This window comes from Schlesneria paludicola DSM 18645 (genome assembly GCF_000255655.1).
Classification (GTDB): Bacteria; Planctomycetota; Planctomycetia; order Planctomycetales; family Planctomycetaceae; genus Schlesneria; species Schlesneria paludicola.
Genome location: NZ_JH636436.1, coordinates 676,351 through 907,036 on the forward strand (window position 1 = coordinate 676,351; position 230,686 = coordinate 907,036).

A 230,686-nucleotide genomic window follows, 5' to 3' on the forward strand; every position below is an offset into this window, starting at 1 on the left:
GAACGGCTATCTCGCGATGGCGGCAATGCTGATGGCGGCGATCGATGGGATTCAGCGTCGAATTGACCCGGGCCGTCCGCTGGATAAAGACATCTATGATTTGGCGCCCGAAGAGCTGAAAGATGTTCCCAAAACTCCCGCGTCGCTCGAGGAATCACTCGCTGCATTGCGGAAGGACCACGAATTTCTGCTGCGTGGCGATGTCTTCACGGAAGACGTCATCGATACTTGGATCTGGTACAAGACCGAAAAAGAAGTCGAAGCCCTTCGTCAGCGTCCGCATCCGTATGAATTTGCGATGTACTACGATATCTGATGCGACACGAGCGGCATTCGCGTGAAATCCGCGTCTCGTTTGCCGTCGTTACTTGATCGTGAATGCCGGGCCAGCCTCGTTTCGCTCGACGCTGGTTACTTCGTTCATCGTTGAGCCTGCGAATCGTTCGACAGGAGCGATGATGCTCACGGTGATTTGTCCCGTCGCGCCGTTCTTCAGCACGCCCGCATGAACGGCAACGGCGGCGAGATTGCTGTCGAGAGCGTAAGGGCCTGTTCCAATGACCGCCCCCGCATCGGCCTTTCCGGTCAGCGTGAAGGTCAACGTCTCCTTGAGCTTGTCCTTATATTCCGTCAGGTTTGCAGGAGCCATTTTCGGTGCGTTTGCGGTGGCGTTCTTGGGATCTCCCTCCTTCGGGGGCGTTCCTGAAGTGGCCATTGCACCACCGCTTGTTGAGCCGAGCTCTTGCGGGGTGAGAAAACCATCGCCGTTCTTGTCGAGCTTGCGAAACTCGGCGAACTTCGCCCGATCCCACTCGTAGAGACCGATCTGACCATCGCCGTTCTTATCGAGTGAGCGATAGGCCTCGGGAAGTGCCGCCGTCCGAGAACGACGGGTCGCAGTGGCCTCACCGATATAGTACAGCTCGTCCGGGCGAACATCGTCCGTTTCCGAGCCGTCCTCAATCCACACAATCTTCAGCATTTTATTCGCTTTGATTTCGCGGATTTCGACGAGGTAATTCTTCTTCTTTCCGTTGGCGTCGGGGTAAACCCCCACCAGCTTGGATCCAACCACCAGCTTGGCCTCAGCTTCAACTTGCTTGCCTGCGATCAAATTCACCGGCGTTTCCGCTCTCGCAGTCGAAACGCCGGCGAATAACATCAGCAAGAAACAGATGAGCCAACGGGTTTTCATGGCGGTCCCCAGTCTGCCTCGGTCGTATTCAACCGATGATGGACGGATCAGTTTCTGGAACCAGATCGCTATCGGGATTAAACCATTCCTCTTTGTACTCGATCCGCTTCTTGTGCTTCATTGCCAGGTTGGATGTGAGGGCCATGATGGCATCCTTCATGCCTTGCTTGCCTGGGCAACGAAGTACTTTCTCACCTTGCTCCGGATTGCTGCCGAAGTTTCGGATGCAGAATGCGAAGTGTTCCATTTCTTCGGTATAGCCGCGGCTGACCTTGCCGACATCAGCGGTGGAAGCGGCCTTGGTGGGAGCGATGCTGGCGCTGGCTGCCAGGACCGGTTGACCGTCACTTCCGTCGATCGCATACAGTCGCTGGTCGATGCCACCCTTGGACGAGCCCGTGGCTTCTTTGTAGAGCATCGCTTCCAGTTCTTGCTTCATGATCAGTGTCCCACGACTGCCGAAGACCGTCTCGCCGTACGGCTCGCTACGGTTCGTGCTGATCGAAGAGTAGGTCACGATGCAGACGTCATTCTTATCGTCTGCGTAATGAGGACCTGGGAACTCAAAAGTCATGTAGACGTGATCGTCGATATCGCGGTCATCAGCTTGCTGTTCGGGTGATCCGATCCCTTTCACGCCGTAATAGTTTTTGCCGCCATAGCCATAGCAGGCGATTGGCTGAACCTTGTTTAAGAAGATGCTGGCTGCGTCGAGTTGGTGGCTTCCCAATTCGGCCATCAGCCCCCCACCGGTGTTGTTGTACAACCGCCAGTTCACCAACCGCTCCATCGATGGATAGCCGAATTCGCTCGCGAGGAACTTGTCGAGATCGGTCACACCCTTTTCCTTGGCGTGTGCCAGCAAACCCTCGATGTCCTGCTTGAATTTGCGTCCAAATGATTCGGCGGTGTAACCACCTGGTCGCCAGCTATCGCTGCCGGGGAAGCTGTTGTTGCGGTGCCACTGGGCGCGGATGAATTTCAAATCACCGAGCATCCCTTTGCGGATCATGGTGTTCGCATTTTCATACAGCACGTTGTAGTGGCGCTGATGACCCACTGCGAGCAGTTTCTTTTCCTGCTTCGCAACCCGGATCATCTCTTTACACTGCATGACGGTGTGTGCCATCAGCTTTTCGGTCAGCACATGCTTGCCTGCTTTCAAGCAATCGATGGCGACCTGAGCGTGTTGGCACAAAGGCACAGCGATCACGACCGCTTCGATTTCCGGATGCTTCGAAAGCAGCTCGTGGTGATCGCGGTAGAGTTCCACCTTCTTTGCCGTTGCGGCACCGAGCTTGCGGTTGAGACCCCAGCGAATTTCGTCGCCGTCGCCTTGCAAAGCGCGAACTCGGTTTTTGGCTCGCAGGTCTGCGATCGCCACGATCTGCATGTATGCAGGTGGATGTTGCGTCAGCAAGACCGAACCTTCGTCGCCAGTTCCGATAAAGCCGACCTTGATCGGGTCTCCAGTCAATGCCCCATACCCGAAGTAGGTCGCACCGAGTGTTGCGGTCACGGCGGCGGCACCGGTCAGGAATTCGCGCCGTGTGAAGGCAACGGCTTCATTAAAGTTCTCTTTGCCCAGACGTTCTTGTTCTGGTGTGAGTTGCATGAAAGTCTCCTCGTGTCGATTCGTCGATACTTGAATTTTAGTCGAAAGTTCTTGGTTGCTGGTGCCAATTTCCGTGGAAATTGCCGTTCCGTTGCGAATCGGAGAACGCTGAACTATTTCGGTCGGCGGACGCGATGAATCAATGCCGAAATGATGGCGTCGATTCCGAACCACTTACCGCTTGGCAGGGCCGCGATCGCTAGCAAGGCGATCATTTCGACCAGCACTTTGTTTACGATCAAGTTGTGTTCAATACTCGGGATCTCTTGCACGCCGGGCCATGGTGGCATCGCCATGTAGAACATCATGAGCAGTCCGGCACCGCCGATGGCCGATAATCGCGTGAATAGTCCAACCATCAGCAGCAGGCCAAAGATCGTCAGCCCCCACATCGTTTGGCTATTAATGCGCTGCATGGGGGACGGGGCAGGTGGTACTGGCCCGAGTGCGAGTTGTTGCTCACCCAATATCTTGCTCGCATCGTCGAAGAGGTCTTTTTCTAAGGCTTGGACGGGGCCCACAAGATTACGGCGTGTCTTTTGCAAATCACTCCATTGGCGTTCGAGGTGATCCCATTCGAACTTCGTTTTCGCTTCGGCGTACTTTTCTTCGTATTGCTTAATTTGTTCTTTGTAGTATTCGACTTCTCCCACCATCACGACCAGTTCTTGACCGTCGTCACCCTTCGCTTTTTGAACGATGCCAACGCGCTCGGGATCACCTTTCAACATGGCGGCCAAACGCTCGCGATACGACAATTTTGATGACTGACGTGCGACGTCGTTGACGGCCTTGATGACTGGGTCAAATCCAGCCTTATCAGTGGCCGCTTTTTGAGCGTCTTTGATGACTTCCAACAGCTTGGCTTGCTCGGTTGGCAGCAAGTGCAATTTGCCATCAATGGTCAGCTTCTTCGTCGCGGCATCGTACTTGATTGCATCTTTGGCAATTCCCGCGGACTTGATCGCTTCGCTCAGATCGAATCCGGCAGGCAGTTCCGGTACGACAACGCTGAACCCGTTCGGACTTCCATCCAGCAATCGATCAAGTGCCGTGGCTTCGACGCCATAGTGGGCGACAAATCGGTCGCGCCAGCCGTCCCACTTGGCCGACATTGACTCATAGTCCAGCCACGACAGATCGTTCGGGTCTCCGGTCATATTGCGAAACGCGGTTCGCATCGGGCCGGTGGAGTTCTTGAGGTACCCTTCGGCTGTCCATGGTGCGGCCGTGCTTTGAGTGTTGAGTTTCCACAACCCTTCGTAGAGCAAATGCCAGCCAATGGAGACCCGTAACACCACCAACAAGGCTACCGCGAGCCAGGGAATCTTGCGCAAGTCTGACGGCACTCGGAATCTCTTTCAGATGAAGACTCAGGTCGCAAACCACCTCTCGCGAGGCATGTTGTACAGGATCGGTTCTAGTGTCTGACCCTGCTTGGGCAGCGGAAAAAAGATCGCGCCCACGGAAGTCGGCAGATTATCACAACATTGCAGACTCTTTTCGACTCCCAATACGAAAAAAGCGGTAGAAAGCGCATCGGCCATCGCCGCTTCCGGCGCAATGACGCTGACGGAAAGCAGTGTTTCCACGGGCCAGCCGGTTCGCGGATCAAGGATATGCCCGTAACGTTTTCCTTCATGACGGAACCATTGTACCGCCGTGCCGCTCGTGCCGATCGCCGCATCTTTGAGCAGTAGCGTCGCAAATGGTTTGTCCGGCAACAGTGGATTTCTCAGCCCAATCGGCCAACCGTCGTGACCGGCATGACTTCCCTGTGCGCGAATGCTGCTCCGCCCGCCATGAACGAGCCAATTTTCCACTCCGCCCTCGAGAAGTCGAAGTCCTGCCTGATCGACGGCGTAGCCTTTTCCAATGGCTCCCAGATTGAACGACATTCCTTCACAGGGAAACGCAATCGTCTGATCTGTTTGGTCAAATTGAACTTTCGTCACGCCGCACTGTGGAAGCGTGGTTGCAATTTCGTCCTCTGTGGGGATGCGAAATTCCTGACGGCAACGACGCCAGAGATTGATCAATGCGCCCGACGCCGGATCAAACGCCTGCTCTGTCTGATCGCAGAGTGCGCGTCCCATTTCGAGCAGCGAATACAATTCCTGCTGAACGAACACCGGTTCTTGGGCCGCCCGCCGGTTCAAATCGCTCAGAGTGCTGTCGGTGCGATAGACGGAAAGTTGCTGTTCCAATTCATGGACCAGATCGAGGGCGCACGAGGCGGCATCGATCTGGTCAGCGGAATTGCTGGGGTTGAGCATGACGTCAAAGTCGCACGCCATGGCGGTTGTGCGCAGCATCAACGTCGGTCCTCGCGATGGAGCAGGGACCGACGTCAGATCATCCGCCAGTTGTTCGCCCACTCGTCCCGCCGCGTCGCGAATGGCGCGAATGGCGCGACCGGTCAAAAAATCTCGGCGGTTCGGAGCGGATTCAGACATGTTGGGCGATCGACCGTTCCAGCGCATTCATCTCAAGGTGTGTTGCCGGAACGCCTCGATGGTCATTCATGACTTGCGACCTCGTTACAGCGACCAACCCGCACGGTATTCACGTTTCAGGAACTGATCCGCCTCGGGCGAATCGGTCTTGAGCGCTTGTGCATCCCAGAGGATTGGTTTTCCGGCACGGTAGCTGACATTGCCCAGCAGGACGGCTTCAGTCAGGGTTCCCCCATATTCGAAGTGGGACGAGGTCGATCCCTTGGTGCGAATGGCCGTCAGCCATTCTGCGTGGTGTCCGGCGACGGATTCGGCGATCCAGGGCTTTACAGGTGCTGCCGTTTTTCCTTCCTGCATGAACAGATTGTTCGTGCCATAGTCCGAGATCAATCGACCGTTCGGCCCTTCGAAGAGCACGGCTGAGTTTTTCTTGTAGGACTCGGCTCCTTCTGGCATCCAACCGCCGTGATACCAGGTCAAATGGACGGGCGGTTGATCGCCGCGTGCTGGAAATTTGTAGTCGACCTTCATCAGGTTGGGACACTCGTTGTCGCCGTTGTGCCCCTTTTCGCCCGTGGCCGACACGGATGTCGGAGCCCCAAGTTCCAGAGCCCAGAACGCCAGGTCCATGTAGTGACAGCCCAAGTCCGCCAGGGTGCCACCGCCGAAATCCCACCAGAAACGCCAGTTGAAGTGGAAATGGGCCTCGCTGAATGGCCGATACGGCGCGGGTCCGATCCATTGATCGTAATGAACGTAGGATGGCGGTTCGCTGGTCTTCACGGCGGGAAACGATCGTACTGGTGCGCCGACCCAGACATGCACGCGTTCGACAGGACCGATTGTTCCCGCGCGGATTGTTTCAACGACCCGGCGATAGTTCGACCCGGCATGGATCTGGTTGCCCATTTGCGTCGGTACTCGAGCTGCAGCATTCAGCTTGCGGATTTGACGTGCTTCCCAGACCGAGTGCGTCAAGGGTTTCTCACAGTAAACCGGCAGGCCTTTCTTCAGCGCTGCGGCTGCGACAAACGCGTGGACATGGTCGGGCGTACTGCAGACGACGCCGTCGAGCCCCGGCACTTCGAGTGCTTCGCGAAAGTCGAAGACCCGCTTGGCCTGCGGGATTTTTTCGCCAGCGGCTTCGAGACGTTTGTCATCAATATCGCATAGCACGACGATGTTTTCGTGCGAAACACCGTTCAGATTGGCGGCACCGCGGTCGGCGACGCCGATCACAGCCAGATTCAGTTTCTCGTTGGCGCTGCGAGCTTCCTTCGCTTGCGCAACCGTTGGCCACGCCAGAACGCCCGCGGCGGTCGCTGCTGTTCCGGCTTTCACAGCGGCTTCAAGGAATTCACGACGGCTGAGACCCTGGGTCATGACAAACTTCCCGGCAAATGTGTGAATGAATCGACCTCAATGGTCCTAGGCAACCGGCGCAGGCTGCGTCCGGTCAATAGACCATCCAATACGTCTGCCTGCAAGCGACTGGCTGTTCGGTATTGAGTCCCACAGAAATCTGTCACTCGAAAACTGAATCTCCGCAACAGAGGGCCGAAGCGGTATTTCGATCAACGGCGTGCGTGATGGTCACAGGTCGTCGTGATTGACAGAATGTCCGTTTTTCGACGCGTGGTAGCGGCGAATTTCTTCTTCTAGTTCTCGGCGTTCGTGTCGCAGATTGGCCCGTGCGACGGCGGTGTACGCGAATGTCGACAGCCAGTCCCCGAGCGCCATCAGTACCATCCACAGGACGAGTACGAAGACGCACCCGACCCAAACGAAAAACAGCATCGGTCTTCGGATGAAGACTTGATCAAGTTGATCTCCGATCGGAATCATCAGGCCGATCGTGCCTAGCATAACACTGACCTGCATCCGCCGACGAAATTGTCGGTCTGCGTGCAGGCGGGCCGAATCGTCATTTTCGACAACTTCATCCAGCGACCGACGCGAACGCCAGACGAAGACTCCCATCACAATTGCGCACGCGACGAGCAGCCCGCCAAAGAGGAGCGCTGGCAGCGTGGTGGCGTCGATTCGTATCGGTAGAGGCATGATGCAGAAATAATACTGATCTCGCGGACCAGTTCCCACCGCGTGATCGATCAGGGGGCCGGTTGAGATTCGTCGACACAGTCTCCAATGCGATGGCATGCCGCTTTGACCCATGCAAGACCGCTACGGGCGCATTTCTGAAGCTCATTTCGAGCGACTGGCATCGGAGTTTGTTACACAGTCTCATCCGCCAATTTCGGCCAATTTTTCCGCGACTTCCTCAACGTGTCCATCGACTTTGACTTTCGGCCAGACTGCGGCAATTTTGCCCTGCTTGTCGATCAAGAACGTGGCGCGCTGGATTCCCATCGACTTCTTGCCGTACATGTTCTTCTCGACCCAGACTCCATATTTTTCCGCGACAGCATGGTCTTCGTCGGCGAGCAGAGGAAATGGCAACGAGAATTTTTCTGCGAATTTTTGATGCGAATCGACCGTATCCGTACTCAATCCCAGCACGGCGGTCTCAGCCGACTGGAACTGCCCGATCGTGTCACGAAATCCGCAGGCTTCTTTGGTACAGCCGGGCGTGTCGTCGCGAGGATAGAAGTACAGCACGATATTCTGCTTGCCTTTGAACTGGCTCAGTTTCGCTCGGCCCTGGGGAAATGCGGGAAGGTCAAACGCAGGGGCCTTATCACCCACGGCCGGCATCGAAATTTCGGTCATGTTGTCTCTCCAGATTGGCTTTTCGTTGTGGTTTTGCTGTGTCGTGACAGTTTTATCGGATCTGAGCGGAATTGACGGGATCATTATTTCGAGCCGAGTTGATTTGACCAGCCTGTTGAATTCACGATGCTGGCTCGATCGAGTCTCGAAAGCCATGGGCACGCGCTGATCCATGAGGTTGCTGATTTCGACAGCAGGTTGGCCAGCGCCGGCAACGCTTCATCAGATACACTTCCGACTTCTTCGTCCGAACGACCCGCGAAACGGTACCCTCTCAAACGATGATTGTGATTCCAGTTCTTGACGTGCTGAATGGTCAGGTTGTTCGTGGAGTTGCCGGACGCCGATCGGACTATCGTCCGATCATCAGTCGACTGTCGCCCAGGACCGATCCTGTCAGCGTTGCGCAATCGCTTCGCGACTCGTTCGGTTTCAAAGTCTTCTATGTCGCAGATTTGGATGGAATTCTGCATGGTCTGCCCAATTTGACGCTCTATCGACAGCTCTCTGATCTCGGTTTGGAAACGCTGGTCGATGGCGGGGTATGTGACGTCGACGGTGCGACGACGCTCATCAATGCCGGGGCCACACGTATCATTGTTGGGCTTGAGACTTGTCGTTCACCGGATGCGTTGGCGCAACTGGTCGCTGCCTTTCCGGATCTGATCTTCAGTCTTGATCTTCAGCAAGGAGTTCCTCGCCGAGCGATCGATTCCGTCGGGTGGTATGACGACGCCACCAGAATCGCGAATCAAATCAGCGCAGCCAAAATACGTTCGATTCTGGTGCTTGATCTGGCGGACGTGGGAACCGGCACAGGCGGTTCAACCGATAAGCTTTGCCGTCGAATTCGAACAGAATTTCCCGAGATCAGCGTGATTACCGGGGGCGGCGTTCGGGGGGCAGGTGACCTGCGCCGTTTACATCGTATTGGCGCGAATCAGGTTCTCGTCGCGTCGGCATTGCACGACGGTCGACTCACCCGTGAGGAACTGGCTGAGATTCAGAACGACGTCGACAAAGTGGGATCGGATAACGCGTTGGGATCTTGAGTGAGCGAGTTCGGATCAGTCGAGGCGAATTTCTTTTTCGAAGATTTTCGCTTCTTGGATGACGAGAGGTCGTAATCGCTTGGGTCAAAATTCGTGAGATGTCCGTCGCGGAAAAACAGAATCACGCTATAGCCTTCGTTATCCGGGCCCCACGTGAAGGCATTGTCTGTGGATTGGACTCCCTCTGATCTCATCCGACCCGTTTCGGTCGTGTATTCACCCGGTTCACCGATCGCGGCTTCGACTTCACGTAAGCTCATAGTGTTTTGAACGTTATTAGCGACGAGCCAATAGAGTGACTCGTGATTTCGTTCCGCAGAAAATCTCTCGCGATGGACGCGTTGAGCTTCCAGTCTGGCAGGATCGGGCTTGACGTATGCGTCCAACCCCGGCACACCCGCGTTATGTAGAGTCTCGCAGCCGATGCAGACCAGAAGGGCTGAGATCGAAAGACTCATCGAAACATTTAAAAAACGATACTGGAACATACAGACCGCCCCTCGGAACAAAAGCAGATCGGGGCGAAAGTTATGACAGACTGCAAAATTGATCCAGACCGACTTGTTTCTTCGCAGGCTTGACCAAGGCCGTTTGGGCTTTTATTGTTAGCACTCTCCAGCCCCGAAACCGGGGCGAATGACCGGGACGATTAGCTCAGTTGGTTAGAGCGCCACGTTGACATCGTGGAGGTCGTTGGTTCGAGTCCAATATCGTCCACTTATCACAACTTGATGCTGGCTCGTAATTTACGATTGCCCATCAGGTGAAGAAAGAGGGCCAAAGCGGGTTGCTACCCTAGTTTTGACCCTGATCGGCCCTGCGGCGTGAAAGTTTGTCGTTCATCGGACCCTGTTGCAGGGTGGCGCATCCGCGAGGAATCTGAAAAGTCCTCAACCTCTCTCTTCTCCTGCCTGAATTCCGCCAAACAGCAGGCTCGCGTCAAGATTGACGTCAGATCAACTGACAAAACGACGATCCCCGTGGAGCCGCAGGACTGCCCCACGGGGATTCGTGTTTGAGGAAAATGAAACGTTCACAACAGATTGACCACTTTGTCGGCGAGTCCCTTATCACCAAGGATGATATTGAGCTTTCCGGCCGAAGCGATCTTTTCCAAGACTTCCAACTCGCGCAATCGCATCAGTGTCGGGCTGTCCGCCAGCAGTTTGGCCGTGTTGGCCTGGCTGCGGATCGCCGCTGTCTCTTCGCGTCGTGCGATCAAGTTCGCCTCGGCAGCCTTGTGAGCTTCCGTGACCTTGTTCATCAGATCCTTCATATCACCCGGCAGGATCACATCCCGGATACCGACCGAGGCGATCTCCAGTCCCAGTTCACCCGCTCGACGTCGGATGTTGTCCTGGATCTCCTTCGCGACAGCATCCTTGTCCGTCAGGAAAGCATCGAGTTCGCGCGCTCCCACCACGCCTCGCAGCACGAGCTGCGTGTCGCGGTACAGAGCCTGTCGCACATCGTCGGTCTGGCTGACGGCCTTGCGAGCATCAACCACCTTGTAGGTCACGACAGCGTTCAGTCGCAAAGTGACTTTGTCGGCCGTCATGATCTCCTGACCACCAACGTCGACGATGGTTTCCCGCAGGTCAACTTCAACCAGCTTGGCTTCGGCCGTACCTTTCCAGAACGCGTACTCACCCGGAGCAAGCGAGTCGACATAGCGACCGTCGATGAAAAGCACGCCCACGTGATCACGCTGGACCGAGCCAACATCCAGGACACGGTTGGCCAGCGCCGAGCGGACAATCACCTTGAACTGTTCGTGCTCAAAGCGGACCGGTTGAATATCGATGATCTCGACGCGGACTTGCTTCTGGCCCGTCCAGCAGGCGTGCTGACCTGCTGGCAAGACTTGACTGAACCGGTTCTCGATCCAGACCAATGCTCGCTCGTTGTCCTTCAGGTCCAGGACCACGGCGCGCTCGGCGAGCGCACCAGACTTGATCATCAAGTCCAACTTCTCGTGAACGAGCCACGGCTCACGCTGCGACACGACGTCGACACGGACTTTGCCGAATGGATCAAAGAACCAGTGAGCACCAGCCGTGAGCAGGCCTTGAAACTCACCGTCGCGGAACAACAAGCCCATTTCGTAGGTACGAATCTTGAAACGCTTCAACAGAATCACGGCAGACCTCCTTTCTGGAGGATCAATCAACGGAAGGCATTCTTGGCCTCGGGAATTCAATCGCTTTGACGATTTAGACGACAAAGACACCCGCAGAAGGTGAAGCGTTCGCGGATCACACCAGAAAACACGGAGAGACGTTTGAGCCGTGGTCTGGCTCGGCGTCGAAGCGTGGCAAAGTTAGCCTTCATCCTGAAGCGAACCTCAAGATCCATCAGCCAACCCGTTCACGCACCGTTGCCGAACAAGCGCCGCGGCGGAATCCACATCCTGCAAGGTGTCTTCTCATGCTGCCATCGACGCGGCGAACCACGTCGATGGCCAATCCTACAAGCGTTCACCTCCTTTGGGCTTCGTGGTCGAGCAGGTCTTTCGACCTATTCGTGGAGTCGGTTATGAGCCGACGTGCTGTACGGGAGTCGAACCCGTGACTGCCAGATTCTCAGTCTGGTGCTCTACCTCTGAGCTAACGTCACCAATGACTTCCGGTCAGAACCCATGTTCGGAACAGTCGGAGCAAAACTCTTTCGAGTGCCCCGACCGCCGCTGGACGGATGACATCAATGCTTTCAATCCAAAGAGACACCGGTGGGAGTCGAACCCACTGGATGCGGCTTTGCAGGCCGCCGCCACGCCGTGTGACATCAGCGTCATTCAGTCAGTGTCCCTGCCAGGAGTTGAACCTGGTCTACGACCTTCGCAGGGTCGCGTGCATCCACCACACTCCAAGGACAAAATATTGGTTCTCTCACTCAACGCGAGAACGACCTTCGATGACAAAACATTTGTGATCGCGCACTAAAAAATACCCCACCGAGGAATCGAACCTCGCCCGACTGCTTCGAAGGCAGCCATGCATCCTTCACACTCGCAGGGCATATTTTCATTCTCCCGACCTGGACTCGAACCAGGGCCTGGACCTTCGGAGAGTCCAATGCATTCCGCTACAACATCGGGACAAACAGGGCCGACGACTGGATTCGCACCAGCATGATTCCGCTTACAAGGCGGACGCCTTTCTCGATCGAGCCACGTCGGCAGTCAGCACGAGCGCGAGGATTCGAACCCCATCCAGCAGTTTTGGAGGCTGCCCGCTCTCCCAGGAGCATCACTCGTGTGTTGCGTCCGCAAGGCGGGCACGAAAAACATCGCGCGAACGATGAACCCATTCGTAACCCGTCTCGCGACGCGCATGAAAAATCATTCATCCAATTCCACGGTCCAGTACGCCTCACTGAGGAACTTGGACCAGCTTCCGATCCGAACATCGTGCTGAGCATAGAGCGGTTTCCAGGTTGGACGTGTCGGCACCTTCTGCAACGGCATGTGTGCTTCAGCGGGTGTACGATCGGCTTTGCGCAGGTTGCATTCCAGACACGCCAAAACACAGTTCTCCCAGACGCTGGTCCCACCTCGAGATCGAGGCAACACGTGATCGATCGTTAGGTCTTCTGTTCTGAGACACTCATGGCGCGGGCTGCGTTCGGCCTGTGAATCCCGATTGTCCACGCCGATGAAGCGGCTATGCCGCCCACAGTACTGACAGGTGTATCGATCTCGTTTGTAGATGTTTCGGCGACTGAATGTGACCGTGTTTGTGGGAACCCGGTCATATTCGGTCAGGGTGATCACCTCCGGCACGCGAATCCGAGACGTCACCGACTGGACGAACAGTTCATCGTCCTGTGGGATTCGCTTCGCCCAATCAGCCCAGGTGTGCTGCTGAAAGTCAGCCGGATCGACGATTCGTGCCCGTTCCGCAGCCACCAGCGTCAATGAACGTGCCACCGAGGCCACACCCACCGGCTGCCAGTTCCGGTTCAGTACCAGAGTCTGTCGACTCAACATCGCCACCACGATTTTCTCTTTCTTATGAAAAGGGTGTTCGAACGGGATTGAACCGTCACCTTCGGCTTCACAGGCCGACATGCAGAAACCACTACACCACGAACACCGCGCCTTCGCGCGAGAAAGTAGACAGTAGAGAGTTGAAAGTAGAACTGGTTCGCGACGCGTCTTGTCTACTCTCTACTTTCAATCAACTACTTTCTCGCGCAGCGTGCGGAAGGAGCGGGAGTTGAACCCGCAAGGCACATTAAAAATGCTCGACCGGCTTCCAACCGGTTCCCGTCACCATTCGGGTTGCCCTTCCGTTTTGACTTCAATACCTCGACCAGGAATCGAACCCAGAACTCCCCGTTAGAAGCGGAGCATGATTTCTATTTCACCATCGAGGCCAAAAACAAGCGGAAGGCAAGGGATTCGAACCCTCATCTCCCGTGAGGGAGAGTCGCGTTAGCAGTGCGGTCCGGCCAACCGTATCCGGCTACCTTCCAATATCGAAAAGTTGAAATGCGTTTGCGCGGCATGGTCTCATCGCCGTTTCACGCCAGGATCGGCGAAATGTTCAATTCTTGTATGCCGTCCCGTTTCAATGTCCGCGAAGACGTAATTCTCCGACGCGACCGGTGACCCAGCCATCCTCCGGAAAATGCCGATCTGCCCCAAGTGCAGCATCGCGTCCGCAAACGGACCTTGCAGCAGGTCCTCTTCATTGACATCGCGAATTGAAGACTCGTTGAGAAGTGACGCGTCAAGCTTTGCTAGGATCTCGAAGTAACCAAACACTTCGGCATTCCATGCCAACATAGGCGGCTCAGTGGATTCATAGGGAACCATGAACGAATGCGCGTAGATGAGCACACCTCTCATGTGATTGAGAATCTCGCGTGGGCTTCGAACAGATTCTGAGGGCCGGAAGTCTGCGATTTCCGGTGGCATATTCCTGAGCACATTGGCTCCGCGATATGCCAGCGCCGACAGAAAGTGCCGCAGCATGTATCTCTTCGTCGTTGTTTCCATCGTTATCTCCAATTGTTCCCAACGATTCGCCAAAGCGGCCTGTGAACATACTGAGTCGATTGATCCCCAATAGCGTTGAACCATCAGTTCCAGCATGTCAGGTTGATGTCGTACTGATTGATCATGACGTCATGATCAATCGAATAACGAAATCTGAGACCTCAATCCAGAAGTTATTCCCAGTATTGCTCCCACTTGTCGCCGTAAGATTCCTTGAGGCGTTCTAGGTAGACATAAGTCTTGATCTTGCCCATTTGCAAATCGCGGCCGCTTCGTCCTGATTTGCAAATGACACCCTCGGTGACACCGTATTTCCCGCAACGAACATCTTCGGCGAATGCCCCGGTGAACTTGCCACGGTGAACTTGCCACGGTACACGATTCGTGCAATCGGAAGATGTCCGAACCGTTCTACGAATTCGAAAGGCCCGAGTAGGTCTTCGTCACGTGCGACATCAAACATGACCAATCGCTTGACATCATCAAATTTATGTCGCCCAGCGAATGAATTCGCTCCGAGGTATTCAGCAAATGCAGTGAACCCTTGAACTGTGCTTTCCGAGGCCAATTCACTGAACGTGTGGGCCAAGGACGCGGACAATGTTTGACGAAAAACTTCCATCGCATCCGATAGCTCAGGGTGATCGTGACGAAACAGTTCCTCGCCGCGATCATCAATATTGAACTCATCGCGTCGCGTTCCAAACGCATGCCAGCCGAAGTCCCGATCCCAACGGAAATGCAAATTCGTTCCGTCGTATTTTTCGAAAGCTATGCACTCGGTGAACGGGAAGTCTTTAGTGTTCGGAATCTTGCGGTAATGTAGCGCGGAGGGCATGGAGGAATCCTGGCTATCGACCTGATCGCTTTTCCTGTTTGCGTACTTGGCCGTCTACTTTCACGGTCGGGTGCCTGCCCTGTCTGCAGTGACCAAGGGGAGAGTCGAACTCCCAAGCCCACGAGGGGCACGACGTTCTGAGCGTCGCGTGTCTACCAGTTGCACCACTTGGCCATAATCAGTGACCCGTGCGGGATTTGAACCCGCGTTGCCGGCATGAGGGGCCAGCATCCTGAACCGCTAGAAGAACGGGCCGTTGTTCGAGTGCGTCGGGCAGGAGTTGAACCTGCACTGCACGAGGCGGGTGGGTTACAGCCACTTGGGCACGCCAATGCCCAGCCGACGCATTCTAATTCGCGCTCACGAATATCTTGCAAACGGGTGTCGTTCGCGCGATGCACGTGAGCGAGTAACACGGGTGGGAGTCGAACCCACAGACCACGAAGGTTTGAGCTTCGCCGCTTTGCCGGATTGCGTACCGTGCCGCGCCTTCTGCGAGAGAGTAAAAGGTTGAAAGTCGCAAGTAGACAAGAATGGATCCGTCTACTCTCAACTCACTACCACCTACTTTCTCGCGCAGCGTAGCGTCCTCGATGGGATTTGAACCCACGTCTCCACCGTGACAGGATGGAGAGCATTCCAGGCTGCTCCGCGAGGACTTTTTCACGCGCGATCAAGATGGGAATGGAAATCAGTGTCGACCGCGCGTTGATAATTAACTCACCTCCCAACGCGCGAGTGACTGGGTCTGCGCAACCCATCACCGACGCGCACTAAACGTAGCTCAGGTGGGAGTCGAACCCACAGCATCCCTGGTTCTAAGCCAAGGTGGTCTGCCGATTGCCTACCGAGCCATGTCTTGTTTGATGCCCAGAGCGGGATTTGAACCCGCAAACACTCGATCTTAAGTCGAGTCACTCACACGTTGGCGTACCTGGGCATGTCATCGAAGTAATCCCGGATGGACTCGAACCATCGTTACCTGGGTGTAGGCCAGGCGTCGTCGCCGCTGGACCACGGGATCAAATAAAAAATGGACTTATCGGGAATCGCACCCGAATTTTTGGTTTGCAGGACCGATGTCTTCCTGTTGGACCATGAGCCCGATTGTTCGTCGCCAGCGAGCGGAAGCCGTGGGGCTCGAACCCACAAGCGGGATGTTCCCGCCGCCTGTTTTCAAGACAGGTTCCTCATCCGGCCGGATGACTTCCGTAATCTGTAAATTGTGGGAGTTGGAATCGAACCAACGCCTCCGGGTTCAGAGCCCAGCATCGCCACCAGCAGCGACTATCCCGCAATGAATTTGATTGAGACAAGACACTCGTACTTTCCAAGGGTTCGTGTGCTACCGTGGTTCTCGGTAAACTGATGGAATGGATGTGAACTGTGCCAAGCAGATGTTCTTTGCCTACGACGGGTCGCGTTTCTACATGTCGCGAAACGGAGATGAGGACAAATACGCTCAGATGCAGGTCCCAGCATCGATCGAAGCACAATGGTTGGATGAGTTGACATCTCGCAAACTCGATCAACTCATTTCTTCGGCAAATTGGATGGTTGTACATTTTCTCCTTCATCATTCCGACTTCCGCCAATTGGACCGACTCGCCGCAGCTGCGCCATTGGGAACTCTTCAGGAGAAATGTGCATTTCTTGAGGAACTCCTAAAATATGTACAGCAATGTTGTGGAGCATATGAGTCCAGTCGTCTCGCTAACGTTTGCGATTCAATTCTTCGAGATGCATTCACGTTGCGAAAGCGGGCTCGGGCGAAGAATTCCCTTGCTCGAATTGAACGCCTCGTCGAGAACGCCGAAAAGTTTGTCGCGACGTTGCTCTCAGATTGATGAATTGCGGGGGCAGGAATCGAACCTGCGCCTCCGGGGTCAAAGCCCAGCATCGCTGCCAACAGCGACTACCCCGCAATGGAAGAGGGACGGGTGGGACTCGAACCCACGCGCTGGTGCTTAACAAACACCTGCTCTGCCGCTGAGCTACCGACCCAATCGAGAGTGCCCTGCGGGAATCGAACCCGCCTGTCCAACTTGGAAGGCTGGCACCTCTGCCGATCGGTCAAGGGCACATATTCTTTCCTCAAGTCGGAAGCCGTGGGACTCGAACCCACAATCCCGATTCTCGGGACACCTGCTTTCGAGCGTTGTACATCTATCGCGGCTTCAGCCTTCATCCTCGCTTTCGCTCGGCCGCAGGCCTTGCTTCCAGCCGGATGACTTCCATTCGTGTTAAGGCTGCGGCGACAGGAATCGAACCATCAACCGAAGCCGCTGGCCGAATAGGTCAGTTGAAGGCGAAGGGCGATAGTCTTTCAAATCCGAGTCGCCTGCCCGTACCAACACGGACTCCACCGCAATTTATATCAGTCAGCGCGGTCGGATTTGAACCGACGATCTCGTGGTCCCAAGCCACGCGGATTTCCATGCTTTCCCACACGCTGACAATCGTTCATCGCGGATCGACCTTCGTTGTCATCAAGGATCGTCCACGCGAACAAAAAAGCACCCAGCGGGAGTTGAACCCGCACCTCCGCCTTGGCGAGACGGTACGCTGCCGCTACGTCATGGGTGCATGCATTCCTGGCCGAATTGTTAAAGACCTATTCGCAACGCGCGATTGGCCAAGTTTGTGAACTCGCTTCATCGCGCATGAAAAAGCACCGGGTGGGACTCGAACCCACGTTGCCGTATTACGGGTGCGGTGTCTTGGCCGCTAAACGACCAGTGCAGCGCCTTCGGCGAGAAAGTAGAGAGTGGAAAGTCGTGAGTGGACAAGAACCGATCCGTCTACTTTCCACTCTCTACGGACTATTCTCTCTGTCCCGGCACGCCGGGACAGAGAGACCAGACGGACTTGAACCGTCACTTGCTCGGGTAAGAACCGAGTGTGCTGCCACTAACACCTTGATCCCGTAATCCTTCGTTCAGTTAGGCCTGGGCGGAGTTGAACCGTCGTCTGGCCCTTATAAGGAGCCTGCTCTCATCGTTGAGCTACAGGCCCAGTAATCAATGGGGCCGGAGGGATTCGAACCCCCACCGGGCAGATTAAAAGTCTGCTGTGCTGCAGTTACACCACGACCCCGGATGAGGACGTGGTTCCATTTGTTCGTGAGGTCTCGATCCATAATCTGCACCTTGTTCAATCGCTTGGAGTGGAGTTGAACCACCGCTGTCGCCGTATCAGAACGACGTGCTTCCGTTACACCACCAAGCGGAGTCGGGATGGTCAGAATCGAACTGACTGTGTTCAACTACCGCGGCCCGGCCTTCATCCTCGCTATTCGCTCGGCGTCATTCCTTACTTCTCAGCTACCAGCCCGGAAATGACAGAACTTTGACTTCGTCAAAACGAAGAAGCCCGGTGTCCTTTGCGTGACACCGGGCTCTTTTGAAAAAGCTTGCGGAGGCTTAGGGCCGATGTCACGAGCGCAGGGGATACGAGGATCTTTCGCTTCGCAAACCTGTATTCCCCGGAATACTGGCAAGATGTTGCCGAATCTGGGTATGCACGGGTTGCGTACCGAAGAGGTTCGCCGGTATGGCAAACCGCCTCGTATCGCTCTGTCTGCAATCGGACATCAGCTGTGAAAACATCATAATCCGCAAGACCTTTGAAATTGTTTCTTCCTGAAACTGCCGGTCAGAGCGATGAACGCCATCGCTGTTGCATTCTTAGATGCGCGAGCGCAGCAATAAGTTCGCGGGAAACTTCAAAAATCAATACGAATCTTGGGTGAGGGTGCGAGCGAATGGGAGGCTTCAAATCTGAACTGAAACGGCGGCGAATTCGTCTCGAGCGTCCCCAATATCTCGTTGCCTCAGCAGGTTGCGAAGGAAGACGTAGACAAGCCAGCCAAAACAGACGGGCTGCTTCACAAGGAACTCTTAAGCCCAGATGCCAATCGGCTGACCTTTTTTGTAGTTCAAGAACGCTTGCAGCGAAACACGCGGACCGCCCTTAAAAGGGATCACAGCGTGGGGCCTGCCTGTGTTGATGATGACGGCATCACCACTTTTGAGCTCGATTCGAATGGGGGGCGGAAGAAGCTTTTGGAAACGTAGCTGCAATTCTTCGTTCTGATAATTCGATTCAAGGAAAAAGTGTTTGACGGAATGCCAATGACCGATTGCTTCATGCATCGTGGTGATTTGAGGATTCCACAGATAGAGATGACCACCAATTTCGGGTTGCTTCAGGTACACATTCAACGAGAACTGGCCCGAATTGCTACTGAGCAGTGGTGAACTATCCACATGGCACCCCAATGACGTTTCCGTAACGGTCTCAGTATTGTCGTACATCACCCGCACAAGCCCGGGTGACATTTTACAGCCCTTATAACGGGCAACAGTCATGCCATCATCCCATAGCTCATCGACCATGATGCGAAATTTGTCATAGGGAGAAACGTACGGCGCCGCCATGCTTCGTAGTTTCTCGGATGTTGAGATGGCGTTTTGAAAGTAGCGATGCCAGCTTTCGTCGCTCTTATTGGCCATACTGAATGGCTCGCCAAAGACATTGACATCACTGGGTTTGAACTCGGTTTTCAGATCGTAGATATTCCAGTTCTCAAGTTTTTCTTTCAGGATGTTTGTCGTCATCCGTTCGCAGACTTCAGCCGTGCAGAACGCGGGAAGGTGAATTGCCAGAATGCGATTAGTAAATAAATCTCGCAGCAATTCCGATGACAGCCGGTCCGTTTTGACAATTCCGGACCCATCCGAGGGCATCGTTTTCCCGGCAGTCAGTTGTTCCATCGGCCAGAGCAAGCACTTCATGATAGGGGTGCGAAGGATTCGTCCGATCAATGGAATGGTGCTAGCTGGTCGCGGAGGAACTTTCATGATGCTCATCGTCGATCGATTCTTTCGGGCTTCAGTCCGCGCCACTGCGCGGATGGTTGCGGACTCAATTTGTTGATGGGGCGAAGTTTATGGCAAAGGAAGTGAAAATCAAGGCTGTGCAGACGGACAGTCTGTCGCGCTCTCTCGATTCCCGGTTCGTCGAGACTTCCCGAAACCATCTGCAATGAAGCCAGAATTCGTGGGCTCTCTCGCGAGATTGTTAAGTGTGTCCAGCGATGTTCTTGGGGCGCGATGTCACAGAGGGATCTTCGCGGTAACCGTTCACAGTCTCAGCAGAGGGGGGGGGCAGGAATATTTACGCGGTTCAATCGGAATCCCACAGTGCATCGACTGGGGTAAGCCTTCCCTTAGCTGCGGGAAAATGAGCCAGTCCTCGGCCTGTGAACGCTGACATCGTCGCATCCACGAATCAGAAGGCCCGAATGAGAGATGCTTTCGGACACCCGCAGCCATAGCGAATGTGCGTGCGAGAGAATTTGAGTCGTGCTGACGATTGACTCGTCGCGAAGATGAACGGCGATGTCCCATTCGTTGGGGCTCATCGCGTCGATGTTTTGTGCCGGGCAGCTTGCGACCAATTATTCAAAAGGCTCGAACTTCTAGAGGATGCCGTGTATTTGAATCCGCTCGCACGTGACCATCGCCACCTACCGCGAATACTAGACAACTACCAGGCGCTCCGAGCGTTCGGCGCTTCTTAATTCCAGAAATTCAAGCCATTGATTCATTCCCAAACCCGTCTTCGCCGAAAGTTCGAGAATCCTCATGCCGGGTCGAACAGCCTGAACGCTCGCGTAAGCCGCTTCTCGATCGAACTCTGTCACGGTTGCGAGTTCGATTTTGGTGATGATCGCCACATCGGCGGTGTTGAAGATGGTGGGATACTTCCGCGGTTTGTCTTCCCCCTCAGTCACGGAAAACAGGACGAGCCGCATTTCTTCGCCCAAGTCGTATGTTGCAGGGCAGACCAGATTGCCGACGTTTTCAATAAATAGAAAGTCGAGTTCGTCCAGGTTCCAGCCCACAAGTGCGTCGCTCACCATCTTGGCTTCGAGATGGCAAACGGAACCGGTGATGATCTGCCGAATCGGGACACCCGCGCGTTCCAGTCGCCGGGCGTCATTCTCGGTTGCCAGATCACCCACGAGTGCGGCACAGCGATACCGTTCGCGCAGCATTGTCAGGGTTCGTTCGAGAAAGAGCGTCTTTCCCGTGCCAGGGCTTGAAACCAGACTGACCACGAAGACTCCGTTGTTGTGAAAACGCTGCCTGAGTAGTCGCGCATCGTTGTCGTTGGCCTTAAGGACCTGGGTTCTTACCTCGACCATTCGAGTTGTCGTCGGGAGGCTCATGACTCGATCTCCATTGCAACGATTTCCAGTTCGCGCCCACAGACGACATCTCCGCATGGTGTCCCGCATTCGGGGCAGCACAAGTCCTGGAAGCAGGGCAATTCGCGTTCGGTGTCGCAGACATGACATCGTACGCGCAGGGGGACTTCTTCGACGACCAATTCGACCTTTGAGAATGGCGACATTTCTCGGGCCAAGTCGAACGCGGATATCAGCGCCTGCTTGATTACTCCCGACAGGGGGCCCAGTTTCAAGTAGATCGATTTGATCTCCGCGCCGCCGCGGCGGTCCGATTCTTCACCGGCAATATCGAGAATACTCATCGCCAGAGACAGTTCGTGCATTCGAGTATCGTCCTATGACATTTCGCTGATACGGATATAGCGCGCCAAACCAGGAAACTCTGCGAACATGCAAACCAGAACCCAGAGGAGAATGAAAACTCCGAGTACAATAGCAAAGATGTCTTCGGCGATGGCCATGATGACTTTCATCGTGCGTACCCCTTTTCACATTGTGTGGTAACAGTTCACAGGCTGGGAACTGGCTCATTTTCCCGCGGTATAAGGAAGGCTTAGCCCAGTCGATGCACTGTGGATTCCAATTGAACCGGGAAATTGTGCTTGTCCCGCTCACTTTGGGCTGTGAACGGTGACCATTGTGTGATCAGATCGTTTGTTGGCGGCACGTTATCCGTGGTCTCGTCGGTGACAACTGGCATTCGTGCATAGACTTCGTTCGTGAGCAGCGCAATTTGATGGATTGCACCTTCGATTGCCGTTTGGACGGTTGGAGTTAATCCCATCTTGCCTTCGTGTTCATCGCCAAGGTCTTCCGGCTCGCACCCGACCAGCAGAATTCGACCTGGGGTTCCGCCGAATGCCCGTACCATCCGCAATACATTCAGCGGGTGCATGCTGTGCGCATCGAGAATCGAATCGGCTTCGTCAATATCATGCAGATCGAGTTCCATCGTGTAGACCGTGCCGGGAGTGCCACCTTGTGGCGTGGCGTCGACCAGGATTGTCGTCTCAATTCCATCCATCAGTGCGTATGCCAGATCCATGCCTCGAATGCCGTAATCGATCACACTGACGCCGCTTGGCCATGTTTGACGTTGTAGACGTTGGACAACTTCGCAGCCGAAGGCGTCGTCTCCACGGAAGATGTTTCCAATTCCCGCGATCAACAGGTGTCGCAACATCATGGGCTCTCCTGTTGATTGTCGGGCAAACGCATCGGTTCAACTTCCTCTGTCGAAAAGAAGAATCGGTGGCCAGGTTTCCTCAAGAATCCCAAATCGCGACCGGGGTCATCGTCCAGGACGACTGCCAGATGAATCTGACCTTCGAAGTCCTGTTCAATGGCTTCGATCGTGGCCACCTTTTTCTGAAACGCGAGGTCCATGATGTCTCCTCGTTTTTTTGGCCAAAGGCGGACCTTGTCGCTCACCCTCAAATCGACTCCAAATACGCGAACACTTTCAAGTCGCGTTTCGACATCCAGTTCGGGCCAGGGAAAGTCCTCCATCATCGTTTTAAGACTCACTTTCTTTCGTTGCGTCGAATTCCTCTTCGAACCAATCAAGCTTGTTCGCGTGTCATTCCTCGAAGCGCGCCATGCAACTTTTCGAAGTGCTCCTGGGGTAACCCCTCTGCGCGTTCCAAAAGCCTTCGTGCTTGTTCATCAACGCATCGCATTTCTCGCTGCTCTCCGGGCGTCAACGTCATGACTCGAAGCATGAGCATTTCGTCGATTTCCGTTGCGTCGAAAAAGTCACCCGGACTTTCCTGTGCAATTTGGGGATAGTCATACAGAATGATGGGTGAGGCCAGTATCGTTTGTCGCGACTTGTTCTCGCCGACAAGCACAGGCCAACAACCTCGCTGCTGACAGGTCGCTGCGGCATCGGCCAATTCCAACGGTGGCTCCAGCAGTGAAACAAATTCTCCATCGCTGACCGTCAATACAGCATGCGTCGAGGCCAATGACGAGAGAAGGACTTGGTCACGAGTTGACGAGTTCGCTTCAGGCAGCGATGTCTCATTGTGGATGACGACTCGCAGCCGATAGACCTGGCCCTCAAGGCGAGTGGCACTGACCACGACGGTTCCACGAAGTTCCTTCTGCGTCCGTTGGACCCATCCCAAAGGTTGCAATGACTGTTCGCAGATCTCTTCCGTCGTCGAGTTCGGCCCGAATCGGAAACGAAGTACATGTGTCGTGTCACAAAGTTCTTCAATGCACAGTTCGAGCGAGTCGACCTCGCGCTCCTCTGCCTCCTGCCAGGTCTGATAGCGATGCCCATTGACTTCGAGGCACTCAACGGGCCGCGATGATCGTGGCGAGATCGCCTGGTCGGGTGAATCGCGATGGACAAATTCTTCGACTTGACGCTGAAGCAAATGCAGAAAACGCGTTCGGACTCTTATCGAAGCGAACCTTTCCTGTAACAGGCATTCCACCTGCATCGTCCAGGACTCGGTCCCCGCTTGGGCCTGGCTGTAGGCTTGCGGTACAAGGACGCCAAAGTTGAACCTTTGTCGATTTTTCACTGCCGACGCCCGATAGGGGTACAGTAGATAGCCTTCGTAGAGTATGGATTGTGCGATTCGATCAACGAGCGGTTGAGTCATGTCGGCACCTCCAATGCGGTGGATGCCAGAAGACGTTGCAATGTCTCGTCCCAAGTGGGAATTCCTTGATGACATTTGAATCTGTAGAGTTGATCGAACACATCGTGTCTCAGGCAAAGCCAGGCGGAATTGGGGTAGTAGAATTCCATCATCTGCTTCCAGGTCGAAACGGGCAGTCGATATCGAGCTTCCTTCGACCAGGGGATTTGGGTCACTTGCAGCATGCCCGTCTCTTGCCGGTAGAAAATTGAGCCACTGAACAGCAGCAAAAGTGGGATATCTCCTTGCTCCAGGCCATAGAAATACTTGGTTGCGGCAACGTTGAAGTCGTATGTGCAGGGGATTTGAACGTCAACCAGAACCTCACGCTGGAACGGCGGGACGAGTGTGCTGACACGTGTCCAATGCATGCTGCGAAGTGTCTCACCCCAGCGATCGGCGGCACCGAACAGGTCAATCAGATTCGTTTGTTCATTCTGGGTGTAGGCCCGCCGATTGGATTCGATTTGGATTTGACATTGCAAATTCACATTCTGGATGGACTGCGATACTCCGCCCTTGATACGGAGTTTTAGGATGAGGGTCGGTACGACCGCGTGTTCAAGTGACGTTGCATCCTCGACATGGAATTCAAGATCCGACATGACCGGGCCTCCGATCAGGGGTCGCCCGTTGTCCGAGAGAATCGAAGAACTCACGCACGCGATTCCAGACGTTTGTACCTCCCGAAAGGCCACGCCAGTGCAGTCTCAGTATGCCCGCGAGTTTATAGCACTCGTCGATGGGCGTGATGAAATACTCATCGACCAAGAAGCCGGCACGGATACCCATCCGATTGACCAGCAACGCTTCCACGTCGGGTTGCAGCGAATTGAGTGGCTTACAATTTCGAATGAGCTCCTGCCATTTCTCAAAATTCAGCAGTGATTCCACGGGCCCCGCTGGACTGGGATACAGGACCATTGTTTTGGCTGCGGAGCTGTCAAAAAAGAAGAAGGCCAAATTGATGGGGATCATCAGGCCGTCCCAGTCGGCATCCGGAATTTGAAAGTCTCGCAATTGATGAATGTCGCGTGGAACTCGGCGATACTTCATCTCTGCCGCACCCGAGAACAGCAGTGCGCAGGCCGTACACGAACACAGCAGGTGTCGGTTTTTCGGATCGAGCAGATGATCATGTTCGGATGGCAATTGCAGGCCACAGAGCTCGCAACGTCGGACGTCGGCGGGGCGCGGCTTGGTGAAGCTTCGCAATGTCGCGAATGTCTTTCGGAACGATGCTTCAGGGATGCGGACTTGTGGCGAAGTGGTCATGGTGACACCGCCAATGCGATGCGTGTTTTTCCGCCTGACTGAAGCAAAGGCAGCGGTTCCAGGTGCAGGGCGGGTAGATCGAGGCAGCGCCCTGCTCGCATGACGTCGAACTGGGTTCCGCAATCTGGACACGAAAGCACACTGCCCGAAAGAGTGCCCGTTTTCAGCGAGTTTCCGCAGTGTGAGCAACCGTTTTGATAGGCGTAAAGACCCGTGTTCAAACGTAGAAATAACACGCTTTGATCGTGCAGGTCGCGCGTGTCGACTTCTCCGTCGGCCAGGTCATGTAAGCCCGCGATTTCCTCCCACTGCATTGCCGAAGCCGCATCGGCGGCATGCTCGAACGATTCGAGCGGAATGAATCCGGGCAATGAGGCGGGAACGACACCCTCGACTTCCAGACCCAGAACATCAGGAGCATGTTCACTGATCGCTTCTTCGATCGCCATCTTGAGTGTCATCGCGGACGACGGGCAGCCGTGACAACTTCCTTGGAGCTGCAGCCGGACAAGTCCTTCGTCGATTTCCAAGAGTTCGACATTTCCGCCATGCGACTTCAGGTAGGGTCGAACCTGCTCCAGAGCTCGTCCCACGCGCGTCACCAGATCGACAGGATGCAATTCGTGCAGAAGTAACAATCCCGCAACCAGTTGGTCCTCGGCAAGTCGCAGGATGGCCCCTTCGCTGGTGGCGATCTGCTGTGTCACGATCTTCAACAAACGCTCTAAACCAGTGCGGTGCAGTTCCATCACCAATTGCACCAACTCGGTGGCGGTATCACGAACCTCCTCATCCGCGAGATGATCGAGGCGTGCGACAAGCGTGTCGATCATCTCAAGCCTCGTGTGCAACGTTGCCTGTTCGGTCATGTCTGGTTGCCCCTTTTCATGAAACGGGAACGAAGCGACAAATCAACCGTTCTGGTCGAAAGAAGCGTGGATGACGCCGTGTCGTCAACGGCACCCGATCGCGTTGTGGGTCACGTCTGTTGAAAATGCTGTCCGAACATCGGCGAATGATTCAGGTCCAGGTGCTTTCCATTTCCCAAATACATATGCACTCCGCATGGCAGGCAAGGATCGAAACTTCGGACAGCGCGCATGATGTCGATCCCTTTGAAATTTTCCGGTCCGTTTTCTTCGAAGATGGGTGTGTTCTGGACCGCGTCTTCATACGGGCCGGGAGTTCCATAGATATCTCGTGGATTCGCATTCCAGGGCGTTGGAGGATACGGGTGATAGTTCGCAATCTTTCGGCCGCGGATCACGACGTGGTGCGACAAGACACCGCGAACGGCCTCGTGGAATCCGCATCCGATGGCCTCATCGGGGACTTTGAACTCTGTCCAGGTCTTGGTTCGACCCACGTGCAATTCCTTCATCGCCTTTTCGGCAAAATAAAGTGCGCATCCTGCGGCATAGGCCTGAAAATAGGTACGGGCACGATCGCGTTCAATCGCGTTGCTCCACTGGGGAATCTTCCATTCGAATTCGACTTCCGGCTTGGTTGCCGTTTTCGGCAGGTAAATCTTGACGCTGGTCCCCGTCGACTTCACGTATCCGATATCCACTTTGCCAGCCAATGCTGTGGCCCAGAATCGAGCGATCGGTCCGCCGCCAGTATCCAATGCCAGGTAGTCGCCGGTGCGTTTGTCGAACCAACGCGGGCACATGACCCAGGTGTAGTTTCCGTTGAAATCTCGCTTCTGTGGTTTCGGGATTGTTGTCTGATTCCAGGGGTGACGCTGATCCACCGGGTTGCCCAGCGGGTCTTGTTTGACAAACGTCTCTTTGTCTTCCCAGTCCTCATAGTAAGAGCTGCCGAGTAAGATTCGTATGCCGAGATTGATGTCCACGAGATCCGTCGTGACAAGTTTTCCGTCGACGACAATGCCTGGCGTGACGAACATCTGGTTGCCCCAGTCATTCATCCGCTTGTACGTATAGTCACAATGGTCGGGGTCTTGAAAAGATCCCCAGCAGCCCAGCAGGATTCGTCGGCGTCCCACTTCCTCATAACCGGGCAGTGCCTGGTACCAGAAGTCGAAGAGATCGTCGTGTAGCGGCAGGCATTTTTTCATGAACTCGACATATCGCATCAAACGCACGATGTAGTCGGTGAAAAGCTGAACCGTTGGAACCGTTCCGACGCCGCCGGGATACAGTGTGGAAGGGTGAACGTGGCGACCTTCCATCAGGCAGAACATTTCGCGGGTGTAGCGGCTGACCAGTAATGTTTCGCGGTAGAATTCTCCTGTAAATGGATTCAGAGCGCGCATGATGTCGGCGATCGTTTTGAATCCATGGTCCGCGGCATGAGGCGCTTCCGTCTTCTCTGCGAGCGCCAGGACACCAGGGTTCGTTTCGCGAACCATTTGTTCGCAGAAGTCGACCCCAACCAGATTATCCTGGAAAATGTTGTGGTCGAACATGTACTCGGCGGCCTCACCCAGGTTGACGATCCATTCGGCAATCGCGGGCGGCCGTACTCCAAAAGCCATGTTCTGGGCATAGTTTGCACAACAAGCGTGATTGTCGCCGCAGATGCCGCAAATGCGGCTGGTGATAAAGTGCGCGTCGCGCGGATCTTTGCCTTTCATGAAGACGCTGTATCCGCGAAAGATCGACGATGTGCTGAAGCATTCAGCGACCTTTCGATTGCCGAAGTCGATCTTGGTGAAGATTCCCAAGCTACCCACGATGCGCGTAATTGGGTCCCAATTCATCTCAACGAGATTGCTGCCTTCCGCGCGATTTCGTTTCCTTGGCTCGACGGTTGTGGCCATGAACGGACTCCTGTGAAGCAAGCAGAACTTGATTGGAGATTTCAGTGCATCGCGAAATGTTTGGACCACGATCGTGGTCTGTCATGTTTCGAAGAGGAACGTTTTGCAGCTACTTCGACTTGACGTATTTGCTCTGATAGCCCGTCGTCAGCGTCGGTTGGTTATGTCGCCACTTTGGTTCTTTGTTGAGTTTCCGCTGCGTCATCCGGCGTAATGGCGTGATGATCTTGCCGTAAAACTTCGATGCCAAAGTCGAGACTCGTGCGCCTGGTGGCTCGTCCATAAAGGGCATGAACTTGTCAGGAAAACCGGGCATTGTGCAGCCGATGCAAATTCCCCCCACGTTCGGACAACCTCCGATGCCGGCCATCCAACCTCGTTTCGGGACATTGCAGTTCACGACGGGGCCCCAGCAGCCGAGTTTGACCAGGCACTTGGGTGATCCATATTCCGATGCGAAGTCCGACTGTTCGTAATAACCCGCTCGATCGCAGCCTTCGTGAACCGTGCGCTCGAACAGCCATTTCGGTCGTAACGCTTCGTCAAGCGGGATCATGGGGGCCAGACCCGCGACCTGGTACAACAGGTACAGCAGTGTTTCCATGAAATTGTCGGGCTGGACGGGACATCCCGGCACGTTGACGATCGGAAGTCCGGACTTCGACTTCCAGTCCCAGCCCAGGTAATCTGCGACACCCATGGCACCCGTCGGATTGCCAGCCATGGCATGAATTCCACCGTAGGTCGCACATGTACCAGCACAGACAACGGCCACGGCTTTGGGGGCGAGCCGGTCAATCCATTCGTTGGTGGTAATCGGTTGGCCTGTTTTTGAGTCGGTTCCCAGTGCCGCCCAGTAGCCTTCGGACTTAATCTTTTCGTTGGGAATCGATCCTTCGAGGACCAGTACGAAAGGATCAAGTTCTCCGCGAGCGGCCTGATGCCAGTACTTCATGAAGTCGTCTCCGACCTCATAGGCAATGACGGGGTTGTGAACATGGACTTTGGGCAAGCCTGGAATGGCCCCCAAGACAATGTTCTCAATACTGGGTTGGCTGGCGGCCGTGATCGAGACAGAATCGCCATCGCAACTTAGTCCCGTTGTCATCCAGACGATATGAATTTCTGCAATGTCTGGTTTTCGCTTGGCTTGGATCGCGGGTGAGGGCATTCGAAATTCTCCTTCTAAGCGGCTTTAGGCCTGGCTAGATCCATCACATTTTTCAGACAACCCCCTTGTTGATTCGAAGTGGGGCGATCGTTTGGACCGCGACGGCGATTTGCAGCAAGGACGCAAATACGAAGCTCCTGCCGCGTTTTAGATGGGGCAACAGCGCAGGGTATGGCCGAAATCTGCCAACCTGACGCGGTGGGATTGAGGGATCTTGTTTGCCATGTCTTGATGCCGTCCGGCTGACTGCACCGCCTGCTGTCTCCGCCCCAGGATCGGCGGGGGTTCGAGCGAACGATGATGCAGCATGAGTCGCCATCAGCAAATCCTTGGCAGCTGTTCCCCGGCTAGCATTGTCACAACTCGCTCGCCGCCGATCATCGATTTCAGCACAACGATGCCGGGGTGATCAGAGACAATTTCGCCAATCGCGACGGCGTTCTTCCCCAGTCGATTGCTGCGCATCACTTGCAACAGGCCCTCAGCCGCATCTGCAGGGACGACCGCGACGAGCTTGCCTTCATTGGCAACATAGAGGGGGTCGAGGCCCAGCATTTCGCAGGCACCGCGGACTTCGCGGCGTATCGGCAGGCGGGACTCCCACAGTTTGACGCCGACGCCCGACGCATCCGCCAGTTCATTCAGTGTGCTGGAAACGCCACCCCGGGTCGGGTCACGCATGCAGCGAATTTTAGGGCAGGCCTTGAGCATCGCTTCGGTCAGTGCATTCAATGGCGCAGAATCGCTTTCCAGTACCGTTTCGAACTCAATTCCTTCTCGTTGCGACATAATGGTTACGCCATGATCGCCGATTGTCCCAGAGATCAGTACCTGGTCACCAGGACGGGCATTGTGAATCGACAATGAACGACCTTCTGGAATCCAACCGATTCCCGAAGTGGTGATGAAGACCTGATCGCCTTTGCCACGATTCACGACCTTGGTGTCACCTGTGACAAGGGTGACTCCCGCGTCTTTGCACGCGGTGCGCATGGAGGCCACGATGCGTCGCAAATCCTCAATCAGCAAGCCTTCTTCCAGGATGAAGGCGGCAGAGAGGAATTGCGGAATTGCTCCTCCTACGGCCAAATCATTCACGGTGCCATGTACGGCCAGCGTTCCGATGTCGCCGCCCGGGAAGAAGAGCGGTTGCACGACGAAGGAGTCGGTTGTGAAAGCCAGGCGGGGGATCAGATGGCTGTTGGATCTGATCCAGCCAGACAGATCGAGCGTCGCTTGATCCTCAAGTGCCGCGAGGACGGGATTGTCCCACTCTTGCAGAAACGTATTTCGGATCAAATCGGCCGACATTGTCCCGCCACTACCGTGTCCCAAGAGGACCCGGTCAGATTTGCTGATGGGACGAGGGCAGCTCAATTGCCCAATGTTGATGGCGCCGGGCATACCGTTCCTATCAGAAATTCAGTGCCGCACTCAAAACCAAGTGGGATGGGCTCGACCAACCCTCATTTAGATTTCTGAACCCGCGGCAACGGGATGCCGCAATCGCCCATAGTTGTAGTAAGCCGCGCAGGCACCTTCAGACGACACCATGGTGGCTCCCAAAGGATGTTCGGGCGTGCATGATTTGCAGAACGCCTGGCATTGATGAGGCTTTCTAATACCTTGCAAAATCAAACCGCTGATACATTGTTCCGATTCGTGGACCGTGACCTGTTGAACATTGAATCTCGTTTCGGCATCGAACTGTTGATACGGTTCGGTCAGGCGGTAGCCGCTCAAGGGAATTTCGCCGATTCCGCGCCATTTGCGATCGCAGACTTCGAATACTTGGTGAATCAGTTCAATGGCACGTGGGCTTCCGTCACGGCGGACCGCGCGTGAGTATTGATTGCCGACGCCGACTTGCCTCCGTTCGAGCATGCAGACGCACTCGTAGATTCCTTCAAGAAGATCAAGTGGCTCGAAGCCTGTGACCACGATCGGAATCTGAAACCGTTCGGCGATTGGGACGTATTCTTCCAACCCCATTACGGCACATACGTGCCCTGCGCCAAGAAAGCCCTGAACTCGGTTGTCGAGTGACGAAAGGATGGCGGACATTGCCGGGGGAACGAGTACATGAGAGACCAGCACCGCGAAATTGCTCAGTTTTCGCTTCTTGGCCTGCGCAACGGCCATGGCATTTGCTGGCGCGGTGGTTTCAAACCCGACCGCAAAGAAGACCACGACGCGATGTGGGTTTTGCTCGGCAATCTTCAGGCAATCGAGTGGCGAATACACAATCCTGACATCAGCACCCGTCGCTTTGATGGCAAAGAGGTCAGACTGGCTACCCGGCACTCGCAACATGTCTCCGAACGAGCAAAATATGACATCCGACCGCGTCGCAATCGCGATCGCCTTGTCAATCAGTTCAAGCGGTGTGACGCAGACCGGACAACCCGGCCCGTGCACCAGTTCAACGCCATTCGGCAGTAGTTCATCGATTCCATATTTCACAATTGTATGTGTTTGCCCGCCGCACACCTCCATGATCGTCCAGGGGCGAGTGACGACGCGAGAGATAGCGGTTATCAATTGCTTTGCCGCGACGGGATCACGGTATTCATCTTGAAATCTCATGGTTGCCTTTCACGAGATTCTGGCGCGGAATGAGTCGCGATCGTCTGCGACGAACGTTTCACCGTGACTTAGTTCCTGCAGATCATCCATTTCCTTCAGGAACTGAAAGACTCGCTGTGCCTCATCGGCGTCGATGACTTGTAACGAAAAGCCGACATGCACAATCACGAAATCTCCAATCTGGGCTTCGGGTGTGTGTTGCAGGCAGACACGCTTGAACACGCCGCCAAAGTCGACTTTCGCCATCAACATGTCGTGTTCAGAATAGGTCTCGATGACCTCGCCGGGAATGCCGAGGCACATGACGACTCCCTCTGTTACGGACCAGGATATGATGCCGCCGCGACGGCCAACTGACCCAGACTGATTCCGCCGTCGTTACAAGGAACGAGATGTTGGCGATAAACCTTGAAGCCATCTTTCGACAACTGTTGCGCCACTTCGATGGAGAGCAAGGAGTTCATGAAGACTCCGCCACTCAGGACGACTTGCTCGAGCGCGAACTCAGTTCGCAGCTTATGACAGATGCGTTTCGTCACGTCCGTGATTGTGGAATGAAAACGTCTGGCAATCAATTCCCTTTCAGCAAAATCAGAAATATCTTGAAGAATCGCTCGAATCAATGGGCGTGTGTCGATGCTGAAGCACGTTCGCCTATTCAGATCAAGTTCCATATCAAGTTCGAATGGATACGCGTGATCTGGTGAGGCTTGGCTTGCGAGTAATTCCAATTCCACGGCCGCCTGCCCTTCGAAGGTGACCGTGGTTCGTATTCCTAATAGCGCTGCGACCGCATCGAACAAACGCCCCATGCTTGACGTTAACGGGGTGTTGAATCGGCGACTCACCATTTGGTAAATCGTTCTTGCCGCGTCGTGCCCGACGTGTTCGATCAGGGCAGGCGATTGGCAGTCGGCATCGATCAAGTGAGCCATCGCGCTGCGCCAGGGCTCGCGAATGGCCGCGTCTCCACCCGGAAGCCCGACATAACGCAGGTGAGCAAAACGTTCAAAGCCTTGATAGTCGGCGACCAGGAATTCTCCTCCCCAAATATGCCCATCAGTTCCGTAACCGGTTCCGTCGAAGGCAACGCCAATCACGGGCCCCGATAATGAATGCTCGGCCATACAACTGGCGATATGTGCGTGGTGATGTTGCACGGCCAGTAACCGAAGAGACTGTTCGGCGGCACGGCGCCGTGCGTACGTGGTCGAGGCATAATCGGGATGCAGATCATGCACGACGCAGGCAGGGCGTGTTTCGAAGACTGCTTCAAAGAGCCCGATGTCGCGTTCAAACGCTTCGAACGCACTGAAGTGATTCAGGTCTCCCAGATGATGACTCAGAACGGCACGCTTCTCATGACCTAATGCAAAGGTCGACTTGAGCTGCCCCCCGACGGCGAGGGTCGGCAGGGCGAGGGCAATCGGCAGCGATAATGGTTCCGGTGCGTAACCTCGAGATCGCCTCAGAAGCGTTTCAACACCGTCGATCGATCGAACGACGGAATCGTCGCATCGAACGTGGATCGAACGATCGTGGGCGAGGACGAGATCTACGATGTTTTCGAGCCTGGCGATTGCATCGTCGTCGTCGTAGGCGATTGGTTCGTCCGCACGATTGCCACTGGTCATCACCAGAATTGAGGACTCGACAGCACTCAACAAGAGATGATGCAACGGCGTATAGGGGAGCATCATTCCGAGATTAAGGCTGCTCGGGGCAATCGACGGGGCGACGGTTTCCGCGCGATCATCTTGACGAGTTCGCAATAGTACAATCGGCCGGCGCGGCGATCGAAGTAGTGCGGCTTCCGCTGAGTCGACCTCACAGTAGCGTCGAGCTTCATCGACGCTGTCGACCATCAGCGCGAACGGCTTTTGATCACGGTGTTTCCGGCGTCTGAGTTCGGAGACCGCAGAGTTGTTGCGAGCGTCACAGACGAGGTGATAGCCGCCCAGCCCTTTCAAGGCACCAATCTTTCCGTTCCGGATCGCCGCTACGAAATCGCAGACTGGGTCCGTAGTTTCGATTGGCTGGCCTGTGTTCGTCAGAAGTCGCAATCGTGGGCCGCAGGCCGGGCATGCAATCGGTTGAGCATGGAATCGACGATCGGCCGGATTGACGTATTCGCGTCGGCAATCCGCACACATTGTGAAGATGGCCATGGTTGTTCGCAGGCGATCATACGGAGCTCCGCGGATGATCGTCAGGCGCGGGCCACAGTTCGTGCAGTTGACGAATGGATACAGATATCTTCGGTCACTTGGATCAAAGAGTTCTCGGACACAATCGGCACAGGTGGCAACATCGGGTGAGATCGAGATTGCCGATGGAACTTCGCTGTCGATGCTTTCCTTGATCTGAAAATCGACGTCGCCGAGAAGCGGCAGCGAACGCGATTCAACCGACTCGATTCGTGCCAGCGGCGGGGCGCCACTTGTGAGCATGATCGAGAACTCCACGACCGATTCGGGAAGGCCTTCGATTTCAACATGCACCATCCCGGATTGGTTTCGCACGAAACCCACGAGTCCCAAGTCGGTCGCGATCCGATGTACGAAGGGCCGAAACCCAACGCCCTGAACGATCCCTCGCACGAGAAAAGCGCGGCGTTCGCACGTCGTCTGTGGGATGCCAAGACTAGGACGTTTCACGGACATCCGGTCACTTGTCTCCGATCGAGTTTATTCTGAATCTCGCGGGTAGCGTATCACGAAACGAAGGGCTCTCGGAATCGGACAATCGCCTTTTTCTTCGTGCGTATGTGATGTGCATGTGACGGATGATTCGATGGCAAGTTAATATCACGTTGTCGACGTCATATTCCGGGCGCGATTCGATTTCTGGATTTGCCGTTGTGCGTCGAGTGTCGGCTTGCCACTTCCATGGAGCATCAATAATGATCACACGTAGGATGTTCGCCACGGTGTTTGTCGTCACACTGTGGTCTGTGATGGGAGTTGACTCTTCCTCACCGTTACGAGCGCAAGAGTCAGAGGGTCTGAGCGATTCCATCATGCAAATGACGCTGGGACGCGTCGTTTCGGGTGATGTCCAGGTGCTTGATTTGACTTATTCCTTGAATGAGAAGACCCCGTTTTGGCCGGGCGACGATTATCAGCCATTTCAATTGCGCACAATTGCGACCTTGGAAAAGAACGGCGTTTCATCCAAAGCATTTTCGATGCCCGAACATTTTGGAACGCATATCGATGCGCCATGCCATTTTGAAAAAGGAACACCGACTGTCGACGAGATAGCGATCGGCGATTTGTTCGCACCCGGTGTCGTGATCGACGTCACTGTTCAGGCGGAAGCGAATGCCGACTATCGCTTGTCTGTCGACGATCTATCGGCCTGGGAAACACGTCATGGACGAATTCCGGATCGTGCCGTCGTCTTTCTGAAGACGGGTTGGAGCCGCTTCTGGAATAGCAACGCCCGCTATCGAAACCAGGATCTCCATGGGACAATGCATTTCCCGGGTTTCTCAGAGGAATCGGCTCGGTGGTTACTGAAAGAGCGCGATGTTCGTGGGGTGGGAATCGACACACTGAGCATTGATCATGGACCTTCAAAAAACTTCATCGTCCATCATGTGATCAATGGCGCGGGTCGTTACGGTCTTGAGAACGTGGCGGATTTGGACATGCTTCCCCCGCGAGATTTCATTCTGATCGTGGCTCCCATCAAGATCACGTCCGGCACTGGCGGGCCGACGCGACTCTTTGCTGTCCTGCCTTTGCGAAAGCCTTTGGCTGAATAAGATCAATCTGCAAATTGAATCAATTTGGTTGATTTCCCGGCGCTGATTCATAGTTTGCAGATTCGGAGCAGGCGTAGTTGTGACTTGATGTGGTAACCGTTTACAGTCCGAAGAGAGGGGGGCAGGCACATTTTCCCGGTTGATTGGAACCCACAGCGCATCGACGAGGGTAATCCTTCCCTTTACGCGGGGAAATGAGCCAGTCCCCGGCCTGTGAACGGTTACCGTGACGTGATCAATCGCCGAGCTTGCCCAAAGCAATGTGTTCGTTGACTCCAATTGCTGTATGCCGTTCAATCTAAGTTGAATCTGAGGCACGTCACAGATCTGGTCAACGACTGTTGGATTCCGATGGCGTCTTTGTTCTGATGTGAATCAGCTATTTTCAGATTGATTCAGTCGATTTGATCGAGCTTGTGCGAGGGTTTCGATGCGTGATCGCCTGCGAATTATCGTCATTTCATGCGTGATGATAATGATCGCTTTGGGAGTTGTGGGATCGCTCTATCAGTCGATGCCACAAAGGCCGACAGCAAGCAAGTCACCGGCAGGCACGGCGGCTAGGGGCAAGTTTCGCCATCAGAATTTCGAGAAATATACGCTGTGGTGGGACCAGATTCCGGAGCGACTGCGAAAAGAAGGCTGTCCTCCCGGGACTCAGGCCAATATTCATCCCCAAGACTACGCTGGCCCGGAAGCCTGTAAAAACTGTCACAAGAAGCAGTACGAGTCGTGGTCAAAGCATCCGCACCGTTGGATGAACTCACTTGTTGAGAATACGACTGTCCGCGGCAATTTCAATGATCATCGGATGTCGTACCTCGGTGGTGATGTGACGTTCTACAAAGCGGCCGATACTTATCGCATGCGTCTGGAACGAGACGACGTCCGTCGGGAATTCGTGGTTCAACAAACGATCGGATCTCGCTACTTCCAGTATTACGTCGGCAAGCAGCTTGAGGGACCTGAGCCGTCCGATCATCCGCTCTATTTCGAAGACCATGTTCTGCCATTGGGGTATTGGTTGGATCGTGAAGAGTGGGTGCCGACCGTACATATCGGCGAAGAGTTCCGCGAGGGAGAAAGGCCTGATCCGTTTGTGCAACGACCTGCATATTCAGGCAATCTCACGGAGTATGCCGATAAGACGATCGACTTGTATCGCAGTCAATGTAACTTTTGTCACACCACATTCGCCATTGGTGATATGTTTGTGCGTTTCCAGCGAACTTTCGGTCGGCACATCCCGGTGCAGCTTGACGTCTCGTTATCGGAATATGTGCAGAGCTCGCGGCCGGAAATGTGGCCCGAAGGACGCAAGCCGTATGACATGGCCGACGAGGAATTCGCGAAGATCCTTCAAGAATTCCACGGACTCGATGCGAGAAAGCACGCGGTTACTTTGGGGATCAGTTGTGAAGCATGTCATCTGGGGGCGAAAGACCATGCGGAAGGACGGTTGAAGAGACCCAGGTTCTTTCCGACAGGTTCTGAAGTGGTCACGCGTACGACGACATTGACCTGCGATCTCGGACGAACTCATGACAACGTAAACTGGGCCTGCGGACGCTGTCACGCTGGCGAAAGGCCGCAGTATGCCAATGGAACCTCGACCTGGAATTCGACGGAATACTCCGACGCCATGCGAGGTAGTTGCTATTCTCAATTGACCTGTATCAAGTGTCACGATCCACACGAGTCCATTGGTCAAGAATGGTCTCAGACCCCAGCCAAAGACGACGCAAGTTGTCTGAGCTGCCATCAGAAGTTTGAAGCGGAGACAGCCCGCATCGCACATACACATCATCCGCTGGATCATGAGGGTTCACGGTGTATGAACTGTCACATGCCGCGGATCAATGAGGGCCTTCAGGAAGTCGTGCGTACGCATACTATCTTCTCGCCGACGAATCGCGTCATGATTGAGACGAATCAGTTGAACGCGTGTAACCTTTGTCACCCAGAGCAACCAATCGACTGGACGTTGACGCATTTGAAGAGATGGTATGGCACGACGTTTCAGCAACGAGCGATCGACACGAGTTATCCGAATCGGAATCTGCCGGTGGCAATTGGTTGGCTGAAGAGTGATCGTGAAGCGGTTCGATTGGTTGCCGCGGATGCGATCACCAGGACCGATGCCCGCTGGGCGCTACCCGACCTGATTGGTGCACTGGATGATCCGTTCATACTCAATCGCCAGTTCGCTCGAATCGGACTGGAGAAAATGCTGAAGGTGAAGCTGAGCGATTTTGGTTACCAGTTTTATCAGTCGCGAGACGAGCGGGTTGTTCCATTGCGAAAAATGAAGGAACAACTCATCCCTGCTACAGTCGACGTCGATGCGGAACGCCGCTAGTTCCGAGTTTCTCAGATCGGTTCTGACGTTGGTCTCTGCGGAGGGCGGATGCCACTTCAGCGGTCACGCTCCTTGAAAGAGTTCCAAGCCCTCAAACGGTCCTCCCAGGATCTTGTGTGACGGAATCTTGAACCATTGTTCGAGGATGCTTGCATAGACTTGGCGGAAGTCTGTTTGCACTCTCAGATCACCATCCTCCAAGTCGGTCAGCGATGGCGTGAGGCCGACGAGGCCACCTTTGACGGGCATCCCGGCGACGAAGACCGGGCCGGCGGTGCCATGATCTGTCCCCTCAGAGTCATTTTCGGTGACACGTCGACCGAACTCGCTGAACGCCAGAACGACGACTCGATCGTCGAGCTTCGCCGCACGCAAATCCTCCAGAAACGCTTGCAGGCTTGTTGAGAACTCGCGAAGCAGACGTCCATGCGTATTGAGCTGTGAGGAATGCGTGTCGTAACCGGATTGAATGGCATAGAACACTCGGGCGGGTGAATTTCCTTGAATGAGCTGCGAGACCAATTTCAGCTGTGAGGCCAGCTTGCTGTCCGGATATTTCGCGGTTTTTGTGTTGTCGGATTGGCTTCGCCTGACAAACGCGTCCGCATTGTGGAGGGTGGACGCAACCTGGCGGGCGGCAAAGTCTCGCAAGGTTGCGTCATTGGATGTCGTCACCAGCGGGTGCGTGTTCAACGCGTCCAGGTCCAGCACAAGATCCGCCGAGTCTTTCATCGAAATTGCGGTGGACCGCTTGCCCCATAGGGCCAGCGGTGTTTCCTGTTCGCCGACATGAACCGCATCAGCCGCGGGGATCTCAGACGTTGTGTTCACCGACATGTCCAGAGCTCGACCGAGCCACCCATCTTCGCTCAGTCGCAGTTCATCGCGATAGCCACTTTCCCAAATTCGCATGCTCGTGAAATGAGATCGATCCGGGTTGGGATAGCCAACACCTTGCACGATCGAGAGTCGTCCGTCTCTAAACAGTTCTGCTGCCGCTTTCATCTCATGATGAAGTGCGACCTGATCGCTGAGTTTGTGCAAATCATCTGTCTTCAGCCGCAGTTTCGATCGAACGCGGGCATAGGCGTCATCCTGGTACGGGACGACGGTATTGATGCCATCGTTGCCGCCGTCCATTTGAATCACGACCAGCACCGGGGCATCCTTGGTTGGCCCCGCTGCGAGTGCGGTGCGATTGAAAATACTGGGAACCCAGGGCGAGAGCGTGATCAGCGAGCTGGTCTTGAGGAAGCTACGTCGTGAAAGCATGGTCCGTCTTCCTTTGTGATGATTCGGAGTTCGATGAGCAGGCCGTCATGCCTGGTAGTGAACCGCATGCGAGAGCAGCAGCGCAGTGGCCAGGGACAGGGGGGTGGTCGACTTCGCTTCGTGGGCCGTCCTCGCGACTTCGACGATGATCGAAGGTTCGGCATGGCCCCAAAACAACTGGGCGAGCCACGCCGTGCCGTTTTCCAAATCAGCGCTCTGCCCATGTTGTCGGCACAGTTCGGTCAAGCGAATCTCGCGAGCGGGATTCCAAAGCGCCCCGGCAATCAGGGCGGCGGCAAAATTGGATCGAGCGACGATCATGCTGGACGCCAACCAACTGCGGCCCTCTTTCCAGCCACCGACGTTGGGGGGATAGAACAGGTCTTGTCCGATGCGTGTGGTCCAGTCGGCCAGCATCAGCGTGTTGACGCCAGATTTGTCGAGTTCCAGTGACCGCATGGCGCCCACCACAAATTCAACAGGTCCAAGGACCCTACTGTGCAATTGGGACGCCGAAAAGAATGTCTCTGAACGGACCACTTTGTCCACAGCCCAATCAATATCAAGCTGACGGAAACGCAGACCGTCGGCGAGTTGCTGGATCGCCGCTGCGGGGGCAGGCTCGCCTAGAAAGATCTGGCCGATTCGCCATGCCAGCCTCTGGGCCGTTGCAGGTTGTTGAAGCAGAATCTGCAGGACGTCATCGCCCCCGAATGAGCCGCTGACATTCAGCACCCGTTTGACACCCTCGTCATGGCGCGAGCTGCGATTCACAAAGTGATCGCGAGTCACTCCCCAGCCGGTCAGCGCACGGGCGACGTCTTTGACGTCGTCTTCCGTGTAATTTCCGACGCCCAACGTGAAGAGCTCCATCAACTCACGGGCTAGATTTTCGTTTGGTCTTCCTTTGTTGTTCGAATCGGCGTCGAGCCAGACGAGAAGGGCGGGATGTTTGACAACGGCACAGAGTAAATCCCCGAACCGTCCGCGCCCGCGCTGGCGAAACAGTTCGTTCTGTTCGCTCATCAGTGTCAGGTCGTTCACTTTGCGATTACTGGTGGCGAAATGGTTGTGCCACATCAGCGTCAGTCGCTCGGTGAGCGGATCGGGTGAGGTCAACATTTGATAGAGCCACCACGCTTTCAAGCGGGCGGGTGAATCCGAGCGCGTTGCCGCATTCAACAAGGTCTCGGTAACGGTCGTGCGCTCCGGTGTGTTCGTTGAGCGGACGTCGTTCAGAATCCGATCGATTGCGGCTTTGGGGCCTGCTTGCAGGTCGCGCTGCAATTCCGGCCAACTCGCCGAGAATCCGGTACGACGGTGAAGATGCACCACACGCTCCAAGTTCCACGGCAATTCGGGCGAAGGCACGTACGGTTTCCAGAGAGAAGCGTCCACCGTCGTTGAGAGTGAGTCTGTCATGATTGAGGACTAACCTCTTGGGATGATCGATCGCGAGCCCCGTAGCACAGCCACTCTGTCCTGGCAGGCTCACCAGCATCGAGGGCTGGATTGTTGGCCTGCGCCCAACGAATTCATCAACGTGCCAATTCCGATTTGAATCTTCACTGGCGGCCTCTTGCAATCATGGGGACTGCTTCCGCACAGGTTCGAGACCGCCATCGTTTCTTGAATATCGAGGCGCCTGTCCGCTTTATTTGAACTGGCCAACAGTCGATTCGCGGATTGTCTCCAGACCGATAAGACCCGTTCTGCACACCGAGCCGCTTTGGTCATCCACCTTTCGTGCCGGGGGCAGATCTCATCTGTTCTTTGAACTTTTCAGTAAAGGTTTTTTCATCGGCGATGCGAATATCGCCCAGATCAAGGACTTCACCCGCCTTCACTTTAATGACCACATCCAATGGTGCATAAATCTGTTTGCTGAGGTCTTTGCCTTCGCGGGAAAGCACGCGAATGCGGTATTCTTGACCGGGGATCAGGTGCTTCAGTTCGAAGCGGCCTTGCGAGTCATTGAACAAGTTGGATCGATGTCGTCTGAAGTCGCCTGGTGGAAGAGGTGGTGCCTGGAGTGATTGTCGCATCTCGCCGTTCGAATCGTCTCGTCTTGGAGTCCAGCTCAGCAGTTGCAGATTGGGAATCGGATCATTGTGTTCGTCCACAATGCGTCCTGTCGCATTTCCCGCAGGTGCTAGTTTCACGACAAGGGGACTCGTCACCGGTCCCGTTATAAGGATTTGTGCCGCGAGTGACTTCTCGCGATCGAAGAACGCCACAGTTCGCGGGACTGCGGCGTCATAGCCGAGGATTTCAAACTGTCCGTCAGGATCCACCTGATCCCAGGCCGCGGCAAACTCTTTAATCTTTCCGCTGTACGCTGCGGTTGAAAGCGGCTTGCCTGATTCATCAACGACATGCCCCTTCAAGTTATTTCCTGCATCCAAGGTCAGGTCGAGTTGGATTTCATGCTGATCCAGCGACGGGTCGATCTCTTTGACGAAGTGGAAACTGGATGGCATGCAATAGGATGGTCGAGTTTCAAAATACGGGACTTCCGAGGAAGCTTTCTTACCCGTTTTGATCGTGTCCGCTCCTGCACCGCGCGGATACTTCTGATGCTGCTCTGCCTGAAAAGCAATGATGCCAGGTCCGGGTGCGACGACAAGCCGGAATCGTCCTTGGTTGTCGGCTCGTAGCGATTGCCGTTCGTCGACCTGGCCGCGTTCCCCCGCTTTGTTGTCCCGGAACGTGAATGGTTCGAAATGGCCCGCCAAACCTTCTCCCGATTGCTTGTCGGTGACGCGTCCCGTAATCCAAACACCCGGTTGCAATTCAAAATCCACCTTCAGTGGATCTGCGGAGGCTGTCGTCTTGGTCTGCTTGCTGGTTGAGAGATAGGCTCGGTCCGAAGGGGAAATGACACCAATTCGGTTGTCCGCTCCAATTGGCATTCCTTCCAGTCGAAAACGTCCTTCCGAATCGGCCACAGTTCGAACGAAATCCTGGCCCCATCCGTTGATCGGGTGACCGTGTCGCTTTTGACTGAGGACGACTGCACCCGGGATCGGCTGTTTCGAGATTTTGTCGACGATGGTGCCCACGATTGGCTGGGAGGGCCCTGCCACATGGATCAACTGACTCGGGTGATAAAGTTCCTTCCTCATATCTCCGCGGGCCCATTCATTCGGCATCTCGATCGGTTTGCCAGGTTGAGTTCTGGCGTAGATCAAGTCGGATTGAATGCCGGGGCCTTCGATCAAGAGTTGGACGATTCGATCGCGCCCAATTCCACGCAACACAAATTTGCCTTGTGCATCGGTGAGCCCCGGCGTGATGAGGGAACGGACTTGAGGGCCGTTCATTTGTTTTGAAAGAGCTTGATTCGTGGAATAGAAATCGGCGCGTTCTTCGGTGGTCTTCTTTTGCCACTCCTCCAAGCGTTCGTCCGCGCCCGTCCTGGCTTGAATCAACAGGACCTTGGCACCGACCACTGGCTGGCCGTCGATATTCAGGATTTGACCTTCGATCGGTTGGTCGTCGGGTTTCAATTGGAGTGGTTGGCCCGCCGACTCGAGCACTTTCAATTGGGCTTCCCGATACGGATCAGGCAAATTCGCCGCGAGTTTCCGGAGTTCGTTGACCGCTGATCCACTCGTTTCGAAGAGCGCCACGGTGGACCATCCGAAGCCATAGCCATCGGCCGTTGCGCAGAGAGTGGCATGATTCCACCTGTTCGGCGAAAGTTCGCCGTAAGCACTGAGTTCGTCTTTGCCAAATCGAAACTCGCCTTTGGCATTCGTCATGCAGACCGGCCTCCAATTTGCTTCGAAAGGGCGAATTGGTTCCCGGAAGTAAGCCACAAGGTAGATCTTTGCTCCGGCAACAGGCTTTCCAGATGGATCGACTACGGTGCCTTGAAAAATCTGTGATGAATGGTCAATAGCCACAGGTCCGTCTTGTTTGACCTCATTCGCGGAGACGGCCGTTACCTCCGCCTTGGATGGCGCCGTGGTTGCTGCCGAATTCGAGGACTCGCTTTCCGCCTGAATTGGTCGTGCGGCCAAACCGATGAATCCTGCGGTCATCGTGGCGAGGAATCCCACGACGATCACCGCCAGCACGATCAAATGGCCAGCTCGGGTTGAGAGCGTGCGAGAACCGTCCATGATTCGTGACACTCGACGAGCCAGCATTGATCGAAACGACATCATGCCCACACCGATGGTCAGGACCGGCGCCAATGTGCGCTCGGCGATTACGGTGAGCTGAGACGCGTATTCGATTCGATCACCGCCAAACCGCACGACATAGTCATCGCAGACATCTTCGGCCGTCGATTCGATCCGACGACCCAACATCCAGATCAATGGCTGGAAAAAGAAGAACGCCGTTGCGATCTGCAGCAATAGGTTCCAATCACAGTCTCGGCGTCGCAGATGAGCCAGTTCGTGAATCAGAACCTCACGAATTCGCAGATCGGCATCGACCTCGGGCAGCATCACGACAGGTCGTTGCAAACCTGCCAGAAAAGGGCTCGAGACAAACGGACTGTGCCGTACGTCGGGTGATGGCACACCAATGGAACTCGCGAGTTCCTGGCACAGTTCACGAATGTCGTTGTCTGCAGTCATTGAGTTCCGTCGCAGTTGTTCAACGCGAGCCCATGCAGACGCCAGTCGGAAGGAGAAGAGCGATGCGAGAATGGTCCAAACCGCAGAGCCAACGATCGCAATCCAACCCATGGGTGTGATCGATTCGATCGTCGAGGTGCCGGACGTGGTCTGCGTTGGATTCGGGCTGATCAAGGTGGTCGCAGGCAAAGGGCTATCGGCGGCCGCGTGCGAAGTGTCTTCCGATCCAATCGAAGGGGAGGGCGATGTCGACAACGCCAGAAGCGTTCGTTCTGTGACGTGCAACGGCGTTTCGCTCGACGATACTGAACTGCTGACGTCCTGCGACACCGTGCTTGATCGTTCGTTTGGTGACTGCGGTGGCTCGATTGCAGTCCGCACCACCTGACTGGCAGGCAGGTGGATCGACCATCCTGACGCGCCACTGAGGGCAAGTAATCCCGTGGCGAACGGACACATCAGAGCGGCGGCCAGCGTTGATCGGTAGATGACCGACTGCAAAGCCGCGCCCCGGTGTTTCAGCAGAGCCCCGCCGATCAGTCCTGCGGCGATCAATAGCGTCGATTGCAACCACCAGTTGACCAGGAACGCGGCGATCCCGGTCCCGAGGCTCAAGAGTGCCGTGAGTAGATACGAGACCATCATTTCGACTCCGATTTCTTGGATGGAGAACCTTGGTCGATTAGCTTGCGAATCTCGTCAATTTCTGCCCGTGAAACCTTTTCGTTCTTGAGCAGATGGGCCACCAGACTTGCTGCTTTTCCGCCGAAGACGCGTTCCACCAGGTCTCGCGTGGCGGTTTGCTTAAAAGCCTGTTCCTTGACCAGCGGGACGAATACGAACGTACGTCCTTCTGCCTCGTGGGTCACAGCTCCTTTTTCTTCCAGGCCTCGCAGCAAGGTCTGCACCGTGCTGTGTGCAATCGGTTCGATCGCATTGACGCCGTCGGTCAGTTCACGGGCCGTCGCCCGCCCTTTTTCCCACAGGACCTGCATGATCAGCAGTTGAACTCGTCCTAGCGTGGTTGATTCCATTCGAGATTACCTCCGAATTGGCGGCCCGATCAGACAACAGTGCCGAGTCGCCGCTCACAGGCCGGGGACTGGCTCATTTCCCGCGGCAAAGGGTTGCTCTGGTCGATGTACAGTGGATTCCAATTGACCCGGGAAAATGTGCCTGGCCACCTCTCTTCGGGCTGCGAACGGTTGCGAGTGCCAGGCAAGGCACCTTGGCTCGGTCAATGATGTGACGGTCTCGAATCTTCGCAGACACAGGCTCAATGTCCTGAGCGGAATAATATTCGAACGATCGTTTAGTTGACTAAATTTAGTCGACTAGAGACGTGTTGTCAACAGGCTAGTTTATGAAAAGACCGAATCGACCTGCTGAGGGGGGGCGCATGTTCGACATCGTTTGACAACATGACGGGAAGTATTGTGCATGGATTCGTGCGCCATATGAATCGTTGTGAGATTCCCGGCGTGCGAACTTTTGCGGATGGTTTGCGTCATCTCGATCGGTCGTGTTTGTTCACGTCGCGTGGATTTGTTTCTTTTCAGAAAGCGTGCTGTGATGAATTGGCGTGGAAGTCAGGCAGAGTCACGTCGTCGATATTTGGTCAAGTACGACGCAGAAGAAGTGGATCGCTATGATGCGTGGCTTCTTCAACGGACGCGCGAGGACGAAGACGCATGCCTGGCGGACATCGCGTCCGCGTTTCAGTTCCAACCAGGCATGTCCGTGCTCGACGTCGGGGCAGGGGCGGGAACACTCTGCAGAACTCTGGCTTTGATTCCGGGGCTCTCATTGACTGCATTGGAACCTTCACCCGCGATGCGGGCAAAATTGCAGGCCAAGCATGAGCTTCAGGATGTGGTCGTTGTGGATGGCTTTTGCGACAGCGATGACGATCGGTTGTTGTTCGATCAGGCGGCTTTCGATGTCATTGTCTCGCGTCAATTGGCCAATGGTCTGTTCGACCCACTTGCGGCGTTTAGAAACTGGAGAGACTGGCTGAAGCCTGGAGGCTCGGTTCTGCTGATTGATGGTTTGTTTGATCGAACTGATTGGGCGGGACGATGGCAGGAAGAGGTCGATGTTCTTCCTCAGTCGGCGTGTAGAACGATGGCAATGGTACCTTATTTACTCGAACAGGTCGGTTTCCAGATTGAATCTGTCGGGCTTATGAATGCCACGAATGCGATGTCTTCGGCCACTGTTGTTCGATACCTTGTCGTCGCGTCGAAACCGACCTCATCAATTCGGTCGAGGTTCGTGTGATCGTCAGCGGACGATCCGTCAATTCGAATCGACCGGGAACGACTAAAGTTCAATTCAATTGTGAAAGATCTGTCGGGCGAAGTCGCATCAGTGTGTGCTCGGTCAGCGGCAGGACTGAAGGGGCCACTTTGAGATTCATGTGGCATTTGTCAAATATTGCTCGATTTTGAAATTGCCTGACCAAAATGATCAACATGAGCGCCGCCCTACAATTCATGGGAAAAATCACGTGCTCATCAAGTTGCTCATTTCAACTCACATTTCCGTTGAATCCTCCAATTTTGACCGACTGCGGGCAGACCGGTCACGGTGTCCTCATCGCGTTGCGATGAAACGTCTGTGATCGGTGGACGAGGACGACGACCAACTGCCGGACTGGAGCAGTGACAACGCTGAACGCCCCAGGGCTGTTAGCACAGCCCCCACTTCGCCCCCTTCAGGTTCAGGAGTGGCAATAATGCACTCGCAGGTTATTGAAAAGGGGCCATTGGATTGAGTCCAATGGTGTCTGTCCGTCACGATAGCAAAGTCTCGAGACTGCGCGGCGAGCAGTTCGGGTGTTGTTTCCAAACATTTGGAAGGTCTGACGTTGTTTGAACGTGCGCATTTTCCTGGTTCAATTGGAATCCACAGTGCATCGACTCGGGCAAGCCTTCCGTTGACCGCGGGAAAGTGAGCCAGTCCCCGGCCTGTTAACGATTAAAGTCCTCCCCAATCCTCTCAAGCGGCTGAAGGCTGCTGTCATGTCGGATACAATCGATTGGTGTCGCCCAGATTGACGTTTGGCCCAACGAAGGATGCTCAGTTGCGTTATACCCTTGTGCTGATGTTTCTGATCGCAGGTTGCACCGAGTCTGGTTCCGTGCAGCCGTTCCCGCCAGTTCGAGAAACGCAACCACAGAAATCCGCGGGAGATCTAAGTGTTCGGTATTCTGGAACACGTCTCGCCGATGCACGACAGGTCGTTGTGTTGTTGCACGGGTATGGAGCTTCGGGCGACGATCTGATGTCGCTCACAGATTACATTGGTGGTGAATTGCGAGCGTTTGTGTTTCCGGAAGGGCCGATCCCTCTGCCTGGGGGCGGTCAGGCCTGGGCGACAACCGATGCAGAGCTCGACTCATCCTGCCGGCGCATCATCGAGTTGATGGACGAGATTGCAAAACAGCATCCTGAGGTTCGAATCTCGGTCGGCGGATTCTCGCAAGGAGCGACGATCGCAAGCAAATTGGTGGCCGAAGAACGGTTGAAGTTGGAGCATGCGATTCTCTATTCACCCGCCATGAAGCTGGATGATGGCATACCTCAGGCGAAGCACTCTACGCAGGTTTTGATCGCTCACGGTCGCGAGGATGCCATCTTGCCGTTCTCGGAGTCAGAACGTTTGCGAGACCTCTTAATTGGCAGGGGATACAACGTGAACTGGCAGCCGTTCGATGGTGGGCACACGCTGACGCGCGAATTGATGGTCGCGACGCGAAAGCAACTTGACGGGATCGCGAACTGAAGCATGACGTTCGTGATCGAAAATCCCGTTCACGCAGGTTTGGGATGGTGATCGGACGTGCCCGTCTCATGTCGACGACTTGGTGCGCCGCTGCCAAGATAAACCGCGATGGGAATCAACAGCGGAATCATAATCTTGAACCAAGTCGGGTAGGGCAGCATCCAGACATTGAATCCCGCCGCCGCGATCAAAAGCATTCCGACAAAGAGTGCGGCTCCACGACCTGAGATCCGATTGGCAACCCAGGTACTGGCAAGGGCAGTCGCAGCCCAGAGGGGGACTACGACTGCTAGTACCCACTGCGGATAGTTCGCCACGTGCTGGCACATGTCTTCCATGGTTTCCCCGAAATCCGGGGGAAGGGGATGAACGACGGCGCTGAAGAGCTCGACTGCGATCAGAAGAATCAGAGCGACAAGAACTCCTGCGATGACGGCCGCGATCGCGCGAACTGCGGTGGCCATGATGTCGATTCCTGGGGTGCCTTGTTGATTTGCGTCGGCCTGGTCCGGGGCGTGTGCGAGCGACTTTACCAGCATTGGAGACGACCGCTGGTGCATTCTCAGTTTTTGCCGATTCCGTGACTAGGTTCAATTTGGTCGTTCGATATGCGTCAGCCAGTCTTCATTGAGTTCGACGTGTTTGATCGAGTAGCGGCGATAGGTGTAGGTGATGTGAATCTTTCCGTCAGAGGTCTGGATCACGCAGGGATATGAATATTCACCGGGATTCGATTCCAGATGCAGCGGCGTCTCCCAGGTATGTCCTTCATCGATTGAGCGGGCGATGCTGAGCGGCGTGCGATTTAGTTCCGTGTCGTTGAAGACGACCACAGCATGACCATTGGCCAGTTGCGTCATTGAGATTCCGGAGTCAGGATTCCGCAGCGAGGAAGGGGTCGCCTGCGACCAGTTGTCGCCCCCATCGCGCGATTCGATTTGAGTCAATCTTGGTGCCTTCCGCATCAGAGCGAACAATGATTTGTCGCGTCGCTGAATGACGGCGGGTTGGCTGCCTCCAGGTGTGAATCCGCCCCGGCGCCATTGTTTTCCACCATCGGCCCCAATCAGAAAAATCGAACCTTCAACTCCGTCGACGATGGCTTCCAATGGCAGGACCAGATTGCCTGATGAAAGCAGAATGGGAGGGTTTCTTGGAACGGCGAGTAGCTTTTGGTCGAGAAACTCGGTGTCGGAGCTCCAGGTCAGACCGTGGTCCGTCGAGACCCGGGCCATCAGTCGACACTTGTCCCAGCCTTGTCCTCGCCCAATTGGTCTGACACTTTCCATCCGGCACCACACGATCCACACTCGCTTGTGTCCATCGACAAAGATCACTCCATTGCCAGGCAGTGGATCGGGGCCTTTGAGGATTGCCTGCGGTTCTTGCCAGGCCCGCTCGCCAGCGCGTCGACGGGCGAGAAATAGAGTTTGGTCGTCCGCAGATTCATAGCTTCCGCCGTACCACAAGCAGAGCAGGTCGCCATTGGCCGCTTCGGCGATTGTCGAACAGTGGTATACCGACGCATCAGGGATTCGTTCGAAGAGCAGCTCGGAAGAGAACGACAGCGATCCGAAGTTGTCGAGTTTTTTTTGTTTCTCGCCGGGGTGAGCGATCGGTGTTGGCTTGATCGAATCCTCTTTTTTTCGAGGAGTGACATTGTTTGTCACGGCGGCGTCGAACGCCAACAGTCCCGCTTTGGACTCAAGTCCCCCACGATGGGCCAATTTCCCTGCGGAGTCGATCAAGGCGACCGAAGGATTTGTGGTGATGCCCAGTTTGCCGGCAACCTCCGCGGCAGGGTCGCGGTAGATCGTGAAAATTAGTCCGCGATCACGAGCGAAGTTTCCGAGTTCCTCGGCCGACTCGACTTCGTTGGAGCAGATGCCGATATAGACCACTCCCAGGCGTCGATGCTTGCGATAGAGGGTGCTGATATTCTGCAGCGACTTGTCGACGGCATCACTTCGGGCAGAAAGAAACACCAGTGCGATTGCGGTTCTCTCGGGACTCGTGGTGACCGCGAGGGGCTTGTCGCGGGCATCAAGGACGGAGAATTCTCCGACCGATTGGCCAAGTTCGACAGCGGCAATCGCAGACGAGCAGAAGAACACGAGGCAACACGTCGCGACAGATTTGAGGATACGGAATCCGTGCATGAGTTGATGTTCCGAGATAAGCTTCGGGGCAACAGGAGTGATGTGATCGCGGAAGCGCATCATTAATTCTATTGTGATCGTGACGACAGGGGTAGCCGCTCGCGAAAGATCGCGATGAGAGCATTTCGGTACCATGACGGTCACGCAGTTGCAAAGATGGTTAGTCGGTCGATGACGCGTGATTCGAAGTCTTGCTTTAAAGGTAAAGTGCGTCGATTCATGGATCGCAGGTCTCCGTTTCAAAATGACGTCACGAACAGTAACCGTTCACAGGCCGGGGACTGGCTCATTTTCCCGGGGCAAAGGGATGGATTGCTCTCGTCGATGCACTGTGGATCATGATGAACCTGGAAAATGTGCCTGTCCCCCCCCTCTCTTAGGGCTGTGAACTGTGATCACGAACAAGAAGGTTGAACGCAGTGGATGAAAAGAACCCTGTGGTGATCGACGCACTCGATAAGGGTGATCCTGAATGTCGCATGACGGCGCGTCCGTACTGGCAGCACACGTGGGAATGCGTGCCGGGTTGGGCGAAGATTGCGCTTGTCTCGCTCGTTGTTCTGTTCGTGGTCCATGTCGGATTGGGGATTCGCGTCTGGTACGGTCTGCAAGACCCGCCGGAAGTGGTCGCAATCAAGGGCCCAGAGCGACATATCATCATTCCGGCGACGAACCGAGATTTTCGCAATCCGCTGAATTGGTTTGATGCGGTACCGATTGGTCTGCGAGGGGTTTCGGCGAAAGATGTGACTGCCGTACGACTGGACGAGCACGCCACTGATGAACTTGTCGGGCACATCGCCAAGCACTTTCCGAATGTACAATTATTGTTCTTGTCGCGCGGGAATATCACAGCGCGTGGGTTGCTTTGCTTGAAGAGTTGTCCAGAAATCTATTCGTTGGATGTGTCTGATACCGACGTGGATGATGGACTTGGAGAGCTGCTTCCGCACTTGCCAAAGTTGACCGAGCTGTTCGTGATGAACACCGAGGTTGGCGACGAATTCGCCGAGGTGGCGGCACAGCATCGGCAACTCAATTATTGTCCGATCAATGGGACAAACATCATGCCGGAGGCGGTCGCGTCATGGCAAAAAGTCCGCCCACGAACGCGGATTCAGACAGATTTCGACCGCGTGATTCTCCGCGGTGCGATTCGGTGGTCCGATGGTGAAATTTCGCGACGATTTCGTGGTCCGTGCGAGGTCGGACGCTTTGGCCCTGAGCAGGCGGATGGATCTGGGACGTGGTCGCGGAGCATGATCATGAAATTGGGTGGGCTGCGTGCTGATCATTTGCGGTGGCCGCCACAGGAGTTCAAGAACGAGCCCGACGGGAACTACCAGATTCGTCTGAAACTCGGTGAGATTGATGCAGAACCCGCAGACTTTGTCATCAAGGACGGCAAGCTGTCGCTCGACCGACTGGAGTTCCGCATGCCAGTCACCCGTGCGGAGGCCGAACGTCTCGCGGCTTTGGCTGACGCCGTGAAGTAAATGGGCTTAAGCCCGTTTCGGTTGCGATCTCTCAATCCCCATTTCGGATGTGTGACTGGGATTCGGTATCAATTTCAATTCATGGGGACGGCGGGCACTGCGAGAAAAGTGATGATGTATGTTTAAGCTTTGATGAGTTGCCGTGCGGGATTCCAAACGCGACCAAGCAAGCAGGCTCGCCTATTTTTGGTCTGCGTTCGGCGAGTTTGCTGAGTGGGTTTTGAGTCACATGTGGGCCCAATCCCTACGGATTCATGAACTTACGAAGTCATCGTCTCTTCACTCGTCAAGGGCAAGTCACCGCTTCGTTCCGTCCAACAGCCTGTCGAAATCCAGAGGAGCCGCCCTTTGATATTGCGAATGTCGTGGTTCTTCTTGAACATTGGGGAGCCCATTCCTGTGAATTTCGGGAGCTGCGAAGCTGACGTCGTTGGGGTGGTTTGCGGTCTTATGAAAACCATTTGAAGACAGGGACCGGTTCATTCGAACGTGACTCGTCGATTCGCTACAGTATGGGGGCGGTAAGATAACTAACGAAAGTCATGTCAATTGAAGGTGCGATTTCGATGACGAACGATGAACTGGACCAACTGTCGATCAATACCATCCGTACGCTTTCGATGGATGCGGTCCAGCAGGCGAACTCCGGGCATCCAGGTACCCCGATGGCGCTGGCCCCGCTCGTTTATACGATCTGGAATCGCGTGATGCGGTTCGATCCAAAGGATCCCTTCTGGCCGAACCGGGATCGGTTCGTTCTTTCGAACGGCCATGCTTCGATGCTGCTGTGGTCTGTGCTGCACTTGACCGAGACTCAAGCGATCGGCGCCGATGGAAAGCCAACCGGGCACGAGACGATCACGCTCGAGGATATTCGTCGTTTCCGTCAACTCGGCAGCAAGGCCGCGGGGCACCCGGAATATCATCTGGTCTCTGGTGTCGAAGCGACGACCGGACCGCTGGGGCAGGGGATTGCCAACAGCGTCGGGATGGCGATCGCCGAGAAGTGGTTGGCGCAGCACTACAATCGACCGGGGTTTGATCTGTTTGACTACGACATTTATTCCGTCTGTGGCGACGGGTGTCTGATGGAAGGCGTGGCCTCGGAAGCGGCATCACTCGCTGGCCACTTGGGACTCGATAACCTGTGCTGGATCTACGACAACAATCACATCACGATTGAAGGACGTACGAACCTAGCCTTCTCTGAAGATGTCGCCGCGCGATTCGTTGCCTATGGATGGAATGTGTTGCGGTTGCATGATGCCAACGATCTGAAGGGGATCGAAGGTGCCTTGAAAGCATTCCGAGAAACAAAAGGTCGTCCGACAATCATCGTCTTCGACAGCCTGATCGGCTATGGCGCGCCGCACAAGCAAGACACTCCTGAAGCGCACGGCGAACCGCTGGGTGTTGAAGAAGTGAAGCTGACGAAACGAAACTATGGTTGGCCCGAAGATGCTCAGTTCCTGATTCCTGACGGAGTGAAGCAGCACTTCGCTGACGGCGTGGGTCAACGCGGTGCGGTTGCTCATCAGAAATGGACCGAGCTGTTCGCGGCGTATCGGAAATCGTTTCCCGAACTCGCGACTCAGATTGAACAAATGGAACGGCGCGAGCTGCCCGCAGGCTGGGACAAGAATTTGCCTTCGTTCCCTGCCGACGCCAAGGGGGTTGCCGGACGTGAAGTCTCGGGCAAGGTGCTGAATGTGCTGGCGCAAAACATCCCCTGGTTGCTGGGCGGATCGGCCGACTTGGGGTCGTCGAACAAAACGACCCTCAAGTTTGAAGGTGCGGAATCGTTCCAGGCGAAGACAACCGGAGGGCGGAATTTCCATTTCGGAATCCGCGAGCATGCGATGGGTGCCGTTCTGAACGGGATGTCCTTGTCGAAACTGCGACCCTTTGGTGCGACGTTCTTCGTATTCAGCGACTACGCCCGACCTTCGATTCGTCTCTCGGCATTGATGGAGATCCCGACGATCTTCATCTTTACGCATGACGCACTGGGCGACGGCGAAGACGGTCCCACGCATCAACCGATCGAGCACCTGATTTCCTTCCGCGCCATGCCTGGCATCGTGACCTTACGACCCGGCGATGCGAACGAAGTGGTCGAAGCTTACCGCTATATCGCCCAGCTTCAGCACGAACCCGCCATCCTGGTTCTCACGCGTCAGCCCGTACCGACGCTGGACCGGGCCAAGTACGCTTCGGCTTCGGGGGTCTCTCACGGTGCGTACGTGCTGGCCGACGCTCCTGGCGGAAACCCGGAAGTGATCCTAATTGGCACGGGAAGCGAACTGAGCGTCGTCGTCGAGGCTCACGAAGCGTTGGTCACCCAGGGGATTCGATCCCGCGTTGTTTCGATGCCCTCGTGGGACATTTTCGAGCGTCAGACGCGCGAGTACAAAGAGAGCGTATTTCCTTCCAGCGTCAAAGCCCGTGTGGTCATGGAGCAGGCCTCGACGTTTGGTTGGGAACGTTACGTTGGCGAGACAGGCCAGATCATCGGCATGACGACGTTCGGTGCGTCTGCACCTTATAAGGATCTCCAGAAGCATTTCGGCTTTGTGCCCGAATCTGTGATCGCCGCCGCGAAACAGCAGCTCGGCAAGGCGTAATCGTCTGTCTGTGATTTCAGGCTGCGACAATCGAAGTTGCCAGGTTTCAACGCGAATCCTGGCAACTTTTTTCTTTCACGGTCGTGGAACGTCGAAGTGGCGGCGTTGTTTTGCTGGCGGCAGGATATTGCCGGGGGCGAAAGTACCGGGCAAAGGGGCCGCTTTCCGTGGCAGTCATTTGCTGTGAACAGTCAGACACAACTGAAATCTGTTGCTTTGACCGCAGAGAATGACCGGTTAGCATCCTGTTGAAGTAAGGGGGACAGGCACCTTGGCGTTGATGATGTCATGGCGTTTTTTAAGCTGGCCGGAGCCAGTCCCCGTTACTTCAACAGACTGTTAGAGGCTGTCCATGAAACAGGTCTATTATGTCGTGGTATTCATCCTCCGTCGCCACAATGGCAACAACCAATTGCTGATGGCACGTCGCGCCGAGAACAAGTACATGGGCGGCACGTGGCAACTGATTTCTGGGGGCCTTGAGCCAGATGAGACGGCGTGGCAGGGTGCGCTGCGTGAGATGTGGGAAGAGACGCGTTTGAAACCGCTGGAGTTCTACCGGCTGAGTACGCTCGCCAGTTTCTACCGGCCCGACAATGATTCACTGAACACGGCCCCGATGTTCTGCGCGGTGATCGATAACGACGCGGCCGTGACAATCAATTCGGAGCATACCGAGATTGAGTGGGTGAACGTGACCGAAGCCGATTCAAGGCTGATGTGGCCCAGCGATCAGCAGGGGCTCGCGGAAGTCCGGTCAGTGATTCTGAACGATGGCTTGGCCAAGGGATACATGCGGATTCCGCTGTAGCAGCCTGTTGAAGTAAGGGGGGACAGGCACCTTGGCGTTCACGATGTCATGGCGTTTTTTAATCTGGCCGGAGCCAGGCCCGTTACTTCAACAGACTGCTGGACGAGCACTCTGATAACAGACGGTCGTGCGAAGATCATTCGTCCATGGTTCCGCTCGTTCATCGTGCTGATCCTTTTGGGATTGCTGGGAGGCAAATTACAATGCGTCGCTCCGTCCTTCCAGATGTGTCATGCTCGCTCTCAGGGGAACAAGTTCGCCATGTTGATGAAACTAAAACGCCAGTCATGGTGCATCGGTTGTTTTGTTGCGGTCTTCCTGTTGAGTGCATCGTCCCGCTCGGTAATGGCGGACGGCAATTCGATAGAGACGCCCGGCTCCGTCGGGAATGGTGATTTCATTATTGGACCCGACTACAAAATCGATCCCGATCTCACGGATCGAGGGCGACCGAAAGGGAAGTCTTTTGAATTCTCTTTGCGTCTGGCCGACAGCAAGATTTTCCGTGGTGATGACTCGACTCTCGATGCGACGAAGCCTGTGCGCGTGCAGCGAAAAATCTTCGTCTATGTTCCCGCAGCCTACAAAGATGGTACGAAAGCACCGGTGCTGGTCACGCTTGATGGGCCAAGTCGTCTCGATCTGGTGAAGCACGCACTGGATAATCTGACGGGATCAACTGACCCAGATCGCTCGTTGCCGGCCTTCATCGTGGTGGCCGTCGAGAATGGAGGTAACGATGGGAAAGGGAGCGAACGTGGTCTCGAATACGATACGATGTCCGATCGCTTTGCACGCTTCATCAATGACGAAGTACTGTCGGCGGTGTTGACGAATGCCGAGATCAAAACCGCATATCCTCGGATCGCCTTCACCGAGAATCCCTTGGGAAAAGCGGTGATGGGCTGCAGTTCCGGCGGGGCGGCGGCGCTGACCATGGGCTGGTTTCGTCCGGACCTGTTTCGTCGCTTGATCACCTACTCGGGGACGTTCGTCGATCAGCAGGACGACGACGCATCAGAAGAAGCGAAATACCCACTCGGTGCGTGGGAATATCACTCCAGCATGAAGCTGATCGAGAGCACCGACAAAAAGCCGCTTCGCATCTTCACGCATGTGTCGGAGAACGACAATCGCGCGAACGATCCCGAGGAGACGTATCACAATTGGGTGATGGCCAACGAGCGCACCGCCAAGGCCTTGCATGCCAAGGGGTATGATTACCGGTACGTCTTCAGCCGAGCATCGAAGCACTGTGACGCCAACGTCTTTGAGCAGACGCTTGCAGATACGCTCGTCTGGATGTGGCGTGGCTACATTCCGGAGTGAGCCGCGAATTGCCGTGCGTGATTGCGGACAAGCGGTTGCGGCCGATGAATGCGACGACAAGAAAGCGGGCACAAGCTCGCGTGGATTTATCGTTAAAGTCGTTAAAGTCGCGTGGGTCCTCTGGTCGATGAGAGAGGATGATCGGCTCTTTCCGGCACCTTTGCTTTGTTGCCGTGACTGGAAAGCATTCTTGACACCCGAAGCATCCGTTGAGTCTCCCGCATCAACCTGGAACGTGTGACACGCTGATATGCGCTGGCCGTCATTGCTACTGATGACTGCACTGATGATGGCGGTACCCGGCTGTCGAATTCTTGGACCGCTTTCTCCTTTGCGGCCTGTCGAGCAGTTGCTGGTTTACCCGCAGTCCGTCGCACCGTCGTTCTCTCAGCATGAACAAGCGGGGGGCCGACAGATCTGGATCGAGACCGAGAATCACCACCAACTGGACGCTCGGTATTTTGAACATCCAAATCCGCAGGCGGTGGCACTGTACTGTCATGGCAACGTCGGGACCGTTGATAAATGGGCGATTCTTGCCGGTCGATTGTCTCGCATGCATGGGATTTCGATTCTCGTTTTTGACTATCGGGGTTACGGCCGAAGTACGGGATTCGCCAATGAACGAGGGATCTTGAGGGACGCGGAAGCCGCTCGAAGCTGGGTGGCTCGGGAAAATGGGATCAGACCGTGCGACGTGGTTCTGATCGGTCGATCGCTGGGAGGGGCCGTTGCGGTCGATCTGGCCGCGAATGGAGGAGCTCGCGGATTGATTCTCGAAAGTACCTTTCCGTCGCTGCCCGAAGTCGCGGAACGCCACGCCGCCTGGCTGTTACCAGAATGGAACATGACTCAGCGAATGAACTCGGCAGCGAAGATCAAACGGTACTCCGGACCACTGCTGCAGAGCCATGGCGATGCCGACCGCCTGATTCCGTTGTCATTGGGGGAAGAGCTGTTTGCCGCGGCACCCGGGCCCAAGCGGTTCATTGTCGTTCCCGATGCCACTCACAACGACGACCATATTCGCCATTGCAAGGCGGAACGTGAACAGTTTCTCCGCAGCCTTCCACCGGTCTGGTTAACTCGTGAGATGGCTTTCGCGGAATGACTTCGGTGATTCCGCTGGCGGGGGTTGGGCTTGCGGTAATCGGAGGCCTTCGAGCTCGGTGAGTGCGTTTGTCAAACGGGCGAACTTGACCGGCGATATTTGAGTTCGACCAAGCCGCTTGGGAATGATTGGCTGCCTTCGAAGGTCAGGTCGGTCCGCAGTGCTTGGGGGTGAAACAGAGGGATGCCGTGTCCCAATACGATCGGGTGGATGAACAGACGGAATTCATCGATCAGCCGGCTGGCAATGAATTGGTGAATCAGGTCACCGCCACCGACGAGCCAGATGTTCTTTGTGATCTGTGCGCGAATCGTGTCAATCACATTGACGACATCATCTTGTACGAATCGGACCCGATCATCGCCCTGCTCGGTGTTTGATCGAGAAAAGACATAGATGTTCTTGCCCGCAAACGGAACCGTTTCAAACGTTTTGGCCTGTTCCCACGTCGTGCGGCCGATAATGATGGCCTCGACCGAGGACATGAATTCGCGATAGCCATAGTCCGCATCATGAAACAGCCAATCCACGGTTCCATCTGCACTCGCGATGTAACCGTCCAGGCTTGTGGCAATGAAGAGGACAACTTTAGACATGGCGGCCGTCGCTTGTCTGTGATGCGATTGATCTGCTGACGGAATCGCCTTGGCGACGCAGGATCGTCATGAAATAAATTATCGTATTAGTCATGTGGCGTCGAATGACGGACACACACACACACACACACACACGTTGGGCGATTGGAAGCCGGAAAAGTTTGGTTGATTTGGTGCGTAACCATTCACACTCTGAAGAGCGGGGGACAGGCACATTTCCCCGGACCATTGGAATCCACAGTGCTTCGATCATCGCAGCTCGGTCCTTCGTCGCGGGAAAATGAACCAGTCCCCGGCCTGTAAGCAGTTACATTTGGTACAGCCGCCTGGCGAATTTATTTCGGACGCGAAGCGTGTTGACGTCACGTGGGGCGATTGGCAGAATCGGCCCGGGCAATGACGCCCCGGGGACCCATTCAAGATGAACGTCGATACTCCCGCCGCCGAACAACCTCCTCGCAAATCTTGTCCGCCGCAGCCGGTTTGTCCCGCGTGCGGGGGCGAACTGTTCGAGATTCGAGCCAAGTTGCAATGCTCGCGCTGCCACACCATCTGTGAGACATGTTGTGAAGGTGGTCGCGGGTGATCATTCCTCGAGATTGCATCCCATTGCCGATCTGCCGCGAATGAGATCGAACAGCGGGAGCAAGCGCCTGCCCCCCGCTGCTCGTCGGTGAGCGTGAGTCGAGTGTGTGGATCTGGCAACTCGAGCGTCAAGGCCGCTGATCGTGCGTCCAAATTTTGACTCGGTGGCGATGCCATGATTCTTTGGCGCGCGAGTGTCGCCAGTGGGACCAGCCGAATTCTGAAAACCTCGAATCGAACGGCGTGCCGATATCGATCCGCCAGCGTCAGATCGAAACAAGGATGATTCGAAGTGGCACGCCGTTCGATGGAGTCCTGATTGGGCAATCAGGTCGAGGAGGATGGCTGATGTTTTGCATGAATGATGCCAATTCGATCTTTTCTGATCTCACTTTGTCTCGGTTCGAATTCCAGCGAAAATGCGGCATGCGATCGAGGCGGCACATCCTCGTTACCCACTCGACTTGGACTTATTCACTGGCTGAGTTTTGCCAACTGGCTTGAATTGGCTCACCAGTCACATGAGGTGGGTGTGACGTTCACGTGCTGATGATGACTTTGAGGGCCTTGGAATCGGCGGCATGGCTAAAGACGTCGTAAGCTTTCAGGATTTCATCGAGCGTAAAGCGATGAGTAATCAAGCGGTTCGGGTCGATCTTCCGGGACAAAACCGTCTTCATCAGCATTGATGTCGAGACGGTGTCGACCAATCGAGTCATGATGCAGATGTTGTGCGACCAAAGTCGTTCCAGGTGCAGATCCACTTTCTTCCCGTGAACTCCGATATTCGCGATGATTCCACCAGGGGCGACCAGATCCTGGCAGAGCAGGAATGTGGCCGGCACTCCGACGGCCTCAATCGCAGTCTCGACGCCTCGTCCGGCGGTCAGCGCCATGACCGTTTCGACGGCATTTGTGGTTCCTGAATTGACGGTCTGCGTGGCGCCGAACTCGCGTGCAACCGCCAGCCGATTCTCATCGAGATCGATCATGATGACTTGCGAGGGCGAATAGAGTTGTGCGCCGAGCAATGTTGCCAGGCCGATCGGGCCGGCGCCGACGATGGCAACGGTCGATCCGGGTTCAATTCGACCATTGAGAACGCCACACTCAAACCCTGTCGGCAGAATGTCGCTCAACATCACCATGGCATCGGTATCGGCGTCGCTGGGCAGAGGGTACAAACTGGTGTCCGCATGCGGCGTCCGAACGTATTCGGCTTGAGTGCCGTCAATGACGTTCCCCAGAATCCAGCCGCCCGTGGAACAGTGTGAGTACATCTGGAGGCGGCACGGCTCACATTTCCCACACGACGAAATACAAGAGATGAGCACTCGGTCGCCCGGCTTCACGTTTGTGACATTGCCGCCCACCGATTCGATGATGCCGACGCCTTCGTGCCCCAGAATACGGCCGGGAGTGCAGGTGGCGACATCACCTTTTAGGATGTGCAAATCCGTACCGCAGATGGTGGTCTTTGCCAATTTCACGATCGCATCACCGGGGGCTTGGATCGTCGGCTTCGGACGATCTTCCAGTGCAAAGCGTCCCGGGCCATCGTACACGAACGCTTTCATAGTCGATCTCAATTCAATTGGTTGTCTGAGTGGTCTGACGTTGCCATGAAATCGTGAGCAAATTCTGTCCTCAGACTTTCATGTCCGCATGTGTTGCGCGTTTTGCAATTTCTGGGAGCGGACGATCCTGCGGATGAATGGTGAGCACGGGACAATGTGCGGCTCGGACGAGTTTTTCCGCGACCGAACCAATCAACGTGTGGGCCAGCCAGGTATACCCATGGGTTCCCACCACGATCAGGTCGATTTGATTCTCCTTCGCATAGGCCAGAATCTCATCCACCGTGAAACCCACAACCGTCTTGTGTACGACGCGGTGGGTGGCGGTCCACTCAAGATCGATGACACTTTTCAGCAGGCGTTGTTCCGCCGCCTCAAGTTGCTCTTGCGTTTCATTGGCCGGCAGAACCCAAGACGATGAATCATCGGTGTACGGCATGACCTGTGAAACGACGTGTAGCAAATGCAGTTCGGCATCAAACTGATGGGCCAGTGCCATGGCATACTTGGCCGCCTGAAGTGACGGTTCACTGAAGTCGGTTGGAAGCAGAATTCGCCGGATTCCGATCATCATCGTTCGAGTCTCCTGTTAACACCCATTGGGTGTCGACGTTTTCAGGGATTGAGTTGGTGTCCAGTCGAAGCAGGTCCTGTCCTCTCGCGGTAAAGCACAGTTTGTGCCGTGTATGAGTTTTCTTTGAGGGCTCGAAACGATGGAGGACTCGCTAAGTTGCAAACTTGAATCGCGACGTCGATGAGCTCATTGCGAGCGGGGCAGCGGGTGATGTTCACGAACCCGTCAGGATCGAGTCTCTGTGCCACGCGCGGGCCCAGGACGGTGCGTTTTACGCGCGAGCATGAAGGTCGCGAGGGGGTGAAGGGGCGGTTTTCCGGCGGATTTTGGCCAGTTGGACAAAATTCGGGCGACACGAAGAGCGTTGGTCGGAACGTTCGGTACGGAGCTGTCCTGGGGTTTCAAAACTTGACTGCCGAGAAACAATTGACGAAAGGCCCGGAATCAAGGACGTTTGTGGGCGCGTTCATTGTCCGTTACCAGTTTGTCCGAGTGATATTTATGAAAATTGCTGTTGCGAGTGAGCATCGGGGCTTCAAAGCCAAGGACGGGATTCTGTCTCTACTCCGTGAGCTGAAGCATGAGGCGCTCGATTTTGGTCCGGCCAACGATGAAGTTTCGGACTATCCTGACTACGCCTCCAAGGCGGCATGGGCCGTGTCATTGGGGGAAATCGATCGTGCGATCCTGGTGGGGGGGACCGGAATTGGAATGACAATCGTCGCCAACAAATTCAATCATGTGCGTGCCGCGCTGTGCCACGATGATCTCGCCGCCCGAATTAGTCGCAGCCACAATGATGCCAATATCCTTGTCCTGGCGGCCGATCTGTACGATGCCGATGCCGTGCAGCGGATGATTCGAATCTGGCTGGACACTCCTTTTGACGGTGGTCGTCATGCCCGGCGGAACGAAAAGATCGCGCAGGTTGAACAAAGTTTTTCAAAAAGCCATACCGATTCGTGATGAAGTCGTCGTCAGACGAAGGAATCATCAACGCGATTCCTTCGGTACGACTTGAGGTTCTGGAGCCCCATCCGGCTGTTGAAGTAAGGGGGACAGGCACCTTGGCACTCACGATGACTTGGTGTTTTTTAATCTGGGCGGAGCCAGTCCCCCTTACTTCAACAGGCTGCTAAGGTTCTTTGATGCCAAACTCCATTTGCACAACCTGCGGGACTCAGTATGTGGACAGTGACCAAGTCCCGAATTCGTGTCTGATCTGTGCGGATGAACGGCAATACATCGGGCATTCGGGCCAACAGTGGACGACCGCCGAAAAACTCCGGCAAACGAACCGTACAGCGATCAAGTTCAAGGAGCCGGGGCTGATTGGAATTGGGATTGAGCCGCAATTCGCGATCGGTCAACGGGCCCTGTTGTTGCAAACACCACATGGAAATGTCTTGTGGGATTGTATCTCGCTGCTCGATGAGTCCGTCGTCCAGGCGATCAATGCCTGGGGCGGAATCAAGGCAATCGTCATTTCGCATCCGCACTACTACTCGAATGTGGTTGAGTGGAGTCGAGCATTCGGCGATGTGCCTGTTTATCTGCATGCGGATGATCGGCAGTGGGTGATGCGTCCCGACAAGTCGATCGTTTTCTGGTCCGGCGCGACGCTCGACTTGCTGCCGGGAGTGACTCTGATTCATTGTGGTGGTCACTTTGCAGGGGGGGCCGTCTTGCACTGGGCAGAGGGAGCTGATGGACAAGGGGTATTATTGTCGGGCGACATTATTCAAGTCGTGGCCGATCGCAAGCATGTAAGTTTTATGTACAGCTATCCGAACTTCGTTCCTTTATCGGCATCGGCCGTCGGCTACATTCTCTCGGCGGTTAGACCCTATTCCTATCGCCGGATTTATGGAGCGTTCTGGGGGGCCGTGGTTCAGGACGACGGAATGGCTGTCGTCAATCAGTCTGCCCAGCGTTACCTCACTGCGATTCGCGAGTAGTGGCGCAGCCACGTTGGGCTGACAGGTTATCGAACGTTGCGACATGGCTCTTCGAGAACCATGAATTATTAAGAATATGTTAGGTTTGTGGTCTGCCGAGTGAAGTGCGCAGTTCCACTTTGACACCCAGCTATATGCTGTGTAATGATCACTGTTCCCATCCTGCGTATCCCTGATCCGACAATCGAGATATCGGTGATATGATCCCGAATGATGTCTTTGCGGTAACTAATGCTGGTGAAAACGCTTCGTTACCTGATCCCCCGTTGGACACGAGTTCGGAAGATCTTCTTCGGCAATTCGCAGCGGCGCGCGCTGGATCTTCGGCGGCGAGAGGGGAGCTTTTGGAAACGTGCAGAAACTATCTGCTTCTGATTGCCAACGTCGCCATCAAGCACGGTCTGCGGGCGAAAATCGGCGCGAGCGATCTGGTGCAAGAGACGTTCGTGACGGCCCATCAGCAGTATCACCGGTTCGAAGGAGAATCAATCCAAGAGCTATTGCGGTGGCTGTCGCAAATCCTGGAGTTTCGGATTGGAAACACGCTTCGATACTATTATTCTGCCGCCCGCCGTAACGTTGGTCGCGAAATTGATCTGCAGCAGCTTCGTGAATGCTTGGGAAGCGACAGTCAGATTGATGGGGATTTTCCGAATCGATGCGGCGCGACATTGAGCGCCGAGGTCGGTGCGAACGAAGACCGGGCTCGATTTCAGCTGGCTTTGCTGTCACTGATGGAAGATCAACAAGAAGTGATTCGATTGAGGATTGATGACGATCTGACCTTCGAGGAAATCGGACGACGAATGAACCGCTCCGCTGACGCTGCGAGGAAGCTGTTTACTCGTGCAGTCTCGCGACTCCAGTCGACATGCGGTGAAAGTTATGACCGAGGAGAATGACGAATCTGGAATTGCCGATGGATTTCCCCAGTCGGAACGGGTGCTCGCGCTGATTCTCGAACTGGATGCATCGCTACACGAAGGTCGGATCGCAAATCTGCCGGCCGAACGACTCAGTGAGCTTACGCCCGACGAATGCAGGCAGCTCGAACACGCTCGGCAGCAACTGCATTCTCTTTACAACGCGTCACGTTCTCGGCGTGCGCGGGGTCGCCGCTTGGATCGTGCGGCGGTTCATAATTCGCCCTTGACGCTTCCGCTTGATGAAAGCGAGTTCGGCGTCAACGATGCACTCAAGAAGTTTCTGGGTATTGAGGGGGCCCGATTCGGTCGATTCGAGATTCTGCGTGAGCTGGGAATTGGCGGCCATGGCGTGGTGTTCCTAGCGCGCGATCCGGTCCTCGATCGGCTGGTGGCTCTCAAGGTTCCCAAGCCCGACGTCTTAATCAATCCGCCACTGCGAAGGCGATTTCTGGCCGAGGGGCGAGCAGCAGGGATTCTGACCCATCCCAATATTGTCACCGTTTTCGAGTCGAACGAAGTCGGGTCGATTTGCTACTTGGCACAAGACTACATTCCCGGTCCCACACTGGCGCAGTGGCAGGACGATCATCCGGGGCCGGCGGCTCCCCGTGTTGCGGCCCTCTTTTTTCTGCAGCTTGCCGACGCCGTTTCGTTTGCACACAGCAATCAGATTCTTCATCGAGATATCAAGCCGGCGAACATTCTGCTTGCACCACCGCCGAACGTCGAGCCGAACCTGAGCTTGGAGAAATTCTCACCCAAATTGGCCGACTTTGGGATGGCAAAGATGAAGCAGATTGCTCCCGACGATTCGACTCGTTCGGGCGCGATTCTCGGGACACCTGCCTACATGTCTCCCGAGCAGGCTGCGGGGCATATTCACCTGGTCAACGAAACGTCGGATATCTACAGCCTGGGTGCCGTCCTCTATGAGTTGTTGACGCATGTCCGTGCATCCAAGGGGCACAGCGCATTCGAAACTCTGCATCGGGTCATTGACGGCCGCCTGCAGTCCCCACGACAGTTGATTCGCGGGTTTCCTCGCGATCTTGATGCGATTTGTATGAAGTGCCTTAGTCGCGAACAGTCCGATCGATATCCCACGGCCCAGGCACTCGCGGATGATCTCAGGCGATTTAGTGAAGGGCGTCCCGTTCTGGTGCGACCACAGTCGACGTTGGTCACGCTAGCCCGGTGGGGGCGTCGCAATCCGATCGCCGCATTACAGACAACGTTTGTGGCATGCTCAGTCTTGATCATGCTGATTGGCTCGCTGTGGTATAACGCGAGGCTGCAGCGAACATTGGACATTGTGCGGCAGCACGAGCGAGATCTACAGATCCGCACCGATTCGCTGCGTCGTCGTGTCTACGCCGACGATTTGAGACAGGCGGCCGATGCCTGGGAAGGGGCGAATCTGGTCGAAACGCGCGAACGTCTTGAGGCCTGTATTCCAAAACCAGGGGAAACGGACCTGAGGTCATTTCCCTGGTGGACGTTGTTAAGAGAGTCGGAAAATACCTCACGTGTGATTGGCTCGCTAGCCGTTGGCAGCACGACGGCTCCAATGGTGATCGACGCCGAGAGGATGATCCTGTACTGCGGGGAAGCAGACGGGGTGATTCGCGCTCGATTGTTGCCAGATGGCAAGCTGTTGTACGAACTGCGAGGTCATGCCGCCGGACAGATCAATGCCATGCAACTTGCGCTGGTGAACAAAACCCTGCGATTGGTTTCTGCAGGCGATGACGGCACGATCCGAATCTGGGATTTGAACGACCGTCGCGAAATTCGACCTCCCTCAATTCAAGAGGGACGCGCGACGGCGGTGCGCGTCATTGGCAAAGAGGGCGAAGCGATTGCCTCTGGTTCGGATGAAGGTCTGATTCGGATTTGGAACACGGGCACCGGGCAACTCGAACGACAACTCACGGGCCATCACGATGTGGTTCGATCGTTTGACGAACATGCTGAAACTGGAGTGCTGTTTTCAACGGCGCAGGACGAAACTGTTCGTGTCTGGGATTGGCGACAGGGCCGTCCTGACGCGCGTTTGGAGGATGGTTGTCTTGCGCTGCCCGATGGCGCAAGTTGGGGGCGAGTCCTCGCCCTGTCACCGGATGGTACAAAATTGGCCGTGGGGTTTCGTAGTGGGAAGTACGCTCAGTGGGATGTCGCCCAAGACAGTTCTCATTTTGGTGAAGTCATTGAAGATCAGCAGTTTTTCGGAGGGATTCGCGCCCTTGGGTGGGTCAATAATGCCACCCTTGCTCTTGGTGCGGCGGACTCGCGGTTGATCGTACGTCGTATGAAACCCGCGAAGGCCGCGGTAAATAAAATCTTGCTGGGGCATACAGATTGGATTTTGTCACTGGCGATTCATCCCCAAACAGGTGAAATCATCACCGCTTCGAAGGATGGCACCCTTCGGTTTTGGTCTTCAAACGCGATCTATGGCCAGTTTCGAAATACGAGCGAAGAATTTGAACGAAAAGCGCCTCCCTATTGGTCGGGCCCTTACCTGACGATTACTCTTAACAACGAAGTGAGCGTATACGAAATACCCCAAGGTCGTTTGGTCTCTCATTTCCACTCACAAAATCCCCTAATTGGTACTTGTGCGATGACATCGCCCGATGGGCGATATTTTTTCACATCAGAGATCATTGCCGAGAAATATTACTTCTCGGCATTTGAGTGTCAGACGGGTCAGCGTCGATGGAAGCTTTCGTTGGGCGGCGAGTTCGGAGATGAAGTTACCAGTGCGGGGGCCTGGGCCGACGACGGACATTTGCTGTTGCTTAGTGTCAAAGAGTATGTCTTGGGGGTGGATGCTGAAACGGGGGTCACGAAGTTTCTTGCGAAGCATCCTCGTCCGGTGAATGAAATTGGCATGATTCCTGGTTCATCGCGTTTCATCTCGCTTTGCATGGATGGGCGAATTCGATTTTGGGATAGCCAAAGCGGAGAGCAGCTTGAAGATCGTCCTGGACATCAGAATTCGGCACAGCGATTGTCGATCTCCATCGACGGGAAAATCTTTGCGACGTCCGGTGAGGATTTATTTGTTCGAATCTGGAGCACTGACGATGGTCAACAACTGGCTGCATTCACCGTGGACGTTGATCTGGATTCGATCGATCTCGTCGACGAAGGTCGGACATTGATTACGCTTGGATCAAATGGAATGCGGTTCTGGAGCGTGCCTGATCGAATCGAAACGGCACGCTGGAAATCCTCGGGCGTGTTCGTCAATACAAGAATGAGTCCCGACCGTCAGACGATCGTTCTTCAGAACGCCTTGGGGCTCAGGCTGATTCGTGGTGTCCCCTGAGGAAACCCTCGTCCCGTTGGGTACGCAGAATGACGAGTCACGCCGTGCTCGAGTGCTCCAGATTCTCTTAGAGCTTTTTCAGCAACGTGCGAGCTTCCTTGGCCGCGTCGGACTTTCCATAGAGTTCTACGACCTCTTGAAGTCTGCGGCGTGCGATCTCGGGTTTTCCTTTTTCGATGAACAACTTCGCCATTTCAAGCTGGCTGTCTGCCAGCCTGTCCAATCGTTCAATCGCTTCATCGACTAACTGCTTCTGTTGCTCGACTGACAATGTCGGAACCGGTGCGGATTTTTCTGTCATGGCGGTCAAATCAAGATCCTTGTCCGAAATCTGGTCACCTTGCGGCAGCGTCGACTGTCACACGAAGATCGGTCGAACGCGGTTGGGGCTTGCTGGCGGAAACGAGTCGCCACAAATCTTCCAACATTGCTCTAGATTGCCTAAGCGGATCAGAAAGTCAGAATCCGAACTCGTGATGGCAAATTCGGATTTTTTCTTTCAAGACTCTGGTCCGCATGTGTCCGTTGTCGAAAACTCAGACTGCCCGGACGTTCGCGGATCGTCGATCCGAGTGGCGCATTCAGAATCTTTTGGCGTACCGTCGCGTCAGGGGCTAGCCTGTCGCAGCTGGGCGGACAAGTCTGCAACGATCGCGGCATATTGAGGGTCATTTGCCAGATTTCGCATCTCCTGTTGGTCGGTGTCATGATCGTAGAGTTCGATCCCTTGGCGACCTTCGTTCCATTCCGTGTAACGCCAGCGTTCCGTTCTCAGGCTCCGGCCGGTGATTTGTTTTTCACCCCTTCCGCGTGCGATCTGGGTGCGTGCGGGCTTGGTCCAACTCGCATCAGGCATTTCAAGAAGCGATTTCAGGCTCAGTCCTTCCGTTGTCGCGTCAGCCGACAAGTTACAAAGATCGGCGAGTGTTCGGTGAAGATCAACCAATTCGACGACGCGCTGGCAGACGGCTCCCTTCGTGGTCATTCCAGGCACGCTGACGATCAACGGGACTCGAGCCGACTCTTCAAATAGTGTCATTTTCTGCCACAACCGCTTTTCGCCCAGGTGATAACCGTGGTCGCTGTGGAACACAACGATTGTCTTATCGGCCAGCTTCAGTCGTTCCAGTGCCTCCATCAGCCGACCCACTTGAGAATCCATAAACGTGGTCGATGCCTGATACGCCTGAATCGCTTGGCGCCGTAAATCATCGCTCATTGCCTCTTCTTCAGGGCGGATGGTTGCAAGGGCTGCGGCAGGGAATCGCTCACGCAGATCTTCAGGAGATTTGGGAAGTGGAATTGTCTCGAGAGGGTAATGCTCGAAATATTTCTTCGGTGCAACATACGGTGTGTGTGGACGGTAAAAGCCAACCGCCAGATAGAACGGCTGATCGCGATGTGATTCCAGCAAACGAATGGCTTCTGTCGCCCCAATTCCGTCGGTCTGCTCCGTATCGTCACCGTCAGAAGCCAGCCAGCTCAGGACTGCACCGAAGCGTCCGGAGCCTTGTCCATTGGGGTTTAGTGTGAAGATCTGATTCTCGTCATCCTTGTCTCGTCCACGCGGATTGTAGACGTGCTCCCACGAGGCGGGATCGTCCAGGCCATCGGTGCCAATCTGACCTGGCACACCATAGTGATACAGCTTCCCCACACGTGCGACGAAATATCCTGCATTTCGGAATGTTTGCGGCAAGCTGACTGCATTTGGCACGTGCTGTCGAAATTGCGTTTGATTCTCGAGGACCTTCGTCGTATCCGGGCGCAATCCAGTCATGAATGATGCTCGCGATGGATTGCAGAGTGGGTATTGACAGTAAGCCCGATCAAATCGCACCCCGCGACGTGCCAGGCGGTCAATGTTCGGTGACTTCACGTTCTGGTCGCCATAGCAACCAAGCCGGGCGGCCAAATCATCCGAGACAATATGCAGCACATTCATTCGGGCCGGCTCGGCGGCGCCTGCTGCCGAAATCAAAGCGGTGACTTCCAGAAGCAGCCCCGCGATGGCTGGCCAGCAGATGCCGCATGACAAACTGAGGCCACGGCCTGATGCTCGTCGCGGGGCTGCAATCTCTGTCACAAATCGTCGTGACTTCGTAACCATTTTGAAGAACTTTCCGTATCGAAATGGCATGAACAGTTCAAGGTAAGGAGGCGGCTTTGAGCAATGCGTCACCACTCAACCGATACTTGGTCCAATCATCGAGAGGATGTGCACCGAGCGATTGGTAGAAGCCAATCGCCTGCTGGTTCCAGTCCAGAACAGCCCATTCCATTCGGCCGCAGTGGCGTGCGACGGACAATCGCGCTACAGACAGAAGCAGTGCGCGTCCCAATCCTCGGCCGCGGAACGCGGGCTGTATGTAAAGGTCTTCCAGATAAAGACCCGGACGGCACTGAAAGGTCGAATAGTTCGTATAGAACAAGGCGAAACCGACCGGATCGCCGTCTGCTTCGGCGATCAAGGCTTCGATGCAGGGAGTCGGGCCGAACAGATGTTCGCGCAAACGATCTGGGTCCAGCGTCACTGTGTGACTCAAATGCTCAAAGTCGGCTAATTCAAACAAGAACTGAATCAGCTTCGGCACATCTTCAATCGTCGCAGTTCGGATCATTGCGACAGTGTGCGCGCTGAACTGATCCGCGCCAAGTATTTCTGAAGAGTACGTCGCTTCCGATCGCAAATCTTTGATTGGATACGTGATCTCAATTTCACGCAGAATGCCCGACGTGCGGCCGACCATCGGCATGGGTTAGAAGCCATGTCGATGGTCTGAAACGCGAACCTAATGCGGTCTGATAATAGTTCAGCTTGCAGACCAGCTCTTCTCGCTGGTCCTGCGCAAACGTCAACGGCCCTCCTGTGAAAGGGGCAAAGCCTGTTCCGAGAACCATTGCCAGGTCGATCATCCACGCTTCGGTCACGACGCCTTCTTCCAGGCACTTAGCCGCTTCGTTGATCAGTCGTAGCGTCAATCGATCGCGGATTTCAACGTCGAGAATCAGGCTTTCTGATCTTCCCACTCGGACTGCTGTCGTACGGTGTCCACCCGGCTTATTGTAGTTGTAAAAGCCTCGTCCCGATTTTCGACCAAGCTGTCCTTCGTTCACCATTTCCTGAAGGCAGCTTGTCACCGGGCCGTGCTCATGGTCGACGGGCAGTGAGATTGCCACATCGGCAGCCACATCGATTCCGATGTGGTCCAGCAGTTCGAGCGGTCCTGTGGGCATGCCGAAGCGGACCATCGCTCGATCAATGGATTCCGCAGACGCGCCTTCCTGTTGCAGACGAATCGCTTCCTCGAAATAGGGGAACAAAATCCGATTGACAACGAATCCAGGGTGGTCAGACGCCACAACAGGGACTTTGCCAAGCTTTTTGACAAACTCCACAAGCAGGGCCACATCAGAGTCCTGTGATTCGGGTGTCCGGACGATTTCGATCAAAGGCATGCGGTGGACGGGATTGAAAAAGTGGAGTCCCAACACACGTTTAGGATCGGGCAGTGCGGTCGCAATTTTCTGGATCGAAAGGGCCGAGGTATTCGAGGTGAAGATTGCGTGCGCAGGGCAGTAGAGGTCCAATTCGCGAAAGACAGACTGTTTGACATCCAGCTTCTCGGTGACGGCTTCGATGACCAGATCGACGCGTGAAAATTCGCGCCAGTCCGTTGTAATTTGAATTGTGCTGAACCAGCGAGATGCGTCTGATGCAGAGATGGCCCGATTGTGAACAGATTCGTCAAAGAGGTCACGGATTCGACACTGGCTAGCGTCAAGCAGGTTAGCGCTGACTTCTTTCAAGATGACGTCGAATCCTTGGATCGACGCCCAGTGAGCGATACTGGCTCCCATGGCACCGCCCCCCACGACACCGACTGTCTTAATGCGGCGTGAGGGAGATTTTGACTTGGGAACCCATGTTTCGGGCTTTCGCGCACATTCACGCAGGAAGAAAAGTCTCAATAAATTTCGGTGTGTGTCGGTCATCATCAGACGCGAAAATTCATGACGCTCTGTTTCGAATCCGTGCTCGGATGAACCGCGCAGCCCGGCTTGAACGGCCTTCAGAATCGAACGCAGCGCGGGGTAATGCTTGGCCTTGGATGCAATCGATTTCTGAGCAAACCACAACGAGAGTTTCTGGCCCGCCGATGTTTGATCGCAGAATCCCTTCCAGATTCTCTGCGGCGAAATGACCTGGAAGAATCGTTCTGCAAAGCTGGCCGCCAGTACCTGGGGGTGACCTGGACTGGGACTTTGTGATGAGTCCAATAGGCGAACGAGTGTATTGTCGACGTCGGTGGGTGGGCAGATCGCGTCGGCGAGACCTATTCTGACTGCGTCAGGGGCGTTGACTTTTTTTCCCGTGAGCAGTATCGGCAATGCGGCAGTCAACCCCACGCGCCGAGGCAGCCGCTGCGTGCCACCCCATCCCGGAAGCAGCCCCACTTCGACCTCTGGGAATCCCAGTCTAGTTCGCGGATCGTCGACGACCACCCGGTAGCGGCATGCGAGGGCGAATTCCAAACCGCCACCTAGGCAAACGCCTTGAATGACGGCGATTGTTGGAACTGACAAATTTTCGAGCCGGCCGAACAATTCTTGTACCGATTGGCAGATATGTTCGGCGATTTCTGGGCCGTTCAATGATTCAATGACCCGTAGATCTGCACCCGCCAGGAAGCCACTTTCTTTGCCACTCCGGAAGACGACCGCTGTGACCGAACCATCCAATTCGATGGCTCGAATCAGTCCGTCGAGATCACGCAGCACACTCTCGTTGAACACGTTTATTGGCTGATCGGCGACATTCAGAATCGCGGTCATCAGACCACGTTCGTCGCGATGCACGTCGAAGTTCGTCAAATGCAGATCGCTCATGGTTCGATCCGATCTCCTTGAGCCGAACGAGTCGCTCGCATGGGGCCGACCATCGGCTTCCGGTGACTCGTTCGGCTGAGTTTCTCTGTCGTTAGTTCTAGCCGTCGTTTGTTCTAGTTACCTGGCTGGCGCATTCCCCCAGTCCGATGTCGGATGTGTGAAGCGTCTTTCAAGACGTCTCACGCAATTTTCGGCGTAGGACCTTTCCGAGGAAATTGCGTGGCAAGTCACCTTCGACCAACTCGATGATCTTTGGCACCTTGTGGTGTGCCAGGTTTTCTTTGATAAACGCCTCGAAGCGATGGAGGTGAAACTTGGACTTGTCGTTCACCGCGACAATGGCTTTCACGATTTCCCCTCGTTGCGGATCGGTGACACCAATGACTGCGGCGTCTTTGACCTCGGGAAACTTTTTCAACACAAACTCCACATCTGTGGGGTAAACGTTGAACCCGCTCGTAATGATCAAATCTTTCTTGCGGTCGACGATCTTGAAGAATCCCTCGTCGTCTTGCGTCGCCAGGTCGCCGGTGTAGAGCCACCCGTCGCGCAGGATCTGTTCTGTGGCGGCCGGGTTGTTCCAATAGCCGAGCATCACTTGTGGTCCTCGAATGATCAGTTCTCCGACCTCGCCTGGCTCCAATATTTCGGCACCTGTTTCTGCGTCGACGATCAGCGCTTCCGTATCAGGCAGCGGCAGTCCGATCGTTCCGATGCGTGCGGTTCCATCCAACGGTCCGGCGTGTGTGACGGGACTGCATTCCGACAGTCCGAATCCTTCAACGACCTTCGCCCCGGTGTGTTCCGCGAACTCGGTGGCTGTTTCTTCCATGAGCGGTGCGCCGCCTGAAATCACCCACATCAGCGAACCCAGTTCGCGTTTGCGTTTCGCCGTCTTGAGATGTTGATTCATGACATGCAGCATCGCGGGCACCGTCGGAAAGACCGTCGGGCGTGACGACTCGATCAAGTCCAGCGTCAGTTCTGGATAGAAGCGATGATGCAGAACAAGTGTCGCCGCCATCGCGATTCCGTTCGTGACGCATGTCGACAAACCATAGCTGTGGAAGAATGGGATCACGGCCAGGAACGTATCCCGTCCAGTCCGATTTCCACACCAGGCTTTCAGTTGAAGTGCGTTTGCCATCAAGTTGGCATGAGACAGCGTGACCGCTTTAGCGCGGCCCGTCGTTCCCCCCGTTGGGAGAATGTATGCCGGATCGTGCGAGTTCGTCTCCACTGGGGTTTCGATGGGGCCGGTATGCGAGACGGAATGCAGGAATTCGCTCGACGGGACTCCAAAACTCAATCCATTCGCTTTCAGCGATGCGATCTTGTACAGCAGCTTTTGAAGTCGCGGCAGACGTGGCGCGATTGAGCAGGTCAACAACCGTTCGGGTCGATGACGGCCGTGGGTCACCAGATGGGCCAAGAGATCGAGCGTGACAACCAACTTGCAATCGGTGGCTTCGAGCAGATCGTCCAGTTCGACGGCCGCGCCCATCGGGCTGAGCGACACCACGAGTCCCCCCGCCATCCAGATGCCGTAAGCGGCGATCAGATATTCGGGAACGTTGGGAAGGAGGATTCCAACGCGGTCACCTGGTTTGACGCCCAGCGATTGAAACAATGCTGCCGCGCGGCGAACTTTGTCGTAGAGTTCTTCGTAGGTGATCTGTTCGTTGAAATAGCGAATGGCGATGCGTCGAGGAAACTGATTTGCCGATTCCTCAAGCAGCGACCACACTGGTCGATCTGGATATTCCAGATGTGTCGGCGTGCAAGCTGGATAGTGGCTCAGCCAGGCAGCCGTCGTGCTCTCACCCGTAAACCCTTTCGCATTGAATGCAATGGACATGATCTCTCTCCTCGAAGTGGCGTCATCGGTTGCATCATCTCGCCTGTAAAACAAAACATCATGAACGGAAAAATCACTTTTTCTGTCACGGCCTATGTGCGAAAACCGTTCCATTGTTCGTCATGGACAAAATGACGAGGGCATGGGGTGGCTTTGTTTTGCCATAGCGGAAATCAATGGCGATGAATCGCATGACGAACTCCGACAATAGCGCGAACGATCAAGTCCCACATCGGGTGACGACAATTCGAGGCGTATTTGTCGGTTGGGATGAGGCGAAGAGCGGGACCACGAGAGATGGTCGGGGGCTTCGGATCAGGCCAATCCGGCTTAATATTGCTTCATGACGGTTGTCATGAAGCCTCATCGAAAGTATCGGTCAGTTCTGAGCCGATTCAAGGCGCGATTCACACAATTCCACGATGATTTCATCCTTTATTATCAGGATGTTTGAAAAAAACTCTTTTGCCGCGAACAGGCGTACAATACGAACGAGACAGTTTGTGATCAAAAGGATTTCCGATGATTCACCATGATGATTCGGAGATTCCGATTTATTGGTTCTGTGAAGTTACTAACGCTGAAAGACGTCAAAAAGATCAAATCTGCCAGCGATTTTACGCTTGCCGTGGAACTCGAGCCGCTTAAAGCGAATCCTGATGACCGGATAAAGGACAATCGGATTGTGGCGAGTTGCGATGCTCGCGATGGCGATCGATTGAATCTCGGTCTGGTCTCTTTCATCCAGCCGAACGTCCCCACCGGAACCGGGGTGGCCTACGAAACACCACGCTACGATTCATTCCATGTGGTGAATGAATCGCAGCCGTTTCAATTTGAGGATCGAACAGAGAACTGCGGCCCCGGATCCAAAAGTTGGATCACATGCTTGACGCTGTACGGACGCTGTACGAGCCCTCCCGTGCGGGCAGAGTTCCATTGCATCATGCAGACATGATTCGAAGTGGCCAGGATGACGGGATCGCCCGCGGCGTCATTCAAGAACGCCGATTTCCGCGTGAGGATCTCGCGTGCGTTTTCCGGCTTCTGAATATTGTAGACCCCGCCGGAGCCACAGCAGTCGCGTGCCTGAGGGGCGAGGCTCCAATCGTATCCGGTCGCATTCAGTACGTTGGCGGGGATGCCGGGCGCCTTCTGGCCATGTACCAGGTGGCACGGCAAATCAACGTAGACGCGTGCGCTGTCGTCGCGACGAGCACGTGCCACGGGTCCGATCTCGCCCAGGAACCCCAAGACATCGCGGACTTGGTGTTGTCCCTGCAACGCTTTTCCTAGTGCCAGTCCACAACCTGACGAATTGCTGACCACGGCGTCGACCTGCAACGATCCAAACGCCTGGCGATTTTGCGTACGGAGCGCGTCGACTCCGTCGAGTCCAGTGTGTTCTTGGAATGCGCCGCAACAACCTTGATCGGGGGGAATCAGGACCTGGACATTGTTTTCGATCAGGACCCGGATCGTGGCAAAGTTGATTTCGCGGAAGACCGATTCCATCAGGCAGCCTGTCAGGAACGCAACGCGCGGTCCTGTCGGCCGATGTTGGTCCATCAGCCGCTTCGCGTACGCGGCTGTCGATTCAAGAACTGCCGGCTGACCCTGGAATAGAAATCGGTGTCTGACTAGCCCAACGGCGCGCAGCAGGCGCGCAGGCAGCATGACAAAATTGAACAGAGCTGGGCGGGTTGCCAACGCTGCCGCCAGTCGGAGGCTAAGTGGTGGTCGTGATCGATGTGTTGCAACATGCTGATGGCGGATCTGTTCGAAGATTTCTCCATACGGTACGTTCGCCGGGCAGGCGGATTCACACGCCAGACAGCCGACACACTCGGACGTATAGAAATCGGTCCACGGGTCTTGTGCCAGCTTCCCTTCCGCCTCTTCGCGCCACAGCCGCAATCGTCCCCGAGGTGAATTGTTCTCGTCGCCGGTCAGTTTGTATGTCGGACAGACTTCCAGGCAAAAGCCGCAGTGCACGCAACTTGCCAAGAGATCTGATTCGTGCGAAGGAATGAGTCCTGCGGCGTTCGTCATATCCTGACAAGAAGTGGCAGGCGACGTCTCGTTGCATGGTTTGGTTGGAGGCATGTTTTGAAGGTCCGATTTCGTGCCGCTGTTGGGCACGCTAAGTTCGATGTGAAGGACGCACTGATCAATTCAAATCATCGGTTGATCGCCAGCAGGTCAGCCGCGTGTTCAAAGGCCGTGATCCATTGCGTTTCCTGCGTAGAAGGGGGCAGGTCCGGCAGATGCCGTGAGTGCCAATCGCCGCCGACTGTCATCAGATGCTCGCCGTGTGCATTGATCAACGTGCGGATGCGATTGTCGCGATCTGCTGAATCGTCGAGAAAACCGTGGACCACACCGTTGTAGCACAGGGCTACGCAGCGGACGCCAGACTTGGCGATTTCGCGTGCCAATGGAATGACGTGTTCCGTCGCCGTTTTGAACGCGAAATCAGGCAGTCCATCGGTTGGTGGAATCGCATTGCGTTCCATGTCGATCGAAAGGGTATGTGACTGTGCGAATTCCGTCAGATAGCGTTCAGCGACAGGGCTTTCGTCGATAGGACCGTTCACGACGATTCGAATCATCGCCGAGCTGGCGTCTTGATCTGAAATGAAGTCAATCGAGTCGAACCAATGCATCCAGCACGTTCTTAACACGTCTGGAATCGCTTTGGAGACTCGCTCGACAGATCCTTTCAGTACGACGATCGTGGTTGGTCCACAATCGGGCCGAAGCCTCAGGACATAGTCAATCGGATGACCAAACCGATCGCCACTCGCCAACAGGAATCGGAACAGATCGTAACCGGTAGTCGTTTTGACAACGCGTTCGCCCACGCGAATCGTGCGCCCGTTCGGCAACTTCCAGTTCATGCCCACGATGTTGTCACAGAATGCGCCGAACCGGGACGATGCTGGCGCGAACCCGGTCGCGTTGACCTGAACGCGAAGTGTGGCGGTTCGGTCAATCAGAAGCGGGAAACGCAACTTGTGAGCCGCGGCGCTGGCTTCGACGTCGGTCGCAGTCGACTCTGCCGACAAGCAGAGCACTCCATCGATGGGATCAAGGAACGGTTCGAAATATCGTTCGACGGCTGTTGTCGAAGCGATCACGGATTGACCCGTTTCATGAACCGACGGAACCCGCTTCTTGTCATCCGGGGTGACGCCGTTTTGCGTCGCGCCGTTTAGACCTTCAAATCGTCGTTCGGCAAAGACCTTCAGTGGGTTCAGCTGGTGATGGGGATTAAAGACGGCCGGGACGGCTAATTGGAGTCGCAAGGCGTCGGTGCCGAAGACGAGCGGCATGTAGGCGGACTTGTCATTTCCAATGCCATGTTCGCCAGAGAGGGTTCCACCGACATCGACAACCCGTTGCATCAGCCGCTTACCGATATGCTCAACTTTCTCGAGTTCCCCTGGGTTGCGCGAATCGAATAGAAAGTTGGGGTGCAGGTTTCCGTCACCGGCATGAAACACATTCACCGCGCGAATTCCCGCGGCGTCGGCCTCGTCATAGACCAGCTGGAGAAGTTCGGCCAATGCCCTTTTAGGGATCACAGCGTCTTGCACCATAAAATCGGCGCTGAGTTGTCCCATCAACCCTCCCGCCGCTTTGCGAGCTTTCCACAGCTTCTTGCGCTGCTCGTCATCGTCGCTGAACACGACATCGCGTGACCCGGCTGAACGCAAGATGTCGGCGACGGCCTCAACGCGTGCATCGACAAGAGCGGGGGGACCGTCAATTTCGGTCAGCAACATGAATGAATCTTTGGGCAGGCCTGCTGCCATCGGACTATTCTCGACCATGGCGACGCAGCGTGGGTCCATCAACTCAATGGCGACCGGAAAGGACGAATGCGTGACGAGGGCATGAATCGCTTTCTCGGCAGTGATCAGGTCTGAATAGGTTGCACGAAACGTCCAGACCTTTTCCGGACGAGGTAACAGCCGCAGCCAGAACCGTGTGAACGCGCCCAGGGTCCCTTCCGAGCCGACCATGAACCGCTTCCAATCCTCGCGCCATGGACCACGACCGCCGGCGGGCCCGCCAAAGCGATGGACGCTTCCGTCCAGCAGCACCGCCTCGACACCCAGGACATAATTGCTTGTCACGCCGTAACGAAAACAGTGTGCTCCCCCTGCATTCATGGCGATGTTACCGCCCAGCGTACAGACCGGACCGCTGGAGGGGTCGGGAGGATAAAACACGCCGTGCGGAGCCAGAATCTCATCGAGTCGGTTCAGTGTGACACCGCACTCGACCTCGCACCAGAACCCTTCGACATCGATCTTGCGAACGTTGCGTAGTGCGGAGGTGTGGACGATGACGCCGCCTTGTGCCGCGACGGGACCGCCTGACAACGAGGTGCCTGCGCCCCGCACGCAAATGGGAACTCCAAGCTGCTTGGCACTCTGTAGCACCCGGATCATTTCATCGGCGTCAGAGGGAATCACCACCGCATCGGGCCGGAATGTTTTGTAGCCCAGTCCATCGGCGTCGTAACCCGCAAGTTGAGCGGGGGCCGTCAGAACACGTCCGCGAACCACCGATTGCTTGAGGAGGCCTTCGAGACGATTGGTCGCCATGTGAGCTTCTTTTTTGTGCGCTATGGGGATCGAGTTCGACGTTTGGAATGCGGGGCGACGAGGGGGCTGGCGGAGCAGGAACGTGCCAGGCAAACGACCGGTGTGGTGTTTGCCCTCGAAGCGTCTACTTTAACGGCGAAAAGCGATCCGCGAAACGCCACGGCGACTTCGCAGGCGAGTCTCGAAATGAGGCAAGGGGCGTCTTATTGTCCCGAAGCGAACGGAAAGTGACAATTCGACGAGGGAGCAGCTTCGATTTGTGCCAGACGGTGAACCGGTACGCCGCCCGATCGCTTGCTGGCTCGACTGGCAGCAGGGCACAGACACCGACTCATTTTTTCAGTTTGAGCAGCTTCTCGAAGATCTCGGAATTGACCGTCAGCGCTGTTCCATGACGCACTCCTTTGGGCATCTTGAGCGTGTCAGTAATGTCGGTCCACTGCACACCGTCTTTGCTTTCCGCTGCGCCGAAATGGCCGTCACGATAGCAGTCGAAGTACAAACGCCAGACATTGCCCGTTTTCAGCACGGTTGGTCCTTCTACCCAATCACGAGTCAGAATCGGTGGTCCGGGGACAGACCAGGGTTTTCCGATTCCAGCAGAGGTCACCGCATGAAGCCGTTTGTGCCCCGGGCGTTCGTCCTTGTAGATCATTGTCAGCCCACCGTTCATGGCGACGATGGTGCCATCGATACTGTTGTATCCGGGGTTGAATGCAATTGTCGGGGCAGAGAATGTGACGAAGTCTTTTGTGAGCAGCCAGTATAACCGATGATTGTGATCGCCGTCCTGGTCTGTCTCTGGAAATTTTCCGGGAATCGTTGTCGCAAGTGTCACCACGAATTGCTGATTCTCTGCATCATAGAACAGGTCTGGCGCCCAATTGTTTTTGGCGCTTGGCGTGTCGTGTGTGACGGGAATGAAGCGATGTTCGCCCCATTGAATTAAGTCCTGAGATGACGCATAGCCGAATCCCATGTCCCACCAGCCGCTGGACCAGACCATGTGGAACCGTCCGTCTGGACCTTGCACGATCGACGGATCTCGCATCAATTTGCCGCCGACTGTGGGAGTTGTGAGCGACTTGTCGTCGTTAATCGGTTCCCAGACGAGACCATCACAGCTCGACGCCAGATGCAATCCGTCTTCACCATTTCCGTGGAAGTAGCTGAAGACGTAACAATCGCCTGTAGCGTCGTCACAATGAGCGGCCTGCTGAGAACACATCAGTGCAGGCAGAGCCACGAAGAACAGAAACAAATCGCGATGGTATTGATATGCTCTCATGGAATTTCAATTTTCGATCAGGAGATGTGTTTTCGTGAAAGCGAGTCCAAGTCGAGGTTACGATTTGATCGAGACAACAGCCTGTTGATTCGTGGGAAGTAGTGCATGGAATTCGTTCTTGGTGAAACCGGCGCGGGTGAAAATCTGATCGTATTCAGCAAATGTATACGCATCTCCACGCGCGGTCGTGGCGAGCATCGTCAATGCGAAAGGAGCTGTCGCCGGAGGGCTGATGCGATCGGCGTTCGGGATGAACTCCAGCGTTAAAGCGCGTCCACCTGACTTCAACGCTCGATGCGTTTTTTCGGCAATCTGTTGGCAGGTTGGTTCGTCGAAATGGTGCAGGAAGTTCGTCAACAGCACGATGTCGTAGGAATGCCCCCAGTCGAGTTCGAACGCGCTGCCCGCAAGCAGGTGATGTCGATTGCCTACGCCAGCACGCCGCGCATTCTCGGTCGCAACTTCCAGAACATTGGGCCAATCCAGCGCCGTGACGTTCGCTTGGACAAACCGCTGAGCAACGGTGATTCCAAACAGGCCATGTCCCGCGGCGACATCGAGCACTTTGAGCGGTTGCTGAGCGTCGGCCACGATCAGATTCGCCAGAAGTTGAGCCGGCATGTGCATGACCGGGCCCATTGCGCGGGCGAATGCGACCCAGACGGGGTTGTTGTGCGATACTGTTCCCTCATCTGAGATCGCGGTGCCACCCTGTCTGACCGCCTGGGTCAATTGCGTAAACGCACCACGGATGTCGGGTGTCAACAAGAATTCAAGAGCGCCACCCAGGTAGGCAGGCGATGCGCGATTGAGGAAGATCGCGGAATCCTCAGTCAGTTCATAGAGATCGGACTCCTTTCGAAGAAAACCGATGATGGACAGGCTGTCGGCAAGGATACGAATACCCCGCGGGGAGGCCTTGCATGCCGTGGCGATTTCATCTGCTGTTTTCCCCCCACTGACCACGGCCGAGAACAGATCGAGTTCGATCGCGGTACGCAGGACTTCCGTCCGCTGGTATGCGTTGACCGTGTCAAAAAAAAGAGCGGGTGAAGGTCCGTGGGCGGCCATGGATGATCCTGCAGGTGGGCGAACTCGGCGGGATGGAAACGACATTGCCGTTTCACTGATGATTATTCTGATCGCCGCTCTCAATGGTCAACGTCACCTGTCACAATCTTCAGATCGCGGCCGGAAATTCTGGGGGAGTTCACGGTTCGATCAACGTCGAATCGCCTCAATAGCCAAAGTGGCCAGTCAAAATTGCCGGGTGGTCCGACAAAATGACGTACCTTCACGGTGCATTAGGGTTCAGGGTGAGTTTTGGTTGATTGTGATTTTAGGTCGCCGGAGTTGTCCTCGTCATCATCCTCGATTGCAAAGGTGTGCAATAGCCGATGGATTAGTGGAGCCAGGATGACGGCCATCATCGTCAGAAACGCGATGCCGCTATACAGGGCGTAGAATGTCGAGAAGAGCTTTCCGACAGTCGAGGGCATCTGATCAACGGGCCCCATCCCTGTCAAAATCATGGCGGCGTTAAGCAGCGCATCGACCCAGGTCAGGCCACCGAAAACATGGTATCCGACCGTTCCGATTAACAGCGAAGGCGCCACAATCAACATTGTGACACCCAGGCTGCGGGCCATGCGTAGTAAAAATTGGCTTTGCGACAGCACGGGTTCAAACTTCGTTTCAAACATCGAGTGACGTACTCCGAAATCATGCGCGATTCATTCCCGTCACCCGCAGAAGCACGAACTGTTGAGTGTGCGGCCGAGTTGGCGACACGTTGTTATACACGGACGTCGCGCGAATGAAATGAAGTGGTGTTGTCTGTCTGAGATGTGAGGTGGCGAGTGGGCGGTCGCACCGACTCGTTGATGTCACAGTCGAGCGGGCGTCTGGCTTGTCGTGTTCGCGGAATCTCATTTGCGGCTCGTGAGCGTCGATCATTTCAAAGCCGATCAAGCCAGGGATGTGCCGGAGTTGTGATTCTCAGTGCCTCCCTCAACCAGTTCAACGGAGTTTGATCCAGTGTCCCAACCGCACGCGCGAAATCGTGATCGTTTCTCGGGGCGAGGTGGTCCTTCGATTTGTAAAGAAGAACAATTTCCGGGGCGAGAATTGGGATGCCCAATTTCGAGTTGATAAATGTTTGATCTAACGGAAGCCGTACTTTGGAGCAGCGGCGGTAGACGAACTCCCCGTTCTCCGATTCATTGAGAAGCAGTTCGACGAATGGTGGAGTCGCACTTTCCTTCGTGCACCAAATGCAATGAATTGGCAGAGCGAGCGTTTGATTGGCGATGCAGGGAGTGAGGTTTCCCTGATGGGCCGTTGCTGTGCTCCAGCCAGCGGCAATGAACTGAGACAGCACGGCAGACTGATCTTTTCTGAGGATGGCGAAGTCGACATCCGTGTGGAATCGGCTGACAGAGTTCATCCAAAGGTCAATCGCCCAGCCACCGCAAATCCCCCACGGACAAGTCAATTCTTGGAAGTTTTTAACAGCCTGGCGGGGCACATCGAAACTGGTGGTCTTGTCTATTTCTTCCGAATGGCTCGTTGGAAAGAAATCCATGTTGGATGGGCCAGGGAGTCATTTCAGTGATGAAAGTTGTATTTTAGGTGGCTGTGGATCGGAAAGAAAAGAGTCGTTTCTTTTCGTGTGGCGGGGCAACGAATGGAGGTCGATTCGACAAACCGCTGGTCGTCGCGAGTCGTGGGGTTTATAATCGAGCGGGCAACTTACGTTGCGGGCCAAATGCGTTCAGGATTGGGACCGAAGGAGATACGCGATGCAGACCCTGCTGATCGTTTTGGCAATGTTCACTCAGGCCGAAGTCGGTCTACCTCCCGCGCCAGCACCCGAATTGCCGCCAGTTCCGGCTGTCCAATCGGTCGAGGAAATGCGAGCGTGGCTGCTCTCGCGATTGATCGTCGATATGTCCTTCGACGCGCAGAAATCGCTTGAGGTCAAGCAATTGATGGAGACCATGAACGAGCCTCAAATGCGGGCACTCATTGCTGCCTACAAGGAACAGGTTCAAAGAAACCGAGCTGGGGCGAACGATCCGCTTTCGTCGCGGTCGCCATTGTATTCGCCGGCAGAGCAGCAGTTGCTGGATCAGGCAAAACTCGACCGACAACAGGCCGAGGCCTATCGTGACCACCTGAAGCGCGAATATGATCGCCAATTGCTCCAGGGACAAATGACGCAGAATCTGGTCTATCAGAACATCGTTAACAATCAGCGCGCGATGTTTCAGGCCTATGGCCCATTCATGTCCGGTTCGTATGCCTACGGACCTCTGGGTTATGGCGGACTCGGCTACGGTGTGGTGAACTACGGTGGGTTTGGCTATGGCGCGCCGGGCTTTGGTGGCCCGACTTTCTACGGACTTCCGTGACTGCCGCTGGGCATCAAGTCAGAGTTCGACATCGCTGTCGATTCGCCGCAGAAGTGCAACCAGGTTCGAGCTGGCCTTGCACTTTTGGCATTTGAGTTACGGTGAAGCTCGTCGGACTGCTTCTGTGTGTGCTCCGCGAGCGAGAAAAGGGTGATGATGGCTGTGCGTTTTCGTGTGCTAATGACAGATCGAGCATGGCCCGATACTGAGATTGAACGTGAGATTCTGCAGGCGGTAGACGCGGAACTCGTTGAACCGACCGCTACCGACGAAGCGACACTCGTGCAGATCGCGCGAGACGTCGATGCGATTGCGACCAATTGGGCCAAGGTGACGCCCGCGGTGATTCAAAGTTGTCGTCGCTGCCGCGTCATTGCACGGCTGGGAATCGGTCTGGACAACATCTCGATTGAGACCGCGACCCAGCGAGGAATACCCGTCACGAATTGTCCCGACTATTGCGTATCCGAAGTTTCTGATCATGCGTTGGGGCTGCTGCTGGCATGTGCCCGACAGATTGCATTCTTTCATTTGCGCACCAAACGCGGCGAGTACGATTTGAGTGCTGCAAGGGGGCTTCGCCGACTGAGCGAATTGACCGTGGGGATGATTGGATTCGGTCATATCGCCCGGGAACTCCTGCCAAAGCTCAAGGCACTTGGGCTGAATGTGATGGCGCATACACCTTCCGGGGCTGACCACGGGACGGGATGCCAAATGGTCTCGTTGGACGAATTGCTCGCACAAAGCGACTTTGTCTCGCTCCATGCGCCGCTTAGCTCAGCCACGCACCACCTGATCAACGCGTCCCGGCTTCAACAGATGAAGCCGACTGCCTATCTGATCAACACTTCGCGAGGAGGGTTGATCGACCCGGTGGCCCTGTGGGATGCATTGCAGAGCGGAAATCTGGCCGGTGCGGCGCTCGACGTTTTTGAACCGGAGCCCCCCGATTTAAGCTTGCCGCTCTACCGTGACGAGCGTGTGATTGTGACACCGCACGCGGCATTTGTTTCCGAGGAGTCGATTCACCAGCTTCGCCAACAGGCGATGAAACAAATCGTCCAGGGTCTGCTCGACGAGCGGCCGGACAATCTGGTCAATCCAGATTGCTGGAAGAATCGATAATCCTCGGCATGTTGATAGGGCGCGCCGACATTAATCAAGCCGCGTCGGGTTGAGGTTTTGCGACAAATAGATAGTAGACGACAACGCCGCTGAGCAAGACCGCCGCCACCGCCCACAGCAACTCCAGGCGAGTTCCCAGGACGAAAAGCCAGCCGACAAGTGCGATCAGGCTTGGGATGGGATAGAACCACATTCGGAACGGCAGGACAATGTCGGGACGGGTTGTTCGCAGCATGTGCAATCCGACAATTTGTGCGACAAACTGCACGAGAATGCGGACCGTGACCGCCGTTTCGATGACCGTACTCAGCTCGAGATAGCAAAATACCGCCGTTAGGGCGCCTAAAGTCCACAATGAGATGGCCGGGTATTTCTGAGTCGGGTGAACGCGAGCGAAGATCGGCAAGAAGTCGCCATTTGCGGCCGCCGCGAATGGGATCCGTGAATAGCCGAGGGTAATCGAAAACATTGACGCGATCACCGTCCAAAGGATGACGCCGATGAAGATCACGGCAACGCGGCGGCCGTATAACGTTTCCATGAACAAGCCGGCAATCTGCTTCGATTCCATCGCCTCTTGCCAAGGCACGACGGCAATAATCGAAATGTTCATAAACAAGTACAACACGGCGACGACAATGACTGACGTAATGACGGCCCGAGGGATTGTGCGGCCAGGATTGCGAACTTCATCGCCCAGATTGCAAATGTTGTAATAGCCCAGATAGTCGTAGATGGCGATCAGCATCGCCGCTCCCAGCCCGCTCACCCACTCCTTGTTGATCTTGAAGGCGTCGGGCGGCAGCGTCAGCAAAGATGCGTCGAAGTGCGTCAGGCCAGAGATGATGACCGTAAAAACGGCGACCAGTGTTCCCGCACACAGGACTATTCCAAACCAGCCCACAATTTCGATTCGGCGGGAAAGCAACCAGGTGACGATCAAGCAGCAACCTGCGGCGAGCGTGTTCATCCCGCCGGGGATATGCCACTCTTTGAGAAGCAGTGGCAATCCGGGCCAGATATATTCCACGTAGGGTGCTGCACCGATGTATCCCGACGCGATTTCCATCGTCCCGCTGACGAGAAACTGCCATACATAAAGGAATGGCAGCATGCGCAGCCATCGCACTTTGTGTTTGCCGAAGATCTCGCGCAGAAAGTGATATGTGCCGCCACTACCCGGCAGTGCCGCGCCCAGTTCGCTCCAAACCAATCCGTCACAGATGACAAGGATGGCTGCAATCACCCACGCCACCAATGCCTGTGGACCATGCATTGCCGCCAGGAATCCGGGAATCGTAATGAAGGGGCCGATGCCGACCATGTTGGCAATGTTGAGCGCGATGGACTGCGGCAAACCCAGGCCACGAACGAGAGTTGTATTTGCGGAGGAATCTGTCGGTGCAATGGATCCTTCCGAGTTGGGATTGTTCAAAGCGCGTTGCTTCCGGCAAAAGGGGCGAGTTCTAGTTGATTCATGTGGATGGATGACGGCCATCGAATTGAAGCTTCGAGGGGCCACAGAGTACCCGATCGAGGACAATTGATGAACGCCGTGGGCTCAACTTGCATGAAACCGAAGTGATTTCTGGCCGTTGACCGAACGTGATTGAATGAGCTGTGAATTCGAGTTTTTCGGCGACCACGACTTCGATTGGATCATTTGGCGGCGTCAAGAACGGCGCGGACCTTTTTTGCCAGGCCTACTGCGGTGAAGGGCTTCTGCAGCAGATTCTCGTGGGAATTCGAGACGCCGCGTTGCAAGACCGCGTCGTCTGTGTAACCCGTCATGAACAGCACTCGCAGGTCAGGACGCTGCGCACGCAGTGCGTCTGCCAGTTTTAGCCCCCCCACTTCGGGCATGACGACGTCGGTCAGCAAAAGTTGAATCGCGTCGGGATAGTCCGCTGAGACGTGTGCTGCTTCGTGACCGCCAGAGGCCTCTAGGACGTGGTATCCATTCGCTTCGAGTGCGATCCTGGCGATCTTGCGGACTGGCGGGGAATCTTCGACAAGCAGCACGGTTTCGTGACCGCGAATGGACTCGCCTGTCGGAGCGGTCTCTGGAATGTGGGAATCATCCATTGTCAGTGGAAAGAGAAATCGAAATGTGGTTCCGACACCAATGTGGCTATCGACCTGAATCGAACCACCGCATTGTTTGATGATGCCGTGGACGACGGAAAGGCCCAGTCCGCTTCCCTTTCCGACATCCTTGGTGGTGAAGAAAGGTTCGAAAATCTTGCTCTTGATGTCATCGGACATCCCTTGCCCGGTGTCAGACACCGTGAGTTCAATGTATTCACCGGGAGGCAATTGATGAACCTCAGGCTCATCGAATTGCCTTGGCGTCATGTTGTTGGTCTTGATCTGGAGCTGACCCCCATTCGGCATGGCATCCCGCGCGTTGACCACGAGGTTCATGAGTGCCTGTTCAAGCCCACCTGGTGCAGCTTTGATGCGTGCTCTCGCCGCATGCAATTCCACGCGAAGCACGATGTCTTCTTCGATCAGTCGGCGCAGCATTCCCACGGCTTTGTCGACGACGATGTTCAGGTCAATGGGTTGAGGTTCGATGACGGCCTTGCGGCTGAAAGAAAGTAGTTGACGCGTCAAATTCGTGGCACGCTCGCCAGCGTCGAGAATCGCCGTGATGCACTCTCGTTGAGACCCAGTCGTCGGCAAGTCTTTGAACAGCAATTGTCCATAACCACTGATGACCGTCAGTAGGTTATTGAAGTCGTGTGCCACGCCGCCTGCCAGTCGACCGACGGCCTCCATTTTTTGGGCTTGCTGGAACTGTGTTTCCAGCCGCTTTCGGGCAGTGATATCGCGGATGACACCGGTGAAGTGCCGCTCGCGATCCAACTGAAATTCCGTGACCGACAGTTCGACGGGGAACGTCGAACCATCGTTGCGCCGCCCCTGGACCTCGCGTCCGATTCCAATCGGTTTCGCGGTCCCGGGGTTGGCGCTCTTTGAGAGGAACTGATCGCTTTTGCTTCGAAATGGTTCGGGCATCAGCATTCGAACATTCTTGCCGAGAAGTTCTTGCATGGGATAATCGAACATCCGTTCGGTCGCTGGATTGGCCGAATGGATCGTACCTTCGACATCGATCGTGATAATCGCGTCGTTGACGCTTTCCATGACGGACCGCAGCAATCCAAAGGTTCGGTCGCGTTCCGTCAAGTCGTTGATTGCGACGACGAAGGCAGAGGGGCCATATCCCGTGATCGAGGCTCCGACGACCTGGGCCGGAAAGATGTGTCCATCCAATCTGACGGCCAGCATCTCCATTTCGGGGGCAAACTTTCCCGTCATTTGCCCGACGGCGATCCGTTTGCGGATCGCCGCGTGATAGTCGGGGTGGGCGACGATGAATGGCGATTTCCCCAGCAATTCTTCGGTGCTCGTCGCGCCCATCAGGCGAATGAACGCTTGATTGCAGAAAAGAATCTCTTTTCCGTTGTGGACGTACAGTGCCCCGGGCAAGACGTCCACAAGTCTTCGAAGTCGCTCTTCATTGTCGCGGATCGTTTTTTCCGTTCGCTTGAGCTCGGTGACGTCGCGTGTCACCGTTGCGAACCAGCTTTTGCCGGTTTCCTCAGAGATCAGAAAAACCGCCCGAAACACATCGATCAGTGCACCGGTTTTTGTGTGAAGCAACTGCATTTCGCCTTCCCAGATACCGTGTTCGCCGGCTGTGCGAACCACGGTATCCAAAAAGAACTCCTTCCATTCGGCAGGAACATAATCGGTAAAGTGCAGATTCAACAAATCCCCGGTTTCGTCCAACCCCAGCATTTTTCGGCCACCGGAATTCATAAATGTCACGGTGCCGTCCAATTCGGCGATCGCGATCAGATCACGGCTGTGCTCGATGATTTTGGCGAGCTTCCGGTGCTCGATTCGCGATTCCTTTCGAGCCGTAATGTTTTCAGAAAAGATCGCGATTCCGCCGATTTCCCCGTCGATCCGTGTCCAGGGGTGAATTTCCCAGCGAATCCACTCGATTGAGCCGTTATGAAGTTTGATGCGGTCTTCTTCGCTGCACTCCACTGCACCTGCCAGGCAGCGCTGATGGATCGCTTTCCAGCGGTCCGGGATTCCCGGAAAGACATCGTAGTGGCATTCGCCAATCACATCGTTTGCGGCAAGGGCATAGTCGTGATACCAGCGTTTGCTGACGTGCAGATATCGCATCTCACGGTCGAGCATGGCGACCGATGCGGGGGCGTGCTCGATAAATAAGCGAAGGGCTTCCTCACTGGTATGCCAATCGAGCTTTGACTGGCGGTGATCTGTCAGGTCTTCCCAGAATCCAATCGTTCCCACAACCTGGTTCTGTTGCGATAGAATGGGAACCGTACTCGTGTTGATCCAGGCCGCATTGCCACCGCGGATGGTCCATTGTTCCACACCATGGTGTTGTGCTGTTCTGGACTGAGTGACCTCGCGCACTCTTCGCTCGATGCGCCGGGCGTCCGTCGTTCGAAGAAGCGGAAGTGCGTTGACCGTCGTGCCATATAAACTCTTTGGATCCACCAGGCCAAGGAGTTCCGCGAAGGCTCGATTGCATCCAAGAATCTGAAAATTGCGATCTGTCCAGAATACTCCCTGGGACATGTTCGCGAGGATCAAGTGTGGGAGTTCCTCGTGCTCGAAGCGCGAGCTGTTGATTTGCCCTTCCGAATTCGCAGGGGATTCTTCCAATCCGCAGATGAAGGGCGCGAATTCTCTTCGCGAAACCCAGTACATCAGGGAACCTGATGCCATGGCGAACAGAATGCCAAGCCCAATGGACCATTTGGAGAAGCCCGGTATTCCTGCCTCTCCACACACAAGCAAAAGCCAGATGAGGCTGAGTGCCAGATAGACTGCGGTGATGCGATTCGGCTTTGTCCAGTTCGTGATGCGAACACCTGCCTGATGGCGACCGGGGTACATGGACGGACCGAAGTTGGCATCGTGGGACATTGGCATGAACTGGCTTTCGCGAGGCTGCTCTCGTACGTCCTGAGAATCATTTCATTGGGTTGTCAACCCGTTCGTGGAACTCGTTGTCTGTCATCGAGCAATTGTTCTGGCGTTGTCCGCGACAAGGCCGTTGTTTGTTCGTTTCAGGCAGCACCTGCAGCAGCAGGATCAGATTCCGGTGTCTCTGCAAGGCAGGTGTGTGTGACCACCACATTCTCGTGGCTTCGATCGGGCGGCTCTGGCTTGAACTGATTCAATGAGTTGTGCAAAAAGTGATGTGATTCGCCGAACGTATTTTGCTATGACGTCTTGATTCGACTATCGAACGTATTACGAATGACCATCAACAGTTCGTCGGTCGCGAATGGCTTCTGTAGAAACGCCGTGTTCGCATTCGATGGGAGGCCGGAAATGACTTCGTCCTTCATCAATCCACTCATGAATACGACAGGCAAATCGGGGTGTGTTCTCCAGAATGTTTCTGCCACCTTGCGTCCAGAAAGGCCAGGCAGGATTGAATCGACGAGCAGCATGTCAATCGGCTCTGTCTGCCGCTGTTGGATCGCTCGCGCGGCATGGGCGTCGTCGGCTTCGAGGACGCGATAACCATGAGTCTCAAGCGTAATCGTGATGTACTTGCGAATGTACGCTTCATCTTCGACAACGAGAATCGTTTCCGTTCCTGACAGGAGTTCCGCATCCCGTGTGGCAAGGGCATCCGGTTCCAGAGCTTCTATCGCTGCGGGAAGTCGGATTTCGACCTTGGTTCCATTTTCGACGGACGTCGTGGTGTCAATTCGTCCTCCGTAACGGGTGACGATCTGATCGACGGCGATAAGGGCCGATTCTGCCGTCTCGGGCAGGCCTGTCATTTCGAACTGCTCGTCGAGATGGTGCAATCGGTTTTTGGTTGTAGGGCCGCAGCCGGTGTCGGAAACGGTCAGCTTCACATAACGACCTGGAGGCAGTTCGTTGTCCTTCGGCGAGTCGGTGTTCGCGACATCGTCATGCCCTGTTTCGATTGTGACCCAACCACCTTCGGGAATGGCACTCAGGGCGTTCAGGATAAGGTTTAGAATCATCCGCTCAATCGCTTCCGGGGCCGCGTTCACTGCCGCGGGGGCCGATGACAGGCTGACAGTCATGATCACGTTGCCGCGAATCAGTCGTCGAAAAATCTGTTCTGAGTGGACGATCAGATGGTTGAGGTCAACCGAAGGGGCTTCACGCGGAACTTCTGCCAGGACTGTGCGTAAGCGACGGGTCAATTCGGTTGCTTGAGTTCGCGCGTGTTGAATCGCAACCAGGGACGAGCGATTGGGATCGCCTTCAGCGAGTTGTGAGAGTGCGTGCTTGGTCGAGAAGTAGATCACGAGCAATAAGTTATTGACGTCGTGCAGGATACTGCTGGCAAGTGACGATTGTTGATTGCTTTTGCGTAGTGCGTCTTGTGCCCGCGCACAAATGTCACTTTCGATCGCGAACTGCCGTCTTAATGTATTTAGCTCGGAAGTGCGCAGGCGGACCTCACGTTCAAGCTGGGCGTTCGCCGCGTGCAAGTCCTGATCAACGTTTTGGCCGTTGCCTTCGAACTCTGTCAGGGGGGCGGCTCGTGATGTCTCGCTCGGATAGACCTGATGGCCGAACGGATTTGTCCGATTGATTTCTTCCAAGAGTTCTGCCCCTGAATAGGCAGAGATCAGCACGATTGGATTCTCTGAATGGTGTTTCAGCCATCTGGCGATGTCTGCAGGGCGAGACCAATCCTCGGGCGCCAGTTCCTCGATCCCCGAGGCCTCTGGCGGAAGCTCAAGCACGACTTCTCGCTCAGTTCGCTTGACCGTGCTGATAAAAAAGGCCATCCGCGACCTTTCCGAGAATCGGGTTGTGGTGTTGGGCGTCGGAAATGGAACCAGGAGAACTCTTCGTCTCGATGAAAGCGCGATTGGCCTGGTTTGGCCCTGACAGACTTGGGGATTCTGAAAAAGCAGAGCGGGTATGGTGCCTATACAGGTGATCCCCGCTTCTCATTTTGGATTATGAGCACGAAATCGAGACATTGGCAAGGGGAGTCGTGTTGTTTCGCTTCAATTTAATCTGATTGCGGTGTTTTTATTTCGTGACCCGAATGCTTTCCGCCTTGATTCGGCATGGCTTGTTCCATCGGTGTATTGTCTTGCGCAGGTGATGCAATGGAGCGACGCGATTCAAGGAAATGTGTCACGTTCGAGTGGATGACTGAAGGTCCCTCGCTCAGTTTCGGTATGCTTTCTCGAATTTGTGGACGACGTGCGGTGGATCGGCAACGATGTTTGTCCGATCGGGCTTTTTTCGAGGAAATCGCAGAGATGCCTTGGGTGCAGGTTTACGATCCTCTTGGTTCATGGTGGTTGTCGACGCTTTTGGCGATGCTGCCGATTGCGATTCTTCTTGGAACACTCGCTGTTGGAGTGAGTGCTGTACGTGCGGCTCTCGCCGGGCTTGGTGCCGCTCTGCTGGTTGCCATCTGGGGGTTTGGAATGCCCGTCGGTGCCGCGTTGGCTGCGGCGGAATATGGCGCGTGCTTCGGAGTTTTGCCCATCGGATGGATCGTCGTTGCGGCGGTCTTTTTGTTTCATCTCACCGTCAGAAGTGGTCAGTTCGAGGTCGTCAAACGTTCGGTGGCTGCGATTTCGCCCGACCGCCGAATTCAGGCCCTGCTGATCGCCTTTTGTTTCGGCACCTTTATCGAGGGAGCGGCTGGATTCGGAACCCCCGTTGCCATTTGCGCCGCGCTGATGATCGGTCTGGGGTTTTCGCCAAAGTTTGCTGCGGGGCTGGCGTTGATCGCCAACACGTCGCCCGTCGCGTTCGGGGCACTTGGAACTCCCATCATTACTTTGGCGAAGGTCTCCGGGCTGGATGAAATGTTATTGTGCCAAATGGCGGGCCGGCAACTTCCGTTCTTTTCATTGATTGTCCCTGCCTGGTTGGTGATCGTCATGTCGGGATGGCGTGGAGTGATCACCTGCTGGCCCGCAATTGTTGTGTGTGGCGGGACCTTTGCCACACTGCAGTTTATCGTGGCAAACTTTCATGGTCCGGCACTTGTCGATGTCGTGGGAGGGCTAGGTTCGCTCATTGTTCTGGCAGTCATGATGCGGTTCTGGCAGCCGGCCACGATCTGGCGATTTCCTGATGAAAGGGAATCAGCACAGTCGGTCGAGGTCGCTGCATTAACGACAAAACAGGTCTTTAATGCCTGGATGCCCTGGATCTTCTTGTCTGTGTTTGTCTTCCTATGGGGCTGGCCTTCTGTGAAAGACACGTTGAACGGTGGCACACCGCAAGCCCCCAATCCTCTGAAAGGTTATTCCAAATTCAGCCTGCCGGTGAGCGGTTTGCATGACCGTGTCTATCGCACAGCGCCGATTGCTTCCGTTCTCGAAGGCGCAGATCGCACTGCAGAACCTGAAAAGGCTGTTCTCGACATTCCCTGGCTTTCCACAACGGGCACCGGGATCTTTCTGGCGGCGATCTTGACGGCCATCTGGCTACAGATCCCGGCTCGTGAGTTTGTCGCACAGTTTGGGCAAACGATTTGGGAAATGCGATGGGCTTTGGTGACGATCGCGGCCATGCTCGCCCTCGCATTCACAACCAAATACAGCGGCGGCGATGCGACGATGGGACTCGCATTCACTCGCACGGGGTGGCTCTACCCGTTCTTCGCCCCGTTGCTGGGTTGGTTGGGCGTCGCACTGACCGGCAGCGATACCTCGTCGAATGCCTTGTTCGGCAGCCTGCAGCGAATCACTGCCGAGCAGTTGGGGCTCGATCCAATCCTGATTGTCGCCTCGAACAGTACCGGTGGGGTGATGGGGAAAATGATCGATGCGCAAAGTATCGTCGTGGCGGCGGTTGCGACGGAGCAAAAAGGCGGAGAAGGTGAGATCCTGCGTTTCGTCTTCTTCCATAGTGTGGTCTTGGCTGCGTTAGTCGGTGCCCTGACGTTCATTCAAGCGTATTGGCTGACCTGGATGATTCCCGCTTGATCTGGTCCGACGCTGATTGGCGATTGCTCCGTGGCGTGGCGTCAAGATCGGACAAAATCCGGCCCATCAATACGATCAACACTTCAGGAACCGGAAAATGTTACCGGACATTCCTTCATCGCATTCGTATGGCTCCGTACGCATCGAACTGGATCGGATTGTCGATGTCGACGAGCACCGCGGGCTTGTCCCATATTACCACTTCAAGGTCCTGGACGAATCCTCCCGAGTGGTTGGCCATATCAACTTCCGGGTGGGGGATACCGCGCACTTGCGGTTGATCGCGGGGCATGTGGGCTATGAAATTCACTCCGACTTCCGCGGACACTCCTATTCCTACGACGCGTGTCTGGCGCTCTCGAGTGTCATTCGACTTTGGTACATGTCGGTCATTCTGACGGTCGATCGAGGGAATCTTGCCTCGGAACGAATTATTCAAAAGTTGGGAGCGACATTCATCGACGAAGTGCTTGTTCCGCCAGGCGATCCCGCGTTTACGGGCGTCGATCGAATCAAGCGACGCTATGAATGGATTGTGCCGTCTGGTGCAAACCCGTCGAAAGGCCACGCGGCAAGAGATTAGTCGGCAGAGACATTCCAGACATGTGTCTGCCGGTCATATCCCGCCGAAGCGAATCGTCGGTTATCGGGACTGAACGTCACCCCGTAAATCGTGTTTGAGTGCGCTTTCAGTGTCAGCAGTGGGATCTGACGCGCATGATCCCACACGCGAATTGCCCCGTCTGCACCCCCGACAGCCAACCAGCGGCCGTTGGGGGAAAACGTGATCGATTTCAATCGACCAGCGTCGGTCTCAAAGCTTGTTACTGGTTCACCCTTGGTCGTCCACACGCGAACGTTTCCGTCGGCCCCGGCCGAAGCGACCAGCGAATCATCGGAGGAAATCGCGACGCCCTCGACGGTCTTGCCATGCCCGGTCAGGGTGCAAATCGGTGAACGCGTCTCGACATTCCACAAGCGGACGGTCTGTTCGTCGCCGCCTGATGCGACCACTTTCCCCTGGCTACTGATTGCCACACATTGCACGGTGGCTTCGTGGCCAGTCAGCACCGCGAATGGTGTTACTGACGAGACATCCCACAACCGGACCGTTTTGTCGAACCCCCCGGATGCAATTAAATTGCCCGCGCGAGCGATACTGGTACACACCGGATAATCCTGGTGTCCATTGAATGTCGCGTCGACTGCACCGCCATCTGCAGCCCAAATCTTGGTCGTTCGGTCCAGACTTGTCGTTACGATACGGTCGTCCGGTAGAAATCCGACAAAGGAAACCCCATCCCCGTGTCCGCTCAGAGTCTGATGACGCTGCCCAGTGGCGACATCCCACAGTCCAACGGTATTGTCGAGGCTCGCCGTCGCCAATCTTTTGCCATCGGGTGAAAAGGCCGACCAATAGATTGCGTTGTTGTGCGTGGCTGTGAATAGACGAGTGAGATGCATGATTCCTGATCTGAACGAGAGGGAAATCGAGGCGTATCAAATCAGTTCAGGAAGTGGCTCATAAATTGGGTCGACCAGAAATTGAGGTCGGCCGGAGAGATCGGTCAATCGAGTTGTCGCCACATCGATTCCTAGGGATTTGTAGAGTGTCGCAAAAATCTCCTGGAAGTGAACGGGGCGTTCCTTGGGGTGTTCGCCGAGACGATTCGTTGACCCAATCACTTGTCCCGTGCGCAATCCGCCACCTGCCAACAGGGCACAGCCGACCTGCGGCCAATGATCGCGTCCACCGTTCTTGTTGATCACCGGCGTTCGTCCAAATTCGCCCCAGACCAGTACCGTCACATCCTTCTCGAGTCCTCGGTCACGCAGGTCGTCGAGCAATGCGGAGAGTCCATGATCGAATACAGGTAGATGATCGCGGGCGTTTTCGAAGTTCGTGCCGTGCGGCCGTCCATGCCAGTCCCAGCGCCCGTATGCCAGTGTGACAACGCGTGCACCGGCTTCGACCAGGCGCCGCGCAGCAAGCAAGTAATCGTTTGTCAGTGGCCCGGCATCGCCGTAACCCGCATTCTCGAGCGTGCCGCCGCCGTATCGCGCGCGGACGCGCGGGTCTTCTTGTTCAAGATCAAGTGCGTCCACAAGCTTGCTCGATGTCAGAATGCCGAACGCAGCCTGATACTGCGATTCCAGTCCCACGAGTGCACCGCTTTGTTCCGTGTCTCGCTTCAGCTGATCAATTTCTTCAAGCAACAGTTTACGGTTTCGCAGGCTTTCAACGCTGAGCCCATTCAACCCCAACCTTGCCTGTTCGGCGTTGGGGGCGAATGCCGCGTGCGCCTGTCCCGCGAACCCCGCCTGTCCGGGGTCACCCCATGGTGCATTCTTCATTCGCGGAGACAATCCGACGAACGGAATTGTGCCGGGACCGAGTGATCCTTGGATTCGAGACACAGCAGCGCCCAGGGATGGCCAACCGCCCGCTGGCTGACCATTCACGCTGTGGCCTGTCATACATTGAAACGCGGCGTGGCGGCCTTCAGAGCCGACCAAAGATCGAATGACTGCCAATCGATCCATGCGTTGTGACAGTTGTGGCAACAGTTCACAAACATCAATGCCAGGTACGTTGCTGGCGATTGGGGTGAATTCACCACGGATTTCGACCGGTGCATCCATCTTCAGATCGAACGTATCCTGGTGGGGTGGACCACCGGACAAGAAGACCATGATCACCGCTTTGTGTGACGAACGGCCCGACGCAGTTTCTGCCTGCAAGAGATCAGGAAGGGCTAGGCCACCCATCGCCAGCCCTCCAATTTTCAGCATCGAACGGCGACTCAGGCCATCGCAGAATCGATGTTTCGTTCCGAACACATTCAGCATGGGCAAGCCTTTGATGCGAGGCAGATCAACACAATCGCAGATCTAAAAGTATGCGTGATTTTTGCCAGATGTCCATCCTGAATCGGGGGAGGAGATCGTTTTGAAAAACCCGGCAGGCGCGACCATGGGACCATTTCGCCCCGCGAGTGTGAGGCTTGTCTCATTTACGGTTTGCGAATCGGCGTAAACGCGACATCGGCCAGGCGCTTGAGTTCGTGAGCGATCTGTTCGCCTTCGTAGAATGAGATCCAACCTTGGACCGATTGTGTCTCGCCGGGTTCACAATCGGGGACCTGCGGATCGGCATGCAGGCAGGGGCAGGGGGCGTTACCCCACGCGCGTCGGCAATGGTTGAATCCTAGAATGACCCACCGATTCCCCGCTTCACTTTTACAGGCCGCGAAAGGCGACGAGAAAATCTTGTTGTCGTTCGTCTGCGACTCGAATCCATTCAATCCCTTTAACATGCCACACATTTGAACATGCAGGCCCGTCAGTTTCTCGGGTGTGTCATTCGTGACGCTGAATTCCAGGTGGACACCGGTCTCGACCAATCTCGCTTTCGAAGTCATCGAGATCTTATTGGGGAATTCACGTGTCAGCGACAATTCATTGAAGCCATCGCGGGTCCACTCCAGGGCGGGAAGGGAAACACCTTTCTTTTGCCAAATTGTTGGCACATGCGTATGTGCCAGATACAGCAATTCTCGCTTGTCACCGACGTTGTGCCAGACAGCTTCAGGAAAGTCGATGACGACGTAGCCGCCGTCCTTCCAGGGGGGGAATATGCTGATCTTGGTTTCACGTTGTGGATGAACGGCACCTTCCAAAAAGCCGATTCGTGGATGGCGGCCTCCGGGGTATGGCATCATGGTGATTTCACCCATGCCCGGAACGGGAACGAACTGTTGCGTCGTCGACACGCCTGTTTTCGCATCGTCCAGGATCTTGAGTACGTCAGTGGCGGGCATTCCCAATGCCAAACCGATTTCCTCGGGCGAATAGTGATGCGCTTCCATATTTGCGAGCCAGTAACGCTGGTCTGTTCCATCGACCGGTCGACGTCCTTCTGTCGGCATCGGCTTCGGTTCGGCGCTTTGCAGATTGAAGGGGGCCAGCCAGAGCGTGGAGCAAAACAAGATCAAAATCGAGGTGCGCAACATCCGACGGTTCCTCATGATCAGATTCATCAAGGCGAATTCATTTCTCCGAGTCTATCAAAATCGATTGCGATCGACGTCGCCACCAACCGTTGTCCCGCTCGACAGGCTGATTCTTCGATCCTGGTCGAAATGCCGAAACTCGAGTCGAGTATTCGCTTGCAGTGAGAGGGCAACATTGGCGGCGACAAGCGGCATGGATAACATTTGACACAGATTCATTGATCGTCAACTTCTCGGATGGGGAGATTCGCTAATGAGATCGTCTTCGCTGCGGTGGGCCGTTTGCACATTGGTGGCGACGCTGTGTGTCGTCACTCAGGCGAACGCGGCCGAAATCGCGACCATCGCCGGGACGGGCGTCGATGAACATTCTGGAGACGGTGGCCCTGCGCTCAAGGCAGGGCTCAGCAATCCATTTGGACTTGAGATTGCTCCGGACGGCATGTTGTATTTTTGCGATTTCACGAATCATGTCATCCGCCGCATGGATCTTAAGACGGGGTTCCTGACGACCGTCGCCGGAACGCCGCGCAATCCTGGATTTGCGGGAGATGGTGGTCCCGCCTTGCGAGCGAAGTTCCATGAACCGCACGAAATTCGATTTGATCGAAATGGCAACTACTACATCTCGGACATGAAATCGGATGTGATTCGAAGGATCGATGCGAAGACCCAGATCATTACGACCGTTGCGGGGACGGCCAAGCCCGGATTTACGGGCGACGGCGGACCAGCGACGAAGGCCGAGTTCAACAATCCGATCGCTGTCTCGCTTGACGGTGATGCGCGATTGTTGATCTGTGATATCAAGAATCATCGCGTGCGACAGGTTGACCTTGAATCCGGTCTCGTTTCCACATTTGCAGGAAACGGTGAAAAGAATCCTGTCGTCGATGGCGCGCCGCTGTCATCGACCGCGTTTTTTGGTCCCCGTTCGCTGGCCGTGGATACCAATCACGACGTGATTCTGGTGCTGCGCGAAGGAAACGCCGTCTACCGAATCGACCGGAAGGAAAAGTCGGTACGTCACCTGGCCGGGACGGGAAAAAAGGGCTATGCCGGGGATGGTGGGGACGGCAAGTTGGCACAGGTCAATGGTCCGAAGGGGATCGCAATCGACCACCAGGGAAACATACTGCTTTGCGATACCGAAAATCACGTCATCCGCATCATCGAGAGATTGACAGGAAAGATCGACACACTGGTGGGTGACGGGACGATTGGTGACGGCCCCGACGGCAATCCTCGCCACTGCCGATTAAACCGGCCTCATGGAGTTTTCGTGGCCCTCGACGGCACGGTCTATATCGGCGACAGTGGTAATCACAAGATCCGCAAACTGACACGTTGAGCGGCCCGTGCGAATTCCGCACGTTAAACCCGCATCGAAACAGACTTCATGGCGACGCTGGCGATATTCTCGATTCGACCTTCGATCAATCCGGCGGCATTGCTGCTCGTCATGGGATTGTCTGCGGGCCATTTCGTCATCGCGGACGAGCCATCGCCAAATGTGTCAATCGACTCGGCCTCGCGACATTCCGTAGTGTCAACACTGCTCGATTCAGCACCTCGCTTCAATTGGTCAGAGTTCGGCCGTCTCGGCCGGCAATTCCGAATCAAGTTGCCACGGCAGTTCCGAGTCTCGCGATCGCAGCAACCGTTAAGGTTTGTCTCACTCGTGAATCGTGACGGCTTCTTGGGCGAACTCCTGGAATGGGGCCGCGATCACTGCTCGTTTCGCCTCTTGACTGGTCGCACAATTCAAGTTCCCACAGGCGCGATCGCCGTCATCAGTAATCCGCCCGGGGAAGTTGATCTGATCGACCAATCGTTCGATGAGAACTCAATGCGGCGCGACGATGAGGCTAAGGGGGATCGTTACGACATCCAGTCCAAAGACGGTCGCAGCATCTTGCAACTCTCTGGCGACGCTCGCTTCGAAGAGGCGTTTCCGTTGGCGCTGACGTCTGCTCGAATTGAAGTTTCATTCCAAGTGATCGCCCTCGATCAGTCTGCTCGTTCCGGTGAATGGACACTGGCGTGGGCGTCTGGTGCTCAATCCGATCCGTCCGTCACCATTCGCGTCGGCCCCCATCGACTGATTCAGGTCACGCAGTTGGTGCCAAGCAGGCCCGCGTCCGTTCAATCGTTTACTCTTGCTGAAGGATGGCACTCGTTCATTGCAATCGTCACACCCGAGAGAACGCGATTGATTGTCGATGATGCGAACCTTGCCGTGTTCGCGATACCGGATCACGCGTTGAAATCGATTCATTTTCGAGCAGCGGGCAACGCATCGAAGAATCGGTTGCAGCTGGATTCGCTTCGGGTGCGTCGGCTCGATCCACCGGATGATCAGATGTTCGCACGCGATGAATCACTGACACTGGACATGATTGCATTCTCGACGGGTGATCAACTTTTGGGACGCGTGTCGAATCTGGATCGGCACCGTGTTCGAGTTGATGCCTTTGATGAACCTCAGTCGATCCGTTGGACTCGGATTGCGGGTGTGTGTTTTGCTCAGTCTTCATCGCCGGTTCAACAATCGGGGCGGGTTCCGACGGGCATTGTCGCCGAAGTCGAGATGCAACCGCTCACGGACCGGCCTGATTGTCCGCCTGAACGCTGGACAGGAACCATCATTCAGGTCGACGAGAATGAAATTGTTCTGCACCATCCGTTGATTGGACCGATTCCCCTGAGTTGGAATGAGATTCGGCGGATCGATCCGCAATTTGTCGGGCGTTCCCTGTTGGTTGATGGACGCCGGTTTCATTTGGGGAATGCGATTCGATCTGACTTTCATCGGCAGCAACCGGATGGAACTGACTGTCTTTTGGAAATCGCTTTGGACGAGATTCCGACAGGAAAATGTGACCTCACTGTTGATGTGGCCGAACTCGAAGCGGCCGGACCCGATGCACCGCCTGCCAGTCCATTCCTGGCCGATTTGCGTGCTGGAGATTTAACGACGGAGATTTTCGTCAACGATCAAAGCGTGGGCAATCTGAATTCTCGGATTCGATTCAAAGCGACCGCACAGAATCCCGATCGAATCCAACTGGCGATTCCCCCCAGTCTGCTTAAGATTGGCCGCAATTCGATTCGTCTCAAGCAACATTCGAAGAAAGATGCGCCACGCGAATTCGACGATTGCGAAATCGGCAACGTTCGTTTGGAATTCGGGGTGGCGGAGGCCCGCTGATCTGTTTCAACCCTTTTTACAATTGAATTGATTGATGAGTATCCATTACGCGACACGACTGCATGCGGCGATGAAGGTCAAGGGAACACCAGCCCTCGTCGGACTTGACCCACGTTTGGATCAGCTTCCCCCCGATGTTCTGGCGCACGCTCGCGAACTTCACGACGATCCGGTTGCTCAAGCGGCTGCAGCTTTTGAAGAGTTTTGTGTGCGACTGATCGACGTTGTGGCTCCTCTGGTTCCCGCTGTGAAACCACAGGCGGCGTTTTTTGAAGAATGGGGACCCGACGGTTGCCTGGCGCTGGCACGCGTCATCCGCTACGCGAGACAGCAGGGGCTCATCGTCATCTGCGATGCGAAGCGGGGCGACATTGGGACGACGGCGGAAGCGTACGCACGGGCCTACCTCGCGGGGGCTGATCCACAAGCCGCCATCTGGCAGGCCGATGCGCTGACCGTCAATCCGTATCTTGGACGCGACACGCTCGAACCGTTTGTGAATGTCGCCAAAGAGCGAGGCGCCGGCATCTACGTCCTGGTGAAGACGAGTAACCCCGGTTCCGCTTCGTTTCAAGATCTGGTGTCGGGCCCCTCGACGATCTATCGGCATGTTGCGAGCGTCGTTGAAAGCCTGTCGCTGGAAACGCAAGAAGACGGATATGGGGTGGTGGGTGCCGTCGTTGGCGCGACGTACCCACAAGAACTGATCGAACTGCGGGCCGCGATGCCGCATGTTCCGTTACTCGTTCCTGGCTACGGCAGTCAGGGCGGCGGGGCCAGCGATGTGGTCGCAGCGTTCGCGAATGACGGATTGGGCGCTGTCATCAACAATTCTCGCGGCATCAATTTCGCCTTCAAGTCAAAGGCCTATGCCGAACAATTCGGTCCAAAACAATGGGAAGCAGCCGCCGAAGCGGCTACGAAACAGATGATCGCCGACCTGGCCACGGCGACGCCCGCTGTCAAGTTGGTTCGTTCCGCGTAGCCAATTTTGGTACTCAATTGGTTTTATAGAATGTGTGTCATCAGCTCTGCCGGTGCACAAGCACCATTGATCGTCGGCAGGACAGTGAAACAGTGAGATTCAAATCATGCCACGCGTTCGCGGGATCATCTTTGACATGGATGGCACTCTTGTCGATTCGCGACTCGATTACGACGCCATTCGTCGAGACATGGGGCTTCCTCAAGGAGTTCCCATTCTCGAATCGTTGATTGCGCAGCCCGAGGGGCCTGTGCGAGACCACATGCTGCAGGCGATGCGGCGTCATGAATTGGCGGGAGCCGACGAAGCCGTCTTGTTCGACGGAGTCCTTGAGTTCCTGAGTCATATCGACGAACGTGGGATTCGATCGGCCATCCTGACGCGAAATTCGCGCGAGACGACCGACCGGACTTTGTCTCGTCTGAATCTTTCCTTTACCCATGTCATCACGCGTGACGATGCGCCGCCAAAACCTGATCCGACGGCTGTCAAGAAGATCGTCGAAGAATGGGGACTGCCTGTCAGCGACGTCATCGTGATTGGCGACTATTTGTATGACCTGCACTTGGGGAGAAACGCGGGCATGCGAAGTGTATTGTTTGCCCCGAACGAGATTCCTCACTTCTCTTCTGAAGCCGATTTTATCTTGCGTCATTTCGATGAGGCGGCATCGCTGCTGAGCACACTGCACGCGAGCGACGAATGATTCCAGACCATCCCTTCGACGACTATCGTGGTCGGCGTGTCCTGGTGATGGGGCTGGGGGCGTTCGGCGGGGGGCTTGGAGCCGTCAAGTTTCTGGTCGATCGTGGTGCGGTAGTCACAGTGACCGACCTGCGATCTGCAGAGAAACTTGCCGAATCGCTCGCGGCGTTGAGTGAAACGTCACCCGATCGATTAGTGCTTGGCCGACATGATGAAGAGGACTTTCGGAACGCGGAACTGATCGTTGCGAATCCCGCCGTCAAACGAGATTGCCCCTTTCTCGTGATTGCACGATCTGCCGGTGTTCCGATCACCAGTGAGATGAATCTGTTTTGGAGATGGAACCGTGCACCGATCGTGGCGGTGACGGGCAGCAACGGAAAATCGACAACGACGGCGATGACGCATGCCATTGTCGAACGCGCTCTGTCAAAACAGCCAGGCCGGCGCGCGTGGCTCGGGGGCAATATTGGAGCCAGCCTGCTGCCGTCCGTCGATCAGATTCGGCGCGACGATCTAGTTGTCCTTGAACTCAGTAGCTTTCAGCTTGCGGATCTCAATCGCCTGCAGGTCAGTCCTCATGTTGCTGTGGTGACGAACTTTGCCCCGAACCATCTCGACTGGCACTCCGATCTGAATCACTATCGAGAATCAAAGCAGGCGATCTTGCGGTGGCAGACGCAGGGCGATGTCGTGGTGTTGAATGACGATGATCAAGACGTTGCGCATTGGCCTTTGATCGGTCGGCGGCTTGGTTTCGGTTTACGAGATATGGGAGCGTCTGGGGCGTTTTGGAATGGCAAAGGCGCCGTACTTCGGCAAAATGGCCAAGAACTCGAACTGCCGCTACGTGACTGGCTGACGTTGCCCGGGCAGCACAATGTCGCGAATGCACTCGCTGCGACGGCAGCTGCAATGTCCGCAGGAGCCGACATCGCGAGCGTTCAATTCGCACTCAAGAACTACCAGCCTTTGCCGCACCGTCTGCAGTTCGTGGGCGAGGTTGACGGGCGAAGATTTTACAATGACTCTCTGGCGACTACGCCGGAATCTAACGAGGTGGCACTTGCTGCGTTTGAGCAGCCGATTGTGCTCTTGGCAGGTGGCTACGACAAGCAGGTCGATCTCGGCCAGATGGCGATTGCAATTGCGAGACGAGTGAAAGCCGTTTCGCTGATGGGGCAAACCGCACCGTCGCTGAAGTCAATGATCACGAAATGCGAGAAAAACCGCTGCCATGTGTCAGAACCACATGTCTCATTCACCGAGGCGTTCGCCTGGGCGTATGAGCAGTCGGAACCGGGGGATGTTATTTTGCTGTCACCCGGCTGTGCCAGCTACGACTGGTTCCGCAACTTTGCCGATCGCGGGGCGCAGTTCACGCACCTTGTTCAGCGACGCATGGCGTCGAAGAATGCCGGGGAATGACGATCTGGCGAACATGATGTGTGGCTTGATGGACCCGTGACGAATCCGCGGAGTCGTCTACAATTTGTGAGATCGAAATTGTTTTTACCCAAAGGAATCCTGTGAACCTAACTCGCTCGTACCGGGGTCTGGCCACGATCGTCGTCATGATCGGTTGTATTGTCCTGACATCGATCGGTACTGCCGATGAGAAAGGGATTGCCGATTTCCCCAAGCTGTCAGTCACACGCGATTGGCCATGGTGGCGTGGACCTTCGCGAAATGGCATCGCGGATTCCACCCCGGTACCGACAACGTTCAGCGAAACAGAAAACGTGATTTGGAAGGCTCCCGTCCCCGGACGCGGGCATGCGTCCCCCACCGTCGTCGGCGACTACGTCTTCCTCGCAACCGCCGACGAGAAGCAGAAGATACATTCCGTCGTCGCATTCGATCGTGCGACCGGAAAACGATTGTGGGACACGCAAGTCAATCAGGGCGGATTTCCCGCGAAGAATCACGCCAAAAATACGGAAGCCTCTTCGACCATTGCATCGGATGGTGACCGGATCTTTGCGACGTTTTATCACCACGATCATGTGGGAGCGGTGGCGCTCGATCTGAAAGGGGAAATCCTCTGGAAGAAAGACGTTTGCAAGTTTCGTCCTCGGGCTTATGAATACGGGTACGCACCGTCACCGGTGATCTACCAGGACAAGGTGCTCATCTCGGCCGAGTACGACGGTGACAGCTTTATCACGGCACTGAATCGCGAGACCGGGGAACGTGAATGGCAATCACCGCGCCCCACGATGATTACCTTTTCGACGCCTGTAATTGCCCATGTCGGCGGCAAAGATCAGATGCTGATCAGCGGTGCACTCAAGGTCTCATCATACAGTCCAGCCGATGGTAATCCGTTCTGGACGGCCGACGGAACCACGTTTGCCACCTGTGGGACGATGGTCTGGGACGAAACGAAAAATATCGTGTTTGCCAGTGGCGGTTTTCCCAAGGCGGAAACCGTGGCCGTCAAGGCGGACGGCAGTGGAGAAGTGCTGTGGCATAACAATCAGAAGTGTTACGAACAATCGATGCTGGCATACGACGGTTACGTCTACGCGTTAACTGACAATGGCGTGATGTTCTGCTGGCGCGGGACAGATGGCAAAGAGATGTGGAAAGAACGCCTGAAGGGGCCTGTCAGCGCCTCACCTGTTCTGGCAAATGGAAATATCTACTGGGCGAATGAACTGGGCACCGTTTATGTCTTCCGCGCCACGCCAGAGAGTTTCGAACTGATCACCGAAAATCATGTGGGAACCGATTCATTCCCCAGTCCCGCGATTTGCGGCGGTCAGATCTTTCTGCGCGTGGGGAATGGGCATGGTGCTGCCCGCAAGGAAACACTGTTCTGCTTTGGTAATGCGAAGCCAAAGTAATGCTGAAGCCGTCGCGTTGATCAGCGAACGCGGACTCGCAGCCGTTCATTGAGATACTCGACCAGGTCGTTCCCTAAGTTGCGGCTGGTTTCAAGTGGTACGCGTTCAATGGCATTACGACGGCAGATTTCATCCAGCTGTGCCTCATGCCTTCGGAAGGCCATCAGATAGCCTTCGCGAACATCCTCGGCCTGCGTGAGAAACTCGTCGGTTTCTTCCAGGCCCAGGAATTTCACCATGCCATTGAATTCAAACGACCGTTCGTGTGGATGCAGAATCTGGAACAGCACGATTTCGTGTCGACTGTATTTCATTCCGTGCAGGGCCGTTTCCAATGCCCCGAGGTCGGTCAAGAAATCGCTGAAGATGATCACGATCTCACGCCGTCCCATCCGTGCCGTCAGGTCCATCAGACACTCGGCCATTTTTGTTTTCTCAACAGGCGAGATCTGATCGAGGTGATTTATCATCCGATACAGTTGAGTCAGCGATTTGCCGGGCGGAACAGAGTCTCGGACCTGATCATCAAACGTGGCGAGTGAAACCTTGTCATTGCGTCCAATAATCGAGTAACCCAATGTCATCGCCGCATGAGCGGCGTACAGCAGTTTCTGTTGCGATTCGTCGCCGTAGCGCATCGACGCACTGATGTCGAGCAATAGATGGCAGACAAAGTTCGTCTCCATCTCGTACTGTTTGACCGAGAGTCGGTCGCGTTTGTAGTACAACCGCCAGTCAACGTGGCGAGGGTCGTCACCGGGAATGTAGTCACGATGCCCGGCAAACTCGACCGCAAAGCCGCTCAGTGGAGATTTGTGCGACCCCGCCAGATTGCCGACGACCAGCCCGTGTGGTTCGATCGGTCGGTCTGCGACGCGTTTGAGATACTCTGGATTGAGATATCGCGAAAGAATGCTGGAAGACATCGGAGTCCTTTCGAATTGTCAAAGTCTTCCAATAGGGCACGAACCAAAGAACATCGCCGGACTGCGAATTCCAACCCCTGGTCGTTGTCCTTCAGTTGGGGCGGACAAATGGTTTGTCGATCGGAATTTGCTCCATCAGCATCGCGATGATTTTTTCACTGGTGATCTCGGCCGCTTGAGCGGCATAGTTTGGTGCAATCCGATGGCGCAGGGCACCGGGTGTCACCGCTTGAACATCGCCGATCGTCGCGTGATATCGTCCATGCAGGATCGCACGGGCTTTGGCACAGGTCACCAGTGTCAGCACACCGCGCGGGCCTGCTCCCCAGTTCACCCACTTGTTGACGAATTCGGGGGCTTCGGCCGTGCCGGGCCGCGAAGCGCGGACCAGCGCGTGAGCGTACCCTAAGACATGATCGCTGACTGGCACCCGCAGTACGAGTTGCTGAAACGAGAGGATTTCGTCCGCCGACAGGACGGCCTGGATTTGTCCCAATTTGCCCGAGGTGACTCGACGTGCCACTTCCCATTCATCCGCGGCAGAAGGGTAGCTCACGCGGATATGCAGTAAAAATCGGTCGAGCTGTGCTTCAGGCAGGGGGTATGTGCCTTCTTGTTCCAAAGGGTTCTGCGTCGCAAGAACAAAAAACGGACTCGGAAGTGCATGGATCGTGCCGCCGATTGAGACTTGGCGTTCCTGCATCGATTCGAGCATCGCGGCTTGGGTCTTCGGCGGGGTTCGATTGATCTCGTCCGCCAGAATCATGTTGGCAAACAGCGGACCCGGCAGGAACCGGTACTCGCGATTGCGCGTTTCGAGATTCTCTTGGATGACATCCGTCCCCGTGACATCGCTCGGCATCAGATCGGGAGTGAACTGGATTCGTTTGAATGACAGGTGTAGTGCCTGTGCAAGCGAACTCACTAGCAGCGTCTTCGCCAGACCAGGGACGCCTTCCAGCAGGGCATGTCCGCGAGCGAGAATCGCGATGAGCACCTGTTCAATGACGTCTTGCTGGCCGACAATTGCCTTGCCAAGTTCATCACGCAACGACAGGTACATTTTCGCGCAGGTTGCGACCGCAGCCACATCGTCCACGGTCAGTTCATCAGTTGTCATATTGTCGGGGCACCAAATCGATCGAAATCGGGTCACATCACAGAATGCACATTCATCATAGTTAATCCACGCTCTGAAAGTACTTCTTCAGCCGTTCTTCATATGTGCGAGGTCCTTTTTGGCCGATGCCAGCACGCAGGGAATTTCGAAGTTCTGGCGGCAGTTTGGCGAACCAGGCATCCTCCTTCAGTGCTTTGGTATTCACGTTCTCGTCCGTCTGTCTGGATTCCCCCGATGCTTGACCTTTGGCTTCTGTGCCTTCGGGTTGCTGATCAATCATTCCGTCTTTGACTTTCTGATTGACTCCGCTGGCGTTGTTTCCTTTTGCCAGCTTGGACGATCGCCCTGATTCGCTCAACTGAGATTCATTTTGTTCCGTGTCGTTGCTGTCCCCCGGAGGAGCTTTTGAATCCGCATCGGATTGTTGCGAAGGGGGAAGTTGCGCAGTGAGTGCTTGTCTTGCGGCATGGATCGCGTCAGCCCCTGCCATCATTTCTGCGGTCAGATCGGGTGACTGTGAGATGAAGCCCGTTCCGAGCCCATTGGGGTTTTTCCCCGCGGGTGCCCCGCGCGCGTTCGATCCTTCGCGTCGTTCGCTTCCTGTTTTTTCGCCTGCTTTGGAGCCATTTGCATCGGCCACTTGAGACGCCTCTGCGTCTTGTTGTTGTGGCGTCCCGAACGGATTATCGTTCTCCGCGGACGCCTCGCGCATCTCATCGGTATTCTCAGGCGAATTGATTCCCTGTTCCGTTCCGACGAATTTTGCCGCGAGTTCGAGTGCTTCGCGCAGAGGAGGATTGGCGATTTCGATCTGGCCTGATAGCTCCACCGCCGCTTGTCCTGTTGCACGTTGCGCATCGACAAATCGTCGTCGTGCCTCGTTGAGCTTATGAGCGGCGGCTCGCTGTGCCGTAGCGGACACTTCTTGTCGTGACGCCATCGCCATTCGCTCCAGTTCCAGCGCCTGCTCGGTGATGGTCGTCGTTGCTGCTTGTTGCCGCTTAATCGAAGCCGAGACCGATTCTGCGATCGCCAAGTCATGTCGGACTTCTTGCTCGCGTGCTCCCAATTCTGCAACCGCCTGCTCCAGCCCCAGCGTCACGCGGCCAATTTCCGCGGCGATGTGCCGGGCAGAGAGATCCGATTTCGTGTCTCGCCCGACCTTGGCGATCGCCTCTCGGATTGCGGCGCTTGCCGATGGCTCGACAACCTCGACGCGCTTCGCCACGTCGAGATTCTGGGCAGACTGCTGCGCCATCTGTTGTGATTGTGTGACCACCATCTGTTGAATCGTCTGATTGAGTACGTCTCGCGTCTGCACCAATTCTGTCAGAGCCTTCGCCTGTTCTTCGGCAGAGTGAAGGGTGTCGTTCGACAGCGCCGTAGTGGCATCTGCCATCGCCTGGAATGCGGCCGTTAGCTTTTCACTCGTTTCACCTGGGATGGCCGTGAGTCTTTGCTGAGCGACGGTGACGACCTTCGTGACCTCGGCTTGAGCCTGCTTGTTGGGTGGATTGCGTAACTCGTCGCTCATCGCCTGTGCGACATTCTGCTGCGCCAGCGACATCGCGGCCTTGAGCGTGGTTTGAATTCTCGCACGAGACTCTTTGGCCGCAGTGGCGTCTCTGGCCAGGGTCTGTTTTGCAGCGTTGGTTGCGGATTGCTCGACTTCGTCAATTGACGTGAGCAATTGTGTGACTCGTTCGTGTTCCTTGGTGGGCGCGGCTTTTAGCATCGCTCGGACGGCCGCCGCTACGGCACGAGCCTTTTCGGCGACTTCCGCTTGGACGGTTGTTGCTTTCAGATCCGTGTTTTCAATGGAAGAATTCACGTCGAGTACGACATCCGCAATTTCCTGAGTATTCAGGACCTCTTGGATGGCACTGGCCACACTCATTGCATCAGCCGCTCTGTGGTGTCCTTGAGCACGGAGTTGTTCCTGGATCGCTCGATCAAGGTCGAGTCGAACTTGTTCCAGTTGGTTCGGCAGATCCTGAGTGGGCATCTGATCGACGGCAGTTTCAACCGCCGTCCGAAGCTCGGAGAGTCGTGCTGCTTGTTCGGTGGAAAGCAGCGTCAATTCGTCGGCGGTAAGCACAATCTGTTCACGAAGATCCTGTGCGGAGCTGGCAAGGTGTTGTGCGATGGACGTCGCCGTCTCCAGCGATTTTTGAACCCCATCGGGCGATGTGATTGCCATTGTCAAAACGTCACCGCCGTTGAGCGTTCTCGCACGGCTTGCGTTATTGGCGACGCTTTTGGCCAGATCAGGTGTCATGCGCGCCAACGCCGTCGCAATTCGATCGGCCACCTCAGCGACGTGATTCTGTCGCGCAGAAAGTTCCTTAGCTCGTTCGATTCCTTCAACCATCGCCGTTCGGCCGCCATCCATCAGACCGACGGTGTCCTTCACGATCGATCGCTGTTCCGCAGCTGTACGCTCAAGAACCTCGGCAGAGCGAGTCAGTTCTCCAATTCGGATGGCGAGACTGATGCGACGGGCCTCGATCAATGTACGGTCGATCGTGGCTTTGGCTTGCTTTACGGCGGACAGCGATTCGGTCCTCGTCGGATTGCCATCTGACGGTTCGATGTGGTCCGTCGGAGGTAACCCGCCCGAATCCGCGGCCTTCGAGCTGAGAGCGTCGGTGACCTCGGTGAGTGCCACGCGGACGAAGTCGGGCCAGGGATTCTGTTCGTCCTGGGGCTGGATCAATACTCTGAGCTCACGAACGATTCTTGCGAATTCGGATGATGATGCCTCGGTTCCCGAAACATCATTCTTTTCGATCGCATCTGCCAGTTCCTTTTGGACGTTCGTCAGGATCCGCACTGTTTGTGAAAGGTCGTCCGCCGACTGGTCGCGCGACAGATAAGGCGCATCGTCAGAGACCGCGCGTTCGAGTGCAGCGAGACTTCCCAGGACTCGTCCCTGGTCAGTGATGGCCTGCGGAAGTTTGTTTTCGAGCAGATTGCTGGCGGCGTCGAAAACGGCGGCATCGGCTTGTTGCCGGTATGCATCGGCCTTCGCATGAGTGGCAACGTGCTCGTGCAGTCGCGAAATGCCGCCCTGAAGTTGAACCTGTTGTTCAACCAGCTCCGCGGGTGGGGCTTGCGGCGAAGTCAATAACTTTGTCTGATCGCGCAGTTGTTTCTGGCGTTCAATCAGCGCACGAACAATTTCACGTGCGGTTGCGTTCTCGGTATCGATAGTCCCTTGTGCCCGACCGATGAGTCTCAGCAGTTCTTTCAGGCCATTCACGACGAACGTCTGTGCTTCGTTCGCCGATTCCAATTGGATCGCCTGCAGCAAGCGGCTGGCACTGTCGACTTGCCTGTCCAATTCAAGAACAGTCAGAATTCTCAATCCGTCAGCGGCAATGACAGCATTCGGCCCCCGCCGAGTTTTCATGTCATGCAGGGTCTCGATCAGATGCCGGTATAGTTCATGAATATCGCGCTGATCTTCGATTGCTTTGAGTGTCTGAGCACCCTGGTCGCTCGAGGTATCACGTCTGATCAATTGCGCGGTCGAGGATTGCACCATGGCCTGCTGTTGAATCAGCTTTCGGACTTGATCCGCCAGATCAAAAATCTTCAAGCGCTGTAGCAACAATTGTCGCTCGACGGTCAATTGCCGTACGACCTGTCGGATCTGAAGGCGGGCCTCCTTAAACGCTTCGTCGCGCTGTGCAGGCGGCAATTGTCGCGCCTTTCGTAGTGTGTCGACAATTCTCTGCATGTCGCTCGCGACCAAATTCTGCAGGTTCCGTCGCATCAGTTGCACGTCGCGATAGATCTCGTGCTCGGTCAGCCCGTTTTCTTCCAACTGTCTTAGTTGGACATGCAATACGCTGGCGAGCAGATCCGCGGTTTGGACTTGAGCGCGTTGCTGCTCGTCCAATGTACGGTCAATCGTTTCGCGATCGATGCGCTGTGCGAAGGCGGACACCCCGATCACGCTGACCGTCAGGCCCGCAATCCAATTCGTGATTCGTCCTCTCGTAAGTGACACCGTCCAACTCCGCGATCGGGTTCTGCTTTTTCAAGGGAAATCGTCGCACGGTGAGGTCGCCTTGCCAACGGCTGAACGGTCCGTTCGCGTGAAAAGTTCGGCAAATCGATTGAGCCGCAGCGTGTTGACATCAAGGAGACGGGCACTTTGCGGAGCCAGTCTTCTTGATGTCAACACCCTATTTCTTCTCGGTTCGAATCGATTGTTCACGTTTCAAGATCTCATCAAGTTGCCTCGCTGATTTCTTGTCGTCTTCGCTTGATTCAAGCAGCACCTCGGCCAGTTCAACGACGGAAAATGTGATGGATGGACTGTCCGTGCGTTGGCCAGGACGTTCGCCGCGCCAATCTTCGGCGTGCAGGACGACTTGGACGGTGTCTCCTTTTCGTAGCGAGTATCCCGACAGTGGAATCGGGAACCGACCTTGTCGTATCAGCATTGGTGAGTCTGAAGTTGTTGGTACCGGCTCGGTCACTTCGAACTTCGAACTGTCTTCGGTCTCGTGGGAAATTTCGATCGTTGCATGGATCGCAGCAATCCCGAAGTCATCAGTGGCCACATAGTCTATTCTCGGTTCCGCGGTGGGCAACACCTTGCGAGTGACTGCGGATGCCGTCAGGCGGGGCGCTCGATCGGCAACCAACCGCAATTGTCCGAGGATGGGACGTTCCAGCGAGAGTCCGTCTTGATCGACGACCTGAATCTCATACTTGATCGATTCACGCAGACAGTCAAATGGCGTGCCCGTTGGTAAGCTCCAGACGGTGGCGGTGGCCCCGGGCTCGACGGCCGACGCCAATTCATAGGTCGTATCCGCGACGAGCATTCGTGCCGACTGAAGTCGTTTGTTTGAGCACGTCAGTTCCAGTCGAGCCGCAGATCCTTCCAGAACCGAACGTTGCCGAGCCCCTCGGTCTGCCGATTCCTCGATCGAGGAAGAGACCGCATACTTCGGCCGTTCGATGTTCCAATCGACGTCGACAAACGGAAGCGGCACCACATCGATTGCGATCTGTCTTGAAACCGCGTCACCCAGCGCGAATGTGACATCAGTCGACTCGACAAGTTGAGTCAGGTTTCCACGGAACTGAGTCGCCTGATTCGCGATTGGCTGGAGTTTCACGCGAGTGAGAACTTCGTGCTTGAGGTTTGATAGCGTGGCAAAACCATTGGTGGGGATCTCTCCCTGAGCGCTCAGTTCAACGGCAATGGTCTGTCCGAATGGCACGCGGATTCGAGGTGGGGGACTAATGGAATTGAACGAGACGGGGTGACCGTTCATTGTCACGGAGGCAATCTGAGTTCGCGTCGGATACTGGTCCGATCGCAGGCAGACTCGGTTCCAGAAGATCAATGCATCGGCGGGCCATGTAATGATGCCAGCGATCAGCATCGTCAACATGCCGACGAGGGCCAAGGCGTGCTGTGACAGGCGATGCACGCCTTGGCCCTCGTCGAGAGTGAGCGAGCTGCCAAGCCTGGCGGCATCGTGCACGACTGCGGACGTCAGCTGTGCTGAACCCCATGTGACCGCGTGTGGCGATTCGAACTGCAACGCTGCGATCAAGGAACTATCGAGTTGATGCTTGCGTTCTACGATCAAGGCGATCTCTTCGTCAGATTCACGGGGCGCAATGAATGGCAAGACCCGCTGTTTGATCAACAGGGATAGAATCCCCATGACACAAAGGTTCAAGCCGATCCGTGCTGCGATCGAAAAATTGAATAGTCGGTCGCAGGCGTACCAGGTCACAAGTCCCCCGCACAGGATCGTCAATCCCAGGCAGCCTGCGGTGGCAAATCGAATGGCCGCTCTTCGCTGCTGAAGCGATCGGATTCGAGTTCGGAGATCGGCGAGTTCTGTGGACATGAATAAGAAAACTTTGCGGCCTATTGGACTCGGATGATTTCATGCATCAACGTTAATTCAGATTCACTTGCTTCCTTAAGAACCACTCGACCGACAAGCAGCCGATGACGGTGCCAAACATCAGCCAGTTGTTCCAAAGGGGAATGATTTCCAGGCTCGTTTCCTTTCGCGGATCGGGGGTGAAATCGTGGATGAAGTGATTGACATTCAGTAAATCATACGATTTGCCGTTCGTCTCAGTTGCGATGCTGGATTGCAACGATTCATTTCGAACGGCGCTGCGCCGTTCCAGAGAGACGTCGGTGACCTGGAATTCGAGCTCGGTCACCTCGTTCGAGCTCGGGTCGTTCACCTGCAGCCGGTATTCGCCGACCGTCGCCACTGGCAATCGAGTTTCGAATACACCGGGTTTGAGCTGCGGAATGCTCATGGTTTGCAGGCGGCCTGCATTTGCTGTCGTGGAGGGACGCATGAGTGTTGCGGTGAGTCGTCGTTCACGAAGTTGCTTCTCATCGAGTGGTTGAAACTCGCGATCATACGCCTCGACGGTGACAAGGACTTGGTCATCTGGGTGATACGTCGTCTGGTCCGTCCTGACGACGAAACGTTTGTGGCGACCCAAAGCGTGACTTAGTCCCAAGCGGTGGATCAACTGGCCCCAAAACTGCCGATAGAATGTTTCACCGTGAAGTCGACGCAGCCGCCACATTTCATTGAATCCAATATAGACCACTTCGCCGCGGCCGTACTGCCGAATGGCAATCAGAGGTTGAGCGGTCTGGCCGTCGGCGCACTTGTCGGTCGGATGCTGCGCGAGCACACGAGTTCCACGTGCCTCAACGCGAAGGGCCGGCTGGTACCAAGGGAGTTGCCCCAGGCTGTCCCAGCCATTCAGCGGTTTCTCGGGCGAGTTTCCAATTCGCATGAAGTCATACTGCAAGGCGGCCGACGTCAAGCTCAGTGTGAAGCCATTGCCATCGCGACGCTTGACATCGGCATCGATCACCACGGGCAACAGGTCCGCCAGTGGTGTACCGGCAAGTTGCCCAGGGCCAAACCGTGGACCCGCGATGACGACCAGGCCGCCGCCGAATTCACTGACAAACTCTTTGGTCATCTCGCAGAAACGATCGCTGAGCGCCGTGCGGGGCATGTCACCCAGGAAGATGACGTCATTCTCGAAAAATTCGCTTCGGGGTGGGGTCAGAGTGGAAAGAAAGAGTTCGTTGGTTTCACGCACGATCGGGTCGGCCGAACGGATGAAGGTTCGAAAGCCCCGCCGTCCAATGAGTTTGTCGCGATGAAAGACTTCTTTGATGAACCGCCATTCCCATGTCGGTTCGGATTCGACGTACATCAGCCGTAAGAAGTCGTCGATCACAGTCACTTCACGCTCGGCCTGGTTGTTTTGTGTGATCACTTCACCTTCGATCGGATCAACCTCGGCCACAAGGATGAATCGACCTGCGGAGTCTGGCGTGTACGAGAACTCGACCGTGGAACTGTTGCCGGTGAGCGTGGAGGTTGTTTCCCCAATCAATTGGGAATCTGCGCTCGTCGATCCAAAAGGGCGAATCGACAACCTCGTCTGCACGGGTGTCTCATCGGCGTCGTTCTTGTGGATGACGACATTGATTGTGGACGATTCTGCTTTCTTGATTTTTGACGTCGCAATCAATTCGACGCTCAAATCGATCGCGCTCTGTGGCCCGACGCCGACCGTAAATACGGGGACTCCCAATTTCTTCGCAGCCGCCAATGCCGCCGTTCCCGAATTCTGATTGAAGTCACTCAGTACGAGTACCGCAGACAAACTTTCGGTAGTGCGCTTTCGTGCCAGGTCTTCGAAGGCATCACCCAGTGCGGTCATGCGACCCGTGGTCGACCAATCACGCGCGATCGCACGACCCTCGGGCTGATCATGGGTGATCAGTTCCCGAACACCGTTTGATTCGGCGAAGGTGAAGAATTGCAGCCGGAACCGTTTCGAAAGCTGTTCAATCAGATTCTCTTTCTTGCGTGCGAGCAGGGCACGGGCGTAGTCAACCCGAGCGATCAAATCATCCGTTTGCGATGGTTCGCCCACAGAGCGTTCAGGCTGCGAAGAACTTGCTGCGAGATACCCAGGCATGTCGACAGCCATCTCCAGGCGAGTTTGGTCGGCAGCAGGAAGCTGGTCGGGAATGGACATGCTGTCACTGCCATCGAGCAGAAACCACATCACGGGCTTATTCAGGCTGACGAAGCTCAGTTCGACAATTGGATCGGCAAGTACCAGGAAGATCAGGCAGAGCGATACTGACCGCAGCACGGTCAGCGCGACATTCGTGGACGATGAAACGCGGCGTGGACGATCGAGGTAAAACCAGATTGTGGTTGCGACAAGTGCGAGGCCGCCCAGGACCACTAGGACGGGAAATGCATGTGCCCACGAAGCGGCGAACGACAAGCGGGCAGAGTCAATCTCTGACACGTTGTCGTGACCTAGCAGCCAGCCGATCGTCTTCGTCAAGTTCATACGTCGCGTGCAACCCTCTTGAGAATAAGCACACTCACCAATCCCGAGTTCCAGGTGAGCCGAGATGCGTTAGCACTCGGATCTGTATTCTCGTTCATCGCCTTCCGTGTCACCCGGCTGAACGGCGCCGAAGCCGCGAAAACAAACGACGATCGCCAGCAACAGGCCAGGCGAGCATTCCCATCTCGAACAACAGGCAACCGAGTGCGCACCACCCCAGCGCTTTTGAGAGTTCGTATCCTTTGCGAGTCCCTCCGTCCAATCCGATCGGTTCATCGTACGCCAGCACATGCGCATCATCGTTTCCGATCAGATGCTCAAGGTCGTGCTTTGTGAGCACAGACAGATCGGATTCCGATTCCGCGCCATTGACGGTCAACGAAAGAACTTCGGTTGCGTCCATTGCCGCGTCGCTTGTTGTGGTCTCGAATGGCGCTGACGTGATGACGTAGGTTCCCGCGCTCAAGGGGCGTCGAATCGTCGCCTTGGCAAGGGAGGCGTTCAAAAGATCCATCGGGAGCGGATTGTGTTCGCCGGACGGCCGAATAACCGCATACACCAGATCGCGCCGATGCTCGATTGGCTGAACAATGAGCTGCCCCGCATCGTACGTTCGTCGGGGAAATGTCTGGTCGATCAATTGAACGAATGTGCGATGAAACAGATACATCGCACCGGAACTTCTTAACAAATTCCAGTTGGAGCTGACGCCACTGGTAAACAGTACAACTCGACCCGCACCAATGTGACGTTCGACGGCAAAAGGTTCGTGATTGCCTTCAAACGAAGCGAGAACACGTGGTTGACTCTGCCCGACCTTGGTTTCTGGTGACTGGAATCGCGCGATTTGTGAAAAGGGAGATCGCCAGGCCCACCAGGCCGGTTCCGAAGTCCTTGGTGGTGCGTGATTCGAGCGTGACGCGACCGGTTGGTCGAGATTCGTCCGCAGGTCGAATGCCTGTTGAACGTTTGCTTGTTTGATCTCATCGAGGACCGTCGAGTTCAGAATGACTCGAATTGCTTTGAAGAACGGAGTGGACTCGAACAGTGCCGACAATGTTTGCGGGTCTTCGCCTTCGATCTTTAGTCGATCGTCTTGCACCGACGAAAAATCGACATAGAACGGTGTGAGTTGCTGGGATGCTTCTTCCGGTGTCTGTCCTAAGAAACTCGCGTCAAGCGGTGCTGGCAGGATGCCATTTCCGTTTCGCCAGGCTTGGTCGGTCCATGCCGCAGGATTGAATTGTCCGCCAGCGAGAATGACGAGCGGTCCGCCCTGTTGGACGAATTCGTGTAACAACGAAACGAATGCCTCGTCCGGGCGTTCAATCCCACCGATGACGACCAGTCGCGCTGTTCGCAGCGTTTCTTGCGATACCTGGTCGGCCCGCAGATGCGAGATTCGAATTAGTGGACGTTCGGAGTTCGAATTCCTCAATCGAGGCGACATCAAGTGACGCAGTGCATGGGTTTCGCCGATCTGATTCTGTTCGACCTGCTCACGATCCCCATATTGGTCGATGAAGATCACTGGGATTGATGTTGTGACCGGCACCGCAATTTGTTGTCGATTGTCGGTGGGGAGCTGATCGACGGATTGACGGTCGGCATGAATGATCAATGAGGCGATGGCCCAGCGTGGTTGCAGCGGATCGGCTGTCCCGTCGAACTGATAGGCAAACTCGATTTCGCGATCCAGACCTGGAAACATCGTCGAGGTCTTGCTGGCGACTTCGATTCCGTCGATCCAGAGTTCGGCTTGAACATTGAATGATTCGTCGGCAGTCTGCGTTCCCTCGGATGGAGTCTGATTGGTCTGGAGTCGTGCACGAAACCGACTTGGTGACTCCGTACTCGCAATACCCTCTTCGAGGTGGAAATGCGAGACCCAAAGATTCCTCGCCGGGCTTTGGGTCACATTGACAACCTGCCATCCTGCGAGTTGCTGGGATTCAGCCGGTGAGATTTTCTGCCAGGCTGACGCCTGCGCATCTGTGAGCAGGACAAAACGCTTCTCTGCGACGTCCGTCATTTGTTGGCTCGCACGTTCGGCCAGTTCGAACCCATGACGCAGGCCGCCTTCGGTGTCGACCAGTTTGAGTCGATCGAGTGCGCGCTGTGCTCCGGATTTGCTGCGATACGCGTCGAGTGTGGTGACCTCTTCGCTGCCAGCAAGTGGAATGATGGTGACGTGACTGCCAAGGGGCAGGGACGCGATGAATGACGCGGCAATCGTTCGCGCGCGATCGAACAAAGTGCCACCAGCAGACTCCACCCCCATGCTGCGACTATTGTCGATCAAGAGAATGGCGTGGACCGGCGTCTTTGAAGTCGTTGTCGAGAATGTTTCTGACGCTGTCTGTCGTGTGATGCTGGAGAACGCAAAACCGGCCGCAATCAGACTTGCGACGAAACCCGCCACGAGTGATTTTCGTCGTGGAACCTTTGATGTGGCCCACGCCGTGGCAAAGGTGATTGTCGCTGTACCGCTGACAGCCAGCCAGGCAATCTGTCCGAGGGATTCAGCGGAGGTGCGATGGATGAAGGGGCGTGCCAGCAGAAATCCAAAAAGTAAGACCGCCAGCATCCGCATTACGAGCAACAACACGTCTCGAAGATGTAAGACTCGGCGGTGGCGTTCCATCGCTTCCCGCAGGAATGCCATGGCTCCCCAGTGCACCGTCTTGTAGTGCCGACGATTCACCAGATGGATGAAGATCGGTACGGCCGACGCGATGGCACCGGCAATGGCGAACGAAGCGGCGTCAAATCTCAATTCTTCGCTCTTCCGGTCTCGATGGCTGTTTTGTCGAGTAACCCTTCGATCTTACCTTCCTGAAGGATTGGTAAATACCGATTGGGGATTGCCAGGATGAAGCACCCGACAGCAGTCCCGTAAAGCAATCCTGGCTTTCCATGCACCCATCGCGTGTCGCGCCACGAGCCTTCTTCATTCGGGTTTTCGGACTTCCGAAACTGCGATTCGATCAGATAGTCGCGAAGAACAGGGTAGTTTGTCCGCCAACTGTTTCCGCCGGATTGATACAACGCCTGGCCGACGTAATAGAGTGTGTAAGCGTCGAAGGGAACTTCGCCACTTCCTTTCACGGGTGTCAATCGGGCGATCTCTTTGGCGAGATAGTCCAGATTCTTGGGAATTCGCCAATCGTCATACTGTCCGAATTCCTGCAGACAAACGACACCGCAAGCCGCCATGGCGACGGTGGTTCGATTGCCATCGTAGGTGAATTTTCCGCCACCCTCTTTGGCTCGTTCTTCCAAGCCGCGAGCGCCATTGTCGGCTTTGTAATGTTCTCGGACTGATTGCAGTGCGAGTTTGATCACGTCATTGCGAACTTCAAATCCGCTGTCGACAGCGCTCCGCAAGGCCTTGGCCTGCATCACGGAAAGGCTGAGGTCGTGTCCGTGTGACTGGCGTTTGGCGCGATAGTCCCAGCCCCCGTCATCGCATTGAGTATTCGCGATGATCTTCAACGACTTTTCAAGGGTTTTGCCGATTTGTGGGTCGTCCGTCATCCCATAGGCCTGGCCCAGCACAAATGCCGCCAGCCCATGATTGTAGAGGTCACGCTGTGCATCGGCGATGTTGAGAAGGCCGGACGGTTTGGCGTTCTTCACGACATACTTGAGTGCTCGGTCGACGTGATCGCCATAGGGACCGCGGCCTGGCATGTGGCCAGCGGACAGAAACGCGAGTGCTCCCAGGCTGACTAGCCCCAGGTCATTCGAATCCCAGTTTCCCTGAGGTCCTTGCGTCTTGGCGAGCCATGCGAGTCCCCGCTCGAGAGCCTGGTCACCTTCCGGCGCAATTTCCCATTCGTTTTGCGCAAACGCGGGGACAATTATCGCCGCAATCAGCAAAGGTATCAGCAGCAGTCGAAGGCAGGTCGAAACAGGCATGGGGCACGTCGGGTCAAGGCACGTCGATGATTGCCGGTGGAGGATCGGAAGTTCTTCTTAGCCGAGTCGATTCGATTGATGATCTTTCATTAAGACGTCGAGCAGGTGCTTTGCTGCGACGGCAGGAGACGGGGTGCGACAGATCGCACCGCTGACGGCGACGCGCGTTGCACCGGCTCGCACGACTTCTTCAATATTGCTTGTATCAATGCCACCGATGGCATACCACGGCAGACGAATCTCGGCCGCAACTTGAGCGACAAAATGGGTCCCTGGAAACTCCGAGAAGGACTTGGTCCCGCTTTGAAAGGTGGGGCCCACGCCCAGATAATCTGCTCCGTCCAGGACCGCCGCGCGTGCTTGTTCGATCGAGTGTGTGGAAACGCCGACGATGCGGTTGGGGCCAACCACACGCCGTGCGTCGTGAACGGTTAGCTCGTCTTGTCCGACGTGAACTCCGTCGGCTTCACTCACGACGGCAATGTCGGGGCGATCGTTGATGATCAACAGCGCCTCCTGGCTGGCCGTCCATTTCCGCAGGCGCCGCGCCAAGTTGACGAAATCTCGATCGCTCAACGTCTTCTCGCGCAACTGGATCAGGCGGACACCCGCATCGAGCGCTGATTTCACGACAGACTCCAAGTTGCTGGAGCATTGCTGCGACTGAACGAGTACGTACAAGCGTTGTGAATCCAATCGTCGGCTCGCGGATTCCGTGCGAAGCACTGCCTTTTCCAGGCTGTAAAGTTGATATCGCAATTGTTCGAAACGCGGTGCGGTCGATGGGGCGATCACTTTGCCATATTCTTCGAGCGTCCGCATCGCCTCTTGGGATCGTTTAAAAGCCGCCTGGACGACGTCAATGGCCGATGATCGATGAGACTCGGCTGCGGTCGTAATTGTTGTCCCAACATCCTGCAACGTATCGCGGGCGGACAGCAGGCTGGACTCGGGTAGTTGAGCCATGATCTCGGCCAGTTCATGCCGACGTTCTTTGAGCAGCCGCGACAGGTGTGCGTCGTCCAGGACAAATCGAGCGAAGTCTTCGATAACACGCAGACCTTCGCGAGTGCGATTGGCGGACGCATCCAGGATTCGAAATGTCTCGTTCAGATAATCGGTCACCAGGTATCCTCTTCGACTGCGGGCTTGGCGCGTTATCCGTCCGTGACGTGGATCCAGGTTGCCAGAGGCAATGCTTTCCACAGTACATAGGCCACGGGGCCCGCATACAAGACGCTGTCCATCAGGTCGAGCAGTCCACCGAATCCTGGCACCAGGCTCGACGAATCTTTCTTTCCCACATCACGCTTGATCAGCGATTCGCACAGGTCGCCGACCAATCCTGTGACGCCCAGGATCAGTCCATAGATGGCGGAAGCATACCAAATCGGTGGCAGCCAGGTGGATTGACCAGTCGGAGTAAACAGGGGAGTGGAGTAGTGCAGCCACGCCACCGCGCTGGTGGCCGACCCGACCAATGCCCCCACCGCTCCCGCCCAGGTTTTTCCGGGCGACAGATGGGGGACCATCTTCCGTCGTCCAAACAGGCGCCCGAAAAAGTAGGCTCCGACGTCACCTCCTTTTGTGACGAAGAGCAACGAGCCGATGACCAGATATCCAGCCTGGCTTCCCGCCACCCATCGCAACTGGGCCACAACGCCCAGCAACACGCCGACATAGCTGACGATCAACAGTTCTGCGCCAAGTGTTTCCATGCTGGCCCCGGGTTCGCGATAGCGATAGGTTGCCAGGAGAAATAACACCAGGATTGTCATCGCATACGCGAGCATCACCTGCGCGAGTGTATTGTCATCAGAGGGAATCCTGATGGGCATATGACCGAAGCGTCCCCACCAGGCGGCGGCGGCGACCAGCACGCAACAAGCGGACACGATGATCTTGTTCGGTGTAAATGAGCGAGTCCAAAGCAGGTCGACCATCTCGCCTGCGCCGCAAATTGCCAGTCCGATCACGATGGTCAGAAAGATCGGCGCGGACGCCCCCAACTGGGAATCGAGGTAAAAGCACCCGAAAAACAGAGGGATCAGAATCGCGGAAACAAGAAGTCGCCAACGCAGCATGCTTGCCTCAGTTTGACAGGCCCCCGAACCGCCGGTTCCGTTGCGCGAAATCACGCAGTGCTGCAAACAGCTCATCTTTGTCGAAATCGGGCCAGCACTTTTCGGTAACCCAGAGTTCAGCATAGCTGATTTGCCAGAGCAAGTAGTTACTGACTCGCATTTCGCCTGCTGTCCGAATCACAAGATCTGGGTCGGGCATCCCCGCAGTATAGAGATGAGCTTCAATTGTTGACTCATTGATCGCATCGGGATCAAGCCGTCCCGCAGCGACTTCGCGCGCAATCGCCTGCGCGGCGTCGGCCAGTTCGCTGCGACTGCCGTAGTTGATCGCCAGACACAGGCGCATGCCGGTGTTTTCACTTGCGACTTCGTACGTTCGATCGATCTCGCGATTCACCCCTTCGCCCAAAGGTTCGCGTCGACCGATGACCGAGAACCGGAGATTCTGCCGGGCGATCTCGGCCCGTTCTTCGACGAGATACTGTTCCAGCAAACGCATCAGCAACTTTTGTTCAAGTTCTGGGCGCTTCCAGTTCTCGCTGCTGAAACAATACAGCGTGAGCTGCTGCATGTTCAGACGTGAGCAACACTCAATGATGCTGCGAACGGTCGACACACCGCGGCGGTGGCCTTCGATCCGTGGAAATCCACGGGCTTGGGCCCAGCGACCGTTTCCGTCCATAATGATCGCCACATGTCGCGGCAGGCGAGCGGCGCGCAAATCCAGCGCGGCAATCTGCTCGGATGAATACGGTTCATCGGCAGAACGCCTGTGGCTAGCAGTCATCAAATGGGATCCAGGTGAACTGGATGGTACGGTCGTCGATGCCATTCGCGTGAAACCTCTGCCGGATTGTGTCCGCGCGGTCACGCAAAGGGCAAGCCTGCGACCTTAGAGAACTGAAATTGCGAACGAATGGAACGGCTCGAATTCGAATGGAATTGACTTTGCCTCGACGTCGTCGTTGTAGCCAAGGTCTTCATCTTCGGAATTCAGAAAGAGAACTTCTTCGCGATAGGTCGGTGACGCATTGGGATCGATGATGCCCAGCTTGACCGAATCATAGCGGACTTCAAGCACGCTAATCTCGACCTCGCCGACCATCAAAGAATCATTCAAACTCAACAAGCACTGCATCGGGCGACCTCATGAGGGGCATGAATCGAGAGATGCCAGAAGGTTCCATGGGGAACCGACACGGGGCGGTATTCTGCCGTCACACCATCACGAGAGCAAGTCGAAAAAATGATGTTTCTCAAAGTAAAAAAGTCACTCGCGTCGATGCTTGACAGCGTCGGCTGAACCTTGTTCAAACTGCAGGCGAACTCATCGATTGATCTCGCGCGAGGAATCGTCATTCAACATGAAGCTTGTGATCTTCCCTGCCATTGGTGAGGCACGCCTGGCACGTGTACTTGATGCCGCCGGTTCGATGTGCGTGGTCAATGCCGAAAGTCTTGAACGGGCATTGTTCGAAATTGAGCAAGCAGATGCATTCTTCGGTAAGCTCACGCCGCCCCTTTTGGCGCGGGCCAAGTGCCTGCGATGGGTGCAGTCGCCGACGGCCAGTCTGGAACATTTTCTATTTCCCGAATTGATCGAACATTCCTGCGTCTTGAGCAATATGCGCGGACTGTTTTCCGATGTGGTTGCCGATCATGTCATGGGGTTTGTGCTGTGTTTCGCCCGAAACCTGCCTCACTATTTTCGCAACCAGTTGCGGGGCGAGTGGTCGCCGGCAGGCGATCAAAAGTATGTCGTGGAATTTGTCAGTGGCCCTGGCACGACATTGCCGATGGACCTCGCGCATCAACATCTGTCCGATTGCTCGTTGGGCGTTGTTGGGGTTGGACACATTGGTTCTGAAATCTTGCGTCGCGCATCGGCGTTCGGAATGACCCTGATGGGCGTTGATCCGAACACGCGGCAGGTGCCTGACGTGTTAGACGAAGTCTGGCCGCTTGAGCGACTGAACGAATTGTTGGAAGTGGCCGACTACGTCGTCATTGCTGCTCCACATACGCCCGAGACAACCAAGCTGTTCAATCGCGATCGCATCAGGCAGATGAAGTCCACTGGGGTGCTGATTAACATCGGTCGCGGCGCGATTGTCGATCTCCATGATCTGACGGCATCGCTGCAGGCGCAAGAAATTGGCGGCGCCGCGCTCGACGTTTGCGAAACGGAGCCATTGCCTTCGGATCATCCCTTGTGGCGAATGCCGAACGTCATCATCACACCGCATGTTGCCGCGGCCTCGCCTCGGATCGCCGAACGGCATTTGGAAACGCTGGTCGAGAATGTCCGTCGATTTGTCAGCGGACGGCCGCCTGTAACTCAGGTCGATAAACGATTGTGGTATTGAACTGCGAACGACGCATTCGAATTGTCGTGTCGATCTCGTCGCCAACCTGTGGCACACTTGATTTTGAATCAACAAGGAATCTCCTACCCCTTGGAGGGGCGATTCTGCTCGGATAAGCTGAGATGCCTGTTCAAACGAGCTTTTAGGGAACGCACACGATGGCTTTGCTGAGTTTCGGATCGCTCTATCGATTGGCAGATCAACTTCCCGCTCCGCTACCTGTCGTGGTGGCCGGTGGCGCCGATCGGACTGTCCTGGAATCGATGTCATTGGCGCACCGTCGAGGATGGGTCGAGCCAATTTTGGCCGGCGCGATCGATGAAATGCGGACACTTGCGAAGGATCTTGATGTCGATCTGAGTGAGTTTCGGTTGATCGACAGTAGTGACCCTGCCGCGGCGGCTGTAGCCGAAGTTCGCGCCGGGCGAGCACGGCTGTTGATGAAGGGACAAATTGCGACGCCGGCCCTCATGAAGGCGGTGTTAAATCGCGAGGTGGGGCTGCGGACCAATCGCTGCATCTGTCAGGTCGTTCTGATGGAGATTCCCCGCGATTCTCGTCGGTTCCTGTTGTCAGATACGGGAATCACAGTTGAGCCAACGCTGGATCAGAAGGTCGATATTCTGAATAGCATGGTCGACGTGGCCCGCGCTTTGAATGACGGCGCCGCCGATGAACTGCCTCGAATTGGTGTGATGTCGGCGACTGAAAAGGTCACCGATGCGATGCCCGACACTCGCGAGGCCGCTGAGCTTGTGCGAAGAAACATCGCTGGTGACATCACTGGTTGTGTTGTGCAGGGGCCGCTGTCATTTGACCTGGCGTATGCTTCGGATGCCGGTGAAAAAAAGCGGATTGAAGGTGCCGTCGTTGGGGCCGCCGATGCCATGCTGTTCCCCAATCTGCTCGCGGCAAATTTGACCGTGAAGGCGATCATGTACACCGCGGACTGCCGGTTTGGCGGAGTGTTATGTGGGGCAGCGTGCCCCGTCGTGTTCATGTCACGCGCCGATTCGACGGAAACGCGTCTAAACTCGTTGGCGTTCACGCTGCGGATGCTGACCGCCAAGGACGGCGTACCGTCGCACCCAGGGGATGGCGAATAGCGGAGCATCGTATCCGAGTTGATACGTCGAGGAACTCGTCGCGAGCATGTTAACTCGCTTGCGGGCGAGGCTCGCGACCCAGCCGGGACCGATTGGCAGTGCCGCACATAGTGCAGGTTGGATGACCTCCTGCCCATGGCACGTCAGAAATGGACGTCGATCCTTCAGGCTTCGGTCGATTGGCGAGCGGCTTCTGATCGAAGGACTAGCTTGGTCAATTCAGGAGGGCACCCATAGCGAATCGGTTCGCGGCCGCTGATCCCGCGTGAGACATACATCAGCGTTGGATCTTTCCAGAATACTCCCGATGCATATCGGACACCGTAGAGACTGGGTGAATAGATGGGGCCAAGAATGGGCAACCGAATTTGTCCCCCGTGCGTGTGTCCGGCGAGCATCAAATCGATATCTTGCTCGCGCGCCCAAGCAATATTGTCCGGCGAGTGGCTGACAAGGATCTTGAACGGATTCTCAATGAGTTCTGGATGACGGCCCAGCCAGGGGGTTTCATCACCGGCGATGGTGATTTTGGATGCGAACCGTGCGATTGACAGCACATGGGAACGGCTCGAAACATCCACCCATCCAAAACGCTCGAATTCACGACGAGTCGCTTCAGGATCCAGATACCAGTCGTGATTTCCCAAAATAAAGAACTGCCCCAGCGGCGCTTGCAGACGCCCCAAGGTGTCTGGCAGCCATTCGAGCCGCTTCTGCTCGTCGAGCAGGTCGCCTGTGAACACGAACAAGTCCGGCTTCAATGCCGCGGCCTGCTCGCACACCGCCTCAAAATAGGGCCGTGCGACTCCACCCCGAAAGTGCAGGTCTGCCAGATGCACGATCGACAACCCATCCCATTCCGCGGGTAAGCGAGAAAACAGGAATTCTTTCGTGCTGACTTCCAGCTTGAGTTGTTCATTGCCAGGAAGTTGTGTGATTCGACGCATCGGGCGCGGGCCGACAAGCACGTTGCGCCACGGTTGATATCTGCTGTCCTGGCGGAAATCGACAATGCGCGATTCGCATGACAACTGGCACCGTGGGGGGCGATATCGATGGAAGGCAATCGTGGAGGCAGCGAGATGGATGAAGCCAAAGCTGCCGATCACCAATAAGACCATTGCGAATGGGTTTGTCGTGGTCCACGACATCGAATCGATTGCTTGAGAGGCCGCGATCCGCGACAGTTCGTGGTGAATCATCCAACCATAGATTGGGATTGCCCCCAATTGAACGCATTTTCCAATCGCGCCGTAAGATTTCGGATGCGGCGTGGCGCAGTATCGGTTCAAGAAGAAACTCGAGACTTTTGCGAAACCCGCAATCAAGGCGAGTTCCAGTCCTCGCAGCAACCAAAACATTTCGTGTCCTTTATCCCGCCTGTCGCTGTGCCTGCGTTTCGAAACCTTGCTCGCTATCGGCGACAAGCTGCAAACGCGCCAGCTTGGCGTATTCGCCATTCAGTGCGATCAGTTCGGCGTGCGTGCCCGATTCTACAATGCTGCCGTGTTGCAACACATAAATTCGGTCTGCATGTCGCACCGATCGGATTCGGCTCGACACCAGTATGGTCGTGCGACCGCCACGTGCCGATTCAACCGCCTCTTGAATCTCATGTTCGGTTTCGGCGTCGACAGCGGCCGTCGCATCATCCAGGATCAGAATCGGTGGGTCGAGAAGCAACGCACGTGCGATGGCCAGTCGTTGGCGCTGTCCGCCCGAGAGATTCGAACCGTGCTCGCCGACAAGATTCAGATATCCATTCGGCAGTTCGCTGACGAATTCGTGCGCAGCAGCCAGTTGCGCGGCACGCTCAATCGTTTCAAGATCGGCGTCAGGCTGGCCGAAGGCGATATTTGCGGCCACGGTGTTGCTGAATAGAAAACTCTCTTGGAACACGAGTCCGATGTTGCGACGCAAGTCTTGAAGCTGCAAGTCGCGAACGTCAATGTCATCCACCAGGACTCGACCTGAAGTTGCGTCGTAGAAACGCGCCACAAGTTGCAACAGCGTTGACTTACCAGATCCAGTTTCGCCGACAATTCCCACGCACTTACCGGCGGGAATCGTCAGGTTGATGTTTTTCAGAACCAGGTTGTCCGAGTTGACGGAAACCTCCGATTTCGTTGCTGTGGCGCCGTTGGATTCGGCCAGGCCCGGCTGACGTGCGTAGTGAAAGCAGACGTTCTCGAAGGTGACATTTCCGCGTGCGCGGGGGAGTGGAATCGCGTCGGCAGGGCTTTGGATTTCAACTTCCGCGTCAAGAATCGCGAAGACGCGCTCGGCGCCCGTCAAACTGCTTTGAATGCTATTCGCGATATTGATGATCTGACCTACCTGATTCGCAAACTCGTGAATCAGATTGGCGAAAACGAACAACCCGGTTCCCAGCGGCAATTGCCCTCGGATGACCAGCATCCCCCCATATCCAATCAGGATCAGTTGGCTGACCTGGGTTAGAAGTCCCATTGCCGGCTGATAGACACTCAATCGCCAGAAAATGTCGACCTTTTGGTCGAGCAGGGCCCGGTTTGCCGTTTCGAACCGGACAATTTCATCATCCTCGCGCGCAAATCCTTTGACGACCTGAATGCCTTGAATGTTTTCGGAAAGCCGCAGGACCAGGTCGTCCCCCAACTCGCTGCTGCGCTGATAAAGCGGCCGGACGGATTTCGAGAACCAGACGGCACCGATCCACAAGAGGGGGGATGTGATCAGGCAGGCGAGGGCCAACGGTGCATGGACAGCCCACATGTATCCAAAGTAAAGGCCGAGCGACAGGACGACTGTCAGCACCTTTAGGATGACACCATCCACAAATCCGCGAACCGCCTGGACGTCGCCCGCAACCCGGTTGATCAATGAGCTGCTGTCGTTTTCGTCGAAGTACCGAAAGCTCAATCGTTGTACTTTGTCATAGACGTCCGTGCGCAACTGGATCACGATCGTCTGGCTGAGTGTGGCATTCACAACGGCGGTGATGAATTTCAAGGCTCCTTGGAGCGTTGCGACTCCCAGGACGATCAGGGCCACTGTTGTCACGACTGCAAATGGCGACCAACTGGCGGGAGGTTCAATCCCCAAAGGCCAATAGATTGGGACGGGAGTTTCTGCTGGGGATTGTACTGCATTGCGTAAAACGTCAATTGCGACCCCTGCGAAGCTCAAGCCAGCCAGATTCAAGGCGACGAGCGCGATGTTCAGGATCACAAACACAAGCGACGTTGCGCGGTGCTTCCAACCCAGCAGCAGCATGCGGTGAATTAACGACCAGTTCGAGGCCGTTGGGGTGGGCGAGGGCGATGCGGGTGAGGACACAGGTGTCAACTTTTGGTGGCTGAACCATGACGGCGGGCACGACGACACCAAAGAATGGATGACGCGACGTACAAGTGCAAGGGGAATTCGTTTGAGAATCGACCTTCAAGAATCCGCAATCCACACTGACCTTGAAGTTGCTTCACGATTTCTCTCGTGTCGAGCCCGTCTGCAAGACGAGCGAGCCTGTCAGGGATGAGTGGCTCTGCAATTAGTTCTTATCCTGAGGTCGTAAGCTATCGAGGGGAGCTCCCGCGGTTCCGTCGCTTCCACGTACGGCCAGCTCCGATTCGCTGCTCACTCTGAAGCTGCCGGTGGTCCAGTTCGAATACGAACGATCGACGTTCTTATTGCGCCAGTTCACGACGGTATTGTTGGAGCCGATGCCTTCATTGGTCAGGTTTTTCCAATCGTTGTGATCCAGTTTGCGGCTGCTGTTGGGTTGCGAGGACAGTACCTCCAGGAACGTTTCCACGTTGTCATAGAAGTTAAAGTTGCCGCGCCATTGGAACGACTTTTGAAAGTCCATGAAATCGGCCAGTCCGCGCATTGACACCAGCGTACGGACGGGGCGACACGAGAGGATGTTATTTCGCGCGTCGATGATGATCGGGGGGAGTCTTTCCGTCTGTCCGCCAGATCCTTCGATTGCCAGCAGGCACTGTGCAGACCGCAGCGTCAAATGTTCCAGTTCCAGCTTGATGCTTTCCCTTTCCATCCCGTCCGAGTCCATCACCAGCTTCAATTGCAGTAGATTGCCATCAATGCCGATCGCGGAATCTTTCAGTTCGTAACGGGCGGGAACGGGATCACGCATGACGATGAGATCGGCCTTGCCACGCACCAGGCATCCGGTCAATACAAGCTCGGGCGGGACCAGCGGCATCCCGTCGAGGCGACTTCCAATGGTTTCCAGCCCTTGACCCGCTGAAGCCCGCTGCTCGAAAAAGCAGGCAGACTTATACTGCGGATTGTTCACTGTCAGAGTGACACCCTTGAGTTGCACTTTCTCGGGCCGTTCCAAGGCGAACAGGGACCAGCGATCGGTACCGATCCTGCTCGGAACCGTCATTTCCAGATCGACGTTGAAAAACTCCAGAGATCCTCCCGCCACGGTAATCATGTGCGGTTGTTCTGAGCTGGTATCGACGTCCGAAAATCGAATCGTCGGATGGAAGCCATCACGTGCCCGGATCACGACTTTCTTCTTGTTGAGCCGGATTGGTCGCTCGGGCTCGCGTAGTCCGTCGTAAAGAAGCTCGATCACGCGGATTCCGCCCGAGTCCGAAGCTTCGGCACAGGCTGCCTCAAGCGTGGAGTATGATCCCCCTCCGACAATCTGAAACGGCGTGGGGTTTTCGGCCGTGATTGTTGCTCCCGGCCGCGACTCGGTCTTGGGAGTCGTTTCAGGGGTTGTTAGTGGGATGGGGACGATGGCATTGGGCCGATCGCCATCGAATGGTGACGCTGGTAGTGACGGATCGTTTTTGCCCGGGCCGAAGAACTTGGATTCGCTTGTGACAGGTGCGAGCGTACTTCCTGATGTGCTTGCCAGTTTTGGCGACGTCAGCGTCTCTGCATCAACGGACGGTTTCTCTGATTCCAGATTGGGACGATTGCCGAGTGTGTCGCCTGCCTTCGTGACGGTGGGCGGCGAGTAGCGCACACCTGTGATTGGCTGCATGAGGCGCAGCAGAAGTCCTGGATAAAGTTGAGCCACCGTTACCATCAAGCACAGGGCACAAGTGGTGGCGACCCACCCGAAATTGCTTTGCCAGACGGGAGGTTTGAATCGCGTGGCGGTCAGCCAGACCTGTCCGTCGATCGGGACGGCCCCTGCTCCGAGGTCGCGCGCAACCAGTAGCAAATCTCGCAACAATTCGCTTGGTGTGGCGTACCGCCGTGCGGGCTGGCTGGCCATCATCTTGCGGACCACACGAGACAGGATCGGGGAAACGCGACGATTCTTCTTGGAAGGGTCGGGGGGTTCTTTGGCCTGATGGTCAAGAAGCTTCTGCAGGACCGTGCCTTCAGGGTACGGTGGCTCGCCAGTCAGCATATGGTACAGCGTGCAGCCCAGCGAATAGATATCGCTGCGGACGTCGACGCTATGTGGATCGCGCGCCTGCTCGGGCGAGATGTAGTCGAAGGTGCCCATCGTCGTGCCCGGCACCGTCAGTTCGATCGACGATTCCACCGACGTTTTTCGTGCCAACCCCAGGTCGACAAGCTTTGCGCGCCCGAAAGGAGTGATCAAGACGTTGGATGGTTTGATGTCGCGATGAATGACGCCGGCGCTCGAAGAATGATGCAATGCGGCGGCCAGTTGAATGGCGTAGTTGACCGCCTCTGACGGCTCGAGCCAGCCTTTGGCGCGGATGACATCTCGCAAGTTCTGGCCGGGAACGTACTCGTACGCAATGAAATGCAGGCCCGCCTCTTCGCCCGAATAGAACACCCGAGCGATGTTGTCATGGTCCAGTCGCGCGGCAGCTTGGGCCTCATTCTGAAAACGTTGAATGGACGTATGATCAAGCGAGAGTGACGGCGACAGGATTTTCAGAGCGACTTCGCGCTTCAGGCTTTCGTCGAGTGCGAGAAAGACGCTTCCCATACCGCCGACACCGATGCGTCGCTGAATCCGGAAATGACCGATCAAGATGCCGGAAACAATTTCCGTTTCGTAGTGAGTCGGAAACAGTCGCGGGACAAGTTCATTGTTGATGACCGGCCCTTCGCTCGAACCGCCCGGGGGGGGATTCGAACGGGGCTGAGTAATCACAGTTTCGGGACCGACACCCTTACCTGAACGCCACGAAAATCCGAACGCCGAACCTGTTCCCAGGTCCGATTCGGATTTCGGTTGATTCAGGCTGCTTGCCATTCCAGTGTCGCCACAGGTCGAAAAGGAAAACTCATCTCACGAGACGTCCGCCACTCACGGTAACTCGTTCTCTGCCAGACTGCCTTACGAACGAACATCAATCAACGTGTGAGGGCTCGACCCCAATCGGCGCTGTTTCTTATTGATCCGTGTTTTTACGGTGTTTCGGATGGCCGTAATGGTGTCCATAATCTAGCCTTCACCGTCCGACTCCGCGACCGATCACATCGGACACGTCATTTTTGATCGAGTTCAGGTATTTCTCGAGTGTCTCATTCAACCCAACGGTAAATCGGTCACTTTCGACGACTGCTGAAACATAGCTTCGAATTGTCACGTCGGCGACAGGGGGATTTCCCGATGACGGGTCATGTTGCCTGCTTAACTTTCTGAGTTCGTGGACTTTGGGTACAAAACCCATCTCCAGATGTTCAATAAGTTCTTTTACCCCGCGGGCTGTGTCGCGAAGCTTCTCACGCAGTGTCAAGTTGTCGATGTCCGAACTCATGGAAACGCTCGTTTCAGACGGGATTCGGTGCGATATGTGCAGCAATTAGACCGTTGTCAGTCGTCAATCGTCAAGATGGATCGCATGACATGACCGAGAAGTGGTCGAGTTCCTCAAGGGAAACGACTTGACCGGAGAATCGATATCCGCTGGGGTGAACTCGACGCCTGGCGGGAAATTGCCGGTGATAAAATCGATTCAAACGATTCAATCAGATCAAAACTGTTGTGAGTTCGCTTCATGAAGATTCTGGTTCTCGCCGACATTCATGCGAACTGGTTCGCACTGCAGTCGATCCGTGAATCGTTCGACGCGTGTTTGTTTCTTGGGGATCTGGTCGAGTACGGCGTTGATCCGATTCCCTGCATTGATTGGGTGCGAAAAAACGCGACCTGTTCCATTCGAGGAAACCACGATCATTCCGTCGCCCAGCGGGTACCACCGCCGACCGGAACGGGCTTTCGACGTCTGGCCGGTGCGACGCGACAGCTTCATTGGGATGTCCTGCGGCCTTCACACGTGAAGTATTTGTCGCAGCTTCCTGTGACTCAGAACCTGACACTCGACGGTCTCCGGTTCCATCTGGTCCATGCCACTCCACGCGACCCGATGGACGAATACCTGGCGTCCGATCCATTGGGTTGGGAAAAGCGTCTCGAAAGCATTGAGGCCGACTTTGTCTGCGTCGGCCATACTCATATCCCGTTTCATCTGAAGCTTAGTCGCTGCCAGTTGCTGAACCCGGGCAGCATCGGACAACCGCGCGATGGCGACCCACGCGCCGCCTATGCCATCATTCAGGACGGACACGTCGAGCTCAAACGAGTTGATTACGACGTTGAGGCAGCCGTGGCGCAAATCGAGCAGAGTGGATTGGAGCCGGAACTTGTCGAACTTGCGTCTCAAGTCCTGCGTACCGGTGGTCGCGGCCCAAAACCGACGTAACCCGCCTTTGAAGAGTGATGTTCAACGACTTCTGCCACTCTGGTCCAGAGTGTGGTTGGTTTTCCTCCACAATTCGTGACGAGACGGGGCGCTCCACGGGGCCGTCTGACGAATCCTTCAAGCCACGCGAGGTTGAGAGTGCTCCAATCAGCGGAGTCCCGTCCGCGAGGAAAAGATTCCAGACTGACTGAGGCTCTGATTGTCCAGCAAATTGCCAATCGTCGATGAATACGATTCGAATAAGACTCGGATGTCGTCGCGCGCTGCAAAATAGGCTTCGATGACGCGGGGATCCCATTGTTCGCCGGCGCCGCGGTGGAAGATCTCTTCCACTTTCTCCAGAGGCATCCCTTTTCGATACGGTCGATCCGTCACCATCGCATCGTAACTGTCCGCGACCGAGATGATGCGTGCCATCAGCGGAATGTCCTCGCCACGAAGCTGATCGGGATAGCCCGAGCCGTTGTAGGCTTCGTGATGATTCCGCACACCTGGCAGAATCGACTTCAGATTCTTCAATTGCTGCAGAATCTGATGGCCTATCAGGGGATGCTGCTGAATCTGTGCGAATTCGCTGATTGTCAGTCGGCCGGGCTTCGACAGAATGCGATCGTCGACACCGATCTTTCCAAGGTCGTGCAGAAGGCTTGAGAGATAGATGTCGTCCAGATCGCTGTCCGCCAGATGAAGCTCCATCCCAATTCGACGTGCGATGAGTGCCACGCGTTCGCTGTGTCCACGCGTGTGTCGGTCTTTTGCGTCAAGTGACGAGACGAGTGATCGCACGAAACTCAGTAGCAGGTCATCGTGCTCGTCGAACAGCCGAATATTTTGGGCGTGTGTTCCCAAAATCGTGGCAATCGATCCGACCAGGCTCGCTTCCGCCATTTCAAAGTCCGTTCCGCCACGCAAATTGCACGCGACAATCCAGCCATAGCGGTGGGCGTCATCCCCAATCGAGGCGATCACCAGATTCTTCAGTCCGGGAAATTCCGAGCCCAGCACGGAGTGGTGCAACTTGTTGCGAACCAACGGTTGCGACCAGTCATTGTGCTCGAATCGAGCGAGCAACCGCGACAGTCCCGCATCGTCAAACGGCAATTCGCCCTGGGGCAGGAACCGACGGCCTTTCTCAATGTCCTCAAAGCAGATGACCGCACCGCCGCAGTCGATCAGGCTCTCCAGGTTTCCAAGGCACAGGCTCGCTAGCTCTTCCGTGGGACGCGACAGATGAAGGTTATGAGCCAGGACGTGAAGCAGGTTCATCTGTTCCTGTGCGTAATCCATCTGCTGCGTCAGCGATCGAACCTCCAGTTGCAACTCGGCCTCGCGATGGTCTTTCTCCAGCGTTCTGAGCGAGCACAACAGCAATCGTTCCAGAATGCGCTGCTCACAGACAGGTACGGTCTCTGCCCAGGACTGAAACTGAGTTTCGTCCCAGCGGGAATCCCAAAGATGTGCAACCAGCGCGAATGCGATCGGTGCCGCGCCTCCCCGCGCGAACCCTTCGATCACATACCGGTTGTCCATGGGGACGGGCAGTACAAAGTGCAGCAGCTCACCCGGTAACACACTGACTTCGAGGCTTCTGCAGCTCAGGGACTGCCTCCGAAGATCGGACGATCCCTCGGGCACGCTTTCGTGAGAGGACCGTGCGACGACTCGCCCCGTTGTACGTACAAAGCACGCGCAGGGCAGCCCCAGCAACCCGGCGAATTCGTGGAACCAGTTGAGTAGCCCGCATGGGGTATCGGCTGTCGAATTTATTGGGGAAGCCGTGGACGGAATTCCCGGTTCGTTGATCGTTTCAATCATCGCCGACGCCCTCCACGCGAGGGGCAGTCCGTGTTGCCGCACGGCGAATGATCAAAGGCTGTTGATTTGATCGAGGCAGGCATGGATGAAACAATCGTGAGAGTGCTTGTTGTTGGTGCTCATCCTGATGGGCGATTGCGAATCTGCAGACCGAATGGCCAATGGACTTGGTGAAGCATCCCCATGAGGGGATTGCGATGATTGTTGATTCTCAAAGGCTACGACACAGATTGATCTGGCGATCAGTAGTATCGGATATCGCGCTTGGAACTGTTCGCAACAACACAGAAGCCCCGATACAACCCGACTTCCCGATTCAATGGGGCCCGATTTTGCAACAGATGAAATCGACGCGAGTTCGATTGTGGCAAAGACCACTCGGAAGTTGCCGCCGTACGGCCTGTGGTCAATCGGTCAGGCGTTGTCGCCGACAGCCGCAGACGAGGGTGCCGACGTCTGCTACAGTGTCGGTGATCAGGATGACGTCGTCCTTCTCATTCGTGGGAACCAGAGTGTGATGAGTGAGCCCCCGAGTTCCGATGTTCCAACTTCAAACGTCGAGAGTGCTTCTGAAGCCAGAGGCAGTGTGGACAAAGCTGCAGGCGGCACTGCCGAGATTTGCAACACCATGTTGGGCGAGTTCCGTCTGCTCCGCAAACTGGGCACCGGTGGCATGGCGGAAGTGTATCTCGCAGAGCAGACCACATTGCGGCGCCAAGTCGCCGTCAAAATCCTGCGACCCGAGTTCGTGAAGGATGAGATGTATGTCAAACGGTTCCGGCATGAGGCCGCTGCCGCGGGCAGTCTGAACCACCCGAACATCGTTCAAGTCTACATGGTCGGGGAACAGGACGGCATCAACTACATTGCCCAAGAGTACGTGCAGGGGCGAACCTTAAAGGAATACCTGAAGCGGAAAGGACCGATTGAATTCCGAATCGCGCTGCATATCCTGCGACAAGTGGCTTCGGCTCTTCAGACGGCCGGCGTTAGTGGGATCGTTCATCGCGACATCAAGCCCGAGAATATCCTGCTCAACAACAAAGGTGAGGTCAAAGTTGCCGACTTTGGACTTGCTCAGTTGACCCTTCAGGGCGAGCGAATCTCCCTGACGCAAACTGGGATGACGATGGGGACGCCATTGTACATGAGCCCCGAGCAGGTCAACGGGCAACCGCTGGATGCACGCAGTGACATCTATTCATTTGGAATCATGGCGTGGCACATGCTCGCCGGACGTCCGCCGTTTCTGGGTGAAACCGCCATGTCCGTCGCGATTAAGCATCTCAATGAAAAGCCGCCAAAGATTGCGGATTTCCGCAACGATATTCCGCCCGTCTTGAGTGATTTTATTCGGCGGTTGATTCAGAAAAAGAAGGAGGATCGGCCCGCGGACTTCGAGGTCGTCCTCGCAGAAATCAAAGCCATGTTGCGGCAGTTCTCTGCCAAAGACGATGCGACGGCTGTCTTTCAATCCGTTCCGTCGCTGCCAGGAACCGGAAGACTGGTTGACCGACCTTTGCGGCGTCAATTGATATGGCTGCTCGCTTGCAGTCTGCTCGTCATGATGGTCTCGGCAGGAGTCGGGTGGATCATGCGGGCACCTGACCTGAAGTCGATTGTGTCTAAAGGTCGTGAACTTGATCCCTTGAATCCGCCCGAAGCGCAGCTTTACTTCGCGGAAACGAATCCACTCAACGAAACGGCTTGGATTCTGCTCAAAGAACACAAGGATGCGTCGGATGAAATGAAGGCCCGTGCCCAGACGGCGCTGGCTTTGATTTACCTGAATACCAATCGCCGCGCATTGGCCGAATCGACGTTTCGGGCCATGGAAATCGATCCGAAATTCAAAGCCGACGGACTAGCAGGACTCGCGATCCTGGCTCAGATTAAGGGCGAGGCCGATACAGCCAAAAAACGCATGGCCCAAGTCGATACGATGAAAGCGACGCTCTTTCCTGAAATTGAAGGCGCCTATGCAGACTTGCAAAAGCGATTGAATGCTACGAAATAGAGAGAGCGGATCAAGGCGCGCTCCGGCTGGCTTGTTCACCAAATAACTAAATGAACGGATTTTCATGGCCGAAGTCATTCAGGAATACGACGTCGTGGTGCTGGGGACGGGTCCCGGCGGAGAAGGGGCCGCCATGCAGGCGGTCAAGAACGGGCGGAGTGTGGCGGTTGTCGAACGCGAGCACGCCGTCGGCGGTAACTGCACGCATCGCGGCACGATTCCCAGCAAAGCGCTGCGATTCGCCATCTTCCAGATGACCGAAGTGAACAACAATGTGCTGTTTCGCGAACATGGGATCACCGCGAACTTCATGCTGCCCGAACTTCGTCGCCGAGCCCGCTCGGTGATCGAAGCGCAAATCAAAATGCGAACGGCGTTCTATGACCGGAACGACATTCCCATCATCCGCGGACAGGCACGATTTCTTGATCCTCATACCATCGAAGCGACCGAAGAAGATGGATCACGAACGACACTCCGCGCAAAGTACGTTGTGATCGCCACGGGATCACGGCCCTATCGTCCGCCCGAGATCGACTTCAATCACCCGCGAGTCTTCGACAGCGATACCATTCTTGATGTCGATTTTCACGTTAAGTCGATCACGATTTTCGGCGCGGGCGTCATCGGGTGCGAATATGCCTCGATGTTTCGCAATCTCGAAATTAAGGTCAACCTGATCAACACCCGCGACCGGTTGCTCGATTTTCTCGATGAAGAGATCGTCGACGCGCTCAGTTATCACCTGCGCGAACGCGGTGTCATCGTCCGTCATCGTGAATCGTTTGATCGTGTGGAAACGTGCGACGATGGCGTGATTCTGCATTTGAAATCGGGCAAGCAGCTCAAAACCGATGTGCTGCTATGGGCACAAGGTCGTACAGGGAATTCAGACCACCTTGGTCTGGACGTGACTGGAATCGTGCCGGACAGCCGCGGAAATATCCCCGTCAACAGCAACCTTCAAACCATCGTGCCGCACATTTACGGGGCAGGGGATGTCATCGGTCCGCCCGCACTGGCGAGTGCCGCCTACAATCAGGGGCGGTACGCCGCGAGCCATTTGCTCTGCGATGGCGGAAACGCCGAACAGTGTGGCCCCGCTCCCTCATTGGATATCCCCGCGGGGATCTACACGAGTCCTGAAATCAGTTCGCTCGGAAAAACGGAGCGTGAACTGACCGAAGCGCACGTCCCCTATGAGGTGGGGCATGCCCACTTCAAGAGTATTGCCCGTGCGCAAATCACCGGACAGACCACTGGCATGCTGAAGATCTTGTTCCACCGCGAAACATTGGAAGTGTTGGGAATCCACTGCTTTGGTGCGAACGCCAGTGAAATTATCCACATTGGTCAGGCGATCATGGCGCAGCCAAAACCCAATAACACGTTGATGTACTTCATCAATACGACCTTCAACTATCCCACAATGGCCGAGGCCTACCGTGTGGCCGCGCTGAATGGATTTAATCGATTGTTCTGAGGGGCGATTCGAATCGGGATTTCGTGATTTGAGCGGCGGGATCAGCGCTGGTCCCGCCAATTTTCACTCGTGATACCTGCTAAGTACGTTGCGCGCTCGACGATCAGGCTCACGACCTATTCCGCTTGCTTAAGCACGGCGAACCGCACTTTCGTCACACCATTTCGTGCTGCGGTCAGTAGGATCGGTTCCACCTTCGAATACACAACATCTCGGTCGGCTCTGACACGAAGTTCGATTGCTGCTGCACCATGCTGAGCGACCAAGCCCTGCAGGTGCTGTTCGAACTCCTCGGGAGAAATCGCGGTGGAACCCTGTTTCCATTCTCCCGAAGGCATCACCGTGATGATCAGGCGGGTTGACGACTCTTCGTCATCCTTGCCTTGTGATGCGAGTGGCAGTTCAACACGCTCAACCGTTTCGTTGCGGATAAAATGGCTGGCAACCAGGAAGAAGATGATTAACAGGAACACCACGTCGATCAGTGGTGTGATGTTAAACGCGAAGCCGCGGTCTTGTGTCCGCGTCGGGATTTTCATCCGCGAGTCTCCCGTCGCACGACGGGGGCCACAGGAGCATTCGATGATTCGGCGGCATGATGTGCCTGTCGCCGTTCTTCCCGGCGATGCAGTGCCAGATTCCGCTTGAAGTCCGCAAACACCTGCTCGGCAGTCAGCGCCGTTTGTGCGACCAATTCGTCGATTCGGTTGCGAAAGAATCCGAATGCGGCAATGGCAGGAATGGCGACGATCAGGCCGAACAATGTCGTAACGAGCGCCTTATAGATCCCCGGAGCAAGCTCACTGACCTGTGGATTCGCCTTCCGCTCGAATTCCATGAACGCCAGGATCATCCCCCAGACGGTGCCCATCAAGCCGAGCATGGGGGCAACCGTGCTGATCATCGACAGGTATTCGATCTTGCGCATCAGGCGAGCCGCCTGCTGCGCTGCCGCATCTTCCATCGCTTTTTCGACCGCGGCATATCCCAGTTCAATTTCCTTGAGTCCTGCTGCGAGCAGGTATCCGAGAAAACTGGAACTCGCGATGCAACGTTCTTCAGCCAGTTTGATCTGTCCCTGGGCGATCAATTTGTGGATGTCTTCTTGCAAACCGTTGGGCATCAGGGTTTGACGCCGAATTGTCATGATGTGTTCGAAAATCAACGCAAGCATGACCAGGCTGAGAGCCACAATGATGTATCCGATCGCACCGCCGTCAATAAACATCTGACGGACATCGATCGTGGGTGCAGCCGCGCGAGCGGCCGGGGCGGCGTGATCTTCCGCAAACGCGGTCTCGGCGACGGCGAGTATGACCAGCAGTTTCCAGACGATCCCCAACACGTTCATCTTCTGGCCAGCTCCTTCTCGCGACATCTCGTTTCCATCGACAATGAACCCAATCCGGTCGGTTGAATTCGCGCCGTCATTCCGTCTGCTGAGCATCGTACGATCCAGGGCGAATTCGTGAAAGACGGCTTGATCTGGTAAAACGGTTCCCAGCATGTCGAGGTGGTTGAACCTCGACAAATTGAACGACGAGGAAACGATGGACGAAAAAAACAAACCTGGTGACCGAATTGTCTGTGTGTACTGCGCGTCGAGCAGTGCTTGCCATCCACAATACCACGAAGCCGCATATCGCCTGGGAGAATTGCTCGCCGAAAATGGTTGCTCAATCGTGTACGGCGGCGGCGCCGTAGGCTCCATGGGGGCCGTGGCCGACGGCGCGCTCAGTAAACAGGGGAAAGTGGTTGGCGTGATTCCCGAGTTCATGGTCAAGCTGGAATGGGAGCATCCAGGCGTGACCGAATTATTGCGTGTCGAAGATATGCGCACTCGCAAACATCTCATGCTTTCCAAAAGCCACGCTGTGGTCGCCTTGCCAGGCGGAACGGGCACTTTGGAGGAACTGTTTGAAGCAATCACGCTGAAGCGGCTGGGGTTATATTTGCATCCGATTGTGCTGCTGAACACCCGTGGATTTTACGATCCGCTCATTGAGTTGCTCGATCGAGCAATTACGGAACGGTTCCTGGGTGAAAAACACGCAACAATGTGGCAAGTTGTGAATGAGCCTGAAGAGGTTTTCTCGGCCATCACCGGTGCACCGGAGTGGCCCTCTGATGCGATTGCTTTCGCGGCGCAGAAATGACGCTGATGCATGGTTGCCTGCGACGGCTTCGTTGAAACGGTCCTCGTTGATCGGACTCGATTGAGTTCACAAGGAATTGCTGCGACCATACGATTCACTCTTGAGGACCCTGCCGCTCGCGTTCCTCCAGCGATCCGTTGTGCCTGTTTCAAAGAGGAAGTTGGATATGTTGAGATTTCTGTTCCTCGTCACGATCACCTGGTGCAGTCTGGCCGCGAACGCATTCACCGGCGATTGGCGCCAGTTTCGTGGCAGTGAATCAAACGGGCTGGGCGACGACATTCTGCCTCCAACGACGTTCTCCGCGACAGAAAATGTCGCATGGAAAGTGGCTCTACCAGGGAAAGGACTGTCGTCCCCCATCATCGTCGGTGATCGTGTTTTTGTGACCTGTTCCAGCGGATTCAATCAAGATCGGCTTCACGTTGTCTGCTTCGCTGTCAAGGATGGCGTGAAGCTTTGGGAGCGACAGTTTTCGGCGACGGGCCGCACTTCGCACTATCCCACGACCAGTATCGCGACATCGACGCCCGCCAGCGACGGACAGCGGATCTTCGCACTTTATTCCAGCAACGATCTGGCTTGCCTGGATCTGGACGGAAACCTTCAATGGTATCGCGGTCTCACATACGACCATCGCAACGCGTCCAACAGTTTGGGTATGGCGTCGTCGCCGATCGTCGTGGATCAGACTCTCGTGACGCAGATTGAAAATGACAGTGAATCCCTGGCGACGGGAATCGACGTCGCGACAGGTATTTCACGCTGGACGTCCGTCCGTCCCAAAAAGGCGAACTGGTCGTCGGCGCTTGTCTGGCCAAGACGGTTTGGTGGTGGTGAAGACTTGGCCCTACTGCAGTCGTCCGAGGGAATTTCGGCGATCCGTCCTCTGACTGGCGAAGTGGCCTGGAAGTACACGGATGGTGCTTCGACAATTCCTTCTTCAGTGGTTGCAGATGGCACCCTTTATGCCGTCTCTCACGGGATCACGGCGCTCAGGCCACCAACCGAAAGCGCGAATATCGAACAACTCTGGCGGGCGAGCAAGTTGGGGCCGGGCACGGCCAGTCCGCTCGTCTATCAAGGACGGCTGTATGCGATCAACAGTGCGGGTGTATTGCTCGCTGCCGACCTGAAAACGGGTCAGACGAAGTGGCAGTTGCGAATTGGTGGACCCTTCAGCGGATCTCCGATCGCCGCCGGCGGTCACCTTTTTGTCTTCAACGAGAAGGGGGAAGGTCACTGCGTGAAGCTGGGCGAAGAAGCGGGCGAGTTGGTGTCCACCGGTGACCTTGCCGGTGAAAGATTTTTGTGTACCCCCGCAATCTCGAACGGAGCATTGTATGTTCGCAGCGATGCGACGCTTTGGAAGATTGCTGAGAAACCGTAGTTGAAAATGATCCGGATTCCAGAGCGAGGCCGACGGGTTCCGATGTCGTCTCGGTGATGTCTAACGAAGGGTAATTGCATGTCTCATGCGTGCCGAGGTGTGATGTTTTTGGCTTTGATCGCCAGCGCGAGCGCTGCGCAGGCGGCGGCGAAGATTGAACTGACATCCCCGTTGCCCTATCAGGTTGTGCAGCGCGAAGGATTCGAGTCGCAGACCTCACACGAACACAATCCGACCGGATCAACGCTCGGATACGCCGATGTGGATGTGATGGGATCAATTCCAGAAGGGGTTACAGGACGTTGGGAATTCCGCGTCCGGCCGCTGCAGTCGGCGTTTGGAACGGGATCCGACTGGATGCCGCTCGACGTAGAGGTCGAAGGGAAAACCTTTCGCGCCCCCGCCGAAGTGAATGCAGGCGGTTGGTATCGACTTGAAGTGCGCTGCGTCGATCAAGAAACGACGGTGGCAGAAGGAGTTGTTGAGCCATTCGGGATCGGCGAGCTGTTTGTCGTTGCCGGGCAATCGTATGCCGCCGGCGCCAATGATGAGCTGCAGAAAGTCGCCGATCCGCAAGGTCGTGTCTCGGCATACGACTGGCATACCAAACGCTGGCAGCTTGCCAACGACCCTCAGCCGAATGTTGGTGATGGAGGTACGATCTGGCCCGCGCTCGGTGATTTGCTCGTGCCGACCCTGCGTGTTCCTGTCGGATTTGTGAACGTCGCCGTGGGAGGGACATCAACGAAGCAGTGGATGCCTGACGGTGAATTGCACAAACGACTCGTTGCCGTCGGAAATGATGTCGGTGCGTTCCGTGCCGTTCTCTGGCAACAAGGAGAGTCGGACGTGATCGAAAAGACGCCAACAGACGTCTACATCAAGAACATGAACCGGATTCGTGACGTGGCGGCTCGGGCCTGGCATTTCGAGCCGAACTGGCTGCTCGCTAAATCGACGTTGCACCCCACCGTTTACAACGATCCTCAAGGAGAAGAAAACATTCGAATGGCGATCCACCAGTTGTGGAAGCGCCCCCATTTTGCGCCGGGCCCTGACACCGATCTACTGTCCGGCGAAAACCGCGGTGACATCAACTCGCGTCGCCACTTCTCCCCAGTGGGTCAACGCCGCGCCGCCTTGTTATGGTTCGTCGCGATCTGGAACGAAATCGAAAAACAATCGCGCTGAGTGCGTCTGGCAATCACCACTCTCTGTGTCTCCCCTCCTCCACTGTGGACCCGAAGTACGCCGAACGTCCAAGTGGGGCCAGCGGGGGGAGGGGGAGGCACGGAGACACAGAGATTACGATGGCGTGGCTCGATTTTTCGCGATCAGTGACAAGAACTCGAAGATTAAATTGACACCTAAAATTGCTGTGATTCCGGCGGAATCGAATGGGGGCGAAACCTCAACCAGGTCGAAACCTTTGAGGTTCAGACCATGCAGTCCACGAATCAGTCGCAGCATCTCGTAACTTGTGAATCCACCAACTTCCGGGGTGCCCGTACCAGGTGCAAATGCCGGGTCGATCGCATCGATATCCAGCGTGACATACGTCGCGCGATTGCCGACACGGCAGTGGATCTCTTTCAGGACGGCGTCGAGTCCCACCTGATGAAATTCATCGAACGTGATCATTCTCGCCCCCAACTTGAGCGCGTCCTCATAGTCTTCGGGTCCATTCGTTGGACCACGAATTCCGATCTGAACATAGGCGGCAGGATCGATCAGCGACTCTTCCATGGCGCGTCGAAACGGCGTGCCATGGCTAAAAGGCTGCCCAGGATATTCGGAATCCCAGGTGTCGGGATGAGCGTCGAAATGCACGACTGCCATCGGTCCATGTTTTTTCGCATGAGCCCTGAGCAGCGGCAATGAAATTGAATGATCACCACCGATGGAGACCAGAAGTGATCCGCTCTCGACGATCGCAGTGGCCTTCTTTTCAATTTCTTGATGTGTGGCTCGGATGTCAGGTGGTACGACGTCCGCATCACCTAGGTCGGCGATGCGTAGCTGCTTGAACGGCGCGACCCGCTGCGAATTGTTGTAGCCCCACAAGAGCATCGATTGCTCACGGATCGCGCGGGGGCCGAACCGCGTGCCGCTACGGTACGAGACCGATCCATCGTATGGAATCCCCAGAATGGAAACGTCGTACCCCGTCGCGTCGGTCGCCAGGGGGGCTCGGCCGAATGTGGCGATTCCAGCATAGGGTTGAGCGGCAAACACGGGAGTCGTCATGACAGAGCCTTTGCAAGTGGGATAATGTCGCAGGCGACATCAAGCTTTCGATGGCGAATGGGCAAGTGGCGACTGAACCCGTTTCAGCAGGCCCTTTCGTCCCCATTCCATCAAGATGTCGTGGTTCCATTCAAACAGCGGTCGGGCGATGGGAGCCAGCCAGATCATCCACTTTTTCTTGGCGGCGACATTCCAGTCATATCGGACGTGCGTGATGCCGTTGTCGTAGGAAAGTTGCCAGCAGCCATCGCCTTCCAGTTCACCTGTCGCGTGTCCTTCGATCCGCGAGTACGGCTTGATCAGCGTGCTTTCCATGGTGAACGTCAACCGATAGGGCAGGCGACTGCACCACGTGTAGCGACGCCTGGCCCCGTGACCCATTTCGTCGATTCCCGGCTGCACAAGTTCCACCTTTTCCATGCCGCGCCACCAACTTGGCCAGTCGTCAGGCCGCATTAATTCCACCCACACGCGTTCGATCGGGGCAGGGATCTCCCACCGAGAAACGAACTCGTAGCGATTAGAATCGGCTATCGAAATTTGTGGCATAACACCTTTCGCTCAGGCTGAGTCAGACTTTGAAGATAGATTCGACGTTGCCTCGCAGAATCTGACGTCCCAATAAAAGGGCTTCGTCCTCACTCCATTTCCGTGCGATGACAAAGTCTTGGGCCAGAACGCGCGAGAGGCATTCGCGGTACATATTGAACTTGGGCCAGGCAAATTCCAGCTTGTACATGTCACTGTAGTAGCCGATCTGTTTGTTTCGCGGCACTGCCTGCAATCGGGCCCGTGTATCCAATTCAATGAACGCCGGAATGTTTGAATACCACCAATGCGCGTTCGTGACCACGTTCGGGAAGATCCAACTGTAGCTGACCAGTTCTTGATTGCTGACCTGGGCCAGTACCGAGACAGGGAATGTCACTTGCGGAAAGGCGTTGAACAAGTCCTTGTACTGAATCAGCGATACCCGCTGGTCAAACAGGTCCTGGCCTTGAAAAACACCGTTTGGATAGACGCGTCGATTGACTCCGATCATCAGATCGAATGGCAGTTTGTACTCGGCACAAAATTCGGCGATGGTCCAGAACACGAATTCCTGTCCCAAGCGTCGATGGGACGAGATTTCTCCGGGGACCGTATCGGCATCAATGAATGCAGCATTGAAGTGCTGTGCCAAGTCCTCCGACTTGGCGGGGCGACGTGGCGAAAAGCTCGGGGGCAGACTGATCGCACAGGCTTTCACCCCGTGACGGACGAAATGTTCGAACAACTTGCCGATCGCCTGTCGGATTTTGTCGGGGCTTGTTGCCTCAATGCCCGTTGCTTTGGCGAGCCGCTGCCGGACGGTTGGGTTCGAAAAATGAAACACCAGATCGTCGGTTCGCAAGCAAGGGATATAACGCTTTAAGTCAAACCCCGTCAGCGGGTCGTCGAAATCGTTCGTCAGAAAGACACGCTCAATCCCTGATTGCTTCAAACATTGATCTTCCCAGTCCGGTTCAGCCATTTTCGCGGCCGCGCGATCGTACAAGGCCTCCCAGTTTGCGGGTGTGATTCGGTCGTCGGAAAAACCGAAAAACTTGCGGCACAGCTCGACCAACCAGCCCACTTGAACCGTGTTGTCCAGGTGAACGAGAGATTCGACGAGCCGCCCGACTTTGGTCTTGGGGTCAAGGCCCGGTTCTTCGATTTGTGACTTGGGCATTCCCGCCGAATGGGCAAGTTCGGTGTAGTAGTGGTATCCCATGATGTCCGCGAGCGTTTTCGACGCAGGCGCGTGCGGATTAATGTGAGTGTGGGGATCGACCAGGGCAAGCTTGGTCAATTCGTTCAACAGTCGTTGCACCAATTGTTCTGACATGCAGGGCCTCTGCCGATGTGGAAGTGAGTTGGCAAATGAATTCTAGTGGCAGTTTGGCGGGGACGGTCGGCGGTTGCAACTCGCACCAGATCCTCTTGATTTTCGAGTAGCCGAATCGCATGCTGCCACGGCAGACACATCTCGCAGAAGGGCTTGCTTTGAATCCACACGAGTTCGATGAAATTCACAAAATGCTGTTTCGCCTGGGGCTCGCGACCGTCCTTGGCGGAGTCTTAGGTATTGACCGAGACCTTCACCGCAAGCCAGCAGGCGTGCGCGTGCTGGCGATGGTCTGTTTGGGGTCCGCTGCGATCACCATGGCCAGTATCGCTGCGATGGCTGTTCCTTCAAAAACACCCGTCGATGGTGTCTTGCGAACGGTGCAGGGGGTTCTCTCGGGAATTGGATTTCTGGGAGCTGGCGTCATTATGCGAGCTCCTGGAAAAGAACAAGTGCACGGTATTACGACGGCATCTTCGATTTGGATCTCGGCCATTCTGGGCATGGTCTTTGGCTTGGGCCAATGGGAACTGGGCCTGACTTCGTTTGTACTCGCGTGCGGAGTTTTGGTGATCGGCCGAAGAGTTGAGGCCTTGGTTCTGAAGTTTGCCCCATCGCCCGATGCGACTTCGTCGAGTCCCGTATCTCAACAGGACTGAGTGGGCAATATGAGCACCGGAAATCGTCCCTCACCACAACCAGGACTCACGCGGATAGATCGCCGTGCCGCCGGTAAGGCTGTCCGTGAATCCATTCCACGATCTGCACATGCCGCCTGGAAGCCATCAGCGGATCGTCCCGACATTGTTTCCCTGCTCGAAGAGTCCAATCGAGATCGCATCGAAGAGCTAGTTCCCCTGCGATACGGGCGGATGCTGCAGTCCCCGCTGGCCTTTTTGCGTGGTTCGGCAATCGTGATGGCGCGCGATTTATCAGACCTGGCCAATACGGGGATTCGGCTGCAGATCTGCGGAGACTGCCATCTACAGAATTTTGGCTGGTTCGCGTCGCCAGAGCGGAATCTGTTGTTTGATGTCAATGATTTTGACGAAACACGGAACGCACCTTGGGAATGGGATTTGAAACGCCTCGCGGCCAGCGTGATCCTGGCAGCGAGAACGCTCAAGGCGTCGGCCGCGAATCAGCGACAACTGGTGCAAGCGGTCGTACAAGAGTATCGCGATCGTTTGGCTGAATACGAACCATTATCGCCCCTGCAGGCCTGGTACGCTCGCCTGGATGCCCAGGCATTGTTGAATCGTGCGGCCGCGGTAGATTCTGTGAAGCGTGCGCAGGCCATGATCGATGCAGCCCGCCAGCGGACGATTGATTCTCTGTTGCCCAAATTGACCGAGCGTGTCGAGGGCGCATTGCGGTTCAAAGATCGCTCTTCGTTGTTGACGCACGCCAAAGAAGGTCAGGGCTATCTCGACAAAATTCAGAAACTGATGATCGGTTACCGTTCGACGCTTTCAGACGAGCGACAATTGCTGCTCGACCGTTACAGGCTGGTCGATGCGGCTCATAAGGTCGTAGGCATTGGCAGCGTCGGATTGCGGTGCGGCATTCTCCTTTTACTCGACCCTGACGATGATCCGCTCGTGCTCCAGATCAAAGAGGCGCGGGCGAGCGTGCTGGAGAAATATGTCGGCCCCAGTGCTCGCACCCATCACGGTCATCGGATCGTTCACGGACAACGGGTCATGCAGTCGGCGAGCGACATTTTTCTGGGGTGGGCCAACGATGCCAAGGGTCGCAGCTACTACTTTCGTCAGTTGCGTGACATGAAATTGTCATTGAACGTCGATCGCATGTCGTGGCCCGAATTGCAGGACTACTGCCAACTTTGCGGTTGGGCTCTCGCTCGAGCTCACGCCAAAGCTGGCGATGCCTCGGCTATTGTCGGGTACGTCGGCAACGGCGATCCATTTCAGGATGCCATCAGTGAGTTCGCGGCTGCCTATGCGGATCAAACGGAACTTGATTTCGAAACCTTGCAAAATGCGGCAAAATCAGGCCGGATTCAAGCTGTCGCAACACCCGATCCTTCCATAGTTGTATCGGATTGAGGTGGTTTCGTGATTTGTAAGGCGTTTTTTGATAATGGGTTGTGGCGATTTTTGGTTTTGCGAAGCGATGCTCGCGCGTGACTTCAGGTTTACCGAAGTCGTTCGGGTTGCCACATCGAGCCCCGTTTTTCTCTGCCTGAATCACCCGTACAATCCCTCTGGTCTGAACCGATTGCCAGCTTTTTGAGTGCAATCTGTACTGATCACGTAATCCCAAAAGCTTGACAAACCAATGGTTGTCGATATGTTGAAGAGTCGGTGTCCTGCCTGATTGCCCCGCCTTTGCACCTGCAAGATGTAGCCACGCCTCGAATTTTGACTGGTATTCGCCTTCAAGATGACTCCCGCGGATTGAAGCGATATCCCCACCAGGAGAGAGTCCCCATGAGAACTCAAGCGTCGACTGTTCGCATTTGGCTGACCGGTATTCTGGCTTTGGGAACCTTGGTGTGTTCAACACCCAACTCTGCGTATTCCGCGACGCCCAAGGGCTTAGGTGATCCCGGTCAACTGACGGGTCTGCGGCTTGAGCCGAATCTCGACTCGAAGGGAATTACGCTCCGCGGGCGAGATGGTCGTCAACAGTTGTTCGCGACTGCGGTCTATTCCTCCGGACAGCTTCATGATTTCACCCGCAAGGTCCAGTACACCTCGGAACCGGCCGGGATTGTCCAGGTCGACGCCGCTGGTCACATGACGCCGCTTCGCGATGGGATGACGGTTGTCACCGCTGTCGCATCCGGCGTGGAAGCGCATCTGCCGGTTTCTGTCACCGGTTTGACCAACGATATTCCCGTCAACTTTCCGAATCAGATTACGCCGATCTTTACCAAGCTGGGCTGCAATAGTGGTGGTTGTCACGGCAAGGCGAGCGGTCAAAACGGATTCAAGCTGTCTCTGCTGGGTTTCTACCCCGAAGACGATCACGAGTTTCTAGTCAAAGAAGATCGTGGTCGCCGCATTTTCGTTCCGTCGCCAGGTCAAAGCCTGCTGCTCACCAAACCGGTTGGCAAGTCGCCACATGGCGGTGGAAAGCGAATGGATGTCGATGGATACGAATATCGATTGATCCAACGCTGGATCGAGCAGGGCATGCCTTACGGTGACGCGAAGGACCCTTATGTGGTCGGAATCAAGTGCCTGCCCGAAGGCCGTGTGATGGATCGCGGCGCCGATCAGCAGATTACCGTCATTGCGATGTATAGCGATGGATCGACGGAAGACGTCACGCGAATGGCGTTGTACGAAGCCAATGATCCTGAAATGGCCGAAGTGACCGTCACGGGTTTGGTGAAGACATTGGACCTTGCTGGCGAAGTGGCGATCATGGCCCGCTATCAGGGACAGGTCTCTGTGTTCCGCTCGACAATTCCGTTGGGTGCGGAAATTGCCGTGAAACCACCCGTTAAGAATTTGGTCGATCAGGCCATCGTCTCCAAACTCGACCTGCTCGGCATTCCCGCCTCGCCGGTTTGTGATGACGGGACGTTCCTGCGACGCGTCTCAATCGATATCACGGGCACGCTGCCAACCGCGAGTGAAGTCTCGGCCTTCCTCGCTGATACCGACAGTCTGAAACGCGAGAAAGTGATCGATCGATTGCTCGATTCACCTGCTTATGCCGACTATTTCGCCAACAAGTGGAATATGGTTCTGCGAAATAAGAAGCGAAATAACGACAAGCTCGCGCCAACCTATGGTTTCCACAAGTGGATCTGGTCGAGCCTGTACGACAACAAGCCATACGATCAGTTCGTGCGTGAAATCGTCACTGCGTCCGGGGACGCCGACGACAATCCACCCGTGGCCTGGTACCGCGAAGTTGATCAGCCCAACGAACAGGTTGAAGACGTTTCACAACTGTTTCTTGGTTTGCGAATCCAGTGTGCCCGCTGTCACCACCATCCCTTCGAAAAATGGAGTCAGGACGATTACTACGGCATGGCGGCGTTTTTCAGCCGTGTCGGACGGAAGAACATTATCGGTGGTAACAACGCGATGCGCGACAAGCGAATTTTTGCCATCGACAATCAGGGGCCGGCACAAGCCAAGAACGAACGGACGGGCAAAATGCTCGCACCGACGGGACTCGGCAGCAAGCCGTACACCGTGACGGCCGACGAAGATCCTCGCGCATTGCTGGCCGAGTGGCTGTCTGATCCACAGAACCCATTCTTCGCCAAGGCGTTGGTGAATCGTTACTGGAAGCACTTCTTCAGTCGCGGGATCGTCGAGCCTGAAGATGATATGCGTGAAACGAATCCGCCGACAAATCCAGAGCTCTTGAACAAGCTTGCCGAACACTTCGTCGCATCGAAGTTTGACTTGAAAGAGCTCGTCCGCACAATTTGTAACTCGTCAACGTATCAGCTCAGCTCGCTGCCGAACGAGTACAATTTGAAGGACAAGCAAAACTTCTCTCGCTACTATCCGAAACGTCTGACCGCTGAAGTGCTTTACGATGGTTTCCATCAAGTCACATCCACGAATCAGACCTACAATGGCCTGCCCGCTGGGACTCGTGCCATCCAGCTACCTGACCCCAGTGTCGGTCCCTACTTCCTGAAAGTGTTTGGTCAACCCCAGGCAGACACCGCATGCGAATGCGAACGCTCACAGGAAGCCAACCTGGCCCAAAGTCTGCATCTTCTGAACAGCAGTGAAGTGCAGAACAAGATCGCCGATGCAAACGGTCGTGCATCGAAGTTTGCGGGCGATAAAGAGCATGCGAGCGAAGCGAAGATTCAGGAACTGTATCGCTGGGTTTACAGTCGTGAGCCCGATGCGGAAGAACTGAAAATTGCGATGGCGCACCTCGAGAAACACAAAGACAATCCCAAGCTTGCTTTTGAAGATATCGTTTGGGCCCTTGTGAATTCCAAAGAGTTCCTGTTCAACCACTAGTGGCACAGCCACCCTGTGCTGACAGGGTTGTGAGCAAACGCCTGTGGGCTCGTTGGCCTGCTCGGTTCGAGTTCATCCGCGTGTCAATTCAGGATTGAAGTCCACTTTTACTGTTCTTCACAGCGGACCTTCGGTCTGTGTCGAGGAAAAAGTATCGCGTTGGGGATGGAATTCGTTGGTGAAATCATTACGACGTCGAGCGGAGGCTGGCGGCAAAATTCGGATTAAGAACGATCTCGGATCGGTCAGTGTCCCTCCACTTGCTGATTCCGTCACCGGTAGCGTTGTTGTCTGCTTACGCGGCCGTTGACCGATCACCCTGTTGTGCCGCTTGGATTCCTATGCCTCTGTTTATTGAAAGACGAGCTATGCGTAACGTCGCCGTCTCTCGTGCTCGACATATTCTGACGACGTGCGGGTTGGTTTTGGGTCTGGTGTCCTCGGTGACGGCTCAGTTGCCCGCAACGCGGTTGTCTGCGGTTTTCCCGCCGGGTGCTCAGGCGGGGACCATTGTCGAGGTGACGATTACCAGTGGTGTCGAACTCGAAGAACTCACTAAACTGATTTTCAACGAGCCGGGAATCACGGCCCTGCCGAAGATGCAGGATGTTGGCGGAAAGCTCGCACCGGTTCCCAATGTCTTCGTCGTCTCAGTTGCATCCGATGTGCCGCCCGGGCAGTACGAAGTCCGCACCAGCGGTTTCTTCGGAGTCAGCAATCCCCGATTCTTCGTCGTGGGGGCACGCAAGGAAATCAATGAGATCGAGCCGAACAATGCTCGCGAGCAGGCGGTGGCATTGGACGCTAACCAAACGGTCAATGCCCGTGTGAACGGCGGGGCCGATGTCGACTGGTACAAATTCACCGCCAAAGCGGGACAGCGATTGTTGATCGATTGCATGGCCAAGCGCTTGGATTCCAAGCTCGACGCCGCACTGGAGCTCTACAATACCGCCGGAAAACGCCTCGATTTTGCCCGTCGCAATCTTGTCAGCCAGGACCCGCTGCTCGACTTCACTGTGACGGTTGACGGCGAATATTTCGTCAAGGTCTACGACTTCACCTACGCCGGCGGGGAAGACTATCCGTACCGTTTGACATTGTCGGCTGGTCCCTACATCGATTTCGTCTTGCCCACGGCTGGCTTCCCTGGTTCGAATGCTCAGTACACCCTGTATGGTCGAAACTTGCCCGGCGGGAAACCGTCCGGTGTTTCATTGCGGGGGCATCCGCTGGAGAAACTGGCCGTCAGTATCACGTTGCCGCCGTCGATCGACACTCTTGACCCCAAAGTCATGCTTGAGTCGTATTCCGCGGGGCTGGATGCGACACCGTTCTCGATCGAGTCACCCGCCGGTGCATCGAATACGGTCATGATTCAACTCAGTGAGTTCGTGCCGGTCCTCGAAATCGAGCCAAATGATAAAGGTTCGCAAGCACAGACAATCGTTGTGCCGGGTGAAGTTGATGGCCAGTTTCAGTCCAAAGGCGATGTCGACTGCTTTCAGTTTGAAGCACACGCGAAAGACACGTTTTGGGTCGAAGTGATCGCGCACCGCGCGGGAGCGGCGATCGACGCCGTTTTGGTGATCGACCAGGTCAAGGTCAACGACAAGGGCGAGGAAACGCTGACGCGAATCAGTGCATTAGACGATGACCCCACAAACCCGCTGGTAAATCTGTTCGATACGCTCAACGACGACAATACGGTCAAGTTCGTGGCACCCGCGGACGGGAAGTACCGCGTGACGATGCGGGAGCGATTCGGCAATTCCAAGCAGGATCTCGGCGTCTATCGTTTGATCGTTCGGAAGGAATCCCCTGATTTTCGCGTGGTCGCAGTACCGACCGCTTTGATTGCACCGGGACCTCGCCAGTCGGCGCCGTCGGGGATCAATCTTCGACGCGGCGATAACTTTCCCGTGAATCTAATGGCAATTCGACGCGATGGCTTCGCGGGACCGATTACGGTGTCGGCGGAAGGTCTGCCGCCCGGTGTGACGTGCCGCGATGTGACGCTGGGCACGGCGCCGTCCAGTGGCGTGATTGTCTTTACCTCGGCCGAAGATGCGCCCGCATGGACGGGTACGATCCGACTGGTGGCGAAAGCACGTATCGATTCACCTCCCGTCGTGGCAGCGTTGGCCGCCGTCGAAGCGACGGCAAAGGCGGCGAACGATGCCTTTGTGGCCGCCGACAAGGCGTTTGCCAAACCCAACGACGATCTGGTTAAAGCCAATGAGGCAGCAGCCGCCGCCAAATCGGAACTTGCTGCGAATCCCAATGACGCCGCCTTGAAACAGAAAGCCACCGAAGCGGATGCGAAAGTGACCGCCGCTGCGGCGGTCCAACAACCATTGGCTGCTGCAAGGACGGCAGCGGAACAAAAGCGAAATGAAGCCCTTGCGGCGGTTCAAAGGGCAACCACCGCCAAAGACGCAGCGGCGCGTGACGTCACGCATGTCGCGCGGTACGGGACCGTGATCTGGGGTGCCGCCCAGCCGAATATCCCCGGTGATGTCCGAGTCGCTCAAGCCATCGAACTGTCGGTGATGGAAGAGCCCGCACCATACCAACTGACGACCGATGTCTATCGGGTCGACGCCAATCACAGTCGACAAATTCTCGTCCCCGTGAAGATTGCCCGCCGAAATGGCTTCGATGCACCGGTCAACTTGACGGTGCTCGGCATGCCGCCAAATGCCCAGATCGAAAACAAACCGATTCCCAAAGAGAAGACGGAAGAAACTTTCCGCATCTTTATTCCGCCGAATGCTCCGCCGGGAACCTATGTGACGTATCTTACCGGACAGGCTGCTGTGTCTTATCGGAAGAATCCTGCGCGTGCTGATCGAGCTCAAGCGGAATTGACCGCAGCAGATCAGGCGGTGGCCGCGGCCACCGAGGCACTCAAAGCCGCGACTGCGGTGAAAGATGCCGCCGTGAAGAAGGCCACCGACGATCAGGCCAATGTGAAGAAGCTGACCGATGCCAAACTTCAATCCGAAAAAGCATTGGCCGAGGCCCAGAACAATGAAAAGGCCGCGGGGGAACTGGTCAAGAATGCTGGTGACAACGCCGACTTGAAAGCCGCCGCAGAAAAGAAGTTGACGGAAGCTCAGGCCGCCACGAAGGCCGCCGCAGATGCATTCGGCGCGGCCGAGAAGTCGCGTAGCGAAGCGGAAATTGCCGCCAAGCAGGCCGAAGATGCCAAGACCAAGTCCGAGGCGGATGCGAAGGCGGCTGATGAATCCAATAAGGCCGCTGCGGCGGCGAAGGCTGCCGCCGATCAGAAATTCAAGACGGCCGATGCGTACGCAAAAGCTGCGAATATCAACTTCCATCCGACGACTACGCCGATTGTCATCACGGTGAAGGCCGCTCCCTACACGTTGGCCGCGACTCCCGTTGACGGCGGCAGTCTCAAGGCTGGTGGCAAACTCGAAATCAAATGCGAGATCAAACGGCAGAACGGCTTCGCCGGACCGGTGACTTTGTCATTACCCGTTCCACCGAACGTGGTGGGAGTCAAGGCGGATTCGATTGTGATCGCTCCCGACCAGTCGGCGGCAAGCCTGACCGTGGAAGCGGCGGCCGATACTCCAGAAGCGGCACTCGCCAATATGGTGGTACGTGCCGTGGCCGAATGGGATGGCGAAGCAATCGTCGATCAGCCGGTGGCATTGAAAGTTGTTAAATAAAACGAGGCCAGCGATGTGCAGGGACCATCGTCAAAGATCGTTCCTGCCACGGCTCTGGCTGTTTCCCATAATCCCGCTCAACCTCACGTCTTTGGTGACACGATGAATACATCTGCCCGGTTTCAGTCGTTGCGAACGTCCTTCGTTCACAGTCTGGTCTGCCTTTGTTTAGTGAATCAAGCTGTGTCATTCGCGGCAGACGAGGCTCCGGCTGGAAAGATTGAACCCGCCGCAGTCACGCTCGATCGCCCGATCGAATTCGAGAAGGACATTCAGCCAATCCTTGATGACAAATGCGTTGCCTGCCACAACGTTGCTGTCGCCGAGAGCAAACTGATTCTCGAAGATGTTGCATCGATTCTGAAAGGCGGAAAACGCGGTCCAGCCGTCGTTGCCAAAGATGTCGAAAAAAGCCTGCTCTATCAGGTCGCGGCCCGTGCTGCTGATCCGGTCATGCCCCCGCTGCCCAACAAGGTGTCGGCTTCCGCATTCACTCCCCAGGAGTTGGGGCTGCTGAAGAAGTGGATCGAAGAAGGGGCCACTCAGGGAATGGGAACGGGTCAGCACAGTGTTCCATGGCAGACGATTCCTGCCAATCTTCATTCCATCTACAGTGTCGCACTATCCACTTGGGGCCGCTGGGGTGCTTGCGGCCGATCCAATCAAATCGATCTGTATGACCTGACGTCGGGTGAGTATGTTGCCCGTTTGCAGGATCCTGCGCTTCTGGCAGTTAAGAACGGCGATAAACCGTTCTATCCCAACGGTGCCGCTCACCGTGACTTCGTTCATGCCTTGGCGTTCAACCCCGCCGGAAACCTGCTGGCATCCGCAGGGTATCGCGAAGTGAAACTGTGGCAGCGACCGTCGAACGTTCAGACCGGTGCGTTCCCGCAGGATCAGGTGGTCACATCGTTGGCGGCATCCGCTGATGGAAAATGGCTTGCTTTCGGTCGGGCCGATAACTCGATCATCCTGCAGAGCGTCACCGATCCGAATGCCAAACGAGTTCTCGCCGGACACGCGGGGCCGGTAACGGCGGTCGAATTCAGCTCGAGTTCGTTGGTCCTGTTCAGCGGTTCGAAAGACAAGACGGTTCGATCCTGGGCAGTGATTGAAGGCACTCAGACGGGGATCGTTGAAACTCCGCACGAAGTAAACTGCCTCGTGCTGAATCCTGAAGTCACGCGCGTCTTTACTGGTCACTCTGGCGATAATGTCATTCGCGGTTGGAATGTTCCTTTCGAAGCACCGAAACCCGGCGAACCCTCCAAGCCCGTCATCGAAATGAAAGGCCACGAAGCGCCCGTGACAGGCATTGATTTGATTCTTCCCGGAAGCACGCAACTGGTTTCGACGAGTGCGGATTCCACCTGGCGTGTTTGGGACGTTGCGAATGGCAGCCAGGTTCGTACACAAAACCACGGTGCACCAATCAATGCTCTGGCTCTCAAGAGTGACGGTCAATTCGTGGTGACGGCGGGCGCCAACAACATTGCCAAGTTGTGGAAGATCGATGGGACCGCAGTCGCCGAGCTGAAGGGCAATATCACCGCGCAGAGGCGAGTGCTCGTCCTGACCGACGATGACGCTGTGGCAAAGTCGCGTGTGGCCTTGGCTGACGCAGGCTTCAAAGCCGCGGAAAAGAACTTCAAAGAACGCGAAGAATCGACCAAGAAAGCCATGGAGCAAAAAGTGGCCATGGAAAAGGCCTTGGTTGATGCCAAAGCCAAAGAAGAGCCCGCTGTGGCAGCGGTTGCCGCCGCGAAGACGGAACTCGACGCTAAACCTGACGACGAGGCACTGAAAAAGAAGAAAGCGGATGCCGATGCTGCGGCCGCGAAGGAAGTTGAAGCAGTCAAGAAAGCTCAGGAAGCGGTCGACGCTGCCGTGAAAGCACTTGCCCAGACCGAGAAGGGCCAGCAATCTGCGGACGAACAGCAGAAGCAAGTCAAGCAGCATCTCGACGCCGAAACCGAGGCCGCGAAAGCCGTCGAAGCGGTGTTCAATCAAGCGAAATCCGAACTTCCCGCCATCGAAGCCAAGGCGATCAAGTCGGTGACATATGTCGCCGACGGCAAGCTGATTGCGACTGCGGGGGAAGATGGTGTCATTCGCCTTTGGAATGGAACAACGGGTAAGCCGCTCGAAGAAATTACCGGGCATCAGGCGGCCATCGGTTTGCTGGCGTCTGGGCCAAACCGCATGTTGGTCGCATCCAGTGATGACAAACAGGTCTTGGCCTGGGATGCGAATCCCACATGGTCACTGATGGCGACACTCGGTCCCGCACCAGAGAATTCGCTCGATCTTTCAAAGTCGACTTTCACCAATCGTGTTCTTTCACTCGCATTCAGTCCCGATGGCAAACTGCTGGCCACCGGCGGCGGTGAACCGTCACGAAGCGGGGAACTGTTCTTGTGGAACGTCGAAACAAGATCCGTCGCAAAACAGTTCGTCGACGCCCACAGTGATACCGTTTTCGGGCTCGATTTCTCGCGTGATGGGAAGTCTCTGGTGTCCGGGGCCGCCGACAAATTTGTGAAGCAGTTTGATGTGGAATCAGGAAAACTCGTTCGTTCGTTTGAAGGCCATACGCATCACGTCCTCGGGGTGACCTGGAAAGGCGATGGCAGCCGCATCGCCAGTGCGGGCGCCGACAATGCGATCAAGGTATGGAACGTGGAAACGGGCGAGCAGCACCGCACGATCCAGAACTATTCCAAGCAGGTCACCGCGATTCATTTTATCGGGGCCAGCGACAATCTGATCAGCGGTAGTGGCGACAAGACCGTGAAGATGCACCGTTCAAACGATGGAAACAACTATCGCACGTTCGCGGGGCCCACCGACTTCGTTTACGCGGTCGCAGCGACCCGGGACGAAAGTCTGGCCGTGGCGGGTGGGGAAGATGGTATTTTCCGAGTTTGGAACGGCACCAACGGCCAGGAACTGTACAAGTTTGAAGTGCCGAAGCCAGCGGTGGAAAACACTCAGGCGAGCGTCAAGTAGCGTCTGCGTCACCCGCGTTGAGCGGTACGGTAAGCGTTCCCAAGCGCGCGCTTGGGAACGAGCTTGTTCGCCCATTTGATCTGACTTCGCCACCACTTCAAATGGCGAAATCGGTCTTCTGTCCCAGGATTCGATCGATCAAGTCTGCGGGAAGTTCGATCGCTTTCGATAGCCCGCCGTCGCGGTCTGTGGGATTGATTTCGCAGTACGCGGACCAGGTTCCCAGATGGCGCCAGCGGCCTGCCCGAGTTGGCTCGTCCGGTAGCACGGGGGTCGTGCAGCGGTTGCATCCAATTGTCGTGAAACCTTGGGAGTGCAGGGGGTTCACGATCACGTGGTGTTCGGCGAGGTATGACTTCAACTCGTCATCCGAAACGTTCGCCAGCGGGTTCACTCGGACACAGTTCATCTGAGTGTCGACAGACACGATGGGAATCTTGCCTCGCTTGCCACCTTCAGATCGACGCAGGCTACCGATCAGGCAGTCATATTTTCCCTTCTCTTGCAGCAGCGGTTCTGTCTTGCGCATCTGACAGCATTTCTTTTGGCCTTCAGGCGTCAGGTAAAGCACACCGAATTCATGAATCTGATCTTCCATCGTCAGGCGGGGCTTCAGCGAAATGATGTTCAGCCCGTATTCTTTTGCCAGTCGATCGCGCGTGTCGAGCGTTTCCTGAAAGTTGACTCCGGTGTCGACGAACAGGACTGGAATGTTCAGTTTGTTGTGCCCGATCATGTGGCAGACCATACTGCCTGCCCGTTGCATGGCCGACAACATGCCGATGCGGGTACCGAAAATGTCATGAGCCCATCGCAACAGTTCCAAAGGCGAATCGTTTTCGAATGTCTGATTGATGTCGTTCAGGTCAGCCTGCGTTAATCGCGCCATGAATCTGTTATTCCTGTTGCGCCGATCGTCGACGCAGAACCGATGTCCCACCTCCGAAGGGCCCTAAAGAGAGTCTTCGCACAAGGCTTGAGCGACCTGTTCGGACCGATCGTGGTCAAGGAACAAGTCGTCTGCCCAATTTGAGTCAAAGACTTGAGATGGGGATATCCCATCAAATTTAGCAGAAATCCCAAATGTGTCGCAACAGGAGTGCCGCGGCCCAATTGACGCCGGATCATTGCCTCAATTCGTCGCAAAATAGAACGTGAAACACTCGTTCGTCGGAATCGTCGCGATGCGTGTCACCCCGATTTATTGAGAGGCTTTCAAAAGCAGAAAGCGGTTATCTGCGTCCAGTTGGTCGAAAACGCGTTGTGTCGAACGAAACGTCTGTTCCAACTGAGATTGGTCCAGCGCATCCCCGTCACCTCGCTGGCCGCCCTGGATGGTCACAGATCGGGGGGCGATCAGTGAGACGATCTCAGGGATGTCGCCGAACTCTTTAAGGATCCCCGGTACCATCAGGCCCAGGCGAAATCCGCGATAGGGTCTGTCTGTGACGTACGTGGCCAGGCTGTCAATTGCCGTGACGCGTTTGATCCGTTCATCGAGCGCGGTCGAGCACAGGGCGACGACGCCGGATGATCCCTTGCCCACGATCAGGATGTCGTTCGGCAATTCGCCATGAAGTTCCTGAATGGCGTCCAATGTTCGGTGAATATCGTAGACCCATTGTCCTAACAACGGTCGTCCGATCCACATCGCCCATTCCGCCGTATTGTGATCGACCGCGTTGCCAATTTTGTCTCCTGCATTGGCAAATCGGCCGGTGGCGCGAAGTTCTGGCGCGACAATCGCCCATCCTTCCGATCGCAGCCGTTTTGCCATGTCGCTCGACCACGCCTGATCGGCCCCTCCGTCCAGATCCAGTACCATTGCCAGCCGATGGGGCTTTTCCGCCAAATCGCAGTGTGCCACAAGCGTCATATTCGACTCGGCTTGATACGTCAGGATTTGACGATTGCCGCTCAGATCCCGTTCGGATTTCAACTGCAGCGGTGTGGCCGACGGGAACCCGCCCAAGAGTTTTGAGAGCTTCGCAACTTGATCGACGCGAGCCGTTTCCCGTGTCGATCGATCTTCGGCGGCGGCGGCGCTTTGTTGAAGCAAACGTCGTGCTTCCGCCGCTGCGAACTGTGGGATTGTCACAAAGTCATCGGGACGCGAGTCACCCGGAAAACAACGCAGCATCTCGGGGTCTTCGGGCCGAATGTCTGGATCAGGAATTGGTGAGCCATCACCTTCTCCCTTGAGATGCAACGTCATCCAGCCGTACATCGCCTCGCGCATCGCCTGATTGTAGGCGTGGGGTGATTCAATGATCGTGTGTCGAACTTTGGCCTGTGGGAAAAGGCGAGCGATTCCTTCGAGGCGCGCGAATGTTTTCTGCGCTTCACCTACCGAAAACTGATATGCGTCTTGTGTCGCGCTGGTGATCATGACTCCTCGATCAGCCGCCAGTCCGAGCAGATCGCCTTCTTCGGTGAATCGCAGTGCGCCTGGAACGAGCTCACACAAGCAGCAGGCGGCGCTCAAGTACGACTGATACGTTCCAACCGAGCAGGTCGGCACCACGCATCGAAGTCGTTCGTCCATCGCCCCCGCGTACATCGTCTGGTTTCCACCGCCGCTGGCCCCCGTGATCCCGATACGTTGTCCATCCACTTCAGGCCGAGTGAGCAGATAGTCCACGGCCCTCTTGTTTTCGTAAACTTGTAGCCCCGCCAGCGGCAATCCGACTGGCAGCAGCGTCGCGGCCGTCATCTCGCCATGGTATTGCCCCAGCGATTTTTCGATGCCGCGTTCCCCGGCGCCAAATGCGTCGACGCACAGTACGAAGAATCCCAGCTTGGCGCAGCCGATACACCGGGCTTGGACCACCGGATCTTGCTTGGCGCCCTTCCAGTGCCCGTGGACATGCAGGATGGCCGGATGTCTTCCTGGCTTCCCCGGAACGTACGCATTGGCCGTCATCCAGACCCCCGGTCGCGTCTGGAATGCCAGTTTTTCGACCCGATATCCGTCGCGTTGAAATTCACCGAACGTCCGCGGCGTCAGGTCACAATCCGTTGCGGGAAATCCACCAAGCAGTTCCTGCATCGTCTTTCGCAACGTGGTTCGGCGTCTGTTCCAATCGTCCAGCGACGCGGCGGGCGGATCATTACTGCGAAGCTGTAATCCCTGCTTCTGCACGAACGCCTGAAAGGCCGTCGTTGGTTCCAGTCCCAGTCCATGTCGGTTGGCGAAAAGAACGACGATCCCAATCGCAATCCATTGGCGCAATCGCATTGATGTAGTGCCTTTCCAGCATGCTCGACGGTGTCCAAGTCAGTCTCTGCGGAATCGTATCGGACAATCCATCGGAAAGCACTGATGCACGGCGCGAACTGGCCATGAAAGTCCTCTTTTTGTTCCACAATGCATTCGCGATAGCGAGTCTGGTCGGTGTTCTGCATGACGAAAGAGCGATTCGGCGAGCAGACCTTCAAATGAAGGAAACGTCGAGGATGTCTTGATGCCGAAGTTGATCGAATTTTGGTGCGAAACGCTGTTCGGTTGTTGCCGGAAGCAGATCTCGGGTATCGTGACGGCTTTCCGGGCGCCGAGTTTCTTTCTGGCGGCCACGACGTTTCTGGAGCGGTTCATGCAACGTGTTCTTGTCACCGGTGGCGCGGGTTTCATTGGCAGTCACCTTTCCGAGCGACTGTTGGAGATGGGGAACGAGGTCACGATCCTCGACGATCTGTCTACGGGCCGGCGCGAAAACATTGCCGCGATCGAAAAGCATCCGTTGCTCCGAGTTCGCTCTGGTTCGATCACGGATTCGGTGCTTCTGGCGGACGTGATGTCCAAAGCCGATGTCGTCTATCACATGGCGGCCGCCGTGGGTGTGAAGCTCGTTGCGGATGACCCGGTTCGAACCATTCAAACAAACATTTATCCCACCGAAGAACTGTTGCGACTGGCTGCGCAACGAAACATCCGCGTGTTCATCGCGTCGACCAGCGAAGTCTACGGAAAGAATCCGAAAGAACGTTGGACTGAAGAAGATGACCTGGTCTTCGGGCCGACGTCTCGACCGCGTTGGGCCTACGGTTGTTCCAAGGCGATCGACGAATTTCTGGCCCTGGCCTTTCATCGCAAGCTGGGGTTACCCGTCGTGATCGGCCGGTTCTTTAATGTCGTCGGTCCACGCCAGGTGGGGCACTATGGCATGGTTATTCCCCGGTTTGTCGATGCGGCACTAAAAGGGGGGCCCGTCGTCGTTTATGACGATGGCCAACAGGTCCGCTGCTTCGGGCATGTTCGAGAAGTCGTCGATGCGGTGATCGGTCTGGTGGAAACACCGTCCGCGCATGGTGCCGTCTATAACATCGGCAGTGACTATCCCGTGACCATCCGGCAGTTGGCGGAAGAAATCATTCAACGCGTGGATCCGGCAGTCAAAATTGAGTTTCTGCCGTATCGCGATGCCTACGGCGACGATTTCGAAGATGTCCGCCGTCGAGTTCCCGATGTGTCCCGTCTGGAAAAGACGCTGGGGCGAAAACCAACAATGACGCTTGGCCAGATCCTGGACGACATCATTCGCTGGAAACGCGAACAACTCGCCGCCGCTCCCCAGGGCTGATCGCCGGTTACCAAAGTCTGCTCTCTGTGTCTCCCCAGTTCCGTTGAGTCCACCTGTACGTTTTTCGCCTCTGGGCGCACATTGGTAGTGTGAGAGGCGCGAAGGCACAGAGAAAGAGATTGCGGAGGGCATGGCCTGGCGCTCGGCACGATTCGCATTAAAGTTCGCTCAAATTACCGAGCTTGGACTGCGTTTCTGATTCGTGGGGACACTCTTGAACCATCTGTGTGTCGTGATCAACCAGAAACCTCCGTTGGATCGAACTTCGCGCAGCGCGACTGTAGAATGCCGGGCTTTGTGATCAAACAAACCGGACTTCGACCGTTTTAGGGTTCAGATATGTCGCACGTAGGTTTCGGGATCGTGGGTTGCGGAATGATCGCCAATTTCCATGCGGAAGCGATCAAGCGGATGAAGGGCACCAAGCTTGTTGCCTGTTTCGACAGCCGTCCCGAATCCGCCACGGCGTTCGCAGCCGCCAATCCCGGTGTGACCGTTTACACCGACCTGGACGAAATGCTGAAGGATCCGACACTGCATATCGTCACGATTTGCACTCCCAGCGGGGCTCATATGGAACCCGCGGTGAAGGCCGCACAGGCGAAGAAGCACGTCGTCGTCGAAAAGCCGATGGAGATCACGCTGAAGCGATGTGACGCCATCCTCGATGCCTGCCGCCGCAATGGTGTGATGCTTTGCCCGATCTTCCAGTCTCGGTTCAGTCCGGCCAATATCGCATTGAAAGAAGCGATCGACGAAGGGCGATTCGGCAAACTGACACTGGCCGATACATTCGTCAAATGGTGGCGGACACAAGAGTACTACGACGGGCCCCAGCCCAAGGGCTCCAAGACCCCCGTCAAAACCGGCTGGCGCGGCACTTGGAGTCTCGATGGTGGTGGCGCGTACATGAATCAGGCGATCCACAACGTCGATTTGCTCTACTGGCTCATGGGCGACGTGGCGGAAGTCAGCGCCGTGACCGCGACCCTGGGGCACGAGCGGATCGAGGTCGAAGATGTCGGCGTCGCGGCGATCAAGTTCAAAAATGGTGCGGTCGGCACCATTACCGCCAGTACGGCCATCTGGCCCGGCTTGTTGAAGAAGACCGAAATCCATGGTACGGCTGGTTCGGCGATTGTCGAACAGGACGACGTGTTGCTTTGGAATTTCGAAAAGACAAAGCCCAAAGATCGTGCGGTTGTCGACAAGTTGATGAACAAAGAAGAAGGTTCGGGCGGGGCCAGCGATCCCAAGGCGATCAGCTACGTAGGACATATGGAGCAGCTCAAGGACTTCGTGAAGGCGATTCAACTGGGCAAAAAGCCCAAAATCACCGGTGACGAAGGGCGGAAGGCGGTTGAAATCATTCTCGCCATTTATCAGTCCTCTTGGACGGGCAGGCGTGTTGCGTTGCCGTTGGCCAAAGACCCCAAGCGGCCGAGCGGAAAGTGACATTGCGGCCAGTACAGTCAGGCGGCTGGTGAACTGCGGCTTGCCGACGCTCGAAATGATCTCGATCACGCAAACGCTCGTCTCGCGCCAAGGACGTGAACAGTTGCCATGACGAATTCACTCGAAACTCGTGGTCTGACTCGTTCCATGTGGAGGTTTGCACTCCGGCTGGGTCGGCCGTTTCTGGCGCTGTTTACTGTCGCCTTGCTGTTCTATGTTGCCGACTATTGGAAGCATGGTCAGGCGGCCGCCTTTGGTCAGGAAGAAAACCTTCGCAACATCGCGACGCAAACGGCGATCGTCGCGGTGGCGGCGCTGGGTATGACCGTTGTGATCATTTCTGGCGGGATTGACCTGTCGGTGGGGACGGCGATTGCGCTGGCCGCCACAATGCTGGCGTGGAGTCTGAAGGAAGACATCGCGCTGCGGCTTGTTGTCGGGGAGAACGTTGCGCATGCCGCTCAACGCCTAAAAGCCGCTGAATCCGATAGGAACGCCGCAAAAGACGCCGAGGCGCTTGGAACGGCTGAAAAGCGAGTTGCCGAGCTCACAGTGCGTTTCGAGTCCGTTGAGCTGGCGTCAAAACGCTGGACGAAATGGACCCCGTGGCTGGCGCTTGTTGTCGGCGTCGGAACCGGTTGCTTCTGCGGGTTGCTCAACGGATTTCTGATCAGTTATTTGAAGATGGTTCCATTCATTGTCACCCTGGGGACCATGCAGTTCTACTTGGGGCTGGCGAAGTGGGTGGCTGACAATACGACAGTGCGGCCCGACCGTAGTACCCAGGTGCCCGCCTGGTATATGGATTTGCTAAGCGTCCGGCCGTCGGCACAGTGGCTTGGTGTGCCAGCGGGGGTTTGGGTGACGATTGTTCTGTCAATCATTTTGGCGGCCGTGCTGCACTATACGGTATTTGGACGTTACGTCTTCGCGATTGGTTCCAATGAGGCGACCGCACGCCTGTGTGGAATCAATGTGCCGCGGAACAAGATCGCGATCTACACCTTAAGCGGGCTGTTCGTCGGAATCGCAGGGCTCTACCAGTTTTCTCGTATGACGGTTGGTAACCCGACGTCGGGCGTCGGGCTGGAGTTGCGTGTCATCGCGTCAGTTGTGATCGGCGGCGGCAGCCTGAATGGCGGAAGGGCTACGGTTCTGGGGGCATTATCGGGAGCGTTGATCATGTCAGTGGTGGCCAGTGGCTGCACGCAGCTTGAAGTCTCGAACCCCGTTCAGGACATGTTGCTCGGAATCGTGATTGTCATTGCCGTCGCCGTCGATCAGTGGCGACATGGTAAATCGTCGGCTTAGGAAACTGTCGGCCGCGGGGTGTTCTTTCTGGCCGCTGATCAGCGTGCGCCGGGGACACGGCCGATTTGGCATTCCGTATCGTGATTTCCTCGCTGAGGGGGCGGCGTGTCGGTGAACGTCGGGGGGCTCGAAAATCAAGCTTCAGATGGGCCTTTTCGCGAACTGGGGAGCACTGATTCTTGGCTCGCCGGAATTCTCCGTCTGTTCCGCAGTTTTTAGCTACGAGGATGGGTCAAATCGAGTGCGTCGACAGGGCCGTTTTGTTACACTACACAGCCCGGAAAAATAAGGGATTTCTGCCGCCAGATTCAGGGCCCGGCAGCGATGCATCCGGGGAAAAATGTCCCCTCTCAAGAGGCCGTTCTCAACCATGCAATTGACTTGCCAGCGAAATTCATTGACCGCCGCCTTCCAGACGGTCGCGGGCGTCGTGCCATCGCGTACGCCAAAAGACATTCTCAAGAACGTCAAGCTGCAGGTCAGTGGAAACCAGGCCACGCTGACCGGAAACGACAGCGAGATTGGCATGCGTTGTGACGTGCCCGACGTCCAGTCCGATTCGCGCGGCGAAGCGTTGCTTCCCACCGCTCGCGTGCTGGCTGTTCTGCGCGAATTGAACGACGACCTGGTTCAGTTGGAAATCACGAACGACGCAACCTGGATTCGCTGTGGATACAGCGAGTTCCGGCTGTCTGCCGAAGATCCCGCCGATTTCCCGCCAGTTGCCACCTTCGAAGACACCGACTATTTCGTCGTTCCAGCCGCCGCGCTGCGGACGATGATCCGAAGGACGATTTTCGCCACCGACAGCGAGAGCACCCGCTATGCGCTGGGGGGAATCCAGATGGAACTCGGCCTCGACAAGGTGACACTCGCCGCCACGGATAGTCGCCGACTGGCTGTCGTGACAGCCGCCTCGAGCGTCGTTGGTAATCCCGCGATCCCCGCTACGTCGCCTGTGATTCCCTCCAAAGCGATGGGTTTGATCGAAAAGAGTCTTGGGGACGGCACCGGAGAAGTGCACATCGCGTTGCATCAAAATGACATCGTCGTCCGCTGCCAGGGGACGACAATCGCCAGCCAATTGGTGCAGGGCCGGTTCCCCGACTATCGCAAAGTGGTGCCCGAAACCTGCAACACGACGATCGATCTGGTTGTCGCTCCGTTCTACACGGCGGTGCGGCAGGCGATGATCGTCACAAATGAAGAAAGTCGCGGGGTCGATTTCGTGTTTGGCAAAGGCAATCTGAAACTTCAGAGTAAGGCCACGGATATCGGCGCCTCGACCATCGAAATGCCCATTGCGTACGACGGACCCGAGATGACGATCACGTTCGATCCTCGCTACGTGGCCGAGTTTTTGAAAGTGCTCGATTCGAGCTCCACATTCCATCTCAACCTGATCAGCCATGACGATCGAGCCACCATGGTGACCGATGATCACTACACGTACGTGGTAATGCCGCTGGCGCGTGATTGAGTTGTCGTCCCCGTCGATCATCGACGGGGACGTTCCTTTGATGCACACAATTGAGCTGACCGAGTTGTTCTTTAGAAATGGACTTGTAACTGCCTGTACCGCTGGTTCTGTCAGAATTTGAGTGCTTGATCGGGATGATGGACCAGACCTGATTACTGGAAACGGATGACAAACTTTACGCATGGCTGCACGTGACCCCCAACTGCTGTCCCTGGCTCTCAGCGAACTGATTGCGCTGCGTGGATTTGCGCGCGTGCGGGGCGACAATGAACTCGAAGCTGTTTGGAAAGCCGTCGCTGGACCCGAACTCGCCGCGCAGACGCGACCGCTACAGGTCAGCCGGGGGGTTCTGATGGTCTCGGTCGAGAATGCTCCGCTGCTCAGCGAAATCTCTGCATTTCAGGGACCGGAATTGCTGCAGAGACTGAAACAAAAAGCCCCGCACCTGAAGATCAAGAACCTCAAATTCAAACTCAGTGGAACTTGATCCCCCTCGAAAAATGACTCGCCAGCAACCCCTTGCTGGTGTGAGCAGTGATTGACGATACGGAGACCGATTTTGGCCGACTCGAACAAGCTCAACGCAGACGATCCTTCTTTTCCAGCCTCAGACAACGCACCCGCCGGTGCCGAGCCTGCGGCGGCGACCGGTCCCGCCAGCAGTGATTACGGGCCGGAACATCTGCAGGCGCTGAAAGGGCTCGAAGGGATTCGACATCGCCCCGCGATGTACATCGGCGATACGACGACGCTGGGGTTGCACCACCTCGTTTATGAATTGGTCGACAACTGTATCGACGAATGCGCCAACAAATTTGCCACGCAGTTGTCTGTGGTGATTCATGCCGACGGTAGTGTCTCGGTGGCGGACGATGGACGCGGCATTCCCGTCGGACCGATGCCCGAAGAAGACAATAAATCGGCGCTGGAAGTCGTGCTGACCAATATCCATGCTGGCGGCAAGTTCAATCGCGATGGTGGTTATAAAGTCGGAACCGGCGGTTTGCACGGTGTCGGGATCAAGGCAGTCAACGCCTTGGCGGAGTGGTTGGAAGCCGAAGTCCGTCGTGAAGGTCATGTCTGGACCATGGACTTCGCGCGCGGCAAGCCCACTACCGAGCTGAAAAAGCTGGGCAAAAGCGATACGACTGGAACGAAGATCACCTTCAAGGCCGACCCGGATATCTTTCCGGATACCCGCTACAACTTCGAACCGCTGGCCAAGCGACTACAGGAGCTCGCGTTTCTCAATGCGGGGGTGCGCATCCGCATTCTTGACGAACGGTCAGGTGAAAAAGACGAATACTTCTATCCCGATGGCATCGTCGAATTTGTCCGCTGGCTCAACCGCACGGAAACGCCGCTCTACGAACCGATCATCCGGGTTAATGGACTGCTGGATGGGATCGAAGTTGCTGTGACAATCCAGCACAACGACGGTTTCAACGACAACGTGCGGACGTTTGGAAACTGCGTGAATAACTTCCTGGGTGGAACGCACCTCAGCGGATTCCGCGCGGCGCTGACGCGAGCCGTAAACAACTACGGCAAACGTGAAAAGTTGTTCGAAGAAATCGTCCCGTCAGGTGACGACTTCCGCGAAGGGCTAGTGGCTGTCGTCGCCGTCCGAGTGCCCGATCCGCAGTTTCAGGGACAGACCAAGGAAAAACTGGTCAACGCCTCGGTTGAAGGTGTCGTCAATTCCATTGTCTTCGAGCAATTGTCGAAGTTCATGGAAGAGAATCCCAACATCGCCAAGCGAATCGCACAGAAGGGGTTGATGGCCGCCGAAGCACGAGAAGCGGCCCGCAAGTCGCGCGAAATGGTGCGGCGCAAGGGGGCCCTCACATCAGGCGGCCTGCCTGAAAAACTGCGAGATTGCCGCAGCCGCGAACTCGATATTACCGAACTGTACCTCGTGGAAGGGGACTCGGCCGGTGGTTCGGCCGATACCGGACGTGACTCGAACGTCCAGGCCATTCTGCCGCTGCGTGGTAAGATTCTGAACGTCGAAAAGGCGCAGTTGATCAAGATTCTCGACAACGCCGAAATCTCCAACTTGTTCAAAGCGATTGGCATTCCGCCGATGGCCGAGTTCGAGGATGTGACGAAACGGCGTTACGGTAAAATCATCCTGATGACCGATGCCGATATCGACGGCAGCCACATTCGAACGCTGCTGCTGACATTCATGTTCCGACACATGAAGCCGCTGGTCGAAAACGGATGCATCTACATCGCCCAACCGCCGCTGTACAAAGTGACGCAGCGGAACAAAAGTCGTTACGTGCAGACGCACGAGGTGATGGTTACCGAGTTGATGGAACTGGGCTTGAACGGAAGCCGAGTGATGTTTTCGAATGGCGATGCCATCGAAGGCGATCACCTGCGCCGTATCTCGACATTGCTCGGACGAGTGGAAGAACCAATCGAATTGCTCGAACGGCGTGGGATCACGCTGAAGTATCTCCATCGCCAGTCGCCGGAAGCTGATAAGCCGCTGCCCCAGTACCGCGTCTTCCTTGGCAAGGAAGAAAAGTGGTTCCATACCCGCGATGAAGTCGAACAGTTCGTGCATGCAGAAGAACAGAAACGCGGCACGGAACTGGAGATTGCTGGCGAACCGAACGGAACTCCAGCCCCGGTGAAAGAGGGGGCAACTCCCCCTGCGGCAACGCCCGCTGGAACGGTGAAAGAGGCACCGCTGCAAATCATCGACCTGCACGAAATGCGCACGATTAATGACGTTCTGCGTGAGCTCAGAGGGTATGGCATTCAGTTGCAGGACCTTTATCCGCCCGGTGCGAAAGATGGCGAAACCTTCTATCCGTTCCGCATTCTGCAGGACGATCACACCGTGAAGATGACCAGTCTTCGCGAACTGCGGCCACAACTGCGTGACCTGGGCGAACGAGGCATGAAGGTGACACGCTTTAAAGGTCTCGGTGAAATGGACGCCGAAGAGCTGTGGGATACCACCATGGACCCAGGCACTCGCACGTTGCTCAAGGTGACCATGGCTGATGCCGCGGCTGCAGATGAAATGTTCCGCGTTTTGATGGGCGACGCCGTTGAACCGCGCCGTGAATTCATCGAGAAGCATGCTCTCGATGTGAAAGATCTCGACGTTTAATACGAGCGATCTCGATCAAAATCAATGAGCCCCTGGGGTGTTTTTTACGCCGCCTCTGGGGCTTTGTTTTGTCCGCTCATGTTTTGAAACTTTCTTCGGAGGGTTTCGTCGTTCGTTCTCTGTCAAATCCGTCCATGATCGTCGCGGAACACCGAAGGATTCTCGTGAGGATCATGGACGTTGGCTTGCGCAGGTCTTGAACGACGCAGACATTCCACAAGTGTGTGCTGATGACAGACACGACGGCAATGATTTCGCTCGGTCCACGTTTGCGGGATCAGTCCTGCGGAAACAAAATGAGCTGGGGCCGATGTCCGCATCGTGCGAACTTCACTTTGACGCCCAGGTTTGCAATTCATGCCAATCCAGGCTTCGCCCCTTTTCAACCCGCCTATGCAAGTGAAAGAGTCACGATGCTATCGCTCATAAATCGTTTGATCTTCCTGATATGTCTGGCGGTCGTTGTTTCAACGGCATCAGCGGCACCCCCTGAAATTCTGCTGTGGTCGAAAGGTATGCCTGATCCTGTCATACCCGCAGACCCTCCTGAAAAGGTCGAGAAGGGGGTTGATGGGATTCAGCGTCGGACGAGCGTTTCGCAGCCTCGACTTTTCGTTCACGAACCACCCGCTGATGTGAAGCGAACAGGAGCCGCCGTGATCGTAGTGCCAGGCGGCGGTTTCGGCCTGCTAGCGGACGAGCACGAAGGTTCGGATGCCGCGATTTGGTTGGCTCAGCACGGTATTGTCGGTTTTCAGTTGGCTCACCGAGTCCCTACGAACAAGCTACCCGTGCCGAATATCGGACCCACTCAAGACCTTCAAAAGTCGCTCATTGAAGTGCGTCGTCACGCAACCGAATATCAGGTTGATCCCACGAAAGTCGGTGTCCTTGGATTCTCTGCCGGAGGTCAGGTCACGCTTGTCGCTGCGACGAACCAGCCCAGCTTTCCCGTCGAGGCAAACACCGAGTCCTACAAACCGGATTTTCTGGTGTTGCTGTATGCGTACCAGATCTACGATCCCATGACGAAGGGCCTGCGCTCCGACATCAATCTCGATGCCGGTCTACCGCCCACGTTCATTGCACAGATGGGCGACGACAAAGGCTCGTTAGCTCAGGGCAGTACGTTGCTGTATCTGGAACTCATTAACCGCCAAATCCCTGCCGAACTCCACATCTACGAAAAAGGCGGCCATGGCTTCGGAATGCGTTCTCGCTCCAACGCCACTGGTCCCACTGACTGGCAAAAGCGTGCGATTGATTGGCTCAGGGCTCATGAGTATATCGCTGCGCCATGATCGCGAATCGAAGCCCTTCGCTGTTCGGTTATTGTAGCGTCCAATCAATCCTCGTGTTTTGTTGTCCGGAATACTTCGGCTCGGGGGCCGTTGCATGATTGAAGGCGATCATAGAACGTTACACCAAATTTGGTATTCGTGACTCCGCACTCGTCGAAATGCGCGTGTCGTCAAGATTGTCGAACGGCGCGAAACGGCACGTTTGCTGCATTTGAGCGCGAGCTTTCTGCATCGTGACTGTTTCTTTGTCGGAACGTCATGATGATTTCAGGTTCTGCCTTGCTTTGACGAAATTGGCATCGGATCTGCGTTGCGATCAAGACAGATTTGCGGGCTCAGGGGACGCGGCGTTTGTCGTCGTTTTCTGCGTATCTGTTCAGTTCGTGCCCCATCGAAAGGATTCACGATGCAGCGGATCATGGCGTTGACGGTGGCGATTCTTCTGGTCTCTTCATTGGCATACGCGGCGAATGCACCAAAAAGAGTGGTTGTCACGACGACGATCCCCGGCGGACTGAAGATCTCGACGACAACCACGGTCGCGGCGAATGGTTCTGTCAGCGGTTCGGGCCAAATCACAGGGCCGCGATTCCGTTATAGTTTCGCAGTCACAAGAGTCGTAACCGCGAAAGGGACCGTGACGCTCAGTGGGCACTTTAACGTGCCAGGCAATCCGACCTTCACCCTGACTGCTGCCGTACCGAGTGGTGCTCAGACATTCAAGTACAGCATCTACGGCCAATCGTTCGCGTACACGGGTTCGGGAACGGTCGCGATCCAGTGATGCGCGGGATCGAGAGCTGGGAGTCGTGTTCACGAATCTGCCGCGGCGACCGCGTCCTGCGGAGCCCCGACAATTCTCTTCGTCTCTCGGACGGTGTAATGAAGTATCAACCGCGCGACGATGAGCGAGCTGTTGCTACTTCATCTTCGTTAAGTTGAATGTGATCTTCTCAATTTTGCCGGTGAACGCAAAGTCACCTCGATTCGCGTAGATGGAATCGATGGGAGTGATCGAGTCACGGCCGACCTCGAACGGTTCGAGGCCATGCCGGAAAGCCGTTCGCTTCAGATGCCCTTCGGCAACCTGCTTCCCATTGACGACAAGCTTCAGTGTCCCGCTGCCTTCCTTCGTGCCGTCAGGAATGAACTCGGTTCCCAGCGTGACTTTGCCTTCGGGCACTGGGGCGCTGCCAGCGATCGTTGCATCTGCGACGTCGAAGTAGGTGTAGTGAAACACGGGCTTGGTATCTTTGATGTACAGTGTCCAACCACACGAGAATGCTCCAACGCACGTCACCACACCTTCTGCGCCGCCTTTCGGAATGTCTAACGAGGCTGTGAGCGTGAACGGGCGGGGGAACAGTTGCGGGCCGATGGGTTCTGGCAACCAGACAGAATTGCCGAAATAATTCCAATGCGTCTTCGGGGGGCCGGCGATTCGTAATTTCGGATCCATTCGCTCGCTGAATCGCGAGTCAAGCGGAAGGACGTCGTACTGTCTTGCCTGCTCCTTAAAGAGCGTGATCAACTCCTTCAGTTTCTCGGGATGCTTCGCCGCCAGGTTGTCCGCTTCACTGAAGTCTCGTTCGATGTCGTAAAGCTCCCACGGTGCTGTTAGGAATCCATCGCCCCGGCCGGCGGTTTCCCATGGCAGTCCGTACTGACTGCACGCCACCCAGCCGTCATGATAGATCGCCCGGTTCGTGGCAAGTTCGAAGTACTGGGTGCTTCTGCGGTCCTTGGCCCGACCGTCCTCGAACGAGTAGACCATCGAAATTCCTTCGATCGGCTTTTGATTGATCCCATTCACGGTCTTGGGCTCAGGGATGTGGCACGCCTCCAGAATCGTCGGAACCACGTCGATCACGTGATGGAACTGAGTGCGCGTCTCACCCTTGGCTTTGATTCCATTCGGCCAGTGAACGATCATCGGATTTCGGGTTCCTCCGAAATGGCTGGCAACTTGTTTTGTCCATTGGAACGGCGCCGTCATCGCCCATGCCCAACCGACGGGCACATGCGGCTCACTCTTTGGTCCGCCGATTTCGTCAATCCGCTTGATCGTGCTCGCCAGTCCAAGCTGCAATCCGACCAGGCTGGCGATTTCACTGAACGTTCCTTCCAATCCACCTTCGGCACTTGCGCCATTGTCACCCACAACGTAAAGGATTAGCGTGTTGTCGAGTTCGCCCGAATCACGCAAACTGTCGATCAGGCGGCCGACTTCGTGATCGGTATAGGCCATGTAGGCCGCGTAATTCTCCATCAGTCGGGCGTAGACCTTCTTCGCGTCCGCCGACTGTTCGTTCCACGCGGGGATCTGTTTCGGGCGAGGTGTCAGCTTGGTTCCACTAGGAATAATCCCCAGCTCAAGTTGCTTTGCATGGGTCAACTCGCGCTGCTTGTCCCAGCCGTAGTCGAACTTGCCGACGTACTTGGCAAGCCAGTCTTTGGGAGCGTGATGGGGTGCGTGAACGCCTGATGTACTGAAGTAGTTGAACCACGGCTGATCTGGATTTGCGGCGCGAATGTTCCGCGTCCACGCGATCGCCTCGTCCGTCATGTCGGCTGTGAAGTGGTATCCCTGTTCTGGCGACTTGGGCTGCGGGACCCATGTCGTATTCCGGTAGATCGTCGGATAGAACTGGTGCGTTTCGCCTTGATTAAATCCATAGAAATAGTCGAAACCCAATCCCGTCGGCCAGCGGTCGAAGGGACCGGCGGGGCTGATGTCGGGCTCCGGGGTGTTGTGCCACTTTCCGAACATCCCCGTGGCGTATCCATTGTCTCGCAGGACTTCGGATACCAGCGCGGTGTTCTTTGGGATGATGCCGGTATAGCCTGGATACCCAGTACCCATTTCAATAATGACGCCCGTGCTGACGGAGTGATGATTGCGTCCGGCAAGCAGTGCGCCTCGCGTGGGACTGCACAGTGCGGTCGTATGAAACCGCGTGTACTTCAGGCCGTTGTCGGCCAGTCGGTCCATGTGGGGAGTTGGTACCGGGCCACCGAACGTTGAACACATTCCGAACCCGACATCATCAAGCAGGATCAACAGTACGTTCGGGCTTCCTTGAGGAGCCTTCACCGGCTGGGGATAGCTGGGTGTCGATTCTTTATACGTTTCACCAATCTTGCCCGTGAACGCGGGATCCGGCTTCGGCAACTGACTTCCGTCACTTCGCGCGACAGACGGATGCTGTGCGTCTTGAGCGAACGACTCGCTCCGTTGCTGAACCGCTGCGAACCAGCCCAGGCACGAGGCGACCATGATGACGGTGATCATCTGCAACGCAGATCGCTTCATCGGATTTTTTCCTTGCATCAGACGATGGGGTGAATAAGTGCAGAATTTGGCTCAATGCCAATCCGGATCGGTGTTCAAATTGTTCGAGTTCAAGATCGGAATTTGCTCCGAGAATCCTACCGTCACTTGTGATGGTCGTCGATGACCCGGGCCACAGGCGACTCTGCGAAAGTTCAATTCAGATATAGGATTGAGCATTTCGCGCAACTCGCCTTTGATAATCTCGATGATCTCGCTTTGCTGGAGTGCAGATTGGCCGGTCCGCAATGTCGTGATCGAAGCGTTGGCGCGTGAGACGATGTCGTCTGTTGTCAACAGCCATGAATCAACGTCAACATCAAGTGCGTTCAGATGGAATTCCAGTCGAACCTATTGCGCTATCAGTGAGACACCTTCGAATACGTGTCACGAATTCTGAAGACGTGCCGTCCAGATTGACAATGACTGGCTTACTAACCTTATACTGTACGCGTATCCACAGTTGTGCTGTAGCGGGTCGGTCTTCGTTGCTGCCGAATAGTGTGTTGAAAGTGCGGTGACGGGCCTCGCCAAGATTCGTAAACACCATGATTTCGTGAACATCAGGGTGCCTGTCCGTCTTAATATCAACAGGTCGTCAATGTCGAGGATTACGTGATATGGCCGTTGCTTTGGAAGCTGTTGTCCAGGATCTAACAGATTCTGGCATCATTTCGCCGGGCAAACTCGAACGGTTTGTGCCACCATTGGCAGATCAGGGAAGCGGTGAAGACCTGCTTCAGGCGCTTTATAAAGAGAATTTGCTTACCGCGTTCCAGTCACAACAAGTCATGGCGGGACGTGCCAAGTCATTGGTACTCGGCGGCTATCTGATTCTGGACGTCATTGGCGCCGGCGGGATGGGCCAGGTGTTCAAGGCCGAGCACCGTCGGATGAAACGGGTCGTCGCAATCAAGACGTTGCCCGAAGATGTCATGGCCGATGACGCCGCTGTGGCTCGTTTTCTGCGCGAAGTGCAGGCCGCCGCAAAGTTGCGCCATCACAACATTGTCGCAACGGACGATGCCGCAGAATTCAATGGCGTTCATTTTCTTGTGATGGAGTATATCGAGGGGCAAGACCTTTCGGTCGTCATCAGGCGGGACGGACCTCTCACTGTGGCCAAATCGGTGAGTTGCATCCTGCAGACTGCACACGGTTTGGAATATGCCCACAAGAAAGGCGTTGTTCATCGCGATATTAAGCCCGCCAATCTTCTGCTGGACACCGAGGACACCGTCAAGATTCTTGATATGGGCCTGGCACGGATTGAACGACGTCAGACGCAACACGATACGCGAAATGACCTGACTCTGAACGGAGATGTGTTCGGTACGGTTGACTTTATGAGTCCCGAACAAGCGGTCAATACTAAGGATGCCGACGCACGCGCCGATATTTATAGTCTGGGATGCACGTTCTACTATTTATTAACCGGACAGATGATTTACGGTGGCGAGACGGTCGTGCAGAAGATTCTGGCACATCGCGAGACGCCGATTCCCTCGCTGCCAACGATTCGCCCAGATGTCTCTCGCGAACTCGACGCAGTCTTTCAAAAGATGGTCGCAAAGAACCCTGATGCTCGATATCAGACGGTCAGTGATCTGATTGCCGATCTGGAACAATTCTCGGCGCCGCCCATTTCTTCGCGATTGATTCGACAGGGGAGCAAAAGCCCTGTTGCGAATCCCGCGCGGCCCTCGTGGAGGGACCCGGCTGCCAGGCCTCGCAAGATCGTAAGGGAGGAAAGCTCACGCTCCAGAACTCGAACTTTCGTGTTGCTGGCCATCGTGCTTGTGGGGGTTGCCGCGGCGTCTGGAACGTTTCTTGCGATGAGATTTTCGAAAGGGCCTCAGGTTGATTTGGCCAACGACTCCGAAGCGGTCGACGCAAACTCGCTTGCTGCCACCGACACCAATGCGACGGATGACGTGGCGTCGGTTTCCTCTGCCATGAATACTCAAGCCCAGGGTGAAGTGGCGGAAACGCAAAATCTGCAGGACATCGACGCGATTCAGAGTGTGGCCGGTAGCGACGAGCCACTGCCAAATGTAAGTGAGTCTTCGACGAATGAGACGATACCTAACTCGACAAAAGTCATGACTGACGAGGAACGCTCGCAGCAATCGACGATGATCGCGCCGACTGATCAAGATCCTAAGGCCATGGCGGCCAAGCAACTGCAAGCGGTGATCGAAGAATTGCAGGAGCTGAATCCCGAATTTGATGGTGTCGTGACTCCCGTGATTGACGAGGGTGTCGTGACGGAGTTGCAGATTCAGTCGGAGCAACTGAGCGACATCACGCCACTTGAGCAACTGACCGGGCTGACCGTCTTCGACTGCGATGGATGCGTGAACCTTGCGGACATCACCCCGCTTTCCGAGGCTGCGCTGACCGGACTTTCCTGCAATCGTACCAGCGTCTCGGATCTTTCTCCGCTCAAAGGAATGCCCCTGATACGCCTGGATTGTGCCTTTTCAGCCGTATCCAATCTCTCACCGCTAAGCGAACTTCCTTTGCAAGAACTTTCGATTGCCGAGACGAACGTCAACGATCTTTCACCACTCAACGGCATGCCTCTCACAAGCTTGGATTGCCGGAATACAAACGTCACCGATCTGACCGCGCTGGCTGGGATGAACCTGACAATTTTGAAGTTCAGCCCCGATGCAATCACGAGTGGGATGGAGGCAATCCGGCAAATGGAATCGCTGGTCACAATTCAGACGAGTGACGAAGCTGCGAAACCTTTGGCTGCGGCAATATTCTGGAAAAAATACGATCGCGAAATTCTCTCTGCGAAAAAAGACGAAGCTTCAATTGCCCCTGATCGCTCAGATACAGCATCCATAGCCGATAAAACAATGAAGCCAGAGCCATCTGATGTGCCACCTTCACCAAGTACAGGAGAGACGCCGACCAAGCCGATTCCGTTGGCACGGCCAGAGCCACTTGCGTCTCCTTTTACGGATGAGGTGGCTCGGGAAAGCCAACGGGCATGGGCCGAGTTCTTGGGGCAGTCTGTTACCGACCAGAATTCCATCGGGCTTAGTTTGGTCTTAGTTCCTCCCGGGGAGTTCCGCATGGGAAGTGATCCGAGTGACCCTCGTCGCCCAACACATGCGATTTCGGCTCGACCAGCCGTTGTGGAAGCCCCGATTTCCATCGGCGCCTTCGAAGTTACCCGCGGCGAATGGCGTCGCGTGATGGAATCGCAACCCTGGACCGCGCACCCAGCGGGCCAGATGGAAAACGATGACGAATTCCCCGCAAACTGGATCAGTTGGAATGAAGCGAGCGAATTCTGTGCGCGCCTCACAACACGAGAACACGAAAGCGGAGTCTTACCAAAGGGTGCGATTTATCGACTGCCAACGGAAACGGAATGGGAATGGTGCTGCCGGGCCGGTTCAGCCGGAGCTTTCGCGTGTCCTGATACCGAGATTGAAAAGTTCGCCTGGTTTGACCGGTACGACGAACGACATCCGTTCTTGGTCGGCCAACGGAAGCCGAATCGATTTGGTTTATTTGACCTGCACGGCAACGTTGCGGAATGGTGTTCCGATGTCGTCGATGGTCAAGCCTTGAGCGGCGCCCCTTCACCCGCGGGCAAGACAACAAAGGCCTATCTTCGCGGTGGCAATTTCAAACGCGCGGCCAAGCACTGCGGCTCGGCCGCTCGAGATCCGATGATGATTGACAGCAAGGCATCCGAGTCCGGGTTCCGCGTTGTGAAGACGCACTGAATAGAAGCTCCGGTGAACCACAGCCAAGGATTTCCACATGAAACTCATTCGAGCTCTGTTGATCGTCGTCATGACAGGCGCGATGTCGATTGCAGATGAGACTGCGGCCACTCGTGATCCGTTGACGCAACCGGCCCGTGACCTTGTGCGGCAGATGAATGACTTCTGTGTCGCGATGCACGGCACATACAACAAGATGGCTGAATTTGGAGAAGCTTACCGCGAAGCATACGACCTGCTGATCTTGGCCAAGCAGATCGATGGTTCAATTTCTTCTGCAGCATCAATGGACTCGATCAAAGAACAGATTGCCGAGTTCGACAGCGAAATTCATCATGTCGAACACCATCTTGATGAGTTTGCCAAGATTCAGGGGGCGGCATCGAAGGTGTCTCAGGACGCTGTTGTGAAGAATCTGGAACAGGTCGAGACGACACTCACCGGGATGTTGAAAACGTTGGGCATTCGTCGCAAACAGGCCGACGACGATTCACATGGTTCCGCAAACACGACTGTCGTGAATTCTTCCTTGAATCCCGTGTTGTTCGCATCGTCCAGCAAAGAGCTGACAATTCAGATGAATGAGTTTTGCAGTGTGATGCACCGCACGTACAACCAGATGCCTGAATTCGGCGAAGCCTATCGTGAGGCGTATGATCTGCTCAAACTCGCAAAACAAGTCGAAAGTCAGGTTGCATCGGGATCACCAGTTGGTCCCATCGGAGAGCAATTGACGGAAATTGACGGTGAAATCCACCACGTTGAGCAGCATCTTGGCGAGTTCGCCTCCAGTCAGGGGCCGACCAACAAGGCCGCTCAGGATGCCGTGACGACAAGTCTGGAAAAGGTTGAGTCCGTATTGGACGGGATGCTCAAGCAACTGGGCATTCGTCGCAAGGGTGCCGATGGCCACGATCATGGTTCGGATTCTGCTCATAACGGAACTGGTGGACCTGCTGAGATTCCGCTCAGCCAGCTCACGCAGTCTCTGACCTCTGAAATCACGTCGTTTTGCAATGCGATGAATCACAACTACAAGAACAATCCTGAATTTCCCGAGGCATATAAAGAGGCATATGCCTTGTACGAGATGTCCAAGAAGATCACCGATCTGACCCGAAAAAACGAACTGAACGACGAGTGCAAAGGGCTCTTGTCAGAATTCGACGGTGAAATCCATCACATGGAAGAGCACGTGAACGGATTCAAGGCGGATGACAAAGGTGGATCGAAGCGCGTTAAGCGAAAGCTGGCAGATGTCGAAACCGCATTGCATGCCGTGATGTCCCGTGCGGGAATCAAAAGAAAGCATGTGGATTGAAGGGAAACGCGGTCTTTGTTGCAGAGCGACAATCGAACGCGCGCGATCGGCCTGCATTATGGCCATCGACGATTCGATGGCGAAACGTATCGGTGTCCCTGAGCGATCATCGGGCCATGGACAAACGCAAGAACAGCAACCTTCGCTCGCACTGTGCAGCTCGACGAGGGCACTACTTGGCCGCGCGTAATTCGGACGTGACTGAGTTTGGAATCCGATGGCCGATCGAAATAGGGAGCAGGTATTCCAGATGTCCTTCGTAGGACCGTGCTTCCAGCTTGGTCATGTCCCAAGGGTCCATCTCGGGAGTTCCATACGTCTCGATCAGGCTCAGGATCGCGAGAATGTCGGAGTTGCCCCAGCTCACGGTTTGGGGCGAGTCTTTCAACCAAGCCGACCAGCCATCTGGATTCTGTTCTGCAACGATGATCACTAGCATTTGCATCATGGGCCGTTCTTCCGCATCTTCCCTGCTCAACTCAGTCTCACTCGCCATTTTTGTTGCTTTTCGCCACCGTTTCCTCCCGCGGGAGCGGAAAAGAAGGGTGTTTCGGCAATGCCAAGACGAACGAATCGCTCTCCACAGCCTACGTCGACTTTGACAGCGGGGTTTTTCCTTTTCGGACTTCCTGCTGAAAATACCGCACAGAAAAATTAGTGCAATAGAAGCACTGATAATGTGTACGTGCGTTTATTTTGGGTTGCCGGTTATGGCGGCGGTGATGTTTGCGCGATTTGGGGGAATTCAAGCGGTGTGAATCCAAACTGCGAATCACACTTTTCACGGAACTTTCTCAGAAGCAAGTTATGTTTCAGACTGAGTCCCTACGTCGCGGTGCCCTTCGCAGTGCCACATCGGCTTTCATCAACTTGGCCCTGCGGAATCGCCGAACGACGAGGGCGCAATGGGGCTCAAGACTCGCCAGATTGAACACCTCTGCGTTGCATTGGAAGAAGCGTGATCTGAAGGTAATTCGAAGATGCCCTATTCCCAATCCCCCAATCCCCTTGTAGATGCGCCTGCGATCGACTTTATCGGTCTGCTGGGCCGTTGCTTGGGAAACCTCAAAATTGTCGAACGAGTTCTCGCGACATTTCTCGAGACGGGCTCGTCCGATCTTCATCAACTTCAAGGTGCCGCTGATAAAGCGGACTACGCCGCGATTGTCGAGATCGCACACCGATTCAAAGGATCGGCGAGCAACGTCTCTGCGAAGGGATTGACTGAACTCTTGATCGATGCCGAACGATTTGGGCACGATCAGGACGACATCGAACTCTCGCGAACATTGCAGTCGCTCTGGTCGGAATGGGAGGCCGTTCGCCGTTTTGCTCAGGCGTTTGTGCCCGCAGCGAATGAATCGCTCAAGCACACCCATGGAACATTGGAGACACGTCATGCGTGTGCTGGTCGCTGAAGATGATGCTGTTACCTCTTTCATGCTCGTGTACTGTCTTGAACAGTTCGGGTATGAGGTCACTGCCGTCGATAACGGTCTGAAGGCCTTGGAGCTTGTTCGTACGGGCGAGTTCCAATTGGTGATTTCCGACTGGTCGATGCCGAAGATGACGGGTGTCGAGCTGTGTCGACAGATCCGGAAGCGGCCGTCGAGCAGCTATACGTACGTGATCCTCTTGACCTCACACGAGGGAACGAACAGTGTGGTGGAAGGTCTGGATGCTGGTGCGGACGACTTCATCACCAAACCATTCCAACCCGAAGAATTGCAGGTTCGCCTGCGGACCGGTGAACGAGTTCTGTCCCTTGAAAGTCGTGATGTCACGATTTTCGCACTCGCCAAGCTCGCCGAGTCCAGGGATTTTGAGACCGGTGCACATCTCGATCGAATTCGCGAGTACTGTCGCGTCCTGTGCGAACACCTGCTCGATCATGGGCCCTATGTGGATCAGATCGACGGCGATTTTGTGCGCATGGTCTATCTGACGAGCCCGTTGCACGACATTGGGAAGGTCGGAATCCCCGACAAGATTCTGCTGAAGCCCGGAAAGTTGACCGACGAAGAATTCGAGGTCATGAAGCAGCATGCCCAGATCGGCAGCGAAACACTGGATGCTGCCTTGCAGGCCCGGCCAGATGCAGAGTATTTGAGAATGGCGCGGGACATCGCTCGCAGTCATCATGAAAAATTCGATGGGACGGGTTATCCCCTGGGGCTGAAAGGGAACGATATCCCGATGTGTGGACGTATCGTCGCGCTCGCCGATGTGTATGACGCACTGACGACAAAACGCATCTACAAATCGGCGTTCAGTCACGAAAAAGCCCGCGAGATTATTCTTGATGGCAGCGGCAAACACTTCGACCCGGCCATTGTTGATGCCTTTGTCGAGACCGAAGAAAAATTCGTCGCGATCCGTCGACGGTTCGCGGATTACGATGCCACGATCGCGACGGAATCCGTGACAGCACCGTCGCAATCAAACCTTGGTAGCGTTGGTCGAGTGGCGACGCCATTCGAGTACCTTGCGCCCGCCATGAATTGACTCAATGCGCTGATTGCGGACATTGCCGCTGGACGCGATCTTCAATCCCATACGGACAGGTAAGGACGTTGACGCTCGGTCGAACCAAATGAAAAGGTCAGTCCCCTTGAACAAAGAGGCACTGACCGGAACATACGACAACGGGGATACAACGGATAAGACAAACACTTCAAAGCGATTTACAAATCTCGATAAGTATTACTTCTTCGTGACGCGCAAGAAAATGATGTTCTGATTTTCTTCGGCGAACAGTGAGAGGTGGCTGATCTCTGATTCTTCAATCTCTGCGGTCAGATTCACCATGTCCTGACGGCTGCGATAAATCAGCTTCCAATCCATGAAGGCTTCCATGAATCCAATATCGCGAATGCCTGGAAGGAAGTTTGCGACGACCAGCTGCCCACCTGGATTGAGCATGTCGAACATCGTCGTCACCAGTCGACGACCCGTATTTAGACTTAGATAGTCGTACAGTCCGGTCGTATAAACCAGATCGAACGTGCCGATCTGCAGGCGATTCGTAATCAAAGGACCAAACGACGAGGGAACGGTTTGTACGCCATAAGGACCATAGGCTCGCTCGACCTCTTGCAGGCTGATCGGGTCCGAATCGAGTGCCACGAATCGGCCGATTCTTCGACGGCGAAGGGCGGTTGTGAGATTCGCTTCCCGCAGATGGCCGGCTGCGATGGCTAGAATGTCCTGGCCTGGACGTTCAGTTGTTGTCTGGTCGATGAGGTCTGTGATAAATCCGCGGCGGGCGCGTACACCTTCCGCAGCAGGGGCCGATGACGTGTAACGATAGATATCCAGACCCAGGGGCGTCGCCTTGGGTTCCGGCATTCGATCTTCGGGGCCGTAAATCAAATCGATCAATTCGGCATCACCGGCATAACCGCGAGGCTTTGCGAAGGCGCGGCCGGTAAAGGGATCTTCATGCAGTGTGGGCAGGATTGGATGATTTCGACAGGTTTGGATCAGTGCCTCCCAGTGATCTGGAGGTGAACTGAGCCGCATTTGATTCACTCCGCCAAAAAGCCCGTCGAGCGCCATGCCGACTTGCTCGCGGTTTCCATTGGAAGTGAGCAATGCACGATGCGTCTGATCGAGCAATACAAGCAGGTCCGCATCACGTTCGACCAGACTCTTTCGATCGTCGAGAAGCGGTTCGACATTGGATTTGCGCTTGCGCAGGTTCGACGCGGTTTTCATGGGCGATGACTACCGGGGGGTGACCCCCGCTCCTGATGGGATGTGTGACGTGAGTTTGACTAATCCTCAGAGTTTCGCGCTCGGATTCGCCGAATCGAACCAAAACCATTGGATAAGTTCAATATGCCCCACACAATTTTTTCTTCATGACGGAATCAATGTACAGGTCTCCGTTTTTTTTGTACTCGCGTTTGGTCCGTAGACTGGGTAAGGAAAAACATTTTTGTCGTAAACCCGAATTGCCGGCGACTTGTCGGGTTGTATCACTCGTAACCCGGCTGAAGTGAAGCATTCATCACTGTCTGCCCCGCTTCGAACCGGTCTTTCGGAACCGCAGTCAACTGTCGCGCGATCCGACAAATCGGCATTCATGGACAGGTCGGCCGCGGCTTTCAAGAAATTGCCCGACATCGTCACGTCGCAGCGTTGGGGCGAGCCCGAAGAATCTATGCTTCCTTGGACAACGTGTTGTTGCGCGGCTCTTGTTCGCGACGAACGGTTGTCGGAAACAAACCCTCTCGCGGGTCTCAACGGATTGGCCACGCGCGAGGGAGTTCACACGAACGTCTCACTTCTCTCCTCGGCGAGTCAATGATGGGGTCCGGTGCGGATTCGACATACCTGCACGAAGGTTCGGCCGAGCCGCTTCGCGCTGCGCGTTTCCGTACACTTGTCGGCGATCAGTTTCGCTCGATCCGGGCTTTGAACGGCGCCTCAAAGTCGGAGACATTACAGGCGGTGGAATGCCCGTCCGAACAGGTGGTGGTCGTCAAACCGATCCCGGTCCAGATTCTGACGGCAGGTGTTCAACTTCGACTTCAACATGAGCAGGTCGCTTTTCAGAACCTTGCGCCTGATTGGCTGGCACCGCTTCGAGAGATTCGTCGAGGTCGAGATTGCTGGTACTGCATTCGCAATTACATTCAGGGTGTCTCTCTTCAATCGCGACTACGCGATGCCGCGCTCAGCGTTTCGGAAACGTTGAATGTGGGCCGATGCCTATTGCTGGCTCTTCGCGAACTGCATGGCCGAGGCGGCCTGCACGGAAACATTAAGCCTTCGAATCTGATTGTGAGTCCGCAAGGGGCCTGTGATACGGCCACTCTTGTCGATGGCGGATTGTGGGACGGGGGACAACTCGACAAGTCCGCGACGGACGGACACTTGAGGGGAACGCTCTACTTCTCGCCGGAACAGGCCGGACTCATTGATCGAGATCTCCGAGAAACGTCGGACCTGTACGCAGTGGGGTTGGTCCTGTTTGAGTGCCTTGCGGGACGGCCGCCATTTGAAGAGGACAGCGCGGGTCTTGTTCTGCTTCAGCATATGACCGCCGACGTGCCTCGACTTCGAGGCATACGTGCGGAATTGCCGCGCGCGATCGACGACCTCATTCAACGTCTGCTACGAAAAGATCCTCGCGATCGCTATCAATCCGCGGATGCGGTGCTTGCCGACCTGGAACTGATTGCCACCGCGCTGGCCTCGGGTGATCGCGATCCGACACTCGTCCTGGGACTGTCCGATCGTCGACGAACTTTGACGGCCCCAGCCTTTGTTTCGCGTCGCCGTGAAATGAATGAACTATGTACCCACCTGGCACGCGTTCGCGAGGGGCAGGGAAGTCTAGTCCTGCTTGAGGGGAAGTCGGGGCAAGGCAAAACGCGGCTACTAACGGAATTGGCACAACGCGGAATCGAGGATTCGTTTCGAATTTTTCGCTGTCAGGCACAAGACCAGGTCGGACAGAAGCCGCTCCAATTGCTGGGGGGGATTGTTCAAGAACTCTTGACCGTCGCGCGTGGGGAAAGTGGATTCGTCGAAGCCCTGCGCACGCGATTGGGGCACTATGCCGATGCCGTTGCCGCGGCATTACCTGAATTGGCGCCTGTTCTGGGACATGCCGCGTCGCCCCAGTTGATTCCCGAGGCCTTCGGCGAAGCACGCAGCATCGAGGCTCTGGCCTGTTTTCTGGAAGCTATCGGATCACGAGAGAAGCCGGCACTGATTATCCTGGATGATTGTCAGTGGGCGGATGAAATGATGGTTCGTCTGATCGCCCGTTGGAATTCTTTGAGGCAAGCCGATCCCGACGACATCCATTTCGTCATGCTGGTGGTGGGAGTTCGCTCGGACCAAATCGAATCCGACGATCGCCTCTATAAGATGCAGCCGACGGCGCACCTGCGACTTTCGGCGTTTGAACCCGATGAAATTCAGCAACTCGTGGAATCGATGGCGGGGCGGCTTCCCTCCGATGCCTTGGACCTCGTCCTGCGGCTCTCGGACGGAAGTCCTTTCATGGCGTCCGCCATGCTTTACGGCCTGGTCGAATCCGGCGCTCTTGTCGCGGAAAATGATGGATGGCGCGTCGAGCCATTGGCCCTTTCTGATCTGCAGTCTTCAAGTTCCGCCGCGTCGTTCCTCCTGCGGCGGATTGAGTTACTCCATCCCAATACGGTTGAGCTGTTGTCGATCGGTGCCTTGCTGGGGAAGGAGTTTGAGCTCGGCATTGCCACGGCTCTCACGCGTCAAACGCCGCACGAAGTGATTGCGGCCCTCGAAGAAGCCCGCCAGCGAAATCTGATTTGGCTGCGACCATCGGCGTCCCACGGCGTATTCGTACATGACCGAATTCGCGAGGCGCTTGTCGGACGTCTTGGCACCGAAATGAGATGCGAGGTCCATGCTCGCGCAGCGAAGTATCTGCGCGACAATTCCCCCGATCAGGTCTTTGAGCTGGCCTACCATTTCGATGCCGCAGGAGACAGCGAGAGCGCGTTGGCATATGCGCTCGCGGCAGCGGAACAAGCCCGTGCGTTACATTCGCTCGAAGTCGCCGAGCAACAGTACAGGATTGCCGAACGCGGTTCGCAAGCGGCAGATAATCAAATCAAGTACCGCATTGCGATCGGACTTGGTGAATGCCTGATGCTTCGCGGTCAGTATCTGAACGCTGCACCACAGTTTGAACAAGCCGCGCTGTTGTCCGAAGGGCCGCTGGCGAAGGCGCAAGCCACCTGCAAGTTGGGCGAGCTGGCATTCAAACGGGGCGAAATGGAGGCTGCGACCCATGCGTTTGAACAAGCCCTGCGTCAGCTTGGGCGGTGGGTTCCTCGTCACTCAATTGTCATGCTGATCTGCTTCGTTTGGGAGGCGATCGTGCAGGCGCTGCATACGATGTTCCCGCGGCTGTTAACGTCGCGCAGCAGGGCCCAACCGTCGGAAGCCGAGCTACTTGGATACCGCATCTTCAGCCGTCTGGCTCACGGATACTGGTTCACACGCAGCAAAACGCATGTGCTCTGGACGCACCTGCGCGGAATGAATTTGGCCGAATACTACGCACCGACGCTCGAACTGGCACAGTCCTATTCCGAGCACGCACCAGCGATGAGTCTCATTCCGTGGTATGGGCGTGGACTTGCGTATGCCAAGAAGTCTCTCGCCATCCGCACGGAACTCGGCGATCTGTGGGGACAAGGGCAGTCACTGCATTATATTGGAATCATTCTTTACACCGGGTCCCGCTATCGCGAGTGCGTGGAACGAATCCGCGAAGCCGTCCGCCTGCTGGAACGAACGGGCGATTTCTGGGAAGTGCATATTGCTCGGTATCAAAGTGCCGCCGCGCTCTACCGTCTGGGCGATCTGCAAAGCGCCGTCGAACAGGCGCGTCGAATTCATGAATCGGGGCTCGAACTTGGCGACTATCAGGCCTCGGGAATCAGTCTCGATATCTGGGCTCGCGCCGCGCCGGGCACGGTGCCTTTGGATCGACTTCAGGCTGAACTCGAACGCGTGCGCCCCGATGCGCAAGGGACCGCCGAGGTGTTACTGGCTCAGGGTGTCTGCTTGATGTCCGCAGGCGAACACGCTCAGGCGGCCGCTGCGTTCGATCGCGCCCTCGCTGTTGCAGGGCAGGCCGGCGTGATGAACTCCTATGTCGCTCCGAACGTGGCGTGGTTGGCAAGCGCGTTGCGCCACCAGGCCCAATCAGATCAAAGTCACACGCCCTGGAAGCGTCATCGGCTGATTCGCCGTGCGATTGTCGTTTCGTTCCGTGCCGTCTGGCTGGCTCTGAGATTCCGCAACGATCTGCCACATGCGCTGCGCGAAGCCGCACTGGTGATGGCGGTACGCGGAGTTCGCTGGCCGATTCGCCGACTTCTCGACCTCAGTCTTTCCGTCGCCCGACGACAGGACGCCGCCTATGAATATGCGCAGACATTGAGTGTCCGTGGTCAGCTTGGAGTAGAACTCGGATGGCCCAAAGCCGACGACGAAATTGAGCGGGCCGCAAATCTGCTCTGCGACTTTAGTCTTGCCGCTGAAAGTGCCAAACCAACTGATAGTAATGCTCAACCCGTCACAATCTCGCTTGTGGATCGATTTGACGTCGTGCTGCACTCCGGGCGAAAAATTGCCTCAGCCCTCTCTCCAGAAACGGTGTTTTCTGAGGTGCGTGACGCCGCGCGTCGATTGCTGCGAGGTGAACACTGCGATGTGATTGCCGTCACGCCAGACGATCTTTCCAGCCAGGTTCGACAGGCCGAGTCGCCGACGCCCGAGGTGCTTCTGATGCAGCGCGCCCTCACGGCGGGACACGCCGTGACCCACGCGGAAGAAGGACCGCAGCCGCGCCGCAAGAGCAATACTGTCCTCGACACCAGTTCGTCATTGTGCGCTCCCGTGTTTGTACGCGGAGCCGCCGTCGCATGCCTGAGAGTCAGGCATGAGCATGTTTCAGGGTTATTTGGGCCCGACGAAGAGCGGCTGGCCGATTTTATCACTGCCATTGCCGGTGCTGCTCTTGAGAATGCCGATGGCTTTTTCCAACTGCAACAACTCAACAGCACACTCGAACAGCGCGTGGCCGAACGAACGGCCGCAGCCGAACGACGTGCTCAAGAGTTGATTCTTTCGAATATCGAATTGGAACGCACCGCGAATGAGTTGCGTCGCACGGAAGAAAAACTGCGCGAGGCGAAGGAAGCGGCCGAAAACGCCAGCCAGGCCAAGAGCCAGTTCCTGGCGACCATGAGTCACGAAATCAGGACGCCGATGAATGGGATCATTGGCATGACCGATCTCACGCTGATGACACGTCCGACTGCGCAGCAAACCAGTTACCTTCGTGTCGTCAAGCAGTCGGCGGATTCGCTGATGCGGTTGCTCAATGACATCTTGGACTTCTCCAAGATCGAAGCAGGAAGGCTGGAGTTGGAATCGATTCCATTCGATCTTCGAGAAACGGTCAGTGATGCCGTCCGTATTCTCTCGGTGAAGAGTGCACAGACGGGGCTGGAGCTGAACTATCAGATCGCTCCTGATGTGCCGTTGTTGGTGGGGGGGGACGCGGGACGCTTGCGACAGATCCTCGTGAATCTTGTTGGAAATGCGATCAAGTTTACGGCCGAAGGTGAAGTCTTCGTCGACGTTTGGACCGAAGAGCGACGGTTTGATGATGTCACGCTTCATTTTGCGATTCGCGATACGGGAATCGGAATCTCGGAAGAACAGAAAGACCGAATCTTTGCCTCCTTCAGTCAGGCTGACAATTCCATCACGCGGCGTTTCGGTGGGACAGGATTGGGACTGTCGATTTCGTCTGAACTTGTGGAATTGATGGGCGGGAAAATCTGGGTCGAGAGCGAACTGGGGCATGGCAGTACTTTCCACTTTACTGCTCGTCTGACGTTGCCTGTCGAAGCCGCTGCTTCCGAAAAGTCGCGAATCGTCTTTCCGCCTGTTCCGGTGTTAATTGTCGACGACCATCCCACCAGTCGCAGTGTTCTCACTGATACGCTCGAGCAAATGGGACTGCAGCCTCAGGCCGTTCACAATGCAGAAACCGCGTATCTCATGATGCGTTATGCGGTGATGTCGCAGACACCTACGCAACTGGTCCTGATCGATGCCATGATGCCGGGACAAGACGGGTGGGCACTTGCTGAGCAGATTCGACGAGATCCCGATCTGTCCGGCTGCCCGATTCTGATGCTCGTTCCCGCCAGCCACGTCTACACCGAACAACAGAACGAGGCCTTACGTTCGAACACGTGGTACTTCACGAAGCCTGCCAAGGTCTCTGAGTTGGCAGACGCCATTCAAGAGGCACTCAGTGTTTCGAGCGGCAATGATGGGTCTCTACGTGAAGAGGCGGTCACGACGCAGCAACCGATGCGAATCCTGCTTGTCGATGACGCACCGGTGAATCGAGAAGTCGCCACGGGCCTTCTTGAGATGTTTGGACACCACGTTCAGACCGCGACGAATGGCCGTGAAGCGGTTGAGTTGCTGGAATCGCAGGCGTTTGACGTTGTGCTCATGGATCTGGAAATGCCAGAAATGGACGGAATGTCTGCGGCCATCGAGATTCGAAAACGGGAACAAAGTAAATCTGTCTCGACCCCGATCTTCGCGATGACGGCGCATGCCACGAACGATATTCGCGACCGTTGTCTTGAAGCCGGGATGGATGGTTACCTGACCAAACCCATTCAACCGGACGAACTGATGGCAACGCTGGAGTCGCTCGAATCGAGCTATTGCCAGATCAGCAAAATCTAAAAAAATCATCAACGGGACGCCACGACGCTGGGAGCGTCCATCCCGCATTCCCAACCTCAATAGGACCAGCGCCGCGCGAGGCTTGTGCCCCATTCTGACGCTTTCGGCCATAGATCGCCTTTTCAGCGTTAAAAGGTACCGAAATTGACTATTTCCACAATTCGTGGGTTTTCGCTTCAGTTTTCAGGGCGAGGGGGCACTGAGATTTCATGTGGGAAGAATAAACTTCAACGAAAACTTCGTTAGAACCGATGGACCCAGCACGATCCTCATATCCGTTGTCTCGGAAAGGGCTCTCGCAGTGGTTCGATCCCGCATAATGCTCTTCTGTTGCCTGGTTGCGTTCGGTAACGTCGATTTCGTCAGGGCCCAGTACGGCGCTCAGATGACAAGCGTTGGGGCCATCAATCGATCGATGGGAGGCACATCGACGGCGGCTCCACTCGATACTCTGGGGGCGTTCCTTTGGAACCCGGCCACCATTACGGCCCTGCCCAATTCGGCGGATATGTCCGTCGAATTGATGTTGCCACATTCGAAGCTGTCGTCATCGGTTGCTCCAGGGGCGTTCGGTCCGGGAACGCCACCAATTGGTTTTTCGGGCTCGGACAACAGCAACAGCGGCGTTTTTCCGCTGCCCAATTTGGGGCTCGTCTACCAACCCGAGGGTGTGTTGGATTACGCGGGACATGAAATGCCGGTCTCGTTCGGACTCGGCGTTTTGACGGTTGGTGGATTTGGCAGCAATTTTCCCGGCAGCAACTCGAATCCGATTCTGATGCAGCCGCCGCTCGGAGTGGGGCCGATTTTCGCCCAGTACGTTCTCACGCAGATTGTGCCGACCGTTGCACTTCAAGTGACCGAGAAGCTGTCGGTTGGAATCTCGCCAATGATCGATTTGGCCAATCTGAGTGTCGATCCCGGAATTCTTTCGGCTCCTGATCCATCGGGAGGCGGTGCGGTTTACCCTCCCGCCACGCATGGAACGTATCAATGGGGAGCCGGGGTTCAAGGGGGTGTTTACTACAAAACAGACAACTGCTGGCAGTTTGGTGCGTCGCTGAAAAGCCCCCAATGGTTCAACGCGTTTCAGTTCAACTCGCGCGATCCCGCAGGTGCACCTCGTGACATCAAAGCACTCGTCAATGCACCGATGATTGCCTCGGTCGGTACCGCCTACACCGGCTTTGAACGGTGGTTGCTGGCTCTCGACCTGCGTTACCTTGACTATGCGAATACCGCTCCGTTTGCCGCATCGGGAGTATCGCCAAATGGTGCGGTCAATGGATTGGGGTGGAACAGCATTTTTGCCGTTTCAACCGGGGCACAGTACCAGCTTTCTGAGATGTTCTCCTTGCGGGGCGGCTATTCGTTCAATACGAACCCGATCAGCAACGACAATACGTTCGTCAACGTGGCGACGCCGCTCGATATCCAACACGGCATCTACTTCGGTGGCTCGGCGAACGTGACTCCGCGTCTCAAGATCTCGTTGGCTTACGCACACTTCTTCGCGAATACGATCAGCGGCGCCTGGGTCAGTCCACTCGGTCCGATCCCTGGAACCAATGTCACCGCGACCAGTTCCGCAGACTCCGTCATTGCGAGCGCCAGCTTCCTGTTCTGATCGATTGGCGCATGCGACGTCACGATGATTTTTATTGCACGTTGCGCCTTCGTCTGACCGCGTCTCGCAGAGAATCGCGGCTTTCGTCTGCTTTCCAATCGGTGTTTCGATGGATCCTGATCTCTGATTCGCAAATTCTGTGGATCGAGCGATCCAATCCCGCCAGTCAAAGTACGTCCGACAGCGAGTTTCTGCGACGGCTCAGATCCCTTCATCTTCGCCATGCTATCACTGTGGCGATTGCAATCGCCACAGTGATAGCATGGCGAATCCGAGCCACGTGAGTAACTGCCATGAATCCGATCAATTTCGCTCTCCGACGTCCCAAGACGGTGACCGTGGCATTGATCACGATCGTATTGATCGGCCTGAGCGTCATTCGGCCCAAGTCGATCGATTCCTGGTTGTCGCAGCAGGGGATTGACCTGCCACTCAAGCGAATGGCTGTCGACGTCTTTCCCGCGTTGAATCTGCCCGTCATCTATGTTTGCCAGCCGTATGGCGGGATGGACCCGGCGCAGATGGAAGGGTTGCTCACGAACTATTACGAGTACCACTTCCTCTACATCAATGGAATTCATCACGTCGAAAGTCGCAACATCCAGGGCATGGCTCTGATGAAGCTGATTTTCCATCCCGGTACGAATATGGCACAGGCGATGGCCGAAACCATCAACTATGTGAACCGCTCACGTGCGTTCATGCCGCCCGGAACCGTGCCGCCGTTTGTAATGCGATTTGACACTGGAAGCGTACCCGTGGGATATCTCGTCTTGTCGAGCGGTACCAAGACGATTGCCGAGATTCAGGATCAGGCCTTGTTCAAAGTCCGGCCAATGTTCTCGTCATTGCCTGGAGTTTCCGCACCGCCACCGTTCGGGGGATCGGCACGGACGATTGTGATCCGAGCGAATCCGGATCGACTGCGTGCTTATGGATTGTCGCCCGATGACGTCATTGGTGCATTGACGAACGGAAATGCAATCAGTCCTTCCGGCAACCTGCATCTCGGCGATTTCTATCCAACCGTTCCCACGAACGGGATGGTCCGCGATATTCGTGAACTGGGGCAAATTCCCCTGAAGACCGGGGATCACACGGTTTACCTGCGCGACATCGGTTCGATCGAAGACGCCGCTGATATCAGTACCGGCTATGCCTTGGTGAATGGCCGACGTGCCGTTTACATCCTCGCCACGAAGCGAGCTGATGCGTCAACGATGAGCGTTATTGATGAGATCAAACGCGCCTTGCCCAAGATGCAGAAAGAGCTGCCCGAGGACATCAAAGTCTCGTTTGAGTTTGATCAGTCGCCCTATGTCACGCGCGCCATTCAAAGTTTGGCGACAGAAGGAACGCTCGGGGCTCTCTTGACGGGATTGATGGTATTGATCTTTCTTCGTGACTGGCGAAGCGCTCTCGTCGTTGTGCTGAACATTCCGCTGGCAATTCTGGCGGCGATCGTGGGGTTGTGGATGACCGGTCAGACGGTGAATCTCATGACCCTCGGTGGTTTGGCTTTGGCCGTTGGAATTCTCGTCGATGAGGCGACGGTCGAGATGGAAAATATTCATTCCCAACTTGGGGCGACACGTTCCGTGGCACTCGCCGTTTGGCGAGGCAATTCACAAACCGCGGTGCCGCGATTGCTGGCCATGTTGTCGATCTTGGCGGTGTTCGTGCCCACGTTCTTCATGGTCGGAGCCCCGCGCGAACTATTTGCTCCGCTGGCTCTCGCCGTCGGTTTCTCGATGATCGCCTCCTATCTTCTTTCGAGTACCTTTGTGCCGATCATGTCCGTCTGGTTGTTGAGGTCGCATCCCGAGATTGGGGCCAGTGAACATGAAACGCAGGAATCGCGCATCGTCAGAAGGTACCGGAGCCTGATCGAAGCGGTGGTGGCATTCCGGTGGCTGGTTGTCCCGGCATATCTGCTGGTCTGTGGAGTCGCACTCTGGCTGATTGGTCCGTGTATGGGAGTCGAGATCTTCCCCACGATCGACGCAGGAGAGTTTCGGCTGCGCGTCCGGGCACCGGATGGCACGCATATTGACCAGACGGAACAAATCACGTTGCGTGTTCTGGAAATCGTGCGAAAGACAATCGGGGCCGAGAACGTCGACCTGACGCTGGGCTACGTCGGAACGGTGCCCGCTTCCTTTCCGATCAATGCGGTCTACCAATTCTCGCGTGGACCCGAAGAAGCGATCCTGCGGATTGCACTCAAGCACAATCGGATTCGTACAGAACCCATGAAAGACGCGTTGCGGGTGGCGCTCAAACAGGCGTTGCCAGACGTCCGGTTCTCGTTTGAGCCGGCCGACATTGTCAGTGAAGTGATGAGCTTTGGTTCGCCAACCCCGATTGAAATTGCCATTCGCGGCGGCTCGCTCGCCGAAAATCGCGACTTTGCCACGACCGTTCAGGCCGCACTCGCCGAGATTCCGGAACTGCGCGATATCCAGATTGCCCAGGCGTTGGACTATCCCACCGTCGATGTCAAAATCGACCGCGAGAAGGCCGGACGTGCAGGAGCCAACATGACCCAGATTGGACGATCGGTCGTCGCCGCCACGTCGTCCAGCCGATTCGTTGTCCCCAATTATTGGCCTGATCCGAAGACAGGGATTGGATACCAGGTACAGGTTGAGATTCCCCAAAAAGCGATGAAGACCCTCGACGATCTCGGAACGGTTCCTGTCTTGAATCACCCCACAAATGCCCTGTTGCTACGGGACGTTGCGCAGCTCAGCCAGGGTTCTGCTCCCGGAGAATTTGACCGCTACAACATGAAACGTGAACTGTCATTGACTGCGAACATCGCGGACGCGGATTTGGGACGCGTTTCGCCGAAGATCGTGAGCTGTCTCGACCGTCTCGTACGTGAAGACAACGCGGCCAAGGACAGGCTGCAGCAGTCGGGAGCAAAACCAGGACGCGTGAGCTACGAGCTGCGCGGACAGATTCCTCCATTGCGTCAGATGCTCAGTGGGCTTGGGGTGGGGCTGGTCCTTTCATTGCTGGCGATTTTCCTCTTGCTGTCGGCCAATTTTCAGTCCTTTCGCTTGTCATTCGTCGCCATCTCGTCCACGCCTGCCGTTCTCTGCGGTGTCGCTGTGACACTGTGGCTGACGGGTTCAACTCTGAACATCCAATCGTTCATTGGAACGATCATGGGACTGGGTGTCGCGATGGCCAATGCCATTCTGGTCGTCAGTTTTTCCGAACAGCGTCGATGTGAGGGGCAATCCGCGATGGAGGCCGCTTCGCACGGTGCCGCGGCTCGCTTGCGGCCGATCGTCATGACCAGTTGCGCCATGCTTGCGGGAATGCTGCCGATGGCGCTGGGGTTTGGTGAAGCGGGTCAGCAAACCGCGCCGCTTGGTCGAGCCGTGATGGGGGGGCTCGCGGCCGCAACTTTGGTCACACTCTTTGTTTTGCCCGCCGTCTTCGCAGTCGTCCAGGCGCGTCGTTCGGTGTCGTCGGTTTCACTGCATCCGTTTGACTCATCCAGTTCCCAATTCCAGAACGAGCAAGCCGCTCCCCCAACGTGACGGTACATCATGATCTTGATCAGGAAGAGTCTTGTTGTTTTCGGCTGCTCCAGCTTGGGACTTCTGCTGAGTGGTTGTTCGGAATCGCATCCGGATGCGACGGGTAAACTGGCGGCCATGGAACTGCCCAAGGTGGCTACCGTCAAACCGCAACGAAAGACCCTCATTCAAAAGACGGCTCAACCAGGACACATTGATGCGTTTCATGCGACGCCCATGTTTGCCAAGGTTGGTGGGTATGTCGAGCAGTTCTATGTCGATATCGGAGATTCGATTCAAGGACCGAAATTCGACGAATCGGGACGCGTTACTGAACCGGGCCAACTAATGGCATTGTTGGAGGCACCCGAGCTCAAGGAAGAGCTTCAGCAAAAAAATGCGATCGTGGCTCAAGGCCTGGCCGAGGTCGAGCAGTCCGAGGCGGCTGTCAAAGTCGCACGATCTCTTGAAGCTTCTGCGATGTCCATAATCGAAGAACGACATGCCGGACAGCGGCGAGCCAAGGCGAATGTGGAACGATGGAAGTCCGAATTCGATCGCGTACGTGATCTCGCGGAAAAAAAAGCCGTCACGCAGAAACTCGCAGATGAGTCCGATCAGCAATACAAATCCGCCGAGGCTTCGCTTGCCGAAGAAAATGCAAAGCTACGATCTGCGGAAGCGAAGTATCAGGAAGTGGTCGTCGCGATTCAGAAGGCTCAGGCAGATGTCAAAACAGCGATGGCCCGTGTGGACGTCGCGAAATCCGATCGGGACCGCGTCGCGGCCCTCTGCCGATATCTGGAAATTCGCGCCCCTTACACTGGCGTTGTGACGACTCGGGACATCGATCAAGGTGTTTTGATTCTCGCCGCCCGCAGTGCGAATGAACTTCCCTTGTTTACGGTCATGCAGGCCGACAAAGTCAGGATCTTCGTCGATGTGCCCGAGTCCGATGCGGTGCTGGTTGAACTCGGGCAACCTGTTTCAGTTAAGGTACCGGCGATGGGGGCCAAAGCGTTCGCAGGAACGGTCGCGCGGACCGGCTGGGCATTGCAGGCTGGCACCCGCACTCTCAACTGTGAGATCGACATTGCCAACCCAGACGGCGTGCTGCGGCCGGGAATGTATACCCACGTGGAACTGATCGTGGCCCAGCGCGAGAACGCGCTGTCGATTCCCAAATCGGCGATCGTCGTCGCCGACGGGCAGTCGGTTTGTTTCACGGTTTCAGCAGACGGCGTCGTCGAACGCCGGCCCGTTCAGTTAGGGATTCGCACGGACACGGATGTGGAAGTCGTCTCGGGCTTGGACGAGGCTGAGGCCGTAATCTCAACCAATGTGTCCGCGTTTCGCGAAGGTCAAAAAGTGACACCGCCAACGAACTAATTCGCTGATCGCGATTTTGCGTCGTCGTGTACGGCGGCTTCTGGATGTCGGGGCCTTCGATTGTTGCAGTCCGGCGGACGTCGCGAGCACACTTGCCACGAGGAATGCGTTTGGGGGAGTCTGCCGGTTGTGTCGGATAGTGCGGCTTCACATGTACGAGTCTGAGCCGGTCGTGACAGTCGTGCCGAGGCTACCGCTATTTGCTGCTCTGTTCAGAATCGTTGTGTCGATTTTACGAGTGCACAACATGAGTCTGCTGAATCCTTTCAGTCACTCATCAGGCGGAAAGGCCATGGATGGTCCCCCACTCGCGACGAATTGCCCTCGCACGGATCGGATTCGTGCTCTTGCTGCTGTTACCGGCGAGCGGGTGCAGATCGTCGAAGCTTTCCGTTGCCACAGTTCGAAACATCAAGCCAGATGGTGTTCGATCTTCGAAACCTGCAGCGACGCGTTCCCGAGATGATGCCGCAACAGACCCCGTGAATCACACCGCGGGCGAAGACGAAGTGTCGATTCAACTCACCGCGGCGGAAGAGACTCTTCCGTCACCAGTCCAGGGCGATCCGGCTAGTGTACGTTCCGGCGTTGCGACGGTGACGGACGCGAATCCTGCACACGAGGATACGCAATCGATTGATCTGACGACCGCGTTACTGCTCACCAGTGGTGGCAATCCTCAAGTCGGTTTCGCCCACGCACGAATTGAAGAGGCGCGGGCACAAGTTCAAAAAGCGGAAGTGCTTTGGCTGCCCTCGATTCGTATGGGAGCGAACTACAATCAGCATGAAGGCAATATTCAGGATGTGGCCGGCAATATCATCAACACCACACGCGGTTCGTTCTTCACCGGTTTTGGTGCAAATGCGGTAGGGGCCGGGTCACCTACAATTCCCGGGCTGCTGGCGCAGTTTCACTTGGCAGATGCCGTCTTTCAGCCTCGAATCGCGCAGCAAACCGCGTCGGCCCGCAATGCCGGGGCGCAGGCCGCAACGAACGACGCGCTCTTGCAAACGGCACTCGCCTATCTGACCCTACTTCGATCCGCGCAAGAACTGGCGGTCGCGATTGATATCGAACAGAAGGCAAAAGAACTGGAGCGAGTGACCGGAGAGTTTGCTCATACCGGTCAAGGTTTGGCTTCAGATCACGATCGCGCGCGCACCGAACTCGCCCTTCGAACGAACGACGTTCGCCGCGCGGAAGAAGCGGTGGGAGTCGCGTCGGCTCGCCTTGCCGAGCAGATTCGCTGGGATTCGTCGCGCCGGCTTGTACCTCTCGAATCCCAGTTGATTCCCCTCGAACTGGTCCATATTGGAGAACGTCCCCAGGCACTGGTGGCGATGGCGCTCACGCAGCGTCCTGAAGTTGCCGAAAGTCGCCATCTCGTCTGCGAAGCCGTTGAACGACTTCAGCGCGAACGATACGCGCCCCTGATTCCCAGCGTCCTGCTCGGTGTCAGCTATGGCGGCCTGGGGGGCGGCCTGGGGGGTAACTTGACGAACTTCAATAGTCGCGTTGATGCCGACGCGATTGCGTACTGGGAAATTCGTCAACTGGGACTGGGCGACCAGGCCGCGCGTCGCGAGGCCGATTCACGGATCCAACAGTCAAAGTTTCGGGAAATCGCCCTGCTTGACCGCGTCGCGCGTGAAGTGGTCGAGGCGCATGTCCAGGTGACGTCGCGCGCACAACAAATCACGACCGGTCAAGTTGCTGTTGAAGCGGCCGAAGACTCTTTCTCACGCAACTGGGAACGCATTCAAAACGGCCAGGGCCTTCCCGTTGAGGTGTTGCAATCGATCCAAGCTCTTGCGGTCGCGCGTCGAGAATACGTTCGCGTCGTGGCCGACTACAACACCGCTCAGTTCACACTTCATCGATCACTCGGTTGGCCGATTCAGTAGTTGCGAACTGAGGTCAATTCTGGAACTGGTACGAATACAAGTCGGCATCGCGAAGTTCGAAACGCAGACGAATCGTTTGGCCGACGAGTGACGAGACGTCCGTCGATTCTTTCCAGGCGACGGGACGATCCAGCGTGTCGCCAAAAAGTTCTTCGCAGTCGTTGAGCGCAAAGCCGGACAGTGGCGCACCCAACTCATTCTGAAGCTCGACCCGAACGCTTCCGGCGGCTCCCGTCGCGAAGTTGAGCGAAAGTGTTTTACCGGTGAAGGTGATTGGTTTTGTCAGTAGTTCGCCGCCGCTCATTGGGGCCTGAGCTGAAACGAATCCATCCATCCGAAGTGTGTACCGACGGAGCAGGTCGCTGTTACCAGTCCAATAGCTTTCGACCGCAAACAGCGACAGTTCATTGGGGGCGCCTTCGAGTGTGCGCTGGGTTTCGATCAGGTGCCAACCGATCGACTGATGACCATAGTTCCAGGTTCCGTTGCGTTCGATCCCAGGCTTCAGAAAGCCTTCGTTCCAGCGTTTGAAGGTGACTCCGTCGCGGCTGGCCATCAGCAGACCTTCGGTGATCGCTCGACCATAACGCTCGTTGGTCTTGGCACGCCACTCGCGGTTTTCGAGTTCGGGCAGGGCCCGCATTGAGGCCGACCACAGACGCGTTTTCTCGGGTCCGGCACTGGTTCGTGCTTCATGATCGGGGCCGTCTTTGTGACCGCGTTCGATGTACCGCAGCGGAAAACCGATCAAAAGATGGGGGGCACGGTGGTACGGTTTGACCTGACTCGTATACAGCTGCTCCGATGGGGAATCGACATACTGAAGATCTGCCTGGTCCGTCCAATGCAAGAAGTCCTTTGAAATTGCGGTCCGGATCGCGCGATGTCCTTGCGGATCCCAGAACTTTTCCTGATCGTAGCCACCCTTTGTGAAATAGCGCCAATAGATCCGGTAATGGCCTTTCGTCGCATCCCAGAATGCCACGTTCTGCGAATCGAACGCTCCATCGGTAATGATTGGTTGGTCGCTCATGGGTGACCAGTGCAAGCCGTCGGGCGACTGAAATGCCAGCAGGCCTCGACGATGATCGGCGGGTAAGCGGTTGGCGGGGACGACCGCCTTGTAGCGCGCTTCGGGTGGTGCATCAGGGTTCTGATCCTTGAAGACCGCAGGTTCGCCCGGTTCAGACGTCGCACCGCCGACAGTCTGCCGGACCATGACGATGTTGTTTTTATTGTTGATTTTGCTGCCCTTAAAGATGTGCAATCCGAGAATCGGTTTCTCCCAATGGAGTCCATCTTTGCTTTCGGCATAACACAAGCACTGACCATGCGTGCTGGCATCCACTCCGTTGGGAGTGACGGCGAGATGCCCACCGGCGTAGTACATCCGGTATTTGTCTCCGTCCTGAAAGACACTGTGATAAATGCTGCCGCTGCCTTCCCATTCTGAATTGTGTTCGATGACAACGGCTTGAGGTACCGGGTGGTGCAGTCGCAGTTCCGCCTGACCCGAAAGTCGCTCAACGAGCGCGTTGTCGACGAACAGCTCGCGTCGGTTTCCAAGTTCGGTGGGTGAGGCCTCTTTGCCAGACTGAGCACCACCGGGAAGAACTGTTTTGCCCTCATCTGCCGCGATCACAAGATGACAGATCCCAATCAACACGACGATTACGAAGTATCGAGTCATCATTTCTTCCGAAAGTGGGAGAAGGCTCTGCTGCGGAGATACAGCCACAGCAGGGTATGCAGGTGAGACAGACAGTGCCAGCGTCACACAACCAGGTAACAATAGCCTCGGTCTATGGACACTCAACGCGGACAGAATCTTGATCAGTTCTTGTGTGCCACTGCTCGTCGATTCAGAAATGAGGAAGATCATGAATTGGGAATCGAACGGCAGTCGTCGTTCAGAACGAAGTTGATTGGTTAATTTGTCCCCCATTCACTGGAAAGGCAAGGTCCGCATTCCGGGATGCATGCATCGTAAGGTAATATCAGGGCATTCGTCCCGTTTTCACCTGTTGATGAAACTGCCAATTGCTGCATCACATCACTCAAAACTGGTTGGTTCTTAGCGCTGCCGTCGATGTGATCGTTGCCGTCGTCGCGTCGGCGCATGCAGTGCTCACTAAGCGTGATACCCGCGCGACGATCGCCTGGGTGGGATTGATTTGTCTAACTCCTTTGGTGGGAGCCATTCTTTACACTTGGCTGGGAATCAATCGCATCGAACGGCGTGCTCGCCGTTTGCGCAGCGTTCATCAGCATCCGCAACCGACAAAAAATCCGGAAGCATGTCCTCAGGCGATCCTCACCGATACATTGGGACCGGACGGTGCGCACCTTTGTTCGCTGGCGACACTCGTTCAGAACATCTCCGGTCGGCCACTACTGCATGGGAACCGAATTGTTCCGCTCCATGACGGTGATGAAGCGTTTCCTGCCATGCTGCAGGCCATCACTGAAGCCACCCTCAGTGTGTCGCTAGGTACCTACATCTTCGACAACGATCGTGTGGGGCAACAGTTCCTTGAGGCACTGACGCACGCCGTTGCTCGAAAGGTGCAGGTTCGAGTTCTGATCGACGATATGGGAGCACGCTACAGTTGGCCGACCATGGCGCATGCACTCCGCAAAGCGGGGATTCCGCTTGCGACGTTCATGCCACCACTCGTTCCGTGGAGGTTTCAGTATTCGAATCTGAGAACCCATCGCAAGACGCTCGTGGTAGACGGAAACATCGGCTTTACGGGGGGCATCAATCTCCGCGAAGGCCATCTGCTTTCCTCGCATCCACGTCATCCCGTGCGCGATCTTCACTTTCGAGTCGAAGGTCCGGTCGTTTCACAGATTCAACATGTGTTCGCGGACGATTGGTCGTTTTGCACGGGCGAGGTGCTCGAGGGTGATCTCTGGTTCCCAGAACTCGCTCCCGCAGGGCAGGTCGTATCGCGAGGAATTCCCGATGGACCGGACGAGGATTTCGAAAGCTTCCTTCACACATTGCTCGGAGCATTGGCCTCTGCAGAACGGTCCGTACAGATTGTCACACCCTATTTCCTACCCGATGCGTCTTTGATTACCGCCTTGAATGTCGCGGCGCTGCGGGGAATTACCGTCGATATCGTGCTACCCAAAGAAAACAATATTGCACTGGTTCAATGGGCATCCACCGCGATGCTCTGGCAGATCGTCAGCCGAGGTTGCCGCGTCTGGATTTCACCGCCACCGTTCGATCATACGAAGCTGATGGTCGTCGACGAACTGGTCTCGTTTGTCGGATCATCGAATTGGGACGCACGCAGTCTTCGATTGAATTTCGAGTTCAATCTGGAATGCTACGACCGCCCGCTGGCAGCGAACCTGACATCGGTCGTGCAAGAACGCATTCGTCGTGCACATCGACTCACGCTGGCGGAATTGGATGGTCGTCCTCTGCCAACCAAGTTGCGCGACGGCATCGCCCGACTGGCCTCACCCTATTTGTGATGTCCGTATTTGTGATGTCCGTCGTACCGACACGGCGACGAACCGGCGATGGCGAATCTGTCAGCCGCGCGGTTCAATCAAGACCATCGACAGCCGACGGCCGTGGAAACGCATCGGGTCGCCGATGGCCGTGATCCGCCAGGTCTGGTCGGTATCCGATGTCAGGCGAATGTCGCGACGAGTCCATTCCAGAACCAGGAAACGCGATTCAGGTGCACTAGTTTCGGCGAGCATCGCTGTTGTCAGACCGGTGTCCCAACCTTCGGTCGTGACGAGTTCCGCTTGTGGCCAGCGGCAACGAAGCAAATACCGCAGCGTAACGGGGCAAGGGTCACGGGTGGCGACGAGTGAAATCCGCCGGACCTCGGGGAATTTCTCGAGGTGATCACGCAGATCAGCCAGACGGCTTTCATCGACAGAGTCGGCATCTGGCAGACCCAATCCCACTGAGACGCAAGCCATCAGTGATCCATACACGGCCACTTGCAGGACTTGCCTCCACCCCGATTCCGACCAGCCTTCGACCGAACGGAACAGGCGCGGGCCGAACAAAAGGACAATCGCGACACTTGCGCCGCTGATCAATCCAACCAACCACGATGACGAGATGCGGGTCATCGTCAGGCTCGCGAGCAGGATCATCAGACAATATTCGCCCCTCCGGGACACCGCACGTTCGATCAACGTCCCGATGCCAAGCGAGGCCAGAAGGATGGTTGGCGCCAGCAGTGCCAGGTTCCACACATAGGTGTTCGTGACGGAATTCATTCCAAAAACTTCCGCCGTCACGCGGCCGATCAGGGCGACGGTCCACCAGAGCACCAATAGTTCATGTCGTCGCCGGGCATACTCGCTGGGGGGACGGCGCCACACGTGCCACGAGCGTTCCAGTCCAACGATCAGCCATGCAATAATCAGGGCCTGTTCGCGGAACCATTGTTGCCACGGAGGCTGAACCAACGGCTGCAAGTCGCAACGCCATTCGTTTTTGATCTGCGAGAGACATTCCACCGGCAGTCCCAGCCACCACGACCGGACGAATGGCATTCCGTGAGTGACTGTCATGAGAACACCCCACCACCCACCGACCACCAGGCCGATGGCCGTCATCAATAGTGTCGACTTGATGACGAAATCGCGCTGACTCCGAGCCACCATTGCCGAGGACGTGGCATCGGTGGTCAGTGGTCTCGTGTGTCGGCTGGGTTCGCCCTTCGGCGAGATGGCATGCAGGGCGAAGACAAGCGGAATCGTAAACGCGACAGGCCCCACCGCAAGTAGAGTCAATCCAAAGACAACTCCACTAATGATCAGGCTGGGGGAACGGTATCGAGTACTGATTTCCAGGTGTCGCTGGATTCCGAACGCTGTCGCCAGCATCAGGCAAAGGCTAATCGCGCCGTTCGTCGAAGTGATTGCGATTTCGAGAAGCTGCGGATGACTGCACATCAAGAGTGCCGCTACCAGCGCCGTATTCGCCCCGCCGATTCGCCAGGCCATCCGTGACGTCAGCCAGATCGTGATGCCTGCGGCGATGAGTGACACCAGAGTGTCGGCGACGATATTTGAGGGATCCATGACGGCAAGGACGAATCCATCCAACCATGCCATCAAGGGCGGCTGGAAGGTAAACGGCTGACCAGGTTCATTGATGCCTGGTTCGAGAACCGCTTGAAATGAGGTGGCATTCGCGACAGCCAGACTACGAAGTGCCCAGAGCGATCCCAACTCGTTCAATGTTGGGTTATTCAGCAATTGAAATGCGGGTAGCACACAACAGGCGACGATCAGTGGTGCAAATGCGGATGCCCGATTGAGCGTGGGAAACAGCTTCGCGCGGGGCGTCTTCGCCAGGGCCAGCAGTTTGGAATCGTCAACCGTGACAGGGGACGGAACTATGGATGACATCGTGTCGTCGACTCTCTAACAGCCGTATGAGATTGCGGAGACTGCCTCGGCCATACTTGAACAGATGGCCGACTTGTTGGCAGTTTCCGAAGGGACTGGCCCCGGAAACTCAGCACGATGCCAAGTCGAGGACCAATACCGCTGTCGCGATTATCCGCGAAGTTGCAGGTCCTGCAAATCCCGAATCTGGCGCGATCAAGGGCCAGCCGATTGAACGAGAAAACTCGATTACAATCGCTTGCGAAATCGGCTTGAGTTCCCCCCGGCTCGGATTTGTCCAATGCCCAGTTCTGTTTGCACAAATTGCAGGTACTTGGGGTCTTCATCCAGAAACAATTCGTCGCCTGCAAGCTTGTATGCGGCTTCAAATGCCTCGGCCGCATACGCCAATTCACCGCTTTCGAGCAGACTCTGACCCAGGCGAAGCAGTATGAATGCGTTGGTGTCGCCTTCCGGACAGTCGACGGCCTCGCGCAGGGTGTCGGCCGCGGCGACGTAGTCGCGTTTCTCAAAATAGACATCACCAGCGGCCATAAGAATCCAGGTCGCAGCGGGCCACTGATGCTTGGGTTCGGGCAGTAGTGCCCATGCCGCTTCGTACTCGTCGAGAGCATCATCAAATTGGTCGATCTGCGCAAAGCGGTCTCCCTTTTGACAAAGGGCGTCAATCATCTTGCGCAAGTCGCTATCTAGCTTGGACATGTGTTGCTCTGTGTGACCCATTTCGGGGTCGTGAATCCGACGAAAAGTACCAATATCTCGCCACATCTTACCCGATGCCGTGACCTCACAACAGCAGCTTATTCCGGTTCGAGCTTCCCAAGAAAAGCCCTCAATCGCGGAACGTTGCACTTTTCCCTCTCTGTGTCTCCCCTCCCACCCATGTGCATCCGAAGTACGCAAAACGTACAGCGGCGGTAAACGTACAGCGGGGGTAAGGGAGGCGCAGAGGCACGGAGACACAGAGAGGGAAATCCTGCTTACACAAGTCGTGAGTTTGACCATTTTTCGAGTTCGTCGCGCGTGGGCATCGCGGGTTGCGCGCCGAAGCGAGTGCAGGCGAGGGTCCCGGCCAGGCAGCCAAACTTCGCCGCTTCGGGAAGTGATCGGCCTTCGCACAAAGCCACGGTCAATGCCGCGGTGAAAGCGTCGCCTGCAGCAGTCGTGTCGACGATATTGGTCGGAATGGCGTTCACGCGGACCGTATGGCCGTCTCGGGTCGCGACGAACGCGCCGAGCGAACCGAGTTTCAGAACGACATCTTTCGCGCCGTGTTGCTGCAGATCGCTTGCCGCCTGCGCTGCTGTCTCCCAGTCATGAACCACGATGCCCGTCAGCGCTTCTGCTTCGGTCTGATTGGGACTCAGTACGTCAACGCGCATCAGTTCTTGCGGCAGACGGCCTGGAGGTGCAGGCGCGGGGTCGAGCACGGTCAGCACGCCGTTCTGCTGTGCAAACTGAATCGCGGCGGCAATCGCTGGTGTGGGCGATTCCAATTGAACAATGATCGCCTTGGCATGAGTGATCAGGCCCAGGCTGGCTTCGACGTCTTGGACGGTCAACTGGCCGTTGGCCCCCGGGATGACCGTAATGCAATTGGCGCCGGATGATTCAACCCCAATCAGAGCGACGCCGCTTGAGCAACTGGGAGTCGAAAAGACGTGGCTGGTTTCGATACCGTCGGCGATCAGATGTTCGCGCAAGATGGTTCCGAAGGAATCTTCTCCCAACCGGCCCACCATAAAGACATTGGCACCCAACCGCCGTGCAGCAACCGCCTGATTTGCGCCTTTGCCCCCCGGGATTGTTTGAAAAGAGTCGCCGGAAACGGTTTCACCAGGACGAGGCAATTGCACCATTCGGGCGACCAGATCCATGTTGATGGAACCGACGACCACGATCCGCGGTGCGGCAGGATTCTCATTGTTTGGCATGCTGAAGTTCCCAGGAACTCGACGAGTTGATGGATCAGATGACGTCAAGCCGACAGGACACCTCGTTCCGTGAAACAGGATGCCAAATTTGATGGTCGACCAGACCCAACCAAGGTATTTCAACAGGCCTTCCGATACGCGTCTAGTCGCCCATCCGTTAGTAGACGACTTGGAAGCCCATTCCTTGAGTTCCATAGACGGCATCAAAAAAGGGAACCAGCTTGTATGGAGAGTTGGGGCGATATCGTTGCGCACCGACCGATTTGCCGATGACATAGCCCAGTGCGGCACCAAAGACCACGTCCGAGACGGTGTGCCGCTGCTGGTCGATTTCGCTAAAGCCGATGAGGCCCGAAATCAGATAGGCCGGCAAACCGCCTCGCCATCCAAACCGTTCGTCAAGGATCGCGGCCAATGCGAAACTGCCTGCCATCGGTTCCGAGGGGAATCCATGGTCACCCATCAAATTGAAAATCCCGCCGTTCGAATCGTGCGTGTGAGTGAGATATTGCAGGCCAAGCGAACTGAGAATCGCAAACTTGTATCCGGTGAACATAGTCAGCGTCAGTTCATGCAGATCTTCATCCTGCTCGCACAGACTGGTGACATACATCGTGGCCAGGATTGGTGCATGTACGGCCAATGCGTCGCCACCGTGACTTAGGACATTGGAAAGCTGTCCCCAACGCGGACCGTGAAGCTGCGTGTCATGGATGACTCGCTCATCGACGTTGTCTCGCAAGGCGACGGTGATTCCTGCGGCGGCTCCCAGAAAGAGGACATTCTCGCAGGTCGCAAACGAGGAAATGTCCTCTTGCAGACGCCGCGGCAAATCTTGCAGGTCCTTGCAGAAGCTCAATCCATCCGTATCGGTCAAAAATTGGTGCGGATAGACGGGAGGGCAACAGTCAGGACAAGGTGGGCCGCATGGACTTTGGCAGACATTGAACCCACTTTCAAAGAGCGGCATGTCGAATCCGGAACCGGCCGAGCAAGATGCCGGCGGGGAGGGCGATTGAGCACGAATCATCTCGGGCCGATGTTGAGGAACTGCCTCAAACCTGGCGGCAAGTCGACCGTGCGGAAACTCGCCGTACGCTTGATGGCTTGGTCGCGCATGGAATTCCGCAAGGGAATGCCACGGGGCATCCCCTGATCCGGCGATCCGCTCTTGCAGATCGAAGAATCGCAATGCCGGTTCAAAATTCTGTGAGGTCGACGACTGGCGCACTCGTGAAGAACGCCCTGGCCAACCGTCTTTGCTGGAAATGGGCTGGAATTCTCGCATCCACGACGGGGGCATCGCGTCGAAATCGGCAAGCGGCGACTCGGCGAGGCTGACTGACGTACACGATACGAACAAGATCCCCAACCAGATTCCTAGAAGACGAACAAGTTTCGCCAGCGGGGATCGGGGGGATGTTTCGTCGAGTTGTGAGGGGAAATGCATGAAAGCCACTGACGATGTAACTGCGTGTCGCGACGCAGGCGAGAGAAGTTATTGGACAAACGGCAAATTCCGTCAATTGCAGACATCTGTGCAATCGCCAATCACCGTTGCGACATCCCATCCGGTGTTCTCGATGGCGACGTGATGGATGGTGCGTTGCTAGGTCGCGGTTTAGACTTCGGGTGATGTCTGAAATCGATCCATCGGATGTCCGATCGGTTCGATCGAATCTGAGTGATCCTGGCTTTGCCGCCGAAGAGATGGAACATGACTGACCCGACCCCGCTTTCGCTTCGCGATTTGCAGGCTTTGATTCTCAAAATGTACGGTGCCAAGGATGTCGCCCGAGGCGTGGATGGCACGTTCATGTGGCTGATGGAAGAAGTGGGAGAACTGGCGGCCGCACTGCGTGAAGGAACGCCGGAAGAATTGGCGCTCGAATTCGCAGACGTTCTCGCATGGCTGGCGACGATCGCCAACGTCGCCGGGGTCGATCTTGATGCCGCCGTTCGCAAGAAATATGGTTCCGGATGCCCTGGCTGCGGACAGTTCCTTTGCCAGTGCGATCTCAGCGAAAAGCCATAAATGGGCTGCATTCTCGACGCGCAGGCCGCGAGACGTAATGACAGGTGGTTCGAGAGTGATTTCGATTACGAATTTCGAGTGCTAGCAGGGCGAGGGGCGAACGAATGTTACGGATGGTCGATGTCGGGGGAATGCGGTATCGAGTTGTCGACGAGGGACTCGGGCCCGCGATCTTGTTCGTGCATGGCTTTCCGCTCGATCACACCATGTGGGCGGCACAAGTCGCCGAATTTTCCCGCACGAACCGTGTGATCGCGCCGGATCTGCGGGGATTTGGCGGCACCGACGGAACGCTCTATGCCGTATCGATGCAACAGTTCGCCGATGATCTTGAAGAACTGTTGATTGCACTCGAGGTGGAACGCCCGATTACGTTTTGCGGTCTGTCGATGGGGGGATATATCGCCTGGCAATTCGTGTTGCGGCATCCACAATGGGTCGAACGTTTGATCCTGTGTGATACGCGCGCGGCCGGAGATTCACCCGAAGCGGCTTCGAATCGCCTGAAGATGGCGGATATTGTGACCAAAGAAGGCCCCGAACCGGTCGTCTGGGCCATGATGCCCAAGCTGTTCTCGCGCATGACAACCGAACGACGACCGGAAATTGCCGAGCAAGTGCGGCAGACGGTCATGAATACGAATCCGCTGGCGATTGCCGCCGCCCATCGCGGGATGGCGATTCGTCCCGATGTGACGGAACAATTGCCAAATTTTCACCTGCCGACGCTGGTTCTGGTCGGCGAACATGACGCGATTTCGCCCCCGGCGGAAATGATGGGGATCGCGAATGCCCTGCCGAATGCGCGATTTGTTCAGATCCCCGACGCCGGGCATATGGCACCCATGGAAGATCCCGTAGCCGTGAATCGAGCTATTCGCGATTTTCTGGTGATGACGCGTTGATAACATGCGTCCCTATAAGGGATTGTGTGTTTTCTGCGTGGTGCCGCGGTTTCGCTCAACGAGTATTCCGTCGCTCGCAATCTTCCCGCACTACCAACTCCGGTTTCGTGGAATTTCGACCGATTCGACGAGCGGATTGTTGGTTTCCTGTCCGTCAAATGATGTGGAATGTGGAAATCCCGCCGTCGAACGATGCTCGTACCCGTTTCACTCCAGACGTCCGCCTGAATATACTTTCCGTACCGTGGGTGGAACGGCATGGTACAGTTGTCTCAACTGTCGCTGGCGTAGCGGTTCTGAATTGAACTTCCCGTTCGCTCGCGTGTGTTCCTCGTATTACGCTGCTGGTCTGCTGGAGTCCTGCTTGTGCTCGTTCAGATGGAATTGGCTCGGATCATCATCAGTGAGATCAACGATCAGCAGGTCATCTTCTTGCGCGAAGTCGATGGCGAGCGTGAGTTTCCGATCTTGATCGGCCTGTTCGAGGCGACCAGCATCGATCGCTGTGTGCAGGGGGAAGAACCGCAGCGCCCGCTGACACACGATCTGCTAAAGGCGACCATTGAGGCGCTGGGTGGTGAATTGCAGGATGTCGTGATTCACAAGCTGGAAGAACATACCTATTACGCCGCGATTCGAATCCGTCGTGATGGAGAACTCATCGAGGTCGATAGCCGACCCAGTGACGCCGTGGCCTTGTCGGTGCACTACGACCCGCATCTGCCAATTTACGTTGCGGACGAAGTTCTCGACGAAGCCGCGACGTAGCGGCGGCCTGTTGAAATAACGAGGCTTGCCTTCGGTCCGATGCAACAGCGTCATGACTGCGTGAATACGATTGTACCTGTTTCGCGCGATTCTCGGACGATCGCTTTCCTACTGGTACTTAGTGGGTTTGTCCTTGCGCGGATCTCGCCCTCGTGCGTACAGGTGGCCCGAATTCGCGCTTTGCTGCGATTTTTCTGGCGGTCTCGCCAATCTAAGGTTTTTCCTGAGCTAGGTTAGCTCTTAGCGTCTCGAAGTGGCGTGGATTCTCGGTGGACGTCCGTGCTCGGACATCGTGCGCGGCACCTTCATCGAATCTCGCACATCGGATTTGGGGCCATGTTCGTTGTCTTGAATAGGTCTGTCGTCCTGAGGGCTTCTCCGTACTGTCGTTTTGTGTGGTGGCAAAGATGTTGAACAGATCCAGACGTCAATCCCCGCTTCAGAATCGTTGTGTGAATCGTTGTGTGAATCGCTGTCGAGCGGGAGTCGCAGCGGCCGAGTTGGCAATTTGCCTGCCAATGCTGATGGCACTGACTTTCGGTGCGATCGAGGCCACCAACGCGATTTTCGTCAAGAAGGCCCTGGTTGAAGCCGCGTACGAAGCTGGCAATGTCGCGTCGTCGATTGGGGGTACGTCGAGCGTTGCGATCTCTCGCGCTCAAGGGGTGAGCAAATTGTTGGGGGTGAATGCCGTCACCGTCAAAGTCTCGCCGACCGTCACCACGAACACCGCGACTGGCACACCAATTACCGTGACCTGTACGACGAGCCTGGCATCGAACAGTGTCACGGGATGGTGTATTGGAAACGTGACCTATACAGCGACCTACACTGTCATCCACTTGTAGTCTTGTTGGGCGATGAGAGCCGCTTTTTCGGAAGCGGAGACGTCGTCCTGGCGTAGGTAGGCGATGTGATTGCCACACCGTCTCTGCCGATCGATCGAGTCAGATTTTCGAGATTTCAATCGCTTCTTAACCAGGAACGCCGAGATCGTGAAGACGCCGCCAACGACTACTCACTCAATCGACGAAACCCGAAATGTACGTGGTGCCATCTTACCGATGGTCGCGGCATTCATTGTCATTCTGTTTGCGATGGCGGCATTTTCCGTCGACTTGGCCTACATCGAACTCGTCAAAACCGAACTTCGTGCTGCCACCGATTCATCCGCTCGCGCGGCGGCATCGGCGCTGATTCAAGGTGCATCGCCAACGTCCGTGGTCAATACTGCGATCAGCACCGCGTCGCTCAACAAAGTCGCGGGAAAATCACTGAAGCTCTCGTCCGCCGATGTGATCTTGGGGCAGTCGGTCATCCAGCCGAACGGCGTCTATCAGTTTCAGGCGGGCGTTCAGCCATACCAGGCGGTCCAAGTGACCTCAAGCTTGTCGAGTAAAAATGCGAATGGGAACGTCCCGCTGTTCTTTGGTCCGTTCATGGGGCTGAGTTCTTATGCTCCGACGAATACAGCTGTGGCCGCGGCTTCGTCCTGCGATGTGTGTCTGGTTCTTGATCGATCCCATTCCATGTGTTGGGATCAGACAGGCGTCTCTTGGAGCTATCCGGCGCCCGTTGGGTTGGATAAGTATGGCGTCTCGAACGTCGTGACGATGCAACCAAGTGGACTGCCGAGCGGAGTGTTTCAGCAATATCCACCGAAAAGCGGCAGCCGTTGGCTGGCGCTGCAATCGGCTGTGCAGTCGTTCTGTGATATTCTCAGTTCTGCGAATGGAGCTACACACGCGGCAGTTGTGACCTGGGCCTCGCCGACGACCGCGCAAACGATTTACTCGACCAAGCAAGCTCCATTTCAGTTACCGGCCTCGTCTGGTGTCACAACTGATGTCGATCTGACAGCCAGCATCGGCAGTATTTCTGCCGCCGTCGCCGCCCGCTCACAGAACATGCTGCTGGGGGGAACCGATATGTATACCGGAATCGAAAAAGGGATCTCGGTCCTCAGCGGCAGCAGTTCGCGCGCTTCGGCGACGAAGGTCATGATCCTGATGACGGACGGTGACTGGAGCAGTCCCGCGGGAAATACAAACCCCGTGACGGCGGCCTCGCATGCAAAGTCGAATCGAATCGTGATTCACTGCATCTGCTTCCTGTCGAGTGCGAATCAGACGACGTGTAAAAGTATCGCATCGACGACTGGCGGAAAATTTTACTACGCCACGGATTCGGCCAGCTTAACGGCCATCTTCCAACAAATCGCGGGGACATTGCCCGTGGCGTTGACGAATTAGGGTTGAGAAGCACGTTGATTCGTCAGGGTGCACCGTGGGGACTGCCTGTCCTGGATTGAAAACTTGGATGGCGAATAAAGCGACCCGCAGACCTCGCACTTGAGTTGTATGACGTTGCGAGCGATTTGAGGCTCGATTGTTGATCCCCGTTGCAGCAGAGAAAAATGAAAAATTCACGCAGACAATCTCAAGCTGTAGCCTGGAAAAAGGGGGCGGCGACTGTCGAGCTCGCGGTCGTGCTACCCATCCTGTTTCTGATCCTGTTCGGAGGCGTTGAATTCGCGCGGCTCGGACAAGTCTCCAACGCAGCGGCATTCGCAGCGTTTCAAGGTTGCCGGCAAGGTATTATCACCGGTGGCACGGCGGCTTCGGTGACGACGGCTGCACAAAACGTGATGAAAGCCATTTCGGTGAACAACGCCAAGGTCACTGTCACACCCTCGGTTATTACGTCGCAGACGACGGCTGTCACAGTGGTCGTTTCGATACCGATGGACGGCGCGACCTGGATCGTACCGACCTTTACGAAAGGTCAGACGATCAATCGAGGTTGCACGATGACCTGCCAAGGTGCAATCCCGTCGAATGTCTCGCTGCCGACATACACTGCAGTCGTTCAACCTGCCCCGCCGCCCATCGTCACACCTCCGACGACAACGACGGGGACTGGTACGACGGGGACTGGCACGACGGGGACTGGCACGACGGGGACTGGTACGACGGGGACTGGTACGACGGGGACTGGTACGACGGGGACTGGTACGACGGGGACTGGTACGACGGGGACTGGTACGACGGGGACTGGTACGACAGGGACTGGTACGACGGGGACTGGTACAGGAACCACAGGCTCGGGAAGCGGAACTGGAACGGGTTCGCCACCTCCCACTCTGCTGTATTAATCGAGCTTCAAAAGGAAGCTGACGCTTGTGTTGACTCATATAACGACTTCAGTAGTCGTAGATTTCGTCCGCCTGTTGCGGAATTTGATTCTCCATTTCCAGGTGAAAACCTCGCAACAATTGACTAACTGCGAAGCGTTCGCTAATTTATGACGACCTATTAAGTGGGTGGTATATTTCCGGTTGGATTTGATCCTTCCGCATCAGCGATGCTGACTGGCTACACCGGAAGCGCGCGTCGACTTTCAGGAGTCTTACGCATGTGGCTTTCTCCCGTGGCCTTTCATTTCAACTTGCACGCAATCGGCCGCATCGGTGCTCGCTCAAGATCGTGTTGTGGCCGTTTTCGCGTTCTTAATCTTCGCGCGCGACAAGTCTCGCGTCACGTCTGACCGCTGCGCGAACGCGGTCACTGTGCGTTCCGGGTTTGCGCTCGATTCAGGGATTCGTCGCAATTGTGCTGCATGCACGATTGTGCTGTTGTTACTTCAAATCCTTTCGTGGTGACTTCGGATCTGAGGTCTGTTCATCGAGTCTCGCCGTCGCGAGACCGCGTGTGCCTTCATTCTCACGCAATCGCTACGTAATTTTGGAGGTTTGATCGTGTCGTTTTCTGTCGGGTCGCAATCGTACGTGCCGCGTCGCCAACGCGGATTTACGCTCATCGAGTTGTTGGTCGTGATCGCAATTATTGGAGTTCTGGTTGCCTTGCTGTTGCCTGCCGTACAGCAAGCACGAGAAGCGGCACGTCGAACACAATGCCGAAATAATCTGAAGCAGTTTGGACTCGCACTTCACAACTACCACGATGCAAATCAGACCTTTCCACCGGGGGTTGTCCAGGTGCGAAACGCAGGTCAGAACGGCATCATTGGTGCTGGCGATCCCAACGATCAGATCCCTGCCTGGGGCTGGGGATCATTTCTCTTGCCGTACCTCGATCAGGCGCCGCTTTACAATCAGCTTGGCCCCGGTCAGGTCACTTACAATTCGCTTGCAGTCGCCAGTTCAAACCTGATCCAGATTCCTCTCGCGGTGTTTCACTGCCCGACCTCAACGGCTCCCCCGCTGAATGATCTTGCTGATGAATCGATCCAAACGGCGGGGCAGCAGTCTGCCGGAACGAGCAACTATGCTGCGAACTTTGGACACAGTCGTGGCGTCGGTCCATTCCGTGTCCTGCCGGCGGCCGACAACTACACCGCGTGTTATACGGGTGCTTTTGGATTCGATTCGAAAACGCAGATTCGTGATATCACCGATGGAACTAGTAACACCGTGGCCGTTGGTGAACGTGCCTACAAAATTTCAGGAGTGGAGTTCTACGCCGCCGTCTGGCCTGGATGTGCGGTCGGGAACCGCGATAACTGCGTCGATCAACTGATGGTCACACTTCGCGGAGGAATGAATTCCGGGGCCACGCAATCGGATCGGCAAGAAACGCTCAGCAGCGAACATGAGGGGGGGGCATTCGTGCTGTTGCTGGACGGTGCTGTCCGATTCATCTCCGAGAACATCGATTTTCGTACGGTGACCACCCCGGCGGAGCAGAACACGAATGGGCCGGTCGACAGCGTACTTGAACGCCTGTTCGCAATCCGCGACGGTCAGACCGTCGGCGAGTTCTAAATGTCGTTTCCCTTGTGTCCGTAACGCGTCATTGATGCATCGTCTTCTACCGCGCGGTGCGTTTCATCCACGTGGGCTCGTTGTCGTACGCGATTCGCGTCGTTTGTCGTGAAGGAGACGTGATGTTCAAGTCGGAAATTCGTGTGGCGAAGTGTCTTGGCGTCACCCTTCTTTTGTTCGCACTCGCGGGCTGTGGTCGGAGTGAAGTGGAACTGGGCAGCGTCAGCGGACGTGTCACGCTCGACGGGCAGCCGCTGCGTGGAGTGTTCATTGTGTTTCAGCCAGACAATCGGAAGCCCGCCCTGGCGCTCTTGGACTCAGACGGCAAATTCACCCTGCGGTACAACGTGAAGCACGTCGGAACCGTGGTGGGCAAACAAGGAATCTACTTGAAGAAGCCGCTCTCTGATCAACTCGACGAAGTCCGGCAAGCAGGGATTGACGAACCATCACCGTTCCCAAAGAAGTTCGAACAGATTTTTGAAACCGTCGACGTCAAATCGGGGCGCAATCATTTCAATCTCGAACTCAAAAGTTCATAAGGTCAATTCTGCCCGCACAGGCGGGTGGGAAGTCAAACACAAATCGTTGTGTCATCATCTAGCGGATCAGGGAACTCAAAGGAGAGACGGATGCATCGAATGTTGAGTATCGCGGCCGTTGTCTTCGCGGCCGTAGTCGCCACGACACCGGCCATGGGCCGCGGGCCGAATATCGTCTATATCATGGCAGATGACCTTGGGCCGCATGATCTGGGATGCTATGGCCAAAAGCTGATTCAAACACCCAATATCGACAAGTTGGCCATTGAGGGAACACGATACACGCAGGTTTATGCCGGTGCGTCCGTTTGTGCTCCTTCGCGAAGTGTATTGATGACCGGGCTGCACACCGGCCACACGCGCGTGCGCGGGAACCATTCGAAATTCGGGGGTGTGATTGGTGAGAGCGGCGAAAAAGGACGCGTTCCGCTCCGATCCGAAGATGTCACCGTGGCCGAAGTGCTCAAGCGAGCGGGTTACTCGACCGGGATCACCGGCAAATGGGGGCTCGGCGAACCGCACACAAACGGCGTCCCCAATCGAAAGGGATTTGATCAGTGGCTGGGATATCTGAACCAGAACGTGGCCCATTCGTACTTTCCTTCGGCCCTGTGGCTGAATGGCGAACGATTCGATCTGCCTGGCAATAGCGACGGACGCCGCCAGCAGTATTCACATGATTTGTTCACTGGATTTGCCCTCAATTTCATCCGTGCCAATCGCGAGGAACCATTCTTTCTGTATGTTCCTTTCACGATTCCGCATGCCGCCTGGGAAGTTCCCGACCTGGGACCCTATGCAGATCAAACTTGGCCGAAAGGGGCGCGCGAGTATGCATCGATGGTCACGCGAATGGATGCCGACGTCGGTCGGATTGTGGCGTTGCTTGATGAGCTGAAACTTCGTGACAACACCATCGTCTTCTTTTGCAGTGACAACGGGGGCCCGGCTCCCTTTGGGGAAACGTTTCAGACGAACGGCGCGCTGCGGGGCAAGAAAGGGCAGGTCTACGAAGGCGGGTTGCGGGTCCCGATGATCGCGCGCTGGCCGGGACATGTTCCGGCCGGAAAAATCAGCGATGTCCCATGGTATTTTGCGGATGTGCTGCCCACTCTGGCGGAACTCGGGGGCGGCGAAGCCCCCTCGCCGATCGACGGAGTCAGTGTCGTGCCTGTGCTCCTTGGTACCAATCAGGCTTCTGTAGATCGCTTCTTCTACTGGGAGCAAACGTCAAGCGGATTCGATCAAGCTGTTCGATGGGGAAAATGGAAAGCAGTGCGACTTGGCAAAGACCGTCCACTGGAACTCTATGACCTCTCGAACGATCCTTCGGAAACCCAGAATGTCGCCGTGTCAAATCCTGGTGTCGTCGACAAGATTGACGTTTATCTAAAGACGGCGCGAACAGAATCGGAAGATTGGCCGAGCGAACCGAAGCTTGCCACTGGACAATCAAACTGAGTCTCGCCATTCGTTTTTTCGGAAACAGACGCCACCGGGCGGTCGACGCTGATGGAAAACTCGAGGGCCGACTTCGCCCTTGGTTGATTTCAACAGACAGTGAATCCACCATCTCACTTGGAATGATGTCATGTGTCACCGCTGCCGACTGTTTCTGCTCATGCTCATCTTGGAAGTGGTTGCCGGAACGCCGTTGACCGCAGCCGATGCCAAGCCCGTTGTCCGGCCGAATATTCTGTGGTTCATCGTCGATGATATGTCCGCCAACTTTTCCTCGTTCGGCGAACGGCAAATTCAGACACCCCACGTCGATCGGCTGGTGCGTGAGGGAACTCAGTTCACCAAATGTTTTGTCACCGCCCCCGTCTGCTCACCCTGTCGTTCGGCGCTCATCGCCGGCATGTATCAAACGACCATCGGGGCGCACAATCATCGCAGCGGCCGAGGTGTCGAAAAGATTCATCTGCCGGCGGGAGTCGAACCGGTGCCGGTCTTGTTCCAGCGTGCGGGGTACTACACCGGCATCGGAAGCTGGCCGTCCAAAGAGAAGGGACTCGGCAAGACCGACTACAATTTTGAGTGGGATCAGCGAATGTATGACGGCAATGACTGGTCTGGACGAAAGCCGGGACAGCCATTCTTTATGCAGGTGCAGTTACACGGTGGAAAGCATCGCCATGCCGCGAAATGGGCCGCCATCGCCGAGCGGGAACTGGGCTCGACAACGCGTCCCGATGATGTTCAGTTGCCGCCCTATTATCCGCGCGACACAGTGATTCTTCAGGATTGGGCCGAGTATCTGGACACATGCCGGCTGACGGATCAATACGTCGGCGAGGTTATGAAACGACTCGCCGATGACGGATTGCTTGAGAATACGATTGTGTTCTTCATGACCGATCATGGCATCAGCCATGCGCGGGGAAAACAGTTTCTGTATGACGAAGGTCTGCACGTGCCGTTGGTGATCCGCGGACCGGGTATCGTTCCGGGCGTGGTTCGCGATGACCTGGTCGAACACATCGATCTGGCGGCCACATCACTGGCCTTGGCGGGGATTCCCCAGCCGAAAGGGATCCAGTCGCGTGACATTCTCGCCAAGAACTATGTGCCACGTGATGCGGTCTTTGCGGCCCGGGATCGCTGTGATGAAACTGTCGAACATCTGCGAAGTGTTCGCACATCAGGCTACAAATACATTCGCAATTTTCTGCCCGAACGTCCACATCTGCAGCCGAATGCGTACAAGGATGGAAAGCTCATTATCCAGCGATTGCGTCAATTGCATGCGCAAGGCCAGCTTCCTCAATTGACGGAAACGCTGCTGTTTGCCCCGACGCGTCCCCCTGAAGAGCTGTACGACCTGCGCGAAGATCCCTTTGAAACCAAGAATCTCGCGGGCGATTCTGGATCGCAATCGGTGCTACTCGACCTGCGCGGACGACTTGATCGCTGGATGGACGAGACGCGCGATCAAGGCCGACAGCCCGAATCCGAGGCCCTGTACGACAGCGACATGGCCGTCTATCTCGGTGAGCAGTCGGGACGACCGCGCGAAAAGCGAACACCGCTTGAAGAAAACGTCCAATTGATGAAGCAATGGGCGCGCGAAGGGAAATGAGCCCGGTCGATTATTCGGCCGCCTCGTGTTCCGGTTCGGTTGCAGGGCTGACCTTCTCTTCTTTGGGAGCCTTCGGTTTTGGCTTTTTCGTCTTTTTTTCTTCGGGGGCATCATTGCTGCCGCTTGGGAAGAGTGACGCCGCAGTCTTCTTCAGTTCCACCAGCTTCTGCTCCATCGTTTCGATCTCGGCGGCCAGTTTTCTGGCAAGCTCATCGCGCAGGTTGATGAAAGTCTGCACCTCGTCCATCAGCGGATCAAGCGACTCGCTCGAGGAGGACGGTTGATCCGTATCGGGCTGCTGTTCGGTCTCTATGTCATGGCTGATCGGGGCTTCGGCGGCAATCACTTCTTCTGCCTCGTGTGGTCTCTTCTTGGCCATTCGTCAATCAATCCTTGGTCTCGATGTCGTTGCGGGCCCGATTTGAGCGGGCTTTTATCAGGAAATCGAATTCTCGACAATTGGTGGCAACGAATCAGATTTTGGGGGGGATCATCGCGATCGCGTATTCCCCTTGTCTTTGCTTTCCCCCCATCGTCGTTTCACGCTGACTCGCCGAGAAGGGAGGCCTTCTGACATCATTTCGCCATGTTGTCAGTTCCGTTCCCCCGACATCCTTGCCAGCGGCCATCCCGGTTCCCTAGAAATCTCACCCATCCCCCGACAACGCCATTTCGCAAGGAAGCGGAGACATGAGCGACCAGATATTCGCGCCCGGTCCGACCCCGAACACCGTCCGATCTCCAGATGGAACGATCCTCAACGTGCCCGCAGGCTGGGTTCTGCTTCCACCCGGTGATGCTGCGCTGACGCGTCGCGTGAAAGCCGCCGGAGATTATTGGGTCGTGGCGGAAAAGAAGGGGCGAAAACTTTTTTCGCGAGGAGTTTGGACGAACGCATCCATCATTGATCAAATTCGCGCCGACCTCGAAATCGAGCGTTCGACGGAAAGTTTCGCGAAGAAGAAAGTCGCCGATGCGAAGCGGCGTGAGAAAGCACAGTCAGAGTATGTCGAAGATTTCCACGGCGCCGTCGTGGCGTTCCTTGCTTTCCACGAGCGGCATGCCGAACTGGCCGAACGCCTGGCCCGTGCCGTGACAGTGCATGCCACTCCTGTCGGCAGCGGCACCGTCGCCAGAACCAAACGCATTCCGGTCGAACAACGCGCGGAAGCTGCCGTCATTGCTTGGATGAGGCATCAAACCACCGGCTACGACGGAATGGTCATCCCCCGGGTGAAAGGGGAACGGCGCGAAGTTCGAAGAATGCTCGCTCAGCGATCAAAGGAATTACTCCAACGCTACAGACGCGGTGAAGCGAGCGCCGCAGACTGCCCGCTTCGCCGCGCGATGGCAGAAACACCTCATCCGTGACGCAACCCACACTGTCTGCGTCAAGTCTCGCGATGCCGAGAAAACTCGTCAGGGAAGATTCGACGGATTGTATGTTCCAATGGTCGTCGAGGTCTTCAGGAAGACGTCTGTTCCAGTGCCACCGTCAATGTTCAACGTGGTGAGATTGCTAAGCGTGAACGCCGCTTTGTCGGCTCCGGGGCCGAGATGGATGGTGGCAGTGGAAACGTGAACTGCGATGAACGAGATGGCATCGTCGCCATCACCCAGATTGACGCTCAGAATAAATTGACCCGAGCTTGGATAGGTGATGAACGGCATTTGATTGATCGTCGTCCCGTTGGCGCCTTCGATCTTCAGGTTGCTTCCCTGCTGCGTCACGGTGAGCGACTCCGAGTTGACCCCGCCGGTAAGCGTTAGCGTTCCCGCGCTGAAGCTGGCTGTGACATCACCTGGCGACGCGCTGAAGTTGAAGGACTTTGCCGCGGAAGCGATTCCATTGGCGATCACCGCGACTTGATAGGTTCCTCCGACGGTACCCGATGGCAAATTGAACTGGACCGAGGTGACCAGACTTCCGGTTGCCACGCCGGGAGTCCAGTTCGTGGTGCGGGCATACTTCACAGTCCCGTTCGACGCCGTCAACCGGACGATCGGATAATTGGTATCCATTTCGGCGTCATCACCGTAGGACGCGCCCTGTGAAATACCCGTCAGTTGTGTTCCCGTCAGTGTGTAAGAGCCGTTCACGTTCTTGGTGATCGACGAAATCGTCGGCGCCCACGACGACAAGGGGGTTCCCGTCGGGGCATAGTCCCAGATGATTCCGGTATCGGCACTGCCCAGCAGCATGTGTCCATTGGGAAGCACAAGCATCCGATAGATGAAGGCGGGACCACTGATGAAGCTCGTGAACGCGCCGGCGACCGTCGCGTCCGAAACGGTATTCGTGGTGTAATCGTAGTCGTACAGCTTTGAGGGCGGGGTAAAGTTCGGTGACGACGTGTCCGCCAGGAACAGGAAATGCCCGTTTGGCAGCATCGCGCCCGGCGCGTCATCCGATCCCATACCCGTGGGAAGGCTGGGGCCTTGCGTCCAAGTATTCGTCGACGGGTTGTAAAGCACCGTGTTGTTGTTGGCGCCCACCTGAAACACACTGCCGTTGGGCAAGAGTGTCGCTGGGCCCATTTCAAAACCTAGTGCGGCACTGGTCAGGGGAACGGGAACTTTTCCCGCATCCACCCAACTTGCAGAACTTGGAACATAGCGCTGCGCGTTTCCCTGACCGGTTTCTGGGCTGCTGAAAATGTCATAGGACAATACACTGCCGTTCGGCAGCAGCACCCATGTTTCTTCATCGCTGGCATCGCTGCGCAATTTGCTTCCGGTCTGCGTCCAGGTATTCGTTGCGGGATCGTAGAGGTAGGTTTTGTTATTCTGAAGATATCCGCACAGAATTTTTCCCGATGGCAATAAGACGGTTGGGTCGTCACCAAATTCAGTTTGGGGAAAACTGGCGATCGGCGTCCACGTGTTCGCCACTGGATCATAGATTTCGCCGGTATTGGCGAAATTCTGCGCCCCGCTACTGCCAGAATACTCGCCTCCAATCACAAACACCTTGCCACTGGGAAGGACGTTCGAGCCAAAATAGAGCCGTGCGGTCCCCATTGAGGCAATCGAACTCCAGGTTCCATGAATGTAGTTGCCCGAGGAATCCGGCGTTAGTCTTTTCCAGGTGCTCGTCGTGCCCGGACCTTGAACGATAACCGTTCCATCGGTCAAGAGCATCATTGTGCCACAGCCGCCCGCCGGGTTGGTGTTGGCCAGCGGCGTCCAGACGCCAGCGGCCCGAACGGGCCCAGACATCGTCATTCCCAACATCACCGCCACGGCCCAAATCAACGGTACGCGCCGTGGGGGGGCAAAAAAAATCGCGTGGCACCCAGGGGGGGCCGAGGGGAACGACATTCGGGCATTTGACCGCATTTGCGGAGTCCTCTCAATGACACGACGTGGGACGAAGTATGAAACGGAAATTGTGGCGCAACGCAATGGCAGACCGAAGAGGTGTGTTTGAGACAACACGCTCCGGCCCCCACTCGTGACGGAAGTACGAAAATGCGCAAATCGTCGGTCGCGGCGGAGACGCGGATTCGTTCAATGGTGTCCTGGCAAGAGGAATGCGTTCGAGCCCCGTCCGCATCCATTGTGCGATCACCGCCACAATGGATGCGCATCGACAGCTCAGATACGTGGCGTTCAATTCAATCCCGATCTGATCGGGCGAATACCAGGCATGCTGCACGGATTGCCAGTTTTTCCAAACACGAGCCCCCCTTACGATTCGGTAAGTGACGCGCGCTTCCGCATAAATCCAGGCGGTTTCACAGGCGATATGTTGGTGTCAATTGCCAAGGCATGCAGGCGCTCCGTGATTGTTTTTCAGCCAACGTCCGCAAAGGTCTGGCGGAACATCCGAGCGCCGGGTTGATGTCACAATGCCGCAGGATGCTATTGGTATACCGGTTCTACTCGCAGTCGATGCCCCGGCTGATTCGAAAAACGTGACCATCCGGGTGTCGTACATGCATTTCGCGCACACCCCAAGGCATGTCGGTGGGGGGCCAGGTCACGTCAAGGTGCTGGTCAAGGCAGCGCTGATGTACGGCATCGACATCGTCGACCCAGATCGACATCCAGACGCCTTTTTCCGCGGCATCGCTGCCCTCGGGGCCGAACGTCGTCTTGAGGTCGCTTTTCCCTCGACCGCCTTGCGCGTTTTCGCACAGAAAGATCTCGCATGGGCCCGAGCAGACTCCGCCAAATGTCGGGGGAACTCCCCAGTCCCAACCTTTACTCCATCCCAGCTTCTCGAACCACTCAAAACTCTGTTGGATGTTGGAGACATTCAGAATGGGCGTCAGCCGATGAGCGATCATGGATTTCCTCGCTTTAGTCGTCACTCGCAAAGATCGTCGTTGTGCGGTGTTGCAAAAGGCGCGAAGTGTGTTGTCGAAGGACAATAAAAACGTATAGGAGTTTACGTACTCACTTTTCAAGCGTCATCGAGGCAATGCTTTGTTTATTTCGCTCCAGGATGGATATGATATTGATCACATCTGATTCAGGTCTCTCTGGGCAAATCGCGGATTGGGCGGCGGAGTATGGCCGTCATGCCGTTCTTGAACAACGGTGTTGTGTCGCGAGAATTTCGACCAGTGTTTCGTTCGCACCAGAGTTCTGGTTGCAAGGCATCAACAATGTATTCCTCCCGAATACTGCGAATCAGCGTGATGCTGATGGTTTTGATGTCACGCACGATCGTCTTACCCCACGATGGTCGGGTGTTTGCCGAAGATCTGTCGCGCGAAATGGTGAAACGCTCAATCGAGCGTGGGCTCCGATATCTCATCAGCGCGCAGCATCCTAGCGGTGCCTGGAACAGGCTCAATCCAGACTGCGTGGGAATCTCCAGCTTATGTGTGCTCGCACTTTTGAACGGGGGAATGTCGGTCGACGATCCCGAGGTGAGCCGCGGATTGCAATTCTTGAGAAGCTGTACCTCGAACAACATTGGGGGAGAGAACGAGACGTATCAGACGTCGCTGCTGATCATGGCGCTGGTCGCAGCCAAGCAACCCCGCGACGTCGAAGCGATTCGAATGGTCGCCAGTCGACTCGAGGCTGGGCAGTCGTACGGCGGGGTTCAGGGAGGGTGGGCGTACTCACTACCCAACAATCCCCGTTACGGCGGAGGTGATGAAAGCAACACGCAGTTCGCCGTGCTGGGACTGCGTGAGGCGTATCGTGCGGGATACATCGCCGATCCACAAACCTGGGAACATATTCGTGAATACTGGATCAGACGTCAGAACCAGGATGGTGGATGGGGATACGGTGGATTTCGAGGTATGGATCGGGCCCCAAGCAAAGGAAGTTTGACCGTTTCAGGAGTGGCATCGCTGGCAATTGCCCAGCAGATGCTCATGACCGACAAGGGGGTTGCCAGAGATGGCACTCCTCCCTGCTGCGAAGAACCTGAGGTCAACATGCCACTACTGCAGGGTATGGATTGGTTGTCACGGTACTTCAGTGTGCGAAAGAATCCGGGAACCCGCGGCCAGGATCACATTCTGTATTACTTCTACGGAGTTGAAAGGGCAGGGCGGCTGTCGGGGCAGCGTTTCTTTGGTGAGCATGATTGGTATCGCGAGGGCGCCGCGCGTCTGCTCGTGCTCCAAAGGGCAGATGGTCAGTGGATCGGAGCAGGGGAAGGCGAGACCAACCCGCTTGTTGCCACCAGCTTTTCCTTGCTGTTTCTTTCCAAAGGCCTTGCGCCGGTTCTGATCAATAAGTTGAAGTACGGTCCGCGCCATCCTAACAATCCCGATTTCGTGGTCGCCAATGACTGGAACCGACATTCTCACGATGTACGTAATCTGGCGGACATGATCAGCGAACTGCCGAAATGGCCCAAGTTGCTCACGACGCAGGAACTCGATCTCCGCCGTGCCGTCAAGACAGATGGCCTCGCCGCGCTTCAGCAAGCGCCCGTCCTGTTTATCACCGGATCGAAACGACTCTCGCTGACGAATGACGAAATCAGTCTGATCAAGGACTATGTCAGCCAGGGGGGCTTCATTCTTGCCAGCCCTTCATGTGGTGATGTCGACTTCGAAACAAGCTTTCGCGAACTGGTCGCGAAGCTCTTGCCAGACGGTGATGGAACGCTCCGACTGCTCACCGCCGACCATCCTGTTTATCGGAGCGAATTTCTGCTGGGGGCCGACGATGTTCCACTTTGGGGAGCCGATTTCGGCTGTCGAACGTCCATCATTTATACTCCTGAAGATCTCGGTTGTTTGTGGAACTATTGGGCGAAGTACGATCCGCCCGGTCGAAATCCGCGTTTGAAAAAGAAGATCGACCGTGCCACATCCGTTGGCGTGAACGTCATTGCCTACTTCACGGGACGCGAACCTCCAGAAAAACTTTCGAACCGGGACGTTGTGGCGAAATCGGGAACGCTCGATGAAGTCGAACGCGGACTGCTTCAGATCGCCCAGATCAAACATGATGGAACCTGGAATGCGGCCCCCGGAGCCGTGCGAAATCTCCTCTTGGCCTTAAACGAGACGGTTGGCCTTTCGGCTTCAATGAAGCAGCGCACTCTCTCACTGGCCGATAAGAACATCTTCCGTTACCCCATTCTCTTCATGCACGGTCGTAATCGGTTCACGGTTCCGGCGGAAGAACGGCAACAGTTGAAGCGGTACCTCGATCGCGGGGGCGTCTTGGTGGCGGATGCATGTTGTGGGGCGAAACCGTTTGATGAGTCCTTCCGTGAACTGGTCACGGCCCTTTATCCCGATCGAAAGCTCGACCGCATTCCGGTCACGCACGAACTATTTTCCGAAAAGGTCGGACAAGATATCCAGCGACTCAACCGTCGTGGCTCTGACGATCATGTCGCCGCGGGAGAGGGCTTGCCCGTCGTTTTTGCCGAGCCCGTTCTCGAGGGAATCGAAGTTGATGGCCGGTATTCGATGATTTACAGCAAGTACGACATCAGTTGTGCCTTGTCAGGCCAAGACTACGCCGGCTGCGAAGGGTATCCGCCGGAAGATGCGGTAAAGTTGGGCACGAACATCATCCTCTATTCGATGCTCCAAAACCTGCGACTGCAGACGAAAGAGAAGCCCCCGGAGTGAACCACATCTGTCGCGATTCCAAGTGACTCGGCGACAAAAGGAACGCTGACTACTTCTTGATTGGTTCCAGGAACTCAATCTGCTCAGACTGTCCTTCCTTCAACCGGACCTGCCGAACCGCCAGTTGCGGGTTTCGATAAAATGTATTGCCGTTTTCGGTGAACGATTCGGCCTTGGACACGACGGTCACTTGATACTGACCGGCCGGCAGATCTTCGAAGGCGAATGTCTTCTGATCGGGTTTGAGCTTCAATCGATAGTGATGAAAATCATGCGTGTTCAGATAGAGATCAATCGATTCGGCGTCCGCGAGTTTCGACCGATCGATGGTGCCTTCAATGCGAGCCGGTGCCGGAAGGTCAATCGTGACGTCATCCCGTCCGCCTGCGACCGATTTTCCGAAATTCAGCGATTTACCTTTCGGAACTCCTGCCCCCCAGTAGGCCAGCTGTAGGTAGTTTCCGGACTGAATCTGCTTGAATTCAAACCGACCTTCGGCATTCGTGGTTCCCGACAAGAATTGAACACAATACGGTTTCTGACCTAACTGGCCTGAGTCGATCAAGACCCAGTTGAACTGATTGTCATGGGGGCCTGCGGGTTGGCCTGTGGAGGCAATCAAACGCAATTGGGCGTCGGCAACGGGCTGACCTGTATGATCCAGAAATTGCCCTGTTAATGTGAATCGCTTTCCAGGCTTCGTCGGCGTCAGTTCGATGTCGAGCAGTTCCGGCTGACTGAGTTTCGTTGCGACGGCGCGATCGACGGCCTTTCGTTCGTATCCATCTGCTTCGATCACGAGGCTCGCGGGAAAGCCGACCGTCAAAGGCGTGAACACAAATTCGCCTTTTACGGATTTGAATGTCTGCCCTGGCTCACCCCAGCTAAAATTGTAGGTTCCCATCGCGTCGGAGGGTTCTGGCATGGTGCTGAAGCCCAGCTTGATCCGAAAATCTTTCACGGGTTGCTTGGTGAGTTCATCCAAGACTCGTCCACGTATGGCACCCGGAGTTGAAAGCGTGACGGTCTGCGGCTGGGGGCTGTCCAGTTTCCAGGAAACCCCATTGATCGGGCGATACTCACCCAGCGTGACATCGAAACGGGAGTCCGCGGGAAGTGAGTCAAACTCAAATACCCCGTTGTCATCCGCCGTGCGAAGGCGAAATCCTGGCATTATTCCAAGCTCTGGACTTCGAACGTATACCATCGCTCCCTTGGCCGGTGTCCCGTCTTCATTCAGAATTCGGCCATGGATCGTGTGGCCCGGTTTCAGCGAGACGTTGACCAGCCCCGGTTGATCTGCGGTTCCCAATTTGACGCCGACATTTTGCGGGGCAAACCCCTGTGCCGACACGATGATTCGATCACCCCCGAAGCCTTCAAACAGATCGTGAAGATCAAACGATCCCTCCGAATCGGATTTGGTGATTCGGTTTTCGCCGGATTTGTTTCCATAGTTGGCGATCTCCGCATCGGCGATGGGATTTCCTGTCTCATCGGTGATAGTCCCTTTCACCGACCCGCCCGTCGGACGGGGTGAGAGTGTCATCTGGACATCAATGGTTCGCTGATCGGACGTGATGATGATCTCCTGCTGTTGATCTAAATAACCTTTTTTCTGAATCGACAGATGAAAGGGTGTCTCCAGCGGCATGTACGAGTTTTGAAAGCCACCATCCTTATTGGTCACAAAGGCATCGCCGTGGATCCCGTATGAGCCGCCCACCGGCCGATAGATCACCTCGGCGCCATCGATGGGGCTGCCCGTTGAGTCCACGACGCGACCGCGAACGACCCCCCCCGGCTTCATCCTGACATTGAATAATGTCACCGCTTCGGTACGAGCCAAATCGATCGCGGGGGCATTTCGGGCGTGCCCCGCGGCTTCAATGGAAACCTGGTATTCTTCTGGCAGCAATCCTTCCACGATCGCAATGCCTTGTTCATCCGTGGTCACTAACCGCCGATCAGGATAGCCGAAACGAACATTCGCCCCAGCAATCGGCTTGTTCGTGACTTCGGAAGTCACTGAGAAGCTGGCCTTTTTTCCTTCGGTCATTTCCAGGAGCAGTGGCGTGAATTTCGCGACTTTTGGGTCTGACTGATTCAACGCACTGACCGACACCTTGTGCGAAATCAAATTCCCCTGATGCGCCCACACCGGATAGGGGTATTCTCTCGCTCGAATGTTTTCCAGCCGAAACAATCCCTCGCCATTCGACTTGGTTTTATTGCTGCCGCCTGCGTGCAAAATCACCGTGGCATCCGCCACGGGACTTCCGTCGCTTCGAACCAGCATCCCTGTCACGACGCCCGGTTCCAGCTTCGCATCGTCGGACTGATTCGCAACAAATGCCGCGATCTTGTTCAAATTCTCTGCCGTGGCACCGGAGTTCTCCACACGCTTTTGTAAGCTCTGTGAATCCAAGGGATCAGCTTGAGTGGACGATGATGAGTCGTTCGCTTGAGCCGCCGGTTGTTTCTGAGTGATCTCACGGGCGCGTGGCTGACTCTCTTGCGCATCCAGGCTGATTGTGGTGAGCAATGCGAAGAAGGAAATCGACACGACCGCGCTGAAGAGGGCGACAGCACGGCTGCACTTTGATGAAATCGTTCCGTCGAAATTGAGCAGAAAGCGGATTCGGCGATACAGGCGCGATTTTCCGTCCGCGATGCCCAAGGATCCCGTCAGGCTAGGTTGAATCCGCTCCCTCGCCAGCCGCACCAGGAATTCCGCGTAGTCTTCTGCGGTCCCGGTTTCGTCGGCGGCTTTGGCGTCTGCCAGAAAGTCCTGGCAAAGACTCATCTGTCGCCGCAACCACCAATAAAACGGCTGGTAATAACAGGTCAGCTGGACCAGCGAGGCCAACAGCAGCGTCGCCACATCGCGTCGTTCCACGTGTGACAATTCGTGCGCCAGACTCCATCGCAGTTGCGTTTCGTTGACCGGCTGGATCAACTCCGTTGGAACAATAATCACGGGGCGCAACAGACCCCACGTCATGGGGCCGGTGACTCGGTCACTGACCAGCAATCGAATCGAGGCCTGACCGGTTGCGGTCATTGTGGCAAATTTCGCGATCAATTCCGCTGGAGCTGCACTGGCTGTTTTTTCGATCCAGGCGCGGCGACGCAATCCAATGATCCACCCGCCAATGATCGCCATCGCAATGCAGGAATAGGTGAGAATCAAGATCAGGGAAATTTGAGACAACACATTCGACGGGACGCCCGGTCTAACGGTCGTCGTTCGCGACAACTCGCGCGGCTCGTTGTTGTTCTCGCTTTGCAGGGGTGGCCCCGATGACATACTGGTCACCGGCCGGGCTTCGTGTGATGTTTCGACGGACCTGATGGCCGCTGTCGAAGTGTCCTCATGCGGACCACTCAAGTCAGCGACTGTTGTGACGTTGTTGAGCGACGACTGGTCCTGGTCAGTCATGGGTTGCAACTGCCCCTGATTCAGCACATTCAACGAGATCGATTTCCAGGCGGAAATCCCCGGAAGCCACGGTGCGAGCAGGCATCCCACCAGGACCCACTGAATCACGCGCAGCCGATCAGCGGGCGGCCGCACAAACCACAGAACAACAACTCCAACAGACAGGACGAGTCCACAAAGGAGAGATGCGTGGAAGAGACTGCGCCACAGAATGTCGAGGATCGTCATTTTGCGTCTCCTTTGTTGCGACCGCGCGTCTGCTTCCGTTTTCGCGAATCGGCGATCAGTTGTTCAATGTCCTGCAGTTCCTTCGCGTTGATCTGTTCTGCATTGAGCATGCACAGCACAAGCTGAGCCAACGCGCCGTCAAAGACTTTGTGCAGGAACTGAGACGACACTTGCTCGCGCGAGCAGTTGGGTTTGTACAGAAACGTCCGTCCGTCCTGCCGATGGCTGACCAGCCCTTTTTCGTCCATGATCCGAAGCTGCGTCTGAATCGTGTTGAAGTGCAGTCCGGATTTGGAAGCGAGTCGTTCGTGAACGTCCCGAACTGATCCCTCACCCAATTCCCAAAGCACTTTCAAGATCTCCATCTCGCGGTCAGTGGGACTGGGGCTCATCGCAACTCCCTGAAGCCAGGCGGCGAACATCTTCACAGAAAAGAGGTCACCTAACAGATTAGGTTAGGTGAGTTTGCCGAGCGGTCAGGGCCTTGTCAAGTCGATTCTACGGGTCGATTGGCCCACGAACCCTTGTGTTGGGTTCTACGCTTTTGGTCGCACTGGCCATTCCAGTGACCCGTCGGTGTTGAGCCGTATCCGGACAATGGAGATTGTCGATTCGCCTTTCAACAAGATCATTTTGTAGAAGACGATCGCCGTTCGATTCCCAACCCACGGTGTTCCTCGTTCCTGGGTCGACTGGCACTGGCATCGCCAGTGCCACACAATTTGGAGAAGACAGACACAGAACGGAAGGGCAACGTGTCCCGACCATATCTCAGTCGATCTTTGTTTCTGTCTGCGCTCCACTGGTTTTGCGAGTGGAGCATGAGGTTAAGTCATCATCTCGAAGGCTGTAAAAGTTTCGCCTTGATCTCAATCGTCCTTCACCCTGGCGGTGGAAACGATTTCGAGAACAGGAATTTTCCGACTTTCCGCTTGGACATCGCTTTCGCGTGGACTTTTTGAAGGAACGAGTTGGCGGGCATCTCTGCGTCGCGGCCGCCGCGGTTGAGGCTCGCTTGGGCCGCGCCGATGACGCTTTGCAGGATCTTTCGATACGTCTCGAATTCATTGACTGCCTGTTTGATTCCCGGAAAGGGCAATCGCTGCACCACATGCTTCTGGTGGATTTCTTCGAACAGATGGCGCTTTCCCGCACCGCTCGTCGTTCCCAGGTCGATTTCCTTCACAGAACGTGACATGACGGTCATCGCATCACGCAACGCGCGGCGGCAATCGGCCCAGTCTCCCAGGTCTTTCGACGTGCAGACCAGGCGCTCATGTGATGTCAGATCGCGATTCAGTGAACTCAGTCGCGCGGTCACCGCGCCGATCTCTTTACGAAGCGACGCGATGCGAACTTCTAGCGCAAGCACGTCTTTCCAATTGGACTCGATCGCCTCGAGCAGCAGTTGGTCTTCGTGCGACATGTTCGACGTGCCGTAACCCATCTGTCCCATTGGCAGCCCCATCGGCGGCGATGCGTAGCCTGTAGGGTAAAGCGGTGCCCCCGGCCAGCCCGGCTGTGGAGGCGCGGCCATCCAGGTTGAGACCGTCAAGTTTGCACCGTTGGGAGGAGCCGGCAAGGTTTGGTCGAGCAATCGTGATGTTCCACCACTGGAATCGAAGTTCATCCCATTGATCGTCCAGCACAGGATCTGGCTTGGATCGAGACCCGTTGCGGCGACGAGTCGCCGCAACGACAGTCCTGCGACGGCGTTTGCATCCGTAAACAGCGCCGCCGGGATCGTGAACATCATTCCCGTCGGGACGGCAGGCGGACGAAACCAGGCCCACACCACCCGCTGGCCCGATGGGTCAACCGGTACAGGTTCCCAATTCACCGAGGGATTTCTCTGGGAAAGCTGCATGTTTGACTTCCCGATGAGTCATCAGCGATGACGCCGAAAAACGCGAATCGTGCCTTGCCAGGGCGAAATCGGCAGGTTCAGTATCATGGTGGAGGAGTCGCCGAAAGAGCCCTGTCTTCGCGAATTGTCCTGGATCGCGAAGCACCTTGTGACCGACGGCGGCGATACGGTGTTATCCGAGTTCGGAATTGTGACGCAGCGCGAGTCGAATTCCGATGTCGTGCCGTGGACGAGTAACTCGACTCTGGGAATGGTATGGCGTTGATCAAGCTCTGACGATGTGATGGGGAGGTCGCCGTTTCCTGTCTTCGTCACGGCGTTGCGAACCGCATGAGCTAGGTTAAGACATTTTGTGGTTAAATGTCAAATGGTTTCTGAATGGGGTTTCGATTTGGAGGGGTGGCCGTTCGATGGCTACGATCGAGAGGGAGGATGCCGCATTCGGGGGGGGGGCGCCGTGACATCGCTTTTTGCCAAGCTTCTGGCATACTCTCGCTGTCTGGAGGCCGCGTTCAACGCAGTGCGATGGAGTCTGTTGATGGGATCGTTCGAGCAAATTTGGGAGTCCTCGCGCCACAATTGTTGGTCGTTTGCGTACCCGCTGGTCATGCTGTGCGGAATCGCCGTTCTGGTCGGTGTGTCGTTCATCAGACACACCCTGCGTCGGCGTGTCGCGAACATCCTGGCGGTCATTTTTCTCTCCTTCGTTGCCGCGGAAGTCTCGAGTTGGGAAACGACCGAGAAATGGCGAATTCGCTCGGACTGGGCTTCCAAGAACACCGCACAAATGACCGAGATTCATCGCGCCGCGTTGATTGCGGACGGCGCGAACCTGGCTCTTGGTCCGGTCGTTTCTGGGATGCAAGCATTCCTGATTTTTTGCGGCGTCTTGGTCGTGATTCGTTGGAGTTCAGGTCTTCATACAGGGCAGTGCCCGCAGGTCTCGCGCAGTGAAACTCATTCCTCGCCACCCGCACTCGGTGACTAATTCAATTTCACTATGCGCGTGACGCGTTTCGGCTCGCTTGCGCGAACTTCAGTGGTGTCTTGGCGATTTTTCCTGTTTCGCAAAGGCGCCCTGAACTTCAGGTCGATCGGATTGTCTTAAAGAGGAGCTTCGGCGGTTTGTCAGGCTCGTCAGGGGCAGAGTCTGCCCCGCGATGACCTCGGTTCCGTCGCAAGTCAGGCGGGGCTTCACACTCGGTAGAACTCGGCATACACTCCGGCCTTCATCACTGACACGATCGTCACAAAGGAGTCACCCCGTGCGTTGGTCCCAGACGTTTATCCCGACGATGAAGGAAATCCCTTCAGATGCCGAAGTGCCCAGCCATCAATTGATGCTGCGGGCCGGTTTCATTCGGCAGCTGATGGCCGGGGCGTATACGTATCTGCCGCTGGGCGTGCGAACGCTGAAGAAAGCGGAAGCGATCGTCCGTCAAGAGATGGACGCGACCGGGGCTCTCGAAATTTTCATGCCCGCGCTGCAGCCGATCGATCTGTTCGAGCGGACCGGTCGTAAGGAAGCGTTCGGCAACGT

Annotated in this window: 163 protein-coding genes and 29 tRNA genes (2 of these 192 running past the window's edge); 73 read left to right on the forward strand and 119 right to left on the reverse strand. The window is 55.8% G+C overall.

The window, feature by feature from the left end; all coding sequences use genetic code 11:
• Positions 1 to 316, forward strand: partial view of a type I glutamate--ammonia ligase gene (glnA, locus tag OSO_RS0136160; RefSeq protein ID WP_010587680.1) — the 3' portion only. 1,097 nt of this gene lie to the left of the window's left edge; 316 of the gene's 1,413 nt are visible here — the last part of the coding sequence; its start codon lies beyond the left edge, outside the window; it ends in the stop codon at positions 314 to 316.
• A gap of 48 nt (positions 317 to 364) precedes the next feature.
• On the opposite strand, the gene OSO_RS0136165 is transcribed toward glnA, so the two are convergent.
• From OSO_RS0136165 to bcp, 7 genes are all read right to left on the reverse strand, one after another.
• The gene (locus OSO_RS0136165; protein ID WP_010587681.1) at positions 365 to 1,195 is read right to left on the reverse strand and encodes an LCCL domain-containing protein; all 831 of its coding nucleotides are present in this window, start codon (positions 1,193 to 1,195) and stop codon (positions 365 to 367) included.
• A 28-nt stretch (positions 1,196 to 1,223) separates the two neighbouring features.
• Entirely contained in the window at positions 1,224 to 2,810 is a 1,587-nt protein-coding gene (locus OSO_RS0136170; RefSeq protein WP_010587682.1) for a Gfo/Idh/MocA family protein, read from the reverse strand.
• 113 nt (positions 2,811 to 2,923) lie between these two features.
• On the reverse strand, positions 2,924 to 4,159 hold the full coding sequence (locus OSO_RS0136175; protein ID WP_010587683.1) for a DoxX family protein: 1,236 nt from the start codon (positions 4,157 to 4,159) through the stop codon (positions 2,924 to 2,926).
• A gap of 24 nt (positions 4,160 to 4,183) precedes the next feature.
• A complete protein-coding gene (locus tag OSO_RS46500; protein ID WP_010587684.1) occupies positions 4,184 to 5,266 on the reverse strand; it encodes an FAD:protein FMN transferase in 1,083 nt (360 codons plus the stop codon).
• A gap of 84 nt (positions 5,267 to 5,350) precedes the next feature.
• Positions 5,351 to 6,649, reverse strand: a complete 1,299-nt coding sequence (locus tag OSO_RS0136185) for a Gfo/Idh/MocA family protein (protein ID WP_010587685.1) — start codon at positions 6,647 to 6,649, stop codon at positions 5,351 to 5,353.
• A 210-nt stretch (positions 6,650 to 6,859) separates the two neighbouring features.
• Entirely contained in the window at positions 6,860 to 7,426 is a 567-nt protein-coding gene (locus tag OSO_RS0136190) for a hypothetical protein (RefSeq protein WP_157605956.1), read from the reverse strand.
• 84 nt (positions 7,427 to 7,510) lie between these two features.
• Entirely contained in the window at positions 7,511 to 7,996 is a 486-nt protein-coding gene (bcp, locus tag OSO_RS0136195) for a thioredoxin-dependent thiol peroxidase (RefSeq protein WP_010587687.1), read from the reverse strand.
• A gap of 281 nt (positions 7,997 to 8,277) precedes the next feature.
• Between bcp and OSO_RS46505 the strand changes: the two genes are divergently transcribed.
• Complete coding sequence (locus OSO_RS46505) at positions 8,278 to 9,048, forward strand: HisA/HisF-related TIM barrel protein (protein ID WP_010587688.1); 771 nt, start codon at positions 8,278 to 8,280, stop codon at positions 9,046 to 9,048.
• Here OSO_RS46505 and OSO_RS0136210 read toward each other — a convergent pair.
• Positions 9,000 to 9,536, reverse strand: coding sequence for a hypothetical protein (locus OSO_RS0136210; RefSeq protein WP_010587689.1), 537 nt, complete (start codon positions 9,534 to 9,536; stop codon positions 9,000 to 9,002). The genes OSO_RS46505 and OSO_RS0136210 overlap by 49 nt on opposite strands.
• A gap of 155 nt (positions 9,537 to 9,691) precedes the next feature.
• On the opposite strand from OSO_RS0136210, the gene OSO_RS0136215 reads away from it, so the two are divergent.
• Positions 9,692 to 9,765, forward strand: a tRNA-Val gene (locus tag OSO_RS0136215).
• Between the two features lie 316 nt (positions 9,766 to 10,081).
• Here the strand turns inward: OSO_RS0136215 and OSO_RS0136220 are convergent.
• The 11 genes from OSO_RS0136220 to OSO_RS0136255 form a co-directional block, all read right to left on the reverse strand.
• Positions 10,082 to 11,188, reverse strand: a complete 1,107-nt coding sequence (locus tag OSO_RS0136220; RefSeq protein ID WP_010587690.1) for a slipin family protein — start codon at positions 11,186 to 11,188, stop codon at positions 10,082 to 10,084.
• 406 nt (positions 11,189 to 11,594) lie between these two features.
• A tRNA-Leu gene (locus tag OSO_RS0136225) sits at positions 11,595 to 11,659 on the reverse strand.
• A gap of 109 nt (positions 11,660 to 11,768) precedes the next feature.
• Positions 11,769 to 11,840, reverse strand: a tRNA-Cys gene (locus tag OSO_RS51155).
• Between the two features lie 313 nt (positions 11,841 to 12,153).
• Positions 12,154 to 12,227: transfer RNA gene (locus OSO_RS0136230), tRNA-Thr, on the reverse strand.
• A gap of 6 nt (positions 12,228 to 12,233) precedes the next feature.
• Positions 12,234 to 12,304 (reverse strand) — tRNA-Trp (locus tag OSO_RS51160).
• Between the two features lie 84 nt (positions 12,305 to 12,388).
• A complete protein-coding gene (locus OSO_RS0136240; RefSeq protein ID WP_157605959.1) occupies positions 12,389 to 13,045 on the reverse strand; it encodes an HNH endonuclease in 657 nt (218 codons plus the stop codon).
• A 23-nt stretch (positions 13,046 to 13,068) separates the two neighbouring features.
• Positions 13,069 to 13,142, reverse strand: a tRNA-His gene (locus OSO_RS0136245).
• A gap of 108 nt (positions 13,143 to 13,250) precedes the next feature.
• A tRNA-Ser gene (locus OSO_RS51165) sits at positions 13,251 to 13,340 on the reverse strand.
• 13 nt (positions 13,341 to 13,353) lie between these two features.
• Positions 13,354 to 13,425: transfer RNA gene (locus OSO_RS0136250), tRNA-Arg, on the reverse strand.
• A 10-nt stretch (positions 13,426 to 13,435) separates the two neighbouring features.
• Positions 13,436 to 13,523 (reverse strand) — tRNA-Ser (locus tag OSO_RS51170).
• Positions 13,524 to 13,561: 38 nt separating this feature from the next.
• Positions 13,562 to 14,050 (reverse strand): DinB family protein, encoded by a 489-nt coding sequence (locus OSO_RS0136255; protein ID WP_157605962.1) that lies wholly within the window; start codon positions 14,048 to 14,050, stop codon positions 13,562 to 13,564.
• Positions 14,051 to 14,696: 646 nt separating this feature from the next.
• On the opposite strand from OSO_RS0136255, the gene OSO_RS51175 reads away from it, so the two are divergent.
• Positions 14,697 to 14,876 carry a hypothetical protein gene (locus OSO_RS51175; protein WP_157605965.1) on the forward strand — a complete coding sequence of 60 codons (180 nt, stop codon included), beginning with the start codon at positions 14,697 to 14,699 and terminating at the stop codon, positions 14,874 to 14,876.
• A gap of 101 nt (positions 14,877 to 14,977) precedes the next feature.
• Here the strand turns inward: OSO_RS51175 and OSO_RS0136265 are convergent.
• The 35 genes from OSO_RS0136265 to hypF all read right to left on the reverse strand — a co-directional run bounded on the left by OSO_RS0136265 (position 14,978) and on the right by hypF (position 34,278).
• Positions 14,978 to 15,062, reverse strand: a tRNA-Leu gene (locus OSO_RS0136265).
• A gap of 8 nt (positions 15,063 to 15,070) precedes the next feature.
• Positions 15,071 to 15,143: transfer RNA gene (locus tag OSO_RS0136270), tRNA-Glu, on the reverse strand.
• A gap of 10 nt (positions 15,144 to 15,153) precedes the next feature.
• Positions 15,154 to 15,234, reverse strand: a tRNA-Tyr gene (locus tag OSO_RS51180).
• A gap of 64 nt (positions 15,235 to 15,298) precedes the next feature.
• A tRNA-Leu gene (locus OSO_RS51185) sits at positions 15,299 to 15,373 on the reverse strand.
• A 295-nt stretch (positions 15,374 to 15,668) separates the two neighbouring features.
• A tRNA-Leu gene (locus OSO_RS0136280) sits at positions 15,669 to 15,742 on the reverse strand.
• A 13-nt stretch (positions 15,743 to 15,755) separates the two neighbouring features.
• Positions 15,756 to 15,828 (reverse strand) — tRNA-Leu (locus OSO_RS0136285).
• Between the two features lie 12 nt (positions 15,829 to 15,840).
• Positions 15,841 to 15,912, reverse strand: a tRNA-Val gene (locus tag OSO_RS0136290).
• Between the two features lie 10 nt (positions 15,913 to 15,922).
• Positions 15,923 to 15,993: transfer RNA gene (locus tag OSO_RS51190), tRNA-Ala, on the reverse strand.
• 20 nt (positions 15,994 to 16,013) lie between these two features.
• Positions 16,014 to 16,099 (reverse strand) — tRNA-Ser (locus OSO_RS51195).
• Between the two features lie 12 nt (positions 16,100 to 16,111).
• Positions 16,112 to 16,185, reverse strand: a tRNA-Gln gene (locus OSO_RS0136295).
• A gap of 554 nt (positions 16,186 to 16,739) precedes the next feature.
• Positions 16,740 to 16,813: transfer RNA gene (locus OSO_RS0136305), tRNA-Gln, on the reverse strand.
• A gap of 7 nt (positions 16,814 to 16,820) precedes the next feature.
• Positions 16,821 to 16,892, reverse strand: a tRNA-Asn gene (locus tag OSO_RS0136310).
• Between the two features lie 7 nt (positions 16,893 to 16,899).
• A tRNA-Gly gene (locus OSO_RS51200) sits at positions 16,900 to 16,971 on the reverse strand.
• Positions 16,972 to 17,269: 298 nt separating this feature from the next.
• Positions 17,270 to 17,343: transfer RNA gene (locus OSO_RS0136315), tRNA-Pro, on the reverse strand.
• Positions 17,344 to 17,403: 60 nt separating this feature from the next.
• Positions 17,404 to 17,474: transfer RNA gene (locus OSO_RS0136320), tRNA-Gly, on the reverse strand.
• An 84-nt stretch (positions 17,475 to 17,558) separates the two neighbouring features.
• Positions 17,559 to 17,630 (reverse strand) — tRNA-Thr (locus tag OSO_RS0136325).
• A gap of 111 nt (positions 17,631 to 17,741) precedes the next feature.
• Positions 17,742 to 17,814, reverse strand: a tRNA-Lys gene (locus OSO_RS0136330).
• Positions 17,815 to 17,831: 17 nt separating this feature from the next.
• Positions 17,832 to 17,903: transfer RNA gene (locus OSO_RS0136335), tRNA-Ile, on the reverse strand.
• A gap of 9 nt (positions 17,904 to 17,912) precedes the next feature.
• Positions 17,913 to 17,984: transfer RNA gene (locus OSO_RS0136340), tRNA-Lys, on the reverse strand.
• A gap of 61 nt (positions 17,985 to 18,045) precedes the next feature.
• Positions 18,046 to 18,116 (reverse strand) — tRNA-Ile (locus tag OSO_RS0136345).
• Between the two features lie 671 nt (positions 18,117 to 18,787).
• Positions 18,788 to 19,750, reverse strand: a complete 963-nt coding sequence (locus OSO_RS0136355; protein ID WP_157605968.1) for a hypothetical protein — start codon at positions 19,748 to 19,750, stop codon at positions 18,788 to 18,790.
• 680 nt (positions 19,751 to 20,430) lie between these two features.
• Positions 20,431 to 21,123 (reverse strand): hydrogenase nickel incorporation protein HypB, encoded by a 693-nt coding sequence (gene hypB / locus OSO_RS0136370; RefSeq protein WP_010587697.1) that lies wholly within the window; start codon positions 21,121 to 21,123, stop codon positions 20,431 to 20,433.
• A complete protein-coding gene (locus OSO_RS0136375; protein WP_010587698.1) occupies positions 21,120 to 21,467 on the reverse strand; it encodes a hydrogenase maturation nickel metallochaperone HypA/HybF in 348 nt (115 codons plus the stop codon). Before OSO_RS0136375 ends, hypB begins: the two co-directional genes overlap by 4 nt.
• 230 nt (positions 21,468 to 21,697) lie before the next feature.
• The gene (locus tag OSO_RS46515) at positions 21,698 to 22,330 is read right to left on the reverse strand and encodes a hydrogenase maturation protease (protein ID WP_050986284.1); all 633 of its coding nucleotides are present in this window, start codon (positions 22,328 to 22,330) and stop codon (positions 21,698 to 21,700) included.
• Positions 22,327 to 22,671 (reverse strand): hypothetical protein, encoded by a 345-nt coding sequence (locus OSO_RS0136390; protein WP_157605971.1) that lies wholly within the window; start codon positions 22,669 to 22,671, stop codon positions 22,327 to 22,329. The genes OSO_RS46515 and OSO_RS0136390 overlap by 4 nt, the downstream gene beginning before the upstream one ends.
• A 35-nt stretch (positions 22,672 to 22,706) precedes the next feature.
• Positions 22,707 to 23,759 carry a hypothetical protein gene (locus OSO_RS0136395; RefSeq protein ID WP_029247832.1) on the reverse strand — a complete coding sequence of 351 codons (1,053 nt, stop codon included), beginning with the start codon at positions 23,757 to 23,759 and terminating at the stop codon, positions 22,707 to 22,709.
• Positions 23,756 to 24,403: a DUF6084 family protein gene (locus OSO_RS0136400; RefSeq protein ID WP_010587700.1), complete on the reverse strand. Its 648-nt coding sequence runs from the start codon at positions 24,401 to 24,403 to the stop codon at positions 23,756 to 23,758. The genes OSO_RS0136395 and OSO_RS0136400 overlap by 4 nt, the downstream gene beginning before the upstream one ends.
• Positions 24,390 to 25,073, reverse strand: coding sequence for a DUF5947 family protein (locus OSO_RS0136405; protein ID WP_010587701.1), 684 nt, complete (start codon positions 25,071 to 25,073; stop codon positions 24,390 to 24,392). The genes OSO_RS0136400 and OSO_RS0136405 overlap by 14 nt, the downstream gene beginning before the upstream one ends.
• Entirely contained in the window at positions 25,070 to 25,942 is an 873-nt protein-coding gene (locus OSO_RS0136410) for a NifU family protein (RefSeq protein ID WP_010587702.1), read from the reverse strand. Before OSO_RS0136410 ends, OSO_RS0136405 begins: the two co-directional genes overlap by 4 nt.
• Before the next feature lie 110 nt (positions 25,943 to 26,052).
• Positions 26,053 to 27,858 (reverse strand): nickel-dependent hydrogenase large subunit, encoded by a 1,806-nt coding sequence (locus tag OSO_RS0136420; RefSeq protein WP_010587703.1) that lies wholly within the window; start codon positions 27,856 to 27,858, stop codon positions 26,053 to 26,055.
• Between the two features lie 109 nt (positions 27,859 to 27,967).
• Complete coding sequence (locus tag OSO_RS0136425) at positions 27,968 to 29,029, reverse strand: NADH-quinone oxidoreductase subunit B family protein (protein WP_010587704.1); 1,062 nt, start codon at positions 29,027 to 29,029, stop codon at positions 27,968 to 27,970.
• A gap of 318 nt (positions 29,030 to 29,347) precedes the next feature.
• A complete protein-coding gene (hypE, locus tag OSO_RS0136435) occupies positions 29,348 to 30,433 on the reverse strand; it encodes a hydrogenase expression/formation protein HypE (protein WP_010587706.1) in 1,086 nt (361 codons plus the stop codon).
• A gap of 66 nt (positions 30,434 to 30,499) precedes the next feature.
• Positions 30,500 to 31,615, reverse strand: coding sequence for a hydrogenase formation protein HypD (hypD, locus tag OSO_RS0136440; protein ID WP_010587707.1), 1,116 nt, complete (start codon positions 31,613 to 31,615; stop codon positions 30,500 to 30,502).
• A gap of 9 nt (positions 31,616 to 31,624) precedes the next feature.
• Complete coding sequence (locus OSO_RS0136445) at positions 31,625 to 31,918, reverse strand: HypC/HybG/HupF family hydrogenase formation chaperone (RefSeq protein WP_010587708.1); 294 nt, start codon at positions 31,916 to 31,918, stop codon at positions 31,625 to 31,627.
• A 14-nt stretch (positions 31,919 to 31,932) separates the two neighbouring features.
• Entirely contained in the window at positions 31,933 to 34,278 is a 2,346-nt protein-coding gene (gene hypF / locus OSO_RS0136450; RefSeq protein ID WP_010587709.1) for a carbamoyltransferase HypF, read from the reverse strand.
• 239 nt (positions 34,279 to 34,517) lie between these two features.
• Here hypF and OSO_RS0136455 point away from each other — a divergent pair, with 239 nt between their 5' ends.
• Both OSO_RS0136455 and OSO_RS0136460 read left to right on the forward strand, forming a co-directional pair.
• Positions 34,518 to 35,384 (forward strand): cyclase family protein, encoded by an 867-nt coding sequence (locus tag OSO_RS0136455; RefSeq protein WP_157605975.1) that lies wholly within the window; start codon positions 34,518 to 34,520, stop codon positions 35,382 to 35,384.
• 430 nt (positions 35,385 to 35,814) lie between these two features.
• Positions 35,815 to 37,743 carry a multiheme c-type cytochrome gene (locus OSO_RS0136460; protein ID WP_010587711.1) on the forward strand — a complete coding sequence of 643 codons (1,929 nt, stop codon included), beginning with the start codon at positions 35,815 to 35,817 and terminating at the stop codon, positions 37,741 to 37,743.
• A gap of 63 nt (positions 37,744 to 37,806) precedes the next feature.
• On the opposite strand, the gene OSO_RS0136465 is transcribed toward OSO_RS0136460, so the two are convergent.
• The 4 genes from OSO_RS0136465 to OSO_RS46520 all read right to left on the reverse strand — a co-directional run bounded on the left by OSO_RS0136465 (position 37,807) and on the right by OSO_RS46520 (position 44,641).
• The gene (locus tag OSO_RS0136465) at positions 37,807 to 39,015 is read right to left on the reverse strand and encodes a DUF1501 domain-containing protein (protein ID WP_010587712.1); all 1,209 of its coding nucleotides are present in this window, start codon (positions 39,013 to 39,015) and stop codon (positions 37,807 to 37,809) included.
• A 45-nt stretch (positions 39,016 to 39,060) separates the two neighbouring features.
• Entirely contained in the window at positions 39,061 to 40,386 is a 1,326-nt protein-coding gene (locus OSO_RS0136470; protein WP_010587713.1) for a DUF1800 domain-containing protein, read from the reverse strand.
• A gap of 362 nt (positions 40,387 to 40,748) precedes the next feature.
• Complete coding sequence (locus tag OSO_RS0136480; protein ID WP_010587715.1) at positions 40,749 to 44,252, reverse strand: M56 family metallopeptidase; 3,504 nt, start codon at positions 44,250 to 44,252, stop codon at positions 40,749 to 40,751.
• A complete protein-coding gene (locus tag OSO_RS46520) occupies positions 44,249 to 44,641 on the reverse strand; it encodes a BlaI/MecI/CopY family transcriptional regulator (RefSeq protein WP_010587716.1) in 393 nt (130 codons plus the stop codon). Before OSO_RS46520 ends, OSO_RS0136480 begins: the two co-directional genes overlap by 4 nt.
• 538 nt (positions 44,642 to 45,179) lie before the next feature.
• On the opposite strand from OSO_RS46520, the gene OSO_RS49075 reads away from it, so the two are divergent.
• A complete protein-coding gene (locus tag OSO_RS49075; RefSeq protein WP_157605977.1) occupies positions 45,180 to 45,887 on the forward strand; it encodes a class I SAM-dependent methyltransferase in 708 nt (235 codons plus the stop codon).
• Between the two features lie 805 nt (positions 45,888 to 46,692).
• Positions 46,693 to 47,394, forward strand: a complete 702-nt coding sequence (locus tag OSO_RS0136505) for an alpha/beta hydrolase (RefSeq protein WP_029247836.1) — start codon at positions 46,693 to 46,695, stop codon at positions 47,392 to 47,394.
• Between the two features lie 29 nt (positions 47,395 to 47,423).
• Here OSO_RS0136505 and OSO_RS0136510 read toward each other — a convergent pair whose 3' ends face one another.
• On the reverse strand, positions 47,424 to 47,858 hold the full coding sequence (locus tag OSO_RS0136510; RefSeq protein ID WP_157605980.1) for a hypothetical protein: 435 nt from the start codon (positions 47,856 to 47,858) through the stop codon (positions 47,424 to 47,426).
• Between the two features lie 126 nt (positions 47,859 to 47,984).
• Complete coding sequence (locus tag OSO_RS0136515; RefSeq protein WP_162130584.1) at positions 47,985 to 49,553, reverse strand: exo-alpha-sialidase; 1,569 nt, start codon at positions 49,551 to 49,553, stop codon at positions 47,985 to 47,987.
• A gap of 419 nt (positions 49,554 to 49,972) precedes the next feature.
• On the opposite strand from OSO_RS0136515, the gene OSO_RS0136520 reads away from it, so the two are divergent.
• The 5 genes from OSO_RS0136520 (at position 49,973) to OSO_RS0136550 (ending at position 56,924) form a co-directional block, all read left to right on the forward strand.
• A complete protein-coding gene (locus tag OSO_RS0136520) occupies positions 49,973 to 51,049 on the forward strand; it encodes a leucine-rich repeat domain-containing protein (RefSeq protein WP_010587721.1) in 1,077 nt (358 codons plus the stop codon).
• Between the two features lie 566 nt (positions 51,050 to 51,615).
• Positions 51,616 to 53,673 (forward strand): transketolase, encoded by a 2,058-nt coding sequence (gene tkt, locus OSO_RS0136530; protein ID WP_040593588.1) that lies wholly within the window; start codon positions 51,616 to 51,618, stop codon positions 53,671 to 53,673.
• Between the two features lie 352 nt (positions 53,674 to 54,025).
• Positions 54,026 to 54,484: an NUDIX hydrolase gene (locus tag OSO_RS0136535; RefSeq protein ID WP_010587723.1), complete on the forward strand. Its 459-nt coding sequence runs from the start codon at positions 54,026 to 54,028 to the stop codon at positions 54,482 to 54,484.
• A 345-nt stretch (positions 54,485 to 54,829) separates the two neighbouring features.
• Positions 54,830 to 55,813 (forward strand): alpha/beta hydrolase, encoded by a 984-nt coding sequence (locus tag OSO_RS46530; RefSeq protein ID WP_040593802.1) that lies wholly within the window; start codon positions 54,830 to 54,832, stop codon positions 55,811 to 55,813.
• 286 nt (positions 55,814 to 56,099) lie between these two features.
• Complete coding sequence (locus OSO_RS0136550) at positions 56,100 to 56,924, forward strand: alpha/beta hydrolase (protein ID WP_237729387.1); 825 nt, start codon at positions 56,100 to 56,102, stop codon at positions 56,922 to 56,924.
• 71 nt (positions 56,925 to 56,995) lie between these two features.
• Here the strand turns inward: OSO_RS0136550 and OSO_RS0136555 are convergent, their stop codons facing one another.
• The 3 genes from OSO_RS0136555 to OSO_RS46545 all read right to left on the reverse strand — a co-directional run bounded on the left by OSO_RS0136555 (position 56,996) and on the right by OSO_RS46545 (position 60,256).
• On the reverse strand, positions 56,996 to 57,520 hold the full coding sequence (locus OSO_RS0136555) for a dihydrofolate reductase family protein (RefSeq protein ID WP_010587727.1): 525 nt from the start codon (positions 57,518 to 57,520) through the stop codon (positions 56,996 to 56,998).
• A 1,124-nt stretch (positions 57,521 to 58,644) separates the two neighbouring features.
• Positions 58,645 to 59,682, reverse strand: coding sequence for a zinc-dependent alcohol dehydrogenase family protein (locus OSO_RS0136570; RefSeq protein WP_010587730.1), 1,038 nt, complete (start codon positions 59,680 to 59,682; stop codon positions 58,645 to 58,647).
• 70 nt (positions 59,683 to 59,752) lie between these two features.
• Entirely contained in the window at positions 59,753 to 60,256 is a 504-nt protein-coding gene (locus tag OSO_RS46545) for a universal stress protein (RefSeq protein WP_010587731.1), read from the reverse strand.
• A 501-nt stretch (positions 60,257 to 60,757) separates the two neighbouring features.
• Here OSO_RS46545 and OSO_RS0136580 point away from each other — a divergent pair.
• The 4 genes from OSO_RS0136580 (at position 60,758) to OSO_RS49080 (ending at position 66,474) form a co-directional block, all read left to right on the forward strand.
• Positions 60,758 to 61,222 carry an RpiB/LacA/LacB family sugar-phosphate isomerase gene (locus OSO_RS0136580; RefSeq protein ID WP_029247839.1) on the forward strand — a complete coding sequence of 155 codons (465 nt, stop codon included), beginning with the start codon at positions 60,758 to 60,760 and terminating at the stop codon, positions 61,220 to 61,222.
• Between the two features lie 182 nt (positions 61,223 to 61,404).
• Positions 61,405 to 62,214 (forward strand): MBL fold metallo-hydrolase, encoded by an 810-nt coding sequence (locus OSO_RS0136585; protein ID WP_029247840.1) that lies wholly within the window; start codon positions 61,405 to 61,407, stop codon positions 62,212 to 62,214.
• 344 nt (positions 62,215 to 62,558) lie between these two features.
• The gene (locus OSO_RS46550; protein WP_157605983.1) at positions 62,559 to 63,116 is read left to right on the forward strand and encodes an RNA polymerase sigma factor; all 558 of its coding nucleotides are present in this window, start codon (positions 62,559 to 62,561) and stop codon (positions 63,114 to 63,116) included.
• On the forward strand, positions 63,100 to 66,474 hold the full coding sequence (locus OSO_RS49080; RefSeq protein WP_010587735.1) for a protein kinase domain-containing protein: 3,375 nt from the start codon (positions 63,100 to 63,102) through the stop codon (positions 66,472 to 66,474). Before OSO_RS46550 ends, OSO_RS49080 begins: the two co-directional genes overlap by 17 nt.
• Positions 66,475 to 66,541: 67 nt before the next feature.
• On the opposite strand, the gene OSO_RS0136600 is transcribed toward OSO_RS49080, so the two are convergent.
• The 11 genes from OSO_RS0136600 to OSO_RS0136670 form a co-directional block, all read right to left on the reverse strand.
• Positions 66,542 to 66,775 (reverse strand): tetratricopeptide repeat protein, encoded by a 234-nt coding sequence (locus OSO_RS0136600; RefSeq protein ID WP_010587736.1) that lies wholly within the window; start codon positions 66,773 to 66,775, stop codon positions 66,542 to 66,544.
• Between the two features lie 306 nt (positions 66,776 to 67,081).
• Positions 67,082 to 68,614, reverse strand: coding sequence for a sulfatase (locus OSO_RS0136605; RefSeq protein WP_010587737.1), 1,533 nt, complete (start codon positions 68,612 to 68,614; stop codon positions 67,082 to 67,084).
• Positions 68,615 to 68,621: 7 nt separating this feature from the next.
• Positions 68,622 to 69,230, reverse strand: coding sequence for a GNAT family N-acetyltransferase (locus OSO_RS0136610; protein WP_010587738.1), 609 nt, complete (start codon positions 69,228 to 69,230; stop codon positions 68,622 to 68,624).
• On the reverse strand, positions 69,193 to 71,364 hold the full coding sequence (locus tag OSO_RS46560) for a 3-hydroxyacyl-CoA dehydrogenase NAD-binding domain-containing protein (protein WP_010587739.1): 2,172 nt from the start codon (positions 71,362 to 71,364) through the stop codon (positions 69,193 to 69,195). Before OSO_RS46560 ends, OSO_RS0136610 begins: the two co-directional genes overlap by 38 nt.
• A 169-nt stretch (positions 71,365 to 71,533) precedes the next feature.
• Positions 71,534 to 73,222, reverse strand: coding sequence for a long-chain-fatty-acid--CoA ligase (locus tag OSO_RS0136620; RefSeq protein WP_010587740.1), 1,689 nt, complete (start codon positions 73,220 to 73,222; stop codon positions 71,534 to 71,536).
• An 831-nt stretch (positions 73,223 to 74,053) separates the two neighbouring features.
• Entirely contained in the window at positions 74,054 to 75,229 is a 1,176-nt protein-coding gene (locus tag OSO_RS0136630; protein ID WP_162130585.1) for a (Fe-S)-binding protein, read from the reverse strand.
• Between the two features lie 173 nt (positions 75,230 to 75,402).
• Positions 75,403 to 77,838 (reverse strand): FAD-linked oxidase C-terminal domain-containing protein, encoded by a 2,436-nt coding sequence (locus tag OSO_RS49085; protein ID WP_010587742.1) that lies wholly within the window; start codon positions 77,836 to 77,838, stop codon positions 75,403 to 75,405.
• 331 nt (positions 77,839 to 78,169) lie between these two features.
• A complete protein-coding gene (locus OSO_RS46570) occupies positions 78,170 to 79,126 on the reverse strand; it encodes a glycoside hydrolase family 43 protein (RefSeq protein WP_010587743.1) in 957 nt (318 codons plus the stop codon).
• Positions 79,127 to 79,183: 57 nt separating this feature from the next.
• The gene (locus OSO_RS0136650) at positions 79,184 to 80,197 is read right to left on the reverse strand and encodes a class I SAM-dependent methyltransferase (RefSeq protein WP_010587744.1); all 1,014 of its coding nucleotides are present in this window, start codon (positions 80,195 to 80,197) and stop codon (positions 79,184 to 79,186) included.
• A gap of 233 nt (positions 80,198 to 80,430) precedes the next feature.
• On the reverse strand, positions 80,431 to 80,829 hold the full coding sequence (locus tag OSO_RS0136660; RefSeq protein ID WP_010587745.1) for a hypothetical protein: 399 nt from the start codon (positions 80,827 to 80,829) through the stop codon (positions 80,431 to 80,433).
• Between the two features lie 254 nt (positions 80,830 to 81,083).
• The gene (locus OSO_RS0136670) at positions 81,084 to 81,710 is read right to left on the reverse strand and encodes a nucleotidyltransferase domain-containing protein (RefSeq protein WP_010587746.1); all 627 of its coding nucleotides are present in this window, start codon (positions 81,708 to 81,710) and stop codon (positions 81,084 to 81,086) included.
• A gap of 217 nt (positions 81,711 to 81,927) precedes the next feature.
• On the opposite strand from OSO_RS0136670, the gene OSO_RS0136675 reads away from it, so the two are divergent.
• Positions 81,928 to 82,539 (forward strand): hypothetical protein, encoded by a 612-nt coding sequence (locus OSO_RS0136675; RefSeq protein ID WP_010587747.1) that lies wholly within the window; start codon positions 81,928 to 81,930, stop codon positions 82,537 to 82,539.
• A 153-nt stretch (positions 82,540 to 82,692) separates the two neighbouring features.
• Entirely contained in the window at positions 82,693 to 83,667 is a 975-nt protein-coding gene (locus tag OSO_RS0136680) for a C-terminal binding protein (protein ID WP_010587748.1), read from the forward strand.
• A gap of 34 nt (positions 83,668 to 83,701) precedes the next feature.
• On the opposite strand, the gene OSO_RS0136685 is transcribed toward OSO_RS0136680, so the two are convergent.
• The 3 genes from OSO_RS0136685 to OSO_RS0136705 all read right to left on the reverse strand — a co-directional run bounded on the left by OSO_RS0136685 (position 83,702) and on the right by OSO_RS0136705 (position 90,509).
• Positions 83,702 to 85,102, reverse strand: a complete 1,401-nt coding sequence (locus OSO_RS0136685) for an APC family permease (protein ID WP_010587749.1) — start codon at positions 85,100 to 85,102, stop codon at positions 83,702 to 83,704.
• 224 nt (positions 85,103 to 85,326) lie between these two features.
• Entirely contained in the window at positions 85,327 to 88,653 is a 3,327-nt protein-coding gene (locus OSO_RS50255) for a hybrid sensor histidine kinase/response regulator (protein ID WP_010587751.1), read from the reverse strand.
• Positions 88,654 to 88,946: 293 nt separating this feature from the next.
• The gene (locus OSO_RS0136705; protein WP_010587752.1) at positions 88,947 to 90,509 is read right to left on the reverse strand and encodes a response regulator; all 1,563 of its coding nucleotides are present in this window, start codon (positions 90,507 to 90,509) and stop codon (positions 88,947 to 88,949) included.
• A gap of 486 nt (positions 90,510 to 90,995) precedes the next feature.
• On the opposite strand from OSO_RS0136705, the gene OSO_RS0136710 reads away from it, so the two are divergent.
• On the forward strand, positions 90,996 to 92,681 hold the full coding sequence (locus OSO_RS0136710) for an L-lactate permease (protein WP_029247846.1): 1,686 nt from the start codon (positions 90,996 to 90,998) through the stop codon (positions 92,679 to 92,681).
• A gap of 97 nt (positions 92,682 to 92,778) precedes the next feature.
• Complete coding sequence (locus OSO_RS46575; protein WP_010587754.1) at positions 92,779 to 93,264, forward strand: GNAT family N-acetyltransferase; 486 nt, start codon at positions 92,779 to 92,781, stop codon at positions 93,262 to 93,264.
• Here OSO_RS46575 and OSO_RS0136720 read toward each other — a convergent pair.
• From OSO_RS0136720 to OSO_RS51205, 4 genes are all read right to left on the reverse strand, one after another.
• Positions 93,261 to 94,145 carry a WD40 repeat domain-containing protein gene (locus OSO_RS0136720; protein WP_010587755.1) on the reverse strand — a complete coding sequence of 295 codons (885 nt, stop codon included), beginning with the start codon at positions 94,143 to 94,145 and terminating at the stop codon, positions 93,261 to 93,263. The two genes, OSO_RS46575 and OSO_RS0136720, sit on opposite strands and share 4 nt — an antisense overlap.
• Positions 94,146 to 94,181: 36 nt before the next feature.
• A complete protein-coding gene (locus tag OSO_RS0136725) occupies positions 94,182 to 95,531 on the reverse strand; it encodes a DUF1501 domain-containing protein (protein WP_010587756.1) in 1,350 nt (449 codons plus the stop codon).
• Between the two features lie 164 nt (positions 95,532 to 95,695).
• On the reverse strand, positions 95,696 to 96,694 hold the full coding sequence (locus OSO_RS0136730; RefSeq protein WP_157605996.1) for a hypothetical protein: 999 nt from the start codon (positions 96,692 to 96,694) through the stop codon (positions 95,696 to 95,698).
• A 54-nt stretch (positions 96,695 to 96,748) separates the two neighbouring features.
• Positions 96,749 to 96,898, reverse strand: coding sequence for a hypothetical protein (locus OSO_RS51205; protein WP_157605999.1), 150 nt, complete (start codon positions 96,896 to 96,898; stop codon positions 96,749 to 96,751).
• A gap of 49 nt (positions 96,899 to 96,947) precedes the next feature.
• Here OSO_RS51205 and OSO_RS0136740 point away from each other — a divergent pair, with 49 nt between their 5' ends.
• From OSO_RS0136740 to OSO_RS0136765, 6 genes are all read left to right on the forward strand, one after another.
• On the forward strand, positions 96,948 to 98,045 hold the full coding sequence (locus OSO_RS0136740) for an NHL repeat-containing protein (RefSeq protein ID WP_010587758.1): 1,098 nt from the start codon (positions 96,948 to 96,950) through the stop codon (positions 98,043 to 98,045).
• A gap of 48 nt (positions 98,046 to 98,093) precedes the next feature.
• Positions 98,094 to 99,905: a hypothetical protein gene (locus OSO_RS0136745; protein ID WP_010587759.1), complete on the forward strand. Its 1,812-nt coding sequence runs from the start codon at positions 98,094 to 98,096 to the stop codon at positions 99,903 to 99,905.
• A gap of 34 nt (positions 99,906 to 99,939) precedes the next feature.
• The gene (gene pyrF, locus OSO_RS0136750) at positions 99,940 to 100,890 is read left to right on the forward strand and encodes an orotidine-5'-phosphate decarboxylase (protein WP_010587760.1); all 951 of its coding nucleotides are present in this window, start codon (positions 99,940 to 99,942) and stop codon (positions 100,888 to 100,890) included.
• A 106-nt stretch (positions 100,891 to 100,996) separates the two neighbouring features.
• The gene (locus OSO_RS0136755; protein ID WP_010587761.1) at positions 100,997 to 101,596 is read left to right on the forward strand and encodes an HAD family hydrolase; all 600 of its coding nucleotides are present in this window, start codon (positions 100,997 to 100,999) and stop codon (positions 101,594 to 101,596) included.
• Positions 101,593 to 103,023, forward strand: a complete 1,431-nt coding sequence (murD, locus tag OSO_RS0136760; protein ID WP_010587762.1) for a UDP-N-acetylmuramoyl-L-alanine--D-glutamate ligase — start codon at positions 101,593 to 101,595, stop codon at positions 103,021 to 103,023. Before OSO_RS0136755 ends, murD begins: the two co-directional genes overlap by 4 nt.
• Before the next feature lie 101 nt (positions 103,024 to 103,124).
• On the forward strand, positions 103,125 to 104,444 hold the full coding sequence (locus tag OSO_RS0136765; protein WP_010587763.1) for a BamB-related PQQ repeat family beta-propellar protein: 1,320 nt from the start codon (positions 103,125 to 103,127) through the stop codon (positions 104,442 to 104,444).
• Positions 104,445 to 104,464: 20 nt separating this feature from the next.
• Here OSO_RS0136765 and OSO_RS0136770 read toward each other — a convergent pair whose 3' ends face one another.
• The 11 genes from OSO_RS0136770 to OSO_RS46580 all read right to left on the reverse strand — a co-directional run bounded on the left by OSO_RS0136770 (position 104,465) and on the right by OSO_RS46580 (position 122,036).
• Positions 104,465 to 105,370 carry a DUF58 domain-containing protein gene (locus OSO_RS0136770; RefSeq protein ID WP_010587764.1) on the reverse strand — a complete coding sequence of 302 codons (906 nt, stop codon included), beginning with the start codon at positions 105,368 to 105,370 and terminating at the stop codon, positions 104,465 to 104,467.
• A 91-nt stretch (positions 105,371 to 105,461) separates the two neighbouring features.
• Positions 105,462 to 106,490 (reverse strand): AAA family ATPase, encoded by a 1,029-nt coding sequence (locus tag OSO_RS0136775; RefSeq protein ID WP_029247847.1) that lies wholly within the window; start codon positions 106,488 to 106,490, stop codon positions 105,462 to 105,464.
• Positions 106,491 to 106,551: 61 nt separating this feature from the next.
• Positions 106,552 to 110,505, reverse strand: a complete 3,954-nt coding sequence (locus tag OSO_RS0136780; protein WP_010587766.1) for a hypothetical protein — start codon at positions 110,503 to 110,505, stop codon at positions 106,552 to 106,554.
• 178 nt (positions 110,506 to 110,683) lie between these two features.
• The gene (locus OSO_RS0136785) at positions 110,684 to 112,375 is read right to left on the reverse strand and encodes a hypothetical protein (protein ID WP_010587767.1); all 1,692 of its coding nucleotides are present in this window, start codon (positions 112,373 to 112,375) and stop codon (positions 110,684 to 110,686) included.
• Positions 112,376 to 112,427: 52 nt separating this feature from the next.
• Positions 112,428 to 114,893 carry a hypothetical protein gene (locus OSO_RS0136790; RefSeq protein ID WP_010587768.1) on the reverse strand — a complete coding sequence of 822 codons (2,466 nt, stop codon included), beginning with the start codon at positions 114,891 to 114,893 and terminating at the stop codon, positions 112,428 to 112,430.
• Between the two features lie 109 nt (positions 114,894 to 115,002).
• Complete coding sequence (locus tag OSO_RS0136795) at positions 115,003 to 117,669, reverse strand: N-terminal double-transmembrane domain-containing protein (RefSeq protein WP_010587769.1); 2,667 nt, start codon at positions 117,667 to 117,669, stop codon at positions 115,003 to 115,005.
• Positions 117,666 to 118,814 (reverse strand): prenyltransferase/squalene oxidase repeat-containing protein, encoded by a 1,149-nt coding sequence (locus OSO_RS0136800; RefSeq protein ID WP_010587770.1) that lies wholly within the window; start codon positions 118,812 to 118,814, stop codon positions 117,666 to 117,668. The genes OSO_RS0136795 and OSO_RS0136800 overlap by 4 nt, the downstream gene beginning before the upstream one ends.
• A gap of 57 nt (positions 118,815 to 118,871) precedes the next feature.
• Entirely contained in the window at positions 118,872 to 119,939 is a 1,068-nt protein-coding gene (locus OSO_RS0136805) for a thiamine phosphate synthase (RefSeq protein WP_010587771.1), read from the reverse strand.
• A 32-nt stretch (positions 119,940 to 119,971) separates the two neighbouring features.
• Positions 119,972 to 120,898 (reverse strand): phosphatidate cytidylyltransferase, encoded by a 927-nt coding sequence (locus tag OSO_RS0136810; protein ID WP_010587772.1) that lies wholly within the window; start codon positions 120,896 to 120,898, stop codon positions 119,972 to 119,974.
• A 7-nt stretch (positions 120,899 to 120,905) separates the two neighbouring features.
• Positions 120,906 to 121,685 (reverse strand): undecaprenyl pyrophosphate synthase, encoded by a 780-nt coding sequence (locus OSO_RS0136815; RefSeq protein ID WP_010587773.1) that lies wholly within the window; start codon positions 121,683 to 121,685, stop codon positions 120,906 to 120,908.
• Positions 121,686 to 121,790: 105 nt separating this feature from the next.
• Positions 121,791 to 122,036, reverse strand: coding sequence for a carbon storage regulator (locus tag OSO_RS46580; RefSeq protein ID WP_010587774.1), 246 nt, complete (start codon positions 122,034 to 122,036; stop codon positions 121,791 to 121,793).
• Positions 122,037 to 122,262: 226 nt separating this feature from the next.
• Between OSO_RS46580 and OSO_RS0136825 the strand changes: the two genes are divergently transcribed.
• Both OSO_RS0136825 and OSO_RS0136830 read left to right on the forward strand, forming a co-directional pair.
• On the forward strand, positions 122,263 to 123,264 hold the full coding sequence (locus OSO_RS0136825) for a D-2-hydroxyacid dehydrogenase (RefSeq protein ID WP_010587776.1): 1,002 nt from the start codon (positions 122,263 to 122,265) through the stop codon (positions 123,262 to 123,264).
• Between the two features lie 158 nt (positions 123,265 to 123,422).
• Positions 123,423 to 124,370, forward strand: coding sequence for a phosphate acyltransferase (locus tag OSO_RS0136830; RefSeq protein WP_010587777.1), 948 nt, complete (start codon positions 123,423 to 123,425; stop codon positions 124,368 to 124,370).
• 164 nt (positions 124,371 to 124,534) lie between these two features.
• Here OSO_RS0136830 and OSO_RS49095 read toward each other — a convergent pair whose 3' ends face one another.
• The 4 genes from OSO_RS49095 to OSO_RS0136855 form a co-directional block, all read right to left on the reverse strand.
• On the reverse strand, positions 124,535 to 125,731 hold the full coding sequence (locus OSO_RS49095) for a metallophosphoesterase (protein ID WP_010587778.1): 1,197 nt from the start codon (positions 125,729 to 125,731) through the stop codon (positions 124,535 to 124,537).
• Positions 125,732 to 125,741: 10 nt separating this feature from the next.
• Complete coding sequence (locus OSO_RS0136840) at positions 125,742 to 127,688, reverse strand: ABC transporter ATP-binding protein (RefSeq protein WP_202800025.1); 1,947 nt, start codon at positions 127,686 to 127,688, stop codon at positions 125,742 to 125,744.
• A 211-nt stretch (positions 127,689 to 127,899) separates the two neighbouring features.
• Positions 127,900 to 130,572 (reverse strand): serine/threonine protein kinase, encoded by a 2,673-nt coding sequence (locus OSO_RS49105; RefSeq protein ID WP_010587781.1) that lies wholly within the window; start codon positions 130,570 to 130,572, stop codon positions 127,900 to 127,902.
• A 199-nt stretch (positions 130,573 to 130,771) separates the two neighbouring features.
• Entirely contained in the window at positions 130,772 to 131,080 is a 309-nt protein-coding gene (locus OSO_RS0136855) for a hypothetical protein (RefSeq protein WP_010587782.1), read from the reverse strand.
• 240 nt (positions 131,081 to 131,320) lie between these two features.
• On the opposite strand from OSO_RS0136855, the gene OSO_RS0136865 reads away from it, so the two are divergent.
• Complete coding sequence (locus OSO_RS0136865; protein ID WP_010587783.1) at positions 131,321 to 132,025, forward strand: metallophosphoesterase family protein; 705 nt, start codon at positions 131,321 to 131,323, stop codon at positions 132,023 to 132,025.
• A 147-nt stretch (positions 132,026 to 132,172) separates the two neighbouring features.
• On the opposite strand, the gene OSO_RS0136870 is transcribed toward OSO_RS0136865, so the two are convergent.
• On the reverse strand, positions 132,173 to 133,597 hold the full coding sequence (locus OSO_RS0136870) for an HD-GYP domain-containing protein (RefSeq protein WP_237729388.1): 1,425 nt from the start codon (positions 133,595 to 133,597) through the stop codon (positions 132,173 to 132,175).
• Positions 133,598 to 134,204: 607 nt separating this feature from the next.
• Between OSO_RS0136870 and OSO_RS49110 the strand changes: the two genes are divergently transcribed.
• Together OSO_RS49110 and sthA are read left to right on the forward strand one after the other, a co-directional pair.
• Positions 134,205 to 135,857, forward strand: a complete 1,653-nt coding sequence (locus tag OSO_RS49110; RefSeq protein ID WP_157606002.1) for a protein kinase domain-containing protein — start codon at positions 134,205 to 134,207, stop codon at positions 135,855 to 135,857.
• A 64-nt stretch (positions 135,858 to 135,921) separates the two neighbouring features.
• Positions 135,922 to 137,340: a Si-specific NAD(P)(+) transhydrogenase gene (sthA, locus tag OSO_RS0136880; RefSeq protein WP_010587786.1), complete on the forward strand. Its 1,419-nt coding sequence runs from the start codon at positions 135,922 to 135,924 to the stop codon at positions 137,338 to 137,340.
• Positions 137,341 to 137,456: 116 nt separating this feature from the next.
• Here the strand turns inward: sthA and OSO_RS0136885 are convergent, their stop codons facing one another.
• Together OSO_RS0136885 and OSO_RS46600 are read right to left on the reverse strand one after the other, a co-directional pair.
• Positions 137,457 to 137,879 (reverse strand): ExbD/TolR family protein, encoded by a 423-nt coding sequence (locus OSO_RS0136885; RefSeq protein WP_010587787.1) that lies wholly within the window; start codon positions 137,877 to 137,879, stop codon positions 137,457 to 137,459.
• On the reverse strand, positions 137,876 to 138,787 hold the full coding sequence (locus OSO_RS46600; protein ID WP_237729389.1) for a MotA/TolQ/ExbB proton channel family protein: 912 nt from the start codon (positions 138,785 to 138,787) through the stop codon (positions 137,876 to 137,878). The genes OSO_RS0136885 and OSO_RS46600 overlap by 4 nt, the downstream gene beginning before the upstream one ends.
• A gap of 103 nt (positions 138,788 to 138,890) precedes the next feature.
• On the opposite strand from OSO_RS46600, the gene OSO_RS0136895 reads away from it, so the two are divergent.
• The 3 genes from OSO_RS0136895 to OSO_RS0136905 all read left to right on the forward strand — a co-directional run bounded on the left by OSO_RS0136895 (position 138,891) and on the right by OSO_RS0136905 (position 142,077).
• Complete coding sequence (locus tag OSO_RS0136895) at positions 138,891 to 139,496, forward strand: LOG family protein (protein WP_040593836.1); 606 nt, start codon at positions 138,891 to 138,893, stop codon at positions 139,494 to 139,496.
• Positions 139,497 to 139,662: 166 nt separating this feature from the next.
• Positions 139,663 to 140,886, forward strand: coding sequence for a BamB-related PQQ repeat family beta-propellar protein (locus OSO_RS0136900; RefSeq protein WP_010587790.1), 1,224 nt, complete (start codon positions 139,663 to 139,665; stop codon positions 140,884 to 140,886).
• 78 nt (positions 140,887 to 140,964) lie between these two features.
• Entirely contained in the window at positions 140,965 to 142,077 is a 1,113-nt protein-coding gene (locus tag OSO_RS0136905; protein ID WP_010587791.1) for a sialate O-acetylesterase, read from the forward strand.
• A 114-nt stretch (positions 142,078 to 142,191) separates the two neighbouring features.
• Here the strand turns inward: OSO_RS0136905 and speB are convergent, their stop codons facing one another.
• Genes speB through OSO_RS0136920 form a run of 3 tightly spaced genes read right to left on the reverse strand, consistent with a single transcriptional unit; the run spans position 142,192 to position 145,000 of the window.
• The gene (gene speB / locus OSO_RS0136910) at positions 142,192 to 143,133 is read right to left on the reverse strand and encodes an agmatinase (RefSeq protein ID WP_010587792.1); all 942 of its coding nucleotides are present in this window, start codon (positions 143,131 to 143,133) and stop codon (positions 142,192 to 142,194) included.
• 39 nt (positions 143,134 to 143,172) lie between these two features.
• A complete protein-coding gene (locus OSO_RS0136915; protein WP_010587793.1) occupies positions 143,173 to 143,682 on the reverse strand; it encodes an SRPBCC family protein in 510 nt (169 codons plus the stop codon).
• Positions 143,683 to 143,704: 22 nt separating this feature from the next.
• Entirely contained in the window at positions 143,705 to 145,000 is a 1,296-nt protein-coding gene (locus tag OSO_RS0136920) for a glucuronate isomerase (RefSeq protein ID WP_010587794.1), read from the reverse strand.
• A gap of 191 nt (positions 145,001 to 145,191) precedes the next feature.
• Here OSO_RS0136920 and OSO_RS46605 point away from each other — a divergent pair, with 191 nt between their 5' ends.
• The 5 genes from OSO_RS46605 (at position 145,192) to OSO_RS0136950 (ending at position 156,686) form a co-directional block, all read left to right on the forward strand.
• Complete coding sequence (locus OSO_RS46605; RefSeq protein ID WP_063710476.1) at positions 145,192 to 145,659, forward strand: MgtC/SapB family protein; 468 nt, start codon at positions 145,192 to 145,194, stop codon at positions 145,657 to 145,659.
• A gap of 9 nt (positions 145,660 to 145,668) precedes the next feature.
• Positions 145,669 to 147,069, forward strand: coding sequence for a DUF2252 domain-containing protein (locus tag OSO_RS0136930; RefSeq protein ID WP_010587796.1), 1,401 nt, complete (start codon positions 145,669 to 145,671; stop codon positions 147,067 to 147,069).
• 384 nt (positions 147,070 to 147,453) lie between these two features.
• Positions 147,454 to 149,973 carry a DUF1549 and DUF1553 domain-containing protein gene (locus OSO_RS0136940; protein ID WP_010587797.1) on the forward strand — a complete coding sequence of 840 codons (2,520 nt, stop codon included), beginning with the start codon at positions 147,454 to 147,456 and terminating at the stop codon, positions 149,971 to 149,973.
• A gap of 368 nt (positions 149,974 to 150,341) precedes the next feature.
• Complete coding sequence (locus tag OSO_RS0136945) at positions 150,342 to 153,674, forward strand: pre-peptidase C-terminal domain-containing protein (protein WP_010587798.1); 3,333 nt, start codon at positions 150,342 to 150,344, stop codon at positions 153,672 to 153,674.
• A gap of 183 nt (positions 153,675 to 153,857) precedes the next feature.
• Entirely contained in the window at positions 153,858 to 156,686 is a 2,829-nt protein-coding gene (locus OSO_RS0136950) for a WD40 domain-containing protein (RefSeq protein WP_162130586.1), read from the forward strand.
• A gap of 97 nt (positions 156,687 to 156,783) precedes the next feature.
• On the opposite strand, the gene OSO_RS0136955 is transcribed toward OSO_RS0136950, so the two are convergent.
• Entirely contained in the window at positions 156,784 to 157,575 is a 792-nt protein-coding gene (locus tag OSO_RS0136955) for a phosphoadenylyl-sulfate reductase (protein ID WP_010587800.1), read from the reverse strand.
• A 312-nt stretch (positions 157,576 to 157,887) separates the two neighbouring features.
• Entirely contained in the window at positions 157,888 to 159,924 is a 2,037-nt protein-coding gene (locus OSO_RS0136960) for an alpha/beta hydrolase family protein (RefSeq protein WP_010587801.1), read from the reverse strand.
• Positions 159,925 to 160,279: 355 nt separating this feature from the next.
• Between OSO_RS0136960 and OSO_RS0136970 the strand changes: the two genes are divergently transcribed.
• From OSO_RS0136970 to OSO_RS0137020, 8 genes are all read left to right on the forward strand, one after another.
• Positions 160,280 to 161,266, forward strand: a complete 987-nt coding sequence (locus OSO_RS0136970; RefSeq protein WP_040593841.1) for an NAD-dependent epimerase/dehydratase family protein — start codon at positions 160,280 to 160,282, stop codon at positions 161,264 to 161,266.
• A gap of 339 nt (positions 161,267 to 161,605) precedes the next feature.
• The gene (locus OSO_RS0136975; RefSeq protein WP_029247851.1) at positions 161,606 to 162,721 is read left to right on the forward strand and encodes a Gfo/Idh/MocA family protein; all 1,116 of its coding nucleotides are present in this window, start codon (positions 161,606 to 161,608) and stop codon (positions 162,719 to 162,721) included.
• Between the two features lie 108 nt (positions 162,722 to 162,829).
• Positions 162,830 to 164,032, forward strand: coding sequence for an ABC transporter permease (locus OSO_RS49115; RefSeq protein ID WP_010587805.1), 1,203 nt, complete (start codon positions 162,830 to 162,832; stop codon positions 164,030 to 164,032).
• 370 nt (positions 164,033 to 164,402) lie between these two features.
• Positions 164,403 to 165,512: a DNA polymerase III subunit beta gene (gene dnaN, locus OSO_RS0136990; RefSeq protein ID WP_010587806.1), complete on the forward strand. Its 1,110-nt coding sequence runs from the start codon at positions 164,403 to 164,405 to the stop codon at positions 165,510 to 165,512.
• A gap of 181 nt (positions 165,513 to 165,693) precedes the next feature.
• On the forward strand, positions 165,694 to 165,999 hold the full coding sequence (locus OSO_RS0136995; RefSeq protein WP_010587807.1) for a DciA family protein: 306 nt from the start codon (positions 165,694 to 165,696) through the stop codon (positions 165,997 to 165,999).
• A 72-nt stretch (positions 166,000 to 166,071) separates the two neighbouring features.
• Positions 166,072 to 168,645 (forward strand): DNA gyrase subunit B, encoded by a 2,574-nt coding sequence (locus OSO_RS0137000; RefSeq protein ID WP_010587808.1) that lies wholly within the window; start codon positions 166,072 to 166,074, stop codon positions 168,643 to 168,645.
• A gap of 413 nt (positions 168,646 to 169,058) precedes the next feature.
• Entirely contained in the window at positions 169,059 to 169,946 is an 888-nt protein-coding gene (locus OSO_RS0137010) for an alpha/beta hydrolase (protein WP_157606008.1), read from the forward strand.
• Between the two features lie 406 nt (positions 169,947 to 170,352).
• Positions 170,353 to 170,730 (forward strand): hypothetical protein, encoded by a 378-nt coding sequence (locus OSO_RS0137020; RefSeq protein WP_010587810.1) that lies wholly within the window; start codon positions 170,353 to 170,355, stop codon positions 170,728 to 170,730.
• Between the two features lie 135 nt (positions 170,731 to 170,865).
• Here OSO_RS0137020 and OSO_RS0137025 read toward each other — a convergent pair whose 3' ends face one another.
• Positions 170,866 to 173,259: an arylsulfatase gene (locus tag OSO_RS0137025; protein ID WP_010587811.1), complete on the reverse strand. Its 2,394-nt coding sequence runs from the start codon at positions 173,257 to 173,259 to the stop codon at positions 170,866 to 170,868.
• Between the two features lie 638 nt (positions 173,260 to 173,897).
• On the opposite strand from OSO_RS0137025, the gene OSO_RS49120 reads away from it, so the two are divergent.
• Together OSO_RS49120 and OSO_RS0137040 are read left to right on the forward strand one after the other, a co-directional pair.
• Positions 173,898 to 177,029 (forward strand): protein kinase domain-containing protein, encoded by a 3,132-nt coding sequence (locus OSO_RS49120; protein WP_010587813.1) that lies wholly within the window; start codon positions 173,898 to 173,900, stop codon positions 177,027 to 177,029.
• 37 nt (positions 177,030 to 177,066) lie between these two features.
• A complete protein-coding gene (locus OSO_RS0137040; protein ID WP_010587814.1) occupies positions 177,067 to 178,350 on the forward strand; it encodes a hypothetical protein in 1,284 nt (427 codons plus the stop codon).
• Between the two features lie 172 nt (positions 178,351 to 178,522).
• Here OSO_RS0137040 and OSO_RS0137050 read toward each other — a convergent pair whose 3' ends face one another.
• Positions 178,523 to 178,798, reverse strand: a complete 276-nt coding sequence (locus OSO_RS0137050) for a hypothetical protein (protein ID WP_029247854.1) — start codon at positions 178,796 to 178,798, stop codon at positions 178,523 to 178,525.
• A gap of 532 nt (positions 178,799 to 179,330) precedes the next feature.
• Between OSO_RS0137050 and OSO_RS46620 the strand changes: the two genes are divergently transcribed.
• Positions 179,331 to 179,768, forward strand: a complete 438-nt coding sequence (locus tag OSO_RS46620) for an Hpt domain-containing protein (RefSeq protein WP_010587817.1) — start codon at positions 179,331 to 179,333, stop codon at positions 179,766 to 179,768.
• Positions 179,749 to 180,855 (forward strand): response regulator, encoded by a 1,107-nt coding sequence (locus tag OSO_RS0137060; protein ID WP_010587818.1) that lies wholly within the window; start codon positions 179,749 to 179,751, stop codon positions 180,853 to 180,855. Before OSO_RS46620 ends, OSO_RS0137060 begins: the two co-directional genes overlap by 20 nt.
• A 198-nt stretch (positions 180,856 to 181,053) precedes the next feature.
• Here OSO_RS0137060 and OSO_RS46625 read toward each other — a convergent pair whose 3' ends face one another.
• Positions 181,054 to 182,067: a class I SAM-dependent methyltransferase gene (locus OSO_RS46625; RefSeq protein WP_010587819.1), complete on the reverse strand. Its 1,014-nt coding sequence runs from the start codon at positions 182,065 to 182,067 to the stop codon at positions 181,054 to 181,056.
• Positions 182,068 to 182,658: 591 nt separating this feature from the next.
• Between OSO_RS46625 and OSO_RS46630 the strand changes: the two genes are divergently transcribed.
• The 5 genes from OSO_RS46630 to OSO_RS46635 all read left to right on the forward strand — a co-directional run bounded on the left by OSO_RS46630 (position 182,659) and on the right by OSO_RS46635 (position 197,096).
• The gene (locus OSO_RS46630) at positions 182,659 to 188,640 is read left to right on the forward strand and encodes a response regulator (RefSeq protein ID WP_050986287.1); all 5,982 of its coding nucleotides are present in this window, start codon (positions 182,659 to 182,661) and stop codon (positions 188,638 to 188,640) included.
• Positions 188,641 to 188,959: 319 nt separating this feature from the next.
• Positions 188,960 to 190,267, forward strand: a complete 1,308-nt coding sequence (locus OSO_RS0137085; RefSeq protein WP_010587822.1) for an OmpP1/FadL family transporter — start codon at positions 188,960 to 188,962, stop codon at positions 190,265 to 190,267.
• A gap of 293 nt (positions 190,268 to 190,560) precedes the next feature.
• Positions 190,561 to 193,821 carry an efflux RND transporter permease subunit gene (locus tag OSO_RS0137095; protein WP_010587824.1) on the forward strand — a complete coding sequence of 1,087 codons (3,261 nt, stop codon included), beginning with the start codon at positions 190,561 to 190,563 and terminating at the stop codon, positions 193,819 to 193,821.
• 9 nt (positions 193,822 to 193,830) lie between these two features.
• The gene (locus OSO_RS0137100; RefSeq protein ID WP_010587825.1) at positions 193,831 to 195,189 is read left to right on the forward strand and encodes an efflux RND transporter periplasmic adaptor subunit; all 1,359 of its coding nucleotides are present in this window, start codon (positions 193,831 to 193,833) and stop codon (positions 195,187 to 195,189) included.
• A 296-nt stretch (positions 195,190 to 195,485) separates the two neighbouring features.
• The gene (locus OSO_RS46635; RefSeq protein ID WP_010587826.1) at positions 195,486 to 197,096 is read left to right on the forward strand and encodes a TolC family protein; all 1,611 of its coding nucleotides are present in this window, start codon (positions 195,486 to 195,488) and stop codon (positions 197,094 to 197,096) included.
• Positions 197,097 to 197,109: 13 nt separating this feature from the next.
• Here the strand turns inward: OSO_RS46635 and OSO_RS0137110 are convergent, their stop codons facing one another.
• Positions 197,110 to 198,978, reverse strand: a complete 1,869-nt coding sequence (locus OSO_RS0137110) for a glycoside hydrolase family protein (protein ID WP_237729390.1) — start codon at positions 198,976 to 198,978, stop codon at positions 197,110 to 197,112.
• Positions 198,979 to 199,136: 158 nt separating this feature from the next.
• Here OSO_RS0137110 and OSO_RS0137115 point away from each other — a divergent pair, with 158 nt between their 5' ends.
• Positions 199,137 to 200,588, forward strand: coding sequence for a phospholipase D-like domain-containing protein (locus OSO_RS0137115; protein ID WP_010587828.1), 1,452 nt, complete (start codon positions 199,137 to 199,139; stop codon positions 200,586 to 200,588).
• 60 nt (positions 200,589 to 200,648) lie between these two features.
• Here OSO_RS0137115 and OSO_RS0137120 read toward each other — a convergent pair whose 3' ends face one another.
• The 4 genes from OSO_RS0137120 to OSO_RS49125 form a co-directional block, all read right to left on the reverse strand.
• Complete coding sequence (locus OSO_RS0137120) at positions 200,649 to 202,496, reverse strand: ArnT family glycosyltransferase (RefSeq protein ID WP_010587829.1); 1,848 nt, start codon at positions 202,494 to 202,496, stop codon at positions 200,649 to 200,651.
• A 228-nt stretch (positions 202,497 to 202,724) separates the two neighbouring features.
• A complete protein-coding gene (locus OSO_RS46640) occupies positions 202,725 to 203,198 on the reverse strand; it encodes a tetratricopeptide repeat protein (RefSeq protein ID WP_063710459.1) in 474 nt (157 codons plus the stop codon).
• 278 nt (positions 203,199 to 203,476) lie between these two features.
• Positions 203,477 to 204,430, reverse strand: coding sequence for a ribokinase (rbsK, locus tag OSO_RS0137130; protein WP_010587831.1), 954 nt, complete (start codon positions 204,428 to 204,430; stop codon positions 203,477 to 203,479).
• A gap of 157 nt (positions 204,431 to 204,587) precedes the next feature.
• On the reverse strand, positions 204,588 to 205,880 hold the full coding sequence (locus OSO_RS49125) for a phosphatase PAP2 family protein (RefSeq protein ID WP_010587832.1): 1,293 nt from the start codon (positions 205,878 to 205,880) through the stop codon (positions 204,588 to 204,590).
• 267 nt (positions 205,881 to 206,147) lie between these two features.
• Between OSO_RS49125 and OSO_RS0137150 the strand changes: the two genes are divergently transcribed.
• The 10 genes from OSO_RS0137150 to OSO_RS0137210 all read left to right on the forward strand — a co-directional run bounded on the left by OSO_RS0137150 (position 206,148) and on the right by OSO_RS0137210 (position 216,545).
• Complete coding sequence (locus OSO_RS0137150) at positions 206,148 to 206,465, forward strand: MazG nucleotide pyrophosphohydrolase domain-containing protein (RefSeq protein WP_010587833.1); 318 nt, start codon at positions 206,148 to 206,150, stop codon at positions 206,463 to 206,465.
• 104 nt (positions 206,466 to 206,569) lie between these two features.
• A complete protein-coding gene (locus OSO_RS0137155; protein ID WP_083843071.1) occupies positions 206,570 to 207,370 on the forward strand; it encodes an alpha/beta fold hydrolase in 801 nt (266 codons plus the stop codon).
• 366 nt (positions 207,371 to 207,736) lie between these two features.
• The gene (locus OSO_RS0137165; RefSeq protein ID WP_010587835.1) at positions 207,737 to 208,138 is read left to right on the forward strand and encodes a bifunctional nuclease family protein; all 402 of its coding nucleotides are present in this window, start codon (positions 207,737 to 207,739) and stop codon (positions 208,136 to 208,138) included.
• 464 nt (positions 208,139 to 208,602) lie between these two features.
• Positions 208,603 to 208,986 carry a TadE/TadG family type IV pilus assembly protein gene (locus OSO_RS46650; RefSeq protein WP_237729391.1) on the forward strand — a complete coding sequence of 128 codons (384 nt, stop codon included), beginning with the start codon at positions 208,603 to 208,605 and terminating at the stop codon, positions 208,984 to 208,986.
• Positions 208,987 to 209,133: 147 nt separating this feature from the next.
• On the forward strand, positions 209,134 to 210,390 hold the full coding sequence (locus tag OSO_RS0137175) for a vWA domain-containing protein (RefSeq protein WP_010587837.1): 1,257 nt from the start codon (positions 209,134 to 209,136) through the stop codon (positions 210,388 to 210,390).
• A gap of 164 nt (positions 210,391 to 210,554) precedes the next feature.
• Complete coding sequence (locus OSO_RS50260) at positions 210,555 to 211,292, forward strand: TadE/TadG family type IV pilus assembly protein (protein WP_010587838.1); 738 nt, start codon at positions 210,555 to 210,557, stop codon at positions 211,290 to 211,292.
• Between the two features lie 603 nt (positions 211,293 to 211,895).
• Positions 211,896 to 212,921: a DUF1559 family PulG-like putative transporter gene (locus tag OSO_RS0137195; protein ID WP_010587840.1), complete on the forward strand. Its 1,026-nt coding sequence runs from the start codon at positions 211,896 to 211,898 to the stop codon at positions 212,919 to 212,921.
• Between the two features lie 122 nt (positions 212,922 to 213,043).
• Positions 213,044 to 213,463, forward strand: coding sequence for a hypothetical protein (locus tag OSO_RS46665; protein WP_157606011.1), 420 nt, complete (start codon positions 213,044 to 213,046; stop codon positions 213,461 to 213,463).
• A gap of 90 nt (positions 213,464 to 213,553) precedes the next feature.
• Complete coding sequence (locus tag OSO_RS0137205) at positions 213,554 to 214,924, forward strand: arylsulfatase (RefSeq protein WP_010587842.1); 1,371 nt, start codon at positions 213,554 to 213,556, stop codon at positions 214,922 to 214,924.
• Between the two features lie 130 nt (positions 214,925 to 215,054).
• Entirely contained in the window at positions 215,055 to 216,545 is a 1,491-nt protein-coding gene (locus tag OSO_RS0137210; protein WP_010587843.1) for a sulfatase family protein, read from the forward strand.
• Between the two features lie 10 nt (positions 216,546 to 216,555).
• On the opposite strand, the gene OSO_RS0137215 is transcribed toward OSO_RS0137210, so the two are convergent.
• On the reverse strand, positions 216,556 to 216,924 hold the full coding sequence (locus OSO_RS0137215) for a hypothetical protein (RefSeq protein ID WP_010587844.1): 369 nt from the start codon (positions 216,922 to 216,924) through the stop codon (positions 216,556 to 216,558).
• A 94-nt stretch (positions 216,925 to 217,018) separates the two neighbouring features.
• The gene (locus OSO_RS51210; RefSeq protein ID WP_157606014.1) at positions 217,019 to 217,174 is read right to left on the reverse strand and encodes a hypothetical protein; all 156 of its coding nucleotides are present in this window, start codon (positions 217,172 to 217,174) and stop codon (positions 217,019 to 217,021) included.
• A 61-nt stretch (positions 217,175 to 217,235) separates the two neighbouring features.
• On the opposite strand from OSO_RS51210, the gene OSO_RS0137225 reads away from it, so the two are divergent.
• On the forward strand, positions 217,236 to 217,916 hold the full coding sequence (locus OSO_RS0137225) for a DUF2293 domain-containing protein (protein ID WP_010587845.1): 681 nt from the start codon (positions 217,236 to 217,238) through the stop codon (positions 217,914 to 217,916).
• 48 nt (positions 217,917 to 217,964) lie between these two features.
• Here OSO_RS0137225 and OSO_RS0137230 read toward each other — a convergent pair whose 3' ends face one another.
• A complete protein-coding gene (locus OSO_RS0137230) occupies positions 217,965 to 219,764 on the reverse strand; it encodes a Kelch repeat-containing protein (protein ID WP_157606017.1) in 1,800 nt (599 codons plus the stop codon).
• Between the two features lie 662 nt (positions 219,765 to 220,426).
• Positions 220,427 to 220,837: a bleomycin resistance family protein gene (locus OSO_RS0137240; RefSeq protein WP_010587848.1), complete on the reverse strand. Its 411-nt coding sequence runs from the start codon at positions 220,835 to 220,837 to the stop codon at positions 220,427 to 220,429.
• Between the two features lie 321 nt (positions 220,838 to 221,158).
• Between OSO_RS0137240 and OSO_RS0137245 the strand changes: the two genes are divergently transcribed.
• Positions 221,159 to 223,609 (forward strand): DUF4159 domain-containing protein, encoded by a 2,451-nt coding sequence (locus OSO_RS0137245; protein ID WP_040593866.1) that lies wholly within the window; start codon positions 221,159 to 221,161, stop codon positions 223,607 to 223,609.
• 49 nt (positions 223,610 to 223,658) lie between these two features.
• On the opposite strand, the gene OSO_RS0137250 is transcribed toward OSO_RS0137245, so the two are convergent.
• From OSO_RS0137250 to OSO_RS0137265, 3 genes are all read right to left on the reverse strand, one after another.
• Positions 223,659 to 227,279 (reverse strand): M56 family metallopeptidase, encoded by a 3,621-nt coding sequence (locus OSO_RS0137250; RefSeq protein ID WP_010587850.1) that lies wholly within the window; start codon positions 227,277 to 227,279, stop codon positions 223,659 to 223,661.
• A complete protein-coding gene (locus OSO_RS0137255; RefSeq protein WP_040593867.1) occupies positions 227,276 to 227,671 on the reverse strand; it encodes a BlaI/MecI/CopY family transcriptional regulator in 396 nt (131 codons plus the stop codon). The genes OSO_RS0137250 and OSO_RS0137255 overlap by 4 nt, the downstream gene beginning before the upstream one ends.
• A gap of 488 nt (positions 227,672 to 228,159) precedes the next feature.
• Complete coding sequence (locus OSO_RS0137265) at positions 228,160 to 229,146, reverse strand: hypothetical protein (RefSeq protein ID WP_010587852.1); 987 nt, start codon at positions 229,144 to 229,146, stop codon at positions 228,160 to 228,162.
• A gap of 85 nt (positions 229,147 to 229,231) precedes the next feature.
• On the opposite strand from OSO_RS0137265, the gene OSO_RS0137270 reads away from it, so the two are divergent.
• The 3 genes from OSO_RS0137270 to OSO_RS0137285 all read left to right on the forward strand — a co-directional run.
• Positions 229,232 to 229,411, forward strand: coding sequence for a hypothetical protein (locus OSO_RS0137270; RefSeq protein WP_010587853.1), 180 nt, complete (start codon positions 229,232 to 229,234; stop codon positions 229,409 to 229,411).
• Positions 229,412 to 229,603: 192 nt separating this feature from the next.
• A complete protein-coding gene (locus tag OSO_RS49130) occupies positions 229,604 to 230,134 on the forward strand; it encodes a hypothetical protein (protein WP_157606020.1) in 531 nt (176 codons plus the stop codon).
• A 277-nt stretch (positions 230,135 to 230,411) separates the two neighbouring features.
• Positions 230,412 to 230,686, forward strand: partial view of a proline--tRNA ligase gene (locus tag OSO_RS0137285; protein WP_010587855.1) — the 5' portion only. The gene runs 1,474 nt beyond the window's last position; 275 of the gene's 1,749 nt are visible here — the first part of the coding sequence; it begins with the start codon at positions 230,412 to 230,414; its stop codon lies beyond the right edge, outside the window.

Excerpts from the sequence above, each read along its gene's own strand:
- OSO_RS0137205 (WP_010587842.1), top strand. The coding sequence starts at position 213,554 with ATGCATCGAATGTTGAGTATCGCGGCCGTTGTCTTCGCGGCCGTAGTC.
- OSO_RS0136255 (WP_157605962.1), bottom strand. The coding sequence starts at position 14,050 with ATGGAAACAACGACGAAGAGATACATGCTGCGGCACTTTCTGTCGGCG.
- OSO_RS0136720 (WP_010587755.1), bottom strand. The coding sequence starts at position 94,145 with ATGCATCTCACTCGTCTATTCACAGCCACGCACAACAACGCAATCTAT.
- OSO_RS0136710 (WP_029247846.1), top strand. The coding sequence starts at position 90,996 with ATGCCTTGGGTGCAGGTTTACGATCCTCTTGGTTCATGGTGGTTGTCG.
- OSO_RS0136885 (WP_010587787.1), bottom strand. The coding sequence starts at position 137,879 with ATGAAAATCCCGACGCGGACACAAGACCGCGGCTTCGCGTTTAACATC.
- OSO_RS46625 (WP_010587819.1), bottom strand. The coding sequence starts at position 182,067 with ATGAAAACCGCGTCGAACCTGCGCAAGCGCAAATCCAATGTCGAACCG.
- OSO_RS46605 (WP_063710476.1), top strand. The coding sequence starts at position 145,192 with ATGCTGTTTCGCCTGGGGCTCGCGACCGTCCTTGGCGGAGTCTTAGGT.
- OSO_RS0137040 (WP_010587814.1), top strand. The coding sequence starts at position 177,067 with ATGAAACTCATTCGAGCTCTGTTGATCGTCGTCATGACAGGCGCGATG.
- OSO_RS0137110 (WP_237729390.1), bottom strand. The coding sequence starts at position 198,978 with ATGATCTTCCTCATTTCTGAATCGACGAGCAGTGGCACACAAGAACTG.
- OSO_RS0136425 (WP_010587704.1), bottom strand. The coding sequence starts at position 29,029 with ATGCCCTCACCCGCGATCCAAGCCAAGCGAAAACCAGACATTGCAGAA.
- OSO_RS0136775 (WP_029247847.1), bottom strand. The coding sequence starts at position 106,490 with ATGACAACTGATGAACTGACCGTGGACGATGTGGCTGCGGTCGCAACC.
- bcp (WP_010587687.1), bottom strand. The coding sequence starts at position 7,996 with ATGACCGAAATTTCGATGCCGGCCGTGGGTGATAAGGCCCCTGCGTTT.
- OSO_RS0136465 (WP_010587712.1), bottom strand. The coding sequence starts at position 39,015 with ATGCTTTCACGACGTAGCTTCCTCAAGACCAGCTCGCTGATCACGCTC.
- OSO_RS0136480 (WP_010587715.1), bottom strand. The coding sequence starts at position 44,252 with ATGATGGTCTCGTATCTACTCACGGCACTCTTGAGCCTCGGGACCGGG.
- OSO_RS0136675 (WP_010587747.1), top strand. The coding sequence starts at position 81,928 with ATGCAGACCCTGCTGATCGTTTTGGCAATGTTCACTCAGGCCGAAGTC.
- OSO_RS0136355 (WP_157605968.1), bottom strand. The coding sequence starts at position 19,750 with ATGAAAGTTCCTCCGCGACCAGCTAGCACCATTCCATTGATCGGACGA.
- OSO_RS46505 (WP_010587688.1), top strand. The coding sequence starts at position 8,278 with ATGATTGTGATTCCAGTTCTTGACGTGCTGAATGGTCAGGTTGTTCGT.
- OSO_RS0137060 (WP_010587818.1), top strand. The coding sequence starts at position 179,749 with ATGCGTGTGCTGGTCGCTGAAGATGATGCTGTTACCTCTTTCATGCTC.
- OSO_RS0136940 (WP_010587797.1), top strand. The coding sequence starts at position 147,454 with ATGAGAACTCAAGCGTCGACTGTTCGCATTTGGCTGACCGGTATTCTG.
- OSO_RS0136580 (WP_029247839.1), top strand. The coding sequence starts at position 60,758 with ATGAAAATTGCTGTTGCGAGTGAGCATCGGGGCTTCAAAGCCAAGGAC.
- OSO_RS0136745 (WP_010587759.1), top strand. The coding sequence starts at position 98,094 with ATGGCGACGCTGGCGATATTCTCGATTCGACCTTCGATCAATCCGGCG.
- OSO_RS0137245 (WP_040593866.1), top strand. The coding sequence starts at position 221,159 with ATGTATTCCTCCCGAATACTGCGAATCAGCGTGATGCTGATGGTTTTG.
- OSO_RS0137020 (WP_010587810.1), top strand. The coding sequence starts at position 170,353 with ATGCAGCGGATCATGGCGTTGACGGTGGCGATTCTTCTGGTCTCTTCA.
- OSO_RS49095 (WP_010587778.1), bottom strand. The coding sequence starts at position 125,731 with ATGTTTTGGTTGCTGCGAGGACTGGAACTCGCCTTGATTGCGGGTTTC.
- OSO_RS0136800 (WP_010587770.1), bottom strand. The coding sequence starts at position 118,814 with ATGCCTGTTTCGACCTGCCTTCGACTGCTGCTGATACCTTTGCTGATT.
- OSO_RS46665 (WP_157606011.1), top strand. The coding sequence starts at position 213,044 with ATGTTCAAGTCGGAAATTCGTGTGGCGAAGTGTCTTGGCGTCACCCTT.
- OSO_RS46635 (WP_010587826.1), top strand. The coding sequence starts at position 195,486 with ATGGTCCCCCACTCGCGACGAATTGCCCTCGCACGGATCGGATTCGTG.
- OSO_RS0137250 (WP_010587850.1), bottom strand. The coding sequence starts at position 227,279 with ATGACGATCCTCGACATTCTGTGGCGCAGTCTCTTCCACGCATCTCTC.
- OSO_RS0136825 (WP_010587776.1), top strand. The coding sequence starts at position 122,263 with ATGAAGCTTGTGATCTTCCCTGCCATTGGTGAGGCACGCCTGGCACGT.
- OSO_RS49105 (WP_010587781.1), bottom strand. The coding sequence starts at position 130,572 with ATGGCAAGCAGCCTGAATCAACCGAAATCCGAATCGGACCTGGGAACA.
- OSO_RS0137270 (WP_010587853.1), top strand. The coding sequence starts at position 229,232 with ATGGTGGAGGAGTCGCCGAAAGAGCCCTGTCTTCGCGAATTGTCCTGG.
- OSO_RS0137150 (WP_010587833.1), top strand. The coding sequence starts at position 206,148 with ATGACTGACCCGACCCCGCTTTCGCTTCGCGATTTGCAGGCTTTGATT.
- OSO_RS0137225 (WP_010587845.1), top strand. The coding sequence starts at position 217,236 with ATGAGCGACCAGATATTCGCGCCCGGTCCGACCCCGAACACCGTCCGA.
- OSO_RS46500 (WP_010587684.1), bottom strand. The coding sequence starts at position 5,266 with ATGTCTGAATCCGCTCCGAACCGCCGAGATTTTTTGACCGGTCGCGCC.
- OSO_RS0137230 (WP_157606017.1), bottom strand. The coding sequence starts at position 219,764 with ATGTCTGGGCCCGTTCGGGCCGCTGGCGTCTGGACGCCGCTGGCCAAC.
- OSO_RS0136510 (WP_157605980.1), bottom strand. The coding sequence starts at position 47,858 with ATGGCCACCGCAGTTCGCGCGATCGCGGCCGTCATCGCAGGAGTTCTT.
- OSO_RS0137085 (WP_010587822.1), top strand. The coding sequence starts at position 188,960 with ATGCTCTTCTGTTGCCTGGTTGCGTTCGGTAACGTCGATTTCGTCAGG.
- OSO_RS0137255 (WP_040593867.1), bottom strand. The coding sequence starts at position 227,671 with ATGAGCCCCAGTCCCACTGACCGCGAGATGGAGATCTTGAAAGTGCTT.
- OSO_RS0136865 (WP_010587783.1), top strand. The coding sequence starts at position 131,321 with ATGAAGATTCTGGTTCTCGCCGACATTCATGCGAACTGGTTCGCACTG.
- OSO_RS49080 (WP_010587735.1), top strand. The coding sequence starts at position 63,100 with ATGACCGAGGAGAATGACGAATCTGGAATTGCCGATGGATTTCCCCAG.
- OSO_RS0136170 (WP_010587682.1), bottom strand. The coding sequence starts at position 2,810 with ATGCAACTCACACCAGAACAAGAACGTCTGGGCAAAGAGAACTTTAAT.
- OSO_RS50255 (WP_010587751.1), bottom strand. The coding sequence starts at position 88,653 with ATGCCAATGTCCCACGATGCCAACTTCGGTCCGTCCATGTACCCCGGT.
- OSO_RS46575 (WP_010587754.1), top strand. The coding sequence starts at position 92,779 with ATGTTACCGGACATTCCTTCATCGCATTCGTATGGCTCCGTACGCATC.
- OSO_RS0136605 (WP_010587737.1), bottom strand. The coding sequence starts at position 68,614 with ATGCCATTTCGATACGGAAAGTTCTTCAAAATGGTTACGAAGTCACGA.
- speB (WP_010587792.1), bottom strand. The coding sequence starts at position 143,133 with ATGACGACTCCCGTGTTTGCCGCTCAACCCTATGCTGGAATCGCCACA.
- OSO_RS0136650 (WP_010587744.1), bottom strand. The coding sequence starts at position 80,197 with ATGGCCGCCCACGGACCTTCACCCGCTCTTTTTTTTGACACGGTCAAC.
- murD (WP_010587762.1), top strand. The coding sequence starts at position 101,593 with ATGATTCCAGACCATCCCTTCGACGACTATCGTGGTCGGCGTGTCCTG.
- OSO_RS0136405 (WP_010587701.1), bottom strand. The coding sequence starts at position 25,073 with ATGACCACTTCGCCACAAGTCCGCATCCCTGAAGCATCGTTCCGAAAG.
- OSO_RS0136945 (WP_010587798.1), top strand. The coding sequence starts at position 150,342 with ATGCGTAACGTCGCCGTCTCTCGTGCTCGACATATTCTGACGACGTGC.
- OSO_RS0136620 (WP_010587740.1), bottom strand. The coding sequence starts at position 73,222 with ATGTCCATTGCATTCAATGCGAAAGGGTTTACGGGTGAGAGCACGACG.
- OSO_RS0136730 (WP_157605996.1), bottom strand. The coding sequence starts at position 96,694 with ATGTTGCGCACCTCGATTTTGATCTTGTTTTGCTCCACGCTCTGGCTG.
- OSO_RS0136740 (WP_010587758.1), top strand. The coding sequence starts at position 96,948 with ATGAGATCGTCTTCGCTGCGGTGGGCCGTTTGCACATTGGTGGCGACG.
- OSO_RS46600 (WP_237729389.1), bottom strand. The coding sequence starts at position 138,787 with ATGCTCAGCAGACGGAATGACGGCGCGAATTCAACCGACCGGATTGGG.
- hypE (WP_010587706.1), bottom strand. The coding sequence starts at position 30,433 with ATGCCCGGCGCCATCAACATTGGGCAATTGAGCTGCCCTCGTCCCATC.
- OSO_RS0136975 (WP_029247851.1), top strand. The coding sequence starts at position 161,606 with ATGTCGCACGTAGGTTTCGGGATCGTGGGTTGCGGAATGATCGCCAAT.
- OSO_RS0136705 (WP_010587752.1), bottom strand. The coding sequence starts at position 90,509 with ATGGCCTTTTTTATCAGCACGGTCAAGCGAACTGAGCGAGAAGTCGTG.
- OSO_RS0136970 (WP_040593841.1), top strand. The coding sequence starts at position 160,280 with ATGCAACGTGTTCTTGTCACCGGTGGCGCGGGTTTCATTGGCAGTCAC.
- OSO_RS51210 (WP_157606014.1), bottom strand. The coding sequence starts at position 217,174 with ATGGCCGCTGGCAAGGATGTCGGGGGAACGGAACTGACAACATGGCGA.
- hypB (WP_010587697.1), bottom strand. The coding sequence starts at position 21,123 with ATGAGCCTCCCGACGACAACTCGAATGGTCGAGGTAAGAACCCAGGTC.
- dnaN (WP_010587806.1), top strand. The coding sequence starts at position 164,403 with ATGCAATTGACTTGCCAGCGAAATTCATTGACCGCCGCCTTCCAGACG.
- OSO_RS0136210 (WP_010587689.1), bottom strand. The coding sequence starts at position 9,536 with ATGTTCCAGTATCGTTTTTTAAATGTTTCGATGAGTCTTTCGATCTCA.
- OSO_RS0136585 (WP_029247840.1), top strand. The coding sequence starts at position 61,405 with ATGCCAAACTCCATTTGCACAACCTGCGGGACTCAGTATGTGGACAGT.
- OSO_RS0137215 (WP_010587844.1), bottom strand. The coding sequence starts at position 216,924 with ATGGCCAAGAAGAGACCACACGAGGCAGAAGAAGTGATTGCCGCCGAA.
- OSO_RS0136515 (WP_162130584.1), bottom strand. The coding sequence starts at position 49,553 with ATGCACGGATTCCGTATCCTCAAATCTGTCGCGACGTGTTGCCTCGTG.
- hypD (WP_010587707.1), bottom strand. The coding sequence starts at position 31,615 with ATGAGATTTCAAGATGAATACCGTGATCCCGTCGCGGCAAAGCAATTG.
- OSO_RS49115 (WP_010587805.1), top strand. The coding sequence starts at position 162,830 with ATGACGAATTCACTCGAAACTCGTGGTCTGACTCGTTCCATGTGGAGG.
- OSO_RS49120 (WP_010587813.1), top strand. The coding sequence starts at position 173,898 with ATGGCCGTTGCTTTGGAAGCTGTTGTCCAGGATCTAACAGATTCTGGC.
- rbsK (WP_010587831.1), bottom strand. The coding sequence starts at position 204,430 with ATGCCAAACAATGAGAATCCTGCCGCACCGCGGATCGTGGTCGTCGGT.
- OSO_RS0136190 (WP_157605956.1), bottom strand. The coding sequence starts at position 7,426 with ATGCCATCGCATTGGAGACTGTGTCGACGAATCTCAACCGGCCCCCTG.
- OSO_RS0136670 (WP_010587746.1), bottom strand. The coding sequence starts at position 81,710 with ATGGATTTCTTTCCAACGAGCCATTCGGAAGAAATAGACAAGACCACC.
- OSO_RS46640 (WP_063710459.1), bottom strand. The coding sequence starts at position 203,198 with ATGTCCAAGCTAGATAGCGACTTGCGCAAGATGATTGACGCCCTTTGT.
- OSO_RS0136915 (WP_010587793.1), bottom strand. The coding sequence starts at position 143,682 with ATGCCACAAATTTCGATAGCCGATTCTAATCGCTACGAGTTCGTTTCT.
- OSO_RS0136535 (WP_010587723.1), top strand. The coding sequence starts at position 54,026 with ATGAAACAGGTCTATTATGTCGTGGTATTCATCCTCCGTCGCCACAAT.
- OSO_RS0136755 (WP_010587761.1), top strand. The coding sequence starts at position 100,997 with ATGCCACGCGTTCGCGGGATCATCTTTGACATGGATGGCACTCTTGTC.
- OSO_RS0136600 (WP_010587736.1), bottom strand. The coding sequence starts at position 66,775 with ATGACAGAAAAATCCGCACCGGTTCCGACATTGTCAGTCGAGCAACAG.
- OSO_RS0136725 (WP_010587756.1), bottom strand. The coding sequence starts at position 95,531 with ATGCTGAATGTGTTCGGAACGAAACATCGATTCTGCGATGGCCTGAGT.
- OSO_RS0136550 (WP_237729387.1), top strand. The coding sequence starts at position 56,100 with ATGATGGCGGTACCCGGCTGTCGAATTCTTGGACCGCTTTCTCCTTTG.
- pyrF (WP_010587760.1), top strand. The coding sequence starts at position 99,940 with ATGAGTATCCATTACGCGACACGACTGCATGCGGCGATGAAGGTCAAG.
- OSO_RS0136165 (WP_010587681.1), bottom strand. The coding sequence starts at position 1,195 with ATGAAAACCCGTTGGCTCATCTGTTTCTTGCTGATGTTATTCGCCGGC.
- OSO_RS0136555 (WP_010587727.1), bottom strand. The coding sequence starts at position 57,520 with ATGTCTAAAGTTGTCCTCTTCATTGCCACAAGCCTGGACGGTTACATC.
- OSO_RS0137025 (WP_010587811.1), bottom strand. The coding sequence starts at position 173,259 with ATGAAGCGATCTGCGTTGCAGATGATCACCGTCATCATGGTCGCCTCG.
- OSO_RS0136955 (WP_010587800.1), bottom strand. The coding sequence starts at position 157,575 with ATGGCGCGATTAACGCAGGCTGACCTGAACGACATCAATCAGACATTC.
- OSO_RS0136895 (WP_040593836.1), top strand. The coding sequence starts at position 138,891 with ATGGACGAAAAAAACAAACCTGGTGACCGAATTGTCTGTGTGTACTGC.
- OSO_RS0136930 (WP_010587796.1), top strand. The coding sequence starts at position 145,669 with ATGAGCACCGGAAATCGTCCCTCACCACAACCAGGACTCACGCGGATA.
- OSO_RS0136920 (WP_010587794.1), bottom strand. The coding sequence starts at position 145,000 with ATGTCAGAACAATTGGTGCAACGACTGTTGAACGAATTGACCAAGCTT.
- OSO_RS46545 (WP_010587731.1), bottom strand. The coding sequence starts at position 60,256 with ATGATGATCGGAATCCGGCGAATTCTGCTTCCAACCGACTTCAGTGAA.
- OSO_RS0137155 (WP_083843071.1), top strand. The coding sequence starts at position 206,570 with ATGTTACGGATGGTCGATGTCGGGGGAATGCGGTATCGAGTTGTCGAC.
- OSO_RS46630 (WP_050986287.1), top strand. The coding sequence starts at position 182,659 with ATGATGGGGTCCGGTGCGGATTCGACATACCTGCACGAAGGTTCGGCC.
- OSO_RS0136810 (WP_010587772.1), bottom strand. The coding sequence starts at position 120,898 with ATGCTGCGTTGGCGACTTCTTGTTTCCGCGATTCTGATCCCTCTGTTT.
- OSO_RS0136400 (WP_010587700.1), bottom strand. The coding sequence starts at position 24,403 with ATGTCGGATCTTGAATTCCATGTCGAGGATGCAACGTCACTTGAACAC.
- OSO_RS46520 (WP_010587716.1), bottom strand. The coding sequence starts at position 44,641 with ATGGAATCAACCACGCTAGGACGAGTTCAACTGCTGATCATGCAGGTC.
- OSO_RS0136680 (WP_010587748.1), top strand. The coding sequence starts at position 82,693 with ATGATGGCTGTGCGTTTTCGTGTGCTAATGACAGATCGAGCATGGCCC.
- OSO_RS0136445 (WP_010587708.1), bottom strand. The coding sequence starts at position 31,918 with ATGTGCCTCGGCATTCCCGGCGAGGTCATCGAGACCTATTCTGAACAC.
- OSO_RS0137120 (WP_010587829.1), bottom strand. The coding sequence starts at position 202,496 with ATGTCATCCATAGTTCCGTCCCCTGTCACGGTTGACGATTCCAAACTG.
- OSO_RS0136395 (WP_029247832.1), bottom strand. The coding sequence starts at position 23,759 with ATGACTCAACCGCTCGTTGATCGAATCGCACAATCCATACTCTACGAA.
- OSO_RS0137210 (WP_010587843.1), top strand. The coding sequence starts at position 215,055 with ATGTGTCACCGCTGCCGACTGTTTCTGCTCATGCTCATCTTGGAAGTG.
- OSO_RS46620 (WP_010587817.1), top strand. The coding sequence starts at position 179,331 with ATGCCCTATTCCCAATCCCCCAATCCCCTTGTAGATGCGCCTGCGATC.
- OSO_RS46530 (WP_040593802.1), top strand. The coding sequence starts at position 54,830 with ATGGCGGACGGCAATTCGATAGAGACGCCCGGCTCCGTCGGGAATGGT.
- OSO_RS0136855 (WP_010587782.1), bottom strand. The coding sequence starts at position 131,080 with ATGAGTTCGGACATCGACAACTTGACACTGCGTGAGAAGCTTCGCGAC.
- OSO_RS0136790 (WP_010587768.1), bottom strand. The coding sequence starts at position 114,893 with ATGAACTTGACGAAGACGATCGGCTGGCTGCTAGGTCACGACAACGTG.
- OSO_RS0137050 (WP_029247854.1), bottom strand. The coding sequence starts at position 178,798 with ATGATGCAAATGCTAGTGATCATCGTTGCAGAACAGAATCCAGATGGC.
- OSO_RS0136410 (WP_010587702.1), bottom strand. The coding sequence starts at position 25,942 with ATGACCGAACAGGCAACGTTGCACACGAGGCTTGAGATGATCGACACG.
- OSO_RS0136375 (WP_010587698.1), bottom strand. The coding sequence starts at position 21,467 with ATGCACGAACTGTCTCTGGCGATGAGTATTCTCGATATTGCCGGTGAA.
- OSO_RS0136455 (WP_157605975.1), top strand. The coding sequence starts at position 34,518 with ATGATCACACGTAGGATGTTCGCCACGGTGTTTGTCGTCACACTGTGG.
- OSO_RS0136770 (WP_010587764.1), bottom strand. The coding sequence starts at position 105,370 with ATGTCTTCCAGCATTCTTTCGCGATATCTCAATCCAGAGTATCTCAAA.
- OSO_RS0137265 (WP_010587852.1), bottom strand. The coding sequence starts at position 229,146 with ATGCAGCTTTCCCAGAGAAATCCCTCGGTGAATTGGGAACCTGTACCG.
- OSO_RS0136785 (WP_010587767.1), bottom strand. The coding sequence starts at position 112,375 with ATGTCCACAGAACTCGCCGATCTCCGAACTCGAATCCGATCGCTTCAG.
- OSO_RS0136900 (WP_010587790.1), top strand. The coding sequence starts at position 139,663 with ATGTTGAGATTTCTGTTCCTCGTCACGATCACCTGGTGCAGTCTGGCC.
- OSO_RS46560 (WP_010587739.1), bottom strand. The coding sequence starts at position 71,364 with ATGAGCGATCTGCATTTGACGAACTTCGACGTGCATCGCGACGAACGT.
- OSO_RS49075 (WP_157605977.1), top strand. The coding sequence starts at position 45,180 with ATGAATTGGCGTGGAAGTCAGGCAGAGTCACGTCGTCGATATTTGGTC.
- OSO_RS50260 (WP_010587838.1), top strand. The coding sequence starts at position 210,555 with ATGAAAAATTCACGCAGACAATCTCAAGCTGTAGCCTGGAAAAAGGGG.
- OSO_RS51205 (WP_157605999.1), bottom strand. The coding sequence starts at position 96,898 with ATGTTATCCATGCCGCTTGTCGCCGCCAATGTTGCCCTCTCACTGCAA.
- OSO_RS0136570 (WP_010587730.1), bottom strand. The coding sequence starts at position 59,682 with ATGAAAGCGTTCGTGTACGATGGCCCGGGACGCTTTGCACTGGAAGAT.
- OSO_RS0136960 (WP_010587801.1), bottom strand. The coding sequence starts at position 159,924 with ATGCGATTGCGCCAATGGATTGCGATTGGGATCGTCGTTCTTTTCGCC.
- tkt (WP_040593588.1), top strand. The coding sequence starts at position 51,616 with ATGACGAACGATGAACTGGACCAACTGTCGATCAATACCATCCGTACG.
- OSO_RS0136815 (WP_010587773.1), bottom strand. The coding sequence starts at position 121,685 with ATGACTGCTAGCCACAGGCGTTCTGCCGATGAACCGTATTCATCCGAG.
- OSO_RS0136420 (WP_010587703.1), bottom strand. The coding sequence starts at position 27,858 with ATGGCCACAACCGTCGAGCCAAGGAAACGAAATCGCGCGGAAGGCAGC.
- OSO_RS0136460 (WP_010587711.1), top strand. The coding sequence starts at position 35,815 with ATGCGTGATCGCCTGCGAATTATCGTCATTTCATGCGTGATGATAATG.
- OSO_RS0136830 (WP_010587777.1), top strand. The coding sequence starts at position 123,423 with ATGGCTTTGCTGAGTTTCGGATCGCTCTATCGATTGGCAGATCAACTT.
- OSO_RS0136610 (WP_010587738.1), bottom strand. The coding sequence starts at position 69,230 with ATGCCGATGGTCGGCCGCACGTCGGGCATTCTGCGTGAAATTGAGATC.
- sthA (WP_010587786.1), top strand. The coding sequence starts at position 135,922 with ATGGCCGAAGTCATTCAGGAATACGACGTCGTGGTGCTGGGGACGGGT.
- OSO_RS0137010 (WP_157606008.1), top strand. The coding sequence starts at position 169,059 with ATGCTATCGCTCATAAATCGTTTGATCTTCCTGATATGTCTGGCGGTC.
- OSO_RS0136660 (WP_010587745.1), bottom strand. The coding sequence starts at position 80,829 with ATGTTTGAAACGAAGTTTGAACCCGTGCTGTCGCAAAGCCAATTTTTA.
- OSO_RS49085 (WP_010587742.1), bottom strand. The coding sequence starts at position 77,838 with ATGGCGACCAATCGTCTCGAAGGCCTCCTCAAGCAATCGGTGGTTCGC.
- OSO_RS46515 (WP_050986284.1), bottom strand. The coding sequence starts at position 22,330 with ATGATGTTGCGACACCTGTTGATCGCGGGAATTGGAAACATCTTCCGT.
- OSO_RS0137095 (WP_010587824.1), top strand. The coding sequence starts at position 190,561 with ATGAATCCGATCAATTTCGCTCTCCGACGTCCCAAGACGGTGACCGTG.
- OSO_RS0136995 (WP_010587807.1), top strand. The coding sequence starts at position 165,694 with ATGGCTGCACGTGACCCCCAACTGCTGTCCCTGGCTCTCAGCGAACTG.
- OSO_RS0136905 (WP_010587791.1), top strand. The coding sequence starts at position 140,965 with ATGTCTCATGCGTGCCGAGGTGTGATGTTTTTGGCTTTGATCGCCAGC.
- OSO_RS49125 (WP_010587832.1), bottom strand. The coding sequence starts at position 205,880 with ATGCATTTCCCCTCACAACTCGACGAAACATCCCCCCGATCCCCGCTG.
- OSO_RS0136185 (WP_010587685.1), bottom strand. The coding sequence starts at position 6,649 with ATGACCCAGGGTCTCAGCCGTCGTGAATTCCTTGAAGCCGCTGTGAAA.
- OSO_RS0137240 (WP_010587848.1), bottom strand. The coding sequence starts at position 220,837 with ATGATCGCTCATCGGCTGACGCCCATTCTGAATGTCTCCAACATCCAA.
- hypF (WP_010587709.1), bottom strand. The coding sequence starts at position 34,278 with ATGTCCGTGAAACGTCCTAGTCTTGGCATCCCACAGACGACGTGCGAA.
- OSO_RS46570 (WP_010587743.1), bottom strand. The coding sequence starts at position 79,126 with ATGAGAGCATATCAATACCATCGCGATTTGTTTCTGTTCTTCGTGGCT.
- OSO_RS46580 (WP_010587774.1), bottom strand. The coding sequence starts at position 122,036 with ATGCAGTGCTTGTTGAGTTTGAATGATTCTTTGATGGTCGGCGAGGTC.
- OSO_RS0137100 (WP_010587825.1), top strand. The coding sequence starts at position 193,831 with ATGATCTTGATCAGGAAGAGTCTTGTTGTTTTCGGCTGCTCCAGCTTG.